A 230,686-nucleotide genomic window follows, 5' to 3' on the forward strand; every position below is an offset into this window, starting at 1 on the left:
TTGAAATATCGTCTTTGCTTTTTGAACAAGTAAAAGAATTGGGAGTAACGGCTATACAAAATTCTATTGGAATCGTTAACGAGGAAGCCGGTTTTGTTGAATTATCTACAACTATTTATGGCAGTCATTTACTACGTACGCTTAATGTGCCAATCAATGATCCTTTTTTGATGGTTAAAGCAGTTGCTGCATGGAAAGCAAAACAGACTTCATTAACACTCAAGTTTGAAGGACAGGAATTAAAGAACTACAATGAATTACGAAACAGTTTTTACGAAAAGAAAGTAAATTTTCCTGAAGACTGCTGGTTTGTTTATATCAATTTCTTTTCAAAGGGATGGCTTTCGTTTTCTTCCGATAGAGAGGTATCCGGTGATATTCTCGTAGTACTAAGAAGATTTGCGGCTGTCTTTGAACAGACTTATATCCGTTTCCTCGATTTGCAAAAAGCAGAGGCGCATGCACGGGAGGCCCAAATAGAAGCGGCTATGGAACGGCTGCGAACAAAAGCGATGACCATGCAAACCTCTGGTGAGCTCGCTACTGTTGTTAAGTCATTGTATATCGAGTTGAAAAGACTTGACGAGTCACTGAACAGGGCTTTTATTATGATGTTTGATGAGCAAACTGGAGGTGTAACCTGGTGGATGGCAGGTGATGATGAGGCTTTAACAGAACAGGCCTACCGCATCCCTTATAGCAACAACCCGCCGCAACTCGCCTACCTAAAGGGTTGGAAAGAACGGCAGGAAAAGTGGCTGTACGTGATGGAAGGAAACGAAAAGAAAGAGTGGGATGCATTTCTTTTCAATGAAACCGAACTATCCACCTTACCGCCTATTGTTATTCAATTTATGAAGTCGTTTGAAAAAATCTACTTATCCGCATCCTTCAATAGTTTCGGATGCCTGACGACGGGCAGTGTTCAATCGCTTAGTAGTGAGTCCTTCGATATTTTGGTTCGATTTTCTAAAGTTTTCGATCTTAGTTACACCCGATCCCTCGATTTAAAACAGGCGGAAGCGCAGGTGAAAGAAGCAAAAATAGAAGCTGCCCTTGAAAAGATAAGAAGCAGTTCGTTGACTATGCACCATTCTAACGAACTGGTAAGTGTTATTGGCGTGATGTTCGAAAAATTGAAAGAGTTAGACGTACTACTTGGTACTGTTGCTATATGGCTGTTTAACAAAGCAACGATGGATTCCATTTTTTGGGTAGGTAATGATTGGCAACAGCCTGCTATGGTTCATCTTCCGTACGATGAGCAATTAATGAAAGAAGACACTAATTATAAAGATGGTTGGGAGGCCTGGCTTAGTGGTGAGAGCTTCATAAATAAAGAGTATAGTAAACAACAAAAAGATAGATATTTCGAGTACGTACTGGCCCACAACGACCTCGTAGCCATTCCTCCTGCAGCAAGAGAGATGCTTATTCAAGCGAACAAATATATTGCTTGCTTACTGGTAGAAAAACATTCTGCCTTGTATTTTGATTGCTGGCACGGGGCAACATATAACGAAGAAAGTGTCGAGATACTGAAAAGAGTTGCTAAAGTCTTTGAGCAAGCCTATGTACGGTTCCTTGATCTGCAGAAAGCAGAAGCACTTGCTGTACGGGCTGAGCAAGACCTGGCAGAAATAAAAGCAGCGAGGAAAAAAGCAGAAGAGACACTGGTTGAACTAAAGTCGACGCAGGCTCAACTTATACAGGCTGAAAAGATGGCTTCACTTGGAGAGCTGACTGCCGGCATCGCTCACGAAATCCAGAACCCCTTAAACTTCGTCAACAACTTTTCAGAAATCAACAAAGAACTTCTTGAAGAACTAAAAAGCGAATTGAACGAAGGAGATAAAGAAAATGCAATTTCGATTGCGAATGATGTTATAAATAATGAACAAAAAATAAATGAACATGGTCGCCGGGCGGATGCCATTGTGAAAGGCATGCTCCAGCATTCGCGTGCAAACGCAGGCAAAAAAGAACCAACAGACATTAATGCTTTAGCAGATGAATATTTGCGCCTAAGTTATCATGGCTTAAGAGCTAAAGACAAAAACTTTAATGCGGACTTCACAACAGATCTTGATGACAACGTAGGTACAATAAAAGTGGTTCCGCAAGACATTGGAAGAGTTTTGCTCAATCTATACAACAACGCTTTTTATGCAGTTTTTGAAAAAATGAAAAGGTTGGATAAAACGTTCAAACCTTTAGTTTCAGTGGCCACAAAAAGAGTTGATAATAAAGTAGAAATTATTATAAAAGACAATGGTATCGGTATTCCTGAAAAAGTAGTAGATAAAATTTTTCAACCATTCTTTACAACTAAGCCAACAGGGCAGGGGACGGGGTTAGGCTTGTCATTGAGCTATGATATTATAAAGGCACATGGCGGTGAATTGAAAGTGGAGACAGAAGAAGGAAAAAGCGCAATTTTCATTATTGAGCTACCAATATAATTTGAGCAAATTTCCAAAAAACTGAAAAACTCGTATTGCAAGCATCTTAGGTATTATTTACAGAACCAAATTAATAAGACCTATTATGCCGAGAAGCTCTTGAGGCTATGAAAAAATAGGGTACAAGGGAGTGACACAACTTAAGATGCGCAACGCATTCTTTGCTCATACAAAAAGAGAAATAAAAATTTGTGGTTTAAGTAAACGGCTTTTCATTATTTTAACGCAAATTTTTATACGGATCTTTCCGATGCTGCTGAGCTAAATATCTATAACCCCTTATGTCAGGAGAACTCATACTTGCTTTTTTTCTTGTCAGGTACTTTCGACAATCTCAGCCTGATTCTTCGCCTTTTAAGAAATGGGATAAACAGCTTTTACAGACGATGTATGTAATTGCTGCTCTTGGGGTTCTTGATCTGGTTGTATTTAAAAATTCTGTCCTTAACTGGGTAGCACATTTTTTTCTTTTAGGTGCCATTGGTATTGCTTATGTTCTGCCTGAACTTCGATTTTTTAGGAACACAGTCATTGCTGTTTTACCCTTTGCCATCGTATCTTTTTTAACGGACGTGGTGGGTTTAATTCATACGCCTTTCTTTCAGAAGATTGAGGACTATTTCGAGATTATACAGATTTGTACAGTTGCCTGGATGATAGCCATGTTGATTGGCGTAAACAAGCAAAGGAAAGCGCTTGAAAAAGAACGGCAAAAGAGAGAGATTGAAGAGGAACAGAACAGGTTCATAGCAGCTCGTAGAGCGGAACTTGAAACAATGGTTGCAGCCAGAACATCGGAGCTACTAACGCAAAAAGAAGAACTTGAGCATGCACTAATGGAACTACGCGAGACCCAGGTGCAGCTAATACAAAAAGAAAAAATGGCATCGTTAGGAGAACTGACTGCAGGTATCGCACATGAAATTCAAAACCCTCTGAATTTTGTCAATAATTTCTCTGAAGTAAATAAAGAACTGTTGGATGAAATGGAGCACGAAGTCGACAAGGGCAATATGGCTGAGGTGAAGGAGATCATGAAGGACATTAAGGAGAATGAAATAAAGATCAGCCAACACGGTAAGCGAGCGGATGCAATTGTAAAAGGAATGTTGCAGCACTCCCGGTTAAGCTCAGGAAAAAAGGAGCCAACAGACATAAATGCTTTAGCAGACGAATATTTAAGATTGAGTTACCACGGTCTTCGCGCTAAAGACAAAAGTTTCAATGCAACTTTTAAAACGGATTTTGATGAATCGATAAAAGAAATAGAAGTTATTCCACAAGATATTGGGCGTGTTTTGTTGAACTTAATAAACAACGCTTTTTACTCGGTGAACGAAAAGAAGAAAGCGTGGAGTCAAACCCCTAACACTGATAGGTATGACCCAATTGTTTATGTTGCTACAAAAAGGCTGGATGGTAAGGTGCAAATTTGTGTAAAGGATAATGGAATGGGAATTCCGCAAAAAGTGCTTGATAAAATTTATCAGCCTTTCTTTACAACCAAGCCAGCGGGACAGGGTACGGGTCTTGGTCTGTCGCTTAGCTACGAAATTTTGAAAGCACATGGAGGCGAGTTGAGAGTAGAAACCAGGGAAGGTGAGTTTGCGCAATTCATAATGGAACTGCCCTTTGCATCAGTTGATAAGGTATAAATAAAAACGTATATTGATATTATGAAAATATTAGTTGTAGATGATGAGCAAGACATGCAGACTTTGTTTCAGCAAAGGTTTAGAAAAGAAATAAAAGAGGGCCTTGCCAACTTTGCTTTTGCTAATTCGGGCGAGGCAGCATTGCAGTACCTTCAGCAACATCATCACGAGGCAGTATTAATTCTCTCTGACATTAATATGCCGGGGATGAGTGGACTAGAATTGCTTCAGCATATCAAACAGAAATACGCTACACCTCCACCTGTAGTCATGATGATTACAGCGTACGGAGATAGCGAGAATTATAATACAGCTATGCAATTGGGAGCAGACGATTTCCTGACCAAGCCGATCGATTTTCAACTTTTAAAGGAAAAATTAAAAATTAAGGTTAATGGCTAAAATATTAGTTGCGGATGATGAAGTCGATCTTGAAATGCTCATAAAGCAAAAGTTTCGCCGGCAGATTAGAGAAAGCAAATACGAGTTCATTTTTGCTTTGAACGGAAATGAAGCCTTAACGAAGATGCAACAGCACTCTGATGTGGAAGTCGTGCTAACTGATATTAACATGCCTGAGATGGACGGCCTCACACTTCTTACAAAATTAAATGAGGTAAGCCCCTTGGTAAAGACTGTGATGGTATCAGCCTATGGAGATATGGAAAATATTCGCACCGCTATGAATCGCGGAGCCTTCGATTTCGTTTGCAAACCCGTCAACTTCCAGGATCTTGAACTAACCATAGAAAAAACAATCTTACATGTAGCACAGTTGCGCGAAACTTTAAACGCGATAAAAGAAAACAACATTCTTAGGATGTATGTAGACGAGAATGTTTTAAAGTTCATGAGTGGTACCGAGTACGAAAAAAGCTTATTGCAAAACGAAACGGTTGAGGCAACAGTTGCTTTCATTGATATCTGCAGCTTCACTTCAATGACCGAGAAGGAGCCGCCAAATGAAGTGGTTACCCTTCTTAACAACTACTTCGACGTGATGGTAAAGGAGATCATTGGCCAAAAAGGATACATAGATAAATTTATCGGGGATGCAATCATGGCGGTTTTTAGAGGAGATTACCATTTAGACAGGGCTATAGAAGCTTGTCTTGCAGTGCGAAAGCAGATCGAAAGTATACCTCCCCAACCGGGAAAATCTTATACGCCTAAGGTATCAATAGGCGTAAACAGCGGCGAAGTAATTTCAGGTAACATCGGTTCAGCAGATCTCAGGCGCCTCGATTATACAGTTATCGGCGATGTTGTCAATACCGCACAAAGGTTGCAGTCTATTGCTCAGGCGGGGCAGATTGTAATCAACCACAATTCGTACGAAAAGATAAAGGAGTCTTTTAACTGTGAAAAAATAGGTGAGGTTAGCCTAAAAAATAAAGCAAAGCAGGAGGTCGTGTACCAGGTGATGAACTAAAATTTTATTCTTGTTCTAACCAGCTTTCAATCTGTTCCCGACATCGTTGTGTCACTCACTTCGACTATAACTATTTTCTGTACTTCTTCCAGCCAGTGTGATAACCGCCTAGATATGGGAGAGATTTCTCCATTTTCAAAAAATCTCCTTATTTTCCTTCAAACCTTTCTGAAATCTTAATCTCAGTTCGGCGAATTAATAATAGAACATCCACCTTTTCGTTTATGAAAAGAAAATTCAGTTAAACCTATTTTGACCATTACTAATTATCTATGAAAAAAGTTCTACTGCTTGTCGTTGTAATCTTGTTAACGCATTTCTGCGTTTTAGCCCAAACTGATACTTCTTTTTTATATTTCAATAAAAGCTGGAAGAGTTGTAATAAAGACACGGCCTTTTATTATGCCACCATTTATAAAGATGGCAACGTTTGGAGTAGGAAAGATTATTGGATGAAAGGAAATATTTTGCAGATGGAGGGCTCTTACCTGAAGAAAGATTGCAAAACTGAAGATGGATTATTTAAATGGTATAGGGAGAACGGAACCTTAATAAATATAAAACTCTATGAAAAAGGAAATACAAATAACATAACGATTTATTACGAAGACGGTAAAAAGAGGGCTACGGCTTTTTATAAGAAAAACGTTCAAACTAACGCTATTGGTTGGGACGAAAATGGACAAGAAATTCCGGATTTTGTTTTTGAGAGAGAAGCAAAATTTCCCGGAGGACTTATTGGTTGGCGAACGTATCTTGAAAAGAACTTAAATAGTAATGTTGCCGCTGATGCAAATGCACCTGTTGGTGCTTATACTGTCAAGGTTCAATTTATCGTGAATAAAGAAGGTGCAATAGAAAACGTGCACGCGATTTCTGTTCCTGAAAAATGTGTTCAATGCGGAGTGGAAGCAATCAGGGTTATAAGCAATGGACCAAGCTGGGAGCCGGCGATACAATATAACAGACGAGTAATTTACCAGGCACTCCAGTACGTAAGTTTCCAGGTAGCAGAAGAGAAGAAAGGGGGATCGTAGCACTGTTGATGCCTCAAAACAGGGCTATGGAAAGCTCCGTAAAGATTTGCCGTAGAAGGGTGTGACACAACTATGCTCCATAGCATTTAAATCGCTGGACAGAACAAAATTTTAAAATTTTCCATAAAAGCAAAAAGCCCTTCAAAATGATCGAAGGGCTTTTTCTTTATAATGCTGCTTTTGTCTTAGCAATTGTATTTCTACTCCAAGGTGTGCGTTCTCTTCTTTGAACGCTATTATGCCTCGGTGTTGCCACGGACCTGTTGATGTTATTAGGATGTGCGGTAATCATTTTGCCTTTGCTGCTATGATAAGGCTGGTCTTCTATGATAGGAATATTTTTAGCTATCAGCTTATTAATATCCTTCAGGTAAGCCCTTTCTTCAGCGTCTACAAACGATAACGCAATTCCACTTGCACCGGCACGACCTGTACGGCCAATACGGTGAACATAGTTTTCAGCTACGTTTGGCAAGTCGAAGTTGATTACGTGCGTAAGCGCATCGATATCAATGCCCCTGGACGCAATATCTGTCGCAACAAGCACTCTCAATTCGCCTGTTTTAAACCTTGACAAAGCACGTTGCCTTGCAGTCTGTGACTTTTCTCCGTGAATGGCATCAGCATAGATATCTGCACGATTAAGAAACTTGGCAACTTTATCAGCGCCATGTTTAGTCCTCGTGAATACCAACACATTTTTGATATTTGAATCCTGCAAAATATGCAGCAGCAGAGACGGCTTGTTTTCTTTTTCTACAAGATAAACTGCTTGTTCAACCTTTTCTGCAGTAGAAGAAACTGGCGTCACTTCGACTTTTACAGGGTTTTCTAAAATGGTATCTGCAAGGGAAGCTATTTCTCTTGGCATAGTCGCGGAGAAAAACAACGTTTGTCTTTTTGTTGGCAACTTTGCTATCACCTTTTTTACGTCATGGATGAAACCCATGTCAAGCATACGGTCTGCTTCATCTAACACGAACATATCTATGTTCTGTAGGTTGATGTGTCTTTGATCCATCAGGTCAAGCAAGCGACCCGGTGTGGCGATCAAAATATCGATACCGTACCTTAATGCATTTACCTGTGGCACTTGAGAAACGCCACCAAAAACAACAAGGTGACTAAGTCCCGTATACTCACCATATGCCATAAAGCTTTCGCCAATTTGTATAGCTAGTTCACGAGTTGGAGTAAGTATGAGTGCCTTTATTTGCTTTGGACCTCGTTGTGCAGCTTTCTGCTGATGCAATATTTGCAAAATTGGAATGGCAAAGGCCGCGGTTTTACCGGTACCGGTTTGAGCACAACCCAAAAGGTCTCTGCGGTCTAAAACAACGGGAATAGATTTTTCCTGGATAGGAGTAGGATTGGTATATCCTTCGGTTTTGAGCGCCTTTAAAATGGGCTCAATCAAATTTAAATTTTCGAATAACAATTGAAAATAATTTATAAAAAAGTAATTACAACCTTCCAAATTGTATGTGAAGATTGATTGAATATTCTGCTCATTGTAAATGACCAGATGAATGCTTTAAAGAGAAGGAAGATTATCGGGTCTGCTAGTCAGAGAGTATATGAATGGTGCAAATGTAAGGGAGAAATATGAAAAGAAATGGTAAAGGTTAAACATTGATTTATTTAAGCGATTGAAGCTGAATGCTTTTGTTGGTCGTATGACTGATAATGCCCGGAAATAAAAAAAGGTGTAGGGATCGTTTAACCCTACACCTTTTACCTAACACCGAAAAATTCCTATCCTTTAGTAAGCTTCATAGTTTCAGGATCCCAGTTCACAATTTTCTTTTGAAAATAGCTGTCGTTACAAGCAAGGGCAGGAGCTGCTGCACGAAAGCCGAATGTGGCATCTTCTACCACCGGCTTTCCTGTTCGCATGCTGTCAAAGAAATTAGTGATGTGCTGTAAATGCTCATTAAATCCCTGCGGATTTTTGTATTCGATGTCCGGCTTTGTTGGGCGTTTCCTCTCTTCGGGAGTCCATTTCTTATTGTATTCCTCCTGCAAAGCATCCTGCATTGCTTTTGGATACGTACCTACTGCATCGTATCCACCAAAGCCTGGCGCTTTAGCCATAATGCTATGGTGAACTTTCAATCCGCCGCCGTTTATTTCAATAGTTCCTTCTTCGCCAGTAAATTTTATCATTTCCTGGCCACCTGTTCCGCTTACAAAATTTACCTGCAATGTGAGTTCGAACGCGGGATGTTCTGCTGTTTCCGGATATTGCATGATCCCAGTCATTACATCTGGTACGTTACGGCCGTCCTTCCAGTAAGACAACTGGCCTGCAGAGAAGATTTTTGTAGGACCTTTTGATCCTGTAATTACGTGCGTGCCTGACAGCAAGTGAACAAAAAGGTCTCCTGCAACGCCAGTCCCAAATTCTTTATAGTTCCGCCACCAGAAGAACTTCTTGGGATCGAAAGGGATTTTACCCATTCCGGCGATATATGCATCCCAGTCAACAGTCTCAGGGGATGCATTGTTAGGCATTGTATATTCCCATGCACCTATTGCATCCTGTCGGTCGTACACTGCATTTACCATATTTAGTTTACCTATCTCTCCTGATTTGTACAACTCGCGGGCCTTGTCATACACCAAACTGCTAACACGTTGGCTTCCGACTTGCATTGTTTTACCGCTTGCTTTTTGCGCTGCAATCACCCCCGCGCCTTCACTTATCTTATGCACCATAGGCTTTTCGCAATACACTGCCTTGCCCTGCCGCAAGGCGTCTTTGGTAATGCGTGCATGATAATGGTCGCTGGTAACGATCAAAACAGCATCAATATCTTTTCGATTGAGAATTTCGCGATAGTCCCTTGTAGTAAAAAGGTCTTTACCATATACTTCTTTAGCTCGTTCCAGCCTTCCGGTGTAAAGATCTGCTGCTGCAACCAATTCCACCCCCGGTACTTTCAAAGCCTGCCTCACATCATTATTGCCTTGGATCCCCAAACCTATAAGACCAATTTTTATCTGGTCGTTGGGGGATATTCTCTTTTCATATTGCAAAATGCGCTCTTCTGCCTTCTCCCTGGCAGCGAGACTCGAAAGTGGACTTGAAGCAAGAAATAATCCTGTTGCCCCAATTTGTTCAAGAAATTTTCTACGTGAGGAATGACTTTGTTTTGACATGCAATTCGTTTTTACAACACTAAATGATTTTTGAAAAAAGTACGTTAGAAATTTGAAGTTAAGGAATATGAATAAATGAAAAGTGAAATGAATAAATTATTGAAATCACACCAGTTTCCTTTTTGTAAGAAGGCAGCGTTGCCTCTTTTTCACCTGAGCGTTTTTTTCCTTCTGGTAGTTTTAACCTTTTTAGGACATATTTAAATAAGGTGCTCATCAAATCCAAGTTTGACTAGTTTTTCAAAAGCTTCCCAGATATCGCCAGGTATTGGTTGATAGATTTGAAAGCCTTTTTCCGCATAAATTTTTATTCGCTGCAAATCACCAATCATTATGTGAATTACTTTTTCCATTGAAATTTCATCGTTGGGATAGTCGCGAAAAGATATTTGTGGAGACGTGACGATCAACTTCTTGTCGGGCCAGTGCTTTTTAAAAGTCGCAAAGCTTCTTCTTTCCATGTATGGCTTCTGTACTACGATAAATGACTGTGGCTCGAGGTTGTGCCGCTCGAGTAGTTGCCGGGTAAAAAGAATATTCTCTCCTGTGTTTGTTGATTTGTTTTCTATTAAAATTCTTTCTTGCGGAACTCCCATTTCGATTGCGATTTTTGCAAACTTGTCTGCCTCCGTTTCTGTCCACATGTCTTCAGTCAAACGGCCAAGTCCGCCAGAAAAAATTAGTAATGGGGCCCACTGTTGCAGGTAAAGCGCGGCTGCTCTTACCGCAACTCTTACATCATGACTTCCCAGGACAAGTATACAATCTGCCTTTTCAAGGCTATTATTTACATGGTGATAATCCCAAACTTTTTGTGCGAGTGCGATCACTTCTTCTGTCATCATAGTAGACGAAAATAAGGGTAATACGGTATTTGTTGTCGTTGGGCAACGATTAAGATTTGAGTTGATTCTTTTTGTAACAGTGATGTAGATAAAGGCGCTTTTATTGCTCAATAAAAAAAGAAAGTACAAGTGTGCGACGCAACAAAAGTTGAAAGTGGTAAAAATGCCGGGTAAAAAATATTTACTTCAACACGAATGCTGTGTAGATTGCACATTAAGTATTTGGAAGGATAGGTAGAAAAATAAATAATTGGAGGTTAAAATACTTTTGCCCCTCTTTTAGGTAACAAACCAATCTTTACAACTACAGATAATTTCTGAAAACAAAAGTAAATTAATGATGAAAAAAACGATGACGCTTGGCCTTGTTTTGGCTTCTTTCTTCAATGCTATCAGCCAGGGCTCAACGCCCGTGGTATCTGTATTACCCCAACCGGCTTCGGTACAAACCGGCGCTGGAAATTTTCTACTAAAAAAGACAACCGCAATTGAAGCGTCTGCTACAGATGCAGATGCAAGAAGGGTTGCCGGCTATCTTGCAAAAAAATTATCTACTGCTACCGGTTTTTCAATTCCGGTAAAAACGGCCACTTCTGGTTCAAACCTTGCCGCGAACATTCGATTGATTTTGTCTGCTGACACAACCTTGGGGATAGAAGGTTACAAATTGAGTGTTGTTCCGAATTCTGTAACAATTACTGCTTATAAACCTGCCGGGCTCTTTTACGGAATGCAAACTCTTGTGCAATTGTTTCCCAAGGAGATCGAAGGTAGTGCCGTGGCAAAAAACGTAAGTTGGACCGTACCTGCGACAACTATCACTGATAAACCGCGCTTTGGCTGGAGAGGACTAATGTTTGATGTCAGCCGCCACTTTTTTACTAAGCAGGATGTGAAGGATTACATTGACCAAATGGTCCGTTTCAAATTTAACCTGCTCCACTTACACCTGACTGATGATGAAGGCTGGAGAATACAGATAGAAGGCCTTCCGAGGTTGACGGAAGTTGGTGCATGGAATGTAAAAAAGGTCGGTTATTTTGGAACCTTTTCTCCACCAACGCCGGACGAGCCAAAGGATTATGGAGGATTTTATACGCAGGCTGATATTAAAGAAATCGTTCAATATGCAAAGGAACGATTTGTAAATATTCTGCCTGAAGTGGATGTTCCTGGTCATAGCCTTGCCGCTGTAGTTGCTTATCCTGAACTTTCTTGTACCCCTGGCGCCGATAAATACCAGGTAAGATCAGGCGAGGTAATTATGGACTGGTCTCACGGTGCACCACCCATTGCTCTTATCGACAATACGCTTTGCCCTGCGAACGAAAAGGTGTATGAATTCATGGATAAGGTAATGACTCAGGTTGCGGCCCTTTTCCCATTTGAATACATCCACGTGGGTGGCGACGAGTGCCCTAAAAACTTTTGGGAGAAAAGCGATGCGATAAAGGGTTTGATGGCCAAAGAAGGTTTAAAGAATATGGAAGAGGTGCAAAGCTATTTTGAAAAGAGACTTGAGAAGATTGTTGAATCAAAAGGTAAAAAGTTTCTTGGTTGGGATGAAATTTTAGAAGGCGGACTTGCACCAAGTGCAGCAGTAATGAGCTGGCGCGGCATGAAGGGTGGGATAGAAGCAGCGAAGATGAAACATGAAGTAGTAATGAGCCCAACGAATTATGCTTACATCGATTATATGCAAGGCGATCCAATCGTCGAGCCACGAGTGTATGCAACCCTTCGCTTAAATGACGCCTATAAGTTTGAAGCTGTTCCTGAAGGAGTGGATCCGATTTATATAAAAGGTGGCCAGGCGAATTTGTGGACAGAACAGGTTTACAACATGCGTCATGCGCAGTATATGACGTGGCCGCGCGGTCTTGCTATTTCAGAGGCGCTTTGGTCTCCTAAACAAAGCAGGGATTGGAACAAGTTTTACCCTCGGGTAGAAAACCAGTTTAAACGTTTTGATGTGGCAGAAGTGAAGTATGCCCCGAGTGTATACGACCCAGCTTTCAAAGTTTCTAAAGGAGCCGATAGTCTTTTGCATATTGAGTTAAGTACAGAAATACCTGACCTCGATATCTACTACACTTTTGATAATTCTTTTCCCGACAGATTTTATCCTAAATATTCTACTGCAATCACCCCGCCGAAAGATGCTGTAATGCTTAGAGTAATTACTTACAGAGGCAAAGAACCTAAAGGAAGAATGATTACAATGCCTATCGCGGAACTGCAAACGAGGGCAACACCAAGAAGAAGGTAAGGCTCGTTATAAAACACGAAAGCCATCCAGTATTTGGATGGCTTTCGCGTTTTATAGATTTTCCCTCTAAAACTATTTATAGCCCCATTTTCTCATAATGGCTAAATCCTCCTTGCAATCGTCTAAAGGGTTACGTCCCTGGTAAGATTCCTGTTCGATAATCAGGTATTTTGATCCACCGGCTTTTTTTACAAAGTCGAGGTTCGCTTTTAGGTTGATAATGCCTTTCCCAAGAATTGTACTTTCATACTTTTCACCTGAGCCAGCGCTTTTTATTTCATCCTTTACATGTAGTGACTCAAATCTTCCGGGATGTTTTCTCAAAACATCTTCAGTCTTAGCCCCGCCGTTATACAGGTTGCCCATATCCAACTGGTGTATAACTAAAGCAGGGTCGGTATTCTTAAGAATGATATCGTACAGCATCATGCCGTTCATCTTTTCGCTAAACTCAAAATCGTGGTTGTGATAGCCGAATTTCATGCCTGACTTTTTACACAACTCCCCGCTTTTATTAAACACTTCCATGTAGCGCAAAGTGTCGTCGTAGGTTTTGCGAAGGCTTGCATCGAGCCATGGACTTATTACGTAAGACTGACCCAAAATGGCTGCATCTTCAACCGTTTGTTTCCAGGAATCTGAAAACTCTTTCTTCTGGCTGTCCCAGTGCTGCGGTCCCATCACCGTATGACCGCTTGGCATTTTTAAGCCAAGGTCATCCAGCACTTTTTTAAATTCTGTTGGCGTCCACCCGTACAATTTCCTATTTACATAGTTGGCGTGTTCAACATGGGTGTAGCCCATCTCACGAAGTTGTTTTAGTGTAGCCAACGGGTCTTTTTTCATATCGTCTCTTACACTGTACAGTTGTATTCCAACTATCTGTTTTGTTTTTTTTGCTGCAAAAGCTTCGTTACCAAAAGCCATTGCGCCAGCAGCAACAAGAGAACTGTTTTTCAGGAAAGCACGGCGTGTAGTATTCATACTATATAATTAAAGTGGAAAAGAAAGATGTTTACGATTTGTTGGAAGAAGATTAAATCTATGATTTTTAAAGCATTTTAAAAAAGTCGATAAAAACCTTCAAAGTAGAAGAAACCTATTTATTCTTCCTGTTGTTCTTTCTCGAGCCATACAACATGTTGCTCTGCTTTATGAGGTTCCCCGATAATGTCTCCATACAAATCAGGTCTTCTGGCTTTTTTATATCGGTAACCTCCGGCGTCAATTAATTTTTGTGGGTTGATTACAGCCGTTGCAATGTCATCTCCCAATGTTCTGCATTCTGCTATAACGTCACCGAAAGGATCGATGATCATAGAACAACCATTTTTCAACTGGTCGTCATCCATGCCAATAGGGTTAGAAAATACAACATAGGCTGCGTTATCATATGCTCTTGCAGGTAGCCATTTCATCAGCCAGCCACGGCCTTTCATTCCGTCAAATTCAAGTCTCAGAGAAGTTGGATCGTTCTCCCTATTCTCCCACAGCTTAGGATCAACAAAACCAGCTCCCGGCCTGGGCGAAGGAGTGCACATGGTAACATGAGGCATAAAAATAATGTCGGCACCAAGCAAATTTGTTGCACGTACGTTTTCAATTACATTACTATCATAGCAGATTAGAATTCCACACTTCCACCCCGCGATTTCAAATACCGTATAAGAGTTCCCAGGTGTCAAATGAGGATTGATAAAAGGATGCAACTTCCTGTGCTTTGCAACGAGCCCGTTTTTATCAACGCACACATATGCTTTGTATAATTTGTCTTCTTTGTCTTTTTCGAAAAGCCCTGCTAGAACAGTAATATCATGTTTGCCTGCAATTTCGGTAAGCCTTTGTATGCTTTCTCCGCCGGGAATTAGTTCAGCAAGTTCAATCATTTGCTCTTTGCTTAAATGCCGCGCAAAAGTGTACCCGGTAATGGAGCACTCATGAAAAGCAACAGCAGTTGCCCCTTGCTGTGCGGCCTTTTCGGCCAGCTTTTCGATCGTGTCTAAGTTGTACGCTTTGTCCCCGCTTTTATTTTCAAACTGGGCAGTGGCAATCTTTATGTTATTCATAAAATCTATTGTTTGTTTTAGTTGGAAACCAGAAATCGGAAATTCATTTATATCGCTCCCTTAACAAGGTCATCATGTACACATTCACTTCCCATTGATCAACGATTGGTTGTTTGGTATAAGGAAGCAAAGGCATGTAGGGCGGCGCTCCAAATTCGGAAGTTATTGTAAATATTTCGCGGTTATTTTTTCGCTGCAATTCTATCACTTTGTCCCAACAATCTAAATGTTGCTGTAAAGCTTCATTCCATTCTGGCGCTCTTGGATCTGTGATTTGTGGCCCTTCGATAAATCCCACTCTAGAATGTATATGCTCAGTTCTCGAGATAGCCAGTTCTACAGCTTCGACCTGGTCGTGCAAGTACGTTTCAGCAGTATTAAACCAGTGAGATATATCTAAAGTGATCTTTAAATCTTCAATTTTTTGAAGGTATGTTTCTGTAATGTGAGCAGCGAAACTAAACTTCCCTCTATGTGTTTCATGTATAACCGGTACCCCTGTTTCTTCAGCTATATTTTTGGCTAAATCAATAAGCTGCTTGTTTTGCTCGAAAGTAAAATAATCCTTTCCCGTTTGGGTATTGATGAAAAGAGGTTTGGCTTCAGCAAGCGAACGAAGCCTCCATTCAAACTCCTTATAATGTTCTTCAAATGTTGGATTAATTGTTTCCCAATGTTGTCCAATAAATTCAAGTCCAAAACTTTTAATCTCACTCAGTATTTCTTCTTTTTCTTTTTGGTCCGTAGGTAAACTTGCTTCTATTCCATCATAGCCCGCATCTTTTACATTTGTCAAAAAAGTCTTCCACAGAGTAAGTTCTTGCCCCCAGCGGGGACAGAAAAATAAAAGTTTCATCAATAAATTTTACTTGCCTAAATTTAATTAATTCGATTTATTTTAAATTTTCTACTTCAACGATTGTGTATGCTAACGCCCGCTCAAATTAGTCAATATCATCACGACGGCTATCTTGTTCTAAAAAATTTTTGCAGCAAAGAGGAAATTGACAAACTGTATGCAGTTGCACTCGAAGATGGCGCTATGAAGAAAAACGCTTTAGATCTCAATGACCAGGCAGGCAAAAAAACAAAGTTATCTCTTTGGTTTACTCCAGGAAATGATGTGTTTGGTTATCTCACCCGAAGCAATAAAGTAATACAATCAATTGCACCATTGCTAGACAGTGATGCACCTGTTTGCCACTTTCATTCTAAGTTGATGCAAAAGGAACCTAGAGTTGGCGGCGCGTGGGAATGGCACCAGGACTATGGCTATTGGTATAAGAACCAATTCATGTTTCCTGACCAGCTAATAAGTATTATGGTTGCATTAACAGAGGCTAATAAAGAAAACGGATGCTTGCAGGTAATCAGGGGTTCTCATAAACTAGGCAGGGTCAACCATGGTTTTGCAGGTGAGCAAGTTGGCGCTGACGCCGTGATGGTGGAGAATGCATTGCAAACAATGGAACTGGTTTATGTAGAGCTAGAGCCGGGTGATGCCCTTATATTTCATAGTAATATTCTGCATCGCTCAGAAGCAAATTTGTCTGACCGTCCGCGTTGGTCGGTTATATCGTGCTATTGCTCGCAATCTAACATTGCCTACAACGAAACATCTACATCGTGGAAAGTGCCGGTAGATATAGTGCCTGACGAAGCGATTTTAACATGGGAAGCAGAGTCACTGTCTAATGCAGATTTTCTTAAAAAAGAAGATGATCCGGCTTTGAAAGAAACTGGCTGGGAAAAGGAAGTTGCGGTAAAATAGTTAAGGCTCTACAGTTTATATTAAATAAAAAAACAATAATGAAAAAAACAGTACTTCTCTTTTGCATTGCAGTTTCAGTTGCATGCACGCTAACAGCCCAAAAGACAACTAAAATTTTTAATGGCAAGGATTTAACAGGCTGGACAATTCATGGAACCGAGAAATGGTATGTTGAAGATGGTGAGCTGATTTGTGAAAGCGGACCTGATAAAGAGTACGGTTATTTGTCGACCAATAAGAATTACAAAAATTTCGTTCTCGAAGTGAAGTTTAAGCAGGAGGCTAATGGCAACAGTGGGGTATTTATCAGGTCGGGCATCCAGGGTACAAAGATTAGTGGCTGGCAGGTTGAAGTCGCTCCTGCAAATCAACACACCGGTGGTATTTATGAATCTTACGGAAGAAATTGGTTAATACAGCCAAAGCCTGAAGATGAGAAGTATTTAAAACAAGGCAGCTGGAACAAAATGAAAATCAGGGCAGTTGGTGATGAAGTAACTACGTGGCTCAACGGCCACCAGATGGTTTATCTTAAAGACGAAAAAATCGGAAAGGGTGAGGGGTTTATTGCGCTACAAATTCATAGCGGTGGCGGTATAAAAGTACGGTGGAAGGACTTGAAGATAAAGGAGATGTAGGTAGAGCGTTTTTAGTTTCCAGCTTTGTGTTTTGAGTTGTTCGTTACAACTCTTGTATTGAAAGCTCAAACTTAATTGAGGATATTTTTGGAACCAACATTAGTAATGCTAATCATCAGTGTTGTGTCACTCACTTGTACTTTCAATCTTTTTTGATCGGAAATCGCCGATGTGGCAATTTCTCTGGTTCATTTTTTAGCTCCCTTTTTATTGTAACAAAATGTGTTAGTCAATTAAAATATCATAGACAATGCAGGTAAGAGATTTAAGTGAAGTTCATGAGCAGGTCGCGAACCTGTTTCCGTGGCCCGAAAAGGCAGCGGACTGGGATCAGTACAGGCTGTCGAAAGACCAAATCGAATTTTTTAATGAGAACGGCTACCTGCCGGGGATAAAATTGCTGAATGACGAGCAGCTTGAAATATTAAGAAGCGAATTGTTTCAGTTGGTAGATCCTGCGCTTCATGACAACTCTTTGTTCTACGAGTATAACAGCAACGAGTCCACTGATCCACAAACAATTTTGTTTCATGCTTTGGGCGAGTGGCGTATTACAGAAGGACTGCACGACGTGCTCTGGAATCCAGCCTTTGTAATGGCTGCAAGTCAGTTGTTAGGAGATAAGCCCGTAAGGTTTTGGCACGACCAAATTTTTTATAAGCCTGCAAAAAAGGGTGGGGTTGTTGCGTGGCACCAGGACTACTCGTACTGGACTCGCACCAAGCCAGTTGCACACATCACCTGCTGGTGTTCGCTCGACGACGCGACGGAAGAAAACGGATGTTTACAATACATCCCCGGAAGCCAGCGGTGGGGTCTGTTGCCAAAGACTCATTTGGCTGGCGATCTTCATGGTATCCGTGAGTTTTTAACGGAAGAGCAGCAGCAGCAGTTTGACAAAGCAAAGGCAGTTCCTGTAAAGGCTGGCGAGGCAATTTTTCATCATTCACTTACCATGCATTGCTCTGGTGAAAACAGGAGCACAAGACCCAGGAGAGCATTTGTAATAAATGCTTTTGCAGACGGAGTTATTTCAGACTCTGATGAACCACTATTGCAGGGTGTACCAGTTGTGCCCAAAGGAAATAGGATGGAGGGGCAATTTTTCCCGCTGTTGTTTAAAGGCATCTAATGCCTGCAACTCTAACAACTAAGAAACTTAACCAATGAAGAAAGTTAGATGGGGAATATTAAGCACGGCAAAGATTGGTCGCGAAAAAGTTATTCCCGGAATGCAGGCTAGCGCCTTTTGTGATATTGCTGCAATTGCATCAAGAAACATCGAAGATGCGCAGGCAGTTGCAAATAAATTGGGTATATCAAAAGCTTATGGCTCTTATGAAGCATTACTAGACGATCAGGATATAGATGCGGTCTACATTCCTCTGCCTAACCAACTTCATGTGCCATGGGCGCTAAAAGCTTTGGAAGCAAATAAGCATGTTTTATGCGAAAAGCCGATTGGTTTAACTGCTGCAGAGGCGCAACAATTATTAAAAGCAGTAGGGCAGAAACTTCACCTCAAGGTGATGGAGGCTTTTATGTATCGCTTTCACCCCCAGTGGCAGTATGCGAAGGAGATGGTGATGGAGGGGAAGATCGGTGACCTCAAAACAATTCAATCTTTTTTTTCATATTACAACGACGATCCTAATAACATCCGCAATCAGAAGGAAGCAGGCGGAGGCGGGCTGATGGATATCGGTTGTTATTGTATCTCTCTTTCACGATTTATTTTTGACAAGGAGCCTGCGCGGGTAATGGGTAAAGTAGAATATGACAAGAACTTCGGTGTGGACCAAATGGCGTCGGGCGTGTTAGACTTTGGTTTCGGCACTTCCACCTTTACCTGTTCTACACAGTTAACACCTTTTCAGCGCGTCAATATTTTAGGTACAACAGTCGGTATTGAAATAGAGATTCCTTTCAATGCTCCAACTGATGCACCCACGAAAGTTTGGGTTCATTCTAAGCAGGGAAAAAAAGAAATCATTTTTGATATTGCCAATCAATATACCCTGCAGGGTGATTTGTTTTCGCAAGCTATTCTTAATGATACCCCTGTTCCTACACCCCTTGAAGATGCAGTCAATAATATGAAAGCTATTGAAGCGATATTTGAAAGTTCAGACAAAGGACGATGGATTGAACTAGGGTAGGTTTGATCCTTTTTCCGGCCTTTTTTCCATAAAGAGAAAATGTTGAAGAGTGCGACGCAACAAAAGGCGCATTGATAGACATGGCCGGGTTACAAATTGTCTTACGCGTTTGCCATAAACCCTCTTGTAGTTTGCATCTTTTTGTATGTCTTTTTTTATGTTAGCTAACTGAAATAAGCAAAGTACATTCGCTTTTTTTAGGTAACGGTTGCTGTACCACAAAGAGTTGTTTTACTAATTTTACTATTGATGAAGAGGAAAGGTTTTATTCTTTTATGGATGTTTTTTGCTTTTTCGAAAGTTTCGTTTGCCCAAAACAAGGCGGTTGTTTTAGAAAACGTATGGAACAATGATTTGAATAATTACAACCCCAAAGAGTATATCGATAAGTTGTACGAGGTGCTAAAGGCAAAACTGCAGGTGAAAGATTTTATAGCAGATGTGCGCACACTAACATCCACAAAGAAAGATCGGAACTGGGATAAAAATGTGATAGAACAACTTAAAGCAAAAAAGGCGGCGGGCGAAAATGCTTACTTCATTGCCATCGCTAGCGAGCTAAGGCTTCCGGCTTTTAACCTGGGAAAATTTCTTTTTAAGAAACCTCCCCGAAGTTCTAAACTAACTTTTACGCTGCACGTGTTCGACACAACCGGTACCGAGATAATTGGAGACACTATTGTTAACAGGGGCTGCCTCGTGAGAACATTTGATGAGGAAAAAGGCAGCAAATTCTTTTATACGGATTACGATAATTTTATGTCAGACATGCAGTGCCACCTCGATGTGCTGCGGAAGTCGATACAAGACAAACCTCTCGCTAAAAAGCAAAAGCGATACTTGGAAACTAAATAGTCTACTTAGAACATCCTGCACACGTCTCCTTCTACTTTGGATCTTTACATGCACTAATTACTGCGGGAAGAAAAGTATTCGGATCGAGTTCATTTCCCTTTTCGAGTGCCAGGCGAACCACTACCAATTTCTCTGAAGGTATTACCCAAACGTACTGGCCTTCGTAGCCCTGGCACCGAAAACAATCATCAGGGACAAGGGGATATTTTTTCGGGGCATGAATAGTCGCTTTGTTCAACCACCATTGGGCTCCGTAACTTCCTTCCTTTTTGGTGGTTTTTGCGGTAGTTGGAGTAGTCGTAAAGTTTACCCAGCCCACGGGTAAAATTCTTTCGCCATTCCAAACTCCGTCCTGTAAATAGAGCAGACCAAATTTTGCCCAGTCTAAAGCAGTGGCAAAACAATAAGAGGATGCGGCAAACGTGCCTCCTGCATCGACTTCTAAAACCGTATCATTCATTCCAATTTTATGAAACAATTGTTCATAGGGGAAACGGTAGTAGTTTGCTTCACCAACCACCTGCCGGATGATATAAGAGAGAATATTCGTCGAGCCGCTTGAATAGTAGAATTTGGAACCGGGAGGGTGTTGTAGTTTTTTGTGCAGCGCAAACCTGCCCATTTCTTTTTCACGGTACAACATGTTTGTTGCATCGCTAGGAGCAGCATAGTATTCCCACCAATTTAAACCGCTACTCATTTGCAGCAGGTTGGCGATGGTAATGTTTCGTCTTTCATCGTTTTTCCATTCTTTAATAGGAGCCGGCGCGTCGATTTGAAGTTTGTTTTGTTTAACTAGAATTCCTATTAAAGCACTTGTGATACTTTTAGCCATTGACCATCCGGCTAGTTTTGACTGTCGTGAAAATCCATTTGCATATCTCTCTGCGATTATTTCTCCTTCATACAGTACCACAACGGCTCGCGTTCCTCTTTCGCCTTCGGCATCGTCGAAAGCTTCATCCAATGCTGCGTTTAATTGTTTAGTGTTGATGCCAGCGTTAACAGTTGTTTTTGACGAAATTCCATTTGCCCAGTTTTCAGAACTACTATTTATTACAGGTCTTGGTTCGATTGTACTCGCCTGTTCAATCAGCTCTTGTTCGTTAACTCCAATCATTAAAGTCGCACCAAGTCCCTCTCTATAAATGGCTTTCCTTTTTGCCATTCCCCTGACTGTACCTGTTACAGATTTCTCTTGCTTGTCTATCGTATACCTTCCCAGGTTTAGAGGAAAAGCGCCTAATTCTTTTTGAATGATATCATTAGGAAGTCTTCCGCAAAGGAAAATATTCGAGCAAATTGTTTTAGCTCCATAGCCACTTATGATAGGAAACACTTTTGTTATCACGAAAAATCCAATTAGAAAAAGCAAGAACAAAAGCACGATATAGAGCAGCATGAAGTGTAGATGTGTGGATGAAAGTTACTGTCTTTCACGCTTAACTGAAACGATGCATCAGCCTTAATTTAAGAAAAGGCAAATGCAAGTTGAGAGGTTACTGAGGTGTGCTCAAACTTTAATTTGCCGCTGGTCGCGTTGTGAATATGATAGACTGGAGTTTCTTCGAAGCGCGAGGCTACAACAATTTTCACACCTTTAGCGTGCTCGTCAAATAACCTTTGTACAAGCAGAGGACAATTGTTATTTTTTGAAAGGTGAGAAAGGATGAGGTGAGTCATGAAAGCAGGCCGGTGTTGCGTAAAGAGTTCGACTGCTTGCCTGTTACTTAAATGACCGTGACCCCCGCTTATTCGCTTCTTAAGGAAGTAGGGATAGCCTCCGGACTCGAGCATCAATTCGTCGAAATTGGATTCGAGAAAAGCTGCATGACAATTTTTAAAGTGCCTGATTAGATTTTTACAGGGAGTGCCAATGTCTGTGAAAACGCCCACTTTTACTTTGTTGTATTCAATCACAAAGCTGTACGGGTCACATGCATCGTGACATTTTGAAAAGGCTGTAATGGCAAGGTCGCCAATGTAGACAGGTTGCTCGGGTGAGAAAGATTTTACCAAATGCTGTTCGAGGGAGAAGTTGCATTGTAGGAGTGTAGGCTCTGTTATGTAAACAGGAAATTGGTATTTCTTTACGAGCGAACATAATCCCTTAATGTGATCGGTGTGTTCGTGAGATACAAAAACCGCTTTTATCTTTTGAATATTCAAATCCAGCCGCTTCATTCTTTTTTCAATTTCCCTGCAAGAAATGCCCGCGTCTACTAAGACGGCTTCGTTTTGATTGCCGACATAGTAGCAATTGCCATTGCTGCCTGAGTTGAGGGAAGTGATGAATAAAGACATAACAAAGCAAAGAAAGCAGGTTTTCGTGAATTAGTCAGCAAGTGAAGCCGCTTTTATGACGGGTGTTAAAAAGTAATTTTTAATTCTTGCCAACTGGGTGTTATCAACAAGGAAAAAGGGCAAGCTTACGTATTCTTGATATGGATTCGTGGCTTTGAATGACTGAGAAATTTACAGGCATACGTGGAATAACTTCTTATCAACTGCTTAGCATGACAACTGCATTTTTGTTGCTTCAATTTTTTAATCAACCTTTGAAATGGAAACTGAAGTTGCAGGTGAACAGCCGTAAAAGTGTGCGACGCAACACTGTTGAGAAACGCATTTATGCCGGAAACAGAAAAATGATAGAAAAACATCAATAGCTAGAATATATGCCGAACAGAGACGAAAAAATTTTGGTAGTAGGTGCATGCGGACAAATAGGAGTAGAGTTGACATTGCAACTTAGAAAGATACATGGCGAGGGAGTGGTGATAGCGAGTGATTTAAGGGAAGAGCATCCATTATTGAAAGGGACCGGTCCGTACGTTTCTTTGGACATAATGAATAAGGAGACTTTTCACGTGCTTGTTCTAAGATACAATATCACGCAGGTGTATTTGCTTGCAGCCATCCTGAGTGCCACGGGTGAAAAGAATCCAACGCTTGCATGGCATATTAATATGCAAAGTCTGCTCAATGTATTAGAGGTGGCGAAAGAAGAAAACCTTGCAAAAATTTACTGGCCCAGTAGTATTGCTGTTTTTGGCCCTAATTCACCAAAAGACAATACTCCACAACATACCATTATTGAACCTTCAACCGTATATGGTATTAGCAAATACGCCGGAGAGCGGTGGTGCGAATATTATTTCAACCGCTACAAAATTGACGTACGGGGCTTAAGATATCCCGGGTTAATAAGTTACAAATCGCAACCCGGGGGAGGTACCACCGATTACGCTATTGAAATTTTTCATGACGCTTTAAGCAGCGGCCAATACACCTCTTTCTTAAAGGAAGATACCTACCTGCCCATGATGTACATGCCCGATGCCATCCGTGCAACCATTGAGTTAATGGAAGCGGATGCTTCTAAAATAACCATTCGCTCTTCATACAACATTGGCGCAATGAGTTTTTCACCGGGGGAAATTGCTGCTGAAATAAAAAAGCATGTCCCTGAATTCAGTATTAATTATAAGCCAGACAGTCGCCAAAATATTGCAGATAGCTGGCCAAAAAATATTGATGACAGTGATGCAAAAAATGATTGGGGCTGGAAGCCTGAATTTGGGATAGAAAGGATGACAGAAGATATGTTGAGAAACTTGCAGAAATAAATATAAAAGAGCATCGTAACAGATGCTCTTCTATATTTTATTAAACCTATTTACGAAATTGCTTAGAACCTGATACCAAGGTTAATTCCTAAGCCTCTTACTCCGGCCATCGATCCGGAAGTAGTAATGGTAGCGCCGGTGCTGGTTACTGTAGATTTGATAGAAGTAAATGCCACGTCTATACTTTCAAGTTCCTCACGTAGAGAGCGCTGTTCTGATTCACTTAGTGCTGTTTGAGCTATGAAGTTACCGTTAGCACTTCCAATACTTCCGCCTACAATCCACCAGTCTAGGTATAAACGTTTATGTAAAGTGAAGCTGCTTCCTAACATTAGTCCCCCCGTTGTTGCATTAAGTGAACCGGTAAATACAAGGTCTCTTTTTGCATTGGTTGAAGTAGTATAAGTGATCGGTCCCTGTAGATTATAACGGCCAAATCTTCCGTAAGGTGCAAGATAAAATCCATGAAATGCGCCTCTTTTGCCCACGTAATACCTTACCTCAGGAGTGAAAATAGAAGTGCCGAGTTTAAAGTCTCCTATCTTAATGTCAGGATCATCGATCTGGTTTTCGATAAAAGATTTAAAGGCAATATTCGAGGTTGGGATCTTACTATAGCCCAAAGCAACCGTAAACCTTTTTCCAATCTGCCTTTCGTATTGAAGACCGAAGCCTTTGCCGACGAACGAGGACAGATTTACCTTAACCATGTTCTTCCCTTCCAACATCTGTGACTGCGCCGGCAGGTAAATTACAAACGCCAGAAGTGATAGTATAGACCTTACATTCATGTTATTGTTTTTTATAGACTAGCAACTTTAACGCCAATAGGCCTTATAATATTATGCCGGTACCTGCAATGTCGGCTACAGTTTTATTTTCTAAAATAGCCAGGGAGGCGTCTCTAACCTGCAACATTACCCTGTTGAGACCACAGTAATTTTCGTCGCAGTTTTTGCACTTGGTGTAGAAGTGAAGGCTTACGCAAGGCAGTAGAGAAATGGGACCATCCATTAATCGCATCACTGTCGCCAGTTTAATGTCAGCCGGGTTCTTTGCAAAAAGATAGCCTCCTCCTTTTCCTTTTTTGCTGTCTAGTATTCCCGCTTTTTTTAATTGTAGTAGAATGTTTTCCAGGAATTTTAGCGGGATTGTTTTTTGCTCTGATATTTCTGCAATCAAAATAGGCCTTTGCTTATCCTGTTGTGCCATATACATTAATGCTTTAAAAGCATATTGTGTCTTCATTGAAAGCATAGAACCGGGTTTAATGAAATTAAAATTAGTGTTATTAATTATTACGTTTTGGATAAACCTTATTTCTACAGACTAGGTATGCAGTCTACTTTTGCGTCCAGATGAAAGGTAATTACAACAGCATCGCTCCTTTTTATGACTTTCTTTCGAAAGCGGTTTTTGGTACTGCTATTGTAAATGCCCAACAATTTTTAATACAAACGATCCCACCGAAAAGTATAGTATTAATTGTTGGAGGAGGAACAGGTTGGATCCTGGAAGAAATTTGCAAAGTGCATGCAGAAGGATTACAGATCGTGTATGTAGAACCATCAGAAAAAATGGTAGCCATATCAAAGAAGAGAAATGCAGGCGGAAATAAGGTGAGTTTTATTAACGAAGCTATCCAAGACGCTGCACCCAACAACAAATTTGATGTAGTAATAACTCCCTTTCTTTTTGATAACTTTTTACCGCCAACAGCGCAATGGGTTTTTGAGAAAATAGATCGGCTTTTGGTACCGGAAGGGTCATGGTTGTTTGCAGATTTTCAACTGGTAAGAAAGAGTGCGTGGTGGCAGTTTATCATGCTAAAGATTATGTATCTCTTCTTCCGCATTGTGTGCAGAATAGAAGCTAATCATTTGCCTGACACAGATGTATTGTTTGATCAACACGAATATAAATTGATCCGCTCTCAAACTTTTTTCAAGAATTTTATCTGTTCTTTTACCTATAGAAAATCAAAGGCGATTTATGCTACCTGACTAAAATTTTATTCCACCCGGTAATACATGTCCAACGCAAAGCATCAAAAAGAGAAGCTTTTTATCTGGGCGATAAAATTTTGAAAAAGATCATATTGAGAAAAAGCATAGCCAAATATTACAAGTAATCCGATACCTGCTATCGCTCCAAACAGGTGAGCAGAATGGTTAATACTACCGCCACCTTTTCTGTCAAGATAGACTGTTACTCCTAGATATAAAAAGCCAAAAATAAAACCCGGGATACCGATAGGAATAAACAGAAGGCTGAGTTTAACCAGGGGGTTCAAAAAGATACCTGCAAATATTACGGCTGACACTGCACCACTTGCCCCTAAACTTCTATAGGAATAATCGTTCTTGTGTTTACTAAAAGTCGGCAACAGGCAAAGAAACTGCGAGATGACATATAGGGCCACGTACAGTATCGGTCCTAAAGAGCCAAAGAGGTATTTGAAGTTCTCTTCAACTAAGCCGCCAAAGCTATAAAGCGAAAACATATTAAAAAGCAAGTGCGGGGGATCAGCATGTATGAGTGCACACGAAAAAAACCGGTACCACTGATTTTGATTGGTAATTGCAGGCGGATAAAAAATCATTTGTTCTGTAACCCTTGGATTGGAGAAAGCTGAAAAGGAAATGACAGAAGTTATAATAACGATGATTAAAGTAATGTTCATACGGGCGGCAAGTTAAAGAATTATTCGTGATGGTATTTTTCGTTCCGAATGATCGTACACGCCCGATAAACCTGCTCCGCCAACATCAATCTCACCAATTGATGCGGGAAAACAAGCGGAGAAAGTGACCATATAAAATTTGCTCTTGCCTTCACCTGCTCATCTACGCCGAATGCGCCACCAATTAAGAAGACGAGATTTTTTGTGCTGTTATTTCCCCGCGACTCTATCATCGCTGCCACTTGCGGCGAATTAATTTCTTTCCCTTTTTCATCCAGCAGAACCAGGTAGTCGTCCTTTTGCAAGCCGGTTAAAATTGTTTGCGCTTCATTCTTCTTTATATCGCCTTCCAAAGAATTTGTCGTTTGTCGAGCCGGAGAAACTATTTTCCATTCCACAGGGTAATATTTCGAGATCCTTTTTGTAAAATCTTCTACCCCCTCCTTTACGTAGCTTTCATGTACTTTTCCCACTGACCATAATTGAATTTTCATAAGCCGAAGTTAATTTGCAGGGCACTCAATTTTGATGGGACAAAGAAATAAATTGCACAATTACATTTGCTAATGCCACGGTTGTTAATCATACTCGTTTTCTTATTTACTTCTGCTGCGCAGGCTCAAAATCAACATGAGCGTTTTTTTGAAATTGCAAAGAATAGCGGGTTTGGACTAAATGGAGCAGATTTTTTCCAAAACAATAAAATGAACTTTTACGATGTCAAGTACCTAAAAATCGACATCACTGTACAACCTAAGAGCAAATTCATTACGGCTAATTGCAGTTACAAAGTTTTGGTAAGCCAGGCTTTAGACACTTTCGCCATTGAATTTAAACAAAACATGGAGCTCGACTCGGTGTATCTAAATAATACCAAAGCAGCTTTTACCCGAGCCAATGATCATATTTACGTTCCGTTGCAACCTGTCGCAACAGCGGGAACTTTGCTTAATCTTTCTTTTTATTACAAGGGAAATGTTGCTGCAGGTTTTTTCGCGGGAACAGATGCAAACGGCCTTGATTATTCCGCGAGTCTTTCAGAGGCTTTCCAGGCTCGTGAATGGTTTCCGGCTAAGCAGCTTTTAAATGACAAAATTGATTCTACCGATATTTGGATTACTACGGGCAGCGCTTTTAAATCCGGTTCAAACGGGCTTTTAAAAACAGTCATTGACTTGCCCGGCAATTTGAAGCAATACAGGTGGTCTTGTCGCTATCCCTTAAGTTACTACATGCCGAGTGTTGCCGTTGGAAACTACCTTGAATATAACAATTACGCAAAACCTGCCTCAATAGCTCCAGACTCTATCTTGGTTCAGAACCTGGTCTACAACAGCGTGCCTTATTTTAACCAGGTCAAACCGCAACTCGACAAGACGCCCCGCTTCATTGAAAAGTTCAGCGAGCTGTTCGGTATCTATCCTTTCTATAGAGAAAAGTATGGCCATTCCCAGGCAGACATTGGTGGGGGAATGGAGCATGCAACAATGACAACGATAAAAAATTTCGAAGAACAATTGGTTGCCCACGAGCTGGCTCACCAGTGGTTTGGTGATAATGTTACCTGCGCCTCATGGAATGACATTTGGGTGAATGAGAGTTTTGCTACCTACAGTCAATACCTGGCTGTCGAATACCTGCCGGCTCTTTTTCCAACCACGGCGGCCAAGACCATGGCTGACTTTCACAGCAACGCAATGTCTTCTCCCGCCGGCAGTGTCTATGTTCCGCCTGCTGATAGTTATAATGAAGGAAGAATTTTTAGTTACAGGCTAACCTATGCAAAGGGAGCGACCGCACTTCATAACCTTCGTTTCGAGATGCAAAACGATACCCTGTTTTTTAATACGCTTAAAAGATATCAGCAACAGTTTGCCAATTCTTTTGCAACCACAGCTGATTTTAAAGCAGTTGCAGAACAGGTTAGTGGCAAGAACCTGACTAATTTTTTCAATCAAAAAATCTATGGTGAAGGGTACCCGATTTATGATGTTACCTACTTAAAGCATGGAAACGACAGTCTTGTTTTGCAAGTGCATCAGACTACATCAGCACCTGCTACAACCCCTTTTTTTTCTGGTTTAATGGAGTACAAGATTTTATCGGCGCAGGGCGATACAACAATCAGATTAAATCAAACTGCTCCCGATCAAACCTTTTCTATTTTTTATCCTAAAAAGCCTAATGGCGTAATTGTAGATCCAAATAACTGGGTGTTAGACGGGGTAGGGACTATTAAAGAAGGAGTGTCTACGCAGCCTACTTCGAATGATTTTATAACTGTTTTTCCAAATCCGGTAAAAGACAATATATCTATTCGGCTACCCGTAAATAGGTATAGTTTGATCAGGGTGATTGATGTAAACGGAAGGCTTCTTGCTAATTATACAATACCTGCCGGAACTACTTTGTTCAAACAAAACCTCCATCTTCCAACCGGCATTTACTTCCTTTATTTTTTCGGAAGCAACCGATCTGATGTTCGCAAAATATTGGTAAGTGGAAGATAAAAAGTAAGTATAGGGATTTGGTATCAAGCTTAAGTACTCACCTCGGCGTTCGTTGCGTCGCACACTGCAGCTTTGGGTGATTTTATCACCGTTTTCCGTTTCCCTAAAATTACAAATGAGGTCACAAAAAAGACGTGTGCGCCTTTGCCTTCTTTGCCTGTAAACTTCGCTCAGAACGTATCTAAGCGATTAAGCAAGTGTAGCCCTCAGGAAAAGAAAATTCTAAGTTGGAGGTTTGTTCAAAAATACCAAACACTGTACTTCCGGAACCGGTCATCGAAGCATATAGGGCTCCTTTTTCGTACAGTTGTTCCTTTAAGTTTTTTATTGCAGGGTATAGATCGAAAACTGTTTTCTCAAAATCATTTACCAGCTCGTTTTTCCAAGTAGGTATTGGTTGCTTTATAATCTCGCTAACGCTCTTTAGTGGTCGGGCGGGCGTTAGCCTGGCAAAAGCTTCCTTGGTTGACACATGTATTCCAGGGTTAACCAACACAATTTTATATGACGCCAGATCTAATTCAACACGCGTCAGATTTTCTCCCCGTCCTGTAGCAAAGCAAGGTTTATTAATTATGAAAAACGGGCAATCGCTGCCTAATTGTAGCGCGTAGCTGATAAGTTTTTCTTCGGAAAGCTGTAGCTGAAAATGCTTGTTAAGCATGTTAAGCATAAAAGCACCGTCTGCGCTTCCTCCACCTAAACCTGCACCCATGGGAATGGCTTTGTGCAAATGAATAGTAACAGCAGGCAAATCAGGAAAATCTTTCTTTAGAAGATGATAAGCTTTTACACAAAGATTATCGTCGATCGCACCGTTAACGGGCAAGCCGGTTGTCTGAAAACTAAAATCTTGAGATGGGATAATCTCCAAAGCATCTTTTATAGCAACAGGGTAAAAGACAGTTTCCAGGCTGTGGTATCCATCAGCTCTTTTGCCAATAACCTGTAAGCCTAAGTTGATTTTACAATTCGGAAAAAGAACCACGATTTATTTGATTAGAAGGATTACAGAAAGTAGAACCGGGATTTATTGAATTAGAAGGATTGATGGGAAATAGAATGATAAAAGAATCTGAAAATTGAAACATTTTGTAGGAGTGGAGCTGAAGCCTGTTTTAACTTCTAAAGATGAACGGAGCGTCGCAACGGTGCTGCTATGAAAACAAATGCGGGAAACCCTAGTAGCTTTACTAAAAAATAAAATCTTCCTTACAATTCAAACAAACCCGTGAATCGTAGTTGTATCACTTCTTCCTCTTATTCAATTCGTCTCTGATAGAAATAGCTCTTATATAATCTTCCTGTTCAAGTACTTCGTTTAGCAGCGTATTTAATTCTTCGATACTCAGGCCGCTAAGATCATCACGACTTCCCGGCTCAGCGGTAGTAGAGACAGAAGATTTTTTCTTGGTAGCGCCAGAGTCTTCCATCAATATACCCGCGCTTTCAAGTATATGATCATAGGTGTAAACAGGACATCCAAAGCGAACGGCCAAAGCTAAAGCGTCGCTCGTACGACTATCTATTTCTATCGTGTCGTGCTCATTGATGCAAACCAATTTAGAATAAAAAATTCCTTCCTGAAGATCACTGATTACTATTTCCTGTAGGTCTACGTTGAAAGCATTCATGAAGTTTTTGAGCAAGTCGTGAGTTAATGGGCGGCTTGGTTGCATTCTCTCGAGCGCTACTGCAATTGCCTGCGCCTCAAATCCTCCAATAACTATCGGTAACCGGCGAAGTCCATTTACTTCGCCTAACACTACCGCATATGAATGCGTCTGAGTTATGCTATGTGACAATGCTACAATTTCCAGTTCTATTTTCTTCATACCTGCTATTCTTCAGAATGTAAATTATGCGCAAATGTAAAGATTTAGGATTTCATATTTTTGTATCTCGTCAATTGATATTGAATTTTTATAGAATAAGGTTTTTTCGCGCAAAGAATTAAAGCTCAGTTAACAATTAATAACCTCTGCTGATAGTTTGTTACATTTGCGCTCTTTAAATTGTAATCCTTTTATGATCAATGTTTCTTTTCCTGATGGTGCAATAAGGCAGTATGAAAATGGTAGTTCGGCTATGGATATTGCAAAATCGATCAGCGAAGGACTTGCCCGCAAAGTGTTAGCGGCAAAGGTGGACGGACAGGTCTGGGATCTATCAAGGCCCATTGATCACGATGTGTCTTTGCAACTGTTAACCTGGAACGAAATAGAAGGAAAATCCACCTTCTGGCATTCGTCTGCGCATTTAATGGCGGAAGCTTTAGAAGCAGTTTTTCCCGGAGTAAAACTTGGGATTGGCCCAGCCATAGAAAAAGGATTTTATTACGACATCGACTTAGGGGACAGGCAAATAACAGAAGAAGATTTACGAAAGCTCGAGGTGAAGATGGCTGAGTTGGCAAAAACGAATTCTGTTTATCAAAGGAAGGAAGTAAGTAAAGCTGATGCAGTAGAGTACTTTACCCAAAAGGGCGACGAATATAAATTGGAATTGATCGACGGTCTCAATGATGGAGAGATCACTTTTTATACCCAGGGAAATTTTACTGACTTGTGTCGTGGACCGCATATCCCTAACACTGGTTTTATAAAAGCTATTAAGCTTACAAACATAGCCGGGGCTTATTGGCGTGGCGATGAAAAACGTAAAATGCTTACGCGCATTTATGGTGTAACATTTCCGAACCAGAAGGAACTGGATGAGTACGTCACTTTGCTTGAAGAGGCAAAGAAAAGAGATCACCGCAAACTTGGGAAGGAGCTGGAGTTATTTACGTTTTCCGAGAGAGTAGGATTAGGTCTGCCATTGTGGCTTCCAAAAGGGGCGATGTTAAGAGAAAGCCTGCAACAGTTTTTACAGAAGGCTCAAATCGAGACAGGCTATCTTCCGGTAATCACTCCTCACATTGGCCATAAAAATTTGTATGTCACAAGTGGTCACTACGAAAAATACGGCAAAGACAGCTTTCAGCCGATTAGGACTCCGCAGGAAGGAGAGGAATTTTTTCTGAAGCCAATGAACTGCCCGCATCATTGCGAGATTTACAAAGCTGTTCCAAGAAGTTATAAAGATTTACCGCTTCGGCTCGCCGAATTTGGTACAGTTTATCGTTATGAGCAACACGGCGAATTACACGGACTAACTCGCGTACGCGGTTTTACACAAGACGATGCTCACTTGTTTTGCAGGCCCGACCAGGTGAACGATGAGTTTAAGAAGGTGATAGACCTTGTTCTATATGTTTTTAAGTCGTTAAGCTTTAAAGATTATACGGCACAAATTTCATTAAGAGATAAAGAAGACAGATCTAAATACATAGGGACAGATGAGAACTGGGAGATTGCAGAACAAGCAATTATTGAGGCTTCTGCCGAAAAAGGACTGTCAACTGTGATAGAATATGGAGAAGCTGCGTTTTATGGCCCAAAACTTGACTTCATGGTGAAGGATGCCATCGGACGTAAATGGCAGCTAGGCACAATCCAGGTCGATTACAATTTGCCTGAAAGGTTCGACCTGACATATATAGGTGAAGACAACGCGAAACATCGGCCGGTAATGATCCACCGGGCACCGTTTGGTTCAATGGAGCGTTTCATAGCAGTGTTAATTGAGCACTGTGCTGGGAAGTTTCCACTGTGGCTTGCACCAACCCAGGCGGTAATATTACCTATAAGCGATAAGTTTATTGAATATGCTGAAGAAGTAAAAAGCAGACTTAAAAAGTCTGATATAAGAGTGGAGGTAGATGAGCGAAACGAAAAGATAGGCCGAAAAATCAGGGAAGCGGAAATGAATAAAGTTCCTTACATGTTGGTGGTCGGAGAAAAAGAAGTAGCAGAAGGTAAAGTAGCACTAAGGAAACAGGCGAAAGGCGATTTAGGAACAAAAACGGTAGATGAAGCAATTGAATTTTTGAAAGAAGAAATAGATAGTAAAAGAGCTTTCGATTAATTTGTTATTTTTACTTATATGAGATAAGAGGATTAGAATGAATGATTTTTGAATTAATTTTAAAAAAAACAAAAAATAAATAGTAACCAAAAAAAGATTAATGGCAGTAAACCCGGGTTTTTTTAGGGGACGTAACCCAAATTTTCGGAAAGAGCAACAACAGGAACATCGGACCAACAGGATGATCCGGATACCTGAAGTGAGATTGGTAGGAGAAGGAATTGAGCCAGGTGTTTATCCTACAGAGAAGGCTTTAGCAATGGCTGAGGCACAAGGTCTTGATTTAGTTGAGATTTCTCCAAACGCAGTTCCACCTGTTTGTAGAATTATTGACTACAAAAAGTTTTTGTACGAGAAGAAGCGCAAGGAGAAGGAGATGAAGGCGAACTCGAAGCAGAGCGAGGTGAAGGAAATTCGTTTTACACCAAGTACAGATGAACACGATTTTGACTTTAAGTGTAAACATGCTGAAAAGTTTTTAAAGGAAGGTGACAAGGTGAAAGCATACGTTCAGTTTAAAGGACGTGCAATTATGTTCAAAGACCGTGGCGAACTACTTCTTTTAAAGTTTGCGGAACGTTTAGCGGAGACTGGAGTTTTGGAAGGAATGCCTAAAATGGAAGGTAAAAGAATGCTGGTCATTTTTGCACCAAAGGGCCAGAAGAAAAACAAGTAAAATTTTCTAAAATATAGTAACGAACAGTAGACGATCTCTACTGTTTTTTTTGCGCCCATTATTTCCGTAGGCTTCGTCCTTAGCCGATTTGTTTAATTTTTATTAAAAATTTTTATAAAGTGTTTGTACAGAAAGTGCCTATGATTTATCTTCGCATATTCTATTATCCATCTAAAAAACCTTCTAATATGAACATTCATTTCAACTTCCACGGTTCGACTTATAAAGCGGGCCTGGCAAAACAAGGAGATAACAAATTGGAGGTGTTAATTAAGGATGATGTTTTAGAAAAGCAATTTGGCCATTCTCTTCCATTCTTCATTGAAAACAAGTCGATAAACTTTGATACTTTCAATCGCTCACATTCCGACTTGTACGCGTTGAATTCTTCTATATCGAAAGCTATTGTTGAACAGTGCTCGGAAATTTTAGATTCGTCTAATTAATTGTTTCCTTTTTAAATATCTCCTTAATAAAAAAAGCGTATAGCAATTATTAAAACTGCTATACCCTTTTTTTATGTTATTGTTTTTATTAGTTGACTCCCATCTCCTGGTAAGACTCGATAGGCTCACAAGTGCAAATCAAATTCCTATCTCCGTAAGTGTTGTTTACACGACTTATAGCTGGCCAGAATTTGTTGTGCCGTAAGTAATCAAGAGGAAACGCAGCTTGTGAACGACTGTATGAATGGCTCCAATTATCAGCAGTAATTACCTGCAAACTGTGAGGGGCGTTTTTTAATACGTTGTCAATCTTATCCGCACTGCCTTTTTCAATTGCCACGATTTCTTCATGAATATTAATCAACGCATTACAAAATCGATCTAGTTCAGTTTTGGGTTCACTCTCTGTTGGCTCAATCATGATTGTTCCGGCAACAGGGAAACTTAAAGTAGGAGCGTGGAAGCCATAATCCATTAAACGTTTTGCAACATCTTCTGCTTCAATCCCAAGGCTTTTAAATGGACGGAGGTCAACAATAAATTCATGGGCGCAAGTATTGTTCTTGCCACTATATAAAATTTTATAGTGTCCTTCGAGCCTTGCCTTCATGTAGTTCGCATTTAAAATAGCATATTCAGTTGCCTTTCTCAACCCTTCTGCTCCCAGCAGTTTGATGTAAGCGTAACTAATCAGCAAAATACTTGCAGACCCATAAGGAGCGGCGCTTACTGCATTGGCGCTACTTCCTTTATGGATGTTTACGTGCCCCGGTAAGAAAGGTGCAAGTTTATCATTCACGCAGATCGGTCCCATTCCGGGTCCGCCACCGCCATGGGGGATTGCAAAGGTCTTGTGTAGGTTAAGGTGACAAACGTCAGCTCCAATAAACCCCGGGGCAGTTAAGCCTACCTGCGCATTCATGTTAGCGCCATCCATATAAACCATTCCTCCATTCTCATGAATGATGTTACAAATCTCACGAATACTTTCTTCGAATACCCCGTGGGTGCTCGGGTACGTAACCATTAAGCCTGCCAGGACATCTTTATATTTTTCGGCGTTCTTTCTTAAATCTTCCACGTCAATATTTCCAGCTTCGTCACATTTTGTAACTACAACTTTAAATCCAGCCATCACTGCACTTGCAGGGTTTGTTCCATGTGCAGAAATAGGGATGAGTATTACGTTTCTGTGGGCGTCGTTCCTGTCTTCATGATAGTCGCGGATCGCCAGCAAACCGGCGTACTCTCCTTGTGCACCACTGTTCGGCTGTAATGACGTAGCTGCAAAGCCGGTAATATTACTAAGCCATTTTTCCAATTCAATCACTATTTGATGGTAACCTTGCCACTGATCTGTTGGCGCAAAAGGATGCATTTTTGAAAATTCAGGCCAGCTTACAGGAATAAGTTCTGTAGCCGAATTTAATTTCATTGTACAACTACCCAAGGGGATCATTGAATTGTCAAGACTGAGGTCTTTGTTTTCCAAAGACTTTAAATAACGCATCATCTCCGTCTCGCTGTGGTGCGTATTGAAAACCGGATGCAAAAGAAAAGTAGACGTACGAGTCAGAGACGTTGGAATATTTTCAAGGTGGTCATTGTATTCAAACATAACTCCCGCATCTCCCATCCCTTTGATCTCGGCAAACAGGTGGAGTATATCAAGCACGTCACATTGCGCGGTTGTTTCATCTATTGCTATTCCAACAAAACCATCGTTAAAATAATGAAAGTTGATTTGCTGCGCTTCAGCGAGGTTACGTATTGCAGCAACATCATCCACTTTTACTTTTATCGTATCAAAGTAGTGCCTGTTCACCTGTTCGAAGCCCATCTCAACAAGCTCATTGCTGAGAGAATTTGCAAGAAGACTAACGCGCTTCGCAATGTTTTTCAATCCTTCTGGTCCATGATAAACCGCATACATTGCAGCCATGTTTGCAAGCAAAGCTTGAGCAGTACAAATATTGCTGGTTGCTTTTTCACGACGGATATGTTGTTCGCGGGTCTGCAACGCCATACGCAAAGCCCTGTTACCTTCAGTGTCAATGCTTACACCTATTATGCGTCCTGGAATAACCCTTTTAAATTCATCCTTAGTAGCAAAGAAGGCTGCATGTGGTCCGCCAAATCCCATGGGTACTCCAAAGCGCTGGCTTGAACCAATTGCTACATCAGCACCCAATTCTCCCGGGGGGGTCAATAATGTAAGAGCAAGCAAATCAGTAGCGGCAACGACTTTCGCATCTACGGCGCGAGCTTTTTCGAAAAAGCTTCGATAGTCTTCAACGGCACCATCACTATTTGGATATTGAACAATTACACCAAAAAATGTTTCATCCAGTACCGCAGTTTTAAAGTCACCTGTTACCAACTCTACCTTAATCGGAGTGGCACGGGTAAGAAGCACATCCCTCGTTTGAGCAAACACGTTTTGATCAACAAAAAATCTAGGGGCGGTTATCTTATCGCCCTTATTCTTGTTGTTAAACAACATAGCCATTGCTTCCGCGGCAGCAGTTCCTTCATCAAGCAATGATGCATTGGCAATTGGTAACGCTGTCAGGTCACTAACCATCGTTTGAAAGTTCAAAAGACTTTCCAAACGTCCCTGGGCAATTTCTGCCTGGTAGGGCGTGTATTGTGTGTACCAACCTGGATTTTCAAAAAGATTTCGAAGGATGACAGTTGGGGTAATGGTGTCGTAGTAACCTTGTCCTATATAGTTTCTAAAGACTTTATTTTTCGATGCTGTTTTCCTAAGTTCTTTTAAATATTCATGTTCGCTTACCGGGCCTGCAACATCTAAAGCACCTGCAAGTCGAATATCTTTCGGCACTGTTTTCTCTACCAGTTCATCAAGTGTTGCCACCCCGATGGTTTGCAACATTTCTACGGTCTCTTGTTCACTCGGTCCAATATGTCTTTCCTGAAATTCCCTTGCCTGTTGTTCAAATAAGTTCATATACTGGTTATAATGTTTGTATTATAGTAGTTGTTTTGTTGCCTGCTTTTCCCATGTATGTAACATCGTTGTGTCACTCACTTTTACGGTAACTCTTTACGCTGCTTTTCTTAATGTTTAAAATAAACACAGGCGGCTACTAAAGGTTTGATCAGGCAAATTAGTTGATTGCATACTTGTCTTGTTACCCGGTAAATAGGCAAGAAAAAAAGATTTGCAAATTTAGGGTGATGGGGCCAGATTTCCAGAAGCGCGAGAGTTAGTGACCAGCGGCCACTTCTATTTAACATCCCCTTTTTTCTGTTAAGCTAGCCCCTTTTGTATTTCTTGAAGCTTCAATACAATCATTTATAAAAACCCTTACCTTTTAAAGGCTTACTTTTGTGGATTAATTAAAGTAGGAAAACGCATCCCCAAATGCTTTTTGCTTAGGTCACAATTCATGAAAGTAGGTTTTGTAAACATATTTGGAAAGCCAAATGCTGGTAAGAGCACACTCTTAAATGCTTTGATAGGTGAGAAAATGGCTATAGTTAGTCATAAAGTACAAACGACACGGCATCGCATCAAGGCTTTTTTAAACAAGGAATGGGAATACCAAATAATTTTCTCCGATACTCCCGGCATTATTGAGCCAAAGTACAAGCTCCACGAAAAAATGATGAAGGCTGTAAAAAGCAGTCTTGAGGATGCAGACGTTGCGCTCTTATTGGTTGAGATAAATGACAACTGGGAGGAGGCCGACAAAATCTTCTCGTCATTGAAGCTCAAAGTTCCGTGCATTGTTATTACGTCAAAAACTGATCTGGCTAAAGATAATAGGGAGGAAGAGGCGAAGGCCTTCTTTTCATCTAAATCATATTGCAAAGAATGGATTGGGATTTCTGTAACAGCAGGGAAGAATGTCGACAAATTGCTGGAACTGATCTTGAAGTATCTTAAAGAAGGCCAACCTTTTTATGATGAGGAAGATTTGACTGATTTACCAACAAAATTCTTTGTAGGCGAAATTGTCAGAGAAAAAATCTTTGAATTATTTGAGCAGGAGATTCCATACGACACGACAGTAATGGTGAATGAGTTTAAAGAAAAAACTAGCCTTATAAAAATACAGGCAGACATCATCGTTCAGCGTGAAAGTCAAAAGGCGATTATTTTAGGCGAAGGCGGAAAAATGATAAAACAAGTTGGAAGCCTGGCAAGAAAAGACATTGAAGAATTTTTAGGACAAAAGATCTTTTTAGAATTGTTTGTGAAGGTGAAAAATAAGTGGCGCGATGATGATTTTAAGCTGAGGGAATACGGGTATAATTCTTAATAATGAATAGTGAATAATGAATAGTGAAGGAAGAATTCGTTGTTCAATGCTCGTTACAGGTACAAGGGAGTGACACAACGATGTTGAGAAATGGACGGGGGCTTTTGTCAAAAAATTAATAACAAAATCTTTCCCGGTTGGGTAAGAATTAAAAACAACAGCCTTGTAAGGGCTTAGGGTCTTATGGTATTTACAGTAGCAATAGTTGGACGCCCGAATGTGGGTAAGAGTACATTTTTTAATCGTCTGCTTGAGCAGAGAAAGGCAATTGTGGACGATGTGAGTGGTGTGACCCGCGATCGCCAATATGGTGTAACGGAGTGGATCGGTAAATCTTTTAATGTCATTGACACGGGTGGTTTTGTGGCCAATACTTCTGACATTTTTGAGACAGAAATTCGTAAACAGGTAAAAATTGCGATAGAAGAAGCGAACGCCATCATTTTTATGGTGGACGTAACAACAGGAATAACGGATCTTGATCAATCAGTAGCCGATCTTTTAAGACGCAGCACAAAACCTGTTTTTTTATGTGTAAACAAAGTTGATAACAGCGAGCGCATGCTTGAAGCAACAGAGTTTTATAGTCTTGGTTTTGAAAAGATTTTTTTTGTTAGCAGCATAAGCGGCAGCGGAACAGGAGAAATTTTAGATGCTGTAGCTGAATTAATAACTCCCGAAGCTTCGGAAGACGCGCTTGAGAAGAATGACTTACCAAAGTTTGCAATCATCGGGCAACCGAATGTGGGAAAATCTTCTTTGCTCAATGCATTAGTAGGGCAGGAGCGAACCATTGTAAGTGACATTGCAGGTACTACCCGCGATACGATCCATACGCACTACAACATGTTTCAAAAGGAGTTCATCCTTATTGACACGGCCGGTATCCGTCGCAAGACAAAGGTGAATGAAGACCTTGAATTTTATTCTGTCATCCGGGCTATCCGCGCTATGGATGAAGCTGATGTTTGTCTGTTACTGCTAGATGCTTCGAGTGGTATAACAGCCCAGGACTTAAACATCTTTAGCCTTGCTGTTAAAAAGGGCAAGGGAATAGTTGTGCTTGTAAACAAATGGGACCTGATAGAAAAAGAAACTAATTCAGCCCGGGATTACGAAAAGAGGTTGAAAGAGAAACTAGCTCCATTTACTGATGTGCCCATTATCTTCATATCGGTGAAGGAGAAAACCCGGATTATGAAGGCGATGGAAGTAGCGCTGGAGGTGTATGAAAATAAGACGCAAAAAGTACAAACGTCAAAGTTGAACGATATTATGCTGAAAGCTGTTGAAGCTTATCACGCCCCGGTTGTGAGAGGAAATGCAGTTACCATAAAATATGTGACTCAACTTCCAACGCACGTTCCTTCGTTTGCATTTTTTACAAATTACCCTGATGATATACGAGCTCCTTATAAGAACTACCTCGAAAATCAACTAAGGCAAAACTTTAAATTCACAGGTGTTCCTATTAGAATTTTCTTTAGGAAAAAGTAGGTGGCAAAAAAATTGCTAATCATTCTAATATTATTATCCTACTTATTTAAAAATTGTTTCATGAAAAAAATATTGTCAATCATTCTTGTAGCCGCCACGTTAACGGCTTGTGGCGGAGGAGAAAGTAGCGAATCGACTACTAACGTTGGGGAGGATAGCTTGAAGAAGGCTTTCGATAGCGTGCAACAGACTGGGGATACTACTGCACTAAATCGTGTGATGGGTGATTCTACATCTGCCAGCGGCACTCATGGTGCGGGTTCAGGCTCGAGAGTAGGCGGCGGTAAATCTGCAGGTCCACAAAAGCAAGGTGGCAAATAAGGTGGATAAATAGCTGGAGAAATACTTTAACCTTCCTGTCAAAAGGAGGGTTTTTTATTGAAACCTTAAAGAGGACTCTTCTAGCCTTTTTAATAAAACAAGCCTTAACAGCTTTTGTATTCTCAACACAGATGACACCAGAACGTAGAGAAAAATTGTTGGCGGTACTACAAAAGAGACAAATCAACCTTACGGTGGTTTTGGAAAACGTTTTTGATCCACATAACGAGTCGGCAGTGATGCGTACCTGTGATTCTGTTGGTATACAAGACATTTTTATCATCAACAACAGGAAACCTCCAAAACGGGCATGGGGTTTTAGAAGTGGTGGCAGCGCAAAGAAGTGGCTTACTGTTCATGAGTTTACACATGCTGAGGAATGCTTTAAGGAATTAAGAACGAGGTATAATAAAATATTAACAACGCACCTAGGTACCGATTCCGTAAGTCTTTATGATATTGATTTTACAAATAGTATCGCTTTGGTCTTTGGCAATGAACGCTTTGGAGTAAGTGACGAAGCAAGGGCTTTATCGGATGGGAATTTTGTAATTCCTCAGATGGGCATTGTTCAAAGCTTAAACATTTCTGTGGCATGTGCTGTCAGCCTTTACGAAGCGTATAGACAAAAGGAGCAGGCCGGTCATTATCAGCGGCAAAATTTGCCTGACGATCAATTGCACACGCTTTTAAACGAATGGGGTTTTAAACAACAGGACATCCCTGAAAGGGAAGAAAATTAAGTATATGAAAAAAGCTATTTTTTTAGTTGCCTTTATTGCAAGTGTGGTATCAATAAATGCTAGCGCACAGAAAGCTTCATCAACGCAGATTAAAAAGGTAACAGCAAAGGAAGTTAAAAAGATGATCGACAATAGTACAGGTCCTATGATTGTTAATTTCTGGGCTACATGGTGCGGTCCGTGCATCAGAGAAATCCCTTGGTTTGATAGTATTATGACTAAGAAGAATTCGCCTGTTAAGCTCGTCTTAGTAAGTGTTGATTTTAAATCAGAATATTCAAAACTGGCTGCGTTTGTAAAAAAGCACGGCTATAAAGGTGAAGTGTTGTTCCTGGACGAAATAGATGCTGACAAATACACGGCGGCGATTGAGCCGAAATGGAAGGGTGCAATTCCTGCGTCAATATTTGTAAACAATGCTACTAAGTACTACCAGGTCTTTCTGGAGCAAATCCCAAAGCAACGATTTGAAATGGAGCTGGATAAGTTGGCGAAATAAGGTGCGAGATGTGAGCTTTAAGCTGCTAGCTTATCGAAGCGAGGTTTATTCAATTTCGTAAAAAATTCCGAAGAAAAACATCAAGCTCGAAGCTCCGCAGCTACTAGCTTATCGCTTCTCTTACGTTGCTTTTCCCTTCAACTCCCAATGGTCTTTGAAGATTTTTCCTTCGCGGTCTTTTTTCAACGTCCGTCCGTAGCGTTCACCTTTGATTGTGCCTTGTTCTGTTTTTTTACCTATAAACAACAGGACTGCGTTTCCTTCGTCATCCGTTTTAAATGAGAGGTCGTAGCCTTTGTATTTCATTTCCACAAACGAGGAGGGTTCAAACTTTTTAGATAGTTTTTTCTGTAAGTCTTCACCTAAAGCCATAGCCGCTTATTTTATTAAGTTAAGGTTTGATGCTTTCTGAGGCCTTTTTTATACTTCTGTGAATTAGTTTGATTGCAACGTCAGGTCCCTCGTTGCCGAGCGGGTTAAAAACGTCTTCACTTACCTGGTTATAGGAAGCAAAGAAATTGACAATCTCTTTGACAAGACCTTCAGGAAGATCATCAATATTGTTGGCGGAGGAATACATTCGCGAATGTAGTTGAACCGCAATCACCCTGTCGTTTCGAACCTTTTCGCCATCTTCTTCCTGCTCTACTTTTATTATTCCAAGCACTTTACTTTCTACAAGACAGCCTGGAAAAGTAGGCGCGTCGGTAAGAACAAGAATATCCATGGGGTCCCCGTCTTCGGCGATGGTTGATGGAATGAAACCAAAATCAAAAGGAAATACCATACCCGCAGGTAAAGCCCTCTTTAGTTTGATGATGTCATTCTCCTCGTCGTACACATACTTGTTTCTACTTCCTTTTGGAGTTTCTACAATGGCGTTAATGTGATCAGTTCCTTCTATGAACGGTTCCGGTATTTTCATGCCTTACCAGTTCAAAAGTTATACCGATGACTTTTGCTACTATTTATTGGTTTAAGAAAAATGTGCGAAAAAAGGTGCTCAACGAGCTGCTGTATAAGTGAGTGACACAACAATGTCAGGTGAAGAACAAATGGAGATTAAAAAAGAGACTAACTAAAAAGCTTTACTTTTTCCTCAAGCCAATAAAAGTCTTCATTGTCTTGTAATCGATCAAACGGAATCCATTGACTATCGCTAGACTCTTCCTCACAAATAGCTAGTACCTGCGGCGTGGCACATTTAAAAAGAAATCGAAGGTCGTGATGAATGTGAGCAGGTTCTTGTTTGCGGGGATTTTCAGGAATGTGATGACTATCGACATCAAAAATTTTGGGAGAGAGCAATTCAAGATTGTCTGGCGCCAGGCCGGTTTCTTCAAAGGCTTCACGAAGAGCGGCGGATTGTAGAGAAGTGTCTGTGCTGTCAACATGACCTCCCGGCTGGAGCCAACGATTGAGTGACTTATGCTTAAGCAATAGAACGCTGGATGCATCCTGGTTTACGATAAAGGCGCTGGTAGTAATGTGGCCGTGAAAGTTTTTCCGGTCAATCAAATCGTGCCCTTCATGTTCCTTCAAAAATTGACCAAGTTGACTTACCTCTTCTTTTTCGTTTGGAAATTCTTCAAGATATATATCAATCAGTCCTAAAATTTCTTCTTTCGACTCCATTAAAAATAGTTGATCAATGACCGCTTTTACTTTAGTAGTTGCAGGCATACAGGCATAGACACTTTAATTTGTTCGCCTGTTTCCTGAAGCATGCCGGTTTGTTTATTTCTTTTAAAAATTACAATGTTGTCGCTGTCCTGGTTAGCTGCCAATAAATAGTTTCCGGAAGGGTCAATAATGAAATGACGCGGAGCTTTGCCTAGCGTGGACTGATAACCTTTTAACTGCAATTTTCCATTTGCAGGATTAACTGAGAAAATGGCTATATTATTTTCCTGGCCCCGGTTAGAGGCGTATAGGAACTTGCCATCGGGAGATAAGTCAACCTCCGCACTACCGGGCTGGCCTTTGAAGTCAGCTGGATGCGTGGCAATAGTTTGTATAGAAGTAAGCTTTCCGTTGCTATAGTTGTAAGCTCCGACCGTACCGCTCATTTCCTCTATGACATAGGCAAACTTTCCATTTGGATGAAAGGTGATGTGACGAGGCCCATTGCCCGGGTTAACTTGAACGAATGGGGTAGGTGCAGGGCTAAGCGGTTTGGCAGCCGATGTATTAAATTTATAGACGACTACTTTATCGGTTCCTAAATCTGGTGCAAATAAATAATCGCCCGTAGGGCTAAAAACAGTTTCGTGCACGTGCGGTTTTTCCTGGCGTTGTTTGTTTACGCTGCTTCCCTCATGTTGAATGGATTGACTAAAAGGATTTAAGGAACCATCATTATTGACCGGAAAAACAGCCAAACTACCGCCACCATAATTTGCCACTGTGACCCATTTATTGTTTTTACTAACTGCTACATGACACGGTCCGTCGCCACCCGTTAGTTGTTGATTTACTAAGGACAATTTGCCGGTACTTTTATCAAAAGCATATGAACTGACCTTGGAAGGATTTTTTCCACCTGTTTCACTTACCGCATATATGTGCTTTTTATCAGGAGCGATGGCGATGAAAGATGGATTTGCTGCACTGTCAGTATTGCTCACCCACTCAGCTTTTCCGGTGGTTGTATTGAAGCGATAAACGTAAATTCCCTTACTACCTTTTTGAGTGTATGTTCCTACAAGTAAATAATAGTCCTGGGCAGAACAACAGAAGGATAAAAACAAGAAGGCGGCAAGGAGGCAATGGCGCATAAAACAATTAATTAAGTGATAGTTAGAAGCCAAATATAAAGAATAGAAAGTAAAACGGAATTGTCAATCGGTTGGTTGACACCCTTTTGAATGATGCTTGTAGTGAGTGTAGATAAACGGAGCGCCGCAGCTATGCCGCTACAAGTGATAGAGCTTGTTACAACAAAAAAGGTCAGCTTTATTAGCTGACCAAAAATCATTTATGTTAGGAGTTTATTTAATTATAGTCTCGGCAAATCTTTCCATCTCTTCCAATTGCGGACTGCATTGCAATAAAAACAAATCAACGCCCGCCCTTTCGAATTCACCAATTTTATCTTGTAACTGTGCAGGTGTTCCTGTTAGTCCGCTGCGTAAGCCACGGTTGGAAACTGAATAATCATACAACGACGGCTTTTTTTCTAACTGCGTTCCCGACAGCCACTGCTGATAATTATTGTAACCGGGAGAGCCAGGATTGACATTTGTGATGCGCTCAATTTCGGCTTTAACTTCTGCTTCGGTGTGGCGAACAATGCTGTATGCTGCTACTCCAAACTGCATTGGGGGTAAGCCTTTTTTATCGCGTCTTTCGCTCAGGTCTCTAATTCTTGCTGCAATTCCTTCGGGCGAATCACCATGCATAACGTACGCATCACATTGCGATGCAATCAGCTCTTTAGCTGCTTCAGACTCTCCACCTGCATAAATTTTTGGTCTCGGTTTGGATAGAGGTTTTGGCTGTAATACATTATTATTTACGTTGTAGTACTTGCCCGAGAAACTAAAATTATCCTGCTTCCAAACGTTATCAATTACTGTGAGCCATTCTGCAGTTCTTGCGTAGCGGTCGTCGTGTTGTTCGAAGTGTACACCATATTTCTCCGCTTCATCTTTCCACCAGGAAGAAACGACGTTTAATGAGAGTCGTCCATTACTAATATGGTCAATATTCGCCGCCTGCTTTGCAAGCAAAGCTGGATTGTGAAAGGTAGGACGAACGGCGACCATCAACTCCAACTTGTTTGTAACTGCAGCAACAGCAGCAGCAGTTGACCAGGCATCAAGCGAAGGAGCATTTTCGCCTTTGATATCGTTTAGGTTTAATTCAGCAATCAATGAAAGATCGTAACCAAGTTCCTCGCTTCGGATAGCAAGTTTTTTTACATATTCCCAGGATGCCTCCATTTGCTCATCTTCCACGTTTCTCAGCCATCCGCCAAAGACAGGCATCCAATATCCGTACTGCATAAGTTTGTTTTATAGCTGTTCTGCTGTTTCCAATACCGGGGCAACCTCGGCCTTTGCTTCTAAGAAATCAACCAGCTTTTTGTGTGGATTAAACCCGATCACATTTACTGCATCCGCCACAAAATTCGACAAGGCGTTTACATCGTAGTACAATATTTCGCCGTCCCTGTCATCGATGATGTACTCAATTCCGCCAACGTCAATTCCGCTCTTTTCCATAATTGTTTCAACAGTGTCAATTACTTCTTGCGGCGGCGTGTAAGCTTCTACCTTCAAACCGTTTTTTGGAGCGTCTACTGCGCATGCATTTCTGACAAGTTCTGTCCCAGCTGTAGTCTGGCAAATATCCGCAGGGCAGAGGTTAAAGCTTTCTCCTGATGTATATACTTTAATAGCATAAAGATATTTTCCGCCTAAAGTTTCCACACGGGTAATGTATCCTCCGCGAGCAGGAATAAATTCCTGAACAAGCGCAGTATGGTCAATACCAAGATCAATTGTATTGTTGTCGACTGCTTGCTGGAGATCTGCAGGAGTATTGTATTTCGTAATGCCCGCACCACTTCCTCCGATGTTAGCTTTTACAACCACCGGAAAACGTAAACCTTTTGAAGCTTCCACTGCACGGCTTGCATGGTTTATTACATGCGCTTTTGGAAACTTAATTCCTAAAGACTGCATTAAAGTAAGTTGTTGAGCTTTAGACGTTTCATAGGTAAAAGCTTTAAAACCGTTAATCACCTTTACACCCAGAGTCTCCAGGTGTTTTAGGTAGTTCAGCGTATAATAAACTCCCTGGACACCATCGCGCAAATATGCTGACGGACTCATCCGATTAAAGAACAAACTTACTTGCGGCTTTTCTTCTTCTATCGCAAAAAAATGATAGCGGGGGTCTTGTTGTTCGTAGCGGATTCCGCGCTCAGAAAGTTCGTTCATAAGGGGTTTAAACCAATCGGGATGCTCGTGGTAGATTATGAATGGATGCATAATGGTCGCTGTTTTTCGTTCGGCAAATGTAGAAGAAAAACGAGGTTCAACTGAACAATAGTTGTTTTGAGAAGGGGGAGAGAAGGGCGATTTATTTATTATGATTTTTACATTTTTAAAAAATGCGTTAATCTCATCTAAAGCTCGAGCCGCTGGGCTTCGTTCTTGCAACGGGACTCCACCCGCTTGTTTCAAAAACTGCTTCGGATGTTTTTGAATTCCTTCGCCTTGGCTTGGAGCCCAACCGGCTGATGTCCCTTGTGCAAGAACTGTTGTCATAAAAGAGATATGGGTAAATTTTTCTTACGCTGACAAGCTTTTTTAAACTTAATTGTCTTTATTGTTTTGCCACGAGCGGAGGTACGTTGTGCAGCTCCCGTTGTGTCACTCACTTGTACAAAATCTCTACCGGCATCTGCTCCGCTTTCTTAGCAATATGAAGCTTTTTGAGCACAAAAATGTCAATTAAACAAATCCACGTTAGAAAGAATAGGAAGGTGATTTTTTGAACAACAGGCAGGTATTTTAATAACCCTGCTGAATAGTATAGGATGTTATTTACAATGATCAGTAACAGGTTGAAAAGGCCCATCACAAAAAGTGGGTAGGATCTCTTTTTGTATAACCCTGCATAAGTACCGGCAAGGGCAATCAACCCAAAACCACCTGCGACATTGATTACAGCATCATGAAAACTGGTAAATAAAAACATTGTAATCGTCATGGAAGCGATACCGGAAAAAGTAATCAACCTTCGGATAGATTTTGAGAAATTAATTCTGCGGGCAAATAAAAACCAAAAAACGGCAAGCGTAGCACATAGTATAAACATTGCTGTCATAGCATAAGGGCGTGCAGAATTTACTGCGCCATTTATAGCATTCTCATCTAAAAGATTACACCAATAATTGTGGAGCCAGCTAAAGCCTTTGGACTGTTTATTTTCCTGGTAACCGCCAGGATAGAGTAAAGTGGAAACGATATAAAGAATACTAAAAACTAGAACACCAAATGTGGGCAGGAGGATAGTAAAGTGTTTTGTTTGACTTGTTTTGGTGGTCAATTTATTAGAGTTGTATGAACAGTACAGAAAGGTAAAAATTCTTAAAGATTAAAATAAAGCGTCTTAAATTATTAATCTTACGATCGATACTTATAATGGTTTGAAGAAGCTATTTTTTTGCAATCAATCAACCTGTCAACTTCACACTCGTATGTTCATGATAAATGTAGTTCAAACGTTTCCATTAACACCTGATTTAGTAAATGTTATCAAACCGTGCCCCTCGCTTTGTTTATCCACAGTAGTGCATCACTCAATCCTTTCGCTAAACGTAATCTTACCTTTATCTATCTTTTAAGTTGGGTTAATTGTGTTGTTATTTTCTTCTGTTTTGGAAAGTCGAATAAAGAATTGATCTGTACAAGGGAGTGACACAACAATGTTGAAAAAAGGTAAAATGCGGGTTCAAATAAAACTAATCATGCACCTTTTTCTTAAATACCTGGTAGCGAAGACTTTTGCTTTTTATTAAGATTGACAATTGTAATATTTATAGAAATATTCCAAATTAACCCAGAGCTATGATCGCAATAGTTAAGAGAAGTTTGTGCGCAGCAGCGCTTGTTTTGGCGGTACACAGCCATCCTTTAGCACAGGCTACGCAGGCTAATATTGATCCTGATGCTAACTTTAAGCTGGCAAAAGAACTTTACCAGAAAGAACAATTTAGCCTTGCTTATCCATTATTTAAAAATATTTCATTTGCTCATTCTCCAAATAGTAAGCTTCCTGTAAGTACGCAGCTTGAAGCAAAATATTATACAATTGTATGTGGGCTTAAGTTAAATGAAAGTACCTCTGAAGGCGCTGCAAAAGAATTTATAGAATCTGAGCATAATGCACCCCGCATTCAAATGCTAAGTTACCAGTTAGGCGAGTACTATTATCGTCAGCAAAAGTTTGCGGAGTCGCTGACTTACTATGAAAAAGCGGGGATTGACAATTTAAGTAATCGGGAGATTGCGGAGATGCAATTTCACCAGGCATACTCTTATTTTACCCTAGAGCAGTTTGATAAAGCGAAGCCGCTTTTCAATTCCATCCGCCAAATTTCCTCTGACCCAAATTACCTGGATGCTAACTACTACTTTGGTTTCATATCTTTTTACGAAAAGAACTACCCTCTAGCACTCGAAGCTTTTCGTAAGGTAGAAAACCAGCCGACTTACCAAAAAATAGTACCTTATTATATTGCTGAAATTTTGTACTTCAACGGAGAGAAAGACAAAGCAATCGCTTATGGTGAAGAGAAATTAAATAGTGGGGGACAGTACTATGATTTGCAATTAAGGCAGTTGATTGGTCACGCTTACTTTGAAAAAAAGAATTACCAGAAGGCGCTGCCTTACTTGCAGGAATACAATACAAAAGCAGGGAAGGTTAGTCGCGAAGATTTGTATGAGATTTCCTACACTTATTACGAAACCAACCAACTGCCGAAAGCAATTGCAGGTTTTAAAGAGCTGGGAGGAAAAGAAGATTCTCTTGCGCAAAACAGTATGTACCTGTTAGCAGATGCTTATTTAAAAACAGGGCAGAAAGTAAATGCAAGAAGCGCCTTTTTGTTTTGCGCTTCTAATAGCAGCAATCCGGTTCAGAAAGAAATTTCTCTTTTTAATTACGCCAAGCTTTCTTTTGATTTAGGCTACCAGGATATTGCGTCCAGCGAGTTGCAAAGCTTTATAAATACGTATCCGAGGTCTACGTATTTGCCGGAGGCAAAAGAGTTGCTTGTAAATGTTTTGGCCAATACCAATAACTACAAAGACGCGCTTACCTTATATGAAAGCTTGCCTGGGAAGAGTGAAACGGTAAAAAAAGTATATCCAAAAATTATTTATGGGAGAGCAGTTGAACTTATCAACGAACAACAATTAGATAAAGCGGATGCTTTGCTGGATGAAGTAATCAAAGCTCCTTACAATACAACACAGTTGCCTTTTGCTTATTTCTGGAAAGGTGAAATAGCATATCGCAATAAGAAGGTAGACCAGGCGATTGAGTATCTGAGTAACTATCTAAAAAATCCTGTATCAGGAGGCGAGGTGAATGTAACCAACGCGCGTTATGACCTCGGCCATGCAAATTTGCAAAAAGAAAATTACAGGCAGGCTCTCGGTTATTTTGAGCAGGTTACAAAACGTGTAGACAGGAATTCAACACCGGTGGAGCAGGATGCGTATTTAAGAAGTGCAGATGCGCAGTTTATGAATCGCAACTACCGCCAGGCTCAAACGATGTACGAAACTGTGATCAACAACAACCTTGCGTCTGCCGATTACGCCTTGTATCAAAAAGCAATTATCTCCGGCGCTGCAAATAGGAACACAGACAAGATTAAGGAGCTGCAGTCTTTAGAACAACGTTATCCAGGGTCTTCACTAATACCAGATGCAAATCTTGAAATTGCAAATACTTACCTGGCAGCAGAAGATTACAGATCGGCAATAACTCCACTGAATAAGATAGTTAAAAACAAGAATGCTACTTCGTTACACCCACAGGGTTACCTAAAGTTGGGTGTTGCTTATTTTAACCTGGATAATAACCAGGAGGCCCTCGCTAGCTTTAAAACTTTAATCTCTTCTTTTCCCAACTCTGCTGAAAGCGATGCGGCTGTAGAGTACGTTCGTGACATATTTGTCTCTGAACAAAAGCCTTCAGAATACGTCGCTTTTATGAAAGCAAACGGTAAGGATGTAAGTTATACAGAAGCTGACTCGCTAACTTATGCTTCCGCAGAAACAAGGTTTAATAACAACGATCAGCAAAACGCGCTGAACGGTTTCAAGGATTACTTAAACAAGTTTCCTAACGGACGTTATTCTATTGATGCTAATTATAAAGTCGCAGAAATTTATAATGGCAAAAAAGATTATCCTAACGCCTTGATCGGTTATACTTATGTAGCCTCTAAAGCGCCTAATAAATTTGCCGAGAAAAGTGTTTTGCAGGCAGCAAGGATAAATTTTTTCGAGTTGAAAAATTACGAGGATGCAGAACTTTATTTCACCCAATTGAAAGGATTGGCTACTCAACCTGATATTCAGTTGGAAGCGATGAGAGGTTTGCTTCGTTCGCAATACCGGTTAAACCAATGGAAAGATGCTGTTCCAAATGCACAGGAACTATTAACCCAAAAAGGCGTTGCGACTGATGATAAAATGATGGCGAATATGGTGATAGCAAAAAGTCACCAGGCTAATAAAGATATTGATGCTGCTACGTCTGCTTACCGTACCGTAATTGCTTTAGGTAAGTCAGAATTTGCTGCTGAGGCTCGTTACCAACTCGCCTTTATTGCGTTCCAGCAGAATAAGTATGCAGAAGCTGAAAAGGCTGCTTTCGAAGTAGTCAACAAAGCAGGTTCTTATGAGTATTGGACAACCAAATCTTACATTCTTTTAGGCGACATATACTTTAAACAGAAAGATTATTTCAACGCAGAAGCTACACTAAAGAGTGTGTCAGAAAATGCAACGATACCAGAATTAAAACAGGAAGCACAACAAAAACTCGATGCAGTGATTGCTGAAAAAAATGCTAATAGTAAAGTGGCCAAACAATAATCAACAAGACTCATGAAAAAATTACTTCTAATATTATTCTCGATTGTTTCATTGTCTTCTGTGCATGCGCAAAAAGATACTACCAAGAAAACAGTTGTGGTAACGTCTGCTTATAAACCTGTTTTAAAACCTGCTGCTAAAATCAACTTTAGTGCAGCTGTTCCTTCTGCCGATTCTTCAAGGCCTCCTTTAACCTACAATGTGCCTGCCCAAAATTTGTTTTTTTCTTACCAGCCCGCGGCTTTGAAGCCCCTTGCACTTTCTATCGACACATCTTTTTCCTGGGAAAATTCAAATTTTGTAAAACTAGGTGTGGGTAGTTATACTACTCCTTTTGCCCAACTTGGTTTGTCGTTCGGAGACGGAAGAACTTCGCTCGTAAATGTGCATGCCAGGCATATCTCACAAAAAGGAAGCCTTCCCTTACAGCAATACAGCCGTACCAACGCCGACGTTTCCGGAATTTTTAGCGGCAAGGGTAATATTGAATGGCATGGAAAAGCAGGGGTTGATTTAAGTAATCAATATTATTATGGATATAGTCCGGATACCTTAAAATACAGCAAGGATAGTCTGAAACAACGGTTCAAGACTCTCAGTGCGATGATAGGATTTAGGAATAAGGAAGTGAACAGTTATGGCATAACCTATGATCCAACTTTGTCAGTAAATTTCTTTGCAGATAACAGGAAAGGCAAAGAGGCAAATCTTGTTTTGAATGCCCCGGTTACTAAGACATTCAATGAAGACCTTGCATTTAATGTTGAGTTTACTGCAGACATCACGAGCTATCACACTTATAGCAGTAGAAAAATTACAAACAACCTATACTACTTATCTCCTTCGGTAGGATTTAAGAAACCAACATTTAGCGTGAATGCAGGCATCACTCCATCCTGGGATAACAAGGAGTTTAAGCTGCTTCCCAATTTTACTGCCCTTATTAAAATGCAGGATGAAAGATTTGTTTTGCAAGGGGGGTGGATCGGTTATTATCAGAAAAACACTTTTCAATCTCTGGCTGCATTCAATCCATGGATAGCCCAACCTAATACACTTTTAAATACCCGTATCATTGAGTCTTATGCTGGCTTTAAAGGTTCGGCTGGAAGTCATTTTACATTCAATGCAAAATTGTCTGCTTTAAAGTATACCAACGCTGCACTTTTCACCAACGATTTTGTTGATGGTAAAACTTTTCAAACGGTGTACGAGCCCAGCATGAGAGCACTAAAAATTCATGGCGAAGCAGGTTACACAGCCCAGGAGAAATTTAGCTTTCTTGGAGGAATAACAATTAGTAAATATTCTGCTTTGAAAGAAAATTCTAAAGCCTGGGGATTAGTACCGTTGGAACTTACGGGTGCTTTGAGATGGCAGGTTTTGAAAGATCTTCAATTTAAATCCGATGTGTTTTTATGGGATGGGGCTCAATTCGTAACAAAGGGCGGCGTAACTACTAAGCCAAAAAGTGCGTATGATTTAAATGCAGGTGTTGAATTTACTATTATGCCGAAGCTGAATTTATGGTTGCAGTTTAATAACATTCTGAATAATAAATACCAACGCTGGAACCAGTACCAGGTGTTAGGATTTAATGTAATCGGAGGAATAGTATATTCGTTCTCCCAACCAGGAAAATAAAATGCTACAGACCTTATACAAGTATCTAATCCTACATAAAAAAGCGACCATCGCAGGCATAGGAACCTTTAGTGTTCATCGTACACCTGCGTCTCTCGACTTTGCTAATAAAGCGTTTATTGCTCCTGTTAATAGGTTCGAATTTGATAACGATGAAGCCGCTGAGGATAAAAATCTTTACTCCTTTATTTCAAAAGAGCATACAATCGAAGAGCGTGAAGCTATGGATACTTTTGGTGCGTTTTCTCGTAATCTCAAAGAGAATCTTCAAACACAAGGCGCAGTAGAACTGCCCAGGCTTGGGTCATTGACGAGAGATGTAGCGGGAAAAATAACCTTTCGACCAGTTGATCCAATTGCTTCTTTTTATCCTAATGTTCCCATAGAAACAACTTCAAACGAAGTGTTGAAAAAAGAGCCGGTCGCAGTCGAAGTGGAAGAAGAAGAGGTCCATGCCGAGGCGGAAATAGAGACAGAAGAGGTTAAAAGTAATTTAACTAAAAAAGAATACTGGTGGATCTTCGCCGTCGTGCTTGCTATTGCGGCTATAGCCGCAATCGTTTATTATTATAACGAGAATGGAAGTTTGAGATAATCAGCGCGGTAAGAAGACGTTTATATTTTCGATGGCCCTTAATTAGTTTTTTTATTGGTTTACCAACCTACTCTCCCGATTTTTCTTTCGTTGCGACGCTCCGTTCATCTATTGTAATTCCAATTGGGCTTTAAAAGAAATAAGTGATAGTAACATTAAAACTATCACTTGTTATTCTTTATCATCAACAATAATGAGGGATAGCTCATGAATACAGCGAGATCGTATATTATACCTTTTTGACTAATCTCTTGCATATTCAATCAAACCTCTGGTGCTAGTTGTTGCACTGTCCCAAAGCGTACCAAAGGATTATAAAAATGAGTATAGTACTAAAACATCCACCGCCTAATTTTTTTGCACCATAACCAGCTAATAGCCCTCTAAATAAATTGTTCATGTTTTTCTATTTTTAGAATAAGACTTAAAAATTGTGCCATCAGAAATTTAACGAGCGAAGAATAAGCTAGTAAACTTCGAGAGGACTATTAGGTTAGCTAATCATTTTTATTTTTTTATTTCGCGTACTATGATCAACTCAAAAGATCCATTGCATGGTAAAACGTTAGAGACAATCTTAACTGAACTGGTTAATTTGTACGGGTGGGAAGAACTCGGCAAAATCATTAAGATCAACTGTTTTAATAGTAACCCCAGCATTAAATCGAGCCTTACTTTTCTTAGGAAAACATTGTGGGCGCGCAAGAAAGTGGAGGAACTATACGTTAACTCTTTTAGCTAACAACGCTGCCCTAAAAAAGACGGCATCTCTTTTCTGACAATATGGGATTATTACAGGAAGTTTGTACCTCTAAATAATTCTTAGCCTGCAAGTTTTCCTACGGGAAAACGATAATTTAATTTTGATGAAGAAAGTAGTTTTACTTATTGCGATTATTTTTTGTTTCAGTTCTGCATATTCTCAGCAAAAAACACTTACCGAAAACTTTTTAAATAATGTAGGAGATACCGTAGTTGTTGTAGGGAAAATTTATGGCGGTGCTTTTCTTATTCACGTAAAAACAAAACCCACTTTCTTAAACCTTGGCGACACTAGCCCAACCCATAGGCTCATCATAAGAATTGAACCGGAGGACAGAGACAAGTTCCCGTCTCCCCCTGAAACTTTTTTTCTAAACAAAATAATCCAGGTTAGAGGAAAATTGCAAGAGTATAAGGGATCAGCCCTCATACAAGTATCAGAACCTTCAATGATAAAAACAGAATTTTCGGCTGGCTTAAATAGTAAAGCAGACACAGCTACATCCGGTGGTTATATTGGTATAGGTGCCATAAAAACAACTGATTTTTCTCCTAAGATTACTTCTTCTTTAAGGCTGATTGTTCCTGACTCCATTCTGCAAACGACCTGGATAAAAAGTGTCGCAGAAAAAGCGGCCGAAGAAAAGAAACGAAATGTTCATGTTGTGCAAAAAAATATCGATCTAAGAACAGCACCTACAAGTGACGCACCGTTAATAGCCCAACTAAAACCCGGGATGCTGGTATCGGTTCTATACACTTCTAAAAAGTGGAGTTATGTAAGTATTGGTTCAGTAGATGGATTCAATAATGTCAACGGTTTTATCAAGCATAAAAGATTTAAGCATTTAAGGAAGTTGCCGGTCCAAGAATAGTTTGCCGTTTTTTGAATTTGTACCTGTTTTGTTTCAAACCTTCTATCACTTTTTAAATAGTTCAAGTGACTACTTTAACCATTTCTTTTAATTGCATCAACTAGTTTTATTAGGTGAATTCAATACTTAAACAAACTCTTACGTTTATCATTCTACTTTTCATCACGCTTAGCGGGATGGCTCAGAGAAAAATGATTAATGGTGTGTTACGAGATAGTACAACTCTTTTTCCTATCGCAGCTGGAACTATAACAAATAGTGCAACTGGTAAAACGGTTAAGACCGATAATGTTGGTTTCTTTAAATTGGAAGCAGGTGCAAACGATTTCATTTACGCTTCTGCAAAGTCTTATCGATTCGATACATTGAAGTATTCACTGATGTTCACAGATACCATTACCATTTATCTACCATTTTCCGGCAACGTGCTTCCTGTGGTTACAGTGAAGGGACAGTACACGCGGTACCAACTTGACAGCATCGAGCGAAAAAAAGCTTTTGAAGAAAACAGGGGAACAGTTTTAAAAACACTTTCAACTGATCACCCTTCAGGTTTCGGGCTGACGTTCAACCTGGATAATGTTTTTAAGAAAAAATACCGCAACCAGAAGGGTGAGGAAAGAGTTTTTAGCATTCTTGAAAAAAGCGCTTATGTCGACTACAGGTTCTCTCCAAACCTTGTTGCTTACTATACAGGTTATAAAGGCGAAAAGCTTAGAACGTTTATGAACCTTTATTCTCCATCTTTCGAATGGTTGAGGCAACATCCAACGAACGAAGATGTGCTGTACTATATTAATGACAAGCTGAAAATTTTTAAGGCAAAAGGTTCGAAATAATTTTGAACTAAAGGTCAACGGAAAGCCTTCTTACCTATTTTTTTATACCGCAACTCTTAGATCAGATCCTCCAAATACGGACGTATTTCTAAAACACTGCTCTATTCATTGTTTCAGCGTTTAACACGCTATTTACAAATTTCCTCAGAATCGCTTCAGAAGTGGATAGTAAGATTGTATAGTAATTAAATCTAAACTTAAAATTTTTGAAAGCCATGACATCAAAACAATTAGTAGCAGTAGTTCTAATTAGCGCAGCTACTTCAGTTGGAAGTGTTTTGGGAGTTAGCAAATATCAGCAACAACAACTTGCATCTAATCTTCCTGAAACAACTTCTATTTTTCAAAATGCCCGCTATACCGGGGAAAGTGCGGTAGGCGGACCAGTAGTTGACTTTGAAAAGGCAGCTACAAAAGCAGCTCCGGCTGTAGTTCACATTAAAGTTCGTATTAAGCCGAAGCAGGTTGCAGCAGGTCCGGAAGACGTGCAGGACAATCCGTTTAAGGATTTCTTCGGTGATGGTTTTGGAGACATGTTTGGTGGAAGAGGAGGATCTCGTCCATCGCCTGAACAAAGAGGATCAGGATCTGGTGTCGCTATTAGTGCTGATGGTTATATTGTAACCAACAACCACGTAGTTGACAAAGCGGATGAAATTGTTGTGACCCTTAACAACAAAAAAGATTACAAGGCAAAAGTGATCGGAAAGGATCCAAGTACAGATTTAGCCGTTATTAAAATTGAGGCCAATAATCTTCCATACCTCACGTTTGCAAACTCTGATGACGTTCACCTTGGACAGTGGGTTTTGGCAATTGGTTATCCTCTAAACCTTGAAACTACCGTTACCTCTGGTATCGTTAGTGCAAAGTCAAGAAGCATTGGAGTTAACAGCCGTAACAGTAGCTCTCCGATTGAATCTTTTATTCAAACCGATGCTGCAGTTAACCCGGGAAACAGTGGCGGTGCGTTAGTAAATACTGATGGTGACGTGATTGGTATCAACAGTGCGATTGCTTCTCCAACAGGTTCTTATGCAGGTTATGCTTATGCTATTCCTTCAAACCTTGTCAAAAAGGTTGTGAATGACATCGTAAAATATGGTGCTACTAAAAGGGCTTACCTCGGCATCATGTACGGCAACGACCAGATGAGTGAAGAGGATCGTGCAAAGAATAATGTGAAAGAAGGTGACGGTGTCTTTGTAATGGACGTTGCTAAAGGTAGTGCGGCAGATGAAGCAGGTGTGCAAAAAGGTGACTTCGTAACCAAAGTAAACGGACAAACCATCAACTCTGGTAGCGAAATGGTGGAGAAAATTGCTTCACTACATCCTGGTGATAAAATCTCTTTGACTTACCAGCACAACGGTGTAGAGAAAACTGCAACTGCAACCTTAAAAGGAACTTCAGGTACTTATGCAAGCATCAAGCAACAAGTGGTTGAGCAACTTGGTGCAAGTTTCGAAGAACTTGACAAGAGCAAAGCTGCACAGTTACGCCTTTCAAATGGTGTTGTTGTGAAAGATCTTGGACAAGGAATCTTAACCGAACAAACAAGAATTAAAGCAGGTTTTATTATTACTAAAGTGAATAATACAAGAATTAATACTATTGATGAATTAAAGGCTGCTTTGAAAAATGCCGGAAATAGTGCGATCATCAGTGGAGTGTATCCGCAACAACCGCAGACTGAATATCAATACGCTTTAAACGATCTAAACGGACAGGAATAGTGAGGAGTGAATAGTGAATAGTGAATAGTGAATAGTGAATAGTGAGTATTGAAAATGAATAGTGAACAATGAATAGTGAATAGTGGGAAGAGTGAGCATTGAAAATCGAGGCGATCAAGGGTAATTCTCATTATTCATTTTTCATTAAAAAATTTCATTTCGTTGTTTAGGTTTAGTTAGCCCCGTCTGGTAGCAGGCGGGGTTTTTTATGCGGTATGTATAATTTCGGCAAAAAGTTTATGCAATGAAAATTTTGATAATAGAAGATGAAATTGCTTTGCAACAATCAATTCAAAAATATCTTGAACACCAGGGATATGTTTGCGAAACGGCGAGCGACTTTAAAGCAGGATTAGAAAAAGTTAGATCCTTCAACTATGACTGTGTTTTGGTAGATATAGGCTTGCCATACGGAAGTGGGCTAGACATTGTAAAAGAGCTGAAAGAAATTGAGTCGAAATCAGGTATCATTATTATTTCGGCAAAAAATGCTTTGGAAGATAAATTGAAAGGACTCGAATATGGCTCTGATGATTATCTCACGAAACCTTTTCATTTGTCCGAATTAAATGCCCGTGTAAACGCGATCCTTCGTCGTAGAAATTTTGGGGGAAGCAAGATTATACAATTTGAGGAAATCAAAATAAACCCTGACGGACAGCAAGTCTTTGTAAATAACAAACCTATAGAATTAACGGAAAAGGAATACCAGTTGCTTGAATACTTCATAGCAAATCAGCGACGTGTTTTAACAAAGGCAGCGATAGCAGAGCACATTTGGGGCGATGAATATGAGCAGGTAAGTAACTACGATTTCATTTATACTCACATAAAAAATCTTCGGAAAAAACTGGTAGATGCAGGTTGCGAAGACTATATAAAAACAGTGTACGGAACTGGATATCGTTTTACAGAAAACCAATAACGCCTGGAAGCTTTAATTGATTTTAGCATAAATAATCAAAAACTTCAAAATCACCCCATCTTCCTGTTTCTTACATACACCAGGATAATATTATTTTTTCCAGTGTTTCTTTCGTCTATTTCAAATCTATTCAGGTTTTTAATTAAAGGAACAAGCTTTTTAAAGCCATAGTTGCGGGGATCAAAGTCCGGTTGTCTTTTTAAAATAAGGTTTCCAAGGTCTCCTAAAAATGTCCATCCTTCTTCGTCAGCAAGGTCGTTGATGCTGTCTTCAATTAATTTTACAAGGTCCGTATCAACCTTCTCAATGGGTTCTATTTCAGTTTTAACTGGTACTACGTCAGGTGCTTCCGGCTTTGGTTTTTTCCTTGATCTCGATTTTTTCGGTTCTGGCTTTTCTGACTTTTTCAAGGGAGCTGCATCTGCCTTTAAAATTTCGATATAGATGAATTTATCGCAAGCCGAAATAAAAGGCACAGGGGTTTTCTTTTCACCAATGCCAAACACCTTCATGCCCGCTTCTCTAAGTCTTATTGCCAGTCTTGTAAAATCGCTATCGCTGGAGACAATACAAAAACCGTCTACCCGGCCTGAATATAAAATGTCCATCGCTTCAATGATCATTGCCGAATCAGTGGCATTTTTCCCGGAGGTGTAACTGTACTGTTGTACCGGTGTTATTGCACTTTCCAAAAGCACACCTTTCCATCCGGAAACTGTCGGCTTTGTCCAGTCCGCATAAATCCTTTTAAATGTTGGCGTCCCGTATTTGGCAATCTCCTCCAACATCTCTTTAATGTTACTATATGGAACATTGTCTGCGTCTATTAATACAGCAAGCCTTAAATCTTTAATGGTCTCCATAACGCAAATTACACTTTATACAGTTATTCGATTATGCACATAATTTTAATCTAAATAGATTGAACACTATAGAGCGCTGCATTACAAGGAGGCGACTAAAACCGCATTATTATTCGGGAGTTTGTACTATGAACAGCGATTTTAATTGATTTGACAGTAGATTTTCAAAAAGGAGAATAATTTTATTATCATTTTTTTATTTCTTAATATTAACAGAGCGTTTTAAAAATCCTGTTTTGGGAAATCTAAAACGAGGTGTTGTATCATTCGAAAAGCTAAAACTAAACTTGCCATATGAGTTCTGCCAAACGTACCTTACCCGGGCTTCTGTGCCTGTGTGTTATTTTGGGTTATCATCCCTTTTGTGAAGCACAAACAAACATTTCTTCTGGCAATCACAAAATCACTAATCAATCTGTTCAAAGCGGGGAAAGCAAAAAATCCTTTGTAGACGAATTGCAAAGGAAGGAGCAGGTAAGTACCGATGCAAATGCTTCTACGCAAGAGTTCCGTCAGGAACCCGTTAGAGGAAAAGTCACGTCAACAAAAGACGACACACCGCTTGCAGGTGCAACAATTACAGTTAAGGGAAAAAACCGGTCAGTAGTTTCAGATGCTAACGGAAATTTTCAGATTAACGCCGTAAGGGGAGATGTGCTATTAGTTGAGTATGTTAACCACGAACCAAAGGAAGTATCTGTAAGTGGTCAGTCTGTAGGGTCAGTTTCTCTGACGCAAAAGGAAACCAACATAGGGGAGGTTGTAGTAACTGCTTTAGGCATAACGAGGCAGTCGCGCAGTATCGGATATTCGGCGACTAACGTGAAGGCTGATGAACTTACAGTTAATCGTACCCCTAACCTTATGAATGCACTGCAAGGAAAGGTTGCAGGTGTAAATATTAGTGGAATGGGAACAGGACCTGCAGGTACATCCAAAATTCGTATAAGAGGACAGTCCTCTATTTCAGGGCAGAACAATCCGTTGATTGTAATAAATGGAATTCCCGTTGATAATACCAATTTCGGAACCAATCCAAATAATACGGGCTCCGACAATTCAATCGGAGTGAGGGGCGGAGGAAATACTTCTGATGGTGGAGACGGGCTGTCAAGCATCAACCCAGATGATATAGAAAGCATGACCATTCTTAAAGGTGCACCCGCGGCAGCGTTGTACGGATCACGCGCACAAAATGGTGTCATTATGATTACCACCAAAACACGTGGTGCTGGTAAGGGTCTTGGTGTATCTTATAATATTAACTACACAAACGACAAGCCATTAGATTTTACAGACTATCAATACGAGTATGGTCAGGGGGAATTGGGTGTTCGTCCTACGAGTGCAAATCCAACTTCCGGGCAATGGTCATTTGGTGAAAAGTTTCAACCGGGAATGACACAGGTATTATTCAACAACCTTGTTGTTCCATACGAGCCTGTCTATAACAGGATTAGCAAGTTTTTTAGACATGGACAAAATCTTACAAATACTGTAACGCTAGAAACAAGCGATGAAAAAGGAGGGATACATCTTTCTCTCGGTAATATGGATAGTAAGGGAATTGTTCCAAATAATTCGTTTAACCGTAAGACAATAAACCTTGGATTTAACTATAAACTTTCAAACCAGTTTAGTTTTTCCGGTAACGCCAACTATTCCAGAGAGACTAATAAAAATCCGCCTAATATAGCAAACCAGGACAATTCAATTCCTACATCTATTTACAACCTCGCGAACTCAATGCCCCTTGAGGTATTGGACGCAAACAAATACAATGCGCAGGGAAATGAATATATCTATTCCCGTTTTATGAATAGAACAAATCCGTACTGGGTATTGGCGGAACAATTTCAAAACATTAGACGCGACAGGATCTTTGGAAACCTCTCAGCTAAGTATGATATATTGCCTGGCTTGTATATCCAGGGACGTATAGGACAAGACTTCTGGACACGCGACCAGGATTATAACAACTTCCCTACAGGTCATGCCTCAAGGGGACCGGCTCCGGCCGGTTTTGTAAACGGGGTGTATACCCAGGAGGCCAGGAGGTTTAGAGAATTCAATGCAGATGTTTTAGTTTCTGGTAGTCGCACGTTTGGAAAAGTTGGCGTAAACGTTACCGCAGGGGCTAATCAAATGCGGAGAAGATCTGATTTAAACAGTGTGCAGGTAACAGACTTCGTAATCCGTGGACTCTACACCGTACAAAATGGAAGAGCGAAGGATCCTCTTTATGATCTGTCTCAAAGAGGCGTTAACTCAGTCTATGGTTCCGCTGAATTTTCTTTCAATCGCGCCTTTTATTTAAATGGAACACTTCGCAATGATTGGTTTTCGACTTTGTCTGAACAGAACCGCAGCATCATATATCCATCTGTCACAGCCAGCTATGTCTTTTCCGAACACTTTCAGCCGCAGTGGTTGTCGTTCGGAAAGCTAAGAGTAGGGTATGCCGAAGTAGGAAGTGATACCGATGTACCACCTTATGCAAACCTCTTGTTTTACGGCATCAACTCTAATTTACTTCCTAATCCGGCTGGAGCACCCCAGCCTGTTGGCGGACCTAATGGAACAACAGTTCCAAATGCTAACTTAAGGCCAATGCGTATCTCTGAAGCCGAAGTGGGTCTTGAACTAAAAATGTTTAACAGCAGGGTAAATCTGGACGTCGCAGCATACCGCAAAATAACCACCGATCAGATTGTACAAGCTCAAATCTCCGATGCCTCCGGTTTTGTTGATACACGTATTAACAGCGGCCGAAGCAGAAATTTAGGGATTGAAGGTCTTTTAAATCTTGTGCCCTTTAAAACAAGAAATTTTACATGGGAGTTTACTGCAAACACTTCTTATAACATAACCAAAGTATTAAGCCTTAAAACCGATGTACCCGGTGAAAGAATTACAGTGGGTACACACGTGTTTAATGGTGAGCTAAGACAAATTGTGGGAATGGAAATGGGGCAAATTGCAGGCTTTGGTTATTTAAGGGATGACAAGGGTAATAAAGTTTTTGGGTCTAACGGACTTCCGCTAAGAACGCCGGACCTGGTAAATTTTGGAAGTGCATTGCCAAAGTGGGTTGGAGGTTTTGCCAATTCATTTAACTACAGGGGAATTTCATTAGCCGTTTTAATTGATTATAAGCTTGGAAATAAAATGTTGTCCGGAACCAACTTCAATTTAGTTCGTCACGGACTTCATAAGATGACGCTTCAAGGAAGAGAAGGCGGGGTAGTAGGTGAAGGGGTAAACGTGAGCGGAGGCAAAAACACTATTGTCGCCCCTGTTCAAACTTATTGGGAAGTGGTACGTTCCCAAGCGCTTATCGAACCAGTTGTATACAACGGAGGTTATTGGAAATTACGCCAAATATCTTTAGGCTACGATTTTAGTAAATACCTCCCTTCAAATCTGTTTGTAAAAGGGGTACGTTTAAACTTTGTAGCTAACAATGTTTTAATCTTGAAAAAGTGGATTGACAATATAGATCCTGAAACTTTTGGTTACACCTCTGATAACCTCGTTGGAATGGAATCAACCGGCCTTCCTTCAACAAGGAGTATGGGTTTGAACTTAAATATTAAATTTTAATAAGACAGAACTATGAAAAGTATATCTCAGGTTACGCTCCTTATAGCTTTACTGTTTTTTGCTACTTCTTGTGAAAAAGGTTTAAGTGAGTTGAATGAAAACAAGACAAGCGCCACTGCTATAGACCCGGTGTTTCAACTTAACAATGCTATTGTTAATGCTTCGTTTCCTTCTGCAACAACGCTCAATTATGAGCTGCCTATTGTACAACAGCTTGTGACGCCAAATTCTGGTATAATTAGCGGAGGAAACTACAACCAGGATAATCGCGATAATACCCAGGTTTTGTGGCAGAATTATTATCGGAACGTGATACGCAATACCAGGGACGTAATCGTTAGAACAAAAGACTTACCTGCCAGAAGTAATCTAATGAATATGGCAAGAATAATACAGGCAATGGCTTTCATGACACTTACCGACACTTATGGCAATATCCCTTATACAGAGGGTGGCTTAGGTTATATCTCGCAAACATTTTTACCTAAATATGATCAGCAACAAGATATCTATCCCAAACTAATTACTGAGCTTACTGAAGCGTCTGCTGCTCTAAATGCTGGTGGAACAGTAGAAACGGGAGATGTATTGTACGGCGGCAACATTGCGCAATGGAAAAAATTTGGTTACTCTTTGCTGTTACGGGCAGGTATGAGGTTGACTAAAGTTGATCCGACAAAAGCCCAGCAAGTTGCCCAAGCTGCATTTGCAGGAGGCGTTATTCTTTCAAATACTGATAATGCTTACCTGAGAACTACTAACGATTACCAGGCAAATCTTAGCGCCACTCTCAATTCTACTGAAGCAGCCAATTACTATCTCACAGAACCTTTTGTAAATTTTCTAAAAAGTACGAATGACCCCCGATTGTCGTCAATAGCGATAAGATACGTAGGTGCTACATCCGGCCCGGAACAAGTTCCTGCTGTTGGATCCACTGATCCTGCCAAACAAATAGGCATGCCGATGGGCTACGACAATGGAACAATAAAAGCAGTCGCTACGAGCAAAGGTCTTGCAAGCTTTTATGAATTTAGCCAGCTCGATCGAAGGAGAATGGCGAAGCTAACTGCGCCGGTTTACTTCGTAACGGCCGGTCAGACAAACCTATTGCTTGCAGAAGCTGCACAAAGAGGTTGGATTACAAGCGGTACCGCCGCCGATTATTATAAGACAGGAATACGTTCTCATATGGAACAGCTTGCTACTTACGATGCCGGTTCTGCCATTGCGCCTTCTGCTATTGCAGAATATGTGAATGCAAATCCTTTAAACCCTGCCAGGGCGTTGGAGCAAATAAACTCTCAGTACTGGGTCGCTTCATTTTTAAACGGTCCTGAAACATGGGCGAATTTCAGGAGAAGTGGATTTCCGGTACTAACCCCAAATCCTTATCCGGGAAAGACTATTTCAGGTGCTTTCATCAGGCGGCTTACTTATCCTAATTCTGAAATTTCTGTGAACCCCGAAAACCTTAAAGCTGCTGTTGCTTCTCAGGGCGCCGATAATTTAGATACAAGGGTATGGTGGGATAAGTAATGGAGTTATTACGTAAATGAGAATTAAGCTAAAAAACTTTCAAACTGTGTTTCTGGTCTCATGGCTTATACATATGATTCACGCGTAAAAACTACTGGTGTTCTTATTTAATCTCATTGTATCACATCTTTTGCAATTCTGATTTTAACTGCTGTAAAGGCTTAAAGTAATTCACTAAAAAATTGTCTTCATTCTTCGATAATATTGAACTGCTTTTTTAATTTTTAAAATTAATATTCCAAAATCGACATGACTCCATCTCAAAAATTTCTGACGAAGCTTGGTCTTAAAGACCCTGAAATTATTGAACCGGCTCAGCAAAATCCAGTAGAGGAAAATAGCCGACGTTCTTTTTTTAAAAAATCAACTTTAGGCGGTATCGCTTTAGGTAGTTCCTTTTTGTTTACGCCAATTGAAGATGTGATTGCGCAAACAACGGGAGGTGTAAAACGCTTCGGGGCTCCTTCCGACTTAAAGATCACCGATGTCCGTTATGCTGTTACAACCGTTTTAGGGCGTACTGCTATGCTTCGTATTGATACTAACCAAGGTATTTATGGCCTTGGAGAAGTACGAGATGGAGCGGACGAGCGATATGCTTTGATGCTTAAGAGTCGTATTCTCGGCCTTAATCCCTGTAATGTTGAAATGATTTTTAAAGCTATCAAACAGTTTGGCGGACCCTCAAGGCAGGCAGGTGGAGTATGCGGCGTAGAGATGGCTCTATGGGATCTTTGCGGTAAAGCATATAATGTACCTGCCTGGCAGTTGCTAGGTGGACGCTATCGCGATAAAGTGAGATTGTATGCTGATACACCTGAGTCAAATTCTCCGGAAGAACAAAAGAAATTGATGAATTTTCGGATCAACGACCAGGGGTATACATGGCTTAAGATGGACCTTGGAATTGGTGAGCTGAAAGACATGCCCGGTGGATTAGTTAACTCTCAATTTTGGATGAATGAGCAGAAGAACCTTCAGCAGTGGGGAACTAACAATTACATGGCCTATGGAAATACAAGGCATCCATTTACACAGATACAAATTACTGAGAAAGGTTTAGACGGACTGGCGAAATTGGTAGACAATGTGAGAGGCATGTTAGGTTATGACATTCCGCTTTCAACTGACCACTATGGTCACTTTGATTTAAACAACGGAATAAGGCTGGGCAAGAAGCTCGAGCAGTATCGCCTAGCATGGATGGAGGATGTAGTGCCCTGGGATTATACAGAGCAATGGAAAACGTTGTCTACAGCACTCGAAACGCCAATGCTTACGGGCGAAGATATTTATCTTCTCTCCGGCTTTAAACCGTTAATTGACTCTCGCGCCGTTGACATTATTCATCCTGACCTGGCTTCTTCTGGAGGGCTTCTGGAGACGAAGCGTATTGGAGATTATGCAGAAGAATACGGCATCGCTATGGCGATGCACCAGGCTGGTACTCCTATTTCATTTATGGCTAATGTGCATTGTGCTGCGGCTACGCAAAACTTTCTCGCACTAGAGCACCATTCAATTGATCTGCCGTGGTGGGAGAGCCTTGTAAAAACGACCGACGGAAGACAATTGATAACAAAGGGATTTGCCAATGTACCTCTTACAGCCCCGGGATTGGGAATTGATTTGAACGAGGATGTAATCAAGCAACATCTTCATGCGACTGATAAAAGCTATTTCGCTCCCACACCACAATGGAACGACAGGCGCTCTCACGACAGGATTTTCAGTTAATTGAGCAGAGATTAAGATAAACCGTGTTTATCTGTGTAGTGAAATAAAAGGTCTTCCTTAGTTGGGAGACCTTTTGATTTTACCCATAGGCCCGCCAGTTACGATTAGTCTTTCTATAGCTTTTTAGTGTACTATTGTATTTTTCGTATGTCACGATTTTATTCCCATGTAAACACTGCTAAAAGTATTCTCGGCACTTATAGTGGACAAGTTCCTTTTAGCGTCTTTTTGAAAGCCTTTTTTGCAAAGGAGAAAAAGTTTGGAAGCCGTGATAGAAAAAATATTTCCAGCTTTTGCTATAGTTATTTTCGTCTGGGATATGCATTCAAAGAGCAAAGTATAGATGAAAGATTGATGACTGCGTTATTCTTATCGACTGATGTTTCTATCGAATGGTTGCAAAAAGAAAAGCCTGAATGGGTTGCCTCGATAGCACTTTCTTTAAAGGAGAAGATTAGAGTAATTGGCTTAAACCTAAAAACTGTTTTTCCTTTTGCAGACGAGCTATCACAAGGGATAGACCTACTGCAGTTCAATCTATCGTTTCTTATTCAACCGGATCTTTTTGTGAGGGTGAGGCCGGGAAAAATGGAAGCGGTGGAAACTAAACTTCATAATAGTCAGATTAATTTTAGTCGAGTAAATGAAAGCTGTCTTGCTTTTGCAAACGGAACTAAGCTTGATGACGTTTTAGAAATCAACAAAGAGGCTGTTATACAAGACCTGAATTCACAAAGGGTTGCTGAATTTTTTCCAATGAAGGAGCGGCAGTCTTGGAGTGTTTGGGATTGTTGTGCGGCTAGCGGTGGCAAAGCCATCATGGCTCACGACTACATTGCTGGTATGCATCTCACCGTTTCAGATATTCGGCAAACCATTATTCAAAACCTTCATAGTCGTTTCAAAGAAGCAGGAATAAGACAGTATAAATCGTTTGTTGCTGATCTCGTAAATCCCGAAAGTCTTCAGTCTTCACTACAGGACTTAAAGTTTGATTTGATTATTTGCGACGCTCCTTGTTCGGGTTCCGGCACCTGGAGCCGTACGCCTGAAGAGATGGTTTTCTTTAAGCAGGAGGAAATAACTAGATATAGCAATCTTCAAAAAAGTATCGCCACAAATACTATTCGCTATTTAAATAAAGGTGGGTATTTGTTATATATCACCTGCTCAGTTTTTAAAAAAGAAAATGAAGAAGTCGTTGATTTTCTACAACAGGCTGCCGGACTGGAATTGATAAAAATGGAACTACTGAAAGGGTATGATGTAAAAGCAGATACAATGTTTTCAGCACTGTTTAAATTATAATGATGGTATAAAGTACCTGTCGACTTTAAATAGAAAGTACAAGAGTGCGACGCAACATAAGATGATTAGTAATCCTATTGCGGGGCTCCGCAATATTATCCTTTAAATAATCGTAAAGTTCGTTTTTGAGTTTTGCCGACGTATTGAATAAAATATACTCCGGGAGGGAGTTTTTGTGCATTATTAAAACGGATGGTCAGGTTTTCGTTTTGAGTGATTTGGGTAGCAATAGTCTCAATTACACTTCCTTTCGGATCTATAAGACGCAGGCTAATTTCTCCGGTTTCCTGGCCTTTTATGAAAACTGTAAAATCGTGAGAAGAGGGATTTGCGAAGGCAACAAGCCAATCCTTATCAAAAATGTTTCCCTTTTGCACGGGGAGAGTACGGGTCGTTGTACTGTCGAAATATTTTACAACATAAAGGCCAGATGGGAGATTTCCGAGATTTGAAAACGCGGCATTGTACACCTCTTCTTTTTCACCGTTGATGTTTTGTGTTGCTATAACCTGCCCACCCGCACTCGACAATGTCAGTGTTACAGGTCCATTTATTCTCGCAATAAATTTTACAACAACCTCAGTCGTAAAAGGATTTGGTGTAGCGAAGAGCCACTCATTTCCATAAAGAGCGATATTCTCGTCGTGTTTTAGGGACAGGTATGCTAAGCGGAAATTGGGGATACCGTAGCCGTAGCGGTCATCAGGAGTAGCGTACTTATCTGAGCTTTTATAAACTGCACTAAGGATATTCATATTGCTAACCCGCGGGAACGCTTGCCAAAGACAGGCTATTAAACCTGCAACATTGGGGTTAGAAAAAGATGTTCCGTTGCCCGTTGTTGGTTGGTTGTTTAAACCCGCTATCACTGTACCTGCACCCACTGATACAATGTTTGTCTTTATCTTGCCCGGGTATCCATAGCTGCTAAAGCCGGCGATTACTCCTGTAGAGTTTACTGCTCCTACCGTACAAACGCTGTCCACATCTGCGGGGAACGAAATGTATTTCCAGTTGCCAGCGCCTTCGTTTCCTGCGCTTACCGATACAATCATTCCCTTTTTTACCGCTATTGCTGCGCCTTGGGAAACCATTGTTGTGTTCTTATAAAAGTCAGCATAGCTGTGATTTAAAGAAGGGTCATCGAAAGTGGTATAACCGAGCGATGTAGAGATGAGGTCAGTTCCGGCGCTGTCCGCAAATTCTGCTCCGGCTACCCAATTGTGTTCTTCGATAGGATATTCGGTTTCGGCGTTTTCTGTTCTGATTAGCCAATAATTTGCTTTCGGCGCTGTACCTACCATTCTGCCGGGCCAGTTTGCAGATAGAATGCTGAGACAGTACATTCCATGCGAGTCATCTTCATCGACGCTGTTATCAAAAGCCACGAAATCACGCTCACCTAAAACCTGCCGATTGTTTCGAATGCTATCAAAAGCGGTAATGGTTTTATACTGAAGAAAGCCCCCATCTAGCACGGCTATCTGCATGCTTTCTCCGTGAAAGCCTTTGTTGTGCAAGAATTCGCCCTCGTGAATATGTACCTGTTGGTAGTTGCTCCCGTAATCATAGGCATTTGCCGCAGTTTCAGCTAAGCGATTTGCCTGGGGTAGGAGCGGAGTGCTTGGTGGATCTTTGAATTTATTATTAAGAGTAATGTTAGCGCTTCGGAACCCAACCCCTCGCGTTGATTTTACAAACGAGAAAGATTTGATTTTGCTTAATGCATTCTGATCTGTTGTTTCAATCAATACCTGGTTTAACCATTTAGAGGTGCTTAGAATGGTAACTCCTCCTGACTGCCTGATGCTGTCTATGTACCTGGAAGAAACCGGAAGGTCAATACTGTCGACAGGGATGTTATAACGCGAACGTCTTTGAATGGCTCGTACGGAGAGATACTGCAAAGGATTATTTAAGTTGAATGTATTACCTCCTTTATCCTTTAATTGGATAATCAATTTTGGAAATTGGGCATTGACTTGTAGAACTGAGGAAATGAACAGAAGCGAAATAATAAAATTTCTCATGCACCAAATTTATCTATCTGGAAAGAACAGAAAGCAGGCCAAATATGTTCAAACTAACTCCGGTTCTAATTATGGCTTATAAGACGAAGTTTTATTCCATAACTGCCATCCTCATATTTTGCAGGTGGGGGAGTTGTTTGCCATGTCCAATGTAAAAACTCCTTGTAAATCATTCCAACACCTTTTGCATATACCTCTGTACCTAAATTTCTTTGCTGATAATTCTTAGGGTCAAAAGGTCCCGGAGGAGTTGTTTCGTCTTGTTGAAAAACAGTAACGGTATTGTCGAAAGTGGTATTAAAAGCTTTAAAAGGTTGTCCAAAATTTTTGTATTCATATTGCCATTCGTCAAGGTAACCCACAGTGGTGTTTAGCGATTTCGTGTCGATATAAGAATGGCCCTTCCAGGTGTACCCCTCAGAAATTGGCGCATGCAATTTTATAAACCTCAGGTTGTTGTCTATATACTCTACGTTTTCGTGAGTAGGTGTAGCCACGAAAGTAGCCAGTGACTGCCATGGTTTTAAACCGGCAGTATCCCTGATAAATCTAAAAATGCGGTAAGAAAGCCGGCCCTGATTATCTGTAAAAGTAGACTCAACAGAGTCTTTTGCCTGGAAGCTTTTTACTGCAAGGGAAGATCCGAACGATGCAAGAACTGTAGAGTCTAGCCTGTATAAAAAGGTCTTTCCGACAGCAAGAGGATAGTATTCGTTTATGTTGCCTGCGTCTAACGTTTCAGTTTCTTTTTTACATCCTACCACCATCAGCAAAAACAACGCAAGAAATAAATTCAATAATTTTTTCATTCAGATAAATTCAACTGTAAGATAAATACTTTCTTAACCCGCCAACTCTTGCAGACGTTAAAACCAACACTGCAGCCTCCTTGCCCTTTGCTCCAATTCAAAGCACACCTCATAATAACGTTACTATTTACTTGGCATTGTGCTTTACCTGTCAATCAAATTATCATCACCCTTTTATGTTATTTAAGCACATTTTCAATAACAGCAAAAAGCTTAAATATTCCCTGTCCTAAAATATTCTTTAAAAAATAGTAACTGGTACTTTAAGGCTTCTCTCCAATAATCCCAATCATGTTTTCCGGGCCTTTCGGTATAATCGTGAGGGATTTTTAGTTGTAACATTTTTGCATGGGTTCTCCTGCTCATATCGATAATGCGATCCTCAGTTCCACAATCAATAATAATAGCAAGCGAGTCCTTTGGGTATTTTTCTACCACATTTACTACTGACCAGTCAAGGTATTGTTGCTTGTTAATCGTGGTGTCACCTAATCTTTTTTCCACATCGTAACCTCTTGTTATCCTGCTGATGTCCAATGCGCCACTCATGCTTCCGCATGCGCCAAAAAGGTCGGCGTGCCTAAAGCCAAGAAACAATCCACCATGGCCGCCCATGCTAAGACCGGTAATCGCCCGTCCTTTACGGTTCTTGATAGTGTGATAAACAGAATCGATATAAGCTGGAATTTCAACGCCAACATTAGTCTCGTAATGCATCGTTAAATCTATAGGGCTATCAAAATACCAGCTACTAAAAGCTCCATCGGGACAAACAATCATCAGCTGGTGTTCGTCGGAAAGTTTTTGTAGTTCTGCGTCTTGTTGCGCCCAGTCACTATATTTTCCACTATAGCCATGAAGCAGGTAAACGACAGGAAAAGCAGGGCCAGTTTTCTTATAATTTGTTGGAGTAACCACTACACATTTTACGTTTTTGAACATGCTGTTGCTGTAAATGCTGATGGTATCAACAGAGGCAGACGAGCAGAATGAAAAGGTAGCAAAGATGGTGAGGAGTAAGAGTTGTTTCATATTGCTGGATTTTTGGTTAAAAATAAATAATGCATCGCAAAAGCTGAAAGTAAGAATCTAGAAAGGAACTCTTTGCAAAGCCATTTGAAGAGCTACGGCCAAAACTCCTCCGCTTAAAAATAAAATATATTCCCGCCTGTTGACTTTAAAAATATTGATGCACACAAATGTTAGCAGCAGTATAGCAAGCACAACCAAAAGTTGACCTGCTTCGATACCGATAACAAAACCAATTATTTTAAGAATGATTTTACCCGTTCCCGAAAAACCTATGAAAAAGCTTGTAAAGGTGAAGCCGTGTATGAGCCCAAATAGCAGGGCGAGGAAATAAACGGGAGGGTATTTGTGGCGGTACACAAATTTCTTGACGAACAGGTTGCTGATGGCAGCAACAATAATCGAAAATGGAATTAGAAACTGTAGCCATCTTGCCGACACCTGGAAAATATCGAAGACACTTATGGTCATGGTAATTGCATGGCCTATGGTAAAAGCGGTAATTAATATCACTACTTTTTTCCAGTCGGTAAACAGGTAGCGAACACATAGTGCGGTAACCAACAGGATATGATCAAGGCCTCTGAAATCCGTGATATGATGCCAGCCTGCATTAAAATACTTTATTAAATCATGCATAGGTTGTCGCTGCTTTTGCAAGCGTTAGCGAGGCAAATTAAGCAATTAAAAGAATTGGCAATATTGGAAACGGCTCACTTAAACATCACCATAGGCCCGGTACTAATGATGTTTTTGATATGATTATTCGCTTTCCCCAAAAAGCGGATGGTATGTTAATTGTACCCTTTATATAAAATATTCTGTATGAGTAAAGACCAAAATGGAACGTTTCACCCTGGAAAAGGCAAGCCGTCAGGGGCGAATAAAGAGGAGGGATTAGGGTTTCAAGCAACGCCTCCGGAGAAAATGGAAGAATATCTTGAGATCACAGATAGGTATACTGACGGAGCAGATCAATTGGCCGAAGACGTTCCCGTTCGACATCCAAACCGAAACACCAGCAAAGGTGAAACAACTAAAACCGGCGAAAACTATAACCAATAAATAATGGCACTAAGCAAGCGTGAAAGTAAAGACAACCCAGTTACCCAGGATGAACCTGCAACGCTACCGGGACCTTTACAAGGCGAGGAGGAATTAAAAGATTACAGTAAGGATGAAGGCGATGACTTAATTGACAACATGCCTGACAGTCATCCTGAGCCTAGCCCAACAGCAAGCAGTTAACGATAAAAGCATCTCAATCAAGTAGTAGTTACGGTATGTTAACGAGTTGGCATACCAATTTTAATTAGTCATTTAAAAAGTAGATTATGGCAAAACAAACCATGGGAAAAGACGATAACGGTGTATTTCATCCGGGAAAAGGAAAACCATCAGGAGTAAATAAAGAAGAGAGCGGTGCCGGAATACAAGCAACGCCACCTGAAAAAATGGATGAATACCTGGAGGTTACAGAAAAATATTTTGTAAATGATGATGAGCTAGATCCTTCTGTGCCTGTTAGACATCCTAACCGCAACACTTCAAAAGGCGAAGACAGGTATAAAAACGGGGAGAATAAAGAAGAAACGAATAAGAGCAACAACCAAACTTTTACCGAGGAAAGAGCGCCCGTAGTTGCCGAGCAATTGCCGGGAGTTCTGACAAGGGAGCGGTTTAAAGAATTAGCAGATTACAAAGCTGATTATTGCATTTCTATTTTCCTCGGTTCACACTCCTCAGGTGTAGAAGTAAATGAACATTTTGACCCTATTAATTTCAAAAACCAGTTACAGGAAGTTAGCCGTCGGCTGAGTGATAAAGGACACGACCAGGCGTTTATAGAGCGTTTGCTCGAGCCAGGTTTCGAACTGGTACGCGACAACGACTTTTGGACAGAACTATCGCCAGGCCTGGCAGTGTTTATCGCAGACGGATTTTTTAAATACATAAAGATGCCGGTAGTGCCTACTGAAGAGTTGGTGATAGAGCCATCTTTTTATGTAACGCCACTAATACCAATAATGGCCAGCACCGAATATTTTTATCTGTTGGTTATTAGTAAGCAATGTGCAAAGCTGTTTAAGGCTGACGCATGGGGTATGCAGATAGTTCCGGTTGAAGGGCTACCACAAAGTATCGAAGAGGTGAAAAGAGTTTCAGGGCTCGATGCAACAACTTATCGAAGCAGTGAATCTGGACGAAGGGCACCAGCTGTAAGTTTGCCTGGTTCAGTTCATGGCGGAGGTGGAGGTAACCCCGATGGAAAAGACAACATGCTTGTGTACTTCGAAGCAGTTGACGACCTGCTGTGGGATAAGGTATTACACAAGGAAAATGCACCGCTTCTACTCGCGGCGGTGGAGTATGAAATTCCGATTTATAAGAGCGCTTGCGATTATCACAACATTTGGCCTGTTGCCTTGACGGGTAATTACGAGCGTGCACAAACTCATGAGCTATACCAGGAAGCAAAAAAGGTAATGCAACCTTATTTTGACCAAAGGGTCAATAAGGCGCTAGAGCTTTATATGAACAATTCAGCTAATGGTAAAACTTCGTCCATTGCTGCTGACATCATACCTGCTACTTATTACTCCCAGGTTTCTCATTTATTTGTTTGTAAAGGCGAACACATCTGGGGCACTTTCGATGAGATGAACATGCAGCTTCAATTTCACGACACACCTGATGAAGATGGCGAAGACCTGCTCGATAATGCAGTTGAAAAGACGCTTGCAAACGGTGGAGAGGTATTTTTATTAGAGAAAGAAAAAATGCCGGTCGAGAGTCAACTGGCAGCAATCATGAGGTTTTAAAAGCTAGAGGTTTAAAGCTTTTAAAGAGGATTTTGAGGGAAATAGAAATAATCCTGGTTTTAATGAAAAAAGCAGCACTCGTACGGGTGCTGCTTTTTTTTGTGTACAAGCTGCATTGCTACTATGTAGCTTTTGTTGCGTCGCACACGTGTGCATTGATTCCCATTCGGCTCTAACTTCAACGGTAAATCAAAGCATAAAAAAAAACCTCCCGTTTTTGTACGAGAGGTTTCTTCGATAATTATTATTCTACAGTTGCCTTGAGGCATTTCCGTCTGAGTCTAGCTCGACAACTTCATAGCCTAACTTCTGTATTCCGGGTAAGATTGTTTTTTTATCTCCCACCAAAACAATGTTCATCTTATCAGGATTTAGGTATTTCTTAATAATAGCATCCATATCGTTTTTAGTGATTGTCTTTCTTATTTCACTTTGCTGCTTTACAAAATCAGCAGGAAGATTGTACTCTAGAATACGACTGATGAAAGTTGCTTTTTGGAAACCTGTTTCATAGTTGCGCGCATCACTTTGGCCGATTGAATTTACCATAAATGAAATCTCTTCAGGCTTTACACCTGTAGTGGCATATTCTTTCAATTCGCGCATTACTTCACTTAAGGCGCTGTCTGTAGCGTTTGCTCTTATTCCGCTGCTAAAAGAAAAAGTACCTGTATACTTAGTTGCATCGAAGCCACTGCGTGCACCATAGGTCCAGCCTTTGTCTTCACGCAAGTTTAGGTTCAAGCGGCTGTTGAAACCTCCACCCAATGGATAGTTTGTAAGGTAAGAACGGTAGTATTCTCCCGTGGCATCATAAGGAGTTGCGGTTACATAACCGACCCTGAATTCTGTTTGAGCTGCATTCGGAACATCTACCAAATAAACCTTTGTTTTTGCTACATCAATTCCTTTTGCAGGAACCGTTGGCAGGGTAACAGGTTTGTTAGGAAGTTTATTCAAGAATGCAAGCTGCGGAAGAATTTCGTTCTCTTTTATATCACCAACGATCACTACCCGTGCATCTGCAGATGAAATGTAATTGCTGTAATAGTTTTTCACATCATCCAGCGTTATGTTTTTAACGGTTTCCATAGTTCCTTGGACCGGGTAAGACCAAAGGCTTGATGGCCCAAAGTTTATTTTATTGTATACCTGGCTCGCTATTAACGCAGGTTGGCTTTTAGCATTTCGAATACTCTCCGTTAGTTGATTCTTATTACGATTGAAGTCGTCTTCATTGAAGAGCGGTCTCAACATGCGCTCTTCGAGTAACTGCAGCGTTTTAGCCAAATTCTTTTTCAGGGATTGAACAGAAAAGATAGTAGCGTCGTCTGAAGTGGAAATATCGATGCTACTTCCCAACTTATCCAGCTCAATGCTCATTTGCTCGCTGGTAAAGTTTTTTGTGTCCTCTTCCATCATGCCTGTGAAAAGGTTTGCAAGACCAGCTTTGGTTAGATCTGTCGCTTCAGCCAAACGTCCACCCTTTAAAGCAATACGAAGGGTAACTACGGGTATCTCATTATTTTCTGCACCTATTACCTGTACATTATTTGCCAGCGTTTTCTTCCAATAAGGTGGCACATTTACAACGGGGTTAGGACCGCTTGGAGGAACGGCTTTACGGTTAAAATTATCTTTAGGCTTGCTATACTTTAGACCTGCATAGCCATAATCCGGTTTTTTATAACCGGTAGTATCGACGGTATAATTGTCTGCAGCTGCCCTCATATTTTCCTGTCCCTTTGGTAACACACTTAGTATAACTGCACCTTTGCCTTTGATGTATTGATTATATACCCTCATTACATCTGCTTTTGTAACCTTGCGGTACATCTCCAGTTCCTTACCAATTTTGTTAGGTGTGCCGGTGAAAGTTTGGTAAGCTGCAAGTTGATTTACTTTACCATTTACACTTGCCAGGCTGTTAATTAGCTGTGCTTCTACAGAGTTTTTAAATTTCTCCAAGTCATCATCTGTTATGCCGCGTGTTTCAAATTCTGCAATTGATTGCCGTACGACCTTTTCCATATCCGCTAACGACTTGCCAGGAAAAGGGATAACCCTAATGCTAAATTCGCCCGTTAACTCTGTTTGTTGATTGAAAGAAGATGCCTGGCGCGCTAACTGCGTTTTCACCATGTTCTTATATAAAATGGAATTGCGTCCTTGTCCTAATATTTCAGCAAGACAATCCAAAGCAGGTCCATCGGGATGAAAGTTTGGAACAGAAACAAACGTCATTTGCAATAATGGCGTCCTAGCATAATTGTCTATATAACTTGTATACCTGTCTTTTGCAATCTTTACAGGGTCCAGTTTTGTTGGCGTTACTTTTGGCCCTGCGGGAATAGGTCCGAAATATTTTTCAACCATTTTGACTACATCTTTAGCCGCTACATCACCACCAATTGTAAGCGTTGCGTTGTTGGGGCCGTACCAGCGAAGAAAGAAGTTCTTTAAGTCGTTTACGTTACTACGGTTCAAATCTTCGATATAGCCAATGGTCATCCACGAGTACGGGTGACCGTAAGGATACAAGGTCTTAGAAGTTACTTCACCTGCAAGTCCGTATGGGCGGTTGTCATAGTTCTGCCCACGTTCATTTTTAACTGTAGACCGTTGTACTTCAAACTTTTTTTGGGTTACTGCATCAAGCAAAAAGCCCATGCGGTCTGCTTCAAGCCAAAGCATTTTTTCAAGCTGGTTACTTGGTACAGTTTCGTAATAATTCGTACGGTCACGGTTAGTACTGCCGTTTAATGTTCCGCCTGATTCTGTAATCAGCTTAAAATGCTGCTCGTCAGCCACGTTATCGCTTCCCTGAAACATCATGTGTTCGAAGAAATGCGCAAAGCCTGATTTACCAATTTCTTCCCGGGCAGAACCTACGTGATAAGTTACATCAACGTGTACAACGGGATCGGAATGGTCTTCGTGAACCACCAGCGTAAGGCCGTTTGGTAACACATATTTTTCGTAGGGGATAACAATTTCATCTCCTTTTTTGGTCACTTTTTCTACCAATTTTGCCTGGGCAAAAAGAATTGCAGGGCAAAAGGCTACAATACTTAATAGGATTAGGGGCTTTCTCATGTACACATTTTTATTAAAAAATAATTCGCAATCTATCAAATAACTTTTACTAAAAACCTTTTCATCGATGTTTTCGCCTAGTATTAAATTTTTTTTAGCGCTATCCCCTGGCACTTTGCAGAACACCTCACAAGCAGTAGCTATGTGCGATCAATTCTCTTCTGTTTTACCATATTCTTCTAAATCACGAAATTCTTACGTCTGACATTTAGGAAAAAATCACAACGAATACTTGCATTTTATAGATATGTTTTTCATTTTTATAAAGTAACGAGAGATGGAATAGAACGGGCTTAGCCAGGAAAGCTGCACTCACATTTAAATCACTTCTTTTTTATACCAATCAACTATGCTTTAAATTTTTGCTCAAAGATTGGAAGCGTAGATCATAATTTTTATAGCCATTAATCACTAACAAATCCCGTTATGCTTTCCATCGATTTTTCTATTGATTTGCACTGTCATCCCACCTTAAAACCAATAGGTCATTCTTCGGGCACACAGTCTATTGACCCTGCTAATAAAAGTAGTTTGTGGTTTTATGATCCACCAAAATTGTCTGAAAAACTTTTAAACCAGGTATTGAGTGTCACCAAGTTTTCGCAGGCTAACCTTACTGCTTGCGCCTATGGAAAGGTTTGGGTAATTGTAGTTGCATTAGGTACAATAGAAAAGTGGTTCTTCAATAATAAGTTGGGTACCGGCATTATCGCTGATGTGCTTGAAGATTTTGCAACGCAAGTGGGAGCACATCGTATAAACGAGATACAAGGGATTCAAAACTACTTTAAAGATTTATTGAAGGAGTTTATCTACCTGGAGCAAGCCCATGGAATGATTGTAGATATTGATGGCAATCGATATGCTTATGAGATTGTTCACAATTTTAAAGAGCTGAAGGCGCTGGCTGAGCAAAACGAAGCGGAGTTAAATTTAAACGACGACGATAAAGTAATTCGAATAGCCATCATTCCTTCAGTGGAAGGAATGCATGTGCTGAATGGAGGATTAGATCCCGCCCGCAGTCCTGCCAATATAAAAGCTAATCCTGCTGAGATTAAAGCAAATGCGCAAGCTTTAAAAAATCATCCTCACCGGCCATGGTTCGTAGCTTTCACCCATCACTTCTATAACGAGTTGTGCGGTCATTCTGAAAGTTTAAAAGGTCTTATTGCAAAGAACTGCGACCAGCACCTTGGCCTTGACACCGGCTTCACTCCACTTGGTAAAGAAGTGTTGAATATGTTGCTTGACAACTCAGGAGGAAAGCGGATACTGGTAGATATTAAACACCTCAGTCCGCTTGCACGAAGACAGTTTTTTGAAATGCGCAAAAATCAGTACACTGATATACCCGTGATTATTAGTCATGGTGTCTGCAATGGTTTGCCAACCATGGGTGCTACCCATTCTCAATATCCTGAACTGGGAAGTACGTTCAACGATAAGGAGATTAATTTTTATGATGATGAGATTATCGATATGGTCAAATCAAATGGCATCATGGGGCTGCAGTTGGATGAACGAAGGGTTGCTAACGATGAGACAATCAAGGGCACAAAACATTCTTTTTTCAGGAACAAGATTATGCACTACAGAAGTGAGTTAGTATGGAAACAAATTCAGTATGTAGCCGAGTTGTTAGACGCGAACGATTTATTTGCGTGGGGCAACCTTGCAATCGGATCAGATTATGATGGTATCGTTGATCCTCTCAATAGCTTTTGGACCGTAGAACAATATCCTGATCTGAAATCATTTCTTGAAAGGCACGCCTTCAACTACATGCAAAATAATAGCGGCAGGTTAAAGAATAATTTCAATAAAATAAAGTCCGACGTTATTGTTCAGAACATCTTCCAGACAAATGCGTGGAAGTTTTTTGAAAGGTGGTTTTAAGGACAAATTGCCTGTTTTGAAAAAATACCCTTAAAAAGATCCATACTGATTTCTCGTTGAACCGAGCGTGGCAACGATGTCTCTTTATCTTGATACTGCGGGTAAAAAAAGATGACAGTTGTTGGTTGACAGATGACAGAATAAAATGATGGCAGTTGCTGGTTGACAGATGACAGAATAAAAATATGGCAGTTCTTGGTTGGCGGTTGACAGAGTTAAATATTATCCTTCGCCTCTTAAAACCTCTAATGGACTTCTCTTTAATACTCCCCGGATGTTTATTAAACCAATTGCAACAGTTAGTAAACAGATTAAAGCAAACACAATTATAAGTGGGAGAGGGTTGATGGTGAAGACAGTTTTAAAAGTATATTTTGCCAGCGCCCACGAAGCAAATAGTGATAGTACAATTCCCGTTAAGGACGCCAATGCGCCGAGGAAAAAATATTCGAGGGCGGTAATGGTGAGGATCTGCCGTCTGCTTGCGCCCAGGGTCCGAAGAAGTACACTTTCCTGTATTCGCTGGTATTTGCTAATTAGCACAGATGCAATTAAAACGATTAATCCAGTGATGATACTAAAGCCGGCCATGAAACGGATGACAAAACCAATCTTTCCGAGAATGTCATCAAGGGTTTTTAGTACGAGGCCAAGATCGATAATAGATACGTTAGGAAAGCTTTTTACCATCGCCTGCTGAAAACGGGCAGAAGCTTCCTCCGATGTTACCCGGGTAAGTAACACATTAAATTGCGGCGCATCTTCCAGCACACCTTTGGGAAACACGACAAGGAAATTTGTTTGAACACGGCTCCAGTCAACTTCGCGAAAGCTGCCGATAATTGTTGAAACCATGGCGCCTTGTACATTGAAGACCATCGTGTCGCCAATCTTTAGTTTTTGTCGCCTTGCCCAACCATCTTCAACGGAAATGTAAATTGTTTGATTGGAGGGACTAACGGTAGGACGCCACGTCCCTGCCGTAAGCTTTTCGGAGGCGGTTAGTCCATCGCGGTAGGTCACCCGGTACTCTCTTGTAAAAGCTCCCCGTCGTAGTCCGCTGTCTTTACCATTAGTGGTTCCTGCAGTTCTTCCATTAATGGATTCGAGGCGCATGTTTACGATGGGTACCTGTTGCAGCACAGGCAAATGATATTCTTTTGTGAGTGCTGTCACGGGCTCCTTTTGTGCACTTTGTATATCAAACAAAACCATATTGGGTTGGTTGCCACTCGAGGCCAATGATATGCGGCTAAGCAAGATGGATTGAATGGAAAATAGGGTGCAGATAAAAAAAGTACCGAGGCCGATAGAAACAATCAGGATAATAGTTTGGTTATTTGGACGATATAGATTTGCAAGGCCTTGCCGCCATAAATAGCTCCATGATGATGGAAAGAACTTTCTTACAAACCACATGGTCAGTTGTGCAATGGCGGTGAGAATTCCAAAAGCTACTAATATCCCTATCGTAAAGAAGACGGCTTCTTTCCAGTCTCGCAATTGTTGCCTCGTAAAGAAAAATATGAATAAAAGAATTAAACCGTAAACCGGCCACTTCGCTTTATCGCGCTTTGCAGTGCTATCGGTGAAGGAGAGACGAAGTGTATTAAGCGGCGAAATCTTTCGTAAAGACACCAGCGGCAATAACGCAAACAGTACGGAGATAAAAATTCCTAGAAGGAGCCCCTGACCGATTGCTGACCACGAGATGGAAGTGGTTATTTCAACGGGAATAACATCTTTTAAAACAACCGGAAGAAATTGTTGAATGACCGTTCCAATGACGGCGCCGAGAGTGGAGCCGATCAAACCTATCCCGAAAATTTGTATGAGGTAGATTAAAAAAGCTTGCATCGATTTTACTCCAAGACATCGGAGTATTGCAATGGAGCCTACTTTTTCTTTCATGTAAATGTGAATGGCACTTGCGACACCAATGCAACCGAGCAATAGGGCGATAAAGCCAACAAGAGATAGGAATTTAGTGAGATCGCTAAACGACCTTCCTGTATTTTCTTTTTGATTTTCGATTGTATTGTAATTGTAACCTTCCCTGTCAAGGCGCGGCTCCAGCGTTTTTACAAGCTGCTCTATGTTTACAGGTTTGTCATACTTGTAATAATATTTGTAGTTAATCCGGCTCCCTTTCTGCGACAAGCCAGTCGCATCCAAATAACTAAGCGGAATATATACAGTTGGTGCAACAGAGGCTGAGATACCTGTTTGCCCCGGTGCTTTAAGTAGCGCCCCCGCAATCACAAATGACAGTTGACCAATTTTTACACTGTCACCGACCTTCGCATTGTATTGTAACAGGAGTGTCTTATCAACTAAAGCTGATTGAGTATTTCTAAATGATGCGCCCGCTGCAACCGGCGTTGTTTCTAATGCACCATAGTACGGGAAGTCTCCTTTGAGTGCTTTTATTTGCACAAGCCTTGTGCCCTGCGTTTTTGGGAAATAGACCATGGAGGCAAAAGACCGTTCTTCAGACTTTCGGTCACCTAAAGAGTCCAGCAGTGTTTTCATGGTTGGCTCAACTGCCTTGCTTGTTGAAATTTCAAGATCAGCGCCTATTAAACCTGCTGCCTGTGCATCGATATCCTTTCTTAGATTATCTCCCAAAGAATAAATTGCCACCAACGCTGCAATACCTAAAATGATGGAAGAGACAAACAATAACAACCGAGAGAAGTTGCGACGGCTATCTCTCCAGGCCATTAGAAAAAGCCAGCCCCCCGCCCTAAAGGGAGCTTTGGCACCATCAATTTTGTAATTACTCATGCTATAAGCAGTTTTGTCTTTTCAATTAATAAATCCTACTCTCTTCTACCTTTAGGGTTGGGGCTCATGCCTACTCTCTTCTCGCTTTAGGGCCGGGGCTAATGCTGACTTTCTTCTCCCTTTAGGGTTGGGGCTTGCGGTTCGTCAGCCACTATTTTTCCGCCTTTGATTCTTATAATTCTTTTTGTTTTGGAGGCGAGATCGTTGTCGTGCGTTACGAGTACGAGTGTAGTACCCGCTTCTTTGTTCAACCCAAAAATTAAGTCGATCACTTTTTCACTTGTTTCCGCATCGAGACTTCCTGTCGGTTCGTCGGCAAACAGTATTCGAGGTTTGTTTGAAAAGGCTCGCGCAAGTGATACTCTTTGTTGCTCGCCGCCGCTAAGCTGAGCGGGGTAATGATGAGCCCGGTCTGCGAGACCGACTTTTTCAAGTAAGTCCATTGCGATGGGTTTTATTTTCCGTTCGCCTCTTAGTTCCATTGGGACCATCACATTTTCCAGGGCAGTTAACGTTGGCATTAGCTGGAAGTTTTGAAAGATGAATCCCACATATTGATTGCGAACCTGCGCACGCTGATCTTCGCTTAAATCATCCAGCTTTACGTTGTGCAACTGTATGCTGCCCGTGCTTGACCTATCCAAGCCTGCACATAATCCAAGTAGTGTTGTTTTACCACTTCCTGATGGACCAACGATCGACATGGTCGTACCGCTTTCCACTGAAAAGTTGATGTTGTCTAACACAGTCAACGTACGGCCTGTACTTTGATAGGTTTTGCTTACATTTTGTATATCTAGAATAATCACCTTTATGTTTTTAATTTGCTGAAGTAGATTAAAAGTAAACGATTAATTGCCAAGCGGATGTTGGTAGTTTGAAGGATAAAGAGTTAAATTTTCAAAGTAGCTAAATATGATTTCAATACATCGCCTCTCAGGGTTTGTTGTTTTAAGTGCAATCTTTTCTTTCATGCTGCTCAATTTGACTTGTACAAATGGAGACAAAAGTGAAAGGCCTGCAGAACAGCAGGAAACAAACACAGCAGCAACGACTGCAAATGAACCGGTGAAAACAATTCTCTTCTTTGGCAATAGTCTTACTGCCGGGTATGGTTTAGATCCTACTGAGTCGTTCCCTTCAATTGTTCAGCAAAAAATAGACTCAGCACATCTTACTTTTAAAGTGGTAAATGCCGGGGTAAGCGGTGAAACGTCTGCCGGCGGAAACGGGCGAATAGACTGGATTTTAAAGCAACCTGTAGACGTGTTTGTATTGGAGCTGGGTGGAAATGATGGACTTCGTGGTATACCTGTTGATGAAACAAAGAGAAACCTACAGGCAATTATTAATAAAGTAAAAAACAAATACCCCCAGGCGAAACTAGTTCTTGCCGGAATGCAAATACCTCCAAGCATGGGACAGGAGTATTCGCTGAAATTCAGAAACCTGTTTCCCGAGTTGGCTAAGAAAAATGACATGACCCTCGTTCCCTTTTTACTCAAAGGGGTTGGAGGGATCAGGGAACTAAACCAGCAGGACGGCATTCATCCTACTGCAACAGGTGCTAAAATACTTGCTCAAAATGTCTGGAACGTAATGGAACCTGTGCTACGGAAGCTCAGCGATAGTTAATACTAAGAACGCTAAACCTGGTCACGAAAACTTGGTGAAACAGGTTTAGCCTTGAAAGCTAATTATGGTATTAGAACTCTAGTGACACTGAATGGTAACACGGGCGGAGTAGTCCCTCCGCGGCGATTAAGTTGTCCATTAACGACTAAAAAATAATTACCTGCTTTTGCAATCGTCGTATTGAATAAAAGGTTGGTACCAAATCCGCTGCCGACGGTACCCTGGCTATAATCAGCATTTAGAGTAACCGGAAATATAAGGTTAGTTGCGTTTCGCGATACATACAGTGTATTGCCTTCCAGGTACTGACCATCACCTGAAGTAACCGGGGTGTTTAAGGTTATCTCGTTTATTGCTTTTGTTGTTTTATCAATTCTGTACAATTTGCCTGAGCCTGACACAACAATGATTAAGTATTTATTGTCTGGTGTGGCAACGATACCGTTAGCGTTTGTTCCTGTTGCTGTGTAGGGAATTTGAGCATCGGTAAACGTGAGCCATTCTTCCATATTGCCCGGCGTACTTTCCGTAACACTCGTTCTGTAAATTTTTCTAACTCTTGAATCGGTGAAATAAATATGGGTATTATCATAGATGCAATCATTAATAAAGCCTGATCCAAACAGTGCTTGTGTATCCCAGCTTTTGATTAATGTTCCATTTAAGTTTAAAACCTGTATTTTATTATCAGGCCCGCCACATACCCAAAGCCGTTGCATTTGGTCGATTTTAAGTCCTGTAGCAGCTTTCCGGTTTTGAGCAGCACCAGTTGCAAAAATTCTGGCTGCACCGGTTTCTACATTTACTTCCAGGAGATCACCACTGCTAACACTTCCAGTATAAAAGTTGCCGGTTTGTTCGTTGTATGCTATCCCTTCCGGAAATAACGTGTCAATGGGTAAGGCATAAGTTTCTTTGGCCACATTTATTTGCTGTTCGTCTTTTGAACACGATACTGCTAAGCTTGCTATTAAAATAGCTACAAGTATTTTGTTGATCATAGAAAAAGTTTATATCAGGTAACATAAAAAAAGTGCCAGCGGCAAGTGCTTTAGGAACAATTTTCCATCGTTTTGGTTTTATCATTAACTTATATCCTTTGCCGAACCAACCTAACTTTTGCTTGTTAAAACCTTTATATGAAAAGTTTAATTCTATACGCAATCATCGGTATTCTTAGTTGTTCCGTCGGTTGTACGAATGCGCAGGTAAAAGCTGATAAAAAGTCTTCTGATACTTTATATACGTATCGTGCTGCAAGCTCAGGAGGTATTGGAAAATTCTACCTGGGAAGGGAGATTGCTTATGTAATGGGTGCATCAAATTCATCCTGGTTGGATAGAAACAGTCGTCCACAGGAAGAGAATACACAGCTTGCCATCGACAAGATTGATGTGCCCGCAACAGCTGTAATCGCTGATATAGGTGCCGGTACCGGCTACTATACTTTTAAGCTTGCTCCTAAAGTTCCGAAGGGAAAAGTGTACGCTGTAGAAATCCAGGATGAAATGATAGAGATAGTAAAGGAACGTGCAAAGAAAATGAACGTTACAAATGTGGAGGTGATTAAGGGAGGCTTCTCATCACCTAACCTTCCTGAAAATTCAGTTGATCTTGCTATTATGGTCGACGTCTATCACGAATTTGAATACCCGGTTGAAATGCTGCAGGCAATAAGAAAGTCTTTAAAGAAAGATGGCAAGCTATTGCTGATTGAATATAAAGGCGAAGACCCGGAAGTGGCAATAAGACCATTGCATAAAACAACCGTTGCGCAGTTGAGAAAAGAGTTGGGAGCAAACGGTTTTAAGCTCGACTACAACGGACAATTTATGCCGATCCAGCACTTTTTACTTTTTAAGAAAACAGAGTAAAAATGTTTGAAAGCTAACAGGTGCGATTACTAAAAAAGGCTAGCATGGTTGCTATGAAAAACTGCACTTGAACCGAGCGTGGCAAGAATGATTCATAGAATTCCATCTGCTAGCGACCCAAAGATTCATTGATCAAAATGCAGTGTTGCTTTTAACTAAACGTAGTACAAACGTTTTTCTCCTCAATTCCTTTTTTGTTTTTCCATACGTTACCTTTGCGGCCGAATAAAGTTGACAGTTGTTAGTCGATCGATGACAGCAGATTTAGCCTCATGATTTTGACTTTTAACTTTTGCCTTTTGACTTACAACATGAAATACGAAAAAGAAATAAACCGCCGCAAAACGTTTGCGATTATCAGTCACCCGGACGCCGGTAAGACTACATTGACTGAAAAGTTTTTGTTGTTTGGTGGTGCGATACAAACTGCGGGTGCGGTTAAGAGCAATAAAATAAAGAAGCATGCGACCAGCGACTTTATGGAGATCGAGCGCCAGAGAGGTATCTCTGTAGCCACCTCTGTGATGAGCTTTGAGTACAAAGACATGCTGATAAATCTGTTGGACACACCGGGTCACAAAGACTTTGCTGAAGATACCTACCGCACACTGACTGCTGTCGACAGCGTGGTGTTGGTAGTTGATAGTGTAAATGGAGTGGAGGAACAAACTCGCCGGCTAATGGAAGTTTGCCGCATGCGTGATACCCCTGTAATTGTTTTCATTAACAAGATGGATAGAGACGGTAAGAACCGTTTTGATTTGCTGGAGGAAATTGAAAACGAATTGAAGATTTCGCTTCACCCGATGACGTGGCCGATAAACCAGGGTAAGGACTTTAAGGGCGTTTATAATCTGCATGATAAGAACCTCGTACTGTTTACTGCAAGCACGAAAGGTGGAGATGAAAATACGGTCGAGATCAAAGACGTGGCTGACAAAATACTCGAAGAAAAAGTAGGAGAGAGAGACGCTGAAACCTTGCGTGAAGATGTTGAGTTGATCGATGGGGTTTATGGAGAATTAAAAGCTGGGGATTACTTGTCTGGTAAAATTGCACCTGTTTTCTTCGGTAGTGCGGTTAACAATTTTGGCGTGAAAGAATTGCTCGATACATTCATTCGTATTGCGCCAACTCCACGTGACAGGCAAACAAATGCACGTGCAGTTAGTGTTGCTGAACCAAAGTTTAGTGGCTTTATTTTTAAGATCCACGCTAACCTTGATCCAAAACACCGGGACAGGATTGCATTCTTGCGGGTATGTAGCGGCAAGTTTGAAAGGAACAAATATTTCCACCATGTCCGGATCGATAAAGATGTTCGTTTCAGCAATCCTTATAGTTTTTTAGCAAGAGATAAAGAGGTGGTCGATGAAGCTTTTCCCGGCGACGTAGTGGGGCTTTTTGATACAGGGAACTTCAAAATTGGTGATACACTTACTGAAGGGGAGGATTTTTATTTTACCGGTATTCCGACTTTCTCTCCTGAAATCTTCAAAGAGGTCGTTAACAAAGACCCGATGAAAACCAAGCAGCTTGAGAAGGGTTTGATGCAGTTAACGGATGAAGGTGTTGCACAGTTGTTCACACAGTTCGGAGGTACTAAAAAGATTATTGGTTGTGTTGGAGAATTGCAGTTTGAAGTAATTCAATACCGCCTGTTGCATGAGTATGGTGCGTCTGTTCAGTTTAACCACCTGCCTTTTTATAAAGCCTGCTGGCTTACTTCTAAAGATCCTAAGAAGTTGGAAGACTTTGCCCGCTTTAAGTTAGCTAATACCGGCGAAGACAAAGATGGCAACATGGTGTACCTCGCAAATAGTGAGTGGTTTTTGAATACCGAGATGCAAAACAATCCTGATATTCAGTTTCACTTTACAAGCGAGATACACAAGTAAAGCGTTCAATTGCGCATTGGTAGTTTTGAAGTTTTCCTTCTTTTTTTTGTTCAAAGCGTCAACGATTAATAGTAGCTGCTTTAACTGAAAACGTACACATTGAAAGTAAAATACTGGTCATTTAATCTTCCTTTCAAATACCCTTTTACTATATCAAAAGGTACGAAGATGCATCAGCCGACGTTCGTAGTAGAGTTGTCTCTTGGTTCATTTACCGGTTACGGCGAGGCGCCTGCAATCAGTTATTACAACATACCTGTTGAAAAGATGATCGCTGACCTCGAAAGCAAAAAGCCTTTTGTTGAGAAATTCGCGCTCACTGATCCCTCACGTTACTGGCACTATTTACACCACCTGTTTCCTCAAAATCCTTTTTTGGTTTGTGCGCTCGATATTGCTGCATGGGATCTATGGGGAAAGATGAAGGGACAGCCATTGTATCAAATGTGGAATACATCTCCTGGTACATCACCTCTTACAGACTACACAATAGGAATTGGCACTATTGAAAACATGGTTGCTAAGATGAAGGAGAAGCCATGGCCCGTGTATAAAATCAAATTGGGAACGGCTGAAGACATTGCTATAATGGAAGCTTTGCGACAGCACACAACTGCTGTTTTTAGAGTCGATGCTAATGCAGGATGGACAACAGAGGAAGCACTCGAAAAAATACCACTTCTTGAAAAGTTGGGTGTTGAATTGGTTGAGCAACCGCTGGCGAAAGACAACTGGGAAGGGATGAAAATCCTGTTTGAGAAATCGTCGCTGCCGTTGTTAGCGGATGAAAGCTGCGTGTTTGAACAAGACGTGGAAACGTGCTTTAAACATTTTCATGGGATAAATATCAAACTGACGAAATGCAGCGGGATTACACCAGCACGACGAATGATTACGAAAGCAAGAGAATTAAACATGAAAGTCATGGTGGGCTCAATGAACGAGTCTACTATTGGTTCAGCAGCGATAGCTCATCTTATGCCCGAAGTTGATTACGCAGATGCAGATGGCCCACTACTGCTAAGCGAAGATCTCGCAACAGGACTTATCTACAATTATGGAAAGGTAGAAATCCTACCTTCTCCCGGGCTCGGTATAACTACTACTTTTTAAGCTTATACCTCAAGCTTTACTTTAAAGAAAATAAATTCCTTTTTTGGGATACGCCTTAGTGTTTTTTGGAAAAAAACTAAGGCAATGATTAGTTAAAGTGTTGATTCTCAGTACTTGTCCTTTTCGGCATCAATATAGTAAAACTGGAACTGCACCTAAACTAATTACTATGAATAAAACTTATACTCCTGAAGGCCAATTGATAGAAAATTGCATAAAGGGGGAAAGAAAAAGCCAAAAAGAATTGTACGATTTGTACTCGTCTAAAATGTATTCTATCTGCCTGCGATATTCGAAGAACCAAATGGATGCCGAGGATATTCTCCAGGAAGGTTTTGTTAAGCTATTTAATAACTTAAGTAGGTTCAGGGGTGAAGGATCGTTTGACGGCTGGGTACGCAGGATTTTTGTAAACACAGCTATCGAGCACATCCGGCGGAAAAGCTTGAATACCTCGGTAGGTGAAGGGTTGGAAAATACTATCGCAGACCGGCATCACAATGCGCTTGACAGGTTGTACGAAAAAGACATCATCAACAGTTCTCTCACATTAAGTGACGGCTATCGCACTGTCTTCAACCTATATGCTATCGATGGGTATTCCCATAAAGAAATTGCCAGCAAGCTGGGTATTACAGAAAGTACAAGCAAGTCGCAGTTTTCGCGAGCCAAAGCGTTATTAAGAAATATTATCCAAAACAAATCAAACAAAAAAAAGACTGCCGTTGGAACATAAATTTACTTTTTAAATCTTTAGAAGAAAGTCCCGAAAGGGGCTTTTTTCATTTTAGCCAACGAGTGAGTTTTCTCCCCCTTGTATTACATCCTCCATAATCTTTCCTTTATTTATATCTCGCGGAATTGGAAAGGAAATAATAATATCTTCATCAATATTATTACAATACTTATTTGCAACAGATGGATAGAAAGATAAAACGACAGGTTAAAACAGGATTTGCTTTTGCAATTCTATTAGTACTGTTGGTGGGTTTAATATCTCTAATCATTTTCGAGAAGCAGTTCCGCCAAGGGGAGTTGGTGAAGCATACCTACCAGGTCATTAACCAACTTCAATCTATACAAAGCATCCTGATCGACATGGAAACGGGACGCCGTGGATTTAGGAGTACTAATGAAAAAAAGTTTCTTCAACCATACACTGAAGGTTTAAATCAAATACAACCAACTTTAGCTGATTTACAAAATTTAATAAAAGACAATCTTCAACAAACACAAAAAGCACAGAGCTTAAAGAATTCAGTGAATGACTTGTTGAAATATTGGAACAATCTCGGCGAGGACGCAAGTACTTATACAAGACAAAGAATTGTTGAGATAACAACGTTTGAAAAGAGTAAGATGGACGGGATAAGGCAGCAACTATTGGAAATGGAAACGGTTGAAAAAGAGCTGCTGCGCCACAGGGAAATAGAGGATAATAATTCGGTAAGCAATGCAAAATGGGCCCTGGTAATTGGAATACTGTTGATACTGGGGATCGTGATTATTTTAATAAACCAGATACTTCGCGAGTTCAATAGCAGGAGGAAAGTCGAGGAAGATTTACTGAGCAATAACAAAGAGTTGTCAGTTGTCAACGAGGAGAGCGCTGAAAGAAACTGGCTGTTGCAAGGCTTAGCAAGAGTAAACGACATATTGCAGGGACATCTTGATGTTGCAGCTTTATCGCAACTGGTATTAGACACAGTAATCAAATATTTGGAATTAAAAGCTGGAGCATTTTATGTGTATGACGAAGAGAGCAAAAAGATCATTCTCACAGCTTCTTACGCTTTACCTAACTCTGCCAAAAAAGAATATGATTTACATGAAGGCCTGGTTGGCCAGGCTGCTGTAGAAAAAGAACCCATTATTATATCAGATATTCCTCCTAAGTATGCTACCATCGACAGCGCTACTGTAAGGCTCGAGCCTGTTCATGCTATCTATGCTTCTTTGTTTCATAACAACGAGCTGAAGGGAATTGTAGAGGTACTTTCATTTGAACGTATTCCCAATGAGTCCCTGCAGTTCTTGAAGCTGATTAGTAACAACATTGCTGTGGCCTTACATGGAGTAAAAGAAAGAGAAAAAGTACAGCGCTTGTTAGAACAGGTTCAACGACAAAAAGAAGTACTCGAACACCAACAGGAAGAGCTAAGGCAAACGAACGAAGAACTTACTGTGCAGGCAGAAGTGCTGCAATCTTCAGAAGAAGAGTTAAGGGTGCAGGAAGAAGAATTAAGGCAGATCAACGCCGAACTAAAAGAAAAGAACAACGCTATCGAAAAAGCAGGACAGTCGCTTTCGCGAAAAGCGAAAGAACTTGAGGAGTCGAGTAAATATAAATCAGAGTTCTTGGCAAACATGTCGCATGAATTACGCACTCCGCTAAATAGTGTCCTAATTCTTGCAAAGCTGCTATCGCAGAACAAAGATCAAAACCTTACAGAGAAGCAAGTTGCTCATGCGAAAATTATTCACAAGTCGGGCTCTGATCTCCTGGAGTTGATAAACGACATTTTAGACCTGTCGAAAATCGAGGCTGGAAAAGTTGATCTGCATGTCGAGAATGTTTCAGTAAAAAGTATTGCAACAGATTTAGATCAGTTGTTTGCTGTCGTTGCTGAAGAAAAAGGTATCAAATACTTGGTTGAAATACAAAACGGAGTTCCTGAACAAATAAAAACGGACAAGCAAAAAGTTGAACAAGTTCTAAGAAATCTTCTTTCAAATGCTTTCAAGTTTACTCCTCGAAATGGCCACGTCAAGCTACTTTTTGATAAGGTAATGGAAGACAACAAAGAATACTTGTTGATGTCTGTAACGGATAGCGGAATTGGTATTCCAGCCTCAAAGCAACAAGTTATTTTCGAAGCTTTTCAACAGGCAGACGGTTCTACAAACAGAAAATATGGGGGAACTGGTCTGGGCCTTTCTATCACAAAAGAATTGATGCGAATCCTAAAAGGGAAGCTTTCCATTGAAAGCCAGGAGCATAAGGGGAGCAACTTCCGTGTACTTATTCCCTTGGATTATGGTGATGCCGACAATTCTCTCAGCATAGCTAAAAGCCAATCAAACCCGGTTAAAACTGACATCAAAGTAGTTGAACAAACAGTTATACCGGATGAAAGAAAGAACCTGGCAAAAGAAGACAGGGTAATGCTAATAATTGAAGACGATAGAGACTTTGCTATCATCATCCGTGAGTTTGCAAAATCAAATGGCTATAAAGCTATTATTGCATTGTCGGGTGACGAAGGTTTGTATTGCGCAAAAAAATATCATCCTTCTGCTGTTATCTTAGATATGAAGTTACCGGGCATTCATGGTGCGACATTGTTGAAGATGTTTAAAGATGATGAGCAGTTGAAAAATATTCCCGTCCATGTTATTTCCGGGTCAGATGAAACGGACCTGCTTACTTCCGGCGCCCTCGCTTTTTTAAAGAAGCCAGTCAAAAAGGAAGACCTGAATAACGCTTTCACCCTTATAAGCGAGTATTTGAATTCTTCTGTGAAAAGGGTGCTCATTTTTTCAAGAGATAATTTGACTGAAGAAGTAGGAACCACGTTAACGAACGAAAAAAATTACGACGTTGTATGTGACTCTGCCACTTCGTTGCAGGAGGGAATTGAAAAGCTGGACAAAACCAAGTATGACTGCATTATAGCAGATATTGGTGCAAACATAGAAGAAGGCATTGCGAAATTATCAGAACTGAATGAACATTTATTGCCGGAACATATTCCCACAATTATCTATCTGGATAGCGATATCACGAGTGCCAATGAATTAGAAATGAAAAGGATTGCAGATGTTGTCGTCAGAAAATCTTCGTCAAGTAATAAAAGATTGTTGGACGAACTGGAGCTGTTTTTATACAAAGTGCAGGAGAAGAAAACGGTACCTCAAAACAAGTTGCAAAAATCGGTAGATCTTGAAGTGACACTTCAAGACAAGCGGGTTTTGCTCGTAGATGATGATATGCGCAACGTCTTCGCGCTAAGTGCCGCCCTCGAGCGTCAACATATGGAAATTATTACTGCAAATGACGGCAAAGAAGCGCTACAGGTATTGAAAGACGATAAAGACATTGACATTGTTTTGATGGACATCATGATGCCTGAGATGGATGGTTACGAGGCCATGAGAATTATTCGGCAGGAGATGAAGCTTACACGCCTTCCCCTGATAGCACTAACCGCAAAAGCCATGGCCGGAGACCGTGAAAAATGTTTGGCGGCAGGTGCTTCTGATTATATTTCGAAACCTGTAGATATTCATAAACTTGTATCATTAATGAGAGTTTGGCTTTCTTAGTATGTCCGAAAGAACAAGTGATATAAGTGACGAGGAAATTGAAGAGATTTTACACCTGGTGTACCACCAGTACGGCTACGATTTTACTAACTACTCCCGCGCTTCGATGCAACGGCGCATTACCAGGTTTATAGATTCATCCGGTTACAGAAATATCGATAATTTAAAAAAACATCTCGGAAACGATAAAAGTGTGTTTGATCTTTTCCTGCAAAAAATTACGGTAAATGTTACCGAGATGTTTCGCGACCCTGAGTTTTATAAAGTCATTCGAACGCAGATCATTCCCGCCATTGCGTCTTATCCAACCATTAAAATTTGGCATGCAGGCTGTTCATCAGGTGAAGAGGTTTTTTCTATGGCCATACTTCTGCACGAGGCCGGTTTGCTCAACCGTTCGAAAATCTATGCTACTGATATAAATCCTCACAATATTGAAAAAGCGAAAATTGGAATCTTGCCGCTGGATGTGATGAAAGAGTATGTCGCAAATTATATTCAGGCCGGTGGTGAGCGGGACTTTGCTTCTTATTATACCGCCGGGTACGATCATGCAATTATCAGGAAAGACCTTCGATCAAACATTGTTTTTTCGCAGCATAACCTTGTTACTGACCAGGTTTTCAATGAATTTCAATTGATTTTCTGTAGAAACGTAATGATTTATTTCAATCGTGCTTTGCAAAACAAGATTATACACCTCTTCTACAACAGCCTTTCAACATTCGGTTACCTGGCGTTAGGTATTAAGGAGTCACTTCTGTTTTCGGATCTGAAAAGCAAATTTGATGTTGTCAGTAGCCAGGAAAAAATTTTTAGGAGAACACGATAAAGTGGGTATCTGATTGGCATCTTATAGCCCGGTTTATACTTTCATTATTTTTTGGCCGACTTTAGTATTTCTCCTAAACGTCGTTGCGTCGCACACTTGTACAGAAGTTTTATAAGCATCAGACACAGAACTTTTGAATTATCTTCTTTCAAACTGTTCCTTCCAATTTCCGTTAACCCATTCCATTAACTTTACCCGCAAAAACAACACTATTTGAAGAGCCCGGACAATATAAAGCTGATTGTGATTGGAGGTTCCGCCGGAAGTTTCCCGGTATTATTGCACTTGATAAAAATGCTACCTGAAGACTTTTTCATCCCTATCCTCATTGTTATCCACCGGCAGCGAAATGTGTTGAGCGAGTTTACCAGGATTGTTGCAGAAGCAAATAAAAATAAAAAGATCCTGGAGCCAGACGACAAAGAGTTGATAGAAAATTCGTGCATTTATATCGCCCCGCAAAACTATCATACTTTGCTTGAAAAGGATTACTCCTTTAGCCTCGACTATTCTGAAGTTGTAAAATTTAGTCGTCCATCTATTGACGTTACTTTTGAAAGTGCTGCCCACGTTTACAAAGAACATTTGCTTGCAGTTCTTTTAAGTGGTGCAAATAATGATGGCACCAGTGGCTTACAGGCTGTCACTAAAAATAGCGGTCGTGCTATCGTACAAGATCCTTCAACTGCCGAATTCGCTGCGATGCCCTCTTCTGCAATAGCCAGCATAGCAAATGTTGTTGTACTCGATGCTAGCGGAATTTCAGACTACATAAATAGCTTAAACAGTAAATAAACAACTGATACATGAGTTCAAACCTTACAAGAGAATTTAGAGTTCTTTTAGTTGATGACCGACCGGAAAACCTCGTATTGTTGCAGGAGATACTCGAGAAAGACAATAGAACATTCATCACCGCATCATCCGGAAATGATGCTCTTAAAACTGTTTGGAAAGATCCTTCTATAGGCCTTATCATGCTGGATGTGCAGATGCCTGAAATGGATGGATTTGAAGTGGCCAGGATGTTGAAGTCAAACGCAAAAACCAGGGACATTGCTATCATTTTTGTAACTGCCATTAACAAAGATGAGCAATATGTAATGCAAGGCTTTAGTGAAGGTGCAGTTGATTACTTGCAAAAGCCGCTTGATATTAATGTCACGAAAGCAAAAGTGAACGTTTTTGAGAAGCTATATTTTTATCAGCAGGAGTTAAAAGAGTCTTTGGCAGAGATAGAGAAAGTAAACCGGCAGCTCGAGAAGTTCGTGTACATGGTTTCGCATGATCTAAAATCTCCGTTAGCTTCCATTATCACTATGATGTCTTCTTTAAAGGGAAATTCAACAATAGAAAGTGATCCCCTGACTTCTCAAAAGATAGACTTGGTTTACATGGCTTCAAACCATCTTTCTGACATGATCAGTGCCATTCTCGAATATTCAAAGCAGAGTTATACACAGCAGACCATTGAAGAAGTGGATGTTTCTGAATTAGTTAACCAGACGGCATTCTTACTTTTTCCGCCGCCGCATATAAAGATTAAGGTCGCTGAGAACCTACCGGTTATTCTTACGAGAAAAATTAAACTACAGCAGGTTTTTCAAAATCTACTCAGCAATGCAATCAAGTATAATGATAAGCCTGAAGGCTTCATAGAAGTGGATGCAGTTGAAAAAGAAGAGTTTTATATTTTTTCTATAAGGGATAACGGGCCTGGTATGGCAAGGGATGATTCTGACAGAATTTTTAAATTGTTTGAAACAGGAACAAACGCCTCAAATAAAGATAGCAGCACTGGAGTGGGACTCAATATTTTGAAAGTTTTAGTAGAGGAACAGGGTGGTAAGATTTGGGTAGAGTCAGTTAAGGGAGAAGGCAGTACTTTTTATTTCGAATGGCGGAAATAGCTAACTCGTTCGCTCTTGATAAACGGGCTGGCATACTTTAAGTAGCACCATAAGTATAACTCAAACTAAAGAAATGCAAGAAAAACAATACCCATTTTTTATTAAAAGCACGGTAGTTCTTTTTGGACTTATCCTGCTTACTTATTCATTAATTAACCTAAGAGATATACTTGTACCGGTCGCTTTCTCAGTCATCATCGCCATTCTGCTTAACCCTTTGGTAAACAAGTTTAAGGGCTACAAGATTTCTCATGTGTTTTCTATTATTATAGCGATGTTGATTGCAATAGTTATTATTGCTGCAATACTTTACTTTCTCTCTTCTCAGATAGCAGGTTTCGGTGAAAACATTCCGCTTTTAAAAACAAAGTTTGCTGCTTTGAGCCACCAGTTACAGGAGTATGTGCAAGCAAAATTTGGAATTGCTATTGGCAAGCAGGTGCAATTATTAAATGATGCGCTTAACAGCAGTAAAGCCATGGTGGGGCAGACGGTGGGGACTGCATTGGGAACGCTTGCAGTCATTTTCTTACTTCCGGTATATACTTTCCTGTTGCTTTTTTACAAGGCACTGATACTAAATTTTCTTTATGAAGTCTTTGCTGAAGAGAATACAAAGCAAGTAGGCGACATCTTGAGCCAGACAAAAACAGCGATACAGAGTTATATGGTAGGGCTGCTATTAGAAGCGCTTATAGTGGCAGTTTTAAATTCAACAGCTTTGATGATTTTAGGAATAGATTATGCGATTCTGTTAGGAGTTCTCGGCGCGATACTAAACATGATCCCTTATTTGGGAGGTATTATCGCTATTGCTTTGCCGGTCTTGATGGCAACCGTTACGAAAGACGGGTTCTCGTCACAGCTTGGAATTATAATTGCCTATGCCATCATTCAGTTTATAGACAACAACATATTGGTACCACGGATCGTATCGTCTAAAGTGCAGATCAACGCGTTGTTTTCAATAATAGTGGTATTGTTGGGAGGAGCTTTATGGGGAGTGCCAGGTATGTTTCTTTCAATCCCTGCGGTAGCTATTGTAAAAATTATCTTTGATAGAATTGATGATTTGAAACCATGGGGAAAATTGCTCGGAGATGAAGTACCTACCCGCCACAAAGGACAAATTTGGATACGTCGTAGAAAGAAGCCGTCAGTTGCAGAAAAGATTGTTGAATAACATCTAACACTTTTAATGATTTTGGGAGAGAAAACACAAATCAGCGATATCTAAACATCGCCTTTAAAATATACATCCTTCATTTTTTCGTAACGTCCCTGGCCGGAGCGTTTGAAGTATATTCTTAAGAACGTAGCTTCAAACGCTACAGGCTCTTTAGTAAGATACTCGTCAGCAAGTATTTTCATGGCTGCAAAGTCTTGTCTTGTAAATCCGCACCAACCGCGTCCTAGTGTTAGATGAGGATGGAACGACTGGTTTTGCTGTTGCCTGTTGTCGGCTTGTTCATAAGGTTGTATGGCCGGAATGAGTGCGCTATGTAATGTTGTAAGAGGTGCCGATTGTACACTGATAAATAAAACACGAGTACCGAAGTTCCCAGTTCCAGGCAAAGAGATAGGGAAGGGTTGAAAGGAATTGCAGGTGTTTTCAATTGCATCCAGCCATGCTGTTTCGTTCAATACTGTTACCGGCGGCTGCAAGGTGATGTGTGGCTCCAGCCTGTTATCTCCAAACTGCTTCTGAATATTTACAACAGTTTCACAAATATCATCGGGAGGAACAAGTCCAATAAAATGTTTCATAGCGCTTTATGAATTTTCGAAAAAATCAGTTGAAATACTTGAAAGCGTTGTTAGAGGGAGTATCTTTTTTAATGTCGATGAAAGAAAAACTAGTTGCAGTGAGTGACAACGATGCCGAATAAAGAAGTAATGCGCGCATAAAAAAAGTAATTATACACTTCTTTCATCTACAATAATAATTGCCGTTCGAGGCTGGCAACTTTATTTCTTTGCCTTCTTTGCGGCTGCTTTTTTTGCAGGCGCTTTCTTAGGTACCTTATCGCCTTCTTGCCTTGCTTCAGACAATCCAATCGCTATAGCTTGTTTGCGACTCGTGACCTTTTTTCCTGTTCCTGTCTTGAGCTTTCCTTCTTTCATTTCATGCATCACTTCCTCCACTTTTTCGCCTGCTTCCTTAGAATACTTTGCCATGGTATTGAGGTTATTTAGGTTAAAATTTAAAATGATTAAAAAAATATACCAGCGGAAGAAAGCCTGCTTTTTCAAAAACGAACCTTAAAGAAATCTAAAAAAACTTTATAAAGATTAAAACTAGCATAAATCATTTCTCGTAGGTTGAAGAGGAAGGCAGATAACCTTTTGAAAAAACATTTAATAATAAAAACACCGTTATGACAAAGAACACGGCTTTATTTGAAAACAAAATAGTAGCGGACCGCGACTCTGGTTTTGCTAATATGTCGAGAAGGAAATTCTTAAACTACGCAGGAGCGTCTACCGGGTTAGTATTACTTGCAGCATGCAGCAAAAATGATAACAACGGAGTAGATCTTGGCAGTGGCGATACCGGTATTTTAAACTATGCTTATGCATTAGAGCAACTGGAAGCAGCCTTCTACATCCAGGTAGCAAAGACATTTTATACCGGCATCACTGAAGACGAAAAAGCTTTGTTGACCGACATTCGCGATCATGAAGTAGCTCACCGCGAATTTTTCAAAGCAGCCCTTGGTGGTAGTGCAATACAAGCGCTTGAAGTTGATTTTAGTTCAATAAATTTTGCTGACCGTACGAGTGTTTTAGGAACTGCTAAGGCTTTTGAAGATTTAGGAGTCTCGGCTTATAACGGCGCCGGTCCTTTATTTCAATCTGCTGCATTCCTAACATTGGCTGGAAAGATCGTTTCTGTAGAAGCGCGCCATGCAGCCTTAATACGCGACCGTATTTCTAATGGTTCATTTGTAGCCGCCGATGTAGTGGATATGACAACAGGTCTTGAAAAGTCAAGAACGCCTGCACAAGTATTAAGCATTGCCGGAACATACATAAAAACTCAAATCAACGCAAGTAATTTACCTTCTTAAAATTGTACAATTATGAACTTACAAAATATAATAAAAGAAATAGAAACTGTAGATCCGGAGTTTCACGAAAGAGTTAGCCCGCGTCGCGAGGCGATTAAAAGCCTGACAGGATTTGGTAAAAAGATAGCCCTCGGAGCCTTGCCTCTTGCAATGGGAAGTTTATTTACAAAGGCTTATGGTCAAACACAACCAACTGCTATCAACGATATTTTAAACTTTGCACTAACACTCGAATATCTTGAAGCTGAGTTTTATACCAGGGGTGTAACTGCTCACGGAACCTTACTTGCAGGAACTCCTGCAATTGGTGCACTAACTACCATCCGCAATGATGAAACTAACCACGTTACGTTTTTAAAATCTGTGTTGGGTGCTGCGGCCGTTGCTAAACCTAATTTTGACTTTACTGCAAAGGGTACTTTCCCGGATCCATTTCTTCCAACAAACTATGCAGTGTTTTTAGCACTTGCGCAAGCTTTTGAAGATACTGGTGTACGTGCTTACAAAGGGCAGGCTCCTTTTCTTATGAGTAATAAAACTGTATTGGGTGCCGCGCTTAACATACACTCAGTAGAAGCAAGACATGCATCACATATCAGGCAGATGCGTAAAGCTAATGGCGATACTACACTGAAGCCCTGGATTACAGGAAACAGTCGTGGATCAATTCCTGCAGCAGCGCAAGCTGTGTATAATGGAGAAGAGTTAGAAACACAAGCAAATGTGAAGATTTCAGGAATGGTTGTAGACGGCATAACCATATCAACCGCAGCCGCAACGGAAGCATTTGATGAGCCGTTGAGCTATACTGATGCGCTTAATATCGCGAAGCTGTTTTTGGCATAAATGAATTTATAGTAACAGTAGTTTTATAGGGTAATCGGTAAAAAAGAGGCTTACTTTCAAGTACAGCCTCTTTTTGATTCGGGTACTATATGGTAGTTGGAAAGCGGTTTACATTCTTATAGTAAATATAAACGGCCGGTTCTTTTCCCATTGCTGTAAACCACTGCTGGCAATAGGGCGCCATCCAGATAGAATCTCCTTTTTTGATTGGGTACCATTGATGATCCAGCATGTACACTCCCTGGCCTTGCAAGTACATAAGACCATGCTCCATAATATGCGTTTCTACCATAGGAAGATGGCCACCGGAGTCGTAAGTAAAAATATTGACAGCCATATCAAAAGAAAGATCGGCAGGAAGCAATACCTGCAACCTCAGTGCGGGATCGCCTAAATAGCTTGGACCTTCTACCGTAGCGGCATCGCCAAAAAGGACCGCAGGAATATCATAGTCATCAAGCTTTTCATACACTTTATGAAATGTAAGAATTTGGGTACCTTGTTCGGGCTCGTCAAACAGGTAACTTGTGTTTATTGGAACGTACACAAAGTGCCCTTGTGTTAATGCTTTTTCTTCACCATTAACTGTTGCTGTACATTGACCTTTTACTATGTAAAAAAATATCTGCGAGGCTTTTGTAGCGCCTTTAAGTTTGCCGTCTTTATTTAACGTGATTAGTGTCTGGCAAAGACGAGCGCCCATCTGCTCATTAATAATAACGTTCACTGTACAATCCGTCCATCCCGGAACGTTGCTGTTGATATACCCATCGGGACTTATCACCGCATGATTACTTTTTACAACTGATCTTGTCAGCGCAGATATTTCCATTTATTGATTGTACTTTTTAATTAGGTTTTGAATAAAGTTATCAGATATTTTCACAGTCGCTTCGATATCTTTTAATTCAACATCTTCAAGAGGATTATGGCTGATACCCTTAAAGCACCTGACAAATAACATAGCAACAGGAGCAATTGCAGAAATAGGTACAGCGTCATGACCAGCTCCACTAACGAGTGCAATGGTTTGAATGTTTTCTTGTGCAATTGCCTGAGATAGTAAATCAACCAGGTTACTATCACAAGTAACTGGAGCAGTCTTTTGTATAAGATCCCACTCTGACCTTATGTTGCGTTCCTCACTGATTTTCTTACATAAGTTTTGTAAATGTTTGCTTGACTTGTTAAGAATATTTTCATCAGCACTTCTTACGTCAAGACTACAAATCACTTCACCGGGAATAACGTTGCTTGCAGCGTTTATGATGTTCAGCTTTCCAACAGTTGCTACAATGTTTTCTTTGTTTTCGAGTGCATATTTTTCTGTTTCGATAATAAATTCGGCCGCACAACACAAGGCGTCGTTTCGCATATTCATCGGCACTGTGCCAGCGTGACCCGCCAACCCTTTAAAAGTTATTTCTATCCTTTGTTGTCCGGCAATGGAAGTAACGACAGCCGTTGAAATGTTTTTTTCATAAAGGACAGGTCCTTGCTCTATGTGTATTTCGAAATAACCCAGACAGTCTTCACTTTTAATAGCATCTTTTTCAAGATTGCAAATATCCCCGTCCATTGTTGCAATTGCTTCCCTCAGCGTTATTGCTGAAGGGTCTTTCTTCTCTAAAAGATCAACATCAAACGAACCGGCCACCACTTTGCTTCCTAAATATGTGGTGTGAAAGCGAACGCCTTCTTCATCACTGAATGCTATCAATTCTAAATCAAATGGCAGGATTGTTTTTGTTTTAATTAATTGTTCTATTAGGTCAAGACCCATAGTAACACCTAAAGGGCCGTCCCATTTTCCAGCGTTGACAACGGTATCAATGTGAGAAGCAATAACAAATGTTTTTGCATCTGCTTGATTGCATAATAGCTTTCCTCTCACATTTCCTATGCTGTCTATTTTTGTTGCAAGACCGGCTTCCTTCATCCAAAACTCAACTTTGTTTCTGCCTTCTATAAAAGCCTTTGTGCCAAATGTTCTTGTTATACCGTTTTGATCTTCACTGATGGCTGCCAGTTCATCTATCCTCGCGACAATCCTCTGAGCTCGTTCTAAGTATGCTTCCATCAGTTATCTTGTTATGATTGTACCTTGATTTAGTCCAATGAATTTTCCTTTGTCAAAAACCTTTTTTCCTGCCAAATATGTCTGCTCGACAACCCCGTATAATTCCTCATTTAAGTAAGGAGTCATTTTATGTTTATGTTGAATAATTTCTTCCATCACAACAAACTTTTGCTCAGCGTCCCAAACCACAAGGTCCGCATCGAATCCCTTAGCAATTTTTCCTTTCGTTGCCTGTTTGCCAATGAGCACCGATGGTTTTTCACACAGCCATTTTGCGATGTCGCTTATTAGTGCTGACCTTTCTTTTGCTACACTCCACAATACAGGTAATGCAAATTGAAGCGATGCTATCCCGCCCCATGCTTTCATAAAGTCACCTGTTATTAATTGCTTCATTTCCGGTGGAGCAGGGGAGTGGTCTGTTGCTACGAAGTCAATCACACCATCTTTCAAAGCCTGCCATAATAAGTCATTGTTTTCTTTTTCTCTTATAGGGGGCGCGCATTTAAATTGCGTCTCTCCGTCGTGGATTTGTTCTGCAGAAAAGTATAAATAATGCTGCCCTGTTTCAACTGTTAACGGTAAGCCTCTTTCTTTTGCTTTTTTTATTTGTTCTACAGAATTGGATGACGATAAATGAACGATATGTGTGCGGCAACCGAATTCTTCACAGAGCCGTATCATCAATACGATGGCGTCATCTTCCCATTTCTTTGGTCGCGAAGAAAGATAATTTTTGTACGAGCGAGGATGGACATTCTCAAACTGTTCAGCGCTAGTTAACTCGCAATGTACTAACAGGGGTAATTTGTATTTAGCAATTATCGGCATTGCTTTCGTTAAATCATCTTCTGTCACATTTGGAAAATCATCAATGCCCGAATGTGTAAGAAAAGCTTTAAACCCCAGCACACCTTTTTCAATCAATCCTTCAATTTCCCCATCATTTCCCGGGACGATACCGCCCCAAAAGCCAACGTTGGTATGCAGGTTTTTATTTGCCGCGGTTAGTTTTTCTTCAAAAGCTTTTACCGTTGTGGTGACAGGTGAGGAGTTTAGTGGCATGTCAACCAGTGTTGTTAATCCACCCGCGATGGCTGCTTTTGTGGCTGTTTCAAATCCTTCCCAGTCTGTTCTTCCTGGTTCGTTAATGTGCACGTGTGGATCAATCAAACCCGCCATCAGTATTTTATTTCCAACGTCAACGAAATCTGAGTTTGTATGATTTGGCAGCTTCGTTACGACGTCTTCTATCACTCCATTTTTAATTAAAACAAATGCTTCCTTAACTCCATCTTCATAAACCACATTTTTACTTTTGATAACTAAGTCGTACATGTTATTGCGACGCATTTTTATTAATGGCGATGCAAATAAAAGTAGAATTATATTTCTAAATTGGGCTGTTTTAGTGAGAACCAAACTAACTGATTATGAAATACAAACTGGTGCAAGATGCTTATGGGAAGAATGCAATTAACCTGTCAAAAGTAACGAGGCACGAGGCATATCACGAGTTCAGGCAGATTTCAGTAAATGTATCGTTGCAGGGAGATTTTGAAACAGTGTATACGCAGGGAAATAACAGGAAAATACTTCCTACTGATACTCAGAAAAATACCGTGTATGCTTTAGCTAAAGATCACTTTGTTTCATCTATAGAAGACTTTGCAATACATCTCGCCAATCATTTCTTTTCTAATAATCCGCAAGTCTCACAGACCACTATTGAAATTACAGAGCATTTATATAGCCGTATGTCCTTCGACGGATCAGAACATCCGCATACATATCAAAGTAAGGGAAATGAAAAGCATGTTACGACAGTTGTACAAGACGCACATAAAACAAGTGTGACGTCAGGCATTAAAGGTTTACTGATATTGAAAACAACAAATTCAGCTTTTACAGATTATATAAAGGACCGGTATACGACACTGAAAGAAACAACAGACAGAATTTTTGCAACAGAGTGTGAAGCGACATGGGTATACAATTCTTATAAATTAAATTTTGCAGAATTATTTGAAAAGGTTCGAAACGCTTGTTTAAGAACCTTTGCTTTTCACAACAGCTTATCTGTTCAGCAGACATTATATGCAATGGGTGAGGCCGTCTTAGAAGAAAACCCTGAAATAAAAGAGATTAGCCTGATTATGCCAAACAAGCATCATATACCTTTTAACCTCCAGCAATTTGGTATGGAAAATGATAATGAAATTTTTATTGCAACTGATGAACCATTTGGATATATAACAGGAACGATTACAAGAGAGGAAGAAAATTGACAGTCACTTTAAAACTTCATTTTTGACTTGTATAATTTGCGCCGCAATACTAATCGCAATCTCTTCAGGTGTTTGGCTGTTGATAGGTAGACCAACTGGAGCGTAAATCTTTTTCAATAATTCTTCATTGATACCCTCTTTCCTATAATCCGAAAACATTTTTTCAATCTTTTTTTTGCTGCCAAGTAAACCAAAGAACTTAAAGTTTTTATCCATTAGCGACCTCACAACAATGTCATCAGTTCTGTACCCAACTGTCATCACTACAACGTAGCTACCTTCTCCTGGTGGAATGAATGTTTTTAATTCAGGATAGCTGTTGACGACAGTTTTTTGATGAGCATAACTATTGTCTAAAAAGGTTTTCAAATTCTCTCTGTCGTCATATAAATGAATATAAAAGTCCATCTCCGCCATAATCTTTGATAGGGCCAATGCGCAATGACCGGAGCCGACTACGTGGAGATTGTTTTTGAAACCGATTTGTTCCTCGTATATCCAGTCTTCTAATAACTCACTTTGAACGACAAAAAAACTTCCCACATCATCAGGAACTTCGTGAGAAAAATTGATTCCATTTTGTGATAGTTTAAGAGTTCCGGGCTTATTATTTTGTAAACAGCTTATTATTTGATTGATTGCTTCATAATCCTCTTCCTTTATCCTGTACAATAGGTTGCTTTGTTCGCCGGAGCAAATCATTCCACTTTGAAATAATAGTGATGCTTTATCATGTATTTGCTTAAAGATTTTGTTATAGTATTCATCAGCTTTCAGCTTCTCCTTAGCCATCTCAACAAATTTATGCTCCATTATTCCTCCTCCAATAGACCCCTGTAGTTCACCTCTTGCATTTACTGCCATAAAAAAACCCGCCCTGCCCGGGCTGCTGCCAAAACTCTCAAGAACATACAATAACATTACGGGAACGCCTTCGCCCAGGCTTCGACTAATTAATTGCCACACTTGTAACTGCTTCTTCATCTTTTCGCTTGATCTCCTTTGATAATGGCTGGGGATTTGAATACAAGGCTAATAAAGTTTTTTCAGGGGTCATTGGGGCGTTAAAAGGAATATGGGCTAAAGGATTAAAAGCTTTGATTGCATTTCGCAAAGCAAAGTAGGTGCCGATGCCATACATAAAAGGGGGTTCACCAACAGCCTTCGAACGAAAGATGGCAAGATTATCTTTATCACTTTGAAGGAAATCGATAGAGATTTCTTTAGGAGCAGAATAAATATCAGGGACCTTATAAGTGGATAAAGCGTTTGATCTTAACTTACCTTCTTTGTCGTAAATGATTTCCTCCATTGTCATCCACCCAATGCCTTGTACTATGCCACCTTCGATTTGCCCAATATCAATTGCAGGATTCATGCTGGTACCAAAATCATGTACAACCTTCACAGCGTCAATTTCATAAATACCGCGGAGGCAATCAACAGTTACCACAGTTACTGCAGTGCCATATACATGATAGCTGAATGCATGACCTTTTTCTTTCGCTTTATCAAAATAAATTTCCGGCGTCGCATAGTTTGCATGTTCCGATATTCCAACCCTTTTAAGGTGTGCCGTATTAACCAGCTTTTTCCAATCTAAATCTGATTGTACATTATTTACAAAAACGTATTCATCCTTTAGTTCAATCAAATTTTCGTCAACACCTAATTCTTCTGCAGCCACCTTTTTAAGTCGTTCCAGGATTCGGGTACAAGCTAAATAAGTGGCTTTACCATTCAAATCAGCCGTAGCACTTGCAGCTGACGGAGAGGTATTTGCGATGCGTGAGGTGCTGGTAGTTTGTACTTTCACTCTATCTGGATGTATCGAAAAAACTATTGCAGCTACCTGCAATATTTTTGTGTTCACGCCTTGCCCCATCTCAACTGCTCCCGTGCTTACACTAACGCTGCCATCAAAGTATACGTGAACCAGCGACCTTGCCTGGTTCATGGCAGTATTGGTAAAAGAGATGCCAAAACAGACTGGCATTAGCGCAAGGCCTTTTTTATAAATTTGATTTTTACTATTAAAATCCTTTATTCCTTCTCTTATCGAATTGACTTCGTAAAGTTGTTCCGCCTTCTTCCAACATTCTGCAGCTTCACTTACTGCCTTTTGACCAAATGGAAATTCGTCGCCTGTTTTAATCAAATTCTTCTTTTGAATAACAGCTGAATCTATACCGAGAGTATCAGCAGCTTTTGCGATTGCTGACTCTATTACAAACATCGATTGCGGTCCACCGAAGCCGCGGAATGCAGTGTTGGGTGGCAAGTGGGTACGACAACTATAAGCAGTTGCTTTTACGTTTGGAATGAAATAGGAATTGGTGCAGTGCAGTAACGTTCGCTCCATTATAGCCGGAGATAAATCGGCAGCCGCGCCTGCGTTCTGATAAAAGGTAGCCTCGTAAGCGACCATCTTCAGGTCCTTATCAAAACCGATTTTGTAGTCAGAAGAATATGGATGGCGTTTGCCTGTCATAGCCATGTCTTCCATTCTGTGCAGCGAATATTTTACGGGCTTTCTCAAGCGGTGTGCTGCAAGTGCGCACAATGCCGCCCATGTATTTGCCTGGTCTTCTTTACCACCAAACCCACCGCCCAATCGCGTTACCTCTACTTCAACCAAGTGCATTGGTAAACCTGTAACTCTGCATGATGCCCTTTGCACCGCTGTTGGTCCTTGAGTTGACGAGTAGACTTTCAGCGCACCATTTTCCTGAGGTATAACATACGCTCCCTGTGTTTCTATGTATAGATGTTCCTGGCCGTTTGTTTCAGCAATTCCTTCAAAAATATATTCACACGCTTGCCATGCAGTATCAACATTTCCCAATGAAAAAGTTCTTGGCGGCACAATTAATTCGCCTCTTGCCTTTGCCTCTCTCGGATCTGTAATTACAGGTAGCGGTTCAATATCTATTGTGATCGTCTTCACTGCTGCCCGCGCTGCGTCATCTGATTGTGCCACGACAAAAGCGACAGGCATGCCGCAAAAGTCAACTTCATGTTCTGCAAGAAGAGGCTCATCCGGAATAATTCCACCAATTTGGTTTTCGCCTGTTACATCTTTCGCAGTAAAAACTTTAATGACGCCTGGCATCTGTTCTGCAACACTTATGTTCAAACTTCTGATAATGCCGTGAGCAATTGGAGACCCGAAAGCAGCACCAAACAGCGTTCCCTGTAGTAGTGGAATATCATCTAAATAAATAGATTTACCTCTTGTATGTGTTTTTGAATCTATGTTCTTCATGTTTTATTTTTAGTACCGGCCTCGCTATTTCAACCTGTCTTTTCTTGCGTCCACTCTTGTACAGGTTATTCTTTTTCATCAAGAGCTATGTGACAAGAGCAACTTCTTTACTTGTAGGTGTGGGAACAAGGCTATAAAATGCGCTTTGATTAATTGACCTAATAATAAACGTTTGTACCCAGAAGTTCCTCTTGCATCACTAATTGGGGAGATTTCTGATTGAGCAATATCTATTGCATCATTGATAACCTCTTCAGTTACTGCTCTACCTCTTAAAAATTCAGATGTTTGTTCCAAAAGCTTTGGTATTGGTCCAACACCACCTGCCGAGAGATGTGCTTCCGTTATTGTCCCATCAACTACCGTTAATTGAATAGCTGTATTTACACTTGCAATATCTAAATGCGTTCGTTTGCTTACTTTTTCGAAGTTGAAAAAAGTGTTTTTTCCTGGCAATTCAAACCAGATTTGTTCAATGAATTCTTCTGGTCTTTTGTCGAGCGTTTTATATCCTTTGTATAATTTATGCAATGGTAATTCTCTCGTTTTATTTCCATCACTTAATACCAATGTCGCATTCAAGGCTAAAAAGAAAATGGTAAAATCACCGATGGGCGAAGCATTGATAAAATTACCGGCAATGGTTGCCATGTTGCGAATAGGCGTTGACGAAATCAGCTTTACCTGCTTATTGAAATTTGGAAAATACTGTCGCATAACCTCTGAACCTTGCAAATCAGTTACAGTTGCAGAGGGACCTACGAAACATTTATTGCCTGTTTTCCTAATACCCTTTAAAACATCTTTATTGTACAAAAAACGAACGTTTGCTTCTTTCAGCTCTTCTGGCTTTTGAACATACAGATCTGTTCCACCACCTGCAAATTGTGCGGTTGAAGCTGGTTGATTTAATTCACCATTCAACGCTAGCGATAACTTTTGCAATCGCTCTTTTATGCTTGCAAAATAACCGGGTAGTATGTTGTTAGCTGTCACAAATTCTACAGCCTCTTGGTTACCTTTTTGTTGCATTAATTCAGTAATCTTTCCTGCTGCACGTTCAATTGATTTGTAGCCGGTACAACGGCAGATGTTTCCATCGATGGCAGCAACAGCGTTCTGTTGGTTCGCATCTTGATCGCTTAAACAAAATCCGGCTAATGACATTACAAACCCTGGCGTACAAAATCCACATTGGGTGGCTGAAGCATCTGCCATGCACTGCTGAATAGGATTAAGATCATCCATATTGATACCTTCAACAGTAACAACATGTTTCCCATGAATATTGCCTAAAGGCGTAAGGCACGAAGTAAAAGAACGATACTGCAATTCGCCATTTTCCAAATCTCCAACCAACACAGTACACGCGCCGCAATCGCCTTCACGGCAGCCTATTTTTGTGCCCATTAAGTGCTGGTTATACCTGATGAAATCAAGGAGCAAACTGCCCGCAGGTCTGTCGGTATTAATCTCGTTGTTATTAAGGATAAAGTTTATCAAATGCTTTCTATTGCTTATTTTAAAATTAGCATAACTAAGTCAATAAAACGTCAGTCGATTGTTAAGGGGAGATTATTTAAAACCGTCGGTAGGAGTCTACTATTTGCAACAAGCTGGTAATGATTTTTGTAATCTTACAATCTCCAGCTGTTGTTTAACTTGCACAAAATGATTTTATGGATTTTGGGAAAATTTCTTTAGAAACATTAAAAGCTGCGGACCTTTCACTGCCGGCAGATCGGGGCTGGAATAAAAATGTTCTGAGTGGTGAAAAAGTAGACGAACCTAAGATTTACGTGGGGTGTGCAAAGTGGGGGCGAACCGAATGGGTAGATAAAATTTATCCTGAAGGGACTAAGGAAGCAAAGTTTCTTGATCATTATGTAGAGCATTATAATAGTATTGAACTGAACGCCACTCATTATAAAACGTATCCGCCTTCATCTATACAAAAGTGGGCAGACAAGGCAGATGGAAAGGACTTTATTTTTTGTCCAAAAGTTCCGCAGACAATTAGCCACTATAGTTCGTTTGTAGATATTGAGGATAAAACAAACGCTTTCCTTGAAGGCATCTATGCCTTTGGTAAACATTTAGGTCCCATCTTTCTACAGGTTAGCGATCGTTTTACTCCTAAAAGAAAAGATGCTTTATTGAAATATCTTGAAAGCCTTCCCAAAGATCTGCAGTTCTTTTTGGAGGTTAGAAATCCTGATTGGTTTAGCAGCAAAGCAGAAACTGAGTCCTTGCTCTCCATACTTAAGCAGTTGAACGTCGGATATATTATAACTGATACTGCGGGCCGACGTGATTGTGTTCATATGTATTTAAGTGTTCCAAAAGCATTTGTTCGTTTTGTTGGAAACAGTCTTGATCCAACCGATTATGCCCGTATTGATGATTGGGTTGAACGGATAAAATATTGGTTGGATAACGGATTGAAGGAGTTATACTTTTTCATGCATATGCACGATGAGACCTACTCACCTGAGTTGTCTTCCTACCTGGTACAAAAGCTAAATACTCATTGTGGGTTATCGTTAAAGGAACCATTGTTTATTTCGGAATTGGCAACAGATAGAATAAAAAAAGAGCCGGTAGTTGGTTCTAAAACCGGGAAAGAAAAAAAAGATGGCCAGGAGGAGCTTTTCTAGTTTGAACATCTACAAAAAGGCTGCTTAGAGTGATACCAGTACAAGGGTGTGACACAACAATGCTGATAAAGGTTGTTGTGCTGATACCCCAATTATCTTTTATATAAGTTATTGTTGTCAACAGAATTCGTCATTATAGATTGAAAACGAGGTAGCATAACATTTGTATCCTTTTATGTAAAAATTATAAATGGCAAAGAATGTAAGGATCAAATCAACAGAAGTGCTGTCAGATAATTTCTTCCCGTTAAAGAAGGTGAAGTACGAAGTTGAAACCAATAAAGGATCTGTTGAAGAGGTGTCTCGTGAAGTATATCTTTCAGCAAATGGAGCGACTGTTTTATTATATAACAGGGAGAAAAGTACGGTTGTTCTTACCCGACAGTTTCGCCTGCCAGCGTTTTTAAATAACCATCCCTCGGGGATGATGATAGAAACCTGCGCGGGAATTGTAGAAGATAATGAGGACCCATCAGAGGGGATTGTCAGAGAAATAGAAGAAGAGACCGGCTACAAAGTAGAGAAGGTGAAAAAGATTTTTGAGTTGTATAGCACACCTGGTTCTGTTGCAGAAATAATACACTATTACGTAGCAGAATATGACCCTAAGCAGAAAGTAGGTAATGGGGGAGGTTTAGAGGAAGAAAAGGAAGAGATAGACGTGATTGAGCTTCCTTTTGAGGATGCTTTTATTAAAATTCAGTCAGGAGAAATAAAGGATGCAAAAACAGTGATACTGTTACAGTACGCCCGGCTCTACTTATTGCAGGAGGAAAAGGTGTTTGATTTGTTGTAAACGCAAAAGAGGTTGTTAAACGTCGAAACTAAGTTTAAACGTTGCGAGACGCAAACCTGCTGTCAAATTCAAAAGGTTCTACCTCAGTAATGGTTACCTCATTTATTGCAGCATGCAAAGGGTTGATCAGGTAATTTGAATCTCCGGGAACAACTGCAGAAGGCACCCGTAAAGCAAGATATTTTAAACCGGCAGCGAACTGGTCGCCAATTTTCTGGGTGCTATCGGAGTGAGGGTTAGAACGCCAGTCCGTGGGCATGTCTGCTTCCACCAGTTCAAGTATATCTGCAGTGTCAGGAATTTGAATACTGATCAAGAAATAATCTTTGGGTATTATGCCAAGAGGAATATGCATCGAAATTTCAGCAAAAGCTAAAGCGCGTGATTGACTGGTATAAAGCAGGGCGGTTCCTTTACTGTTCCATCGCCCCCCGTATAGTTCTGCCCCTTTCCCCGAAAGGTCGCGGTGGTACTTGCCTTTACTTAGTCTGTAAACAATCATGCTAAAATACCATGTTCTATTCTCCCTAACTCATCACGCACCATGCTAATACCGAATTTTGTATCAAGTAGATCTTTTGGTGTTCTACCACCCAATGAAATTGATTTAGAATTTAACCAAACATCAAAATTGTCTTTATCACCAAATACCTCAACTCCATAGGTGTAGAGCATGCTTACTTCGACAATTCTCTCTGATTGAATAGGTTGAAAAGATTTTTTTTCCTTTTGATTTCGTTGGATAGTTCGTTCGGAGAGCTGCAGATAGTTCGCCCACTCAGTTAGAGAGAAAGGAGTATCAACTACAATTTTACTAAAGTCTTTATAAGAGATGCCATTTCGTACAATATCAATAATGGTCAAAAGATCTTTGTCGTCTGCAGATTTATATGAAAAGAACATTTCTGGTTGCCTTTTTGTTTGTACTTCTGCCATAACCAAAGGTTTATGTTGAGCTTCTTTACCATTACTCTTAGCAGTAGTCTTGACGGTTGTTTTAATAGCAGCATCTCTATTCATATTAAAATTTTGTACGAATTTAGGTAATTTGTCGTAAAAAAGGCGACAACTGTCTAAAAATATTGAAACTATTTTCAATTAAAAAATAAGCAGCCAATTCTTAAACTTTTTTCCTCACCGGTAAGGTTAAGATGCCGAGTTCGAGTATCCTCACTAATGCATTGCCTCCGCCGGGTTAATCTTATTGCCCTTATTTCCTTTTACCATCAACACAAATGGAATGCAAATAAGAAACATCACACCGAGGTACAGGAAAGCATCCATGTATGATAAAACGGCGGCTTGTTTGGTCACCATGTAATCCAACGATTTATAACCCGACTCCAAGGCGCGCTCAGGGGAAATTCCTTTGTTCATAAAGCTATGTTGCATTCCCGCTACTCTTTGTTGGACGAGGGGGTTGTTGATGTCTAGCTTACTCACCAGGTCGTTTCGGTGAGTCATGTTTTGACGGGCCAAAAAAGTAGTGATGGTAGCTACTCCAAATGAACCTCCCAGCTGTCGCATCATACCAGTAAATGCAGCGCCCTGGCCGATTTGCTGACCCTTTAGTGTGGAAAGAGAAAGAGTTGTAATCGGGATAAACAGCATACCCATACCGATACCACGAACAATCAACATCCAGAAGAATGCATCTTTGCTTGTATCGGGCGTAATAATTTTATATCCCCAAAAACTATAGGCAAAAAACAAGAGCATTCCCAGTGCGACAAGGTATTGTTGCGGCACGCCGCGCTGTAGTAACTGACCTATAATCGGCATCATAAAGGCTGTGGTCAATGCCGCCGGTATCATTAGCATACCTGATTGAGTAGCGGTCCAGCCCAATGTTGATTGAGTGTAAAGCGGCACAATGAAAGTGGAGCCATATAAGCCGAATCCTAAAATGAATGATAAAATGGTTCCGACCCTTAGGTTACCGTTTTTTAATACTCTCAGCTCCACGATCGGGTTTCTAAAAGTCAGCTCCCGCCATATAAAAAAGAAGAAACCAAAAACAGCCAACACCGCACAGACGGTGATGCTTAAGCTTTCAAACCAATCTTCGTCTTGCCCTCTTTCCAATACGAATTGTAACGAACCAACTGCCAGCGCTAACAGGCCAATGCCCGCCCAATCAACGTCTTTAGCCGCGCTCTTTTCACCATACTTGGGGCTTCTCACAAATTGAAGCGTAAGCAACGTGGCAATAATACCGATCGGAATATTTATGTAAAATATAAAAGGCCATGAAAAATTGTCCGTAATATAACCTCCTAGCGGTGGTCCCAATGTAGGACCAATAATCACCCCGAGCCCATAAATTGCCTGCGCCATTCCGCGTTTTTCGACTGGGTAACTTTCGGTTATAATGGTTTGCGATGTAACCAGTAACGCACCGCCTCCAACACCTTGCAAAAACCTGAAAATTACGAGCTCAAGGATACCATTTGCATTACCACAAAGAAAGGAGCAGACTGTAAAAAGTATGATTGAAGCAGCAAAATAATTACTTCGTCCAAACTGTTGAGAAAGCCAGCTCGTCATGGGAACGACAATTACGTTACCGATTGCATATGCTGTGATTACCCATCCAACTTCAGTCATGGTAGCGCCAAGGTTACCGCGCATATCGTTCAAAGCAACGTTTACAATAGTGCTGTCTACAATCTCTAACAAGGCACAGAGTATAGCTGTTATTGTTATAATCACACGCCTCGATCCATACTCAACCAACGAATTCGCCTGTTGCATAAAATATTATTATAAAAAATTTATTTTGTTTTACTACAGAAGTTTTTAGCTAGTCGCCATTGTATTGCTGTTCAACATCGTTGCGTCGCACACTTGTACTTTAAACAATATTTGGCAAAAAACCGCCAGGCCGATAAACGCACCTCAAGTCGCTTCGTTCAAACAACCGCATTACTGCTGCATAAAGATTCCAAGTACAAGTGAGTGACACAACAGGAGATGAAGAAAGTTCTGCAGCTGGCACCCACTCTCTTAAACGCAATACCTTCCAGAATTTAATCCAAATGCACGTCAACATCAACGTTCATTCCCGGTCTTAATTGTTTAAGCAGCGTATCATTTGGTTGAGCAAACTCAATTCTTACCGGAAGCCGCTGAACTACTTTCACGAAGTTTCCTGAAGCGTTATCAGGAGGCAATAGAGCAAAGCGGGCGCCCGTAGCCGGTGAAAAAGATGAAAGCTTCGCTTCAAAATCATGACCTGGAAAAGCATCAACATGCACAATCACTTTTTGACCAATACGCATCCTGTCAAACTGAGTTTCTTTGAAGTTCGCAACCACCCATAGGTCGTCGTTAAGTACGATGCTGAACAAAGATTGACCAGCTTGTAGAAACTGACCTGGTTGTACGTTCACTTTAGAAACCAGGCCATCTGCGGGAGCAGTAATTACTGCATAAGACAGGTTCAACTTTGCTTCATCCACATCGACCTGGCGCTGTTTAATAACAGAACTGGCCACCCTTATTTGTGAAGCTGTTGCGCCGCTTTGAGAAGAAATTGCATTGCTCTGAGAAGACGCCTCTTTTCTTTGTTCCTGCAAGATTCGAATTTGTTTCTCAGCAGTTTGCTTGGCTGCTAATGCCTGCTCATATTGTTGCTGGGTGATAGAGTGATCTTTGATAAGATTAGCATAGCGATCAAAATCCTGACTTGCTCTTGTCAAGTTTATTCTAGCCACTTCGATCTGGGCATCAATTGTACCTATAGAAGCCTGCACAGGCGCTATATTAGATTGAGCTGCAGATGTTGAAGTTCTTGCTACACCCAGGTTGCTTTGAGCGGTTGCTAAAGCGGCCTCAGCTTGTTCGATTTTGAGTTTCAAATCTCTCTGATCTAAGATTAACAGCGTATCTCCTTTGTGTACCCGTTGGTTATCTTTAACCCTTACCTCGTCAACGTAGCCTGATACTCTCGGTATAACAGGACTAATGTTAGACTCTACCTGGGCATCGTCTGTTTCTTCATGATGCTGGCCATGGATGTATTTTGACGTTCCAAACCAACCGCCCGCAACAATCAGTAATAATAAAATGATCGGGAAAACCTTGCTACGCTTCGGCTTGGCTACAGTTGTAGTGGTAACAGTTTCCTTTTTTAAGTTTGCTTGAGTGTCCATATAAATTAATTGTGCTAGTTTTTTATTTAGTTTCTGTTTTGTTGAGTAAGAGGCCTGCGGTCTGCAGCAATTTGTTGTACGCTACCGAAGCATCAGCTTTTGCAAATGCAGCGTTTAACCGGGCTTGCAGTTGTGCTACATCAGCATCAAGTAGGTCTGTTGTGGTTGCCAACTGGTTTTGGAATTTATTTCTTACGATCTTAAAATTCTCTTCCGCTTGTGCGATTGCTGTTTGGTATACTTCAATTTTTTTTCTTGAAGACAGGTAGTTTTGATAAGCCTGGTTCACTTCCAAACGCACGTTATCGTTCAATATTTCCTCACTTGCCTCAACCTGTTTTTCTCTCGCTTTGGCTTGCTCAACCTGCGAATTTTTCCACAGAGATGACAAACTGTATTGTACACCTACACCTACGTTCACTGCATTCGTAACAGTAAATACATTGGGAATGTCTGCGGCAACATAGCCACCAGTAACTGCAACCGATGGAAAGCTTCCTCCTTTCGCAGCTTTTACACCTGTGTTTGCAGCTTTCTTACGCAACGCTAATGCAGCAATGTCTTTCCGGTTTTGCGTGCTTAATTGTACATATTCTTCGACAGGTTTCAACTGTACGTCTGACAATTGAAGATCTGTTTCATTAACCGTCAACACTGTTGTATCTGGTAAACCTAACATTAGGTTCATGTTTATGTTTGCAAGTCGCCAGTTGTTTTCCGCATCTAATAATGAAAGCTCCGTATTCGATTGTTGCAACTGCGCTTTCAACAAGTCATTCCTTGGAAGGATGCCGTTTTTTTCAAGGTTTGAAAAATCCTTTACTCTCTGGCGGGCTCCTTGTAAGCTTTCATTGACAAGTTCAACTGCGGCTCTTGACTTATATAGATTATCAAACGCATTAATGGTATTTAGCACAACTGCTTCGCGGTCGTTGTCAGCATCGAGCTTTGCAGCTTCTTCGAGATATTTAGATGATTCTATTCCATATCTAATTCTCAATCCCGAATAAATGGGTAAGGATGCATTGAGCATACCATAAATAGCTGACGAAGGTTTGCCTGCGCTCTCCTGCGGTGTTCCCAACGTTCCCGAGCCACCGGAACTATTGGTAGACTTACTTTGAACGTTTATATTAGGATTATTCAAACGGAGGTAAGAGCCCGATGCTTTAATCTCGGGTAGCTTGCGCTCCAGAGCTTCTCTCATTGATGCCGTAGCCTCTTCTATTCTTGCTTTGCTGCCTTTTAGTTGTTTGCTATTCTTAATGCTCAGGTCGATAGCTTCCTTCAGTGTTATCACTCTACCTTGCTGTGCGAGTAGTTGGTCTGGATTTGTAAAAACTGCAGTTAACAGTATTACAAATGCTAATAGAAATTTATGCTTCATAGTTCAATAGTGCTTTAAATAAGAATTTTATGTGAATGCTTAATTTTTGCTTGATTTGCTCAAAAAACTGGTCCTGCGGAACATTTTGTAGATCGTTAAACTCCTGGTAGTACTCAAGTGTGAGCATTGTTTGGGTGATGCAGCCAATAAGGGTATTCATCAGCAGCAAGACATCTACCTTTTTTTTGAATTCCTTTTTTTGCTGCCCGTCTTTTATAAGTTTGGTAATCGACTCGATGTTTCTCTTCTTCATCTCACCAATGAGCTTTATGATTGCCGGGTTTTTGTTAATAACCTGCTCACACATCATAATTTTAAAAAATTGCTGCTTTTGCATTACCCTTTCAATATAAGAATCTACCAGGCTCTCCATTTTCTGCAAAGAGCTCATCTGTTCATTATGCAACAGACTTTCTATCTGCATATTGATATCTTCTGATCTTCTCGAAAAAAGGGCTTCCATTAATTTTTCCTTTGACCCGAAATAGTACGAAATCATCGCAATGTTGACTCCTGCTTCATCTGCAATGTCTCTTACCGATGTACCATCAAACCCATTGGAAGAAAACAGACGTTCAGCAGTCGTTAAAATTTGTATCTGTTTGTCGCTATAATTCATAATTCTGAATTGGAGCTGCAAAATTAAACAAACGTTTAATTTAAATCAAACATTTGTTTAATTTTTTTTTTTTGGGGACTTTTTCGTTAACGCTTTAATAACATTTTGAAGTTTTTAAGTGTTGCGTAGGTGCAAGCAGGTATATCAATTGCTTCATGATGGCTGTGGAAATAATCAACATTTGTCTTCTTTGCGGACGCCAGTTGGCAGAACCTTCGAACAAACACCATTTAATTCCTGTAAGCAAGGGCGGCAAAAACACGCCTACTATTCTATTACATAAAATCTGCCATGATAAAATACACGCTGTCTTTACGGAGAATGAATTGAAGCGCGAGTACAACACGATCGAGCGTTTGCAGCAACGGGAAGAGATCAGCAGCTTTATTAAGTGGGTGCGGAAAAAGGAACCCGAGTTCTATGATAAATCTGTTAAGACGAAAAGTAGAAGGCTGAAATAAAACAGCCTCTACCATTACAATGGCTGAGGCTGAGAATAATAAGTTTTATCACTAGCTGCTCTTTGATGAGTTGCAGAAAACTGAGGTTCTACTTTATTTGTCTGTATGGCTTCTTTGTTCTTGAAGTTTTGAATCACCTGCCGGAAAAACTGCACCAGGTCCTCTACATGGGTATCAAACATAAACACCTGTCGCTGGCTCCAGGTGTTTTCCCTTAAGCACGACATCAAAGTTTTGTTTCTCATCAATCTACCTAGTTCTTCCATATCGTCGAATAAAAGTCCTATCTCCAGCTTCTTAACCACTGATTGGATGGCTACGATATGTTCTGCATTGTCTCTTTGTAACATTGGGACTCCGGCAAGTGCAAGGGTAGCCATCCTTGCAGGAATATTGAGATCATCCCAATTAGAACGTTTGACTTCGCCCCTGTTCTCACTTTGAAAGAAATGAAGCCATCCTGCGTCATATTGCGAAAACTCTTTGACCCAATTTTCCTGGTCAACGTTTGGATGAATGTGAAGGAAACCCGGAGCCATCAACTGCGTTTTTTCAATCCACTGCTTCCATTGGCCATGTGTAAAGTCGCCGTAAAAGTGGACGTGAATTTTTTGGGCAGCTAGTTCTACAACAGTATGAGGATGTAACCCAATAGGTCTGCCTGGTACAACTGTGTGAAATTCTCCAGGAGTGCTTTCTGACAATAGTTTCGATTGAGGTTGATCAAACCAATCTTTTTTTGGCAAATCTCCATCTAGCACATAATCGAGTGAATGCTTCTCTTTAGTGATGAAATCATCCAACCACCATTTCATCTCTTCGCTCGTATAAATGCGGCCATCAGCCTTGTTGTAAAGCTCAATCATTTCATTCCAGGTGCCCTTTTCCAAACAAATAAAAGGACCTTCTTTAAAATGCCACACAAATGGAATCCCTGTATTTGCTTTTAAAACTTCATGACAAAGCGGAACCGCCTGCCAATTTAGTAAAGCGTATATCACATCAGGTTTGATCCTTTTTATCTCCTCTTCCCAATTTTCCTTAGAAATATCTTCAACGTGATCAAATGGGAGAGGACCGACGTAGTTATACCAATAAGGCTCCTCCATCCACAAGCCGAACAGTTTATGGCCTTGTTCTTCAAGTGCTAAAACTCGTTCTGCGTTATATGCAAGCTCACCAACCAGTAAGATTTTTAGACCATTTTCTTTTAGCGGAGTAGATACTCTTTCCCGGTAGGGCGCATAACGCTCTACCTCGTTCATAAAATTGCCTTTGGTAGTATGGTAGATCAGGGGCTCGCCAATATTATAATAAGACCTGAAAGTATTGATGCCGCCAATGGGCTCCTGCATTATCTTGTACCGCTGATTCGGATGGTCGACCCACTCGCAAGTAAGTTGGTTTGTAAGCACCCTTTCACCTTGTAGTTTGTTCCAGAACAAACGGTTCAGGTCGTCGCTTTCCAGCTCTTTTCTATCCAGCCAGCGCTCCTCCGTTTTTCTATGCATCACCTGTACAAGTTGTAGCCATTCATCGTTCACAACACCTTTAGCACTCCTGTTATAATGGTGACGAATGGACGAATATGCTAAAACAGCTCCTTCATTTTGCTCAAGTACATCAAGTAAAGATTGCAGGTGATCAACATATATAACATCGTCTGAAGGAAGATAAGTTATGTAAGAACCAAAGGCAATGGACATCCCAAAATTCAAACAAGCACCTAAGCCTTTGTTATACTTGTTTCTATAATATCTAATTCTTTTATCCTGCAAAAAGGGTTGAACAGTTTCTTCGGTATTATCAGGAGAGCCATCATTTATGATGATCAACTCCCAGTCAGTAAAAGACTGCTCGAGTAAGGATGCGATTGCACGACGAATAAATAACTCGTGTTTATAAGTAGGCATTATTACTGAAACAGCCGGATTTTTCATCTCCATATGATTTTGCTTAATTCTTCTTTTAGTTTGCCAGCCTTTGTTCTTTATTGATCTTTTGTTGTGTCACTCACTTGTACAGCCGTTTTTATAGCAGCAGGCATATCTCGAATCCCTTTTCTCTATGAAGTTGGTTTCACTATACTATCTTCCCTAAAGCCTAAATGATTACTTGTTTAGATTTCCAGGAATTCTGGTGCATTCACCTTTCTATCAGGGACAGTGGTTTCCAATTCCTGGTGATACACGCCGCTGGGAATAATTGCACACCCGCCGTATTTCTTCATCACCCGTAACTGGGCCAGTACGTCTTCTCCGCAATGTTTATCAGGCAATTCTTTCCAAAACGAAAAACCGCCTACTTCTCTCAACATATCGGTGTTGTACATTACACATCCACCAACCCAGGCAATTTTATAGGGCATAGGATTACCAGGAGTAGCGTTGAATTTTTGTTCAATGTGATAAATGTTCGCGGCATTGTGTACCCGGTATCTTTCCCATTCCCGGCTTTTTGGGACAATGGTTTCTGGTGTTATCTCTCCCTCCCAAAATTCTATTTCCTGCTGGTGCGGGCGGATGTCGTTTTTATAGCTCAAACCTATAACGGCACATCCAACGAAACCGATAGAATATTTTTCTAGCATCTCCTTCATATTTTTAACAACGAACGGATCGAGGATCAAATCGTCGTCCAAAAACAGGCTGTACTTCGACGAAGAATGATCTAATAAAAACTGGCGTTGCTGAGCCATCCCTTTGGGCGGAAGATTTTTAAGAATGGCAACAGGCGATCCTTTTATTTCGAGTAATCTTTTTATGGTCTGTAATGTTGCGTCGGTTTCTAACGCATCATCAGCAGATTGATCAGCTATTACAATATTGAAGTTGGTTTCCGTCTGGTAGTATAGACTTGTAAGTGTAACAGCTAGCGCTTTTACTCTTTTATATGTAGGAATTAAAATAGTAATATCCATAACCGTGATAAGGTCATTTATTAAATTAGAAACAAAAGTTTTTATACATCATTTTCACTTTAGAGAATTTATCCATAAAAACTAAAGATGCATTTACAGGTGCCGATAAACGAAATGCGACGCAACAATTATGCTATACAATCTGGGGCCCGTGCGCCAATAAATTTATATTGCTCTTAGCAACCGATGCCAACTATTCCGGTACTTTACTTTTTAGCCAATAGCTTACAATATCAATAAGTGACTGTTTCAATTCGCTAAAACTGCTGTCTTTTAGGAAGATACCGTTTACGCCTAAATCATAAGCTTTTTGAACCTGCTGGTTCGACATTGCAGATGACCAAAAAACAAAGGGAATACTGGTGTACCTGGTATTCTCCCGTTGCAGCAATTGTTCTTTTAATTCAAATCCATCCATTTTCGGCAGGTTAACATCGGAAAGAATAAGAAAGGGAACAACCTTTTTATCTTCTAAAAACTTGAGAACTTCTTCACCATTCTTAAAAAATAACAACGGGTTTTTATAGTCCAATTCTTTCCAAACGTCTTCTATAAATTCCTTGTCGTCGCCATCGTCGTCTACTATTAAAATCGGTTGGGTGTTCATGGATAGGTGTTATGCAATCTTCGTTGCTTTTAGTTTAGCTGTGCCTTCGAAAGATCCTTCGATGAAACTTCAATTTCCACTTCGTGATTAATGTCTCGAATTTTATTAATAATGTGTGTTGTGGAATGTTCTTCTATATAAGGAACGATTTTAACCTCGCATCGAAGCTTCTCCAGCAAGGGCGCCTCTGGTATAGAAGTTTCAGTATAGTTTCCTCCTTTTACAAAAACGTCAGGGTGAACTTCTTTGATCAACTCTACGGGGCTTTCGTCTTCGAAGGCAACGAGGTAGTCCACGCTTTGTAGGCCGGCCAGCACAGTTATTCGATCTTCCAAATTATTGATGGGCCTTTCAGGGCCTTTCAGTTTTCTAATGCTATTATCATTATTTACCCCTACAATTAACACATCGCCTGCTTCACGAGCTTTGTTTAGCAGGGCAATATGTCCCTTGTGAATGATATCAAAACAGCCGTTTGTAAAAACGATCTTTTTACCCTGTTTTTTCAAATCCTTCAATATTTCCAATAACTGCCCTGTTTGAGTAATGTATTTAGGAACAGCGGTGAAGTAGGCTTTTAACTCAATATTAGAACAGCCGACGGTGCCTTCTTTTTGCACTACAACGGCTGCTGCAGCTGCGGCTATTTGTGCCGCAACTTCACCTTTTACTTTCGAGGCCAGTGACAATGTGAGGGCGCTTATGAAAGTATCGCCAGCGCCAATAGCTCTCTTATGATCCTGGGGAACTGCCAGAATTCTGTATGCTGATTTTCCTTTTTCAAGAAATAAAACGCCATCCACATCGAGCGTTACAGCCACCTTATTTGCACCTGTTATGTCGTGTAGTTTCTTGCTATACTCAAGCACCTGGTCGGCCCGGTTGTAACTAGCTTTTTCGATTTGCAGCAGCTTAATTGTTTCTTCATAGTTCGGCTTTACTGCATCCGGCTTTAATGTTTTAAACCTGCTTAAGTCTCTTGCGTCAGCAACAAGAATTTTATGCCCCTGTGACTGTAATTCTTTCAAGCCATCAATAATTCCACATGTAATAACACCGAAACCATAATCAGAAACAATGATGGCGTCTAAAGTTGGATGCAACGAGGTTATATGCTGAAGCATCTCGCTTTCACAAATTTTGGTAATAGGAGAGGTAGTGCCTTCGTCAATTCGCATCAGCTGGTGCGAAGCAGATGTAATCCTTTTCTTTGCAATAGTCACCCTTCCTTTATCGCGCAAAATATAGTCCGTATGTACCTTATGTTTTTTTAGCACTTCCATCAGTTCACGCGAACTGGAGTCTTTTCCAACAACCGTAAGAAAGTAAGTATCTGCACCAAGTGCTGCAACATTAATAGCCGTGTTAGCAGCCCCTCCGCATTGATGTTCCTGCTCGTCTACATTAAACACAAGAACAGGTGCCTCACGACTTACCCGGTCAGGAGCACCTTTTACATATGTGTCTAAAATAGCATCACCAATTACCAGAACTTTCATGTTCTTGAAATTCCCGATGATGTCGCTCAATTTCTCTTTCATGAGTTGTTTTTTTAAAGTTGACAGATGTTGGATGACAGTTGACAGAATTTGAACCTTTTTCTGTCAACTGTCATCTGCACCCATCATCTCCTCTACGGCCAGGAAGTCTCTGTCATTGGCACTACCATTACTTCGGGTATCACAGAAGTCGCTGGCATGCACAATACAAATTTTACAGTATCTGCTACTTCTTTAGGATCCTGCAACACGTTTAACGGAGTATCTGGAAAACGCTCCAGGATGAACGGTGTTTGCATACCACCTGCAACCACTGCTGTAACTTTTATCTTGTCTTTTCTAAGTTCTGCATGTAAAGCATGGCTAAGGCCTAACAACCCCCATTTACTTGCATGATAAGCGGATGCATTTGGCCATGCTCTTTTAGAAGCAGTTGACGCAATGTTCACAATATGACCTGCACCATTAGATTTAAAATGAGCATAAATAGCCTTCGATACGTTGAATGGTCCTACAAGGTTTACATCAATTACCTGCTGAAATTGATTATTACTTATTTCATCAATAGCCAACGTATAATCTATACCTGCGTTATTTATAACCGCATCGATTTTTTTGTATTTGTCAATTATCTTATTGATAACCTCTTCCACGTTATTCACGTCTGCCACGTTCATTTGAAAACCTTCAATCTGTCCGCCAGTGCCTTTAATTTCTTCTGTAATTTTTGTAAGGTTGTCGGGTTTTACGTCTACTGGTATTACAGTAGCTCCATCCGCTGCAAGTGATCTGCAGATTGCGGCTCCTAATCCTTGTCCCCCGCCTGTTACCAGTATAACTTTTCCATTTACAGTGCTCATAATTCTCTTTTGAGTTGTTTGTTTTGTTTTTAAAATTTATGTCTATAAAATTTTTTAAGCAACCCTGTATAACCTGTTCTTTTTGGCAGAAGCCTGGCTGATTACTTTCTCAAAAGTGTTTAGCCAATCCTGCTTGAAACGCTCTATATTAAATCTTTCATTGGCATATGCTTGTGCGCCCCTTCCCAGTTCCATCGCCTTTTCGTGGTCGTCTAAAAGCATCTGCATCTTTTCGATCAGAAAGTCAACATCCGTATGTACATATCCTGAGTAATCGTTCTTTACTGTAACCACCATTTCAGTAGTGGCCAGTCCGACAACAGGTACTCCGGTCATCATAGCTTCACAGACCGAAAGGCCAAGACTCGTATACCTAATCGGATTAAAGAAGAAGCGGTATTTTGCTATAAACGATGAAAGCTCCCTGTTATTAATTTCTCCTAATCCACCGGCATCCTCCGAAAACATTCCTACTATATCCAACGGAATTTTTTCGCTTACTTTTCTAAACACGTCATAACCTAATCGTCTGCCTCTTTTTACTATTCCATTAATTACTACGATCCCCTTGTTAAGTTCGCCGGTATACTGCACCTGTTTATCAACTATTACACCATGGTCAATTACAGTAGATGGAGTTTGATTATTATCCCACATCAGGTTATTAAAATGGGTGACGTGAACCAGTAACATGTTTGCATCGTCCACAACATGCTTCGTATCGGTCGGCACTTCCCGAGGCGGGTCATGCTCTAGATAAATTTTAGGCAACGCCCTTTGCTCTTCGCTCAGTATGGTATATTGATCTTCGAGATAATTCTTTTTTGACTGAAACAAGATGCAGTCAAACTCAATGTTTTTTACATCCTCGGCCGGAACGTCAATCACATTATCACCCCAGGGAAAGCTTGGTGTTCTGCCACCATAACCTTCTTCTGTGCTGTTTTTCTTGGGTAAGTAAAAAGTGCAGGAAGTCTGTGTCAGGTAGTACAAATAACTTCCGTGAATGTGCCATGTTAATACTCGTAATGGTTTCATAAGTCCGATGTTCTAGTGTAGTTTTAGTGATGTAGTCAATTTTATTATTCTTATTCAGCCGGCTCCGTATCTCTCTTCAGCTTCTCTTGCGTCGCACACTTGTACTTTATCTTTTTATTCTTCTTAGTTTGTGCTTTTTCAAAGGCTTTTTTACTTTTTGCCAATAATTTTCCCGCAACGCTACTAGCAGACAAAAGCGTCGAAACGACTTTCAACTGCTAATCGCGTTCATCTCAACAGTTCGAATGTTGGTACTTTTATCAATGCTGTTTTCTTGTGGAAGCAAACCATCGACTGCCTTGAGAACTTGTTCAATTGAAATGTCTCTTGTAAAAGAAACCGGGTGATCACAGCTTTCAGTTTGCGGTTCAAAAGGATAAGGATCATTGGGCACAATACCACAAATGGGACACTCCATTTTCCAGGAAATCAAAGGGCGATGAATAGTTCGCGTAAGCGGTCCCCAGTTAATAAGGTTAGGAGCCCAATAAAAACCAATCGTAGGAGTGTTGACTGCTCTTGCCAAATGAAGCGGGCCCGTATCGGCCGCGATCATTACTGCTGCTTGCGATAACAAGGCAGAAAGTCCGCCCAAACTAAAATTACCACAAGCATTCACAGCGGTGTAATTCATTGTATCAATTATATCGTCTATTACCTGCCTGTCTTCGGCAGCTCCAGTAAAGACAACTTCCAAATTTCGTTGTCTAAGGGCATCGGCAAGCCCTCCATAATTTTCTAGAGGCCACATGCGCCTGGTATCCATTGCAACCGGGTGAAGAACAATAAAAGGCTGATTTTGCAAGGTTGACAAAAAGCTCTTTACTTCATCTCTGTCTGTCGCTAAAACCTGAAGCTCTGGTTCTAGTGAAGGGGTTTCGGCTCCTACCAGTTTTACCACCTCTAGAAACCGGATTACCTCACTTTGATAATAGTAATAGTCTATAGATCTGTCTAGCTTTTCGGCTTTTTCACAGGTCAGTCCAACCGTTAATCTTGCTCCAAATTGTTTGATGAAAGGATTTGCCGAAATGCCATTTCCCTGGAAGTTCAAAACAACATCAAAATGCTCATTTCGCATTTGCGCCAAAAATGCATCAATTTCATTCAAATCTTCCGCTTCACCTGCTTCATTTCTAATGCCTTTTTTTACAGGCACAACAACGACCCGGTCAATTGGCGAACGACCCTTCGCTAAGAATTGCTGATGCCATGACTTACCTAGAAGAACAATTTCTGCGTTGGGATAGGTTGTGCGTAACGCTTTTAAAGCGGGAAGTGTAACGATAAAATCTCCTAAAGCATTTGCCCTTAAAACTGCTATTTTCTGTACGTTTTTTAATTTGTCTTCGGATTGCAACATTTTCTTCTAAGTCTTCATTTTATCCTTTCGTAACTCATTCATTATAAGAAAAATATTATGCCTTGCTGCCTCATGCGTTGTGGTAACGCCAACTACTGTTATTAATATAAAATAAAATAGATTTCTTTTTACTAAAAAGGATTGTAGAGAAAATTTCTCATTTCTCCACGCGAAATTTGAACAACGGAAGGCCTATGCAAACGCCTCTATAAATTTCTTTCTTCTGTAAAATTTATTAAAAAAGTATTACTTCGCCTTTTTAAAGCATGGCTAAAAATTTTTAAACCAAGCTGAAATTCTTAATACCAATTTTTTAATGAACGAAAATTTCGAAACCACCCTTTCTTCAAATGAAACTGCTGAAATGCTTCCTTTTAAAGGTGTCATCTTCGACATGGATGGAACTTTATTAGAAAGTACTGAGGCAGATTACAGGGCATGGGAGAAGGTGTTTAATGATTACAACCAGGAACTTCCTTTTGAGAAATATGCACCGATGCTGGGCGTTAAAAGCGCAGACGTTATAAAAAACGAAATTGGCTTTAGTGACGAACAGGATATCAAAAGAATACTCAAAGAGAAGTTTGATTATTTTGTTGAGTATGTAAATGAAAATCCTATTAAACCTGTATTTGCTGCAGAGACCTTTTTAAAGAGCCTCGATCAATACAGCGTAAAAGTTGCACTCGCTACCAGTTCAAGAAAAGAAAAGATGCAGATGGTTTTAGAGCAACTAAACTTCCTTCAATATTTCGACGCAGTCGTTACCGGTAACGAGGTGACTCACGGTAAGCCAGCCCCTGATATATTTCTTCTTGCAGCAGAAAGGCTCGGACTTAGACCTGAAGATTGTATGGTTATTGAAGATGGACCGATTGGAGTATCTGCCGCAAAAAGTGCAAACATGAAATGTGTAGCTATTACTGAAACACACAATGCAGAACAACTATATGCTGCCGACCTCATTATCGACACCTACGAACATGCAGACATAAAAGACATCACCAGCAGATTGATAGCTGTTTTATAAATTTATAAGACCACCTTAACCAGAAAAAATTATAACATGACAATAAAAAGTGTTTTCGATCACGCTACAGAAATTCCTAAGAACTATACCTGCTTTGGACCCAATGTTAATCCACCTCTTTTCATAGATGAAGTGCCGGAGGAAGCCAAAAGTCTTGTCCTGATTTTTGAAGATTTGAATTCAGCTCCCCTGTGGACGCACTGGATGTTATTCAACATTCCTGTTACAACGACGGAGATAAAAGAAGGCGAAGTTCCTCAAGGTGCTGTGGAAGGTTTGGCAAATAATCACACACATGGTTACGAAGGCCCTTGCCCAAAGTATTTTGAAGGAATACATCACTACCGTTACCGGCTGTTTGCGCTGGGTATTGAATTAGATCTACCTGCAGCTAGCGAGAGAGATATAGTTGAGCAACAAATGGAAGGACATGTAGTTGCGAAGGCTGACCTCGAAGGAATTTGCAACTCAAACTCGCCAATGTTTGCGTAATTATAAATAGAACTGCTTCTAACCAGGCAAAGTGTTGTCCTCAAAAAGTACAGCACTTTGCCTGGTTTTTTCTATAGTATTCTCTGCAGTAGCCCGCACTAGCTGGTTTCAGTCTATTTTGAAATCCATCCATAAAACATTCAAACTCTTCTACAACTCGGTTAAAGTTGATGAAACGTTTGCACACAAAGTGAGTGAGCGTTTGCTAAGAGTACTAAAGTTTTCACGGAAGACCTTTATAATGAGTTGTATTATAATAATTACTACTATGGTCTGAAATATGATCAGCAGACAGTGATGATAAAGAAGATAGCCGTTTTAAGAGCCAATGCCCTTGGCGATTACATTTTTGTTTTACCTGCTTTGCAGGCACTTAGAGAAACATTTGCAGATGCAGAAATTGTTTTGTTGGGGAGACAATGGCACAAAGAATATTTAGCCATGCGTCCCGGACCGGTAGATCGGGTAGTGGTAGTTCCTTTATACCCCGGTATCAGCGAGCGAGAAGGTTACATTCCTGATGAAGAGGAGTTGTCAAAGTTTTTTTCAGAAATGCAGAATGAAAGTTTTGACCTTGCTTTTCAGTTACATGGGGGCGGCCGCAACTCTAATCCTTTCTTGCTAAGACTGGGTGCTAAAACTACCGTTGGCCTTAAGACACCTGATGCTGCAGCGCTTGATATCAATGTGCCTTATGTTTATTACTTCAACGAGACCATGAGATATCTTGAAGTGGTGGGTCGGGTAGGTGCTAAAACAAGAAACATTCAACCGTCAATTTCGGTAATAGAAAAGGATATTGAGGAGGCAAGGCAGGTAGTTAAAAATCCAGCTGCGAAACCGGTCGCTATCATTCATCCCGGCGCAAGTGATATCAGGAGACGTTGGCCGGGAGAAAATTTTGCAAGAATTGCAGATCATCTTGCTGAACTTGGTTTTCATGTTTGCATAACCGGTCTTGCCTGGGAACGGGAGATTGTAGACGCTGTTATAAACAATGTAGTTTATAAAGACTGTGTTCAGGATCTCTCCGACAAGCTATCGCTCGGTGGAACGACCGGCTTGTTATCATTTGCTGATATAATCATATCAAACGATACCGGTCCTTTGCACGTTGCCAGGGCTTTGCAAAAACCTTCTGTCGGCATTTTCTGGTGCGCGAATATTATCAACGCGGCTCCTATGACAACCACCCTCAATCGAAACCTCTTATCGTGGACTTTAAATTGTCCTTTATGTGATCTGTCGTCTTTTAAATTTAATGAAACAGCAAGCACTTGTGACCACAATACTTCTATGGTTGCCGATGTGACTATTGAAGAAGTAAAGGAGGCAATCGATGAAGTCTTAGACACAGCATTGTCGGTTCAAATGAATGTTGCGTAGCAGAAAAAGACAAAAGAAAAAGAACGCATTACTTCTCTCAGCATCGCCTCTTTTATTTTTTTTGCTTTTTATTAAACCAACTCCAATTACCTTTGTTTAACAATTTTGTCAAACATAACTGTAAATGCCGGTTAAAGACTGTAAGACGGAGCAATTGATTAAGGATACGGCTAAACGTATTTTTATTACTGAGGGTAAAATGTCGGCAACCACGCAAGACATTGCGGATGCGGCTGGGGTTAACCGAACTTTGTTGCATTATTATTTCCGCTCGCGGGATGTATTGTTCAATATGGTTTTTAAAGAAGCGCTTACAAAATTGAGAGAGCGTTTACACGAAGTACTAGGCTCTGGCCTGCCTTTTAAAATGAAAGTCGAGAACCTTGTAAATGTGTTTTACGAAGAGCTAATCAAATCGCCTTACTTAGAAACTTTCATTGCACTCCATCTGAATCAACACCCTGACAAGTACGAGGAAATGTTTACAGGCTTACCGGGCGGGAAGGAGCGTTTGAAAAATTTTCTCAAAGAAATTCAATCAGAAATGGAAAAAGGAAGCATTGCCGAGATGAAGCCTTTGAACTTTTTTATTAACCTTTTTGCTTTGATGGCATATCCATTTGTAGCAAGACCTATTTATCTGAAGATGTTTGATCTGACTGACCAGGGCTACAATAAGATTTTACTTGAGCGTAAAAAGAACATTATTTCAATGCTTTTTTTAAAATAGATATATTTTTTAAAGCAATAAACATATTAATCTGGTTTGATATTTAGAGATGCACCGGACTTACGTTAATTTTTATTCATTATGAGAAAAAGAGTACACCTTGTTTCAGTTCCATTACTATCATCTATAATACTCCTTCTTGGGTCTTGTGGAGGAAACAAAGACCAAAAACCTGGGGCGGCACCCGGAGGCGCTGCCGGTGCACTGGCAAATCAGATAAAAGATTATCCTGTACTAACTGTTGCCACCCGAACCACTACGCTGTTTTCAGATTATCCTGCAACGGTTCAGGGACAGCAAAACATCGAGATCAGACCAAAGATCGATGGCTACATTCAAACAATTTATGTCGACGAAGGTGCTACTGTTAGAAGGGGACAACCTCTTTTTCGTATTAGTGCTCCGCAGTACGAACAACAAGTTAGAACAGCGCAGGCCGACATTAAAATTGCACAGGCAAATGTAAATGCCGCCCAAATGCAGGTAAACAAGGTGCGACCGCTGGTGGAAAAGAATATTATAAGCCGCTACGAGTTAGAGTCCGCTGAATACACTATGCAGGCTCGCCAGGCAGAACTTGCCCAGGCAAGAGCTACACTCGCAAATGCAAGAACAAATTTGGGGTATACTTCAATCACCAGCCCGGTAAATGGAGTTGTTGGTACTATACCTTATAAAATTGGTAGCCTTGTTAGCAGTAACACGGTTCAACCTCTCACCACTGTTTCAAATATTGGAAATATATACGCTTATTTTTCAATCAACGAGAAACAAGCCCTTGATTTTGCACATGCCAGTCCCGGCACAACATTAAAGCAACGGCTTGAGCGCATTCCGCCTGTTACGCTTATGCTTTCAACTGGTTCAGAATTTCCGCAAAAAGGTAGAATAGAAACAGCGAGTGGTTTAATTAACACAGAAACCGGATCAGTAAGCGTTAGGGCTACTTTCCCAAATCCCGGAAACATAGTTAGAAGTGGTAGCAGCGGTGTTGTAAGAATTCCTCGTACGGTTGATTCTGCGATCCTTATTCCGCAGAAGGCCACATTCGAAATACAGGGAAAGAAATTCGTGTACGTAGTTGAAAGCACAGGAACCGTAAGAAGTGCTGAGATAAAGGTGATGGAAACAGGAAATGGGCAATATTTTGTGGTTTTGGAAGGAGTAAGACCTGGTGAGAAGGTAGTACTGGAAGGGGTGGCAAGTTTGAAGGAAGGCGCCCCAATTAAACCAAGAGAAATAAATGCAGACAGCGTTTACCAGGCGTTATTGAAATAAGGTTTTTTAAAGCGTAAATGATGTGAAGTGAAGAGATGAGATGAGTTAACGATAGAGGGAGTTTTCGGCAGCCAACAGTAGTGCTACTATTTTCTTCGTTGCGTCGCACACTTGTACTTTCCTCTATCACGCAACTCTTCAAAATTCAACTGTTTTGTCTTTTCCAACAGTAAAGGATCAAACTATTTCATGGATCGAAGAACACGATACGCCTGGAAAAACAATAATCGAATTACAATACATTATACCTCAAATATTTTATGCTAAGAAGATTTATAGAAAGGCCGGTGTTGTCAACGGTGATATCAATTATCATCGTCATGCTCGGCATCTTAGGGCTAACGTCGTTGCCGATTTCCCAGTACCCCGATATTGCGCCACCAACTGTACAGGTGTCAGCATCCTACCAGGGAGCAAACGCAGACGTGGTATTAAACAGCGTCGTCGTTCCCCTCGAGGAGCAAATCAACGGTGTGGAGAACATGACTTACATGACTTCAACGGCAGGTAACGATGGTACTGCCAACATTACCGTCAATTTCAAGCTAGGAACAAACCCTGATCTTGCCGCAGTAAACGTTCAAAACCGCGTATCGCGCGCGACCAGTTTATTGCCGGCAGAAGTAACCCGTGCAGGTGTAACCACCGTAAAAAGACAAAGTAGCAACCTTGTTATTTTTTCGCTTTACAGCGACGTGCCTGCTTACGACCAAACGTTTTTGCAAAACTACGCGACCATCAACCTGATCCCCCAAATTAAACGTATTCCCGGTGTTGGTGACGCCACTGTATTTGGCCAAATGGAATATTCGATGCGTATATGGCTAAAGCCAGATGTGATGGCTTCCTATGGACTTGTGCCATCGGACATCAATGCTGCCCTGGCTGAACAAAACGTCGAAGCAGCGCCCGGCCAATTCGGCGAACAGGGGCAACAGTCTTTTCAATATACCATTAAATACCGCGGTCGGCTTAAAAACTCTAACGAGTTTGGAGACATCGTGATCCGGTCAGTTGGCAACGGACAACTACTGCGTTTAAGAGACATTGCGAGAATTGAATTAGGTGCTCTTAGTTATTCAAGTACAACTAAAACAAACGGAAAACAATCTATCGGTGTTGCCATTGCGCAGACAGCAGGTTCTAATGCAAAAGAGGTTATCGAAGGAACGCTGGGTGTGCTAAATAATGCTTCCAAATCTTTTCCTGCCGGTGTGCATTACGTAAATCTTATTAACGTAAACGACTTCCTCGATGCGTCTATCGAAAAGGTAATTCATACCCTGATAGAAGCATTCATTCTTGTATTTGTTGTGGTGTTTGTTTTCCTGCAGGATTTTCGTTCAACACTTATTCCTGCTATCGCAGTTCCTGTTGCGATTGTAGGTACTTTCTTTTTCCTTGGCGTTTTCGGATTTACCATTAATCTGCTTACACTGTTTGCCATGGTGCTCGCAATTGGTATCGTAGTGGACGACGCAATTGTAGTAGTCGAAGCGGTCCATGCTAAATTAGACCAGGGGTATAAGTCTGCACGAAAAGCCACGATAGATGCAATGAGCGAAATATCGGGAGCGATTGTGTCAATTACGCTGGTGATGGCAGCCGTGTTTATTCCGGTAAGTTTTATCACAGGGTCAGCTGGCGTGTTTTATAAACAATTTGGACTTACCCTAGCTATTGCAATCATTCTGTCTGCTGTTAACGCCCTTACACTGAGCCCTGCTTTATGTGCTATTTTTCTGAAGCCGCACGAAGAAGGACATAAGAAAAAGAATTTCATTCAACGTTTTTATACAGCCTTTAATACAGCTTTTGAAACCACGACGCAGAAGTACAAAAAATCAGTTTCGTTTCTGGCGAGAAAGAAATACCTGGCAATTGGTGGGATCTTACTTTTTAGCGGCATTTTCTACTTTCTCCTCGAAAAAACTCCGTCAGGTTTTGTTCCAAATGAAGACATGGGAACTATTATGTCAGACATCAGTTTGCCTCCGGGTGCTTCTATGGAGCGTACCGACCAGGTAACACTTGAAGTAGCCAAAGCTGCCCAAACAATGCCGGAAGTTGAAAACATTTTACGCATTACGGGAAGAGGAATGCTTAGTGGAACAGGTAGTAATTACGGAATGGTGATTATGCGTTTGCGGAATTGGAGCGAACGGACCAATAAAGGCCAGGATGTGCAAGCGCTGATCGGTAAAATGTTTGCAAAAACTGGTAATGTAAGAGATGCGAAAGTTATCTTCTTTGCGCCTCCAACCATACAGGGTTTCGGAACTACAGGTGGCTTCGAATTTCAATTGCAAGATAGGAGCGGGGGCGACCTAAGTAAGTTTACTAAAGTAAGCAACGACTTCCTGGGAGCTTTAAATCAACGTCCGGAAATACAGTTTGCTTCCACGTCGTTTAACCCTAATTTTCCTCAATACCAGATCAATGTAAATGTAGCCAGGGTGAAGGAAGCGGGTCTGACAGTAAATGATGTATTAGGAACAATGCAGGGTTATTATGGCGGCGTTTACGCATCCAACTTCAACCAGTTTGGTAAGCAGTACCGGGTTATGTACCAGGCCGAACCTTCTTTTAGGGCCAACCCCGAAGGGATGAACAACATTTATGTGAGAAATTCCAACGGAACAATGGCCCCTATCTCTGAATTTGTATCGCTGGACAGGGTATATGGTCCACAAGCGATCTCACGGTTTAACCTGTTTACTTCTATCGGGGTCAATGGATCTCCTAAGCCCGGTTTTAGTTCGGGTGATGCTATTCGTGCCGTTCAGGAAGTGGCTGCCCAAACTTTACCGGCTGGTTATGGCTACGAATTCTCGGGAATTACCCGCGAAGAGATTTCGGCGGGGGGACAAACAGTTTTCATTTTTGCGTTGGTTCTGTTGTTTGTCTATTTCCTGTTGAGTGCCCAGTACGAAAGCTACATCCTGCCGTTTGCGGTATTGCTGTCGTTGCCGATTGGTTTGGCCGGAGCCTTTATTTTCGCCCAATTATTTGGAGTCAATAACAATATTTATTTGCAAATCACGCTGATCATGCTGGTCGGTTTGCTGGCAAAAAATGCAATCCTGATAGTGGAGTTTGCCGTTGAGCGAAGGCGAAGAGGAATGTCAATTGTAGAGTCTGCATTAGAAGGTGCGCAGGCACGCTTGCGGCCGATCCTAATGACCTCATTTGCCTTTATTCTTGGACTTGTTCCGCTAATGCTATCAAGTGGTGCAGGGGCAACAGGCAACAGATCGATAGGTACAGGTGCAGTGGGCGGTATGCTGATCGGAACCATTTTTGGTGTTTTCGTAATTCCGGTCTTATTTATCATCTTCCAAACGCTGCAGGAAAAAATAAGCCCGTTAAAAATGGAACCACTTGCCGAAGAAGACGGTGTAGGCGCAGGAGCACAATTAGAATCGGCAACACACTGACAAAACGATTAAAGAAAGAATCAATAAGAAAAGCTTTGTTGACAAACAGTAAACCGTAATGGAACATTGTTGTGTCACTCTTTTGTACTTTTTACAATGATTGAGCCGTGGGAGAGAAGGAATGGGCAGGAGGAATTGTAATAAAAATATCCGATGCACAACTAGAGAAAGGCTGAGAAAATTAATTCGTACAAGAGTGCGACGCAACGATGCTTAACCAGGGTGAAATTGTTTGCGACAAAAAAATTGCATAAAAAAGTGGTTAACAGAATAACTATGAACACAAAGAATTTGAGATATTTTTTTATCATTTCCCTTACGGCACTTGCTATAGAGTCGTGCAAAGTCACGCAAACCTACCAGGCCCCTGACGTAAACACTACGAACCTTTTTCGGGATGTAAATACAACTGATACCAATTCGCTCGCTAACCTTCGCTGGAACGAGGTGTTTACTGATACCACTTTGCAGCGGCTGATACGCGAGGGAATTGCAAATAATATTGACCTGCAAACTGCCTATACACGAATAACACAGGCAGAAGCTTATTTTGAGCAGAGCCGGGCAGCCTTTTTACCGACATTAAATGCGAATGCTGGCGTTACGAGATCCAAGTTTTCTGCGGGACAGGGTTTTGGTGCAAGACCTTCCATCACCTCTTATCAACTCGGTGCTTCATCAAGCTGGGAGGCCGATATTTGGGGACGACTTGGTAGCAGCCGAAGAGCGAACCTCGCCAACCTCTTGCAATCGCAGGCAGCGGCAAGAGCGGTTCAAACAGGCGTGGTAAGTAGTATTGCCAATTTTTATTTTACACTGCTAGCTTTGGATCAGCAACTATTAATTACTGAGCAAACTGTTTCTAACTGGGACACAACGGTTACAACAATGCGGGCCTTGAAAGAAGCTGCAAGGGTTACAGAAGCTGCAGTTGTGCAAAGCGAGGCGCAACGGTATGCCGCAGAAGTAACCATTCCTGATCTTAAACAAAGTATTCGGGAAACTGAAAATACGCTTAGTATCATTCTCGGCCATGCACCCACGAGCATTTTTCGTGGTAATCTTTTGCAACAGGCAACGTTACCAATGTTAACAACAGGCGTGCCGGCGCAACTACTGGCAAACCGTCCCGATGTGCAGCAGGCCGAGTTTGCTTACAGAAATGCCTTTGAGCTCACCAATGTGGCCCGTGCTGCATTTTACCCTGCTTTGGTTATTAACGGGTCTGCCGGTTTTGCAAGTCTTACCTTATGGGACATCGTAAACCCCACTTCGATTGCCGCCAGTGTTGGCGCGGCAATAACCCAACCTATTTTTAATCGCCGGCTTAACCGAACTAACCTTGTTGTAGCCCGTGCACAGCAGGACGCTAGTTTTTTAAATTTTAGAAATGCTTTGCTAAATGCAGGGCAGGAAGTTTCAAATGCCGTATCGCTGAATCAAGCAGCATTGGAAAAAGTTACTATTCGCTCAAACCAAATAGATGCCTTGGAAAGGTCGGTTCAATATTCACAGGAATTGCTTCGCAATGGTTTTGCAACTTATACCGAGGTCATCCAGGCAAGGCAGTCTCTGTTGCAAGCCCAATTAGGACGGGTTAACGACAGGCTGCAGCAGTTCCAGGCAACTGTTGACTTATATCGTTCACTTGGGGGTGGATGGAGATAAGAGACATATAAAATATAAAACAGCAAAGGCCGGAATTTCTTCCGGCCTTTGCTGTTTATGGGTAGTTTTTTATTGATAGCTGTATTCTATCCGTCCCAGCATTTCTTTTTGTTTATTGAAAACTACCTCTTTTTGTTTCATACCATCATCGTTATATAAATACTTCCAAACAAGGTAGTTTCCATTCCCCTTCTGCGTTTGTGTCATCTGCACAATATGCCCTTTGCTATCATACTCAAACATATAGTCAGGTAGCATTGCCTTGGCTTTCCTGTTGTACCGAACTACATCCGTCAACAGTTTTTTAGGGTTGTAGTAATAATAGTAGGTCTCCGTAGTTCGATTGTTTTTCGACCATTTTTCTTCTGCAACGTTATCCTGCTCATCAAAAACAAAAGTCACCAAAGTTGTATCGGTCTTGTTCCTGATCTTCAGCATTCTTTCGGGTAAACCTCTTTCGTTGTAAGTCCAGTTATGAATTTCTGAACTTGTAAACGTGCCATCAAAATCTACACTGTTCGTATTCGTCGACACTAATTTTCCTGTGTTGTCGTATTCATAGTTAACCGTGTTGATGGCGTTTCTGCTGCTATCCACTGTTTTTACAACCCTGTTGTTTGAATAATAACTGATGAAAAAAGATTCGGTACTTCCGATAGTGGCTGATCGCGTAGTAATTTTTTGACCATCGTTCGTAATGGTTTGCTCCAGCACAAAATCTTTAGAAGGCTCGCTTCCTTCAAAGCTGGTTGCATTAATTCGTTTGTATTGGAAAGCCCTTAGCAGTTTGTATTGTTGATTGGTTTGCTTGGTACCGACAATATCGAGATAATAATATTGGGCATTTAGACAAGTAGATAAAAAAAGGAAAAGGCCAATGAATGAAAAGCTTTTCATAAGTAACTTTTGAACCTCTCAAAATTAAACGGTGAGATGTTAAGGAAAAAACATTGATTTGCCTGCTTGCAAATGAGAGAGTTGTTGTAAGTTTTTTTATTCAATCTTTAACAGGTACAATTGTATTCAAAGTAAGCCTATCAAACCTTGTAGGTGCTTTCTTTGCAAAAACAATTTCTCAATCTAAGGTGCAGTGTTTGCAATTATAGTAGCGAATGAGCATTCGAATTCCTATTAAAAATAAATTATGTCTTTAGAAGCAAGCTTTTTGAAACTGGTGTCGGTGATGGATGAGTTGCGCGAGAAATGTCCGTGGGATAAAAAGCAAACAATAGAAACTTTACGACCGTTGACAATTGAAGAAACGTATGAACTGACCGATGCTATAACGGAAGGCGACTGGAAGGGAATAAAGGAGGAATTAGGCGATATTATGCTGCACCTGGTATTTTACGCTAAGATAGGAGCCGAGCAACAACAGTTTACTTTGCAGGATGTATTGGAAGGTATCAGCGAAAAGCTGATCAGGCGGCATCCACATATCTATGGTAATGTTTCTGTAGACAACGATGAGGATGTAAAAAAGAACTGGGAACAAATAAAGATGCAGGAGGGAAAGAAATCGGTGTTGAGCGGTGTTCCCAAGTCGTTGCCTGCAGTTGTCAAAGCAATCCGTATACAAGATAAAGCGCGGCAGGTTGGTTTTGAATGGGAGAACAAAGAAGATGTTTGGAAAAAGGTTGAAGAGGAAATACAGGAACTACATGAAGCGGTTGCGGAAAATGACCAGGAACACATAGAAGAAGAGTTTGGAGACGTGATGTTTAGCCTGATAAATTATGCACGTTTTTTGCAGATCGACGCGGAAGGCGTTTTAGAAAAGACTAATAAGAAATTTATTTCCCGCTTTACAATGATGGAGGAAGCTGCTACAGCGCAAGGTGCTACCCTTGCTGAAATGTCTCTTGTAGAAATGGATGCTCTCTGGAACCAGATTAAACGTAACAAACCCAAGTGATAGAAATTATAAAAAAAAGCTTTTACAGAAATGGTTACCTCTTAATCATCGCTGCATGGCTATATACCATTTCTTTTATTTTTTCCAATTATTGGTTTTATACATCTTCCCCCGAAAGAGTTCAAAAGAAGCTGGAATCATTCATAGCTAAAAGCGAAAAGAAATTTGAAAAGTTTGCGACCGACACAGCGGTAATAAGTGCCATTCTAAACAACCAGTATAAGCCTGAGGCAATTGTTCGTGATATAAGGGAAGATGTTGCATTTTTTGTCTACAGCCGAAACGACGTTGGTAGTTTCTTACTCGACTATTGGAACAACAATAAAGTACTTCCTGGTACAAAGGACTTACTTAGGAGCGATGGTAAACATTACGTCTCTTACGACAACGGCAGGTTTGAGTTTGTAAAAAAGACAATCTTATTAAAAGGCAAGGAAATAATAGTTGCCGGAGTGATCCCGCTTCATTGGGATTATTTCTTCAAAAATAAATACTTACAGTCCGGTTACCCGACGTTGGGAGATATTGAGAACAGGTACCAACTCGTAGACACAGGTGCGCAATTCTATGTGAAAAATGGCGAAGGAAGAGTACTGTTTGGTTTGAAGGAAAGGGATAAGGAAAAGGAAAAAAGGATAAATGAAGGAAGCCCTGGTGTTTGGTCCATTTCGTTAAGAGTTATCGCAATTATTTTTGTGTTGATCTTTCTAAATGTTTGCGCGCTCGATATTGTAAATAAGAGAGGTTGGGTTCAAGGACTTGCATTTGTTACGGCATCCATTCTTCTTTTGCGATTGCCGAGTTATAAATTCCCATTTCCATTTAAGTTTAGGAACCTTGACTTGTTCGATCCGTTTGTATACGGTTCGAATAGTATACATCCGTCGCTGGGAGATTTGCTTATAAACATCATTTTACTTTTTTGGATTGTAAGCTTTATAAAAGTTGCTGCACTAAAAAATTTCAGAGATGTACCTGATATAAGAGGAAGAAAGGGTTGGAACGTTACGTTTCTGTCATCGATCTTTTTAGTCGCGCTGTCTTTTCTTGCAGCAGAGCTTATCCGAAGTTTAATAATGGATTCACAGATTTCTTTTGATGTAACTGATTTTTTCAGGCTGAATATTTATACGATTATAAGTTTCATAATTCTCGGGTTGATTGTTTTAACCTTTTTTCAGTTTAGCCATTTCGCGTTGCTGTTTATCAACAAATGTCTTGATTGTCCTGATTATGCAAAGTATCTTTTTGTAGCTATTGCGGGATTCTTATACCTGTCAATTCATCTTAACAGTAGCTCCGCACCCAGCAACTTATTTGTGCTGATTTGGCTACTTGCATATATAAGAATAATGGATTATAGGAAAGAAGATATTTACATTCCTATCCTTCGTTCTTCCTTCTTTTTGATCTGGCTGATATTCTTTGCCGCAAGTATTTCCGGGTTAATTATCTATCAAAATCATTTCAAAGAGTTAGAAAAACAAAAGCAGGTAGCGGAGACGGTGGCTGAAGAAGCTGACCCTATGGCCCAGACTGTGATGGGCATCGGTATTACCAATATTGACGATGAATTTTTAACGGCTAACTATAAACGTTTTAACTACGACAATTCAAATAAGGTTATTAAAGACAGTCTTATTATCGAAAATTTTTCAACATTCTTAAATCGATACGATACCCGTTTATATACGTTTGACAATAACTTTCACCCTTTATACAATGAAGACTCTAGCACCTATGGCTCACTGAACACACTGATTGGGAGAGGTAAGAGAACGACCTACAGCGATTTGTTTTATTTTGAAAATGCTTTTTATAGTTTCAGTTTTTTATACAAAAAAGAGATAAAAGACTCTCTTCAAAATACCTTGGGATACTTTTTCGTTGTGGCCGAGCCGAAAAAATATAAGAACCAGGCGCTCTATCCCGAGTTGTTTAAACAAGTGAAGAATGCCGAACTTGATCTTGATCGAACGTATGCCGTGTACAGCAAGGGAAGGTTGATTAGTAGTGTAGGCGATTATAATTTCCTGTCTTACATACCGAAAAATTTGCTTTTAAGACAGGAGTATAAACAACAACGTAAGGGTGATTTTGATGAACTTTGGTACAATGCAGGAAACAATAAAATGGTGATAATTGTTAAGAAGGCTTCCTTTTTTATAGAGTCCATTACTTTGTTTGCGTACCTGTTTGGCTCTTTTCTTTTTATCATTGTTTTGTTTCAAACTGGTCGCTTTCTTATCAGGTATAAGTTTAGTTATAAAGGTTTGAAGAATGGATTAAAGCTAAATTTCAGGCACCAGATACAAAGTGCTATTATTTTCATCAGCATATTTTCATTTCTCGTTATTGGCATAGCCACCATTTCTTTTTACATCACAAGATTTAAACACACCAATGAAGAAAGGCTTGTAAAAGCAATTAAAACACTTGGAGATGAAATTGAAACACAAGTTGCAAACCGCAGCATTTTCGATGATGCTATTCAGATCTATGAACTTGGTGCGGCCAGTGAACTTGAAAAAACTTTTAAAGAGATTACAGAGATACACAACGTAGATGCTAACTTCTTTGACCTCAACGGAAACTTAAAAGTCTCTACCCAGCCCTACATGTATAATAAGGGGATTTTAAGTAGAATGATGGATCCTGCCGCTTATTATAGCCTTCACAACAATAATGAAATACAGGTGATACAGGAGGAAAAGGTGAGCAATTTTGCTTATCTCAGTGTGTACATTCCGATCAAAGATGAAAATGGCGAGTTGTATGCTTACCTCAATGTTCCCTATTTAAATACTCAAAGGGAACTGAACCAGGAAATTTCAAATTTCCTTGTAACACTGATTGTTTTAAACGCTTTCATTTTTGTAATAGCGGGTGCAATCTCGGTATTGTTAACTAACCGGATCACGAGCTCGTTTGCGCTCATCGGCAGCAAGATGAAGGAGATCAATCTTGGCAAAGCGAACGAAGAAATTTCATGGAACGCAAATGACGAGATAGGCACTTTGGTTAATGAATACAATAAAATGGTTCGCAAACTTGAAGACAGCGCAAAGGCATTGGCAAAAAGCGAAAGGGAAGGGGCGTGGCGCGAAATGGCGCGGCAAGTAGCGCACGAAATAAAAAATCCACTTACCCCTATGAAGCTAAGCATACAATATATGCAACGAGCTATAAAAGAGAAAAATCCTAATAGCCAGGTGATGGTTGAAACTGTCTCGGCTACGTTGGTTGAACAAATAGACCAGCTTGCAAAGATTGCTTCTGACTTTTCTCAGTTTGCGAATATTGGCAATGTAAAGATTGAAAGCTTCGACGTCAACGAAATCCTTAAGTCTTTGATCAATTTGTACGGTGCCAACGAACGAGTAGAAATTCATTTCAATCATCCTGCACAAGAAGCAATGATTAGTGCAGACCGCACACAGATCAACAGGCTTTTTACCAACCTTTTTCAAAATGCGATAGAAGCCTCAGACGGGCAGGAAGTAATAGAGATTAAGGTAAATGAATCGATCAACGCAAATAAATTGCAGGTTGATATAATTGATCATGGTATTGGAATACCGGAAGAAAAATGTAAGAACATTTTTACCCCAAACTTTACTACAAAGTCTTCAGGAACCGGGCTCGGCTTAGCCATGTGTAAGGGAATAGTTGAAAAAGCAAATGGCCGAATTTGGTTTGACACCGAAGTAGGAAAAGGAACAACGTTTCATGTATTGCTACCCTTGGTGGGTTTCCCGGAAAATTAAAGCCAACATAAGAGCAGAAGAATTTTTGCTCCTCTTATGTTGGCTTCTTAAAAATAGGCTCTTGGTTAACTAGCCTCGTTTCCGGCAAGAGTGCCCCGATCGTCGAGCTTGTTGTATTCACTGTTGTCTTCCTGGCCGCGTTGTTCCTCAACATCTTGCTCGTTTGAGTTCGCTTGCCTGCTTCCCCTGATGTGCCCGTTATTATCTTGCACTTCAAACCTTTTTGTATCTACCGGGCTCACCTTTGTTGTGTCTATATCTGCGTTGTTTCTTGTCTCCATAACTTTTAATTTAAATTGTATTGAAAGTGTTAATCAAAACCCTTGCCGTCTTATGTTGATTTTTCTATATACAAGTAATGATTTTTTTACAGAGCTGTCAATCTTCTTTCAACATCGTTGTGTCACTCACTTGTACTTGTAGATACACCATTAAACCGTTGCGATATTTATTTGGAGTATTCAAGGTGTTTGCAATGAAAACGATGAATAATGTTGTACAGTAAAAGTGAGTGACACAACAAAAGATGCGCAGGAAACCTACTGCTCGTACCACAAAAAACTCGTTGGTACAATTAAAAAAGCCTGGTGAAAAATCACCAGGCTCGCATTTAAATCTAAAATTATTATCTAATAAGGCTTTGCTTCTGTAGCCATGTTTTCGGCCTGTTTAACTGCTTCATGTTTTTGAGCATCACTTCCGGGAGCAGGCTGTCCGTTTCCGTTCTTACTCATCTCTTTTTCTTTCTTCAGCATTTCAGAAACTTTCTTAATTCCGTCCGCAACACGCTGTCCATACTCAGGGTCACACTTAGTGCAAAGTTCTATCATTTTATCCTGGATCACTTTCGCAGCCGGTGCCAACGCATTTGACAAGTTTGAAATAAGGTCATCCTTTTCCCAATCTTCATGCATGCGATATCTTTCCCCTGCCTGCTTGAAATCGTTTGTTCTGTCAATTTTTTGACGAACCAGGCTTGCAGAATAAGATGGCGTATGGTCTTTACCTGCAGGTGTTGCTTCCTTTAAACCACCTAAACTTGAAGGCTCATAGTTTACGTGAGGATTTAAACCCGGAACAAGGTCCTGGTGATAAGCCATTTGTCCATCTCTTTGGTTAGTTGCCACTTTCTTTATTGGAGCATTAATAGGTAATTGCAAGTAGTTTGCACCTACCCTATAACGCTGCGTGTCAGAATAAGAGAAGGTTCGGCCCTGCAACATTTTGTCATCAGAAAAGTCCAAACCATCAACCAATACACCTGTACCAAAAGCAGATTGCTCAACTTCAGCAAAGAAGTTTAGAGGGTTTCTGTTTAAAGTCATTTTGCCCACAGGATACCATGGAAACTGGTCTTGCGGCCACAACTTAGTATCATCCAACGGATCAAAATCAAGTTCAGGATGTTCGCCATCTTCCATTATCTGCACGTTCAATTCCCACTGGGGATATTCACCTCTTTCAATTGCCTCGTAAAGGTCTTGTGTGGCGTGGTTGAAATTTTTGCCTTGTATTTCCTGAGCTTGCGCCTGCGTAAGATTTTTGATCCCTTGCAACGGCTCCCAGTGATATTTCACCAATACTCCTACACCATCTGCGTTAACCCACTTGTAGGTATTTACTCCCGAACCTTGCATCTGCCTGTAGTTGGCCGGTATACCCCATGGTGAAAACAGGAAGGTAACCATGTGCATCGCCTCAGGCGTATTGCTGATGAAATCAAAAATGCGCTCGCCACTCTGAATGTTGGTTACAGGATCTGGCTTTTGAGAGTGAATAAGGTCAGGAAATTTTATAGCGTCACGTATAAAAAACACTTTCAGATTGTTTCCAACAAGATCCCAGTTGCCATCTTCAGTATAAAATTTAACGGCAAAACCGCGTGGATCTCTTAATGTCTCAGGAGAATGAATACCATGTCCTACTGTCGAAAACCGTACAAATACCGGAGTCTGTTTTCCTTTTTCCTGGAAAAGTTTAGCACGCGTATATTTTGAAACAGGTTCATTTCCTACCGTTCCGTAAGCTTCAAAAACTCCGTGGGCGCCTGAACCCCGTGCATGCACTACTCTTTCAGGGATACGCTCACGATCGAAATGAGACATCTTTTCTAAAAACTGGTAATTTTCTAAAGTCGCAGGACCGCGATTACCAACGGTACGAAGACTTTGATTATTAGATACGGGATGTCCCTGGCGGGTTGTTAGAATATCAGAGCTATTAGACGGTTCGTTGCCTGAACTGCCGTTGCTTTGAGATTGGTTTTGTTTACCATTTTCTGCTGGTATCATTCTTTAAAAATTTAAAAGGTGAAACATGTGCTTAACTACAACATTTCGATTAAAAGGTTCATAATCATTATTACATGTAAAAACAATTGCCGGAATATATGGGCCGCAAATAAAATACCGTTCTTCCGTTGCGCTGACCGCAAAGTTATCAATTTCAATTAAAAATAGAATCGTATCTCAAAGGTTTGAACGATTTACAGGCAATATTTCCGTCTATAGAAAACTACATTCTTTCCGGGACTGGAATACCTAATAAACCCATGGCTATTTTAATTGTACGCGCCGTTAATACTGCTAATTGCAGGCGCAGTTCTTTTTTCTCTTCAGTTTCTGCGTTCGCGATGGAATGTTCTGTGTAGAATGAATTGAACGTTTTCGCGAGGTTAAATACATAGATAGCAATTTTGGAAGGGTCATGGTCATTTCCTGCTTCTTCTATAACCGTGGTAAATTGTTCTAAACTAATAATGATATCCTTCTCTAGCCGTAGCAAATCCGGAGAAAGGGGTAGTGCTTTAGGCATCTCCTTTCTTAGAATGCTTTTTATACGTGCATGCGTATATTGAACGAATGGTCCTGTAAAGCCTTGTAATTCGATGCTTTCCTCAGGGTTAAAAATCATTTTCTTTTTTGGATCTACCCTTAAGAGAAAAAATTTCAAAGCGCCCAATCCAATCGTCTCGTATAGCTCGGTCAATTCAGCTTCAGTAAATCCTTCCGTTTTACCCTGTTCTTTGGTTTTCTGTTTTGCGATTTCAATCATCGTGTCAACCAAATCATCAGCGTCTACAACGGTGCCTTCGCGGCTCTTCATTTTTCCTGTTGGAAGTTCTACCATTCCGTAGCTCAGGTGAGTGATACCATTGGCGTATGGAGCACCCAGTTTTTGAAGGATCAGCTTTAGCACTTTCAAGTGATAATTCTGCTCGTCGCCTACCACATAAATGCTTTCATCAATACCATATTCCTTATACTTCAACTGGGCCAGTCCAAGATCTTGTGTGATGTAGACTGACGTTCCATCCCTGCGTAAAACCAGTTTTTCATCGAGGCCATCTGCTGTCAGATCAATCCACACGCTTCCATCGTCTTTCCTAAATAAAACTCCTTTTTGCAGGCCCTCTTCAACAATATCTTTTCCTAAAAGATAGAGATCGCTTTCGTAGTAAATTTTATCAAAATCGCTGCCTATTCTTTCGTAGGTTTTATCGAAGCCCGCATACACCCAGCTGTTCATTTTCCTCCATAACGCAAGAATTTCTTCGTCGCCTTGTTCCCATTTAAGAAGCATCTGTTTTGCTTCTTTCATGATGGGTGTATTGTTACGGGCTATTTCAATTAACTGGCTCTTTATCTCGTTGTATTTCTCTTTGTTCTGGCTACGCTCTGCGTGCTCCAAAGCATCCACCAACAACATTATTTTATTTTCTTCCTCTTTGGTAAACCCCTCAAGTTCCCTGCTTTCTAACTGATCGTACACGTTTGCCGCTTCAGCTTTTAAGTCTTCTTCAAATCTTACATAATAGTCTCCCACGAGATGATCACCTTTCTTTCCTGTCGATTCAGGAGTTGCTCCCTTTGCATGTTTTTGCCATGCAATCATGCTTTTGCAAATATGTATTCCACGGTCATTTACGATGCATGTTTTTATTACTTCGTTACCTGAAGCCTTTAAAATTGCTGCGGTGCTCCAACCCAAAAAGTTGTTTCTCAGGTGACCAAGATGTAAAGGTTTGTTGGTGTTCGGAGATGAATACTCCACCATAACTTTTTTGTTCTTTGCCGGCGATTTGCCAAAGGTTTCGTTAGCAAATTCCTGGTGCAAAAAGTCGGTCCAGTAAGCAGGTGCAATGGATAAGTTAAGAAAACCTTTAATGACGTTGTGTCCGACAAATAAACCAGGATTAGCTTCTACAATAAACTTACCTAGTTCCTTGCCAAGTGCTTCAGGCGATTTCTTTAATTGCTTTACAAATGCAAATAACACAATGGTATATTCACCTTCAAACTCAGGCTTTGTTGCATTTACCAGTATTTGGTTTTCATCTATCTTGAAGTTATACAATGCAGTTATAGCTACAGCCGCAACCTGTTTTATCTTAGAAACAACACTCATTCTTTTTAACGCTTTGGGCGCCAAAAGTACAATTTACAACGCTTATCTTCGCGCCCCATTTAGTACGACCGGATAATGAATAATTTCTTGCTTAACATTATTGATTTTTTCTATCCCTTGTTTAGAAAGCTCATGCCTTTGCAGACCTTTCGCTATGCAGCGTGCGGGGGTGCGAACACCATACTGGACATTTTTCTTTTTAGTGTTTTTGAAAACAGGTTCAAGCAAAACGGGGTAATGCATTTTCAATATTTTGCTATTAGTCCACACATTGCAGCAATGATTGCTGCGTTTTGCATCACTTTTCCGATTGGGTTTTATTACAGCAGATACCTTGTTTTTAGCGAGAGTAATTTGCGCGGAAGAGTGCAGCTCATCAGGTACTTTTCTATGGTGTTGGCATGCATTGCTCTTAACTATATGTTCTTGAAATTCTTTATTGAGCAGTTGCACATCAATGCCATTATCTCCAAAATAATCACGACTGCTTTTGTTGTAACATTCAGTTACCTCAGCCAAAAGCATTTTACTTTCAAAACAAAAAAGATAAAGCATCATACGCTGCACTAGCTTTTTCTGTTGAGTATATTGAAAAGTGTTTATTCGCCTATTTATTTAGATCGATAGCCCTTTTGATCGTATTACTTTTCGTGGTAGCATGTTTGCATAAATCCTCAAAAGGATAAGAATGGCTAAAGCTGAAGTGCAACTTTCTTCTATACTTGACAATGACTTCTACAAGTTTACGATGCAGCATGGCGTGGTTAATTTATTTCCGAAGGCGAAAGCGCGTTATGAATTTATCAACCGGGGAAAACACCGTTTCCCTGATGGTTTTGCCTCGCAACTTAGGGCGAGCGTAGATGCAATGGCAGGGTTGAAACTTACATTAGAGGAAAAAGAATATTTAGCCACCACCTGCCCCTATCTTGATCCTACTTATCTCGATTTTTTACAAGGCTATTGTTATAATCCTGGGGAAGTGGTTATTGAGCAGGCGGGTGACAACGTTCATATTTTCTTAGAGGGGTATTGGTACAGAACCATTCTTTGGGAAATCCCGCTACTGGCCCTCGTGTCAGAACTATATTATAAAATGACCGGCGAGCAACGCAACAATGACGAGGATGTAATAGAGGTAACCAAAGAAAAAATTGAAAAGTACAATACACTAGGCGTAACAGTCGCAGAGTTTGGGACCCGGCGGAGACATTCGTACCAGGTGCATAAGTTGGTAATGCAGGCGCTTAAACAATATGGGCAAAGCTCTTTTGTCGGTTCAAGCAATGTACATTTTGCGATGATAAATCGCGTAAAGCCAATAGGCACACATGCCCACGAATGGTTTATGTTTCATGCAGCTAAGTATGGATTTAAAATGGCGAATTCTTTAGGTCTTGACAATTGGGTGAAGGTCTATAGAGGCGATCTGGGTATTGCGCTTTCTGATACCTACACTACAAAAGTCTTCTATGACCAGTTCGATAGAATGTTTGCGAAACTCTTTGACGGGGTAAGACACGACAGTGGAGACCCTATTGAATTTGCACAACAAACAATAGCACACTATCAAAAGCTAGGGATAGACCCCATGTCTAAAACGATCATTTTTTCCGATGCTTTGAATTACGAAAAAGTAGCCCGGATAGCAGAATTTTGTAGAGAGAAAATCGGTATGTCTTTCGGGATTGGTACAAATCTTACCAACGATGTTGGTTTAAAGCCAATGAACATAGTAATCAAAATGGTGGAGGCCTTTCCCGACGGGGGAGAGTGGACATCTGTAGTAAAACTCTCAGACGAACGGGGCAAATACACTGGAGATGAAAAGATGATCCACCTCGCAAAAACTATTTTAAACATTCCCGAATAAGGATCGAAGCGGCATAGTTTTTTAACTACTCCATAGAACAACAGATACTAAAATGGCAAGTATGGATAATAATAATCCGGCTGAAATGAGTAATGAGGATCTTGAAAAAGATATGCAACAAAGGAACGATGAAGATGGTAAAGGCAACCAGGAGCACGTGCAAAAAAGTACTGCAACAGAAGGGGAGTTGTTGACACCTGCTACCGACCCGGCATCGGCACCGAAAATAGATGCTTCAGGATTTATCGTTGATGAAAACGCGCATGTAGGAAATATGCCTGATCCCGAAGCTTTAGATAGTTGGGAGAGCAACGACGACGACCCTAATAAGTTGTCAAGCTAGCAGGCTGACATAGCTTTTAATTATCGGTGTTGAGGTATATCAACACCTTTTAATTTTCTATACATTTCTGTTGCGTACAAATCGGTCATACCTGATATAAGGTCAAAAGCATTGAGTACTTTTTCATAAGGCGAATTTGTCTCTTCAAATTCTCGAAACTGTACCGGGAACAGCTTTAACACTTTCTCGTCTTTATGATTCGGTTTCTTCTTCAACAATGCGGGAACGAATAAACTAAGCAATTCAGACATTACATTATAGCCCGCTATTTCAATTTCCAACACTGTGTCATGATTATAAATCTTCTCGTTTGAGATTCTCATCACTTCTTTTAACGCGCCATAGCGGTTTTCTATATTATCAAGCAAAGTATCATTGAATGTTCCGTCCAGTATTTGTTGCCTGTTCTCCCAAAACACTTCGGCTGCTTTTGTGGTTAGAAGATTTATTGCTCTTGCCCTGAGGAAGCTAATTTTTTCATTCACGTCACCGATTTTGTTGTAAATCTCCTCTGTCCTCTTTTTAAAATCTTGCTCGTCATTCAGGCAATTAATTACGTTAAAGAACGAATGGCTTACCAAATCATGAGAGAGAATACCAAGCCTGTTAGCATCTTCCATATCAATAATGCTGTAACAAATGTCATCAGCAGCTTCCACCAAATAAACAAAAGGATGACGTTTATACATCACTGTTTCACCTTCTTCCCGGTGCATCCCTAATTTTTCAGCAATCGAATGAATAGCATCAGCTTCAGACAAAAAGAAGCCAAATTTCTTTCTGTGCTTAAATTGTTTATTTATACCTGTGGCTTCGCAAGGATACTTTAGAATGGATGCAATTGTCGTGTAAGTAAGCCCTAGTCCTGCGGTCAATCTACCTTTAAAAACGTGGGTTAGTATTCTAATTGCATTTGCATTGCCTTCAAAGTTTGATATATCGGCCCACTCTCTTTTACTAAAGAACTTTTCAAGTGGTTTTTCATCAATAAGCAAATTAGCATTATCAATAAAATAGGCCGAAATAGCTTTCTCGCCCGAGTGACCAAATGCAGGATTACCGATGTCATGTGCAAGGCAGCCCGCAGCTATTACATTCGCCAACTCGTATCTATAGAACTCGTAACTATCGCTCGATCTATCAGCAATCTCTTTACTAAGTCTTTCTCCTACCATGCTACCCAACGATCGTCCGACACTGGCAACTTCCAGGGAATGCGTAAGACGGTTGTGCACAAAAGTGCTCCCGGGTAGGGGAAATACCTGCGTTTTATTCTGCAATCTTCTGAAGGCTGATGAAAATATGATTCGATCAAAATCTTTTTGAAACCCCGATCTCGGTCCGGCAGATTCTTTTTGTTGCCCTATACGTTGCGTTGTAAAAATTGTCTCCCAATTCATTCTTTAAAATTAAACTTCAATAACACTTAGTAGCGGCTGCAAAAGTCCATCAATAATTTTTAAAAGAATAATTCTAAAACAGCTCTGTTAAAAGCTTCCTCGCTTGGTCTGATAGGTAAACTAATTTCTTACCCCCTTTGTATTATATATCTTTGGCGCCGTTAAAATATTTAGGAGTGCAGGTATCCGAGAAGTTTTCATTACATCAACAAACGCTGTGGCTGTCACCCGATCGCTGCATTTACTGGGAAGAACAAAATGTGCTCATCGTGTCTGATCTTCATTTTGGAAAAACTGGTCATTTTCGTAAGTCAGGCATAGCCGTTCCTCAGAATGTTTACAAAGAGGATATGCAGAGATTGATGGCCCAGTTACAATTTTACAAGCCCGAGCAGTTATTGGTAGTGGGCGATTTGTTTCATAGCGTGTTAAACAAGGAACTGGATCTATTTAAAAAATGGAGAAGTGATTTTAGCGCCCTTCATATTCAGCTCGTGAAAGGCAACCACGACATCCTAAAAAGAGAGTGGTATGCTGACTCAAATATTTCTGTTTCAGATCTACATTATCACCTTGCAAATTTTTGTTTTGTGCATGACATTAGCGAAGCTTGCGGCCCGTCCGATGATGTTCACTATTACTTCAGCGGTCATATCCATCCGTGCGTGCTGCTAAAGGGGCTTGCAAAACAAAAGGTCTCTTTGCCGTGTTATTATTTTGCTGAAAACTTTGCAGTGATACCGGCGTTTTCAAAATTTACCGGAACGGCATTGATAGATCGAAAGTCGGCCGACAACGTTTTTGCTATTATACCTTCCAACTTTTCAAAAGGTCAACAAGGTGCAGTTGTGAAAGTGTAACGTGTATGTGAGGAACGGACCTTTATAAGGGTGTTTTGTGAAACTCGCATAAGTCCTTCTGGAATCGTTCGTTGCGTCGCATTCTTCAGCCCTAGAACGGTATGGAACAAAAAAGGCCTTAAATTAAGAATCGACAAATATTAGTGACATCATCAAGATAGCCTATTCTCCGATTTATTCTCATCCGTTGCCTGAAGGTCACCGCTTTCCAATGCTAAAGTATGAGTTAATTCCCGGGCAGTTGTTGCACGAGGGCTCCATTACCCCTGATAATATTTTTGCGTCAGCACCCTGCAGTGAAGAAATCATTTTGCTTACTCACTCGCCGGAATACCTGGACAAACTAGTCAATCAACAATTGACTGCTTCCGAACAAAGAAGGATAGGGTTTCCTCAATCGCCAGCGCTGACAGAAAGAGAACTTATTATTACGCAAGGAACAATCGATTGTTGTCATTATGCTTTTGAAACTGGTGTTGCCTTAAATGTGGCCGGTGGAACCCATCATGCATTTGCAAATAAGGGAGAAGGATTTTGCATGTTGAATGACCAGGGAGTTGCATCAAATTATTTACTCCACAACAACCTGGCTAGCAAAATTCTTATTATTGACTTAGACGTTCACCAGGGTAACGGTACCGCTAAGCTTTTCGAAAATGAGCCCCGCGTTTTTACTTTTAGCATGCATGGCCAACAGAATTATCCTTTTCATAAAGAACAATCAGACCTTGATATTCCACTTGCAGATGGGATAGGCGATGTGCAATACTTAAACATCTTATCAGAAACTTTGCCGCAGCTAATTAACCAGGTAAGACCAAATTTTTGTTTTTACCAATCCGGTGTAGATATTCTTGAAACAGACAAGTTTGGTAAATTAAAAGTGACCCTACAAGGATGTAAACAGAGAGATGAAATGGTGCTTTCGCTGGCAAAAAAACACGCCATTCCTTGTGTGGTTTCAATGGGTGGCGGTTATTCTCCTGATATTAAAAATATTGTCGAGGCGCATTGCAATACTTTTAGGACAGCTTTTGACATTTACGGTTAACCCTGATTTTGTCGCTATCATTGTCTTAGTAGGCAACCCTGCTTCATATTTACTGTCTTGAATGGAAATATTATTTTATTAATACTTTTTCTACCTTAGAAAAGACTTTAGCGCGTATCGACTACATCTTGAATTAGAAACTTTAGTAGGATTCAATAATATCATTTCAACCAGAACCAACATGGATATCAATGGATACAAGTGGCATTTTTTTATAGCTCATGCTTCTGCAGATGCTGCTGTCGCGGAATCTTTACGTGCTCTTTTGGCGCCTCACTGTAAAGTTTTTCTAGATAATTATTGTCTTCTTCTCGGCGATAGCTGGGAGGAGGAATTGCCTGCGGCACAAAGAAATTCTTTGATAACAGTTGTGCTGGTTTCTTCTAACACCGGGAAAGCGTATTATCAAAATGAGGAGATTGCAGGAGCTATTGATATGGCTCGTGAGGATAAAGATAAGCACCGTGTGGTTCCTGTTTTTTTAGAAGAGCCGTCTGATATTGTTGCTATTCCTTATGGCCTGCGGTCAAAGCATCGATTAGATCTTTTCAACATGGATGGTTTACCGGCTGTCTCGCGGCGTTTGCTTGAACTATTGGACAAGTTAAAGGAGCAGCAAAATTTTGTAATTGATAACCATGAAAAGGATTTGAACGACAAATCTCAAAAAGCAAAAACATCGGATCACAACAATGAATGGAATGTTAATAGTGAAACCGGCGTTCCAGAAGATTATAATAAGCAGCCGAACAACAACCCAATAAACCAATCGCAGTTTACTCAATATCCTCAACCTGGTCCGCCGCCTTTTACTGCTAACATGGCCAATAGCTATGTGATGAGATGCGTTTTTGTGAACGATCCTAACGCATATTATGTTACCAATAGCAATGCGATTGTAATGGTGAATCCATACGGGCAAGCAATGCAGGTAGGCCGAAGAATACCACCTATTTTTCCTAACCTGGCGTGGATGTATCAAACAGCTTCTTCCATGTACGGGGTAACATTCCAGGGATATATTTTCGCCACATTTCCTAATGGTCAAACGCTGCAGATTGGATACGTAACCAACCCTTAATCCGTTTAATTCATCTGCTGGCTAATTGGATCGCTCAATGTTCGTTTGGAAAGTATAGGAACTTGAGTGACCGATATAGTGGGTTAAAAAGCTGAGTTAACTCGACAAGTACAAGAGAGCGACACAACAATGCGATGGTTAGTCTGCCGACCCAAGAAACATTGTTGAGCGTTGCAATACTTTAGAACTGCTTTTGACATTCTTTTTAAACAATTTTTAATTACATTTTTCGAATTTGTAAAATCCTGCCGTTGCAATTCTTCCTTTAAAAAACTTTTTTTGTAGACAATTCTATACTACTTGAAATGCTTTGTATGGATAAGCTTGTCTATGATATTGGAATGCACATAGGTCAGGACACAAGGTATTATTTGAAAAAGGGATTTAGAGTTTTAGCGATTGAAGCCAATCCGGAGCTGGTTGAAGAAGCTAGAAAGAACCTTTGTAAATACACAGCTTCAGGCCAGTTAATTATACTAAATGTCTGTATTGCCCAATCTGAAGGTGTGCGGCCGTTCTACAAAAACCTCAGATGTTCGGAGTGGAGTTCATTTGATAAATCAATAGGTTCAAGAAATGAGACGAGGTATGAGGTCTTGAATGTTGAGTGTATCACAACCAAAAAATTGTTCGAAACTTACGGCATGCCATATTATTTGAAGATTGACATTGAAGGATATGACTACATGTGCTTGTTAGACATTCCCGACAACGGCAACAAACCTCAGTACGTCTCTTGTGAAGCCTGCCACCTGGAATGGCTTGATATCTTGAAATCGAAAGGTTATCAAAAATTCAAATTAATCAGTCAAGGAGATAACTTTATTCAGATTGATTTAGATAAGGAGAAAAAATTTTATTACCCAAAGTATCAGGTTGTCCGAAATGGCATTAAGTTGAGACTGCAAAGATTTATATCATTTAAGCATTTGTATGGCTCCTCGGGTCCATTCGGGGACGACACCAAAGGAGAGTGGAAATCTTATGAGCAAGTAAAAAGCTTATTTGAAAAGTACAATTGTACACAATCAGCAAAACCTCTCAATAACGTCAGCTGGTTTGATTTCCATGCTTCACTTTAAAACGGAAACTATGCATTAAGCATGTTGAGTTCAGCCTTAATTAACTTGACAATAATTATCCTACTTTTCTAATTGTGCCTGCATTTTCTTTATTCTGTCCTCGAGCTTTTCGCTGCTCATATTTTCACGCATGCTATCTACTTTCACCGGGAAACAAAAAGGGGTAAGTTGAGTGGGCCACTTTAAAATGATGTTCGACTTTTGTATCCGCTCGAGCATATTTCGCAACCGCATCTCTTCCATTTGTTGTTCCATCACTTCGTTGTACGACTGGCGAAGCAAGAGGTTCTTATTGTCGTATTCTGTAAATACATTAAAGATCAAAGAGGCCGAAGATTGCAGGTGCCGTGCTTTCTTTTGCTCGCCAGGGTATCCTGTAAAAATCAACCCTCCAATTACCCCAATGTCTCGAAACTTTCGCCGCGCCATTTCTGTAGAGTTTACGCTTCGCTGAATGTCTGCAAACAAATTGTCAGTAGAAAAAAGTTCATACACGTTGACATCGTCTACGGGAATAGGTTGATCGCTCAGCAATTCAAAACCATAGTCGTTCATAGCAATTGAAAAAGTGATAGGCGTAATACGGCTGACGCGATAGGCTAAAATTGCTGCCATCGCCTCGTGCACTAATCGTCCCTCAAACGGATAAACGAATAAGTGGTAACCTTCTTTAGTCTCGATCTGCTCTATCAATAACTCATTTTCTTTTGGAACGTGAGAAAGCTTTTGTTGCAGGTCGAACAAAGGTTTAAGGGCTTTTAATTCGACATCGCTGGAAGTCAGGGCGGAATTGAATTTTCTTCTAAGCATCATACCCAGGTTGGATGAGAGCGGCATTCTTCCGCCGTCCCAACTCGGTACGATTGCTTTTGAAGCATTCGATTTTCGAACGAGTGCTGTCATCTCCTTTACCATCACAAACTCAAGGTTTCGACCTGCGAGCGTAAATACATTTCCAGGTTCAAGCCTCGAGATAAATGTCTCCTCAATCACACCAACGTAGCCGCCAGAAATAAACTTTACTTTCATCATTGGGCTGCTAACGATCGTTCCAATATGCATACGATGGCGCATGGCTATTCTTCGGTTTTTTATCCGGTAAACTCCATCTTCGCCTACTTCAACTTTTTTATATTCGTCGTATTGAAGCAGGGCATCGCCACCATTTACGATCGTATGTAAGACCTGTTGCCACTCTGCATCAGTAATATCAGCGTAGCAATAGGTGCGTTTTACTTCTTCAAAAATATCATCAGGTTTAAAGCCTTCACCTACCGCCAGTGTACATAAATATTGAATGAGGACATCGAAACATAACATTCGCGGTTCCCGACTTTCTATGATATTTTCATCCATAGCTTGCTTTAGCGCCGCAGCCTCTACCAACTCTAAAGAATGCGTTGGTAGAAAATAAATCTTACTCACTTTACCTGGCTGATGACCGCTACGGCCAGCGCGTTGTAAAAAACGGGCAACGCCTTTGGGAGATCCAACCTGGATGACGGTTTCGACAGGACGGAAGTCGACGCCTAGATCCAGGCTTGCAGTGCAAACAACAGCTTTTAGTTTGGTGGTATGTAACGCTTCTTCCACCCATAACCGAATTTCCTGTTCGATGCTTCCGTGGTGGAGCGCAATGGCACCTGCGAGATCGGGAGCAATTTCTAAAATCTTCTGGTACCAACGTTCGCTCATGCCGCGGGTATTGATAAAAACAAGGGTAGTATTGTTAGCGCGAATAATGTCTACCGCCTGCTGTGCGAGGTTTAACCCCAGGTGACCTGCCCATGGAAATTTTTCAATTTCTTCGGGAATAACTGATTCGATTGCGATGTCTTTTCGCAGGTTTGCTTTAACGATAACAGGTGATAGTAGTGGCGTAATAGTATTTGACCGGTCAGAGGTAATCAACGGGGCAAGCAATACATCCCTCGCTTGTTCAAGATTTCCAATTGTCGCGCTTATACCCCAAAGTGATAGAGGTAAAGCTGTAGATTGTTCCGCAAGTTTTTGCCTAAGACCGACTATTCTTGAAACTGCTAACTCTACCTGAACACCCCGTTTGCTTCCGAGGAGTTCGTGCCATTCATCCACTGCAATTATTTGCAGTGTTGAAAATGTTCCCGGGTAGTCTTTCTGGCCTAGTAGCAAATGAAGACTTTCAGGCGTAATAATCAAGGCTTCCGGCATATTTCGTTTTTGCTTTTGCCTTTCATTTACGTCTGTATCTCCATTCCTGATTCCAATCTGCCAATTCATTCCAAGTTCCTCGATAACTTCTTCCATTGCGCGGGCAATGTCTTTTCCCAGGGCTCTTAGCGGAGTTACCCAAAGCAGTTGCAAGCCATTTTTTTTCTTTGTTTTATAGCTTTTAGGATTCTGATTGATGAAATTGATGATTGCTCCAAGAAAGACAGAGAAGGTTTTACCGAAACCAGTGGGTGCATTAACGAGGCCGCTGTTTCCCGCTTGTATTTCCTGCCACGCCTGAACCTGGAATTCAAAAGGCTTCATTTTTTTTGAAGCCAGCCAAGTCTTGATTACTTTATATCCGGGTGTTTTTTCGAGCATTAATGCTGTTGGTTGTTCTTGTAACGGGAAGCTGATCGGTGAGCGGTAAAGATAAGTTGAAGTTATTATGGAGGAGTTGTATTAGCATAGCATAAACAGTTTCAAAGCTTTGAAGCATTATCGAAGAGATTTGTTGAAACGAGAAAATGTGTAAGTAGGTCGCTCATTTACCATACACCTCCAACATCTTTTTCAAGTCCTCCAAAGTGTTGATTTCGTCAGCTTTTTTGTCCTTACGCCAGCGATTGATTCGTGGAAAACGGAGTGCTACGCCGCTCTTGTGGCGGTTGCTCGCAGCTATGCCTTCGAATGCAATTTCGAAAACCAGTTCAGGTTTTACAGTTCTTACAGGACCAAACTTTTCTATTGCGTTTCGTTTTACAAATGAATCAACTTCAGTAAACTCTTTATCCGTTAACCCGCTGTAGGCTCTTGTAAATGGTACCAGCTTTTCTCCGTCTCTCACCGCAAACGTATATGCGGTGTATAAATTACTTCTTCTGCCAGAACCCTTTTCGGCATAGATCATTACACAGTCAATAACCAGTGGTTCGATCTTCCATTTCCACCAATCGCCTGTCTTTCGGCCTACCTGGTAGATGCTCGACTTTCGTTTGATCATAAAACCTTCAGCACCCATTTCTCTTGAAGTTTTTCTCAACGCGGTTAGTTCATCCCACTTATTGAACTCTACAACAGGCGAAAGAATGATGGTTGGTGTAGTGAGAGGTTCTATTAATATTTCCAATTGCTTTCGCCTTTCAGTTAGCGGGCGGTTCCGCCAGTCTTCGTGGTTGTACTCTAAAAGGTCGTACGCAAAAAAGGTGATGGGGGTCTCCTGCAGATTTTTCTTTGTTACATTTTTTCTCCCAATTCTTGTTTGTAATAAAGCAAAAGGGAGCGGTTTTTTGTCAATACTAGGAATGATCTCTCCGTCTAAAACAGTTCCGTCAGGCAATACATCTTTTAGTGAATGGTATTCAGGAAACTTGTCTGTCATCAGTTCTTCCCCTCGACTCCAGACAAACAGTGCATTATTGCGTTTGATCATTTGGCCACGAATGCCGTCCCACTTCCATTCAACCTGCCACTCGGCCGTATCGCCCAGAGTTTCAGGATCTTCATCCAACGCGTAGGCGAGATAAAACGGGTAGGGTTTTGAATAATCCGTAATTGTTGGACTTTCGTTTAAAAGCTCTGCAAAGGTTGTAGTTGATGGGTCCCAGTTGCCACTTATACGATGCGCGATAACTGAAGCTTCAAGGCTGGTGAATTTAGCCAAGGAATTCACCATCATTTTTTGAGAAACGCCAATTCGAAATGCGCCGGTGATGAGTTTATTAAAAACAAATCGCTCATTTTGATTCATTTGTTTCCAGCTGTCGAGGATAAATTCTTTTTTTATCGTTTCATCCTGCTTTTCAATGTGCCGAAAAGTATCAATATAAAAGTGTAAAGGTTTTGTTTCGACTGATCTGTTTGTTGTTACTGTTTCGGGTAATAGTAATGAGATAGTTTCAGCAAGATCACCAACGGTGTGGTAGCTTTCTCCAAACAGCCATCCAGGTAAACCCGCAACTTCAACACACCAGGTAATTAGCTGCGTTGTATTTACTGCGCGTTTAGGTTTTCTACCACTGAATAAAGCGATTACCCAAACTTTATCTCTATCGTCTGCTTCTGAAAAATATTGAACGAGTGCTTCAAGTTTATCAGTTGTTTTTGTGCTTGTACCTAAAACTCTCACCAAATCAGCAAAACCTCCCAAGCCTGTAGAAGACGAAGGATGATCTCTTTCATTGTCTTCGACAACAAGTTTTTCGATATCGTTTGCAAAATCACTCATCTTCCGCGAGTTTTTCGACGTCCTCAATTCCAGCCGCTGAAGGTGTTAGTCCTTCTTCTTCGTCGTTGCCGTATTCTGTTTTAACTTCTCCTGCTTCAATTCCCAATTCATTTAGGTACCTGCTAAACGTTGCCTGGAATCCATGTGTTACAAATACCTTCTCTGCGCCGGTTGCTTTTACCGCCTGCAACAATCCGGGCCAATCTGCGTGATCGCTCATTGCGAAACCTGCATCTACGTTTCTTCGTCGTGCGTTTCCGCGTACCTGCATCCATCCACTACAAACCCCAACAACATAATTTGGAAACCGTTTCATCCATGAGCTTCCGTCGGCACTAGGTGGAGCAACTACCACGCTTCCGGCCAATTCCTCTTTTGTAGTTTCATAAGTAACGCGATGAACTGTAGGCAGTTTCCATCCTGCTTTAAGCAGTGCTTCGTGTACGTTGTAAATCGCGCCATGCACGTAAATTTTTTCTGTCACTTCTGCGATTGCCTGTATTACTCGTTGTGCCTTACCTAAGCTATAAGCAGTAATTACGCTTGTTTTTTTGTCGGCTGTATTTTGTTGAATCCAGCTTTGAATGTCTTTGTTAATCTGTTCCGGTGACTTCCATTTATAGATTGGCAGGCCAAAAGTTGACTCGGTTATAAAAGTATTGCACCGCACTGCTTCGAATTGTCCGCTAAGGCCATCGTTGACTACCTTGTAGTCTCCACTAACAACCCACACCTCTCCGTTATACTCCAGCCGTATTTGCGAGGAGCCAATGACATGACCAGCGGGATGGAAAGAGATTTTTACACCGTTCATAAAAATCGTTTCACCCCATTCTACGGTTTGATATGGATTGTCGCCTAACCTTAGTTGAAGTATTGGTTTTGTGAAGCTATGGCACAGGTAAGATTGAGATCCCCAGCGAGCATGATCGCTGTGGCCGTGTGTAATTAATGCCTTGTCGACAGGCTTCCATGGGTCAATGTAAAACTGGCCTTGAGGACAACATAAACCTTTATCTGAAAATTCGATTAATGGCATTAATAGTTCATTAGCAATTGCTCATAACAGAAAAAACTCTGCCATTGTTCGCCTCATCCCCGGCCGTTCTCCTCGCGGAGAAGGGGGAAATACGATTTGAAAAGGCATATAAATGAAGGTGCCACACGGGTGAGGTGTGGCATTGTTGGTATTGGTATTTTAAAAAGATGAATAGTTACTTGTTGTACAAGGGAGTGACACAACGATGTTAGGTATAGATCCAATTAGTGGCTACAAAAGAAACTTCCAGATTAAAGAAGCTACTCCGTAAATACATGTTGCGATAAAAATTCCTTTGGCTGTTTGATCTAGGCGTTTATTAATATATAAGGTGAAAATTGCTGCGTTGGCTACAAGAGAAACACTTACCAAAGCAGTCAGCAGGGTTCGTTGTACAAGGATAATATGAACAAATTCGCCGAAGGACATTACACTTTTGAACTGAATGAAGTAGTACAACAGCATGCCAACTATAGGAGCTATAAAGCCCAGGATGATACCTAACTTGAGGTCGTCTTTTAGCATTAAGTAAGATTGAATGTTTTTTCAAGCTTTTCTTTCAGCTTGTAATTAGTAAGGTCGAACTGCACAGGCACTACGCTTGCGTAATTATGGTTGAGGGCCCACACGTCGGTGTCGCGGCCTTTGTCGAAATTGACAAACTCGCCGGTCAGCCAATAATACTTTTTGCCGGTTGGGTCGGTACGCTCGGCGAAGTCTTCTTCGTACTTCGCATAAGCCTGGCGACAGATCTTTAGACCCTTCAGTTGTTCGACTGTTACAGCGGGAAAATTTACGTTTAAGCAAAGATGCTTGTCGATCGCTTTAGTGGTAAGAATTTGCTCTACAATCAAGCGGGCGTACTTTTTAGCACCGGTAAAATCAGCTTCAAGACTGTAGTCAAGTAAAGAGAAACCTACACTTGGAATGCTTTCAATAGCTGCTTCCAGGGCGGCCGACATTGTCCCTGAGTAAATAACATTAATGGAATGATTGGCGCCATGGTTTACGCCGCTGAGACAAATATCAGGCTTACGGTGAAGGATTTTATCTACAGCAAGTTTTACACAGTCAACTGGAGTGCCGTTGCACGAGTAAGCTTCTATGTTATCGCCAAACTGGTTGACCTGCACCATACGGAGAGGGGTACCGATCGTAATAGCATGACCCATTCCGCTCTGAGCTTTGTCAGGCGCTATAACCACTATTTTGCCCAAATCTTTTACTGCATCAACCAGCGCTGCAATACCAGGTGCTGTAACGCCATCATCGTTAGTAATAAGTATAATAGGTTCCTCTTTTGAAGACCGTTGGCGAACTGCCGGTGTACTTTTCTTTGACTCTTTTGCGGCTTTTACCTTTGTATCCTGCTGGGGCTGTTCTGGTCCTCGGCCGGGTTTTAATTTGGTTGAAGTATTAGCTTGCAGTTCTTCATTTTCTACAGTGTCCTTTTTAGCTTTTGCCATATATTCTTTACTTAACGGTGCAAAAGTCATTATAAATATATTGCTTCCAAAAAAATGTTTTTGCTAAGCTAATATTATTAGTAATTTGCAGCTAAACAAATTAGCCTTGTTATGTCTCAAGCCGGAAAAAATTTGAAATACCTTAGGAAACTAAGAGGGTGGACCCAGGAAGAATTTGCCAATAAACTGAAAATTAAACGTTCACTTTTAGGTGCATATGAAGAGGAGCGGGCTGAGCCAAAACTAGAGGTGCTCGAGATTATTAGCGGCATTTTTAAAATAACATTGGACGAGTTGTTATTGAAAGATGTAGCTAATGCTAAGGGTAGCACTTACATGGAAAAACGAAGGCAATTGAAGATGTCTTCAAATGTTGCTGAGATACAATTTGTACCTGTTAAAGCTGCGGCCGGATACTTGGCAGGTTATGCCGATCCAGATTTTATTGATGAGTTGAATACGTTTACGCTGCCAATGTTAGGTGCAGGTAGCTACCGCGCGTTTGAAATAATTGGAGATAGTATGTTGCCTACTCAAAGCGGATCTGTGATTGTTGGTGAGAAGCTGGAAAATATCGAGGATGTAAAAACAAGCAATACTTACATCGTGGTTTCGCGAAATGAAGGTATTGTATATAAAAGGGTGTTGAAGAATAACCGCAGCAAAACGAAGGTTACGCTGGTGAGCGATAATCCCCTGTACGAGCCTTACCAGGTAAACGCTGATGAAATAGTTGAATTATGGCAAGCGCAGATGATCATTTCAAAGGCGAACGTGCAGCAGCGCTGGGACGTAAATCAATTGGCTAGCCTGGTTAATAATTTACAGGAACAGGTAAGCAGCATGAAGAAAAAACTGAATTAGGAATTGAGTTTTCAGCAATTCGTGGCTTAAGATACCAGTGTTGAAGTTGTTTCAACTGATATCGATATTGTACTTATTTAATAATCCTAACACGTCTGGTAAAGAAAACTTTGCTTTTTTGACTTTATTCTGTTCCGGGTCGAACGCATAGTTTTTAGCTGTTCTTAAATCAGCTTTTTCTAAAATTGTTTGCACAAACACTGCATCAGCTAGATCACAGTGTTTGAATATTGCAGCGGTTAGGTCTGCTTCTGCGAAATCCACTTGCTTCAAACTGCAATCGCTAAAAACTGCTTTTTTCATCTTCTTTTTGTAAAATGAAGAATAGTCGAGTTGACAATTTTCAAAGGTCGCAGAGAATAAAAAGTCGTTGCAAACGCTGAAGTCGAGACCCATCAGCTTACAGTTTAGAAACCTGATGTTTTTTATTCCTGTATTTGCTAAAACTGCCAAAGAAAGGTTTGAACCTTTAAACAGGCAATCCATAAAATTAATATTACTTAGATTAGTTTTAGAGAAGTTGCAGTTGATGAATTCGCACTCCGTGAATTCTTTTACCGTTAATTGCTTTTCTTCATAATTGAGGTTTTCAAATGTTTGATCTTCTTGAACAGGGCCTTCCAAAATTGTAGTTTTAAAGTTTTAGATATAGAAAAGACAGTTTGAATAAAATCCTTAGCAAGTGATGAAGAATGGACTACAGCAAAAGTGAGTGACACAACGATGTTGAGGTATGGACAAAAGCCGGTAACAAAAAGATTTAATGAAAAGTGGTCCGCTCCATTAGAAAAGAGCCGTTGACTACATTAAAGTTTTTACCAGTTACTGTATCAACGGCCTGGAAATTAAAGGTGCCTTCAAGGGTATATAATAACTCCTTCGCTTCGAACGTTCCTTTTTTAATGTTAAGCGTTCCTTTGAACTTATCGTTGGTGTAGTATCTTTTCTGGTCAAGGGGATTTGTGTAGTAAGCTTTGTTTGCATTATCGAGCACATAAGTCCCGTCTTTAATGCTATCGCTTTTGACTATAAAACCGGCTCCTTCGTAAATCTTCGAGACGTTGATGGTCAAAACGGAGTCGCCTTTAAAAGTGCAATCGAACACGTTACTATTAATGCCAACTTCATCATTAATAATGGTTTCCTTGCCATTAATACTGTACTTAAAATAACCGCCCAACAGTTTACGGTTTTGATCTTTTTCGCAGCTATTTAGAAAAAAAGCAATAATTATTAATGAGGAGAGGAGATATTTCATACTCGTACGATTTCTTGAAAGTAAAGTCATTTCTGCTGTGGAAAACATGAAAATATCCACACCTGTTTAATAAGTAATGCAAGTAAAGCATTGAGTCAGGCATCTCAAACAGCATTTGGATCAATAACTTTTAATTAAGAAAGATGGTTAATCATAATTTTCAACGATTAAAATAACAAATCGTAACATTCTAAACAGTTTTTACGAAAGGGAAATGTGGGTGCACATCGTTATTTTTGCGGCAATATGAAGAATATCAGGAATTTTTGCATCATCGCCCACATTGATCACGGAAAGAGTACGCTTGCTGACCGGCTTTTAGAATTCACACATACGATCAGCGACCGTGACATGCAGGCGCAGGTGCTGGATGATATGGACCTGGAACGTGAGAAGGGAATTACCATTAAAAGTCACGCAATACAAATAACTTATCCCTTTAAAGGCGAGACGTATACACTCAATCTTATTGATACCCCGGGGCACGTAGATTTTAGTTACGAGGTAAGCCGTGCCCTTGCAGCTTGTGAGGGAGCGCTACTACTCGTCGATGCATCCCAGGGAATTCAGGCCCAGACCATAAGTAATCTTTACCTGGCTATTGATAACAATTTGGAGATCATTCCCGTAATCAATAAAATTGATATGGACGGGGCTATGATTGAAGAAGTAAAGGATCAGATTGTCGAGCTCATTGGGTGCAAGCCTGAAACTATTTTGCTGGCTAGCGCTAAAAGCGGAATAGGTATTGAAGGAATTCTTGCTGCTATTATTGAACGCATTCCTGCTCCGTCTGGTAATGTTGATGCTCCCTTGCAGGCACTTATTTTCGACAGCGTTTTCAATAGCTTCAGAGGAATTATCATCTACTATCGTATTATGAATGGTAGCCTCAAAAAAGGCGATAAAATACAATTTGCCAGTACAAGAACTGATTACTTTGCCGACGAAGTGGGTGTACTGAAGCTTACAATGACAGCGAAAGACGAAGTGAAGACGGGCGATGTGGGATATATAATAACGGGCATCAAGAATGCGAAGGAAGTAAAAGTGGGCGATACCATCACTTTGGCAAATAATCCCGCCGAAATGATTAAAGGGTTTGAGGAAGTAAAACCAATGGTTTTTGCCGGCATCTTCCCGGTAGAAACAGATGCTTTTGAAGAGTTGCGAGATTGCATGGATAAGCTTCAGCTAAACGATGCTTCTCTCACCTTCGAACTCGAAACATCTCAAGCGCTTGGTTTCGGTTTCCGCTGCGGCTTTTTAGGTATGTTGCACATGGAAATTATCCAGGAGCGGCTGGAGAGGGAGTTTAACCAGACCGTAATTACTACAGTTCCCAACGTTAGCTTTATTGCACATACTTCGAAGGGCGACACCATTACAGTAAATAATCCAACTGAGATGCCTGACCCGACAAAGTTGGAGTCGATTGAGGAGCCTTTTATCAAAGCGCAAATTGTTACTCACGCCGATTATATTGGCAACATTATGACGCTCTGTCTGGGTAAACGCGGTATTATCATTAACCAAAGCTACCTCACCTCAACCCGTGTTGAACTTACGTTTGAATTGCCGCTTACCGAGATCGTTTTTGACTTCTATGATAAATTAAAAAGCTCGACTCGTGGTTACGCCTCGTTCGATTATCATCCGATTGGCTATCGCGAAAGTGACATTGTGAAAATGGACATTCTGCTCAATTCAGAGAAAGTAGATGCATTGAGTGCTTTGATACACCGCGGCCGTGCGCAGGATTTTGGAAGAAAGCTTTGCGAAAAGTTGAAAGAGTTGTTGCCGCGCCAGCAGTTTCAAATTGTTATCCAGGCAGCCATCGGAGCTAAAATTGTTGCTCGCGAAAACATCAGTGCGATGCGTAAAGATGTTACTGCAAAGTGTTACGGAGGTGATATTAGCCGTAAACGGAAATTACTTGAAAAGCAAAAAGAGGGTAAAAAACGTATGAAGCAGATAGGCAATGTTGAAGTTCCGCAAGAAGCGTTCCTGGCGGTGTTAAAGCTTGACTAATTAGACATCAACGCCTAGTTTTTAAAGTAATTTTTTTACTTAGTAATCACAATCTATATTTGCCGCATGAATTTAAAGGTGCACAAACTTCATCATCATTCCTTGCCTTAGGGTAAGCCGTTGTTGTATTGTGCACTCACTATAAAACATTAAAGGGCTTACTTCGGTAAGCCTTTTTTTGTACCCATCCCAACCTGTCCTAAAGAGGAAAGAAGGAAGAACGGGTACTAATAATTAATCATTAAAGTTCCTCCGTTACGGAGGATAGGAGGTTAAATCATGGTTCTTAGAATCGCTATTCAGAAATCGGGTCGATTGAACGAAGACAGTATGAAGCTGTTGAAAGAGTGCGGTATTGATATCGCTAACGGAGTAAACAAGCTAAGAACCGAAGCAAGCAATTTTCCTATAGAGGTCTATTTTTTAAGAGACGACGACATACCGCAGTACGTAGAAGATGAAGTTGCCGACATAGGTTTTGTGGGAGAAAATGTTGTGTACGAAAAAAATAAGAAAGTAGAAGTTGTAGAACAATTGGGGTTTGGAAAATGTAGATTAAGTATAGCTGTTAGCAGGAATGAAGTGTACAACGATGTTTCCTATTTGCATGGTAAAAGGATTGCTACCACTTACCCTGTAATAGTAAGGAAGTTTATGGAGGAACAAGGTGTAGATGCTGAGATCCACGAGATCAGTGGAAGTGTTGAGATAGCTCCGGGCATTGGTTTGGCCCATGCGATTTGCGACCTTGTCAGCAGCGGTTCTACTCTTTTTATGAACGGTTTGAAAGAAGTAGAAACTGTTTTAAAGTCACAGGCAGTTTTAATAAAAAGCAGTCATTTAAACGAAGAGAAGCAGCGCTTGCTTGACAAATTGTTGTTTAGAATAAAGGCGGTAAAAAGGTCAAAAAATAATAAGTACATTTTATTAAACGCACCAAACGATAAGCTGTCTGAGATTATTGGTTTGCTTCCCGGAATGAAAAGCCCGACCGTTTTGCCGCTGGCAGAAAGTGGTTGGAGCAGCGTGCATAGCGTGCTGAAGGAAAGTGATTTTTGGGAAATCATTGAAAAATTAAAGGAAGCAGGCGCGCAGGGAATCTTAGTGGTGCCTATCGAGAAGATGATCATTTAGAACGGGATTTACAGCATTTTTTGGATTGGCTGGAAGAATAGAGAGCAAAAGCGGCCTTCCATTTTTTCCGCGACTTCTGCGCTTTCTGTGAGAGATGGTGCACGCTCAGGAAAGCTTTATAGAAGAAATGATGAACGGATTGCGACGCAACGATGATGCTACTGGTATAAAAAGAAGGATAATAGAAAACAGAATGGAAGAGTTTAGAATTATAGATTATGATGAAAGTATGCTCGACGAAATGATGCAATTGTTTTATGATACCGTGCATACAGTAAACGCGCGCGATTACAGACAGGATCAATTGAACGGATGGGCGCCGGAGAACTCTGACAAGAGATTTTGGCAAGAGCGACTAAAGAAAAATGTGTGTAAGGTTGCCTTCATAAAAGATAAAATGGTTGGCTTTACAGAGTTGGTAGACGACGGCCACGTCGACACATTATACGTCCACAAAGACTTTCAGCGCCAGAAAATTGCAGCAAACCTCATAGAAGAAATACTGCACATAGCCGAAGAAAGAAATTACCGGGTGTTGACAACGGAAGCAAGTATAACAGCAAAATCTTTTTTTGAAGCCTACGGTTTTAGGGTTACCCGCATAAAGAAGAAGCTTTATAATGGTAAGGATTTTACGAATTATAAAATGACTAAAGAGCTGTAAAATATGTTAGTGTTGTATGAGTATCCTGAGAAGAAAGCTTGGAAAAAGCTTCTCTTAAGACCGGTACTGGATAATTCTTCTTTGGAAGCTAGTGTTGCAAACATCGTAAAAGAAGTAAAGAAAAGCGGCGATGAGGCAGTGCGGCGATTTACATCGATGTTTGATAAGGTAAGCGTGAGCAACTTTAAAGTGAGCGCGGAAGAAATAAGCGAAGCCTGCGATCTTGTTGACGATAATTTAAAAAACGCGATTCTGCAGGCCAAAGAGAATATCGAAAAATTTCATCGGGCTCAATTGAAGATGGAAGAACGGGTAGAAACGATGCCCGGCGTACAATGTTGGAGGAAATCAGTACCGATTGAGAAAGTAGGTCTATATATTCCAGGCGGCTCCGCTCCTTTATTCTCTACTATTTTAATGCTGGGAATTCCTGCTAAAATGGTCGGTTGTAAAGAAATTATCTTATGCTCACCTCCCAATAAAGAAGGCAAATTACATCCCGCCATATTATATGCAGCACATCTTGTTGGGGTTACTCAAATATTTAAAGCTGGTGGAGCCCAGGGAATTGCTGCGCTAGCTTTCGGAACTGCTACCATTCCCCAGGTGTATAAAATTTTTGGTCCAGGAAACCAATATGTTACCTGCGCTAAGCAGTTGGTTCAAAAAGATGGGGTGGCAATTGATATGCCTGCGGGGCCAAGTGAAGTAGCCGTGCTAGCCGATGACACGGCTAATGCAGCTTTCGTTGCCGCTGATCTCTTATCACAAGCGGAGCACGGTAACGATAGTCAGGCAATTCTAGTTACTACATCGGCTGCGTTAGCATCTGAGACGAAAGTTGAAGTAGAAAGACAGCTGGCGGTTTTGCCGAGAAAAAACATTGCAACGATAGCTATTCAAAACAGCAAAATATTTTTAGTTAAAACAATAAGGGAAGGAATTGAATTGATTAACGAATATGCTCCGGAACACCTTATTATCAGTTGTGCAGATGATGAGAAAATTGGGGACGAAATTATCAATGCTGGTTCTATTTTTCTTGGAAATTATTCGCCCGAAAGCGTTGGAGATTACGCAAGCGGTACGAATCATACTTTGCCTACCAATGGCTATGCAAAAGCTTACAGCGGTGTAAGTGTTGATTCTTTTGTAAAGAAGATAACTTATCAAAAATTGTCCAAAGTAGGACTGGAAGGTATCGGTGGAACGGTAGAAATTATGGCGGAAGCAGAGGGACTGCAGGCCCATAAAAACGCGGTTTCGATCAGGCTTTGTAACTAGTACTGAAATCGATTTTTACTTTCGATCTTTTTCACCCCAATATCTAAATACAACAAATACTGTCCATGTTTGATTTAAATAAACTTGTTCGCGAAAACATAAAAAGCCTCACCCCTTATTCCTCAGCAAGAGATGAATTTAGCGGTGAAGCAAAAGTATTTTTAGATGCAAATGAAAACGCATTAGGGTCGCCTTTGACGAAATGGTACAACCGATACCCGGATCCTCACCAGGTGAAGGTTAAAGAAGCCCTTTCAGTGGTAAAGTCAGTTGAAGCATCGAAGATTTTTTTAGGTAATGGAAGTGATGAGTGTGTTGACCTTTTATATCGCTGTTTTTGTAATCCCGGTAAAGACAATGTAATAATATGTCCTCCCACATACGGTATGTACGAGGTAAGTGCTAACATCAATGACATCGAAATCAAAAAAGCGCCGTTGCTTGACGATTTCCAACTTGACCTTGTTCATCTTGAAAATTTAGTAAACGAAAACACTAAACTCATCTGGATCTGTTCGCCCAATAATCCGACTGCGAATTCTATGAATAGGGAAGACGTCGAAACTATCCTCAATAACTTCAATGGGTTGGTAGTGGTAGATGAAGCCTATATTAATTTTTCAAGGCAAAAATCTTTCATACAAGAACTTAAAGACTATCCAAACCTGGTCGTCCTTCAAACTTTTAGTAAAGCCTGGGGACTTGCCGGCCTTCGGCTAGGAATGGCATTTGCGTCAGAAGAGATTATTGAAATTTTAAACCGCGTTAAGCCGCCCTATAACGTAAACCAGGTAACGCAAGAATTAGCGCTTAAGGCTTTGGAAGAAGTGGGGCAGGTGAACGATATGATTAAAGAACTTGTGCAAATGCGGGTTGCGCTAAAAGGGGTATTTGAGAAAATTCCGTTTGTGAAAAAAGTCTATCCTTCTGATGCAAACTTTCTGCTGGTAAAAGTGGATAATGCAAAAGAAATTTATCATTATTTATTGACCCGCGGAATTGTGGTAAGAGATAGAAGCAATGTTCAGTTATGCGAAAATTGCCTGAGAATTACTGTTGGCACCGAAGAAGAAAATACGGAACTAATCGAGGCAATGGCGGACTGGTTTGTTGCAAATAAGCCGGTAAATGCCTAAAATGAAAGTTGCCTTTTTGCAGAAGTCTTCACTTAAAATCTAATCCATACTCGATAGTTCGGTGTCTAACTTCGTATACTGCTGAGCAATTTAGTTGTGTTCGTTCTAAATTTGTTCCATGCGAAAATTAAGTATGGATGAATTGGGGCGTAAGTCAATAGAGGAGTTTAAACAGGCTTCAAAAACTCCTGTAATAGCAGTGCTTGATAACATAAGAAGCATGCATAATGTGGGAAGTGTTTTTAGAACTGCAGATGCCTTTTTAATCGATGCCATTTTTTTATGTGGATATACTCCTCAACCTCCTCATAGAGATATCAATAAGACTGCTCTTGGAGCAACAGAGTCTGTCGACTGGATTTATTTTGCAGCCGCTACCGACGCTATACGCGAATTAAAAAATAGAGGTTATAAAGTATTGGCGGTAGAGCAAACTGAAGGAAGTATGTCTCTTGAAAAATTTTCAGTAAAAACAGATGATAAGATTGCAGTTGTATTTGGCAATGAAGTGGAAGGAGTACAAAACGAGGTACTGCAATTAATAGACGGAAGCCTCGAAATTCCTCAGCTGGGCATGAAACATTCCCTCAATATTTCTGTAGCTGCAGGAATAGTACTTTGGGAAATTGTGAGAACAAGAATTTAGGGCAAAATACATTCAAACTATACGGAGGTAACCTTAATCTTCCAGCAGGTTGCTTAAGCTCATCAGTTCTTTATACTTGTAATCGTATTTTGGATTCTTAAAGCACTTCGCTAATTCTTCAAGTTGTATTTGAATAATACGTTTGTGAGAAAGTGGTTTGAAATAAAACGGAGTTATAGGAACGGAGATGCGTTTGAAGTAGGCCTCCATGTCTTTGTGTGAAAAGATCTGCCCGTTAATGGCGTCTATATAAAAATGAATTTTTTGCTGCGGATTAGGATCGACTAATTGGTCGTAATCATTGTGAAAATAGGCAAGGATAAACTGGCGTGGAATATTGATAGCTTTTACGTTTATATCAAGCAATTCGCATAAGAGCAAATATAAAACGCCGTTACTTAGCGCATTTCCTTTTTTACTTTCTATTACTTTATGAATGAAGAAATCGTCTGGGTTGTTATATCCCATTTCAACCCCTTTTAAATTGTAGTAATTATAGACAATACTCGAAATCACATTGGCCTGTTCCAGCGAAGTAAGAAAGCTGTTCAGCTCCAGCCAAACGTTTCTGCGAATTCTTTCCAGCTCCTGTAGAACGGGTGCCGTGGCAAGTTCGGGGTATTGAAATTTGGCGACGAGTAGCGACCCAAAAAGCAGGTCATGATAAGGATTATTTTTCCAGTCGGTGAAGTCTTTATTAAGATCAATAAAATGAAGTTTGTGAATGAGCAGTTCTATGCGCTCTTGTACCTCCTCACTTAAAGTGTTTTCCCAGAGATTTTCAAGATTTGGTATAATGCCCCGGCCGTAATGGACAATTCGGTTTGAGACGGTTGAAAAAACCTCTTGGTCCGGATCGTCGATCAAGGAAAATAAAGCAGAAATTTCCCGGGTTTCATTCATATTAAATCTTGTAAAAAGCCATTTTAATTTTAATTCATTTGAAACCTAAATCCTATTCAAACTAAGTTAATTTTTGTGAAACTCTTCGCTACAAGTTATTCAACACATGTTAATTACTCTCGAGTGGTTGCTAACAAAATTGTATAAAAACCTGTACCTCTAATAAGACCAATAAAAATGAATTAAAGCTGTATAATAGATGCCACATTTTTAAAAAAATTTGAACGGGAATGTTTAAAAAAAAGATGCTAAGTATGGAACATGAACAGCACATGGCATCCGTTCAGGTTACAGCTTTCTTATGCTTGAGGACAATTCTTTCGCTCGAGGCGCAAGTCTAGTTGCTTATGTACTTTACAAACGAGCGTTTTGCGATTGGCAAAAGGGTTTCCTCGAGAGGATAAGCCAAGTCGGTTTGAATGTTATACACTGCCGGGTTGGGTAGGTCACGGCGGTTTTTTATCAATTCACCTTTTATATTTTCGGGGGAATTACTCACCGTTCTATCCCACTTATGGATGTAATCTGTGCGGATGCCGCGGTACTTCTCATCGTGTTTTTCGAAAAAGGTCAGGCGATATTGGTAAACTACAATTGCGTTGTACTTGCCATCTTTCAAAAATAAATATCCCTCATTTACATCTAGGGGTACAAGGCCAACGGGCTCTATGCTCATCTTGGTTTCAACAAATTCATAAATCTCCGCTCCAGTCTTAATGGTACTTTTTATCTTGTTTGCTGAGTAGTGAATAATGTCTTCCAGTTCTTTCATCAACTCATCATCTTCAATCATTTGCTCGTAAGCAAATTGAAGTTTTTGAATGTTGATATCTGTGAGTTGTTTGGGAAAGTGCTCCTGCAGAAATTTCTTATTTTCTCTGAAGGATATGATGTTATTGTAATGAAAGATGACATCGGCAAGTTGCGGGTACAACTTGTTTTCGTTGAAGTATTTATTGACCTCGTTGAGGTATGCTAGAAGCGTATATTTCTTTAGTTCAAAATCTATATATCCTTCCGTAAACCACGTTTCAGACAAAGTTTTCATCTCCGCTAAATTTTGTTTATCAAATATAACGTTTGACGTAGAAATTGAGATAAAGGTTAAAGCTATAACCGACTTTAACATCCACATGCATTAAAATCTTATGCCATTTGGTTGCTTGTACGATGTTTAGTTCTCACTGCTATTTTCGAATGAAAAATTGTCGCCGTTAAATAAACCCTTATCGCTGAGTTTAAGATGCGGTATTACCAGGAGAGCCATAAAAGAAAGTGTCATGAATGGAGCAGACAATTTCGATCCAAGGCTTTTCGCCACGGTGTCAAGTGCTGTGTACTCACTCGCAATCTCGTACCCATCTTTATTGCTCATCAACCCCCCAACAGGCAAAGCGATAACCTTAGATGCTGTCTTAGAAACACAACTAACACCACCACGTGCTTCGATGACTAGATTTGCTGCTTTACTTATGCTTTCGTCATCTACACCGGTTACAATAATGTTATGACTATCGTGCGCTACGGAGGATGCAATTGCCCCCTCTTTCAAACCGAAATTTTTGATCCATCCTTTCGCTATGACAGCTTTTTGATAACGGTTGATGACTGCAATTTTGAGAATGTCTTCTTTTACATTGCTAGTTAAACGTCCACCTTCTGTCACTAGGAGAGAGGAGGATACAAGAATTTTGTTTGTGATTAGTTGACCGTCCAGCGCTTCAATCACCGCTACCTTATGCTCATCAGCAACAGGATCTAAGACTTGAAAATTTTCGGGAATTGTAAAATCACATTCAAAATGATTGATACTACCGAAAGGAACAGATTTGATTTTTGTAACCCCATTTTCTGCAACCAGGACACCGCCGATGTAGGTAGCAATTATATCAAAATTTGTTAGGTCTTTTGCAATTATAAAATCTGCAGGATCACCTTCTTTTAGTAAGCCTACATCTAACTTATAATGTTGGACTGGATTGATGCATGCCGCCCGCAATACCTTAAAAACATCAACTCCTTTAGCTATGGCTCTGGCACACAGTTTATTTATATGACCTTCAACCAGGCTATCAGGATGTTTATCATCGCTGCAAAACATTATGTTGGAAGAATGTTCATTTAAAAGATCGACAAGTGCATCGAAATTTTTAGCGGCGCTACCTTCTCTTATCAGAATCTTCATTCCAAGCTTGAGCTTATCGAGCGCCTCTTCTGCAGTAAAACACTCGTGATCCGTGCTAATGCCCGCTTCAATATATTTCTTAGCATCTTCTCCTCTTAAGCCAGGAGCATGTCCATCCACCGGCTTGTTGTGTGTATGTGAAGCAGCTATCTTTTTCATTACTTCATCATCTCCAAACAATACCCCTGGAAAGTTCATCATTTCGCTGAGGTATTTTATTTCTTTCCGTTCCAGCAGTTTTTCTACAGCAGTAGAATCTAGTGCTGCGCCTGCCGTTTCGAAGGTGGTAGCAGGCACACAACTTGGTGCACCGAAATTGAATTTGAATGGAACCTGGTTGCCATTATCTATCATGTATTCTACACCTTCAATCCCACAAACATTTGCAATTTCATGAGGGTCGCTGACAGTGGCAACGGTACCATGTACAACTGCAAGTCTTGCAAACTCAGAAGGTATTAACATGCTGCTTTCGATATGTACGTGGCTATCTATAAACCCGGGAAGGATAAAGGTCTGAAGCGTGTCATCAGCATCAATTTCTTTAATGTTTTTTATAATTCCCCCCGCAATCTCAATCTGAGCTGCAAAAATTCTCTTTTTCGGTATATCAACGATTTTGCCTTTTATGAAAAACTGTTCATTATCATCCATACTTAAAAGTTGTTTTATGCGAATCAAACAAAACTACTTCTTTGTGTACAGACTTACTTTTTCAAAACGGTTTGAACAGGTGGGAGAAGATAGGGTGGGGTATAACAAAAAAGCTTCCTGGAAAGGAGGCTTTTCATTAGGACATTAAAAAACGTCGGGCATTAAATAAATATTGGATGTGGTTACAAGGTTAGAACGGCCACAAAACAAATGTCCACCTTTGAAACTGCAACTATTGCCCATATTAGTTTAAGTGATAACCGAAAAAGACAGTAAAATAAATAGAGCAGCAAAAGCAAACAGAAAGCATCAAAATAGTTCGACATTTGAAATGACTGGACAAGCTTTCGCATTTGCAATATTTATTCGCACTTTATTTGTCTTTACATTATTCAGCTTTAAAATTCTTTTATAACCAATAGTCGTTGCCGATGCAACCCGTTTCCATTGGTTGTCATCCCACACGTCTACATTGAAAGATTTAACTCTTTGTCCTAACCGGATGTATTCCTGCACCAGGATATATTTCAGAGGTTGAATTTTATTTAAGGTGATTTCAAGTGATCCGCTTACTACTTTATCATCGGTTGCCCAATACGTGTCTTTTTTCCCATCAGTTACTTTTGAAGGCGAGTACGCCACATCATTTCCTCTAAAAGAACTTGCTTCAACTTTCGCATTTTTTGCCACATTGGTTTTGAATTCACTATCCAATAACTTCTTAAAACCTTGTAAAGACTTTACATCGTTTTCATGAAATAAGCCACGTTGATCAGGAGGCACATTTAGTAATAAGGTAGAGCCACGACCCACTGTTGTAAGATAAATATTGAACAAGGTTTGCGGAGATTTTACAAGCGTATCTTCCTGCGGGTGATAGAACCATCCTTTCCTGATTGATACGTCTACTTCAGAGGGCACCCATTTAGTTCCGTTTTCAGAACCTGTGTTTAGTAATCTTTCTATGTTTGGTTTGCCTGCATACAATGTATCATTTGTGATAGTGTTCCAATTTGTTTCTCCGGCTGTGCCTCTTTCGTTTCCGCACCAACGCAAATCAGGGCCGGCATCGCTAAAAAAAAGTACGTTAGGTTGAATGCTGCAAACGATGTCCAGTGTTTTTGGCCAATCATAATAAGTCGCACCATTTATCTTACGCGTTTCGTTAGCTCCACCATAAAAACCATTTCCGCCGTTTGCGCCATCAAACCACATTTCGAAGATGGAGCCATAGTTTGTAAACAATTCTTTTAATTGATTGCGGTAGTAATCAACATATGGAGGTCGGCCATATTCAGGGTGATTTCTGTCCCAGGGAGAAAGATAGACGCCGAACTTCAAACCCGCTTTTTTGCATGCATCAGAGACATCCCTTACCACATCTCCTTTGCCATTTTTCCAGGGACTGTTTTTTACTGAATGTTCTGTGTGCTTACTTGGCCAAAGACAAAAGCCGTCATGATGTTTACACGTAAGAATAGCCCCTTTAAAGCCTGCCTCTTTCAACGTTTTTACCCACTGTGTCGCGTCAAGCGAAGAAGGATTGAAGATGGAATTACTTTCATTACCAAAACCCCATTCAAGGCCTGTAAAAGTGTTGGTGGTAAAATGAATAAATGCATTCATTTCCATCTCGTGCCATCCCATTTGCTTCTCAGAAGGCAACGGGAATAAAGGTGCAGGCGGAGCGACTTTGTTAACGGGTTTAAGCGGATTGAAACCAAACAGTAAGACGGCCAATGCGATTATTGCTGAAGCAAGAATTCCTCTTTTCATTAAATTAGTTTCAGATAGATTGAAAGTAAATATCTGCTTAATTAATGAATTGAGGAATGCCTAACGCTAGTAATTACCCGTTAAGCTAAGCTTCTGTTTTCTCTACTGCCGTAGTTTTTGCCGGCTTCACTGTTTTTAGATATTTATAGATTGCCTTGAGTTCATCATCTTTCATTCTCTTAAATGTATTCCATGGCATTTCGCTGTGAGGTGTTACTTCTCCCATTCTAAATCGCTTTATAAACATATCCTGTGTCCAGCCATAAATGCGACTACTTGGATGGGGCGTAAGATTTGGTGGTGTTAAAGCAGGGTAGCCGTCTTTCTTTATCGGGCTGCCACCTGCAAAAGGTTCACCGATTGGTTTGCCTTTAATGTCTCTTTTAGTATGGCAGCCGCCGCAATTAGCGAGGTTGTGTACAAGGTATCTTCCGTAGGCAGCAGTTGTATCAGCTGTAACTTTTTGCGGCACATCTTCACTTGGACCTACCGGCTTGACCATAAATGCATTAACGACTTTGCCAATGGCATTTAACTCGTGTTTTGGAACTTCATTTCTTACCGGCTTCTGAGTACGCAGAAATGAAATGATAGCTGTCATATCTTCATCACTAATGTTGTGAAAAGGCATAAAGTCGAAAACAGCCGTGCCATCACGATGCACCCCATAACGTAAGATCCTTGCGATTTCCGCATCTGTAAATTTGCCGATCCCGGTTTCCTTATCGGGAGTTATGTTTTTTGTATAAATGTTTCCCAGCGGCAAGGCAAATAGTTTGCCGCCACTTAGAGGCACATCCTGGCCAAGTTGCATCAGTGAGTCCACATTTGCTTTGCTGTGACAGTCGGCACAATGTGCAATATCAAAAACGAGGTGTTTTCCCCGGGCAATTACTGCCATATCGATAGTTGCTTTTATAGCAGGGTAAGGTGCTGTAAACTTTTTATGTTGGCTCGTTGCTGTTACGATCGCTATTCCACCTACGATAGTTAATATTATCAGCACGGTCCACTTTAATATCTTTTTCATTGTGATTCCTTTTTTATAAATACCAGTTTCACTGATTTTTATAACTACAAAGCTGTTTCTATCGAGAAACAATGTAAAGTACCAGTTGAGTGAGCGGCTATTTTTTCAGATGGGTTGCAGATATGATTTAAGAAAGGAATATTGGAGGCCTTCATTCATCTTACTTTCCGGTATTATTTTACACCAAGTATTCTAAACCCGACTGCTTCGAAGACTTCATTACATTTGTTTGCAACAGAGTAATAATTATGGTGCAGAAAAAGCAAGGGCTTGATATAATAAATGAGGTGTTGGAGGAGTGCATACTTGCATATCCCGTTTCATCATTTGTAATCAGTTTATACAAGCAATACCGCGAACGGGGAAGTCTTAGTAAAAAACAATTACAGGGATTGCACAGCAAGGCTTCTAAAATAAAGGATATTTCTCCGGGCAAGCTAGCGACTGTAGAGGCGATCATGAATAAAATGCCGACCAGGGAAAAATCTGAACTTCCCGCGCCAAAACCAATGGTTGAAAAGGAAGAAAGCACAGGACAAATGATTGAAGAGGTTTTGGCAAAGTACCCGCAGCACAAGAGAGTATTGTTCTTTAAGTCGAAGTATGAAAACAATGAGGTGCTGTCTCCCTTAGAGATTGGAGAATTAAAGAAGTTCAAGCAGCTAATTAAATAATAGCTGCCTCCGTTTTTCGCTGGTATGCCAATTGCACTAACTAAACCTTTAAACTAAACAACATGAAAAATATTTTAATTTTTGCGGGCATTGCCGGCATCGTTTCAGCAATAGCCATCTATTTCGTTTCCGAAAGTGCTAAATCTTCGTCAGAGGATAGTTACGTAACGAACAACGATATTGAAGCTTACGATTATATCGAGAATACAGGACGACCAACGATAGTGTAAGGAGATTACAAAGCAACATTTTAACCCGCACTTAGCTGCGGGTTTTTTTTGGCCATTTTAAAGTTGAGACTGCCGAAGCGAAAAGATTTTCCTGTATTTAGAAGGCGTCATTGCTTTCACTTTCAGGAACTGCTTGTTGAAATTGGCGATCGTACTAAATCCACTTTCATAGCTGGCGCCTTCTATAGTAATGCTGGTATTATCTGTAAGTAGTTTGCACGCGTATCCAATCCTAACTTCATTAAGAAAATCGATATACCTTTTTCTTGTGCTTTTTTTAAAGTAGTTACAAAATGCCGGGATACTCATATCTGCTAACCTTGCTATTGTAGACAACTGGATAGGCTCTCTAAAGTTTTCCATTGTGTAATGAAAAATACGATCAATCCGTTCCCTGTTTTTGTTATTTACCTCTTTGACTTCCTGGGTGGAAAGGGTGTCAAACTCTTCTTTTTTAGCAAGTAAATCCAGGCATTCACACAGCGTAATTATTCTTCTAAACCCTTTTTCCTTTTCAAGAGTTCCAATAAGGGTATTCATTACTTCTTTACTTTTTCCTTTTATTTTCAATCCATGTAAAGAAGTTTTTAGGAGATGGAGCACTTCTTTGCTTTCAGGTAAATTCAAAAATTCATTGCCCCAGAAATCTTGCTTAAAGTGTACTACAATAGCGCTTGTAATAACATCGCCACTTTTCTTAAAAGTATGCGGAAGGTTAGCCCCTAGAAAAAAAACATCACCCACTTCGAATTCACCCACATAGTTCCCGATAAAACTAAGACCCGCACCTTCTGTAAAAAGGATCAGTTCATACTCGATGTGCTGGTGCCAGTTGACCTCAAAATTGGGTGTACGATGAGTGCGTGCAACAAAAGAAGTATTGTCACTAAGCGGAAGTTGTTCAACGAGTGGCTTCATAGTACAATATTAAGTAAGAAGGGTATTTGCAAACTACTTTTCGATTAAAATAGTTTAGGTAATAAATAAAAAAGTAGTAGAAGAGTATTGTAATTCAATCTAATTTGCAGCCCGTTGCAATACTGTAAAGCTTGCCAGTTCCATAAATCTCCGCTTTCATATATGCAATTAATAAGTAAACAACTTTGTTTTATTATTAATCCAGGTAACCATGTTATTATTAGGTATTGACGTTGGTACATCTTCTATTAAAGTTTCAGTGGTCGATTCTCAGACTCAACAATGTGTCGCTTCCGCCCAGTTTCCTGATACGGAGACAGAGATAAAATCAGTTCAACCGGGTTGGGCCGAGCAGTCAGCAGAAATGTGGTGGGAACATGTGCAACAAGCCATTAAACGACTGGGCTCAACTAATGACATAAATCTCATTGATGTAGGCGCGATTGGTATAGCTTACCAGATGCATGGGTTGGTAGTCGTAGACAAAGACCAGACAGTGCTTCGCGATTCAATCATCTGGTGCGACAGCCGTGCAGTTCCTTTTGGTGAGAAAGCTTTCCAGGCAATCGGCGAACAAAATTCCTTATCGCACCTGCTAAACTCACCCGGTAATTTTACAGCAGCTAAATTGGGTTGGGTGAAGGAAAATGAACCTGCAGTTTATAGCTCTATAAATAAGGTGATGCTCCCCGGCGATTATATAGCCATGAAGCTAACAGGTGAAGTCACCACCAGCTCCTCTGCACTGTCTGAAGGTGTTTTTTGGGATTTTCAAAAAGACGGTTTATCTGATGATGTCATGAATCATTTTAAATTCGACTCGTCATTCATCCCACGTGTAAATCCTGTGTTTTCTGAGCACGGTCATCTTCAAAAGGAGGTGGCAGCATCATTGGGTTTACAGCAGGGGATACCTGTAACATATAAAGCGGGTGACCAGCCCAACAATGCTTTATCGTTAAACGTACTAAATCCCGGTGAGGTCGCTGCGACTGCCGGCACTTCGGGTGTTATTTATGGTGTAAGCGACCAGTTGGCGTACGATAAACAATCTCGTGTAAACACTTTTGCGCATGTAAATCATGCAAGCGATGAGAAGCGTCTGGGCGTGCTGCTGTGTATCAACGGAACGGGTATCTTGAACCGTTGGGTTCGCGACAATATTGCTCCTGACATGTCTTACAAAAAGATAGATGAGGCTGCTTTAAAAGTAGCGCCGGGAAGTAACAGTTTGTATATTCTTCCTTTTGGAAATGGTGCTGAAAGAATGCTAAACAATAAAATAATCGGCTGCCACTTTCACGGCATCGACCTGAATATTCATACCCGTGCACACATATTTCGCGCGGCACAGGAAGGCATTGCTTTTGCTTTCAGGTATGGTCTGGACATTATGCGTGAAAATGGTATGAACCCTACTATTATCAGGGCGGGACGTTCGAATATGTTTTTAAGTCAATTGTTTACAGAGGCTTTTGTGAACGCCACGGGTGTGCCTGTTGAGTTGTATGAAAGCGATGGAAGCGTAGGTGCAGCCATCGGCGCAGGAATTGGGGCGAAGGCTTTTGCCAATGAACAGGAAGCATTTAGTAAAATGAAACCCTTGCAGTTGGTAGAGCCGAACAACCAGGATACTTATAATACCCTGTACCAAGAATGGAAAAAAGTTTTGGAGATGCATTTGAATAAGTAGGGTTTAAGGTGTAGGGTTTAGGGTGTAAAGTGTAGGGTTTAGGGCGTGTAGTATGTAGCAGGCAGCTTTAAGCTCTTAGCGATCAGCTTGCACCGGTCTTGAGTTCTTTATTCAATATCGTTGTGTCACTCACTGCGACAGTTTGTTCTTTTTTGAGGTTTTAATTCAAAAAGCGTAAAAGGCAGTAGGTCTAAAAATAATGGTAAAGGTGCGGGGCGAATTTAGGACGCAGAGGGAGATTGAAGTAAGGTAATGGGGGTTACCAAAACGGAAGAATCTGACTTGATCTAATTTTGCCCTGACCTTACCAGGTTATAGGTGAAAGGCCGGAAAAAAGTTGAAGAGTGCGACGCAAGAGAGTTTAATAGCATTGTAAAAGCTGGCTACGTAACTCCTTTTCAACTTGTTAAAGAACCGGTCAACATTAAATAACGGAAACAGAAATTCGACATTGTAAAAGCTCACAGCCTGCAAGGTTTAAACCTTTTTCAATAACATTCTTTCAATAAAACAAAAACAGATAGCTATGTCAGTCTTAATTGGTCAAAAAGAGTTTTTTCCCGGTATTCAACAGATTAAATACGAAGGACCTGAAAGCGATAATCCAATGGCTTTTCGCTGGTACGATGAAAACAAAATGATCGCAGGCAAAACAATGAAAGAGTACCTGAAGTTTTCTTGTGCGTACTGGCATTCGTTCTGCTACGATGGCGCCGATCCCTTTGGCGGTGCTACGTTCGTTCATCCTTGGAATGAAAAAGGGGATGCAGTTGAAAGGGCAAAAGACAAAATGGATGCAGCCTTTGAATTTATGACCAAGTTAGGCCTCGACTATTATTGTTTTCACGATCTTGATGTAGTAGACTATACAAACGATGTTGTAGAATACGAGCGTCGCTTGCAGGCGATGGTGGAGTATGCAAAAGAAAAGCAGTCAAAGACAGGTATCAAATTGTTGTGGGGCACAGCTAATGTATTCTCTCATCGCCGTTATATGAACGGAGCATCGACCAATCCTGATTTCCATGTGCTTGCACATGCAGCCACGCAAGTGAAAGGTGCCCTTGATGCAACCATTGCGCTTGGAGGCGAAAACTATGTTTTTTGGGGAGGTAGAGAAGGTTATATGAGCCTGCTTAACACTAACATGAAGAGAGAGCAGGAACACTTAGCCAGGTTTTTACATACTGCAAAAGACTACGCTAGGAAACAAGGTTTTAAAGGCACTTTTTTCATAGAGCCTAAACCAATGGAGCCAACAAAACACCAATACGATTACGATGCTGCAACTGTTGTTGGCTTTTTGCGCCAACATGGTTTAGCCGATGATTTTAAAATTAACCTCGAGGTAAACCACGCTACTTTGGCCGGTCATACTTTTGCTCACGAGGTGCAGGTAGCGGCTGATGCAGGTATGTTAGGTTCAATGGATGCTAACCGTGGGGACTATCAAAATGGATGGGACACGGACCAGTTTCCAAACAGTGTAGAAGAGTTGACTGAGGCAATGTTGATCGTATTGGAAGCAGGTGGATTGCAAGGTGGCGGTGTAAATTTCGACGCCCGCATTCGCAGAAATTCAACTGATCCCGCAGATCTTTTTTATGGTCACATTGGCGGTATGGATGTATTTGCAAAAGCACTCATCAGTGCTGAAACAATTCTAAATAAATCAGAGTATAAGAAAATCCGTGCAGACCGTTACGCTTCCTTTGACAGCGGTAAAGGCGCCGAGTTCGAAAACGGTCAATTGTCCTTGGAAGATTTAAGACAATATGCCATCGAAAACGGCGAGCCTGAAGTAAGAAGTGGAAGACAAGAGTATCTTGAAAATTTAGTAAACAGGTATATTTAACTGCAGCATAATAAGAGCAAGATAGGAGCTTAAGGCTTTCTGTCTTGCTCTTATTTACTTCTTCGCATGAAGATTTTTCTCCGGTATTGCAGCCTCTTTGTGTTAGCAACTTATATCTTGGCAGAACCACTTATTTAATGACTGAAACAATAAGACAGGTAAATAAAAACTTTCAATTCATGAAATGCTTTGCAGGTCTTCTGGTACTACTTTTTTGTTCGTCTGGTTTAAGTGCTCAACAAGTTGATATTAAAATTCCTGCTCATGATCCTGTCATGATTAAGCAAGACAATACCTATTATATGTTTTGCACCGGTTTGGGAATTTCGGTGTATTCATCAACAGATATGAAGAGCTGGAAGCGAAGAAATTCCGTTTTTTCTAAACCTCCTGAATGGGCTGTCAGAGCTGTTCCTGGTTTTAAAGGACATGTGTGGGCGCCTGATATCAGCTACCGCAACGGTAAGTACTATTTGTATTATGCCGTTTCTGCTTTTGGAAAAAACACTTCCTGTATCGGTGTAGCTGTCAACGCTACGCTTGATAGCACTTCTGCAAATTTTGAATGGAAAGACCTTGGAAAAGTTATACAGTCAGTTCCGGGGAGAGATATGTGGAACGCAATTGACCCAAATCTCTTGGTAGATGAAAACAATACACCCTGGTTAGCTTTCGGTTCCTTCTGGGAAGGAATGAAAATGGTTAAGCTGAACGCTGAAATGACTGCTTTAGCACAACCCGAAGAATGGTACACAATTGCGAGAAGACCAAGAGATTTTTCAGCTAGAGACTCCTCGCCGGGCAACGCAGCAATTGAAGCTCCCTTCATTTTTAAAAAAGATAAATATTACTACCTTTTTGTTTCGTGGGATTACTGTTGTCGTGCTGAGAAAAGCGATTATAAAGTGGTAGTAGGTCGTAGTGAAAATGCGACGGGTCCTTTCCTCGATAAAACCGGCAAAAGTATGTTTATGGGCGGCGGCTCTTTAGTACTTGAAGGTGATAACAAACTATGGTACGGCGCTGGCCACAACTCAGCATATACATTTGATGAGAAAGATTACATTATATACCATGGTTATGATGCACAAGACAAAGGCCGTTCAAAGCTAATGATCCGGAATCTAAAGTGGAGCGACGGCTGGCCGGAAGTGCAAGCGGACTAGGACTTTTTCATGGACTTATTGGCTTTAGACAAAAATGAGTGTTTTTTTATTCAAAGCTTGAAGGAACTTCGGCGACGATGAAGGATTTGTAGAGCATCTAAACTTATTTGTATTATTGTAACCTTTTAAAAACGATTAACTGCTTTCATTAATAAAGAAACAAATCACGCTATGAAATTTTTTATCGACACTGCTAATCTTGCCCAAATCAAAGAGGCCAACGAGCTTGGAATACTTGATGGGGTTACCACGAATCCATCCTTAATGGCCAAAGAAGGAATACGCGGCCAGGAAGCAATTAACCAGCATTACAAAACCATTTGTGAAATGGTTGATGGAGACATCAGTGCCGAAGTGCTGACAACTGAATTTGCAACGATCGTTGAAGAAGGTAAAAAGTTAGCGGCGCTGCATCCAAACATTGTGGTGAAAGTGCCAATGATCAAAGAAGGAGTAAAAGCAATTAAGTGGTTTACCGATAATGGAATAAGAACCAACTGCACATTAATATTCTCTGCCGGCCAGGCTATCCTTGCTGCCAAAGCAGGAGCCACCTACATTTCTCCATTTCTCGGTCGGATAGATGACAGTGGCTGGGATGGTATGCAACTGATAGAACAGATAGCCCAAATCTTCGCAATTCAACAATATAAAACTGAAATCTTAGCGGCTTCCATCAGGTCTCCAAATCATATTATACAAGCTGCCCAAGCCGGAGCGCATGTTTGTACCTGCCCGCTTGAACCCATTCTTGGTTTATTAAAGCACCCGCTTACTGATATTGGACTTGCTAAATTTTTAGAAGACGCTAAAAAAATGTAATTAAACTTATGGAAATACAAGATTTAAAAAACGTAGGCGCGCAGGTAAGAAGAGATATCGTACGCCAAGTGCATTCATCTCAATCCGGTCATCCCGGTGGATCATTAGGATGTACTGATATGGTCGTTGCTCTTTATTTCAGGGAGATGAAGATTAACGAAAATAAAAATGCCGAAGGATTTCTTCAGTTTGTAAGAGAAGGAATTGGCGAAGATCTTTTCTTCCTTTCAAACGGTCATATTTCTCCCTTGTTTTATTCGGTACTTGCGAGGAGGGGATATTTTCCTGTTAGCGAGATGAGTACTTTTAGAAAGATTAACTCTCGTCTGCAGGGCCATCCTGCTACGCATGAACATCTTCCCGGTATTCGTGTAGCCTCCGGTTCTTTAGGACAAGGTTTGTCTGTAGCATGTGGAGCAGCTTATGCGAAAAGATTAAGAAAAGACGACCGCTTTGTATATGTGATGATGGGCGACGGCGAGCAACAGGAAGGACAGGTTTGGGAAGCAGTGCAATTTGCGCCCCATCATAAACTAGATAATCTGATCGCCATTATTGACTGGAACGGACAACAAATTGACGGACCTACAGAAGTGGTAATGAACAACCTGGATTTGAAAGCTAAATACGAGGCCTTTGGTTGGGATACCGTTGACCTGGATAATGGTAACAACATGGAGCACGTGGTTGAGTCTTTAAAACAAGCGAAAGCAAAAACGGGAAAGGGTAAGCCCGTTGTTATTCTGATGAGAACAGGAATGGGTTATGGGGTAGATTATATGATGGGAACTCACAAATGGCATGGCGCCGCACCTAATGATGATCAACTTCTTGTTGCATTAAATCAACTGCCCGTGACGTTGGGAGACTATTAAGGAAGTAAAAATTAATAAGGAAAAAGGAAAAATTCCGCCACTTTTTTTACTTTTTACTTTTGACTTTTTCCTGCTCATTTCATTAAAACCGTTACACTTCAACAAATGAAAAAATACACATTTACAGATAAGAAAGATACCCGTTCAGGTTTTGGGGCAGGCATTGCAGAACTAGGAAGATCAAATCCTAAAGTGATTGCGCTGTGTGCTGACCTGGTCGCATCTTTAAAATTGGATACGTTTATTAAAGAAAATCCTGAGCGTTTTATACAAGTTGGTATTGCCGAAGCTAATATGATTGGTGTTTCTGCCGGTCTTGCCCTCAGTGGATACATTCCTTACGCAACTACGTTTGCAAATTTCGGTTCCGGTCGTGTTTATGACCAGATTAGGCAGAGCGTTGCTTATTCAGGTACTAATGTGAAAATTTGCGTGTCTCATGCAGGTCTTACTTTAGGCGAAGATGGGGCAACTCACCAAATTCTTGAAGACCTAGCTATGATGCGTGCAATGCCCGAGATGACTGTTATCAATCCCTGCGATTATAACCAGACCAAAGCAGCAACCATCGCTATCGCTGATTATAACGGTCCCGTCTATCTTCGTTTTGGCCGACCAGTTATGCCCATTTTTACTGCTGATGATCAGAAGTTTGAAATTGGAAAAGCATGGACAGTAAATGAAGGAAAGGATGTGAGCATCTTTGCTACAGGTCATCTTGTTTGGGAAGCCATTCTCGCAGGAGAAATTCTTGAGCAGGAAGGGATCGATGCGGAGATCATAAACATACATACGATAAAGCCACTAGACAACGAAGCTATCCTTAAGTCAGCGTCTAAAACAAGATGCGTTGTAACTGCCGAAGAACATCAACTCAACGGCGGACTGGGAGATGCAGTTTGCCAATTACTAAGCAGAAATATGCCGACACCGGTTGAAATGATTGGCGTAAACAATTCTTTTGGCGAAAGCGGTACTCCTGCTCAGTTGATGGAAAAGTACGGCTTGAATGCAAAAAGCATTGTGGAGTCTGTTCGTAAAGTGATAGCGAGAAAATAAGGGCGGGGAGTTGCTGACTTCACAACTTTAAACTCAATACCACCAATGTTGCCGCTCAGCTTAAATTTATTCTTATGATTGCTTCAGAACAATATGTAATTGGTGTTGACTATGGTTCAGACTCAGTAAGAACCATTATCGTTGATGCAGCTAACGGCAATGAAGTCGCTGCTTCTGTTTATTACTATCCGCGTTGGAAACAACAACTCTATTGCAATGCTTCCCTCAACAGGTTTCGTCAGCATCCTTTGGACTATGTCGAAGGGTTGGAAGAAACAGTCAAGCGATGCATTGTTCAGGCAGGAGCAGAGGTAGCTGCAAAAGTGAAAGCAATTTCCGTCGATACGACTGGTTCAACGCCTGTGGCTGTTGATAAAACCGGAACACCACTTGCCTTAATTCCAGGTTTCGAAGAAAATCCAAACGCCATGTTCGTACTATGGAAAGATCATACTTCTGTAAACGAGGCAGCCGAGATCAACGCCCATGCGACAAGGTTTGAAACAAATTACCTGCAATTTGTAGGAGGCATTTATTCTTCAGAATGGTTCTGGGCAAAACTCTTGCACATTCTTCGGGAGGACGAAGCTGTGAGAAACAACATATATTCTTTCGTAGAACACTGCGATTGGATTCCTTTTTTATTAACGGGCGGAAACGATATCCATCAGATGAAGAGGGGAGTTTGCTCGGCGGGCCACAAAATATTGTGGGCAAAAGAGTGGAATGGACTTCCGCCGAATGAATGGTTCTCCGCCTTAGATCCTTTATTAGATGGTTTTACTGCAAAGCTTTTCAAAGATACTTACACCTCCGACAAAGCTGCCGGAACGATAAGCAAAGAATGGGCTGAACGTTTAGGTTTACCTGCTGATGTAGTTATAGGCGTAGGCGCTTTTGATGCACACATGGGAGCGGTAGGCGGACAAATTGAACCCTACCATTTAAGCAAGGTCATGGGAACATCCACCTGCGATATGTTAGTTGCACCAACCAACGAAGTAGAGGGCAAATTAATTAAAGGCATTTGTGGCCAGGTACCGGGATCTATTATTCCAGACATGATGGGAATGGAGGCAGGACAATCAGCTTTTGGTGATGCTTATGCCTGGTTTAAAAATGTGCTCATGTGGCCTTTACAGAATATTCTCTCAAAATCCTCCATAGTAAGCGCAGACGTGGTAAAGCAATTGGTAGATGAAACTGCGGAAAAGATTATTCCTGAACTGAGCAGGCAGGCAGCAAATTTACCTCTTCTTGAAGATGATGAGTTGGCCATCGATTGGTTCAATGGAAGACGTACACCTGATGCTAACCAGGCACTAAAAGGTGCCATTTCAGGACTGGCGTTGGGAAGCGATGCTGCAAAAATTTTTCGTGCAATTGTTGAAGCAACGTGTTTTGGCGCTAAAGCCATTGTAGATCGCTTTAATGATCAAGGCGTTCCTGTAAAAGGTTTGATCGGGATGGGAGGTGTAGCGAAGAAGTCACCTTTTATCATGCAAATGATGGCAGATGTAATGAACATGCCAATTAGAATACATAAGTCAGAACAAACGTGTGCTCTTGGCGCCGCCATGTTTGCAGCAACTGCAGCAGGTCTTTTCGCCAAAGTAGAAGACGCTATGGATGCTATGGGGCAGGGTTTCGACGCGGAATATCATCCTGATCAGGCTAACGTTGCCATTTATAAGAAGCGTTACGAGAAGTATAAGCAGCTTGGCGGATTCCTGGAACAGCAACCGAATATGCGTGAAAGCAAAGCAGAATATCAAGATATAGTCGCTACAGCATAACTAGTAATTACGGACAATGACGAAAAGATACTCTTGAGCAGTTAGAAGATTTAATTGATACAATCATTTCAGAAGCTAGAAAAGGCGATGAAAAAATTACTGTTAAGTTGGAAAGGCAATTGAAAATGGAAGGCCGGTTGTAACTTATCTAGCTTTCATGGAAGGATAACTACAAAGACAGGTTTGTCAATACAATAGCATGAGCAAATACAAGCAAATACGGGAAGAAGCATACGAGGCAAACATGCAGCTTCCAAAGTTGGGGTTAGTACTTTTTACATTCGGAAATGTTAGTGCTGCTGATCGTGAGCTAGGGGTGTTCGCTATTAAGCCAAGTGGTGTTCCTTACGAAGAATTGTCTCCCAAAAAAATGGTGATCGTAGACTTTGAAGGAGTAACAGTAGAAGGCAAACTCCGTCCATCTTCTGATACACTGACCCATGCTGTTTTGTACAAGCATTGGGAAAAAGTTGGAGGCATTGTTCATACACACTCAACGTATGCTACAGCCTGGGCACAAACACTGCGAAGCATACCCAATTACGGAACTACACATGCTGATCATACCACCGTAGATATTCCCTGCGCTCCACCCATGAGCGACGAAATGATACAAGGCAATTATGAGTATGAAACCGGTTTTCAAATAATGAATTGTCTCGCCGAAAAAGGTTTTAGCTACGAAGAGGTCGAAATGATTTTGGTGGGAAACCATGCGCCCTTTACCTGGGGTAAAACTCCAGCTAAGGCAGTTTACAACAGCGCAGTTCTCGAGAATATTGCTCACATGGCCTATCTGAGCGAACAGATAAGACCTCACAATCCAAAAATGAAAGATGCACTTATTAAGAAACATTTTGAGAGAAAGCACGGCCCTGATTCTTATTATGGACAATAAAAGTATTCGTTATTGCAAGGAGGAACGACGAAGCAATCTGCTTTAAAAATGGAAGTAGTTCTGGCTCAGATGTCGGATTGCTTTGTTCCTCGCATTGACAGACGACAGTACAAGTGTGCGACGCAACAATGACACTATGAAAAACTAAAGCAGTGAAACAAAAAGAATTTACTAACGACAACTAAGTATTAATGATAGATTTAAAACAACTGGAAATTTGGTTCGTAACTGGCAGCCAACATCTTTACGGAGAAGAAACACTTAGGCAGGTTGCTGAACATTCTCAAACCATCGCTACCTCTCTAAATAGTGCTACTCAAATTCCTGTCACGGTTGTTTTTAAACCGACTGTAAAAACAACAGAAGAAATCTACGGTATCTGCCAGGAAGCTGACGTGGCTACAAATTGTATCGGCATCGTGGCCTGGATGCATACTTTCTCTCCTGCTAAAATGTGGATCGGAGGTTTGAAGATTTTGAAGAAGCCTTTACTACATCTGCATACCCAGTTCAATAGAGATATTCCCTGGGGCGAGATTGATATGGACTTTATGAACCTGAACCAAAGTGCTCATGGAGATCGTGAGTTTGGCTTTATCATGACGCGTATGCGCATCAATCGTAAAGTGGTTGTTGGTCATTGGGAAGATGAGCAGGCCCGTGAACAAATAGGTGCATGGGCAAGAGCAGCTGCTGGTTGGAACGATTGGCAGGGTGCAAAGTTTGTTCGCTTCGGAGACAACATGCGGTATGTAGCGGTGACCGAAGGGGATAAAGTTGAAGCAGAAATGAAGTTCGGGTTTTCAGTAAATACACATGGGATTGGAGACTTGGTAAAAGTGATTGATGAAGTAAGCGACGCAGATGTACAGACCCTTATTGAAGAATATAACGACCGGTACAAACTTGCGGCTAACTTAAGAAAAGGAGCCGAAGGCCATCAGTCTTTGATAGAAGCGGCAAAGATAGAAATCGGCCTACGAACGTTTTTGCAGCAGGGTGACTTTAAAGGTTTTTCGGACACTTTTGAAGATCTACACGGAATGGTTCAACTACCCGGAATAGCTGCACAACGCTTAATGGCGCAAGGTTATGGATTTGCCGGCGAAGGCGATTGGAAGACTGCAGCTTTGGTTCGGGCAATGAAAGTGATGGGAGCGGGGCTTCCGGGAGCAAATTCTTTTATGGAAGATTACACTTATCATTTCGATCCGGCTAACCCGATGGTGTTAGGTTCTCATATGCTTGAAGTGGACGAGTCGTTGGCGGAAGGTGAAATATCTATTGAAGTACATCCTTTAGGAATTGGTGGAAAAGCAGACCCTGTTCGGATGGTATTCAACTCAGGTGCTGGTCCGGCATTAAACGCCTCCATTGTTGATATGGGAAATCGTTTTAGATTGATCGTCAACGAAGTGGAAGCTGTGAAAGCGCCGCATGATTTACCTAAGCTTCCTGTAGCTCGTGTACTTTGGAAACCACTTCCGGATATGAAGACGGGATGTGCTGCCTGGATTTATGCGGGCGGTGCTCATCATACCGGTTACAGCCAAAATCTTACAGCTGAGCATATGGAAGACTTTGCTTCTTTTGCGGGCATCGAATATGTGCTGATTGGAAAAGATACTAACCTCCTTCAACTCAAGAATGAGCTCCGCTGGAGTGAAGTTTATTACCAGATAAATAAATCTTAGAAATAATTGACAACGTAGTAATTTAACGTTTTTTAAAAAATAAATAAGTTTTAACCCCGCAGTCTGCTTATGAAAAATGGCTTAACTAACCTGGACATTGCCGTATTTGTTATTTACTTTATAATCGTTTCGGCTTATGGCTACAGCATTTACAGAAAACGTAAAAAAGATGAACATGATGCCAAAGCTTACTTTCTTGCTGAAGGCACATTAACGTGGTGGGCGATCGGTGCTTCACTGATTGCATCAAATATTTCTGCAGAACAATTTATTGGAATGAGCGGCGAAGGCTTTTTCCTTGGTATTGCGGTAGCTGCCTACGAATGGCTTGCAGCTGTAGCACTTATTATCGTGGCTGTATGGTTTATCCCGGTTTACCTCAAGAACCATATCTATACGATGCCTCAATTCCTAAAAACGAGGTATAATGAATCCGTGGCTTTGATCATGGCAATTTTTTGGCTGTTCCTTTATGTGTTTGTTAACCTGACATCTATCTTATACCTCGGGGCTGTAGCCATTAACGGACTTGCCGGAGGTGAATACCTCCATGTGATCATGCTTGGGCTAGCCATTTTTGCCTTGTTAATCTCCCTCGGAGGTATGAAGGTTGTTGCCTATACAGACGTTATCCAGGTAGCGGTTTTGATCGTCGGAGGATTAGTCACTTCTTATATTGCTTTGTCTGTAGTTGGTGATACTTATAATGGTCCCGGAAGCGGCGCGATTGCTGGTTTTAAAACCCTCCTTAACAATGCTCCTGAGCATTTTAAAATGATCATTCCAAAACCTAACGCTGCTTCCAATCAAAACGACATCAATAAATATCTGACGTTTCCTGGCCTTGCATCTTATGCTGCCGGTATCTGGATCATCAACCTGAACTACTGGGGTTGTAACCAGTACATCACGCAAAGAGCATTGGGAGCCGATTTGCAAACAGCAAGAAACGGAATTTTATTTGCGGGTTTTTTAAAGCTAATGATGCCGCTAATTGTAATGCTACCTGGTATTGCTGCTTTCGTGTTGTATAAAGACGGGCACTTACCTCAATTGGTCGGCGGAAAAGATGGAGCTTATTCTGCGGTACTTACTTTTCTTCCAACAGGCTTAAAGGGTTTGTCTGTTGCGGCTTTAACGGCTGCTATCGTTGCCTCGCTTGCCGGTAAAGTAAATAGTATCTCTACCATTTATACTTTGGACATACACAAGAAATATTTTGGTAAAGAATCCGATGAAAGGAAGCTGGTTTATATAGGAAGAGCGGCAGTGTTTATAGCAATGATCGTAGCTGTAATATTTACATGGGGAGACGTATTAGGCATTGGTGGTACTGGTGGATTTACGTTTATCCAGAAGTATACTGGCTTCTTTAGTCCGGGCGTGTTTGCCATGTTTTTCTTAGGTATGTTTTGGAAAAGGACAACAGGAGCAGCAGCGGTGGTAGGTGTAATACTAGGCTTTTTGCTCTCCGTCTTTTTCAACGAATTAGCTCCCGGAATTACTGGTCACGATACATTCTTATATACTGCATATCCAAACGGTAAGGGCGGATGGGAAATTCCTTTCCACATTTGCATGGGTCTATCATTCTTTTTTACAATGATAGTAATGATTGCTATTAGCCTGACTGGTCCAAAAATTAATCCTAAAGCGTTTGAGTTAGACACTACTATGTTCAAACTCAAACCCCAAACACTTGCAATAATTGTTGTTATATTGCTGTTGATCGCGGCATTGTACATCCGGTTCTGGTAATAGATAATTATTTGAATACACTAAAGAGGTCGGCATTTGCCGGCCTCTTTTATTTGTATCAACCGTCAAATTTGTTTTGCTGCTGAAGGAATTTTATGGGTTCAACTAATAGCAACTTTCAGCTTCGGTTGTGTCGCACACTGGTACATTTCGACAACTAGCAGCTTTTGCTTTCATAGCTATCCTATCTATTTCTGCAATTAAAAAAAAGCTCATTTTTCCTTCAAACTAAAAATCATCGCTGTCTTTGGGTTCTAATAGTTTGTATCTTTTGGGTATAAAATTGCAAAAACAGCAACAATAGCTCCACAGGTAAAAGAGTCTAGCCGAGGATATAATTAAGGGCACTCCGCTGGCACAATATGTGAAACCCGTAACAATAAATTAAAAATATTAGTTATGAGTGCAGCAGAAAATACAAATATGCAAAACCCGGTTGATCAGTTTGATAAGCCACCTTTTCCTGACCAAAAGCAACAGCCACCTGGTACAGAAAGCGAGATGACGCCACAGGCAGATCATGGTGAAAATTCTTACAAAGGCTCAGGTAAATTGACGGGAAGGAAAGCAATCATCACAGGTGGAGACTCAGGTATTGGCCGTGCAGTAGCCATTGCCTTTGCTCGTGAAGGAGCAGACGTCCTGATATCTTACTTGAATGAGCATGAAGACGCAAAAGAGACAGCAAGGCACATCGAGGAAGCAGGCAGGAAAGCCGTTCTGGTACCCGGTGATATACAAAGCGAGGAGCATTGCAAAAACATCGTAAACAAGGCTTTGGAAGAATTTGGGCAATTAGACATTTTAGTAAATAATGCTGCTTACCAAATGTCACATGAATCATTGCAAGAGATTACAAGCGAGGAGATAGACCGAACATTTAGAACAAACATTTTTGCCATGTATTATTTGTGCAAAGCAGCGGAGCCACATCTGAAACCAGGAAGTACGGTGGTGAATACTACTTCGGTAAACGCATACAAACCTTCGCCCGGTTTACTTGCTTATGCACCTACAAAAGGAGCCATTCAAAACTTTACCGCAGCTTTGGGTCAATTGTGGGCAGAAAAGGGAATTCGCGTAAACTGCGTTGCTCCCGGCCCAATTTGGACTCCTTTAATACCTTCTACAATGCCTGCCGAAAAGGTTAAAAGCTTCGGACAGGACGTTCCTTTAGGACGCGCAGGTCAACCGGCAGAACTTGCTCCGGCTTATGTTCTACTAGCTTCGCAAGACTCAAGCTACATGACAAGTTCAACAATCCAGGTTACCGGCGGTACTCCAACAATTTAGTCTGGCTTAATAAACGAAAAAGCTCTTGTAAGAAGATTACAAGAGCTTTTCTATTATCATCCTATCTCAGATTATTTACAACGACTTATTTTCCCTTGCTTTTTGCATAGGAGTTATTCCTGAAGATTGTCCACGTCCCGCGCCTTGTTTTAGTTTAAACAGTTCAAAACGGGTAGGAGGTGTAGCAGTCGCACCCCACCTGTTGTTTGTCTCATCGATATCTGCAGTCTCCTTTAGTGGATCAAGAAGAATAGAGGCCACTTCTTTATCTTTCATAAAGGACTTCCCCACCTGTTTTTCATTCAGCCTCCATATCTGTGCAGGTATGCGCTCAATTTCTTTAGTGCCGTCTTTATAAGTCCATTCTACTATTATTGGCATTACCAAACCACCTTTGTTCGTGAACGTAAGCTGGTAAAAATATTTGCTTCCAAACTTTGCTTTTGCTGCTTCATCCAACGGCTCAAACCGACCAGGAACAGGTACTGCGTATTTTGCTGAGTCGTATGTTTTCATCCCACGGCCATAACTCCAATAAAAATCACGCAAAGATGTATCTACGTCCGTATAGTAATGAATGCTTGTATCCTGGCGATTCCTGATTTTAGAGATGTCTTCAAATTCATTTAGAATTGGTTTTGCCAACGCTACCATTGCTGTCGAATCTCCACTTTTTGGTACTGCGTTCAGGTTAGGCCGCATGTACTTCACACTGTCAAGCGAGATGTCTGTCACATCGGTACTGTAAAACCATCCACGCCAAAACCAGTCAAGGTCTTCACCGCTCGCATCTTCCATAGTCCTGAAGAAATCAGCAGGCGTAGGATGTTTGAACGCCCAACGGCGGGCGTATTGCTGGAAAGCATAATCAAACAATTTTCGTCCCATGATAGTCTCACGCAAAATGTTTAAACCTGTGGCAGGTTTTGCATAGGCGTTTGGTCCAAAGCCAATAATATTTTCTGAGTTGGTCATGATTGGCTCCAACTGGTCTTTCGGCAATTTCATATAATCTGTAATAGCCCAGGCTGGCCCGCGGCGACTTGGAAACTTATTATCGAACATTTCTTCAGTCAGGTATTGAACAAAAGTATTCAGCCCTTCATCCATCCAGGTCCACTGACGCTCGTCGCTGTTGACGATCATTGGAAAAAAATTATGACCAACCTCATGGATGATTACACCGATCATTCCGTTTTTGGTTTGTTCAGAATAGTTGCCGTCTTTATCAGTTCTGCCATTATTAAAACAAATCATTGGGTATTCCATACCATTACTAGCCTCCACGCTTTGTGCGACAGGATATGTGTATGGTATACTAAAATGAGAATAAGTCTTTACCGTATGAGCTACCACTTTTGTTGAATACCTGCGCCATAAAGCGTAAGCCTCTTTACCATAAAAGCTCATGCACATAATTTTCTTTCCTTCTACTGTAGTCGGCATTCCATCCCACACAAACTTGCGGGAAGATGTCCACGCGAAGTCACGTACATCTTTGGCTGCAAATAACCACGTCTTGGTTGCGCTAGATTTTTTTATTTCTCTTTCTTTTGCTTCCGCCAGCGTTACAATTTCTACGGGTTCTTTGGCAGTCTGCGCTTTTTGCCACCTTGCAAGTTGAGCGGCTGATAACACCTGTGCGTAATTCTGGCACTCACCCGTAGCACCTACTACGTGGTCAGCAGGAACAGTCATCTGAACTTTATAATTGCCGAAGGTTAATGCAAACTCACCACGTCCTGCAAACTGGTGGTTTTGCCATCCTTGGAAATCACTGTAAACGCAAAGGCGCGGAAACCACTGAGACATCGTAAATAAGTAATCTTTGGTATCGGGGAAAAACTCGTAACCTCCACGTCCTCCCTGTACCATCCGATCACTGATGTTGTAGTTCCAATCGATGGAGAAAACGAATTTTTGCCCAGCTTTTAATGGTGTTGGTAATTCAACCCGCATCATCGTTTTGTTGACTAAGTAGGTCAGCGGCTTTCCGGCTACGTCTGTAATTTTTGTGATGTTTATTCCAAATCCGTTGTCTTTATTAGGATCTTCTAAAGCAGCCAGGGCCTGGGTAGTTACCTGCGATGAAAGACGATTGCTGCTTTGATAGCCCGCGTTTTTAATTGAGCTGTGCTCATTTTCATCCAACTGAAGCCACAGATAAGATAAAACATCAGGCGAGTTGTTGTAATAGGTGAGCGTTTCGCTTCCGGTAAGTCGAAGGCTCTTTTCATTCAGCGTCGCTTTTATATCATAGTCACAGCGCTGTTGCCAGTAACGATTTCCAGGCGCACCACTTGCGGTTCTATATTCATTTGGAGTGGGAAGAACGGTACCTAATTGCTCAAATTTATTAGCGTGATTAGATCCGGGATTGTTTTCGGTGTTTTGTGCGTGAGCCGAATGAAATAGTCCCCCGGCAAAAAGTAATAAAAAAAATCTTTTCATCTGTTATTGTTAAGGTGTTTTATGACGGAAATCTATCTACAGCCATTTTCAATGATACAAGTAAAATCGCCGCTGATATTGAAAGGATCCAATATTTGCGATTGACTTTTAGATTAAAAATAAAAACATAGGCAAGCAAGAGAAGGGCCACTACTACTATAATCTGACCTGCTTCTAAACCCAGGTTAAATGACAGTAGCGACCATCCTAAACTCTGGTCTTTGGCAAGCATAAATTTTAGGGCGTTTGCAAAACCCAACCCGTGAATTAGCCCAAAAAACATGGCAAAAATATAATTTACTTGTAAGCTTTTTAAGGTAGTTGTTGGTTTAATAATATTTGCAGCCGCCGTAATAAAAATTGTACAAGGTATCAAGAATTCAACTATGTCAGACGGGATCGTAAGAATATTTAGCGTGCTCAAGGCGAGGGTGATAGAGTGACCGATGGTGAATGCAGTGACCAAAATCAGTACACGCTTCCATTCCTGCAAAGTGTACACAACAGTTAGTGCTAAAATAAAGAGTTGATGATCCAGGGCGTCGAGACTGATAACGTGTTCCCACCCAATCGTAAAATAAAAACCAAAATTACTCATTCGTTAAAAAATATCTTTTACGATAAAGGGTTCAAAATAAAACAGAGTTTTGTAAACCATTAAAGATTTTTACGATGCCCTCGATCTTTTATAAGTTCCTTTTTATCTCTTTAACTAGTAGCCTGCTTTTTAGTAATCCGACAAATGCCTTCAAATTTCATCCATTCTATGTAAGTGTTACTGAAATGAACTACAATGAAAAGTCGAAGTCTTTTGAGGTAAGCTGTAAAATGTTTGCCGAAGATATTGAAGAGGTGTTGAAACAAAATTATAAAACCGCGGTCGATTTGGGCAACGATAAGTTGCAGTCTCAAAACAACAATCTGATGAATGATTATCTGGCAAAGCACATTTCATTCAACATCAACTCCAAAGCTTTGAACTTTAAATTCGTTGGATTTGAAAAAGAAAAAGAATCGGTTTATTGTTACCTCGAAGTTGTGAACGTGCCTGCCATTAAAAAACTTTCTGTAACAAATTCAATCCTATACGATTTTAAAAAAGAGCAGATAAACATCATCCATGTTCTTGTTAATGGTAAGCGGGAAAGTACCAAAATTGATTACCCTCAAAACCAGGCTAATTTTAATTTCTAGTTACAAAAGCGCCACTTGCTATTCTTTTTTGAAGGAATGTTATATTGTCTGCCTTAGAATCTCTTCCTAACATCGTTGTGTCACACCCTTATACAGCCAATCTTTATTGAACTCCGTTAGTGGACAGAATCAATCTTTTTGAGGCAAAATTTCAAGAATTCGAAATCCATATAATATGGTGGAGTCAACATGGTAATGCAGGTCACTAAGCCTTAGTACAGATGACTCAAAAGATTTCTAACAGTTTATGCAACAGCTCTTGCTGTCAAACGCATGGGCTGCATTTTCCAGTAAGTGAGAGAACGCCACAACCATTCAAATGGGCCAAAGCGGTAATATCGCATCCAGATATAGGAGAAGATCATTTGAAAGATCCACACTGCGCCTACAATATAATATAGCTGGTGAAACTTAAGTTGGTTATAGTATCCCAGCCCGTAGCCGTGGAATATTAATGTGCAGATAATGCTTTGCATGAGGTAATTAGTAAAAGCCATTTGACCAACATTGGCTAGTACTTTCATCAACCGGGGAAGAATCTGGCTCCTGTATATTAACATTAAAAGACTTGCATGTCCTAGTGATAAAAGAAGCCGCCGTAAATCGTACAGTGCGCCATGCGGAACGCGGTGAGCATCTAAATACCGGCCTATATCTGTAACTGCGACTCCTTTGCTAAAAAATATCCAGCCAATCGGTATTCCAATTCCGTACCCCACTAATAATAGCAGGCCGTAAGAAGAGGTAGTAAGTTTGTTGGAGAAAAATCCTAATCTAAATAGTGCCATCCCAATGAACATCATACCGAGCATATCAGGCCAAAAGTGATAGGTGATCATTGTTTCCAAACTACCGTTTCTATCTGCGAAATGTGTAAAAACGGTTGCGTATCCACCACGCCTTTCTGATACGTTTTCAGCCGTCCTCTCCATGTCCGGCTTCCTGTTCTTCTCAATTTCCTCCCATGCTGCTTTGGCCGATTTTTGCTTTTCTGTTAGCTTTTGATGAGATTTTTCAGCGGCGATTGCTTTAACATATTCAAGTCTCTTTTCTCTGAATTCGGCGTAACCCATCTGTTGTTTAAAATGGCCTGTTGCAAAACAAGCGAGTCCTATTAGAAACAACCATTTAGGCGCTGTTTTTCTAAAAGGGTATAATAACATTCCGAACAAGCCGTAATAAAACAGGATGTCTCCTTCCCATAGTAACACATACGCATTTAATACACCAAATAATACCAGCCATAACAGGCGGCGGTAATAATATTCCGCCACACTTGCACCGCCTTCTACTTCTTTTTTGCTCAGGGTAAAAAGCACCATTCCCGCTCCAAACAACATAGAGAACAAGCCGCGCATGGTACCATCAAAAAAGGAAGTAACGATGGCCAGCGTATAATAATCGGCAGTGTTGTGAGGACCATTTATGATATTATAAAAAGCACTTCCGTCAATACCAAACCCCGGAATATTCATTAAAAGAATACCTAATAATGCAAAACCCCTGACCATGTCTATCGTTTGTATCCGCTCACTTGCTCCAACCGGTCGAGGCTTTAGTTTTGGTAAGGCGACAGTCTCATCCGGGCTAATGGAAGCGTCGAGAGGTAGAGTAGTTGTTGCGCTATAGCCGGTAGTGGTAATCATAAAAAGAGTTTATATGATATTAAGTAAGAGCAGGAATAATAACTTCGGTATTAGTCGAAGTGTTCTTCCTTATAGGTAGCCATTTGCCATAAGTCATACAACGCCAGAGCCATTCCGCAGGACCCAATTCAAATCTCTGTAACCAGAAGATGCTAAATACAATCTGTACAATCCAGATTTCACCTGCTAAAAAGTACAATTCGTGTTGCTCTAGCTTGCCGTAGTAGCCCATACCGTAGCCGGTAAAAAATACGCTGCAAATAATGCTTTGCAATAAATAGTTAGTGAGCGCAAGCCGGCCAACGGAAGCGACGGCTTTCAAAAAAGAGGATAACCTTGTTATAACAGCAAGAAACATTACAAGAGCGGCGTAGCCAACGGTCATTAGTAACTTTTCAAGTGGAAAGAGGATGTTATAGGGGAATAGATTTTTGACGACGTACTTGGTATAATCTGCAATAGAGACACTGTAGTAATGCAGTCGAAACCACCCTAAAAGTATTCCCACTGCGAAACCTGCAAGTGCGATGAGCAAGTACTGCTTCCGGGATAGTTTATTTTCGAAAAACCCAAACTTGAGAAGAGCCATTCCAAACAGCATCATACTTGCTACTTCCCACACGCCCGTCTGAAACATCCATTGCGATTCGCGGTTTTGGGTTGCGGGTAAAACGTGGCTCCAGAGGTCTGCAAAGGAAGTGGTTTGCATCTCCTTGTTTTCGCCTTCATCTTTTTTGGGGTCATACTTCGTGTTCTTCAACAATCCTTCCCACGCCTGTTTGTCGGCCTTTTGTTTTTTTGATAAACTATCCTTTTTTACCTGTGCAATCGCTTTATTATCTCCCTTTATTGCAGTGATTGCACGTGCCCTCGCAGATGAGTCGCGGCTTAGTTTCTTTTCAAAAGCTATAACTGCGGTGTACTTGTTATAAGCCTTTTTATCATCCGAATACTTCCAGTAATTTTTGCCGCAAAAGATAACCGTGGTGATCATGGCCGCAATAAGAAGTCCTTTGGAAGACAGTCTAACAAAGGGAAATAGTAATATTCCAACGATGGCTAAATGATAAAGTATGTCTCCCGACCACAAGAACAACAGGGCATTCAACAAGCCAAAGCCTAAAAGCCACATCTGTCTTCTAATAAAAAGGTCTGGTACTGATAGCTTATTTTGTTGATTGGGTCTAGATAAATACAGCACTACTCCCGCTCCGAAAACCAGGGAGATAAGGGCAATCATCTTGCCTTCAATTAACAATTTAACGAGGGAAAATAAACGATAATTATCGCTGTTGGGATGCTCTAGTATTTGGAGTTGACGGTTGTTACCTAACCCACCAAAGATCCAAATGCTAACAAGTAAACCACCTAATAGCGCTATCGCCCTAAGTACATCTAAAGGTTGAATTCGTTCCGGCTTTCGTGGAGTTCCCTCTGCATTTATTGCGATATCAGGAGTTTCCTGATCCGGGGTAGCCAAATTGAGATTAGGTGTGGACATACCGTTCGTTTTAGGGTGGCAGAAGTATACATAAGAAAAATACAATAACATTTTTTCATATGCAACTGGCGGAAGTACCCAAGGTTGTTATACTCTGCGTGAATACCCTATAAATACTCAAGGGGAAGCGGCAAGAAAAATAGAAAAGCTGGGGCACCAAAACAACGCTGCCTTGGTTTGTTGGGGAACTAAGATTGACTGTACAAGAGTGTGACACAACGATGTCGATGAGTGATACAACATTGGCTAACACAATTTCTTTTGGAACCTCATTTAGACAATCATCTTAACTAAGTATTTCGGCGACAGGTTTCAATGATTTTTAAACCTTTTCCTTAAATATCAATAGACATTGAAAAAGTTGTATTCTAACCGAATGAATAATCCGTTTGGCGCTGTACGTAGATATGTGCTGCTTAGTTGTTGCCGGTATCCTACGTCTATTCTTGCTACGCTATTAAATATCAGCTGTACAGATGGAGTCACGTCCATATAATATTTCCCTGATCCTATATTGTATTGATTAAGGAGTTCAAGCATCAGGTTCACGTTGGTTTGTTTGTAATCGGTATACTCTTTCGGCAACAATAACTTACCAGCAGACAAGGTATAGTTGACCGCTTTGCTGTTGTTACTACCATAGGGGTATTTGTTGTGGCTACCGTTATCCGCTGCCTTTAAAAACGACACGGCGGATGATAGGGCTACCTTATGTAGTAATTGGGTTGCGACTATTCCTGTTTCAAACCCGGTGTTGCGGCCGTATAAATTAATTTCTTCCTGGTCGATATGGCTGTTATTAAAGCTGTACCGACCAAAAACTGCCATCCGAAAATGCTTCTGAATATCGTCATTACTCAAAAATCTATACTTCATATAAATGCTGCCGCCCTCCGTTGCCAGTCCACCGTTTCGATTACTCAGAAAGGCGTCTCCATGTACCATTATCTTCTTTGAAACACCTACCATTATTTCAGGCACCAGATTATAATTTGTACTGGAACGGGCCTGTTGCTTCATGATGAAATTATTCATTCTTAAGCCTATGCTTTTTGCTGCCATATTACTTGCAGGCTCGGTAAAAACATAAAGCTCCTGTGTCATGACCGTCATAGAAAATAACAGCATCGCTATTAATAGTTTCGCCCTCATTTGAGAAAAAATTAAAAGGGTTTTATGTATGGTAAAACCCTTTGAAAAATTAGATAGTTACGTTGTAAACGCCCCTTGCAGGAGACGTTGTGGCTAAGGTAATCTTCTTCGATTCTTTTCCGGAGACGAAGCCTTTGTTAACTATTCTAACTTCGGTGTTGCCGTTTAAGTTTTGGTCCCTGGCGTTAAGGATATAAAACGTTTTATCGCCCACCTTTACCGGCTGGCTTGTTTTTGCCTGGATGTTATTGAAGTTAATGGCGGCAACAAAGTTTGCGACTGTAAAGCCTGCGTCTTCTACCTTTTTTTTCAATTGATCGAAATCTACTTTAGCACTTGGCTTAAAGGTTATTTCAAAAGTGGAAGTTTTAATGTTTGGTTTTACGTTGTCAACAAAGTCAATTGATTTTAAAGACTTGTTGATTGAATTACTGCACATACTACAGGTCAGGCCGCTTGCCTGGATAGATACCTTCGTTACTTGTGCGGTTGCTGAAAATGAAATTATAGTAGCTATTAAAAAGAAGAACGTTTTCATGATTAGTGTTTAAATGATTAATGAGAATAGAACATAGCAATGGGAAACCACTTGCTAAACGTTTGATCATTTCAAATCTATATTCTGAAAACGCAGTAAAGTACACAAAGAGAAGTGCCGGAAGAATTAGGTGGAGAATTATTATAAATTGCCGATGCAAGTGTCGTACTAGAAAGAGTGTCAGCAGCTATTGTATACTGCTTCTCCACGATGGCAAAAGCAGGAGCGGAGCTTATTTCATTAATAGCCTGCTGATGGTTATCGTTAACCTTGATCACCTTAAGCTCGTCTTTGCAGCAGTCTTCGCTTGTCTGCATGCCACATTTAGTACAGCCATCTTTTTTTACAAAGTCAACAGAAAAAACTTTTCCCATGCAATAATGCGTATGGAGAGTAGCGCCTGTCGTGGTGACTAAGTAAATGAAGGTTAATATGGTAACAAAAAACTTTTTCACGTTCGTGTTCTATTTTATAGAACCATTTTTTCTTCCAAATATTGCTTAAATAAAGCTTCAAAGGAAAGAACAAAGTTAGTATTTATAAGGCGAAAAGAAATTCCTGCCGGCTTTATAACATTTCCTTTTTTTGCCATTATTTCCTTTAAAGTTAGCGGCGTGGGTATTATTTAAATTGCCTACCAACAAGACTTTACTTTGATTATTTTTATTTGCCTTTCGATTTTAAAACAAGAACTATAAAGGCACTTCTACTTCCCTAATTTCAAATTCAAAATACCAGCAAATGACATACTCGTCGCGTACAAAGAGGCAAGCAAAAAACACATCAGCGCGAGTTTTAAACCCAGCTTCACTCCTGAAATTTCTTTGTACATAAGACCACTAAAGGTCAGCGCATAATAGGTCATAAAACCAGTCATGAATAAAATAAGCGAGTAGTCTGTTGAATCAGTAATTAGAAATTTTAGAAGGGAAAACAGGTGAATTAATACGAGCAAAACATTTAGTTGGGCTGCGAGATATGTATTAACCAAAACATTCTCCCAAAAATTAAAACGAGTCTTTTTAAAGACCAGCCATGTACAAAGGCTAACTATAGGGATCATCAAAAAAATAAAGACACTTTGATAATGTGAGAAAAACGAGGAATGTTCTGCCACAACCTCACCTGTTCTTTTAAAATGGATCTGCTTAATTAGTGTCCTTATTTGATTAATTAACAAAGAACTTATTGCAGACATTAAGACTACATAGGCCAGAGGGCGAAAGAAGTTGGCGCGTTTACCGTCAAGGTATTCCTGGAGAGCTTTTGAAGGCCTCGTAATTAATTGGGAAAAAGTGTAAGGAAAGCCTTTGTCAAAATGGAGGATTGAATGGGGGATGTCGTGCAAAAAATATTGTGCATCTATCCTATGTACTTTTGCCGGTTGCCCACAGTTTGAACAAAAGTTGCCGTCAACAGGATGATCACAATTCTTACAGAGAGTAGTTGGCATCTTCAAATGTAAATTCCCTTTAGGAAAAGATGAAATTTCTTTACCGCTGGAAACTGCAATATGCTTCGATAGAAACTAAGGTTTCAATCTATTCAATAAGCTTTCCTTCTTTATTCAAAAGTGTAAAAAATTTGTCTAAACTTGCTCCTGTTGCCTGCTCAAAAGCAGCTTTCATATCTGCCGGTTGAGGGTGTTTAAACTTCCAAAGCGAGAAGTAATGCCTGAAGGCTGAGTCCACTTTTTCACGACCAATCGAAGACTCTAGCAGGTGCATCCATTCAGCAGCTTTTACGTAGGCCGTTAATCCGTAGTCTTCACTACTCGAGTAGCTAGCAGACGGAGTTTCTACAGGAGATTGAATTGGTATCGTCATCATCACGCGGTACACTGACGCCTGGAAAGTTCCTTCATCAAGTTTTTTAAGGGCCGCTGGTATCCTGTCTCCAAAAATTGCATTAGATCTATACTTCTCAGCTTCGTACCTGAACTGGTAATAGCTATTCATTCCTTCATCCATCCATGGGTGTATTCTCTCATTAGAACCAAGCATGCTCATGAACCAATTATGTCCTACCTCATGTGCAATAACGGCGTCCAAAGTTTGGGGCTTAGCATCGGGACTGGTAATAAGTGTTACCGTAGGGTATTCCATACCACCACTTGAATTGTTTTTCGGTCCTTCTACAGCCTGTACTGTTGGATAAGCGTATTCACCAATCCAGGCACTATAATGCTTCACCGCATCTTTTACATAATCGATACTGTTTGCCCATTGGGTGTTGCTGTTGTTATGATGGAAGGTATATGCGTCTATCACTTTCCCTGACTGCAAACTCAAAGTATCATATTCAATAATAAAACCCTTATCTGCAAACCATGCAAAGTCCGGAACACTATCAGCATAATAATTCAATGTTTTAGTTTCTGCAGCAGATGTAGGCACATAAAGTTTTGGCTCTTTGCCCGCCTTATTTGCAGTATTGAAAGCGCCGATCGTTTTATATAAAGCTGCCTCGGAGGGGGTTTGCAAAATACCGGTAGCGCTAACGATATACTGTGAGGGTAAAGTAATGTTTACATTGTAAGAGGCATATTCACTGTAAAACTCGCCCATGTCGAGATAGGGCATCTCGTGCCAACCGTCTTTATCAAATACAGCTGGTTTAGGGTACCATTGACACACCATAAATTCTCCGTCTGCAAAACCTGATCGCGAAAAATAGGAGGGAAGCTGTACTTTAAATGGAGTAGCTATGGTAGCAGAGTCACCAGGTTGCAAAGGCTTTGGTAATACAACTTTAATAACGTCGATATACTGAGCATTTGGATGAGGCTCAATCATAGCTTTAGAACCGTTGACCGTAAATGCAAGATTGCTGATATAGCCTGTAGTTGGCTGTTTTAGTTTTTCCTTTCGTTGAGCGTCGCTTTTAATTTGTTGAAAAAGCGCAGTCGACTGGTTTTTGTATGCATTGGGGTAAATATGAAACCAGATATAAGAAAGGGATTGAGGCGAATTGTTTTTGTAGACAATCGTTTCAGAGCCTGTGACAGAATTCTCTTTGTCGTTTAATTGTGCTTTTATGTTGTACCGAAGATATTGCTGCCAATAATTACTTTGAACGTTTTGAGCAGATGAATGAAAATATACAAATAGGATAAAACCGAAGACTAATTTTTGCATCTGCGAAAATAAAGCAATTACTGCAAGCTGCAGGATTGCGCGGGCTGTTAAAGGCATGTCAATTAAGAAAGCGTTTAAACTAAACAACCTGCTTTCGCACCCTATTACGCACTCACTTGACTTGAGAAAGATTGGACCTTTAAGCTCCTTTCAATTTCTTTACTTCTTCGGTTAGTTTAGGCAAGATTTCGAATACATCGCCGACAACCCCATAATCTGCGGCTTTAAAAAACGGTGCTTCGGCGTCCTTATTTATAACCACAATTACTTTGCTTCTATTTACACCAGCGAGGTGCTGAATGGCTCCTGAAATACCCGCCGCTACATACAAGTTTGGAGCAATCGCAATACCTGTTTGTCCAACGTGCTCGTGATGCGGACGCCAGTTTGCGTCAGCAACAGGACGGCTACAAGCGAGGGCGGCGTCTAAGGCATGAGCGAGGTCTTCAACAATTCCCCAGTTTTCAGGGCCCTTTAGTCCACGTCCGCCGCTTACTACGCGGGTAGCTTCGGTTAATGGAATTTCACCTGTTACTTTATCTGTTGATGTTACTTTTACTTTCGGTGCATCTACTGCCACGTTAACTGAAACCACCTCTGCAGTTCCTTCGCCGGCTACTGCTTTAAAAGCATTCATATTTAGTGAGATGATCTTGATGTCTGTATTTAAAGACACGTTAGCGAACGCTTTTCCGCTGAACACGACTTTTTTAACCACAAACCCATTTGTTGTGTCGGGTAAGCTTACAGCTGCAGGAACCATAGCTGCTTTTAGGCGTGCAGATAATCTTCCCGCTATTGCACGTCCGGTGTTGTTATGAGCTAACACCAACACTGTTGCACCCGTTGACTGTACAACTTCGGTAATTACTTTAGTATACACTTGTGCATCAAAAACATTCAAAGCTTCGGTAGCAACCTGGTGCACTTTTTTTACGCCATATTTTCCCAACGCGGCAAGGTCGCTTGTTGGTGTTCCAAGTACCAAAGCTTCTGCGGTTGTTCCCAACTGCTCTGCCAGTTTAGCTCCGTATGAAAGTGCTTCAAAAGCTGTTTTCTTAAACTGGCCATCGGTTTGATCTGCAAATATTAAAACCATATGTACGCCTCCATCTCCCAAACGGGAAGAGTTATTTAGAAATGTTTTCAAAAAATGTTTATAAAAGAACTTCCGGTTGAAGTGTGGGACGCAACAATGTTTAAGTTAGGCTAAGTGCTGGTCACATAGACTTCTTATTCCGACGGCTATATGACCTTAGCTTCTTCATGTAGCAGCCTTACGAGCTCAGCCATATTATCGGGGCTAATCATTTTAACGCCCGCTTTTGGCGGCGGCAATTCGAAGCTACTGATGCTCGTTAATTCATCCGCTTCGACCGGTTCAACCACTTTCAACGGCTTCGTTCTGGCAGACATGATCCCGCGCATATTTGGAATTCGCGCTTCAGCCATTCCTTTTTGGCAGCTTACAACAAGCGGAACAGGTACCTCGTTTACTTCTTCGCCGCCTTCTATCTCGCGTGTAACCGTTGCCGTGTTGCCGTTGATTTCAAATTTAGTAGCCAGCGAAATGTAAGGAAGATCGAGCAGCTCAGCTACCATAGCACCAATCGAAGAACCATTGTAATCGATCGTTTCTTTACCTGTAAAAATAAGGTCGTAGCCTCCCGTTTTTGCAACTGCGGCAATTTGCGACGCTACATAAAAACTGTCCTGCAGTTTAGTCGCATTTACCCGGATCGCTTCGTCGCCTCCAAGTGCCAGCGCTTTGCGAATAATAGGGTCTGCATCGGCTCCGCCAGCCATAACAAGGTGCAGCGTAGTTGATGCGTCTTTTTCTTTTAATTCGATTGCCCTTACTAAAGCATACCACTCATCGTAGGGATTGAGGATCCATTGAACGCCGCTTTCTTCAAACTGAGTATTACCATTTTTGAAAGCTATTTTTGCGGTGGTGTCAGGCGTCTTGCTAATACAGACCAGGATTTTCATGCAAACACGTTTAAGTAATTAAAGTTGTTTATGCAACTAATTACTACAAATATAAGTGACCTTTATTTTCAATGAAGCTTTTAAAACAAATTATTTATAAAAATTATGGATCGGATAAATAAATTAAAAGAATACCTGAAATCTACTCCGAACGACAACTTTTTGCAGCACGCACTGGCGCTTGAATACGTGAAGATTGGCGACGATTGGGAGGCAAGAAAGTTGTTTGAAAATATTCTAAACAACGATCCGAAATATGTTGGTTCATACTATCATCTGGCTAAACTTCTCGAGCGAAATTTTGAAACCAAGCTGGCAATAGAATGGTATGAAAAAGGTATGGCTGCAACTAAAGAAGCAGGCGATCAGCATAGCTACAACGAGTTGCAGGGAGCTTACGAGGATTTGGTGTATTAAGTTCAGATCCGTCGACAATCCTGTGAGGTCTTGGGGTATAAGGTTTACAGGTTGTCAACATTAAAATTGTGATCGACATCCTTGTGTCACTCCCTTGTACTTTAAACCTTTTTTGAACTAGTTTGCCATTCCCACAACAATAGCTTCAATTGTTGAAAAGAGTCTTAGGTGACGACTTACTATAAAACTTGTTTTTTCTTTTATCTCCAAAACTATGGCTGTCGTTGCCCATAGCCTTGTTATGATTGTTTTCATTTTTTTATCGTTTTCATGCAAAAAAATAGCACAGAGATTTGCAGAAAAAGGCGAAAGTGAAGAGCGGATAACAAGTATGTGATGAGGCCTCACATATTCAATCTGAATTGTAACTTTTTGTTTTTGTTGAATGGAAAGTCAAATTCGTAAATTCGCAGCCAATACAGTATCAATGAGTGTAGAAAAAATTAAGACTGAAGAGAAGAGCCTGAACTTTCTGGAAGAGATTGTTGAAGAAGATTTAGCGAGCGGAAAATATAAGAGCATTGTTACGCGCTTTCCTCCTGAACCAAACGGTTACCTGCACATAGGTCATGCAAAAAGTATCTGCCTCAATTTCGGTCTTGCCTTAAAATATGGCGGCAAAACTAACCTCCGCTTTGATGATACCAACCCGGTAAAAGAAGATGTTGAATATGTAGACAGTATTAAGGAAGACGTAAAATGGTTGGGTTTCGAATGGTCGCAGGAATTATATGCCTCTGATTATTTTGATCAACTGTATGCATTTGCTGTAGACCTTATTAAAAAAGGACTTGCTTATGTTGATGATAGTACTCCCGAAGAAATAGCTGCGCAAAAAGGAACACCTACAGAACCTGGAAAAGGAAATGAATTTCGTAACAGAAGCATAGAGGAGAATTTAGATCTTTTTGCAAAAATGAAAGCCGGTGAGTTTCCTGATGGTGCAAAGGTGCTTAGGGCTAAGATAGATTTAGCGAGCCCAAACATGCACATGCGGGATCCGTTGATGTATCGTATAAAACATGCGCATCATCATAGAACGGGCGATGCTTGGTGCATTTACCCGATGTACGATTTTGCTCATGGACAAAGCGATAGTATCGAGCATGTGACTCATTCGATTTGTACGTTAGAATTTATTCCACACCGCGAGTTGTATGATTGGTTTATAGATAAGCTGGAAATCTTCCCAAGTCATCAATACGAATTTTCGAGGTTGAATATGACTTACACTGTCATGAGCAAGCGCAAGTTGCTACAACTGGTGGAAGAAAAGATGGTCGATGGCTGGAACGACCCAAGAATGCCGACAATAGCCGGTTTTAGAAGACGTGGTTACACGCCTGAAAGCATTCGCCTGTTTTGCGATAAGATTGGTGTGCAAAAAAGGGAGAACCTAATCGATCTCAGCCTCCTTGAATTTTGCGTGCGCGAAGATTTGAACCGGAACGCTGTACGTCGAATGGCGGTACTTGACCCGGTAAAGCTTGTTATCACAAATTATCCCGAAGGGCAGGTTGAGGAGTTGATCGGCGAGAATAACCCTGAAGCAGAGGATGGCGGAGGAACCCGGTCGATTCCTTTCTCAAAAGAGCTGTGGATAGAACGCGAAGACTTTATGGAAGAGCCTCCTAAAAAGTTTTTTCGCTTAGGAGTCGGGCTAACTGTTAGATTAAAATATGCTTACATCGTTAAATGCACCGGTTTCAAAAAGGACGATGCAGGTGACGTTACAGAAGTATACGCCGAATACATTCCTGAAAGCAGGAGTGGGCACGATACCAGCGGAATAAACGTAAAAGGAACTATCCACTGGGTAAGTGTTCAAAATGCATTGACTGCAGAAGTTAGATTATACGATCGGTTATTTAAGGTCGAAAATCCTTCAAATGAAGAAGGTGATTTTAAAGAATATATTAACCCTGATAGTCTGCAAGTGTTACCAATTGTGTTTATCGAGCCAGCTTTAGCTGAAGCTGTTCCCGGAGCGCCGTACCAGTTCTTAAGGAAGGGGTATTTTTGTTTAGATGAAAACAGTAGTTCGGATAAGTTGATTTTTAATAGAACTGTGGGCTTGAAAGACACCTGGGCCAAAGAAGTGAAAAAAGGATAATTGTTGATTCATTAAACTATTTAATTACTACAATCAGAAAAGCCGGCCTGTTAAGCCGGCTTTTCATTTATTTTACCATCTATGAATTTGTTAGAGAGTTTTGTTCAGCACCTTAAGCAATTCCCATTTATTCAGCCCAAGCAAAAACAATTACTCGCTGTTAGTGGGGGAGTAGACAGTGTTGTTCTGTGTGAATTGATGTACAAGGCAGGATATGACTTTCTAATAGCCCACTGCAATTTTCAGTTAAGAGGAGCGGAAAGTGAACGAGATGAACAATTTGTAAGAAGCCTTGGCGAAAAATATGGTAAAGGAGTTTTGGTTCAAAAATTTGAAACCGAAAGGTATGCAGCAGACAATAAAGCCTCCATTCAAGTTGCAGCAAGAAAACTAAGGTATGATTGGTTTAGGTCAATACTACATGGAGAAGAAGATGCAGCTCAGGAAAACTTCAACGCTCAATCAATCGAACAACCAGAACTCACTCCTCACAACTCAACACTCACTCCGTATAAGGCGCAACATAAGCCTCACTACATCGTAACAGCTCATCATGCAAACGACAACATCGAAACAATATTGATGAACTTTTTTAAAGGAACAGGTATCGCGGGTTTGCATGGCATATTACCTGTACAAGGAAAGATTTTCAGACCACTACTATTTGCAAAAAAGGAGGAACTTTTAGACTATGCTGATCAAAATCAATTAACGTATGTTGAAGACAGTTCAAACCTCACTGACAAATACACCAGGAACTTTTTCCGCCAGCATCTTTTTCCATTGCTAAAAGAAATTTACCCGGAAGTTGAAGACAACCTGCTGAAGAATATCGAGCGTTTTAGTGAGGCTGAAGAGTTGTACAAACAGGCAGTGGAACAGCACAAGAAGAAGCTACTTGAAGTAAAAGCAAATGAAATTCATATTCCTGTTTTGAAGCTGCAAAAAACTCCCGCGGTTTCAACTATAGTTTATGAGATTGTAAAGGATTTTGGTTTTAAGGCTATCCAGGTTTCCGAAGTTGTACGGCTTCTCGAAAGCGAAACAGGCAAATATGTTTTATCATCTTCTCACAGGGTAATTAAAAACCGTAAATGGCTTATCATTTCTCCCGTAGCAACAACGGAAGCATCCAACATTTTAATCGAAGAAAAGGATAAACAAGTAATTTTTAATGGGGGAGAATTGCTGCTAAAAACAATTAAACTAAGTAGCAGTTTTCAAATTCCATCAGACAAAACCGTTGCTGGTGTTGACCAGGGTTTAATTGTTTTTCCCCTGCTTTTGCGAAAATGGAAACAAGGTGATTATTTCTACCCCCTAGGTATGAAGAAAAAGAAAAAGTTGAGCCGCTTTTTCGGTGATCAAAAACTTTCAAAGACCGAGAAGGAAAATGTATGGGTGGTAGAGATGGATAAGAAAATCGTTTGGATTGTTGGTCACAGGATAGATGATCGATTTAAAATAACTCCATCAACAAAAGAAGTACTTGAACTGAAACTTCAACAATAAGTTGCCTTACATATCAAAGCTCCCAACTACAGCATTCCTTTCGTTATTCCATGGTCCACCTAACGCCTACCTCTGTTGTAGAACGAGTGATTTAAATTGTTGTGGTACAATTTTTTATAATACAATGAAAAGTATTTACACATCAAATTTTAAACTTTTTCTTGCTTATGAGCGCACCTTCTATCCTGGGGATTAACAGGACACAAGATGGAACTATATCAATATTTGAAGGCGGTAAACACGTTATGTCAATTCATAAAGAACGATTGACAAAACGCAAGCATCACTGGGGCAGACTAGGGGATATGAAGTTGTATAAAGATCGTATTCCTGCAGTTGACCGACCCTACGACCTTGTGGTAGAATGTTGGAGCGCTGATACCGAGATTGAAAAAAAAGAACAATACCACGAAGAGCTTAGAACGGTTCTCAACCTAAAACCCGATGCTCGTATCATCGAGATTTCTCATCACCTTTCACACTTATATAGTTGTTACGCTCCAAGCGGTTTTGATAAGTGTGCAGTTATGATTATTGACAGTGTTGGAAGCCCGGTTGAACATATTAAGTACGATTATCCCGGCAAAGAAGGCAAGGCAAATTTGTTTGAGGTCGCCTCTTATTACTATTGTGAGAATGGTGAAATCAAATGTATCAAAAAGCAACTGCACGACCGCAACCCTGAAGCTCCTCATGGATTAGGAAACTTTTACTATAAGCTAACCAATTGTTTGTTCGAAGGAGAGGGCAGCGAAGGCAAGGTAATGGGGCTGGCGGCATATGGCAACCTCGATGCACTGCACTTGCCCAACCTGGTTGTAAAGGAAGGCGAAGTGTTTATTCCTGATGAATGGCAGGAGATGTTTAAGAGCAAAGAATACGCGTATAAAGAAGAGATAAAAACTTTCCAGGAGAAAGCTGATTTTGCAGCAAAAGGCCAGGACGTTTTTGAGAAGGCTTTGATTGAAATTGCAAACTGGTTAAGCGAAGTAACAGGCACAAAGAATATTGCTTATGCAGGAGGTTGCGCTCTTAACTGTGTAGCCAATACCAAGGTATTAGAGCAAGGTTACGACTTGTTTATTCCACCCGCGCCACATGATGGGGGTTCCTCTGTTGGCTGTGCTTTATATGGCGCCATTGAGTGCTATAAAATTAAGAACGAATATAACTGGCGGCTGGATTACCTGGGTCCTGATGTGGATATTCACGAAGTAACAAAACTGCTTGAAAATTATCCAGACCTCACCATAGAAAAGCCCGAAAATCTAATAGAAGTTTGCGCCAACCATTTGTACTGGGGTAAAATTTTGTGTGTGTTTCAAAGCAATAGCGAATTCGGACCGAGAGCGTTAGGCAATCGGAGTATCGTTGCCGATACGAGGTATGCAGTAAATAAATTTTGGATCAATGCATTTATAAAAGGCCGTGAGTGGTTTCGCCCGATTGCGCCTTTTGTTTTGGAGGAAGATGTAAGCGAATATTTTAAGTTTAAAGGAAGAACGCCTTTTATGCTTTTTACTGCCTTTTTACAGGATAAGTATAAAGATAAGTTCCCCACAATCGAGCACGTCGACCATAGCGCCAGGATACAAACAGTAAGTAAGGAAGACAACGAGTTTATCTACAACCTCATGAAAAACTTCAAGGAAAAAACGGGCGTTGGTATTATCGCAAATACTTCCTTCAACGGAAAAAATGAAACGATGGTTGAGACGTTAACTGATGCAATCAACTGCTATGTTAACAATGCAATTCATTACCTGGTGGTTCCTCCATACATCATTTCAAAAAAGAATGAAGTTGCTAATCCAATGAAACTGATGAACGCAAAGGTTGCCCAATAAGTTTTGTTATGTAAGCAGGCAGTTGAGCTATAGTTGAACATTGTTGTGTCACTCACTTGTGCCGGTATTAATTCTATTCAACATGGTTGCTGCCTGCTTCTCTTCCTTTAAACAATTATCGTTATGTTTTTCCTTTAATTAAATATTTAGAAAGGTGACCATAACAAATGAATGAGCCATTGAAACTCTATATTCTTTCTCCTCATATCGATGACGCAGCGTTTGGTTTAGCGCTTACAATTTCAAAGTGCGCTAACAATAATATTCCTGTCACAATTATTAATTGTTTTACGGTTACCAAATGGACTGCAATACCGGTAGAAAATAAAGAGACAATTGCTGTAAGCCTTTTAAGAAAGTCTGAAGATGCAGCGTTTTATAAAACATTAAACGAAAACATCAAGATCGTTAATCTTGATCTTCTTGATGCTCCCCTAAGAAACGGCTATATTTTTCAAGAGCAACCTTTCCAGCAAAATGAGCTCGATTTAATAGAAGAGTTGAAAAATTTGCTTGAACAAATGGTAGACGGATTACTGCTTTGTCCCTTAGGCATAGGCAGTCATATAGATCATGCAATTTGTCGCGCTGCAGCCGTGAAGTTATATGATAAAACAGACGTTCTTTTCTATGAAGATTTGCCATACGCTAAAAGAATTTCGCATCAACAATTAGAACTTCATGTAAAAAAACTTGAAGAGGACTTAGGGGTCAGCCTGGTAAACAATACAGATGGTTTACTCAATTGCAATATAGATAAAGAGCAAGCCATAAGATTATACAAGAGCCAGATGAACGAGGAAATTTCATCCGAAATAATTGCCCATTTGAACGATCTGAAAGGAGAGAGAATCTGGAGTGAAGAAACGCTTTTAAATAAATTAAGAACGGCTTTGCAGAAATAAGAGCCAGATGATGGAGATAACTAGAAAGGAAAAGCTCACTTGCTTCAGTTTTTAGAGCAAGTGAGCTTTTTAAATGATACTATAACCCCATCCCTATACCAACTTTAAAGGATTGATTATAAGAGTTAAGATTTCTGTTTGCATCAGCTTTTGAAAGACCGTAATCATAAGATGCCATTATATTAATACCGCGACTTATTTGATATCCAATTCCACCGGTGAGGCCTAAGTCTACCTTATTAAACTGGTTTGTTGCATCCATTTTATCGTTCAACAAATTAAAGCCTAACACGCCTGCAGTAGTTGCAAGGTTTGCATTAACAAGATAAGATAGTTGTGGGCCTGCAAATATTTGAAACCCGTTGAAATTTCCTTTTACCACTACAGGAATATCTATGTACTGAGAATTAAGTTTTGCCTTTGCATTGGCGCCTAAAAACTCAACACCTTTCAAGCCTAACGCGCCTTTCATTTCGTATCCTTTTTGAGAATAATAGATGGCAGGTTCCACAGAAACTGTAGCACTAACAGGTATAGAGGCATACCCGCCAGCAAAGAAACCTTGCCTGTTGCTAGTTGTTATCATGCCATTAGTAAAGTCAAGCATGTCCTTAAGATTATTAACCGCGTCACCGCGCATACTGGAAGAAGTGACACCTGCTCTGATCCCGAAAGAAGGCTTTACCTGGGCGAGTGCAAATGTTGAAATAAGGATGGTTGTAAAAAGTAAAATTTGCTTTTTCATTTTATAGGGTGAACGTAGTTTTTCAGTCGTTCAGTTCCTGCAAAAGCAAATAGTCACCCAGATTTTATTGCAGCTAGATAAGTTTTTGTTAAAGCAAAAAGTTCATTTTCTGGAGAGGTTTGATAGCTGTCTTCCACGTAAGTAGCATTGAACAAGCCATATCAAGGTTACTATTCTTAAAACTTTATTTTTTTACCACATTGAACTGGAGCCCCGTTTCATTCAATTGCTCATGAATGTATTTTTCCCAATCCTTTTGTCTTTCCTTGTTCAGTGAATGATTGGTTTCTTCGTCGTATTGTTTTTGCATTAAATGATATTCTATTTTCTTTTCGTTGAATATCTGCTGGATTTCGTTCTTATAATTATTGGAGTACTGATAATTGTCAAACGCTGCCTTTAATCTTTTTGAGTATAGTCCTGCTATATCAAAATGTAGCTGTTCATGTTTTAATAAAGCTTCGGACTGGTATTCTTTTTTATACCACGAAAGATTTTTGTGAAAGTTTGCGAAGACATCAAAATAAAAGTCGGTCGGGCTTTTGAAGGTGTAAGTGAATTTTACTTCAGCAAAACTTTCTGCGTCAAAAACGCTGGTGTCATTAACAGGACCAGCAAAATCAAACCACTGAAGTGGTTGTTTATCATTCCAAATTATCCTGCTGTCTTGGGCAAATGAATGTGTTACAAAAGTGCTTATGCAAGCCACAATGAAAAAAGCCTTCATCTAACTTCTATTGAAATAACGTTCGTAATATTTCTATTTAAACGATAATTCAACCTGGAAAAGTATAAATGAATAACTCAAAAAGAGCGAAGTTTTACAACTTTGTCCTCCTGAGCTTCGCCATAAAAATTTGAAATTGGTTATTAAGCTAGCTGGAATGACAAGGGGTAAAAGCATTCTCTAAATGCAATTCCACCTCATTTTAACAAATTATTTTAACAAAAAACAGGAATATTAAAAAAGTGATTTAACTTTATTGCGGAAATTAACTGTCTTTATCTCGAAGGGCTGCTTCAAATAAGTAACCTTACCTGCTCCATACTATGAAAAGCCACCTGAAGGCTTTGTAATTTATTAATCACTGTTATAATTATTTCGACTATGGACAAATCTACACACAATCATGATTTAACTGAAAAGGTAACTCTGGCTATTATTGTAGCAGGAGTAATAGGCTACTGGGCCTATATTTTACTAGGACAAGGTCTCGGATAACCCGGCTAATTGCTTAGGCTCTTTTCAGTTCCAAAACCTAACCAGGCCGCAATGTTTAAAACACGTTGCGGCTTTTTTAATTCACACATACTCCGAGTTTGTTTCCAGCTAAAACAAAGGAACTTGCTGAATCTTCTACAGCTCATTCTTAAAGTTCTCTATGTTAAGTAGTTCAAAGAACTCGTTTTCTTCCAGTTCTTGAATGCATCCCGGCTGTAAATTTTTCAAAGTCAAATCTTCTATAGCAACTCTTATTAATCTTTTACACGGATGTCTTACAGCTGCAACCATTTTTCTCACCTGCCTGAACTTGCCTTCTGTAAGCTTCAGCTGTAGCCATGTATATGCTTTATATTCCGAAAACTTATAACCACCTTCGAAAAGGTTTTCAGGCTTTTCTACCAGGTCAACTTCGCAAGGAGTAGTTGTATAATCTCCACCACCCTTTACTCTTATAGTTACCCCGTTTCTTAAATTATCGAGCGTTTCTTCACTCACCTTGTTTTCTACAAGTACCAGGTAAGTTCTTGTATGTTTTATGTCACCTTCAAATAATAACCGGGTTACTTTCTTGTTTGTTGTTAATATTAATAAGCCTTCAGAGTTAATGTCTAATCTTCCAACAGCATGAGTTCCTTCTGGAAAGTCAAACTCAAGGTCTCCAAGCAATTTTACCTTGTGCGAGCTGATAAATTGAGAAACCATATTGTATGGCTTGTTCAGGATAAAATAGCGGAAGGGTGTAAGATTTTCTGTTGGGTTTTGTTCCATTCTGCTCCAATTCAAAAAATTGCCCTTAAAGGTTTAAAGCAATTATCCTAGTTTTCTTATTTTTTCTATAATGCCTGTAGTGGAGTAGCCTTCTACTATGGGATTGATCACGACTCGCCCGCCATTTGCAATCACTTCTTTTGCGCCTATCATTTGATCTAATGTGTAGTCGCCACCTTTTACAATTACATCGGGCATTAAGGCTATAATTAGTTCATAAGGTGTGTCCTCATCAAAAAGGGTAACTGCATCGACAATAGCGAGGCTTGCTAGCAATAAAGCCCTGCTTGACTCCTTATTTACTGGCCGCTCATCACCTTTTAACCTTTTGGTGCTTGCATCCGTATTCACTCCAACAATTAAAATATCTCCTTCCCTGGCAGCTTCGCTTAAAGAGGAAATATGACCTGCATGTAAAATATCAAAGCACCCATTTGTAAATGAAATTGATTTACCTAAAAACCGCCACCTGGCAACTTGTTTTACGAGTTCTTCGCGTGTGTATATTTTAGTTGGAATTACTTCCGGCTTCTTCATATTTAATTGTTTTTTTATTGAAGTAGGGCAGAAGACCAAGGGATATAAAGCCTACCAAAATAATTATCAGAAACTGTGCAAACCATTGTAGCGTTCCGTTGGCAAATCCTATCGCAAAAGGAATTTCATGTTGTTGTAAGATTTTCGCAAGGAAGAAAGCATAGGCACCAATACCTCCAGGAGTGATAATCATTCCGATGCTTGCAAATGCCAGCGCAGATACTGCGGTTTCTAGCGATAAACCTGCTGTTCCGGCTGTAGCTGAAAAGCCTATCCATGTACCGGCCAAGTACATTGCCCAGATACCGAGGCTTGAAAATATAAAGGCCCATTTTTGCTTCAAGTCTTTTATGCTAATAATTCCCTGCCAGACACCTTTTACAATTTTTTTTGCTGTAATTATCAAAGGGAGGTTTGGATATTTTTTGAACGATAATCTAATAATAAGAATTGCAGCAATAATAATAGATACTGCAATGACAAGTTTTGAAGTATTGAAACTTCCGCTTTTGCTTATAAATAATTTTTTTAGGAGATTGGTTCCAAAGTCACCAATTACCTGAAATTGCAATGCAAAGGCCAATAAAAATACCAACACAAGACATACGAGATCAAACGCCCTTTCCGCTACAATGGTGCCAACCAGCTTTTCAGCTGGAACATGCTCGTATTTCGCAAGAATGGTGCATTTCAAAACTTCTCCCAGCCGTGGAACGGCTAAGTTTGCCAGATACCCAATCATTACGGCAAAAAAGGTGTTAGCTAACGAAGGTGTGTAGCCCATAGGCAGAATCAACATCTTCCAGCGTACAGCTCGTAGAATATGGCTTCCCAACAAAATGAAAAAAACAGGAACCATAAGCCAGTAATTAGCTGTAGAAAAAGCGGACTGGAAATCCTTCCATTTTTCAGGCGGTATTTGATGTAGACTCCACCATACAAGAAAAACCCCGAGACCAAGGAACGAGAGGTACTTTAGTATGTTGAAAAGTTTTTTTTTCATGGCGGCTAGGTGTGCAATATAGGGCAAACATCAAGAATGAAAATACCGGGGATATTCAAAAAAGTTTACTCATCTAATACCATGTTATCTATTAATCTAACATCTCCAATAGATGCGGCAATCAATGCCACCGGCTTAATCTCTTCGCTGATTGATTTTATAGGTTGTAACGTTTTTTTATCCGCAATTGATACATAATCTACTTTTGTAAACCCTGATTTTAATAAATGATTAGCCGCATAATTTTCAAGCTCAGCAAGATTGCCAATCCTATAATGCTCCTTGATATATAGCAGCATTTTTGAGATTTCTGCAGCCTGCAGTTTTTCGGTCTCATTCAGTCTAAGGTTGCGACTACTCATTGCAAGCCCTGTCGGTTCACGGTAAGTAGGTGCTGTTATAACTTCCACAGGCACATTTAATATTTCAACCAACCGTTTTATAACAATGCATTGCTGATAATCTTTCTGACCGACAATCAGTTTTTCCGGCTTCACTATATCCAGTAAGCGATGAACTACCTGGCAAACTCCCTGGAAGTGACCACGTCTAAACTTGCCTTCAAGCTGAAACTCTATCGCTCCTAATTCGTACTGCGTTGCTGTGGGAATATCGCCTGGATATATTTCTGTAACAGAGGGTAAAAATAAAATGTCGCACCCTACACTTTCAAGCAATAATATATCGCTATTAGTTGTTACAGGGTACTTACTAAAGTCTTTGAGATCGTTGAATTGGGTAGGGTTAACGAAAATGCTGCTTACTGTTACATCGCAAAGCTTCTTAGACTTTTCCATCAATGAGGTATGACCCAAATGAAGTGCGCCCATAGTCGGAACAAAACCAATCGACCGCCCCTCGTCTCTAAGTTTATTTAAGTAACCCGATAATACAGCCGCTTCTTTAAATAAGATCATTTACTCGTTTTTCGATCGCAGTAAACCTCTGTTCAGGCGATTCAGATAAAATTGATTAGTTTTGCACACTCTTTTTTAAAGGGTAAGAGTAAACCAAATTGGAATAATGTCAACAAAGAAAAGAATTTTATTTATTGCCAACGAAATGTCGCCATATTTAGAGCTGACGGAATTTGCGGAGATAGTTAACAAACTGGCAATTAAAAGTAATGACGCAGGTTTAGAGGTTCGATGCATTATGCCACGATTTGGAACAATCAATGAAAGAAGACATCGTCTTCATGAAGTTGTTCGGTTGTCGGGAATAAATGTAAGTGTAGATAACGACGATTATCCTTTACAAATTAAAGTGGCCTCTTTGCCTAACGCGCGTTTACAAGTTTACTTCCTTGATAATGAGGATTTTTTTAAGAGGAAATTTGTTTTTAATGATGAGGAAGAAAAATGGTACGATGATAATGATTTAAGAACAATTTTCTTTTGTAAAGGGGCTCTTGAAACGGTAAAGAAGTTTGGATGGCCACCGGACGTTATTCATTGTAGCGGTTGGATGACTGCCCTGGTTCCGTTATATCTGAAAACAGTCTATAAAAAAGAACCTGTCTTTGCTCACAGTAAGGTTATCTACACCCTTGGCAGTGACACGTTTGATGAAAAGCTAAGTGCAGATTTTGCTAAAAAAGCGCTTATCCATGTCAGTCTTAAAGAAAAAGACCTTGATAATTATAAAGACGGTACTAACTACGCTTTGCAAAAAGGAGCAGCCTCTTATGCTGATGCGATCTCTTTCGGAGCTGAAAATATCGACAAAAAACTAGTCGATGAATTTTCAAAAGTTAAGGGTAAAAAGGTAATCCCGTTCAAAGGGTGGGATACTGATTTAACAGAGTATTTAGAATTGTATAACGACCTTGCGTCGAAGTAAAATTAACCCTTAATATAATCTATTTCAATTAGATGCGTAAGCTTTCCAGCATAGCTATTGCTATTTTTTTCTTCATTTCAGCATGTACTAAAATTGAATCTACAACCATAGGAAGCGGGTTAATTCCACCAGTAGATGGCGTCACTACTTTAGATACTACTCTTGATGTTTTTACCAATAATTATCTTGATCCATTAGGAGACTCGGCAAAGGTTTATAAGACCGATGATCATGTAATTGGTATTATAAACACCGATCCATTATTTGGAACAACAAAGGCTTCGGCTTTTTTTGAGCTGAAACCTACGACCTACCCATTCTCGTTCCCAAATGCATCCACTTTAACTGCTGATTCGGCTGTATTGATTTTAAGTTATAAAGGTGTTTTTGGTGATACTACTATACCTCAAAACTGGGAGGTTCGTGAACTTACTGAGTCTTTAAGAGGTGATACAGTATTTAATGTTAGTAAGTCAGTTGCTACCGGCAACATACTTGGTACTAAAACAATAAATATACCGCGGCTAAAGGACTCTGTGAACTACGGTTTTGAAAATGCAAATAATCAAATACGTATTAAGCTTTCACAGACTTTGGCTAGCAGGTTAATAAGGCAGTTTGACTCGACAGCTAACACGGGAGCATACTCAAAAGATACTGTTTTTAGAGAAAATTTTAAAGGTTTTGCGGTTATGCCTGCTGCCGGTAGCGGTGGTAATGCTCTTATCCGTGTAAATTTATCTGATACCAATACTAAACTTGCGCTGTTTTACACCTTCCAGAATACTAGTGCTGCCAAAAAAGATACAGCAGTAAGTTATTTTAGGTTTAGCGACGGTACTGCAATACCTGTTTCAGGTAATGCAAATTACATCAAAAGAGATCGGACCGGTTCTCAATCTGCCCTGTTTACTACAGGCCCAACAACCAGAAACGACAGTCTTGTTTTTATTCAAACAATGCCCGGTACTTTTGCAACAATTAAAATCCCAAGGCTCCGGGAATTTCCAAACGTGCTTGTGCATAGAGCAGAGTTATTAGCTTTCCAAGCACCTGATGCAACAAGCTTAGCCTTAGTATTGACACCGCCTCGCTACTTGCTTTTAAGTAGTTATGATAGCACTAAAAAAGTTCAGATTAATATACCGAACGATTTTAGTGTTTTGTCTGGAACACCCAACATTTCTACTTTCGGTGGTTTTATAATGGAAAGAGAAGTGCCTGGCTATGGGATTGTTAAGGCATATAATTTTGACATTAGCAGGTATGTGCAAGGAATTGTATCTCGAAAAGATAGCAGCCTTACTCTTCGTTTATCTGCACCTAGCAACGACTCACTTCAATATACTCCACCTTATCCTCAGCCCAATGCTGTTTCTACTTTTTACATCACACCATCTGTAGCAAATAATCTTGCAGAAGGAAGGGTGCGCCTCGGAGGCGGAGGAATGACTAGACAAAATCAGTTGAGAATGCGTGTAAGGATAGTTTACTCCAGGATATAAGTGAAAGGTTTCAAACCTTATCTTTGCCAGCATTTTAAAAATACTAAACCAACTATGCCTTATTTATTTACCTCGGAAAGTGTTTCTGAAGGACATCCTGATAAAGTGGCTGACCAGATCAGTGATGCATTAATTGATAATTTTTTGGCTTTCGATCCGCAAAGTAAAGTTGCTTGTGAAACCTTAGTTACTACTGGCCAGGTCATTCTTGCCGGTGAAGTAAAAAGTAAAGCTTACCTCGATGTGCAGGAAATTGCACGAGGTGTAATCCGTAAGATAGGCTATACTAAGAGCGAATACATGTTTGAGGCTAATAGCTGCGGCGTTCTATCAGCCATTCACGAGCAGTCTTCAGATATTAATCAGGGGGTTGACAAGCAGGTAAAAGAGGAGCAAGGGGCTGGTGACCAGGGGATGATGTTTGGCTATGCGACTAATGAGACCGAGTCTTATATGCCTTTGGCCCTTGATCTAGCTCACAAACTTTTACTCGAATTAGCCGTATTGCGAAGAGAAAATGGCATCATCAGTTATCTTAGACCCGACGCTAAAAGCCAGGTTACGCTAGAGTACGACGACAATAATCAACCGGTAAGAATCGATGCAATTGTTATTTCCACTCAACATGATGATTTCGGTCCTGAGGAAACAATGCTTGCAAAGATTAAAAGTGATATTATTAATATTCTGATCCCGAGGGTAAAAAGTAAATACCAAAAATATAATCACCTTTTCACCAACGATATTAAATATCACATTAATCCAACGGGCAAGTTTGTTATTGGCGGACCTCATGGAGATACAGGCTTAACCGGGCGTAAAATTATTGTTGATACTTACGGCGGGAAAGGTGCTCATGGAGGCGGTGCTTTCAGTGGTAAAGATCCTTCTAAAGTTGACCGTAGTGCAGCATATGCAACTCGTCACATTGCTAAAAACCTTGTTTCTGCCGGCCTTTGTAGTGAAGTGCTGGTTCAGGTGTCTTACGCGATTGGAGTTGCTCAACCAACCAGCATCTATGTAAATACTTATGGCACTGCAAAAGTTAGTATGACGGATGGTGAAATTGCAAAGCTGGTTGAAGGAATTTTTGACATGCGTCCTTACTTTATTGAGCAGCGTTTAAAACTAAGATCACCTATTTATAGTGAAACCGCAGCTTATGGTCATATGGGTCGTGAGCCGGAAGTTAAGACTAAGCAATTTGTAACACCCGCTGGTGAAATAAAAACGATAGAAGTTGAACTGTTCACATGGGAAAAACTAGATCATGTTGAAAAGGTAAAACAAGCATTTAAGCTATCTTAAAAAAGCTAATAAAATACTTCAAACCTCTGTTCTAAAAAACAGAGGTTTTTTTGTTTCCAGCAGAAGAGCCGCGATTAAACATCGTTGCGACGCTCCGTTCTACATTTATATTACTATTGATCATTTGATGCCATTTTTTGCAATACCAAATACTTGATTTTGAGTAGCTAGTTTTCCTGGTTGAACAATGGACAATCAGTTAAAGGGAGTGACACAACGATGCTGATTTGGGTTGTAAAGATCACCCAAAAAATCTTTCTTCTTTACTGAAAACGCTTGCTGTTTGGTTCAAACTATCATTGTCTTCCTTTTCTATTTTTCAGGCCATATTTAATTTAGTCTTTACTTTGCCGTTATGAATTTTCGAAACCAGCCCCAGAAGGCAAGACCAAAAAAGAATACATTAATTGTAGGCAGAAGTAAAGTAATTGAAGCAATACAGCAAGGCAAACAATTGGAAAGAATTTACCTGGTTAGCACTATTCATGGTGAGGTTATAGATGAAATTAAAAGGCTCGCAACCGACAAGCAAATTCCCATTAATAAAGTACCTGTTGAAAAGTTAAATGGTTTTAATGTAAGCAATCACGAAGGCTGCATCGCTGTCATTTCGAAAGTGCAATACCAGGATTTGCAGGAAGTGATTTCTTATATCGTAGATAAAGGTGAAGTGCCGTTGTTTTTAATGCTGGATGGAATTACAGATGTAAGAAACATTGGGGCACTTGCAAGAACCGCTTTGTGCTGCGGGGTTCATGCCATCATTATACCCGAGAAAGGAGTGGGCGCTTTGAATGAAGATGCCATAGCAACATCGGCCGGAGCGCTGGAAAAAGTAGCGATATGCAGGGTAAACAGTTTGATGAAAGCAGTTGACGAATTGCACATGAATGGCATAAAAGTATTCGCCAGTGAAATGACTGCTGAAGAAAATCTTTTTGATGTACAATTACAAGAACCTGCAGCAATCGTAATGGGAAGCGAGGATAAGGGAATTTACCCGGCGCTAATGAAAGTTTGTGACGAACAATTCAAAATACCAATGAAAGGAAATTTTGAGTCATTAAACGTATCAGTTGCTGCGGGAATGATCTTATACGAGGCAATGAAGCAAAGAATGGAAGCTAAGTAACGAGCGGAAGTACAACTAAGTTCTGTTTAAAAATGAAGGAGATGAAAAACAAATTTTCCTTTAGAGTTATACTCAAGAGACGGGGCTGGAAACTTAAAGGCATTTAGAGCACCTAATGCTAGTTTTAAGAATTTACTTTTTGTCTTGATTTTTGTAAGATCTATATCAGGAGAAATGTAATACTGCCTGTACCTCGCGATGTCGCGTCGATCGAAAGTTATAGCACCTGTTTTATCACGTGCAACATTACTTAAAGCCCCAAACATTCCATCTGCACCATAGCCAAACGCTACACCTAACCAGGAAGGTAAGTTTGAAGCACGCATAAAAGATGTAAGATTGGCGCTTAACCAATAAGTTTGTCCGTTGTAATCTTTAATAAACTGCTGACTAAAACCGCTGCCGTATAAACTGTTAGCCCGCATTTTTAAATCACTTGAGCTATAATCCTTCTTATGGAATGAGAACTTGAATTTAATTCGTTGTTCATTCCACTGTAGCTCCTGGCCGATTAATAGACCCACTCCAAAAAAATTTGAGCCCATATCGCCCCAACTCCAACCCCATTCTGAACTGAAGCCGTCCATTGTTTCTATAATTGATTGGTAGCCTAATGCACTTAAGCCTCCAATCCACGCACTTTTTCTTCTTGACATTCCGGCCCAACGCCACATTTCCATACTTCCGTAACCTTCAATGTAAGCGCTATACGCATGTCCAACTTTATCAACCTGCTTCCACTCATTGTTGTCGTCGAAAAAATGAAAGCTGGTTTGCGGGTAGTTTTTATACCAGTCAGAATACAGTCCGATCATGGTTGCTCCATAGCCTAAGATATTTGCCGCAGCTACCATTTTCACCCGTTTTTTGTTTAAAGTAGGATTTGAAGAATCTGGAGCTACATTATATTTTGGGAAAAGTAGTGAGGGCGTAATCTGAGAAATGACAACGCTGCTGTCAGCCGTGAGTTCTTGAGCGAAAGTAGAAAAGGGAAATAAAAAAATAAGAAAGATATAAGCAGGTAACATTTGTCTTCCTCTTGCCAACCGGGTCTTCATAACTCAAACGTACGTGATAAAAATATATAAGGCTTTACTTTTGAACGCTTTAATAAGTAATTTTTTCTTAAACTTGCGCTCTTAATTAATCGGTTATTATTGTACAAACGGGTTTGAATAATTAACCTTGAATCTTTCAAACGACGCGTAATCGATTAAATTGTGAACAAGGCGTTGGTGTTGAACGGAGCGTCGCAACGATGGCAAATAAAGGCTGTAAAGCTGGTATCATAATTATGTACTTTCATTAAAAGCGTAAAAATATGGATGCTGCTATTTTAGAAAAAGCAAATGTATGGTTGAACGGAAATTATGACCAGGCGACGAAAGATGAAATCAGGCATTTGCAGGAGACTGCTCCTGACGAACTTGCTGAGTCATTTTATCGAAGCCTCGAATTCGGAACGGGAGGGCTGCGGGGAATAATGGGAGTTGGTACGAACCGGATGAATAAATATACTGTTGGCATGGCGACGCAGGGATTTGCTAACTACCTGAAAAGTGTGTATGGAACTGCAGAGATAAAAGTTGCAATTGCCCATGACTGTCGCAATAACAGCCGTTTTTTTGCTGAAACTACGGCCAATGTTTTTGCAGCAAATGGCATTAAAGTCTATCTTTTTGAGGCACTAAGACCAACACCGGAATTGTCTTACACCATTCGCCATCTTGGTTGTCAAGCCGGCGTTGTTTTGACTGCATCACATAATCCGAAAGAGTATAATGGATATAAAGCTTATTGGAACGATGGTGGACAGCTCGTGCCACCACACGATAAGAACGTAATAAAAGAAGTAGACGCCATTACCAGCGTTGATGAAGTGTTGTTTACCGGCGGAGAAGAAAATATCTCGATACTAGGTAAGGGAATGGATGACGCTTTTATTGATATGGTAAAAAGCCTCAGCATTTATCCTGATGTGATTGAAAAGCAAAAAGACCTTAAAATCGTTTATACCCCGATACACGGTACCGGCATTACGTTGATGCCACAAGTGCTCGAACGCTTCGGCTTTACCAACGTTACGATCGTTGAAGAACAGGCAACACCAGATGGCAACTTTCCCACCGTTGTTTATCCAAACCCCGAGGAAAGTGAGGCGATGAGCATTGGGCTCAAAAAAGCGAAGGAGATCGATGCAGACATTTTATTAGGCACCGATCCAGATAGCGATCGTGTAGGGATTGCAATAAAAAATACCAAAGGTGAATGGGTTTTAATGAACGGAAACCAAACCGCTGTGCTCGCCTTTAACTACATGATAGAAGCAAGGAAAGTCAAAGGAATTGCACAACCGAACGATATGGTTATTAAAACCATCGTTACTACAAATTTGATTGATGATATCGCTGCTGCAAGTGGCGTAACATGTTATAATGTACTGACCGGTTTCAAATGGATCGCGGAATTGATTACAGAAAAGTTGGGCAAGGAGAATTACATAATTGGGGGAGAAGAAAGTTATGGCCTGATGATAGGAGATAAGATCAGGGATAAAGATGCAATTTCTGCCGTCGCCATACTGTGTGAAATGGCAGCTTACCAGAAGAACCAGGGACAAAGCCTGTTTGAGAAATTGATTGATCTGTATGTGCAATATGGCTATTATAAGGAGGGACTTATTTCAATAACTAAAAAAGGGATGCGTGGAGCTGAAGAGATTGCTGAGATGATGCAAGGTTTTAGAGACAATCCTCCGGCTACCATTAATGGCTCTCCGGTAGTGCAATTGCTGGACTATCAAACCCAAGTTGGAAAAAATCTGCAAGGTGGAAATGTCTGGGATATAGAATTGCCGAAGAGTAACGTGCTTCAGTTTATTTTAGAAGATGGTTCGAAAATATCTGCTCGCCCCAGCGGCACTGAACCTAAGATCAAATTTTACTTCAGTGTAAAAACAAAGCTCGAAAGTGCTGAGAAGTTTGATGAAACAGAAAAGCAAATGGATGATAAAATAAAAGCTATTATAGCCGACATGAAATTGAAATAAATAAGAATCTGTGTCAAATAGCTTCAAAGAAGGCTGTCTAAAAAAGGCAGCCTTCTTTGATTTTAGCCCGCATGTACCAAATAGGTTTGCATCTGAAGGGAGTGACACAACGATGCTGCTATGAAAAGCAACCGTTGGAACGGAAATCAAAAAATCTATTTTAGCTTAAGCTAATCCAGTAGTAAAAACTAAGTTCAGAAAGCTTTTAAAATTTTGGACAAGGAAGCCCGTGGGAACCCGGAGTCTTTTTGATATAAATAAGAGAAATTTCTATACCGCCTCTAGACTGCGAGGCTGCTTTCAAAGAAGATGTATTCACATCGTAAGTAGCGCCCAAACGAAAATTGCTAAACTCGAGACCGATATAAGGAATTAAGGCATCGTTTAATCTTGCCCATCCACCGAAGTAAATACTTGTTGGTTTGTCGCCTTCTGCAAAAGGAACTTCGTACGCACCTCCAAACACAGTTTCAGCTGCCCCTGCCTGAATACTATACAATGCACTCAAGTGAATTGTACCATTGTTACCGACCGGAAAATATCCACCGCCATGAAACGTAGTGCGTGGATTTAGCAAGAAGAAAGTCCCTGTAAAGTGTTGCTTTGGCCTGGTTATATGGTACATTGAAATGCCTGCGTAGAAATTATTTTTATCAGTGGTACTGCCGCTGTAAAGGACTCCGGCATTTAGATCGAAATAATTATTTTTAAGAGTGGAGCTATTAAAAACTTCAGAAGTTGTACCGGTAAAACCAAAGGGCGTTAGCTGGTCTTCAAATTTAAGATCCGCAACATTCAGCAGCATATTGCTGTACGTTGCCTGAAAGCCGGCTCCGATTTGAGAAAATCCGTCCTCATCCAAACCTTTATGAAAGGCTGTTGATACTGACAAGTAATTAAACTTGAGCGCACTGTTAGCACTTTGATCAGAAAAACCCATAATGCCAACTCCCCATGTGTCTGTGGAAGAAATGCGATTGCGCAAAATGGGCATGTCAGCGGAAACGGTTGTTGTAGTGAATGCGCGATTTATGGTAGGCCATTGGTTTCTGTAATTTCCCGTGACGCGCAAGTCGCCATCAAACTTTCCTGTGAGGGCAGGGTTCAACGTTAGAGGGGATGCAAAAAACTGGGAGAAGTGAGGGTCCTGAGCCTCCACCTTGTGCAGCAAGCAAAGAAAAAATAATACTAGAAAAACTTTTGGCATTAATGGTGGTTAACTGTTTTAATAGACATATCTAATATACAACATGTTGCTTTAGCTCGACATTTTCCTGCAACTACATTTGCATTTTTGTACCAAATGCAAGATCGCCCGCATCGCCAAGGCCGGGGACGATATAGCCTTTTGCGGTTAGTTCGTCGTCTATTTCACCGCACCAGATCGTTGCATCTGGCTCCTCCATTTGTACATATTCAATTCCAACAGTACAGGCAATCGCTGCAACAATATGTATTTGTGCAGGGGCGCCGTCGTTTTTCATGAACTGTATGGTCTTAACGAGCGAAGAACCAGTGGCAAGCATAGGGTCGCTGATGATCACAATCCTTCCTTCCAAAGGCGGGCAACTCATGTACTCGAGGTTAATCTCGTAACTGCCGTCGTGCTTATGCTTACGATAGGCTGAAATAAAAGCGTTGTCAGCACGGTCAAAATAATTAAGCATACCTGTATGCATAGGTAATCCTGCTCGTAGGATTGTGGCAAGTACCGGTTGTTCTTTTAACCTTTTGCAGTTGGCAATTCCAAGGGGAGTTTGAATTTCAACTTCTTCCCATTCTAGCTGCTGGCTTATTTCGTATGCAGCTACTTCTGCTATTCTTTCCAGGTTCCGTCTGAAACGCATGCGGTCAGTTTGGATCTCAGTGCTTCTTAATTCACCTACCCAATTACTGACCAAACTATGCTGTTCGCTTAAATTAATTACCATAATAGAATTGCAGATTTCAATTGTAGATTGCGGCGTGGAAATTACAGCAAATCTGTCATTCGCCTGTTAAAATCTTAGATACAAATGTTTTATAGAGTTATCGGAATTATGAGTGGTTCTTCACTTGATGGGTTAGATATTGCTTTTGTTGAATTCGAAGAAACAGCTAGAAAATGGGGCTACGAAATTAAAGCAGCAAGTTGCCATCCTTACCCCGCAGAATGGTTTCATAAACTACAAAATGCTACACAACTTTCAGCATACGATTATCTCTTGTTGCACACTTTGTATGGCAAGTATATTGGTGAACAGGTGAATGCATTTATCGATCAGTTTGATCTGCATCACAAAGTTCAGCTGATCGCATCTCATGGTCATACAACGTTTCATTCTCCTGCAAATGGAATGACGGCCCAGTTAGGGGACGGGGCGGCAATTGCGGCTACAACCCAGATAAATGTAGTAAGCGATTTGCGTGCAATGGATGTGGCTTTTGGTGGACAAGGTGCACCAATAGTTCCGATTGGCGAGAAGCTCTTACTGGCTGACTATGCTTACTGTTTAAATCTTGGCGGAATTGCAAATTTGTCCTATAAAAGTCCAGACGGCTACATTGCATTTGACATTTGTGCGGCCAACAGAATACTTAATATGCTGGCAAAAACTGAAGGAAAAGAATTTGATGAAGGTGGGGCAATGGCTGCATCAGGAAAGGTCTATACTCCTTTATTAACAAGGCTAAATGCGTTGAATTATTATTCGCTTCCTTATCCCAAATCTCTTGCAAACGCTTTTGGTACCGATGAAGTTTTTCCGCTTGTAAACGGGTTCGAAATTTCCAATGCCGACAAGTTAAGAACGTATGTGGAGCACGTAGTGATGCAGATCGGTTACGCGATACAAAAGCTAGGCAATGACGCTGCCGGACCTTCCAATAAACTATTGGTTACAGGTGGAGGTGCTTTTAATACTTTTCTTGTGCAACGTCTTACAAAGACTTTGGAGGCTTTTAATATAGACGTTGTCGTACCTGGAGCGATGCTGGTTAACTATAAAGAGGCTCTAGTTATGGCGTTAATCGGCGTGTTGAGATGGCGCGAAGAATACAATGTGCTTGATACTGTAACCGGCGCTAGCCGTAGCAGCATTGGAGGGGCAGTGTGGATAGGGCAGGAGGCGTAAGTGAAGGTTCCCGACTACCATTTATTTGTTCGAGCTAGCTAGTATATGTGTATGTTTTGAACTTGAGCTACCAAGTGTTATTTCGCAAACAAGTCGGTAACCTTTTTTTTGACCGACCTCGTTACTCCGGTTTGTCATTGTTGCGACGCTCCGTTTATCTATTGTACTTCTATTAAACTTTCTTCAGCTGCTTACTTGCCTTACTTGTTAGGATAAGGGTTGTTATTTGAGGAAGCTGAATAAAGGAAAAATAGTATAAGAGTGTGACACAACGATGCTAGAAAATAGAGCTAAAGCCGGTATCAAAATAACTACTTTGAAGTAAAAAGTGACCTATTTCGTTTTTTGGTAAAATGCCCGTTTTTAGTTTAAACCTCTATCGCTGTTGTTTCTGCTTGTCGTAATACTTTTGCAGAATCTCTTCGATATTTTTAAAACTATTGTTCAGATAATTACTGGCGTCTTTTTCAGCAACCCATTTCAATTCAGTAATATCTTCTTCCAGTTGCGGAACCAGTTGCTGACTACCTGAAACTTTCATCGCAAACCAATGAGTTTCTTTTTCAATGTCTTTGCCTTTTTCTTTATAGTAATGCGTTGTTACTCCCACCAGTTCTCCTAGCTGAATATTTTTCAAGCCTGTTTCTTCTTCAACTTCCCGCACCGCACAGTCTTCTATTTTTTCACCTTCTTCCAGTTTGCCTTTTGGTAAATCCCATTTGCCTCTTCTAAGTTGAAACAAGACTTCGTTTTTGTCATTGCTTACAATTCCGCCACCGGCTACAATCTTAACTGCCATATCAATTTTTTAAGCAAAGAAACAACAACCTGCTTTATAGTTAGCCATACTATCTCAATCGGCTTTCGCACTAACTTCGTGCGATGACTAATAAAAATGGCGTAGCTGAAAAGTTATTACAAACCGGGGCTGTGCAACTGAGGCCTCATGAACCTTATACCTGGGCAAGCGGTTGGAAAAGCCCGATCTATTGCGACAACCGGAAAATTTTGTCTTTCCCATACATCAGGGAGTATATTAAAAGTGAGATGTGCAACGTTATATTTGAGAAGTATCCTGACGCTGATTTGATAGCTGGTGTAGCTACCGCCGGAATAGCATGGGGCGCAATGGCTGCAGATCAATTAAAATTGCCTTTCATCTATGTGCGACCTAAACCTAAAGAGCATGGCTTGGGTAACCAGATTGAGGGCGCTTTTGAAACAGGTCAAAAAACCGTTGTCGTTGAGGACTTAATATCAACAGGTAAAAGTAGTTTGCAGGTGGTTGATGTGTTGCGAAATGCAGGCGTAGACATTGTGGGAATGGTTTCAATCTTTTCGTATGGGTTTGACGCAGCAGACAAAAATTTTAAAGATGCGAAGGTCGAGTACCAGTC

At 40.6% G+C, this 230,686-nt stretch carries 197 protein-coding genes (2 of these 197 only partly in view); 105 read left to right on the forward strand and 92 right to left on the reverse strand.

The genetic code is table 11. The annotated features are described in order from the left end of the window. The 5 genes from SAE01_RS24895 to SAE01_RS01995 all read left to right on the forward strand — a co-directional run. Window positions 1–2,462, forward strand: partial view of a sensor histidine kinase gene (locus SAE01_RS24895; protein WP_246113135.1) — the 3' portion only. 2,395 nt of this gene lie to the left of the window's left edge; the window shows 2,462 of its 4,857 coding nt (coding positions 2,396–4,857); the start codon falls outside the window, past its left edge; it ends in the stop codon at window positions 2,460–2,462. Between the two features lie 281 nt (window positions 2,463–2,743). After that, complete coding sequence (locus SAE01_RS01980) at window positions 2,744–4,117, forward strand: sensor histidine kinase (protein ID WP_147201843.1); 1,374 nt, start codon at window positions 2,744–2,746, stop codon at window positions 4,115–4,117. A gap of 21 nt (window positions 4,118–4,138) precedes the next feature. Further along, window positions 4,139–4,519, forward strand: a complete 381-nt coding sequence (locus tag SAE01_RS01985; RefSeq protein ID WP_147201844.1) for a response regulator — start codon at window positions 4,139–4,141, stop codon at window positions 4,517–4,519. Continuing rightward, window positions 4,512–5,549 (forward strand): adenylate/guanylate cyclase domain-containing protein, encoded by a 1,038-nt coding sequence (locus tag SAE01_RS01990; RefSeq protein WP_147201845.1) that lies wholly within the window; start codon window positions 4,512–4,514, stop codon window positions 5,547–5,549. Before SAE01_RS01985 ends, SAE01_RS01990 begins: the two co-directional genes overlap by 8 nt. A gap of 272 nt (window positions 5,550–5,821) precedes the next feature. Then, window positions 5,822–6,586 carry a toxin-antitoxin system YwqK family antitoxin gene (locus tag SAE01_RS01995; protein ID WP_147201846.1) on the forward strand — a complete coding sequence of 255 codons (765 nt, stop codon included), beginning with the start codon at window positions 5,822–5,824 and terminating at the stop codon, window positions 6,584–6,586. A 166-nt stretch (window positions 6,587–6,752) separates the two neighbouring features. Here SAE01_RS01995 and SAE01_RS02000 read toward each other — a convergent pair whose 3' ends face one another. From SAE01_RS02000 to SAE01_RS02010, 3 genes are all read right to left on the reverse strand, one after another. Further along, window positions 6,753–8,003 carry a DEAD/DEAH box helicase gene (locus SAE01_RS02000; protein WP_246113136.1) on the reverse strand — a complete coding sequence of 417 codons (1,251 nt, stop codon included), beginning with the start codon at window positions 8,001–8,003 and terminating at the stop codon, window positions 6,753–6,755. Between the two features lie 338 nt (window positions 8,004–8,341). Then, window positions 8,342–9,748, reverse strand: coding sequence for a Gfo/Idh/MocA family protein (locus SAE01_RS02005; protein ID WP_147201848.1), 1,407 nt, complete (start codon window positions 9,746–9,748; stop codon window positions 8,342–8,344). A gap of 200 nt (window positions 9,749–9,948) precedes the next feature. Beyond that, entirely contained in the window at window positions 9,949–10,593 is a 645-nt protein-coding gene (locus SAE01_RS02010; protein ID WP_147201849.1) for a YdcF family protein, read from the reverse strand. Between the two features lie 337 nt (window positions 10,594–10,930). On the opposite strand from SAE01_RS02010, the gene SAE01_RS02015 reads away from it, so the two are divergent. Continuing rightward, a complete protein-coding gene (locus tag SAE01_RS02015; protein ID WP_246113137.1) occupies window positions 10,931–12,862 on the forward strand; it encodes a beta-N-acetylhexosaminidase in 1,932 nt (643 codons plus the stop codon). A 72-nt stretch (window positions 12,863–12,934) separates the two neighbouring features. On the opposite strand, the gene SAE01_RS02020 is transcribed toward SAE01_RS02015, so the two are convergent. From SAE01_RS02020 to SAE01_RS02030, 3 genes are all read right to left on the reverse strand, one after another. Then, window positions 12,935–13,846, reverse strand: a complete 912-nt coding sequence (locus tag SAE01_RS02020; protein WP_147201850.1) for a sugar phosphate isomerase/epimerase family protein — start codon at window positions 13,844–13,846, stop codon at window positions 12,935–12,937. Window positions 13,847–13,965: 119 nt separating this feature from the next. Continuing rightward, complete coding sequence (locus SAE01_RS02025; RefSeq protein ID WP_147201851.1) at window positions 13,966–14,928, reverse strand: nitrilase family protein; 963 nt, start codon at window positions 14,926–14,928, stop codon at window positions 13,966–13,968. Window positions 14,929–14,971: 43 nt separating this feature from the next. Continuing rightward, window positions 14,972–15,784 (reverse strand): sugar phosphate isomerase/epimerase family protein, encoded by an 813-nt coding sequence (locus tag SAE01_RS02030; protein ID WP_147201852.1) that lies wholly within the window; start codon window positions 15,782–15,784, stop codon window positions 14,972–14,974. A 69-nt stretch (window positions 15,785–15,853) separates the two neighbouring features. On the opposite strand from SAE01_RS02030, the gene SAE01_RS02035 reads away from it, so the two are divergent. The 5 genes from SAE01_RS02035 to SAE01_RS02055 all read left to right on the forward strand — a co-directional run bounded on the left by SAE01_RS02035 (window position 15,854) and on the right by SAE01_RS02055 (window position 20,351). Beyond that, entirely contained in the window at window positions 15,854–16,699 is an 846-nt protein-coding gene (locus SAE01_RS02035) for a phytanoyl-CoA dioxygenase family protein (RefSeq protein ID WP_147201853.1), read from the forward strand. A 38-nt stretch (window positions 16,700–16,737) separates the two neighbouring features. Next, window positions 16,738–17,337 carry a 3-keto-disaccharide hydrolase gene (locus SAE01_RS02040; RefSeq protein ID WP_147201854.1) on the forward strand — a complete coding sequence of 200 codons (600 nt, stop codon included), beginning with the start codon at window positions 16,738–16,740 and terminating at the stop codon, window positions 17,335–17,337. Window positions 17,338–17,587: 250 nt separating this feature from the next. Then, window positions 17,588–18,469 carry a phytanoyl-CoA dioxygenase family protein gene (locus SAE01_RS02045; protein WP_147201855.1) on the forward strand — a complete coding sequence of 294 codons (882 nt, stop codon included), beginning with the start codon at window positions 17,588–17,590 and terminating at the stop codon, window positions 18,467–18,469. Window positions 18,470–18,503: 34 nt separating this feature from the next. Continuing rightward, window positions 18,504–19,496 carry a Gfo/Idh/MocA family protein gene (locus SAE01_RS02050; protein WP_147201856.1) on the forward strand — a complete coding sequence of 331 codons (993 nt, stop codon included), beginning with the start codon at window positions 18,504–18,506 and terminating at the stop codon, window positions 19,494–19,496. A gap of 249 nt (window positions 19,497–19,745) precedes the next feature. After that, complete coding sequence (locus SAE01_RS02055; RefSeq protein WP_147201857.1) at window positions 19,746–20,351, forward strand: hypothetical protein; 606 nt, start codon at window positions 19,746–19,748, stop codon at window positions 20,349–20,351. A gap of 31 nt (window positions 20,352–20,382) precedes the next feature. On the opposite strand, the gene SAE01_RS02060 is transcribed toward SAE01_RS02055, so the two are convergent. Both SAE01_RS02060 and SAE01_RS02065 read right to left on the reverse strand, forming a co-directional pair. Next, the gene (locus SAE01_RS02060) at window positions 20,383–21,702 is read right to left on the reverse strand and encodes a serine hydrolase domain-containing protein (protein ID WP_170234056.1); all 1,320 of its coding nucleotides are present in this window, start codon (window positions 21,700–21,702) and stop codon (window positions 20,383–20,385) included. A gap of 119 nt (window positions 21,703–21,821) precedes the next feature. Then, window positions 21,822–22,655: an MBL fold metallo-hydrolase gene (locus tag SAE01_RS02065; protein ID WP_147201859.1), complete on the reverse strand. Its 834-nt coding sequence runs from the start codon at window positions 22,653–22,655 to the stop codon at window positions 21,822–21,824. Window positions 22,656–22,867: 212 nt separating this feature from the next. Between SAE01_RS02065 and SAE01_RS24355 the strand changes: the two genes are divergently transcribed. Both SAE01_RS24355 and SAE01_RS02070 read left to right on the forward strand, forming a co-directional pair. Beyond that, window positions 22,868–23,020, forward strand: a complete 153-nt coding sequence (locus SAE01_RS24355; protein WP_170234057.1) for a hypothetical protein — start codon at window positions 22,868–22,870, stop codon at window positions 23,018–23,020. Window positions 23,021–23,029: 9 nt separating this feature from the next. After that, window positions 23,030–23,980 (forward strand): NAD-dependent epimerase/dehydratase family protein, encoded by a 951-nt coding sequence (locus SAE01_RS02070; protein WP_147201860.1) that lies wholly within the window; start codon window positions 23,030–23,032, stop codon window positions 23,978–23,980. Window positions 23,981–24,042: 62 nt separating this feature from the next. Here SAE01_RS02070 and SAE01_RS02075 read toward each other — a convergent pair whose 3' ends face one another. Both SAE01_RS02075 and SAE01_RS02080 read right to left on the reverse strand, forming a co-directional pair. Next, window positions 24,043–24,771 (reverse strand): DUF3575 domain-containing protein, encoded by a 729-nt coding sequence (locus SAE01_RS02075; protein WP_147201861.1) that lies wholly within the window; start codon window positions 24,769–24,771, stop codon window positions 24,043–24,045. Between the two features lie 43 nt (window positions 24,772–24,814). Continuing rightward, window positions 24,815–25,237: an RrF2 family transcriptional regulator gene (locus SAE01_RS02080; RefSeq protein ID WP_147201862.1), complete on the reverse strand. Its 423-nt coding sequence runs from the start codon at window positions 25,235–25,237 to the stop codon at window positions 24,815–24,817. A 101-nt stretch (window positions 25,238–25,338) separates the two neighbouring features. On the opposite strand from SAE01_RS02080, the gene SAE01_RS02085 reads away from it, so the two are divergent. Beyond that, window positions 25,339–25,983 carry a class I SAM-dependent methyltransferase gene (locus SAE01_RS02085; protein ID WP_147201863.1) on the forward strand — a complete coding sequence of 215 codons (645 nt, stop codon included), beginning with the start codon at window positions 25,339–25,341 and terminating at the stop codon, window positions 25,981–25,983. 44 nt (window positions 25,984–26,027) lie between these two features. Here the strand turns inward: SAE01_RS02085 and SAE01_RS02090 are convergent, their stop codons facing one another. Then, complete coding sequence (locus SAE01_RS02090; RefSeq protein WP_147201864.1) at window positions 26,028–26,663, reverse strand: rhomboid family intramembrane serine protease; 636 nt, start codon at window positions 26,661–26,663, stop codon at window positions 26,028–26,030. 20 nt (window positions 26,664–26,683) lie between these two features. After that, window positions 26,684–27,157 (reverse strand): 23S rRNA (pseudouridine(1915)-N(3))-methyltransferase RlmH, encoded by a 474-nt coding sequence (locus SAE01_RS02095; protein WP_147201865.1) that lies wholly within the window; start codon window positions 27,155–27,157, stop codon window positions 26,684–26,686. A 72-nt stretch (window positions 27,158–27,229) separates the two neighbouring features. Here SAE01_RS02095 and SAE01_RS02100 point away from each other — a divergent pair, with 72 nt between their 5' ends. Beyond that, the gene (locus SAE01_RS02100) at window positions 27,230–29,173 is read left to right on the forward strand and encodes a M1 family aminopeptidase (RefSeq protein WP_147201866.1); all 1,944 of its coding nucleotides are present in this window, start codon (window positions 27,230–27,232) and stop codon (window positions 29,171–29,173) included. Window positions 29,174–29,354: 181 nt separating this feature from the next. Here the strand turns inward: SAE01_RS02100 and SAE01_RS02105 are convergent, their stop codons facing one another. Continuing rightward, entirely contained in the window at window positions 29,355–30,161 is an 807-nt protein-coding gene (locus SAE01_RS02105) for a 4-(cytidine 5'-diphospho)-2-C-methyl-D-erythritol kinase (protein ID WP_147201867.1), read from the reverse strand. Window positions 30,162–30,420: 259 nt separating this feature from the next. Continuing rightward, complete coding sequence (locus SAE01_RS02110; protein WP_147201868.1) at window positions 30,421–31,008, reverse strand: bifunctional nuclease family protein; 588 nt, start codon at window positions 31,006–31,008, stop codon at window positions 30,421–30,423. Window positions 31,009–31,201: 193 nt separating this feature from the next. On the opposite strand from SAE01_RS02110, the gene thrS reads away from it, so the two are divergent. The 3 genes from thrS (at window position 31,202) to SAE01_RS02125 (ending at window position 34,264) form a co-directional block, all read left to right on the forward strand. After that, window positions 31,202–33,142, forward strand: coding sequence for a threonine--tRNA ligase (gene thrS, locus SAE01_RS02115; RefSeq protein ID WP_147201869.1), 1,941 nt, complete (start codon window positions 31,202–31,204; stop codon window positions 33,140–33,142). A 100-nt stretch (window positions 33,143–33,242) separates the two neighbouring features. Continuing rightward, window positions 33,243–33,818, forward strand: a complete 576-nt coding sequence (gene infC / locus SAE01_RS02120; RefSeq protein WP_147201870.1) for a translation initiation factor IF-3 — start codon at window positions 33,243–33,245, stop codon at window positions 33,816–33,818. A 188-nt stretch (window positions 33,819–34,006) separates the two neighbouring features. Continuing rightward, window positions 34,007–34,264 carry a hypothetical protein gene (locus SAE01_RS02125; RefSeq protein WP_147201871.1) on the forward strand — a complete coding sequence of 86 codons (258 nt, stop codon included), beginning with the start codon at window positions 34,007–34,009 and terminating at the stop codon, window positions 34,262–34,264. A gap of 88 nt (window positions 34,265–34,352) precedes the next feature. On the opposite strand, the gene gcvP is transcribed toward SAE01_RS02125, so the two are convergent. Beyond that, a complete protein-coding gene (gene gcvP, locus SAE01_RS02130) occupies window positions 34,353–37,235 on the reverse strand; it encodes an aminomethyl-transferring glycine dehydrogenase (RefSeq protein WP_147201872.1) in 2,883 nt (960 codons plus the stop codon). Between the two features lie 442 nt (window positions 37,236–37,677). Between gcvP and era the strand changes: the two genes are divergently transcribed. The 5 genes from era (at window position 37,678) to SAE01_RS02155 (ending at window position 41,613) form a co-directional block, all read left to right on the forward strand. Further along, window positions 37,678–38,553 carry a GTPase Era gene (gene era / locus SAE01_RS02135; RefSeq protein ID WP_147201873.1) on the forward strand — a complete coding sequence of 292 codons (876 nt, stop codon included), beginning with the start codon at window positions 37,678–37,680 and terminating at the stop codon, window positions 38,551–38,553. A gap of 183 nt (window positions 38,554–38,736) precedes the next feature. After that, entirely contained in the window at window positions 38,737–40,050 is a 1,314-nt protein-coding gene (gene der, locus SAE01_RS02140; RefSeq protein WP_147201874.1) for a ribosome biogenesis GTPase Der, read from the forward strand. A gap of 60 nt (window positions 40,051–40,110) precedes the next feature. Continuing rightward, entirely contained in the window at window positions 40,111–40,371 is a 261-nt protein-coding gene (locus SAE01_RS02145; protein ID WP_147201875.1) for a hypothetical protein, read from the forward strand. Between the two features lie 131 nt (window positions 40,372–40,502). Then, a complete protein-coding gene (locus SAE01_RS02150; protein WP_147201876.1) occupies window positions 40,503–41,114 on the forward strand; it encodes a TrmH family RNA methyltransferase in 612 nt (203 codons plus the stop codon). Between the two features lie 4 nt (window positions 41,115–41,118). Then, complete coding sequence (locus SAE01_RS02155) at window positions 41,119–41,613, forward strand: TlpA family protein disulfide reductase (protein ID WP_147201877.1); 495 nt, start codon at window positions 41,119–41,121, stop codon at window positions 41,611–41,613. A 120-nt stretch (window positions 41,614–41,733) separates the two neighbouring features. Here SAE01_RS02155 and SAE01_RS02160 read toward each other — a convergent pair whose 3' ends face one another. The 7 genes from SAE01_RS02160 to SAE01_RS02185 form a co-directional block, all read right to left on the reverse strand. Next, the gene (locus SAE01_RS02160; RefSeq protein ID WP_147201878.1) at window positions 41,734–41,985 is read right to left on the reverse strand and encodes a hypothetical protein; all 252 of its coding nucleotides are present in this window, start codon (window positions 41,983–41,985) and stop codon (window positions 41,734–41,736) included. 19 nt (window positions 41,986–42,004) lie between these two features. Next, window positions 42,005–42,538, reverse strand: a complete 534-nt coding sequence (locus SAE01_RS02165; RefSeq protein ID WP_147201879.1) for an inorganic diphosphatase — start codon at window positions 42,536–42,538, stop codon at window positions 42,005–42,007. Between the two features lie 149 nt (window positions 42,539–42,687). Next, window positions 42,688–43,296 (reverse strand): NUDIX hydrolase, encoded by a 609-nt coding sequence (locus SAE01_RS02170; protein ID WP_147201880.1) that lies wholly within the window; start codon window positions 43,294–43,296, stop codon window positions 42,688–42,690. Next, on the reverse strand, window positions 43,275–44,390 hold the full coding sequence (locus SAE01_RS02175; protein ID WP_147201881.1) for a lactonase family protein: 1,116 nt from the start codon (window positions 44,388–44,390) through the stop codon (window positions 43,275–43,277). Before SAE01_RS02175 ends, SAE01_RS02170 begins: the two co-directional genes overlap by 22 nt. A 213-nt stretch (window positions 44,391–44,603) precedes the next feature. Beyond that, window positions 44,604–45,620, reverse strand: a complete 1,017-nt coding sequence (locus SAE01_RS24685; protein ID WP_174834595.1) for an LLM class flavin-dependent oxidoreductase — start codon at window positions 45,618–45,620, stop codon at window positions 44,604–44,606. Between the two features lie 9 nt (window positions 45,621–45,629). Next, window positions 45,630–46,889 carry an ATP-grasp domain-containing protein gene (locus SAE01_RS24690; protein WP_218029049.1) on the reverse strand — a complete coding sequence of 420 codons (1,260 nt, stop codon included), beginning with the start codon at window positions 46,887–46,889 and terminating at the stop codon, window positions 45,630–45,632. 109 nt (window positions 46,890–46,998) lie between these two features. Then, window positions 46,999–47,673, reverse strand: a complete 675-nt coding sequence (locus tag SAE01_RS02185; RefSeq protein ID WP_147201882.1) for a hypothetical protein — start codon at window positions 47,671–47,673, stop codon at window positions 46,999–47,001. A 521-nt stretch (window positions 47,674–48,194) separates the two neighbouring features. On the opposite strand from SAE01_RS02185, the gene SAE01_RS02190 reads away from it, so the two are divergent. From SAE01_RS02190 to SAE01_RS02225, 8 genes are all read left to right on the forward strand, one after another. Next, on the forward strand, window positions 48,195–51,242 hold the full coding sequence (locus SAE01_RS02190) for a tetratricopeptide repeat protein (RefSeq protein WP_147201883.1): 3,048 nt from the start codon (window positions 48,195–48,197) through the stop codon (window positions 51,240–51,242). 12 nt (window positions 51,243–51,254) lie between these two features. Beyond that, window positions 51,255–52,886, forward strand: a complete 1,632-nt coding sequence (locus SAE01_RS02195) for a TonB-dependent receptor (RefSeq protein ID WP_147201884.1) — start codon at window positions 51,255–51,257, stop codon at window positions 52,884–52,886. 1 nt (window position 52,887) lies between these two features. Then, window positions 52,888–53,481, forward strand: a complete 594-nt coding sequence (locus SAE01_RS02200) for a hypothetical protein (protein ID WP_147201885.1) — start codon at window positions 52,888–52,890, stop codon at window positions 53,479–53,481. A 529-nt stretch (window positions 53,482–54,010) separates the two neighbouring features. Then, the gene (locus SAE01_RS02205) at window positions 54,011–54,223 is read left to right on the forward strand and encodes a VF530 family protein (RefSeq protein WP_147201886.1); all 213 of its coding nucleotides are present in this window, start codon (window positions 54,011–54,013) and stop codon (window positions 54,221–54,223) included. A gap of 124 nt (window positions 54,224–54,347) precedes the next feature. After that, on the forward strand, window positions 54,348–55,118 hold the full coding sequence (locus tag SAE01_RS02210; protein ID WP_147201887.1) for an SH3 domain-containing protein: 771 nt from the start codon (window positions 54,348–54,350) through the stop codon (window positions 55,116–55,118). A gap of 176 nt (window positions 55,119–55,294) precedes the next feature. Next, the gene (locus tag SAE01_RS02215; RefSeq protein ID WP_170234058.1) at window positions 55,295–55,957 is read left to right on the forward strand and encodes a hypothetical protein; all 663 of its coding nucleotides are present in this window, start codon (window positions 55,295–55,297) and stop codon (window positions 55,955–55,957) included. Between the two features lie 215 nt (window positions 55,958–56,172). After that, entirely contained in the window at window positions 56,173–57,693 is a 1,521-nt protein-coding gene (locus SAE01_RS02220; protein WP_147201889.1) for a trypsin-like peptidase domain-containing protein, read from the forward strand. Between the two features lie 244 nt (window positions 57,694–57,937). Next, window positions 57,938–58,618, forward strand: coding sequence for a response regulator transcription factor (locus SAE01_RS02225; RefSeq protein WP_147201890.1), 681 nt, complete (start codon window positions 57,938–57,940; stop codon window positions 58,616–58,618). Window positions 58,619–58,668: 50 nt separating this feature from the next. On the opposite strand, the gene SAE01_RS02230 is transcribed toward SAE01_RS02225, so the two are convergent. After that, window positions 58,669–59,481: an NYN domain-containing protein gene (locus SAE01_RS02230; RefSeq protein WP_147201891.1), complete on the reverse strand. Its 813-nt coding sequence runs from the start codon at window positions 59,479–59,481 to the stop codon at window positions 58,669–58,671. A gap of 294 nt (window positions 59,482–59,775) precedes the next feature. Between SAE01_RS02230 and SAE01_RS02235 the strand changes: the two genes are divergently transcribed. The 4 genes from SAE01_RS02235 to SAE01_RS02250 all read left to right on the forward strand — a co-directional run bounded on the left by SAE01_RS02235 (window position 59,776) and on the right by SAE01_RS02250 (window position 67,668). Next, window positions 59,776–63,084, forward strand: coding sequence for a SusC/RagA family TonB-linked outer membrane protein (locus SAE01_RS02235; protein WP_147201892.1), 3,309 nt, complete (start codon window positions 59,776–59,778; stop codon window positions 63,082–63,084). A gap of 12 nt (window positions 63,085–63,096) precedes the next feature. After that, window positions 63,097–64,623, forward strand: coding sequence for a SusD/RagB family nutrient-binding outer membrane lipoprotein (locus SAE01_RS02240; RefSeq protein ID WP_147201893.1), 1,527 nt, complete (start codon window positions 63,097–63,099; stop codon window positions 64,621–64,623). Between the two features lie 249 nt (window positions 64,624–64,872). Continuing rightward, window positions 64,873–66,360 (forward strand): mandelate racemase/muconate lactonizing enzyme family protein, encoded by a 1,488-nt coding sequence (locus SAE01_RS02245; RefSeq protein ID WP_147201894.1) that lies wholly within the window; start codon window positions 64,873–64,875, stop codon window positions 66,358–66,360. A gap of 147 nt (window positions 66,361–66,507) precedes the next feature. Then, window positions 66,508–67,668, forward strand: a complete 1,161-nt coding sequence (locus tag SAE01_RS02250; RefSeq protein ID WP_147201895.1) for an RsmB/NOP family class I SAM-dependent RNA methyltransferase — start codon at window positions 66,508–66,510, stop codon at window positions 67,666–67,668. A gap of 95 nt (window positions 67,669–67,763) precedes the next feature. Here SAE01_RS02250 and SAE01_RS02255 read toward each other — a convergent pair whose 3' ends face one another. The 4 genes from SAE01_RS02255 to SAE01_RS02270 all read right to left on the reverse strand — a co-directional run bounded on the left by SAE01_RS02255 (window position 67,764) and on the right by SAE01_RS02270 (window position 72,196). Then, complete coding sequence (locus SAE01_RS02255) at window positions 67,764–69,698, reverse strand: S8 family serine peptidase (protein WP_147201896.1); 1,935 nt, start codon at window positions 69,696–69,698, stop codon at window positions 67,764–67,766. A 65-nt stretch (window positions 69,699–69,763) separates the two neighbouring features. Further along, entirely contained in the window at window positions 69,764–70,507 is a 744-nt protein-coding gene (locus tag SAE01_RS02260; RefSeq protein WP_147201897.1) for a hypothetical protein, read from the reverse strand. A gap of 213 nt (window positions 70,508–70,720) precedes the next feature. Further along, window positions 70,721–71,539: an alpha/beta hydrolase gene (locus tag SAE01_RS02265; RefSeq protein WP_147201898.1), complete on the reverse strand. Its 819-nt coding sequence runs from the start codon at window positions 71,537–71,539 to the stop codon at window positions 70,721–70,723. 57 nt (window positions 71,540–71,596) lie between these two features. Further along, window positions 71,597–72,196 carry a HupE/UreJ family protein gene (locus tag SAE01_RS02270; protein ID WP_503827332.1) on the reverse strand — a complete coding sequence of 200 codons (600 nt, stop codon included), beginning with the start codon at window positions 72,194–72,196 and terminating at the stop codon, window positions 71,597–71,599. A gap of 165 nt (window positions 72,197–72,361) precedes the next feature. Between SAE01_RS02270 and SAE01_RS02275 the strand changes: the two genes are divergently transcribed. From SAE01_RS02275 to SAE01_RS02285, 3 genes are all read left to right on the forward strand, one after another. Continuing rightward, window positions 72,362–72,601, forward strand: a complete 240-nt coding sequence (locus SAE01_RS02275) for a hypothetical protein (RefSeq protein WP_147201900.1) — start codon at window positions 72,362–72,364, stop codon at window positions 72,599–72,601. Window positions 72,602–72,604: 3 nt separating this feature from the next. Then, window positions 72,605–72,784, forward strand: coding sequence for a hypothetical protein (locus tag SAE01_RS02280; protein WP_147201901.1), 180 nt, complete (start codon window positions 72,605–72,607; stop codon window positions 72,782–72,784). 86 nt (window positions 72,785–72,870) lie between these two features. Continuing rightward, entirely contained in the window at window positions 72,871–74,358 is a 1,488-nt protein-coding gene (locus SAE01_RS02285) for a baeRF7 domain-containing protein (RefSeq protein ID WP_147201902.1), read from the forward strand. A 249-nt stretch (window positions 74,359–74,607) separates the two neighbouring features. Here SAE01_RS02285 and SAE01_RS02290 read toward each other — a convergent pair whose 3' ends face one another. Then, window positions 74,608–77,454 carry a M16 family metallopeptidase gene (locus tag SAE01_RS02290; protein ID WP_147201903.1) on the reverse strand — a complete coding sequence of 949 codons (2,847 nt, stop codon included), beginning with the start codon at window positions 77,452–77,454 and terminating at the stop codon, window positions 74,608–74,610. A 426-nt stretch (window positions 77,455–77,880) separates the two neighbouring features. Here SAE01_RS02290 and SAE01_RS02295 point away from each other — a divergent pair, with 426 nt between their 5' ends. Continuing rightward, window positions 77,881–79,353, forward strand: a complete 1,473-nt coding sequence (locus tag SAE01_RS02295; RefSeq protein WP_147201904.1) for an amidohydrolase family protein — start codon at window positions 77,881–77,883, stop codon at window positions 79,351–79,353. A gap of 222 nt (window positions 79,354–79,575) precedes the next feature. On the opposite strand, the gene SAE01_RS02300 is transcribed toward SAE01_RS02295, so the two are convergent. Then, complete coding sequence (locus tag SAE01_RS02300) at window positions 79,576–82,140, reverse strand: ABC transporter permease (RefSeq protein WP_218029050.1); 2,565 nt, start codon at window positions 82,138–82,140, stop codon at window positions 79,576–79,578. A gap of 98 nt (window positions 82,141–82,238) precedes the next feature. Further along, window positions 82,239–82,949, reverse strand: a complete 711-nt coding sequence (locus SAE01_RS02305; protein ID WP_147201905.1) for an ABC transporter ATP-binding protein — start codon at window positions 82,947–82,949, stop codon at window positions 82,239–82,241. A gap of 106 nt (window positions 82,950–83,055) precedes the next feature. Here SAE01_RS02305 and SAE01_RS02310 point away from each other — a divergent pair, with 106 nt between their 5' ends. Beyond that, complete coding sequence (locus SAE01_RS02310; RefSeq protein WP_218029051.1) at window positions 83,056–83,775, forward strand: arylesterase; 720 nt, start codon at window positions 83,056–83,058, stop codon at window positions 83,773–83,775. Window positions 83,776–83,837: 62 nt separating this feature from the next. On the opposite strand, the gene SAE01_RS02315 is transcribed toward SAE01_RS02310, so the two are convergent. Beyond that, window positions 83,838–84,776, reverse strand: a complete 939-nt coding sequence (locus tag SAE01_RS02315; protein WP_147201906.1) for an SMP-30/gluconolactonase/LRE family protein — start codon at window positions 84,774–84,776, stop codon at window positions 83,838–83,840. Window positions 84,777–84,914: 138 nt separating this feature from the next. On the opposite strand from SAE01_RS02315, the gene SAE01_RS02320 reads away from it, so the two are divergent. The 9 genes from SAE01_RS02320 to SAE01_RS02360 all read left to right on the forward strand — a co-directional run bounded on the left by SAE01_RS02320 (window position 84,915) and on the right by SAE01_RS02360 (window position 96,911). Beyond that, the gene (locus SAE01_RS02320) at window positions 84,915–85,649 is read left to right on the forward strand and encodes a class I SAM-dependent methyltransferase (protein WP_147201907.1); all 735 of its coding nucleotides are present in this window, start codon (window positions 84,915–84,917) and stop codon (window positions 85,647–85,649) included. A gap of 311 nt (window positions 85,650–85,960) precedes the next feature. Then, on the forward strand, window positions 85,961–87,547 hold the full coding sequence (locus tag SAE01_RS02325) for a peptide chain release factor 3 (protein ID WP_147201908.1): 1,587 nt from the start codon (window positions 85,961–85,963) through the stop codon (window positions 87,545–87,547). A gap of 99 nt (window positions 87,548–87,646) precedes the next feature. Continuing rightward, window positions 87,647–88,660, forward strand: a complete 1,014-nt coding sequence (locus SAE01_RS02330) for a dipeptide epimerase (RefSeq protein ID WP_147201909.1) — start codon at window positions 87,647–87,649, stop codon at window positions 88,658–88,660. A 169-nt stretch (window positions 88,661–88,829) separates the two neighbouring features. Beyond that, the gene (locus SAE01_RS02335) at window positions 88,830–89,396 is read left to right on the forward strand and encodes an RNA polymerase sigma factor (protein ID WP_147201910.1); all 567 of its coding nucleotides are present in this window, start codon (window positions 88,830–88,832) and stop codon (window positions 89,394–89,396) included. A 182-nt stretch (window positions 89,397–89,578) separates the two neighbouring features. Next, window positions 89,579–92,986, forward strand: coding sequence for a response regulator (locus tag SAE01_RS02340; protein ID WP_147201911.1), 3,408 nt, complete (start codon window positions 89,579–89,581; stop codon window positions 92,984–92,986). Between the two features lies 1 nt (window position 92,987). Then, on the forward strand, window positions 92,988–93,818 hold the full coding sequence (locus SAE01_RS02345; RefSeq protein ID WP_147201912.1) for a CheR family methyltransferase: 831 nt from the start codon (window positions 92,988–92,990) through the stop codon (window positions 93,816–93,818). A 213-nt stretch (window positions 93,819–94,031) separates the two neighbouring features. After that, window positions 94,032–94,613: a chemotaxis protein CheB gene (locus SAE01_RS02350; RefSeq protein ID WP_147201913.1), complete on the forward strand. Its 582-nt coding sequence runs from the start codon at window positions 94,032–94,034 to the stop codon at window positions 94,611–94,613. 11 nt (window positions 94,614–94,624) lie between these two features. Next, window positions 94,625–95,728, forward strand: a complete 1,104-nt coding sequence (locus tag SAE01_RS02355) for a sensor histidine kinase (protein ID WP_147201914.1) — start codon at window positions 94,625–94,627, stop codon at window positions 95,726–95,728. A 73-nt stretch (window positions 95,729–95,801) separates the two neighbouring features. Continuing rightward, window positions 95,802–96,911, forward strand: coding sequence for an AI-2E family transporter (locus SAE01_RS02360; RefSeq protein ID WP_147201915.1), 1,110 nt, complete (start codon window positions 95,802–95,804; stop codon window positions 96,909–96,911). A 50-nt stretch (window positions 96,912–96,961) separates the two neighbouring features. Here SAE01_RS02360 and SAE01_RS02365 read toward each other — a convergent pair whose 3' ends face one another. Further along, complete coding sequence (locus SAE01_RS02365) at window positions 96,962–97,495, reverse strand: 2'-5' RNA ligase family protein (RefSeq protein WP_147201916.1); 534 nt, start codon at window positions 97,493–97,495, stop codon at window positions 96,962–96,964. Window positions 97,496–97,696: 201 nt separating this feature from the next. Further along, window positions 97,697–97,906 carry a DUF6496 domain-containing protein gene (locus SAE01_RS02370; protein WP_147201917.1) on the reverse strand — a complete coding sequence of 70 codons (210 nt, stop codon included), beginning with the start codon at window positions 97,904–97,906 and terminating at the stop codon, window positions 97,697–97,699. 200 nt (window positions 97,907–98,106) lie between these two features. On the opposite strand from SAE01_RS02370, the gene SAE01_RS02375 reads away from it, so the two are divergent. Both SAE01_RS02375 and SAE01_RS02380 read left to right on the forward strand, forming a co-directional pair. After that, complete coding sequence (locus tag SAE01_RS02375; RefSeq protein WP_147201918.1) at window positions 98,107–98,799, forward strand: ferritin-like domain-containing protein; 693 nt, start codon at window positions 98,107–98,109, stop codon at window positions 98,797–98,799. Window positions 98,800–98,811: 12 nt separating this feature from the next. Then, entirely contained in the window at window positions 98,812–99,645 is an 834-nt protein-coding gene (locus SAE01_RS02380) for a ferritin-like domain-containing protein (RefSeq protein WP_147201919.1), read from the forward strand. A gap of 85 nt (window positions 99,646–99,730) precedes the next feature. Here the strand turns inward: SAE01_RS02380 and allE are convergent, their stop codons facing one another. From allE to allB, 3 genes are read right to left on the reverse strand one after another with little or no spacing between them, the layout of a single operon-like run. Then, window positions 99,731–100,477, reverse strand: coding sequence for a (S)-ureidoglycine aminohydrolase (allE, locus tag SAE01_RS02385; protein ID WP_147201920.1), 747 nt, complete (start codon window positions 100,475–100,477; stop codon window positions 99,731–99,733). Then, the gene (locus tag SAE01_RS02390; RefSeq protein ID WP_147201921.1) at window positions 100,478–101,725 is read right to left on the reverse strand and encodes an allantoate amidohydrolase; all 1,248 of its coding nucleotides are present in this window, start codon (window positions 101,723–101,725) and stop codon (window positions 100,478–100,480) included. Window positions 101,726–101,728: 3 nt separating this feature from the next. After that, window positions 101,729–103,063 carry an allantoinase AllB gene (allB, locus tag SAE01_RS02395; protein WP_147201922.1) on the reverse strand — a complete coding sequence of 445 codons (1,335 nt, stop codon included), beginning with the start codon at window positions 103,061–103,063 and terminating at the stop codon, window positions 101,729–101,731. A 95-nt stretch (window positions 103,064–103,158) separates the two neighbouring features. Between allB and pucL the strand changes: the two genes are divergently transcribed. Further along, window positions 103,159–104,013, forward strand: coding sequence for a factor-independent urate hydroxylase (gene pucL / locus SAE01_RS02400; RefSeq protein ID WP_147201923.1), 855 nt, complete (start codon window positions 103,159–103,161; stop codon window positions 104,011–104,013). A gap of 3 nt (window positions 104,014–104,016) precedes the next feature. Here the strand turns inward: pucL and SAE01_RS02405 are convergent, their stop codons facing one another. The 3 genes from SAE01_RS02405 to SAE01_RS02415 form a co-directional block, all read right to left on the reverse strand. Then, the gene (locus tag SAE01_RS02405) at window positions 104,017–104,997 is read right to left on the reverse strand and encodes an XdhC family protein (protein WP_147201924.1); all 981 of its coding nucleotides are present in this window, start codon (window positions 104,995–104,997) and stop codon (window positions 104,017–104,019) included. Beyond that, window positions 104,963–107,278 carry a xanthine dehydrogenase molybdopterin binding subunit gene (locus SAE01_RS02410; protein WP_147201925.1) on the reverse strand — a complete coding sequence of 772 codons (2,316 nt, stop codon included), beginning with the start codon at window positions 107,276–107,278 and terminating at the stop codon, window positions 104,963–104,965. The genes SAE01_RS02405 and SAE01_RS02410 overlap by 35 nt, the downstream gene beginning before the upstream one ends. A gap of 78 nt (window positions 107,279–107,356) precedes the next feature. Next, window positions 107,357–108,781 (reverse strand): FAD binding domain-containing protein, encoded by a 1,425-nt coding sequence (locus SAE01_RS02415; RefSeq protein ID WP_147201926.1) that lies wholly within the window; start codon window positions 108,779–108,781, stop codon window positions 107,357–107,359. Window positions 108,782–108,957: 176 nt separating this feature from the next. Here SAE01_RS02415 and SAE01_RS02420 point away from each other — a divergent pair, with 176 nt between their 5' ends. Together SAE01_RS02420 and SAE01_RS02425 are read left to right on the forward strand one after the other, a co-directional pair. Further along, window positions 108,958–109,935, forward strand: coding sequence for a DUF72 domain-containing protein (locus SAE01_RS02420; RefSeq protein WP_147201927.1), 978 nt, complete (start codon window positions 108,958–108,960; stop codon window positions 109,933–109,935). A gap of 190 nt (window positions 109,936–110,125) precedes the next feature. Beyond that, on the forward strand, window positions 110,126–110,731 hold the full coding sequence (locus SAE01_RS02425) for an NUDIX domain-containing protein (protein ID WP_147201928.1): 606 nt from the start codon (window positions 110,126–110,128) through the stop codon (window positions 110,729–110,731). A 34-nt stretch (window positions 110,732–110,765) separates the two neighbouring features. Here SAE01_RS02425 and SAE01_RS02430 read toward each other — a convergent pair whose 3' ends face one another. The 6 genes from SAE01_RS02430 to SAE01_RS02455 all read right to left on the reverse strand — a co-directional run bounded on the left by SAE01_RS02430 (window position 110,766) and on the right by SAE01_RS02455 (window position 116,891). Continuing rightward, window positions 110,766–111,233 (reverse strand): RES family NAD+ phosphorylase, encoded by a 468-nt coding sequence (locus tag SAE01_RS02430; protein WP_147201929.1) that lies wholly within the window; start codon window positions 111,231–111,233, stop codon window positions 110,766–110,768. Then, window positions 111,230–111,751: an Xre family toxin-antitoxin system antitoxin gene (locus SAE01_RS02435; protein WP_218029052.1), complete on the reverse strand. Its 522-nt coding sequence runs from the start codon at window positions 111,749–111,751 to the stop codon at window positions 111,230–111,232. The genes SAE01_RS02430 and SAE01_RS02435 overlap by 4 nt, the downstream gene beginning before the upstream one ends. 153 nt (window positions 111,752–111,904) lie before the next feature. Further along, on the reverse strand, window positions 111,905–113,485 hold the full coding sequence (locus SAE01_RS02440; RefSeq protein WP_147201930.1) for a DHA2 family efflux MFS transporter permease subunit: 1,581 nt from the start codon (window positions 113,483–113,485) through the stop codon (window positions 111,905–111,907). Between the two features lie 275 nt (window positions 113,486–113,760). After that, window positions 113,761–114,885 carry an HlyD family secretion protein gene (locus SAE01_RS02445; RefSeq protein ID WP_147201931.1) on the reverse strand — a complete coding sequence of 375 codons (1,125 nt, stop codon included), beginning with the start codon at window positions 114,883–114,885 and terminating at the stop codon, window positions 113,761–113,763. Between the two features lie 22 nt (window positions 114,886–114,907). Continuing rightward, the gene (locus SAE01_RS02450; RefSeq protein ID WP_147201932.1) at window positions 114,908–116,272 is read right to left on the reverse strand and encodes a TolC family protein; all 1,365 of its coding nucleotides are present in this window, start codon (window positions 116,270–116,272) and stop codon (window positions 114,908–114,910) included. Beyond that, a complete protein-coding gene (locus tag SAE01_RS02455) occupies window positions 116,262–116,891 on the reverse strand; it encodes a TetR/AcrR family transcriptional regulator (protein ID WP_147201933.1) in 630 nt (209 codons plus the stop codon). The genes SAE01_RS02450 and SAE01_RS02455 overlap by 11 nt, the downstream gene beginning before the upstream one ends. Before the next feature lie 155 nt (window positions 116,892–117,046). On the opposite strand from SAE01_RS02455, the gene SAE01_RS02460 reads away from it, so the two are divergent. Continuing rightward, window positions 117,047–117,352 (forward strand): HNH endonuclease, encoded by a 306-nt coding sequence (locus SAE01_RS02460; RefSeq protein ID WP_147201934.1) that lies wholly within the window; start codon window positions 117,047–117,049, stop codon window positions 117,350–117,352. Between the two features lie 14 nt (window positions 117,353–117,366). Here SAE01_RS02460 and SAE01_RS02465 read toward each other — a convergent pair whose 3' ends face one another. From SAE01_RS02465 to SAE01_RS02495, 7 genes are all read right to left on the reverse strand, one after another. After that, window positions 117,367–119,292, reverse strand: coding sequence for a glycosyltransferase family 2 protein (locus SAE01_RS02465; RefSeq protein ID WP_246113138.1), 1,926 nt, complete (start codon window positions 119,290–119,292; stop codon window positions 117,367–117,369). A gap of 179 nt (window positions 119,293–119,471) precedes the next feature. After that, window positions 119,472–120,272, reverse strand: coding sequence for a glycosyltransferase (locus SAE01_RS02470; protein WP_147201936.1), 801 nt, complete (start codon window positions 120,270–120,272; stop codon window positions 119,472–119,474). A 193-nt stretch (window positions 120,273–120,465) separates the two neighbouring features. After that, the gene (locus SAE01_RS02475) at window positions 120,466–120,879 is read right to left on the reverse strand and encodes a response regulator (protein ID WP_147201937.1); all 414 of its coding nucleotides are present in this window, start codon (window positions 120,877–120,879) and stop codon (window positions 120,466–120,468) included. A gap of 29 nt (window positions 120,880–120,908) precedes the next feature. Beyond that, window positions 120,909–122,420, reverse strand: coding sequence for a D-glycero-beta-D-manno-heptose 1-phosphate adenylyltransferase (gene rfaE2 / locus SAE01_RS02480; RefSeq protein WP_147201938.1), 1,512 nt, complete (start codon window positions 122,418–122,420; stop codon window positions 120,909–120,911). A gap of 92 nt (window positions 122,421–122,512) precedes the next feature. Further along, the gene (locus SAE01_RS02485) at window positions 122,513–123,238 is read right to left on the reverse strand and encodes an SDR family oxidoreductase (protein ID WP_147201939.1); all 726 of its coding nucleotides are present in this window, start codon (window positions 123,236–123,238) and stop codon (window positions 122,513–122,515) included. Between the two features lie 54 nt (window positions 123,239–123,292). Beyond that, the gene (locus tag SAE01_RS02490; protein WP_147201940.1) at window positions 123,293–124,276 is read right to left on the reverse strand and encodes a glycosyltransferase; all 984 of its coding nucleotides are present in this window, start codon (window positions 124,274–124,276) and stop codon (window positions 123,293–123,295) included. Window positions 124,277–124,487: 211 nt separating this feature from the next. Further along, complete coding sequence (locus SAE01_RS02495) at window positions 124,488–125,639, reverse strand: glycosyltransferase family 9 protein (protein ID WP_147201941.1); 1,152 nt, start codon at window positions 125,637–125,639, stop codon at window positions 124,488–124,490. 316 nt (window positions 125,640–125,955) lie between these two features. Between SAE01_RS02495 and SAE01_RS02500 the strand changes: the two genes are divergently transcribed. The 7 genes from SAE01_RS02500 (at window position 125,956) to SAE01_RS02530 (ending at window position 135,660) form a co-directional block, all read left to right on the forward strand. After that, the gene (locus SAE01_RS02500; RefSeq protein WP_147201942.1) at window positions 125,956–126,669 is read left to right on the forward strand and encodes an HAD family hydrolase; all 714 of its coding nucleotides are present in this window, start codon (window positions 125,956–125,958) and stop codon (window positions 126,667–126,669) included. A 36-nt stretch (window positions 126,670–126,705) separates the two neighbouring features. Beyond that, window positions 126,706–127,161: a YbhB/YbcL family Raf kinase inhibitor-like protein gene (locus tag SAE01_RS02505; protein ID WP_147201943.1), complete on the forward strand. Its 456-nt coding sequence runs from the start codon at window positions 126,706–126,708 to the stop codon at window positions 127,159–127,161. A 297-nt stretch (window positions 127,162–127,458) separates the two neighbouring features. Then, window positions 127,459–128,547 carry a glycosyltransferase family 9 protein gene (locus SAE01_RS02510; protein WP_147201944.1) on the forward strand — a complete coding sequence of 363 codons (1,089 nt, stop codon included), beginning with the start codon at window positions 127,459–127,461 and terminating at the stop codon, window positions 128,545–128,547. A gap of 124 nt (window positions 128,548–128,671) precedes the next feature. Further along, the gene (locus SAE01_RS02515; RefSeq protein ID WP_147201945.1) at window positions 128,672–129,277 is read left to right on the forward strand and encodes a TetR/AcrR family transcriptional regulator; all 606 of its coding nucleotides are present in this window, start codon (window positions 128,672–128,674) and stop codon (window positions 129,275–129,277) included. A gap of 81 nt (window positions 129,278–129,358) precedes the next feature. After that, window positions 129,359–130,555, forward strand: coding sequence for an efflux RND transporter periplasmic adaptor subunit (locus SAE01_RS02520; RefSeq protein ID WP_147201946.1), 1,197 nt, complete (start codon window positions 129,359–129,361; stop codon window positions 130,553–130,555). 260 nt (window positions 130,556–130,815) lie between these two features. Continuing rightward, window positions 130,816–133,992 carry an efflux RND transporter permease subunit gene (locus tag SAE01_RS02525; RefSeq protein WP_147201947.1) on the forward strand — a complete coding sequence of 1,059 codons (3,177 nt, stop codon included), beginning with the start codon at window positions 130,816–130,818 and terminating at the stop codon, window positions 133,990–133,992. 276 nt (window positions 133,993–134,268) lie between these two features. Beyond that, window positions 134,269–135,660 (forward strand): efflux transporter outer membrane subunit, encoded by a 1,392-nt coding sequence (locus SAE01_RS02530; protein ID WP_147201948.1) that lies wholly within the window; start codon window positions 134,269–134,271, stop codon window positions 135,658–135,660. Window positions 135,661–135,729: 69 nt separating this feature from the next. Here the strand turns inward: SAE01_RS02530 and SAE01_RS02535 are convergent, their stop codons facing one another. Next, the gene (locus SAE01_RS02535; protein ID WP_147201949.1) at window positions 135,730–136,557 is read right to left on the reverse strand and encodes a hypothetical protein; all 828 of its coding nucleotides are present in this window, start codon (window positions 136,555–136,557) and stop codon (window positions 135,730–135,732) included. 247 nt (window positions 136,558–136,804) lie between these two features. Here SAE01_RS02535 and mazG point away from each other — a divergent pair, with 247 nt between their 5' ends. Both mazG and SAE01_RS02545 read left to right on the forward strand, forming a co-directional pair. Then, the gene (gene mazG / locus SAE01_RS02540; RefSeq protein ID WP_147201950.1) at window positions 136,805–137,575 is read left to right on the forward strand and encodes a nucleoside triphosphate pyrophosphohydrolase; all 771 of its coding nucleotides are present in this window, start codon (window positions 136,805–136,807) and stop codon (window positions 137,573–137,575) included. Then, entirely contained in the window at window positions 137,572–141,342 is a 3,771-nt protein-coding gene (locus SAE01_RS02545) for a sensor histidine kinase (protein WP_147201951.1), read from the forward strand. Before mazG ends, SAE01_RS02545 begins: the two co-directional genes overlap by 4 nt. Window positions 141,343–141,407: 65 nt before the next feature. Here the strand turns inward: SAE01_RS02545 and SAE01_RS02550 are convergent, their stop codons facing one another. The 3 genes from SAE01_RS02550 to argS form a co-directional block, all read right to left on the reverse strand. Next, window positions 141,408–141,623 (reverse strand): hypothetical protein, encoded by a 216-nt coding sequence (locus SAE01_RS02550; protein WP_147201952.1) that lies wholly within the window; start codon window positions 141,621–141,623, stop codon window positions 141,408–141,410. 348 nt (window positions 141,624–141,971) lie between these two features. After that, a complete protein-coding gene (locus SAE01_RS02555; RefSeq protein WP_371860434.1) occupies window positions 141,972–143,630 on the reverse strand; it encodes a catalase in 1,659 nt (552 codons plus the stop codon). Window positions 143,631–143,856: 226 nt separating this feature from the next. Then, on the reverse strand, window positions 143,857–145,749 hold the full coding sequence (gene argS, locus SAE01_RS02560; protein WP_147201954.1) for an arginine--tRNA ligase: 1,893 nt from the start codon (window positions 145,747–145,749) through the stop codon (window positions 143,857–143,859). 132 nt (window positions 145,750–145,881) lie between these two features. Here argS and SAE01_RS02565 point away from each other — a divergent pair, with 132 nt between their 5' ends. The 3 genes from SAE01_RS02565 to SAE01_RS02575 all read left to right on the forward strand — a co-directional run bounded on the left by SAE01_RS02565 (window position 145,882) and on the right by SAE01_RS02575 (window position 147,965). Further along, window positions 145,882–146,319: a GtrA family protein gene (locus SAE01_RS02565; RefSeq protein WP_246113151.1), complete on the forward strand. Its 438-nt coding sequence runs from the start codon at window positions 145,882–145,884 to the stop codon at window positions 146,317–146,319. Window positions 146,320–146,437: 118 nt separating this feature from the next. Further along, window positions 146,438–147,622 (forward strand): nicotinate phosphoribosyltransferase, encoded by a 1,185-nt coding sequence (pncB, locus tag SAE01_RS02570; RefSeq protein ID WP_147201956.1) that lies wholly within the window; start codon window positions 146,438–146,440, stop codon window positions 147,620–147,622. 61 nt (window positions 147,623–147,683) lie between these two features. Then, a complete protein-coding gene (locus tag SAE01_RS02575) occupies window positions 147,684–147,965 on the forward strand; it encodes a hypothetical protein (protein ID WP_147201957.1) in 282 nt (93 codons plus the stop codon). A 20-nt stretch (window positions 147,966–147,985) separates the two neighbouring features. Here SAE01_RS02575 and dgt read toward each other — a convergent pair whose 3' ends face one another. After that, entirely contained in the window at window positions 147,986–149,365 is a 1,380-nt protein-coding gene (gene dgt / locus SAE01_RS02580; protein WP_147201958.1) for a dGTP triphosphohydrolase, read from the reverse strand. A gap of 176 nt (window positions 149,366–149,541) precedes the next feature. Between dgt and pdeM the strand changes: the two genes are divergently transcribed. From pdeM to SAE01_RS02600, 4 genes are all read left to right on the forward strand, one after another. Continuing rightward, window positions 149,542–150,225: a ligase-associated DNA damage response endonuclease PdeM gene (pdeM, locus tag SAE01_RS02585; RefSeq protein WP_147201959.1), complete on the forward strand. Its 684-nt coding sequence runs from the start codon at window positions 149,542–149,544 to the stop codon at window positions 150,223–150,225. 211 nt (window positions 150,226–150,436) lie between these two features. Then, window positions 150,437–151,276, forward strand: a complete 840-nt coding sequence (locus SAE01_RS02590) for a histone deacetylase family protein (RefSeq protein ID WP_147201960.1) — start codon at window positions 150,437–150,439, stop codon at window positions 151,274–151,276. 181 nt (window positions 151,277–151,457) lie between these two features. Further along, window positions 151,458–152,357 carry a toll/interleukin-1 receptor domain-containing protein gene (locus tag SAE01_RS02595; RefSeq protein ID WP_147201961.1) on the forward strand — a complete coding sequence of 300 codons (900 nt, stop codon included), beginning with the start codon at window positions 151,458–151,460 and terminating at the stop codon, window positions 152,355–152,357. A 314-nt stretch (window positions 152,358–152,671) separates the two neighbouring features. After that, window positions 152,672–153,439 carry an FkbM family methyltransferase gene (locus SAE01_RS02600; protein ID WP_170234059.1) on the forward strand — a complete coding sequence of 256 codons (768 nt, stop codon included), beginning with the start codon at window positions 152,672–152,674 and terminating at the stop codon, window positions 153,437–153,439. Between the two features lie 60 nt (window positions 153,440–153,499). Here SAE01_RS02600 and SAE01_RS02605 read toward each other — a convergent pair whose 3' ends face one another. The 5 genes from SAE01_RS02605 to surE form a co-directional block, all read right to left on the reverse strand. After that, entirely contained in the window at window positions 153,500–156,010 is a 2,511-nt protein-coding gene (locus tag SAE01_RS02605) for a ligase-associated DNA damage response DEXH box helicase (protein WP_147201963.1), read from the reverse strand. A 163-nt stretch (window positions 156,011–156,173) separates the two neighbouring features. Continuing rightward, complete coding sequence (locus SAE01_RS02610) at window positions 156,174–157,856, reverse strand: ATP-dependent DNA ligase (protein WP_174834596.1); 1,683 nt, start codon at window positions 157,854–157,856, stop codon at window positions 156,174–156,176. After that, window positions 157,849–158,895 carry a ligase-associated DNA damage response exonuclease gene (locus SAE01_RS02615; protein ID WP_147201964.1) on the reverse strand — a complete coding sequence of 349 codons (1,047 nt, stop codon included), beginning with the start codon at window positions 158,893–158,895 and terminating at the stop codon, window positions 157,849–157,851. Before SAE01_RS02615 ends, SAE01_RS02610 begins: the two co-directional genes overlap by 8 nt. 231 nt (window positions 158,896–159,126) lie before the next feature. Continuing rightward, entirely contained in the window at window positions 159,127–159,420 is a 294-nt protein-coding gene (locus SAE01_RS02620) for a hypothetical protein (protein ID WP_147201965.1), read from the reverse strand. Further along, a complete protein-coding gene (gene surE / locus SAE01_RS02625) occupies window positions 159,420–160,361 on the reverse strand; it encodes a 5'/3'-nucleotidase SurE (RefSeq protein ID WP_246113140.1) in 942 nt (313 codons plus the stop codon). The genes SAE01_RS02620 and surE overlap by 1 nt, the downstream gene beginning before the upstream one ends. A 111-nt stretch (window positions 160,362–160,472) precedes the next feature. Here surE and SAE01_RS02630 point away from each other — a divergent pair, with 111 nt between their 5' ends. Further along, complete coding sequence (locus SAE01_RS02630) at window positions 160,473–161,225, forward strand: XRE family transcriptional regulator (RefSeq protein WP_147201967.1); 753 nt, start codon at window positions 160,473–160,475, stop codon at window positions 161,223–161,225. A gap of 51 nt (window positions 161,226–161,276) precedes the next feature. On the opposite strand, the gene SAE01_RS02635 is transcribed toward SAE01_RS02630, so the two are convergent. Both SAE01_RS02635 and SAE01_RS02640 read right to left on the reverse strand, forming a co-directional pair. Further along, window positions 161,277–161,849 carry a pentapeptide repeat-containing protein gene (locus SAE01_RS02635; protein WP_147201968.1) on the reverse strand — a complete coding sequence of 191 codons (573 nt, stop codon included), beginning with the start codon at window positions 161,847–161,849 and terminating at the stop codon, window positions 161,277–161,279. Between the two features lie 136 nt (window positions 161,850–161,985). Beyond that, window positions 161,986–162,483 (reverse strand): DUF6252 domain-containing protein, encoded by a 498-nt coding sequence (locus SAE01_RS02640; RefSeq protein WP_147201969.1) that lies wholly within the window; start codon window positions 162,481–162,483, stop codon window positions 161,986–161,988. A 246-nt stretch (window positions 162,484–162,729) separates the two neighbouring features. Here SAE01_RS02640 and lepA point away from each other — a divergent pair, with 246 nt between their 5' ends. The 6 genes from lepA (at window position 162,730) to SAE01_RS02670 (ending at window position 169,378) form a co-directional block, all read left to right on the forward strand. Next, complete coding sequence (gene lepA / locus SAE01_RS02645; RefSeq protein ID WP_147201970.1) at window positions 162,730–164,514, forward strand: translation elongation factor 4; 1,785 nt, start codon at window positions 162,730–162,732, stop codon at window positions 164,512–164,514. A gap of 279 nt (window positions 164,515–164,793) precedes the next feature. Then, complete coding sequence (gene hisG / locus SAE01_RS02650) at window positions 164,794–165,648, forward strand: ATP phosphoribosyltransferase (RefSeq protein ID WP_218029053.1); 855 nt, start codon at window positions 164,794–164,796, stop codon at window positions 165,646–165,648. A 94-nt stretch (window positions 165,649–165,742) separates the two neighbouring features. Then, window positions 165,743–166,312: a GNAT family N-acetyltransferase gene (locus SAE01_RS02655; RefSeq protein ID WP_147201972.1), complete on the forward strand. Its 570-nt coding sequence runs from the start codon at window positions 165,743–165,745 to the stop codon at window positions 166,310–166,312. Between the two features lie 3 nt (window positions 166,313–166,315). Beyond that, window positions 166,316–167,596 carry a histidinol dehydrogenase gene (gene hisD, locus SAE01_RS02660; protein ID WP_147201973.1) on the forward strand — a complete coding sequence of 427 codons (1,281 nt, stop codon included), beginning with the start codon at window positions 166,316–166,318 and terminating at the stop codon, window positions 167,594–167,596. Window positions 167,597–167,661: 65 nt separating this feature from the next. Further along, a complete protein-coding gene (gene hisC / locus SAE01_RS02665; RefSeq protein ID WP_174834597.1) occupies window positions 167,662–168,732 on the forward strand; it encodes a histidinol-phosphate transaminase in 1,071 nt (356 codons plus the stop codon). A gap of 118 nt (window positions 168,733–168,850) precedes the next feature. Beyond that, the gene (locus tag SAE01_RS02670) at window positions 168,851–169,378 is read left to right on the forward strand and encodes an RNA methyltransferase (protein WP_246113141.1); all 528 of its coding nucleotides are present in this window, start codon (window positions 168,851–168,853) and stop codon (window positions 169,376–169,378) included. A 33-nt stretch (window positions 169,379–169,411) separates the two neighbouring features. Here SAE01_RS02670 and SAE01_RS02675 read toward each other — a convergent pair whose 3' ends face one another. From SAE01_RS02675 to ade, 3 genes are all read right to left on the reverse strand, one after another. Continuing rightward, on the reverse strand, window positions 169,412–170,281 hold the full coding sequence (locus SAE01_RS02675; RefSeq protein WP_147201975.1) for a transglutaminase family protein: 870 nt from the start codon (window positions 170,279–170,281) through the stop codon (window positions 169,412–169,414). 337 nt (window positions 170,282–170,618) lie between these two features. Then, window positions 170,619–171,329, reverse strand: a complete 711-nt coding sequence (locus SAE01_RS02680) for a hypothetical protein (RefSeq protein ID WP_147201976.1) — start codon at window positions 171,327–171,329, stop codon at window positions 170,619–170,621. A 126-nt stretch (window positions 171,330–171,455) separates the two neighbouring features. Further along, window positions 171,456–173,120: an adenine deaminase gene (gene ade, locus SAE01_RS02685; protein ID WP_147201977.1), complete on the reverse strand. Its 1,665-nt coding sequence runs from the start codon at window positions 173,118–173,120 to the stop codon at window positions 171,456–171,458. A gap of 16 nt (window positions 173,121–173,136) precedes the next feature. Here ade and SAE01_RS25045 point away from each other — a divergent pair, with 16 nt between their 5' ends. Continuing rightward, window positions 173,137–173,268 (forward strand): hypothetical protein, encoded by a 132-nt coding sequence (locus SAE01_RS25045; protein ID WP_262713348.1) that lies wholly within the window; start codon window positions 173,137–173,139, stop codon window positions 173,266–173,268. Between the two features lie 161 nt (window positions 173,269–173,429). Here the strand turns inward: SAE01_RS25045 and SAE01_RS02690 are convergent, their stop codons facing one another. Both SAE01_RS02690 and SAE01_RS02695 read right to left on the reverse strand, forming a co-directional pair. Further along, entirely contained in the window at window positions 173,430–174,896 is a 1,467-nt protein-coding gene (locus SAE01_RS02690; RefSeq protein ID WP_147201979.1) for an alpha-L-fucosidase, read from the reverse strand. An 85-nt stretch (window positions 174,897–174,981) separates the two neighbouring features. Continuing rightward, window positions 174,982–175,926, reverse strand: coding sequence for a cytochrome c (locus SAE01_RS02695; protein WP_147201981.1), 945 nt, complete (start codon window positions 175,924–175,926; stop codon window positions 174,982–174,984). 248 nt (window positions 175,927–176,174) lie between these two features. Between SAE01_RS02695 and SAE01_RS02700 the strand changes: the two genes are divergently transcribed. Beyond that, the gene (locus SAE01_RS02700; protein ID WP_147201983.1) at window positions 176,175–176,600 is read left to right on the forward strand and encodes a hypothetical protein; all 426 of its coding nucleotides are present in this window, start codon (window positions 176,175–176,177) and stop codon (window positions 176,598–176,600) included. Window positions 176,601–176,662: 62 nt separating this feature from the next. Then, window positions 176,663–176,830 (forward strand): hypothetical protein, encoded by a 168-nt coding sequence (locus SAE01_RS24360; protein WP_170234060.1) that lies wholly within the window; start codon window positions 176,663–176,665, stop codon window positions 176,828–176,830. Window positions 176,831–176,887: 57 nt separating this feature from the next. On the opposite strand, the gene SAE01_RS02705 is transcribed toward SAE01_RS24360, so the two are convergent. After that, window positions 176,888–177,748: an AraC family transcriptional regulator gene (locus tag SAE01_RS02705; RefSeq protein ID WP_147201984.1), complete on the reverse strand. Its 861-nt coding sequence runs from the start codon at window positions 177,746–177,748 to the stop codon at window positions 176,888–176,890. A 211-nt stretch (window positions 177,749–177,959) separates the two neighbouring features. Here SAE01_RS02705 and SAE01_RS02710 point away from each other — a divergent pair, with 211 nt between their 5' ends. From SAE01_RS02710 to SAE01_RS02760, 11 genes are all read left to right on the forward strand, one after another. Next, on the forward strand, window positions 177,960–179,441 hold the full coding sequence (locus SAE01_RS02710; RefSeq protein WP_147201986.1) for a xylulokinase: 1,482 nt from the start codon (window positions 177,960–177,962) through the stop codon (window positions 179,439–179,441). A gap of 526 nt (window positions 179,442–179,967) precedes the next feature. After that, window positions 179,968–181,296: a xylose isomerase gene (gene xylA, locus SAE01_RS02715; RefSeq protein ID WP_147201988.1), complete on the forward strand. Its 1,329-nt coding sequence runs from the start codon at window positions 179,968–179,970 to the stop codon at window positions 181,294–181,296. A gap of 137 nt (window positions 181,297–181,433) precedes the next feature. Beyond that, window positions 181,434–182,462 carry an arabinan endo-1,5-alpha-L-arabinosidase gene (locus SAE01_RS02720; protein ID WP_246113142.1) on the forward strand — a complete coding sequence of 343 codons (1,029 nt, stop codon included), beginning with the start codon at window positions 181,434–181,436 and terminating at the stop codon, window positions 182,460–182,462. Between the two features lie 171 nt (window positions 182,463–182,633). Next, complete coding sequence (fsa, locus tag SAE01_RS02725; RefSeq protein WP_147201989.1) at window positions 182,634–183,284, forward strand: fructose-6-phosphate aldolase; 651 nt, start codon at window positions 182,634–182,636, stop codon at window positions 183,282–183,284. A gap of 8 nt (window positions 183,285–183,292) precedes the next feature. Then, window positions 183,293–184,159 (forward strand): transketolase, encoded by an 867-nt coding sequence (locus tag SAE01_RS02730; protein WP_147201991.1) that lies wholly within the window; start codon window positions 183,293–183,295, stop codon window positions 184,157–184,159. A 105-nt stretch (window positions 184,160–184,264) separates the two neighbouring features. Continuing rightward, window positions 184,265–185,218 carry a transketolase family protein gene (locus SAE01_RS02735; protein WP_147201993.1) on the forward strand — a complete coding sequence of 318 codons (954 nt, stop codon included), beginning with the start codon at window positions 184,265–184,267 and terminating at the stop codon, window positions 185,216–185,218. Window positions 185,219–185,292: 74 nt separating this feature from the next. Next, on the forward strand, window positions 185,293–187,014 hold the full coding sequence (locus SAE01_RS02740) for a ribulokinase (protein ID WP_147201995.1): 1,722 nt from the start codon (window positions 185,293–185,295) through the stop codon (window positions 187,012–187,014). A 199-nt stretch (window positions 187,015–187,213) separates the two neighbouring features. Further along, window positions 187,214–187,912 (forward strand): L-ribulose-5-phosphate 4-epimerase, encoded by a 699-nt coding sequence (locus SAE01_RS02745; RefSeq protein WP_147201997.1) that lies wholly within the window; start codon window positions 187,214–187,216, stop codon window positions 187,910–187,912. A gap of 191 nt (window positions 187,913–188,103) precedes the next feature. Further along, window positions 188,104–189,606, forward strand: a complete 1,503-nt coding sequence (araA, locus tag SAE01_RS02750) for an L-arabinose isomerase (protein WP_147201999.1) — start codon at window positions 188,104–188,106, stop codon at window positions 189,604–189,606. Between the two features lie 69 nt (window positions 189,607–189,675). Then, a complete protein-coding gene (locus SAE01_RS02755) occupies window positions 189,676–191,364 on the forward strand; it encodes a sodium/sugar symporter (RefSeq protein ID WP_147202001.1) in 1,689 nt (562 codons plus the stop codon). A 399-nt stretch (window positions 191,365–191,763) separates the two neighbouring features. Beyond that, window positions 191,764–192,657 (forward strand): SDR family oxidoreductase, encoded by an 894-nt coding sequence (locus tag SAE01_RS02760; RefSeq protein ID WP_147202003.1) that lies wholly within the window; start codon window positions 191,764–191,766, stop codon window positions 192,655–192,657. A gap of 75 nt (window positions 192,658–192,732) precedes the next feature. Here the strand turns inward: SAE01_RS02760 and SAE01_RS02765 are convergent, their stop codons facing one another. Next, a complete protein-coding gene (locus tag SAE01_RS02765) occupies window positions 192,733–195,108 on the reverse strand; it encodes a M1 family metallopeptidase (protein WP_147202005.1) in 2,376 nt (791 codons plus the stop codon). A gap of 19 nt (window positions 195,109–195,127) precedes the next feature. Beyond that, window positions 195,128–195,706, reverse strand: coding sequence for a HupE/UreJ family protein (locus SAE01_RS02770; RefSeq protein ID WP_147202007.1), 579 nt, complete (start codon window positions 195,704–195,706; stop codon window positions 195,128–195,130). 74 nt (window positions 195,707–195,780) lie between these two features. On the opposite strand from SAE01_RS02770, the gene SAE01_RS02775 reads away from it, so the two are divergent. After that, the gene (locus SAE01_RS02775; protein WP_147202009.1) at window positions 195,781–196,302 is read left to right on the forward strand and encodes a DUF6702 family protein; all 522 of its coding nucleotides are present in this window, start codon (window positions 195,781–195,783) and stop codon (window positions 196,300–196,302) included. Between the two features lie 245 nt (window positions 196,303–196,547). Here the strand turns inward: SAE01_RS02775 and SAE01_RS02780 are convergent, their stop codons facing one another. The 9 genes from SAE01_RS02780 to SAE01_RS02820 form a co-directional block, all read right to left on the reverse strand. Further along, entirely contained in the window at window positions 196,548–197,948 is a 1,401-nt protein-coding gene (locus tag SAE01_RS02780) for a DUF418 domain-containing protein (RefSeq protein WP_147202011.1), read from the reverse strand. Window positions 197,949–197,967: 19 nt separating this feature from the next. Beyond that, the gene (locus SAE01_RS02785; protein ID WP_170234061.1) at window positions 197,968–199,449 is read right to left on the reverse strand and encodes a DUF418 domain-containing protein; all 1,482 of its coding nucleotides are present in this window, start codon (window positions 199,447–199,449) and stop codon (window positions 197,968–197,970) included. 342 nt (window positions 199,450–199,791) lie between these two features. Further along, on the reverse strand, window positions 199,792–200,601 hold the full coding sequence (locus SAE01_RS02790) for a hypothetical protein (RefSeq protein ID WP_147202014.1): 810 nt from the start codon (window positions 200,599–200,601) through the stop codon (window positions 199,792–199,794). Window positions 200,602–200,650: 49 nt separating this feature from the next. Continuing rightward, the gene (locus SAE01_RS02795) at window positions 200,651–201,139 is read right to left on the reverse strand and encodes a heavy-metal-associated domain-containing protein (RefSeq protein ID WP_147202016.1); all 489 of its coding nucleotides are present in this window, start codon (window positions 201,137–201,139) and stop codon (window positions 200,651–200,653) included. Between the two features lie 77 nt (window positions 201,140–201,216). Further along, window positions 201,217–201,594, reverse strand: a complete 378-nt coding sequence (locus tag SAE01_RS02800) for an HYC_CC_PP family protein (protein WP_147202018.1) — start codon at window positions 201,592–201,594, stop codon at window positions 201,217–201,219. Window positions 201,595–201,845: 251 nt separating this feature from the next. Then, the gene (locus SAE01_RS02805; protein WP_147202019.1) at window positions 201,846–202,592 is read right to left on the reverse strand and encodes a DUF3667 domain-containing protein; all 747 of its coding nucleotides are present in this window, start codon (window positions 202,590–202,592) and stop codon (window positions 201,846–201,848) included. Window positions 202,593–202,680: 88 nt separating this feature from the next. After that, window positions 202,681–204,333, reverse strand: a complete 1,653-nt coding sequence (locus SAE01_RS02810; RefSeq protein ID WP_246113143.1) for a M1 family metallopeptidase — start codon at window positions 204,331–204,333, stop codon at window positions 202,681–202,683. Between the two features lie 82 nt (window positions 204,334–204,415). Further along, window positions 204,416–205,426 (reverse strand): electron transfer flavoprotein subunit alpha/FixB family protein, encoded by a 1,011-nt coding sequence (locus tag SAE01_RS02815; RefSeq protein WP_246113144.1) that lies wholly within the window; start codon window positions 205,424–205,426, stop codon window positions 204,416–204,418. A 95-nt stretch (window positions 205,427–205,521) separates the two neighbouring features. Next, window positions 205,522–206,268 carry an electron transfer flavoprotein subunit beta/FixA family protein gene (locus SAE01_RS02820; RefSeq protein WP_147202021.1) on the reverse strand — a complete coding sequence of 249 codons (747 nt, stop codon included), beginning with the start codon at window positions 206,266–206,268 and terminating at the stop codon, window positions 205,522–205,524. 105 nt (window positions 206,269–206,373) lie between these two features. Between SAE01_RS02820 and SAE01_RS02825 the strand changes: the two genes are divergently transcribed. Then, window positions 206,374–206,685, forward strand: coding sequence for a tetratricopeptide repeat protein (locus SAE01_RS02825; RefSeq protein ID WP_147202023.1), 312 nt, complete (start codon window positions 206,374–206,376; stop codon window positions 206,683–206,685). 117 nt (window positions 206,686–206,802) lie between these two features. Here the strand turns inward: SAE01_RS02825 and SAE01_RS24365 are convergent, their stop codons facing one another. Continuing rightward, window positions 206,803–206,940: a hypothetical protein gene (locus SAE01_RS24365; RefSeq protein WP_170234062.1), complete on the reverse strand. Its 138-nt coding sequence runs from the start codon at window positions 206,938–206,940 to the stop codon at window positions 206,803–206,805. 172 nt (window positions 206,941–207,112) lie between these two features. Here SAE01_RS24365 and SAE01_RS02830 point away from each other — a divergent pair, with 172 nt between their 5' ends. The 4 genes from SAE01_RS02830 to SAE01_RS02845 all read left to right on the forward strand — a co-directional run bounded on the left by SAE01_RS02830 (window position 207,113) and on the right by SAE01_RS02845 (window position 213,062). After that, window positions 207,113–208,798: a glutamine--tRNA ligase/YqeY domain fusion protein gene (locus SAE01_RS02830; RefSeq protein WP_147202024.1), complete on the forward strand. Its 1,686-nt coding sequence runs from the start codon at window positions 207,113–207,115 to the stop codon at window positions 208,796–208,798. 81 nt (window positions 208,799–208,879) lie between these two features. Next, entirely contained in the window at window positions 208,880–210,310 is a 1,431-nt protein-coding gene (tilS, locus tag SAE01_RS02835; protein WP_147202026.1) for a tRNA lysidine(34) synthetase TilS, read from the forward strand. 167 nt (window positions 210,311–210,477) lie between these two features. Further along, complete coding sequence (locus tag SAE01_RS02840; RefSeq protein ID WP_147202028.1) at window positions 210,478–212,157, forward strand: carbamoyltransferase C-terminal domain-containing protein; 1,680 nt, start codon at window positions 210,478–210,480, stop codon at window positions 212,155–212,157. 167 nt (window positions 212,158–212,324) lie between these two features. Next, complete coding sequence (locus SAE01_RS02845) at window positions 212,325–213,062, forward strand: PIG-L deacetylase family protein (protein ID WP_147202030.1); 738 nt, start codon at window positions 212,325–212,327, stop codon at window positions 213,060–213,062. Between the two features lie 79 nt (window positions 213,063–213,141). Here the strand turns inward: SAE01_RS02845 and SAE01_RS02850 are convergent, their stop codons facing one another. The 6 genes from SAE01_RS02850 to panC all read right to left on the reverse strand — a co-directional run bounded on the left by SAE01_RS02850 (window position 213,142) and on the right by panC (window position 218,257). Continuing rightward, window positions 213,142–213,807 carry a porin family protein gene (locus tag SAE01_RS02850; RefSeq protein ID WP_147202032.1) on the reverse strand — a complete coding sequence of 222 codons (666 nt, stop codon included), beginning with the start codon at window positions 213,805–213,807 and terminating at the stop codon, window positions 213,142–213,144. Window positions 213,808–213,991: 184 nt separating this feature from the next. Then, on the reverse strand, window positions 213,992–214,534 hold the full coding sequence (locus SAE01_RS02855) for a DUF922 domain-containing protein (protein ID WP_147202034.1): 543 nt from the start codon (window positions 214,532–214,534) through the stop codon (window positions 213,992–213,994). 630 nt (window positions 214,535–215,164) lie between these two features. Further along, the gene (locus SAE01_RS02860) at window positions 215,165–215,800 is read right to left on the reverse strand and encodes a pseudouridine synthase (protein WP_147202037.1); all 636 of its coding nucleotides are present in this window, start codon (window positions 215,798–215,800) and stop codon (window positions 215,165–215,167) included. A 42-nt stretch (window positions 215,801–215,842) separates the two neighbouring features. After that, window positions 215,843–216,337 carry a D-glycero-beta-D-manno-heptose 1-phosphate adenylyltransferase gene (gene rfaE2, locus SAE01_RS02865; protein WP_147202039.1) on the reverse strand — a complete coding sequence of 165 codons (495 nt, stop codon included), beginning with the start codon at window positions 216,335–216,337 and terminating at the stop codon, window positions 215,843–215,845. After that, window positions 216,309–217,340, reverse strand: a complete 1,032-nt coding sequence (locus SAE01_RS02870; protein ID WP_147202041.1) for a lysylphosphatidylglycerol synthase transmembrane domain-containing protein — start codon at window positions 217,338–217,340, stop codon at window positions 216,309–216,311. The genes rfaE2 (SAE01_RS02865) and SAE01_RS02870 overlap by 29 nt, the downstream gene beginning before the upstream one ends. A 65-nt stretch (window positions 217,341–217,405) precedes the next feature. After that, window positions 217,406–218,257 (reverse strand): pantoate--beta-alanine ligase, encoded by an 852-nt coding sequence (panC, locus tag SAE01_RS02875; RefSeq protein ID WP_147202043.1) that lies wholly within the window; start codon window positions 218,255–218,257, stop codon window positions 217,406–217,408. Window positions 218,258–218,363: 106 nt separating this feature from the next. Here panC and SAE01_RS02880 point away from each other — a divergent pair, with 106 nt between their 5' ends. The 4 genes from SAE01_RS02880 to rlmB all read left to right on the forward strand — a co-directional run bounded on the left by SAE01_RS02880 (window position 218,364) and on the right by rlmB (window position 223,127). Then, window positions 218,364–219,182 carry a glycogen/starch synthase gene (locus tag SAE01_RS02880; protein ID WP_147202045.1) on the forward strand — a complete coding sequence of 273 codons (819 nt, stop codon included), beginning with the start codon at window positions 218,364–218,366 and terminating at the stop codon, window positions 219,180–219,182. A 32-nt stretch (window positions 219,183–219,214) separates the two neighbouring features. After that, window positions 219,215–220,687 (forward strand): DUF4270 family protein, encoded by a 1,473-nt coding sequence (locus SAE01_RS02885; RefSeq protein ID WP_147202047.1) that lies wholly within the window; start codon window positions 219,215–219,217, stop codon window positions 220,685–220,687. A gap of 54 nt (window positions 220,688–220,741) precedes the next feature. Further along, window positions 220,742–221,995 (forward strand): methionine adenosyltransferase, encoded by a 1,254-nt coding sequence (gene metK, locus SAE01_RS02890; RefSeq protein ID WP_147202049.1) that lies wholly within the window; start codon window positions 220,742–220,744, stop codon window positions 221,993–221,995. Window positions 221,996–222,350: 355 nt separating this feature from the next. Continuing rightward, the gene (gene rlmB / locus SAE01_RS02895) at window positions 222,351–223,127 is read left to right on the forward strand and encodes a 23S rRNA (guanosine(2251)-2'-O)-methyltransferase RlmB (RefSeq protein WP_147202050.1); all 777 of its coding nucleotides are present in this window, start codon (window positions 222,351–222,353) and stop codon (window positions 223,125–223,127) included. Between the two features lie 26 nt (window positions 223,128–223,153). Here rlmB and SAE01_RS02900 read toward each other — a convergent pair whose 3' ends face one another. Next, the gene (locus SAE01_RS02900; protein WP_147202052.1) at window positions 223,154–224,185 is read right to left on the reverse strand and encodes a DUF2279 domain-containing protein; all 1,032 of its coding nucleotides are present in this window, start codon (window positions 224,183–224,185) and stop codon (window positions 223,154–223,156) included. A gap of 263 nt (window positions 224,186–224,448) precedes the next feature. On the opposite strand from SAE01_RS02900, the gene SAE01_RS02905 reads away from it, so the two are divergent. Next, window positions 224,449–226,176 (forward strand): phospho-sugar mutase, encoded by a 1,728-nt coding sequence (locus tag SAE01_RS02905; protein WP_147202054.1) that lies wholly within the window; start codon window positions 224,449–224,451, stop codon window positions 226,174–226,176. A 205-nt stretch (window positions 226,177–226,381) separates the two neighbouring features. On the opposite strand, the gene SAE01_RS02910 is transcribed toward SAE01_RS02905, so the two are convergent. Both SAE01_RS02910 and upp read right to left on the reverse strand, forming a co-directional pair. Next, complete coding sequence (locus SAE01_RS02910; RefSeq protein WP_147202057.1) at window positions 226,382–227,383, reverse strand: PorP/SprF family type IX secretion system membrane protein; 1,002 nt, start codon at window positions 227,381–227,383, stop codon at window positions 226,382–226,384. Between the two features lie 73 nt (window positions 227,384–227,456). Then, window positions 227,457–228,107: a uracil phosphoribosyltransferase gene (gene upp / locus SAE01_RS02915; protein WP_147202059.1), complete on the reverse strand. Its 651-nt coding sequence runs from the start codon at window positions 228,105–228,107 to the stop codon at window positions 227,457–227,459. A gap of 84 nt (window positions 228,108–228,191) precedes the next feature. Between upp and SAE01_RS02920 the strand changes: the two genes are divergently transcribed. Then, window positions 228,192–229,289 carry an anhydro-N-acetylmuramic acid kinase gene (locus SAE01_RS02920; protein ID WP_147202061.1) on the forward strand — a complete coding sequence of 366 codons (1,098 nt, stop codon included), beginning with the start codon at window positions 228,192–228,194 and terminating at the stop codon, window positions 229,287–229,289. A gap of 376 nt (window positions 229,290–229,665) precedes the next feature. Here SAE01_RS02920 and SAE01_RS02925 read toward each other — a convergent pair whose 3' ends face one another. Then, the gene (locus SAE01_RS02925; RefSeq protein WP_147202063.1) at window positions 229,666–230,088 is read right to left on the reverse strand and encodes an NUDIX hydrolase; all 423 of its coding nucleotides are present in this window, start codon (window positions 230,086–230,088) and stop codon (window positions 229,666–229,668) included. Window positions 230,089–230,171: 83 nt separating this feature from the next. On the opposite strand from SAE01_RS02925, the gene pyrE reads away from it, so the two are divergent. Further along, a protein-coding gene (pyrE, locus tag SAE01_RS02930) for an orotate phosphoribosyltransferase (RefSeq protein ID WP_147202065.1) crosses the window boundary here: on the forward strand, window positions 230,172–230,686 show its 5' portion. It continues 118 nt past the right edge of the window; 515 of the gene's 633 nt are visible here — the first part of the coding sequence; it begins with the start codon at window positions 230,172–230,174; the stop codon falls past the right edge of the window.

Source organism: Segetibacter aerophilus (assembly GCF_007991655.1).
Lineage (GTDB): Bacteria > Bacteroidota > Bacteroidia > Chitinophagales > Chitinophagaceae > Segetibacter > Segetibacter aerophilus.

Bases quoted from the DNA above. Each gene is read 5' to 3' on its own strand.
- SAE01_RS02450 (WP_147201932.1), bottom strand. From the start codon at position 116,272: ATGAAGCATAAATTTCTATTAGCATTTGTAATACTGTTAACTGCAGTT.
- fsa (WP_147201989.1), top strand. From the start codon at position 182,634: ATGAAATTTTTTATCGACACTGCTAATCTTGCCCAAATCAAAGAGGCC.
- SAE01_RS02310 (WP_218029051.1), top strand. From the start codon at position 83,056: ATGATTTCAATACATCGCCTCTCAGGGTTTGTTGTTTTAAGTGCAATC.
- SAE01_RS02090 (WP_147201864.1), bottom strand. From the start codon at position 26,663: ATGAACATTACTTTAATCATCGTTATTATAACTTCTGTCATTTCCTTT.
- SAE01_RS02005 (WP_147201848.1), bottom strand. From the start codon at position 9,748: ATGTCAAAACAAAGTCATTCCTCACGTAGAAAATTTCTTGAACAAATT.
- SAE01_RS02565 (WP_246113151.1), top strand. From the start codon at position 145,882: ATGCCTTTGCAGACCTTTCGCTATGCAGCGTGCGGGGGTGCGAACACC.
- SAE01_RS02345 (WP_147201912.1), top strand. From the start codon at position 92,988: ATGTCCGAAAGAACAAGTGATATAAGTGACGAGGAAATTGAAGAGATT.
- allE (WP_147201920.1), bottom strand. From the start codon at position 100,477: ATGGAAATATCTGCGCTGACAAGATCAGTTGTAAAAAGTAATCATGCG.
- SAE01_RS02230 (WP_147201891.1), bottom strand. From the start codon at position 59,481: ATGGAGACCATTAAAGATTTAAGGCTTGCTGTATTAATAGACGCAGAC.
- SAE01_RS02845 (WP_147202030.1), top strand. From the start codon at position 212,325: ATGAATGAGCCATTGAAACTCTATATTCTTTCTCCTCATATCGATGAC.
- SAE01_RS02285 (WP_147201902.1), top strand. From the start codon at position 72,871: ATGGCAAAACAAACCATGGGAAAAGACGATAACGGTGTATTTCATCCG.
- SAE01_RS02340 (WP_147201911.1), top strand. From the start codon at position 89,579: ATGGATAGAAAGATAAAACGACAGGTTAAAACAGGATTTGCTTTTGCA.
- tilS (WP_147202026.1), top strand. From the start codon at position 208,880: ATGAATTTGTTAGAGAGTTTTGTTCAGCACCTTAAGCAATTCCCATTT.
- SAE01_RS02195 (WP_147201884.1), top strand. From the start codon at position 51,255: ATGAAAAAATTACTTCTAATATTATTCTCGATTGTTTCATTGTCTTCT.
- SAE01_RS02920 (WP_147202061.1), top strand. From the start codon at position 228,192: ATGTTTTATAGAGTTATCGGAATTATGAGTGGTTCTTCACTTGATGGG.
- SAE01_RS02710 (WP_147201986.1), top strand. From the start codon at position 177,960: ATGTTATTATTAGGTATTGACGTTGGTACATCTTCTATTAAAGTTTCA.
- SAE01_RS02420 (WP_147201927.1), top strand. From the start codon at position 108,958: ATGGATTTTGGGAAAATTTCTTTAGAAACATTAAAAGCTGCGGACCTT.
- SAE01_RS02655 (WP_147201972.1), top strand. From the start codon at position 165,743: ATGGTGCACGCTCAGGAAAGCTTTATAGAAGAAATGATGAACGGATTG.
- SAE01_RS02490 (WP_147201940.1), bottom strand. From the start codon at position 124,276: ATGAAACCATTACGAGTATTAACATGGCACATTCACGGAAGTTATTTG.
- SAE01_RS24365 (WP_170234062.1), bottom strand. From the start codon at position 206,940: ATGAAAACAATCATAACAAGGCTATGGGCAACGACAGCCATAGTTTTG.
- SAE01_RS02510 (WP_147201944.1), top strand. From the start codon at position 127,459: ATGATAAAGAAGATAGCCGTTTTAAGAGCCAATGCCCTTGGCGATTAC.
- SAE01_RS02080 (WP_147201862.1), bottom strand. From the start codon at position 25,237: ATGCTTTCAATGAAGACACAATATGCTTTTAAAGCATTAATGTATATG.
- SAE01_RS02220 (WP_147201889.1), top strand. From the start codon at position 56,173: ATGACATCAAAACAATTAGTAGCAGTAGTTCTAATTAGCGCAGCTACT.
- SAE01_RS02765 (WP_147202005.1), bottom strand. From the start codon at position 195,108: ATGAAAAGATTTTTTTTATTACTTTTTGCCGGGGGACTATTTCATTCG.
- SAE01_RS02595 (WP_147201961.1), top strand. From the start codon at position 151,458: ATGGATATCAATGGATACAAGTGGCATTTTTTTATAGCTCATGCTTCT.
- SAE01_RS02055 (WP_147201857.1), top strand. From the start codon at position 19,746: ATGAAGAGGAAAGGTTTTATTCTTTTATGGATGTTTTTTGCTTTTTCG.
- dgt (WP_147201958.1), bottom strand. From the start codon at position 149,365: ATGAATTGGGAGACAATTTTTACAACGCAACGTATAGGGCAACAAAAA.
- SAE01_RS02375 (WP_147201918.1), top strand. From the start codon at position 98,107: ATGACAAAGAACACGGCTTTATTTGAAAACAAAATAGTAGCGGACCGC.
- SAE01_RS02170 (WP_147201880.1), bottom strand. From the start codon at position 43,296: ATGCCTGCAACTACTAAAGTAAAAGCGGTCATTGATCAACTATTTTTA.
- rfaE2 (WP_147201938.1), bottom strand. From the start codon at position 122,420: ATGAAAGAGAAATTGAGCGACATCATCGGGAATTTCAAGAACATGAAA.
- SAE01_RS02860 (WP_147202037.1), bottom strand. From the start codon at position 215,800: ATGGAACAAAACCCAACAGAAAATCTTACACCCTTCCGCTATTTTATC.
- SAE01_RS02535 (WP_147201949.1), bottom strand. From the start codon at position 136,557: ATGAAAAGCTTTTCATTCATTGGCCTTTTCCTTTTTTTATCTACTTGT.
- SAE01_RS02435 (WP_218029052.1), bottom strand. From the start codon at position 111,751: ATGAATAGAGATGCTGCTATTAAAACAACCGTCAAGACTACTGCTAAG.
- SAE01_RS02040 (WP_147201854.1), top strand. From the start codon at position 16,738: ATGAAAAAAACAGTACTTCTCTTTTGCATTGCAGTTTCAGTTGCATGC.
- panC (WP_147202043.1), bottom strand. From the start codon at position 218,257: ATGATCTTATTTAAAGAAGCGGCTGTATTATCGGGTTACTTAAATAAA.
- SAE01_RS02175 (WP_147201881.1), bottom strand. From the start codon at position 44,390: ATGCGCCATTGCCTCCTTGCCGCCTTCTTGTTTTTATCCTTCTGTTGT.
- SAE01_RS02780 (WP_147202011.1), bottom strand. From the start codon at position 197,948: ATGATTACCACTACCGGCTATAGCGCAACAACTACTCTACCTCTCGAC.
- gcvP (WP_147201872.1), bottom strand. From the start codon at position 37,235: ATGAACTTATTTGAACAACAGGCAAGGGAATTTCAGGAAAGACATATT.
- SAE01_RS02775 (WP_147202009.1), top strand. From the start codon at position 195,781: ATGCCCTCGATCTTTTATAAGTTCCTTTTTATCTCTTTAACTAGTAGC.
- SAE01_RS02675 (WP_147201975.1), bottom strand. From the start codon at position 170,281: ATGAATGAAACCCGGGAAATTTCTGCTTTATTTTCCTTGATCGACGAT.
- SAE01_RS02445 (WP_147201931.1), bottom strand. From the start codon at position 114,885: ATGGACACTCAAGCAAACTTAAAAAAGGAAACTGTTACCACTACAACT.
- SAE01_RS24355 (WP_170234057.1), top strand. From the start codon at position 22,868: ATGACAACTGCATTTTTGTTGCTTCAATTTTTTAATCAACCTTTGAAA.
- SAE01_RS02235 (WP_147201892.1), top strand. From the start codon at position 59,776: ATGAGTTCTGCCAAACGTACCTTACCCGGGCTTCTGTGCCTGTGTGTT.
- SAE01_RS02245 (WP_147201894.1), top strand. From the start codon at position 64,873: ATGACTCCATCTCAAAAATTTCTGACGAAGCTTGGTCTTAAAGACCCT.
- SAE01_RS02900 (WP_147202052.1), bottom strand. From the start codon at position 224,185: ATGAAGACCCGGTTGGCAAGAGGAAGACAAATGTTACCTGCTTATATC.
- rfaE2 (WP_147202039.1), bottom strand. From the start codon at position 216,337: ATGAAGAAGCCGGAAGTAATTCCAACTAAAATATACACACGCGAAGAA.
- hisC (WP_174834597.1), top strand. From the start codon at position 167,662: ATGTTTGATTTAAATAAACTTGTTCGCGAAAACATAAAAAGCCTCACC.
- SAE01_RS02165 (WP_147201879.1), bottom strand. From the start codon at position 42,538: ATGAAAATACCGGAACCGTTCATAGAAGGAACTGATCACATTAACGCC.
- SAE01_RS02700 (WP_147201983.1), top strand. From the start codon at position 176,175: ATGGTGCAGAAAAAGCAAGGGCTTGATATAATAAATGAGGTGTTGGAG.
- SAE01_RS02225 (WP_147201890.1), top strand. From the start codon at position 57,938: ATGAAAATTTTGATAATAGAAGATGAAATTGCTTTGCAACAATCAATT.
- SAE01_RS02200 (WP_147201885.1), top strand. From the start codon at position 52,888: ATGCTACAGACCTTATACAAGTATCTAATCCTACATAAAAAAGCGACC.
- SAE01_RS01990 (WP_147201845.1), top strand. From the start codon at position 4,512: ATGGCTAAAATATTAGTTGCGGATGATGAAGTCGATCTTGAAATGCTC.
- rlmB (WP_147202050.1), top strand. From the start codon at position 222,351: ATGAATTTTCGAAACCAGCCCCAGAAGGCAAGACCAAAAAAGAATACA.
- SAE01_RS02205 (WP_147201886.1), top strand. From the start codon at position 54,011: ATGATCAACTCAAAAGATCCATTGCATGGTAAAACGTTAGAGACAATC.
- SAE01_RS02250 (WP_147201895.1), top strand. From the start codon at position 66,508: ATGTCACGATTTTATTCCCATGTAAACACTGCTAAAAGTATTCTCGGC.
- SAE01_RS02315 (WP_147201906.1), bottom strand. From the start codon at position 84,776: ATGATCAACAAAATACTTGTAGCTATTTTAATAGCAAGCTTAGCAGTA.
- SAE01_RS01985 (WP_147201844.1), top strand. From the start codon at position 4,139: ATGAAAATATTAGTTGTAGATGATGAGCAAGACATGCAGACTTTGTTT.
- SAE01_RS02790 (WP_147202014.1), bottom strand. From the start codon at position 200,601: ATGAGGGCGAAACTATTAATAGCGATGCTGTTATTTTCTATGACGGTC.
- SAE01_RS02460 (WP_147201934.1), top strand. From the start codon at position 117,047: ATGATGGCTGTGGAAATAATCAACATTTGTCTTCTTTGCGGACGCCAG.
- SAE01_RS02550 (WP_147201952.1), bottom strand. From the start codon at position 141,623: ATGGAGACAAGAAACAACGCAGATATAGACACAACAAAGGTGAGCCCG.
- ade (WP_147201977.1), bottom strand. From the start codon at position 173,120: ATGGATGATAATGAACAGTTTTTCATAAAAGGCAAAATCGTTGATATA.
- SAE01_RS02430 (WP_147201929.1), bottom strand. From the start codon at position 111,233: ATGATTGTTTACAGACTAAGTAAAGGCAAGTACCACCGCGACCTTTCG.
- hisD (WP_147201973.1), top strand. From the start codon at position 166,316: ATGTTAGTGTTGTATGAGTATCCTGAGAAGAAAGCTTGGAAAAAGCTT.
- xylA (WP_147201988.1), top strand. From the start codon at position 179,968: ATGTCAGTCTTAATTGGTCAAAAAGAGTTTTTTCCCGGTATTCAACAG.
- SAE01_RS02720 (WP_246113142.1), top strand. From the start codon at position 181,434: ATGACTGAAACAATAAGACAGGTAAATAAAAACTTTCAATTCATGAAA.
- SAE01_RS02045 (WP_147201855.1), top strand. From the start codon at position 17,588: ATGCAGGTAAGAGATTTAAGTGAAGTTCATGAGCAGGTCGCGAACCTG.
- SAE01_RS02075 (WP_147201861.1), bottom strand. From the start codon at position 24,771: ATGAATGTAAGGTCTATACTATCACTTCTGGCGTTTGTAATTTACCTG.
- SAE01_RS02525 (WP_147201947.1), top strand. From the start codon at position 130,816: ATGCTAAGAAGATTTATAGAAAGGCCGGTGTTGTCAACGGTGATATCA.
- SAE01_RS02100 (WP_147201866.1), top strand. From the start codon at position 27,230: ATGCCACGGTTGTTAATCATACTCGTTTTCTTATTTACTTCTGCTGCG.
- upp (WP_147202059.1), bottom strand. From the start codon at position 228,107: ATGGTAATTAATTTAAGCGAACAGCATAGTTTGGTCAGTAATTGGGTA.
- SAE01_RS02855 (WP_147202034.1), bottom strand. From the start codon at position 214,534: ATGAAGGCTTTTTTCATTGTGGCTTGCATAAGCACTTTTGTAACACAT.
- SAE01_RS02280 (WP_147201901.1), top strand. From the start codon at position 72,605: ATGGCACTAAGCAAGCGTGAAAGTAAAGACAACCCAGTTACCCAGGAT.
- SAE01_RS02485 (WP_147201939.1), bottom strand. From the start codon at position 123,238: ATGAGCACTGTAAATGGAAAAGTTATACTGGTAACAGGCGGGGGACAA.
- SAE01_RS24685 (WP_174834595.1), bottom strand. From the start codon at position 45,620: ATGCAGTACGGATATTGGATGCCTGTCTTTGGCGGATGGCTGAGAAAC.
- SAE01_RS02610 (WP_174834596.1), bottom strand. From the start codon at position 157,856: ATGAGTGATTTTGCAAACGATATCGAAAAACTTGTTGTCGAAGACAAT.
- SAE01_RS02475 (WP_147201937.1), bottom strand. From the start codon at position 120,879: ATGAACACCCAACCGATTTTAATAGTAGACGACGATGGCGACGACAAG.
- argS (WP_147201954.1), bottom strand. From the start codon at position 145,749: ATGAGTGTTGTTTCTAAGATAAAACAGGTTGCGGCTGTAGCTATAACT.
- SAE01_RS02810 (WP_246113143.1), bottom strand. From the start codon at position 204,333: ATGCCTTTAACAGCCCGCGCAATCCTGCAGCTTGCAGTAATTGCTTTA.
- SAE01_RS02745 (WP_147201997.1), top strand. From the start codon at position 187,214: ATGAGCAAATACAAGCAAATACGGGAAGAAGCATACGAGGCAAACATG.
- SAE01_RS02870 (WP_147202041.1), bottom strand. From the start codon at position 217,340: ATGAAAAAAAAACTTTTCAACATACTAAAGTACCTCTCGTTCCTTGGT.
- SAE01_RS02390 (WP_147201921.1), bottom strand. From the start codon at position 101,725: ATGGAAGCATACTTAGAACGAGCTCAGAGGATTGTCGCGAGGATAGAT.
- SAE01_RS02335 (WP_147201910.1), top strand. From the start codon at position 88,830: ATGAATAAAACTTATACTCCTGAAGGCCAATTGATAGAAAATTGCATA.
- SAE01_RS02155 (WP_147201877.1), top strand. From the start codon at position 41,119: ATGAAAAAAGCTATTTTTTTAGTTGCCTTTATTGCAAGTGTGGTATCA.
- SAE01_RS02295 (WP_147201904.1), top strand. From the start codon at position 77,881: ATGCTTTCCATCGATTTTTCTATTGATTTGCACTGTCATCCCACCTTA.
- SAE01_RS02050 (WP_147201856.1), top strand. From the start codon at position 18,504: ATGAAGAAAGTTAGATGGGGAATATTAAGCACGGCAAAGATTGGTCGC.
- SAE01_RS02465 (WP_246113138.1), bottom strand. From the start codon at position 119,292: ATGAAAAATCCGGCTGTTTCAGTAATAATGCCTACTTATAAACACGAG.
- SAE01_RS02380 (WP_147201919.1), top strand. From the start codon at position 98,812: ATGAACTTACAAAATATAATAAAAGAAATAGAAACTGTAGATCCGGAG.
- SAE01_RS02355 (WP_147201914.1), top strand. From the start codon at position 94,625: ATGAGTTCAAACCTTACAAGAGAATTTAGAGTTCTTTTAGTTGATGAC.
- SAE01_RS02620 (WP_147201965.1), bottom strand. From the start codon at position 159,420: ATGCTAAAAGACGACCTCAAGTTAGGTATCATCCTGGGCTTTATAGCT.
- SAE01_RS02495 (WP_147201941.1), bottom strand. From the start codon at position 125,639: ATGTTGCAATCCGAAGACAAATTAAAAAACGTACAGAAAATAGCAGTT.
- SAE01_RS24690 (WP_218029049.1), bottom strand. From the start codon at position 46,889: ATGACAACAGTTCTTGCACAAGGGACATCAGCCGGTTGGGCTCCAAGC.
- SAE01_RS25045 (WP_262713348.1), top strand. From the start codon at position 173,137: ATGCGAATCAAACAAAACTACTTCTTTGTGTACAGACTTACTTTTTCA.
- thrS (WP_147201869.1), top strand. From the start codon at position 31,202: ATGATCAATGTTTCTTTTCCTGATGGTGCAATAAGGCAGTATGAAAAT.
- SAE01_RS02065 (WP_147201859.1), bottom strand. From the start codon at position 22,655: ATGTCTTTATTCATCACTTCCCTCAACTCAGGCAGCAATGGCAATTGC.
- SAE01_RS02735 (WP_147201993.1), top strand. From the start codon at position 184,265: ATGAAAAAATACACATTTACAGATAAGAAAGATACCCGTTCAGGTTTT.
- SAE01_RS02440 (WP_147201930.1), bottom strand. From the start codon at position 113,485: ATGCAACAGGCGAATTCGTTGGTTGAGTATGGATCGAGGCGTGTGATT.
- SAE01_RS02215 (WP_170234058.1), top strand. From the start codon at position 55,295: ATGGCTCAGAGAAAAATGATTAATGGTGTGTTACGAGATAGTACAACT.
- SAE01_RS02605 (WP_147201963.1), bottom strand. From the start codon at position 156,010: ATGCTCGAAAAAACACCCGGATATAAAGTAATCAAGACTTGGCTGGCT.
- SAE01_RS02320 (WP_147201907.1), top strand. From the start codon at position 84,915: ATGAAAAGTTTAATTCTATACGCAATCATCGGTATTCTTAGTTGTTCC.
- SAE01_RS02290 (WP_147201903.1), bottom strand. From the start codon at position 77,454: ATGAGAAAGCCCCTAATCCTATTAAGTATTGTAGCCTTTTGCCCTGCA.
- SAE01_RS02190 (WP_147201883.1), top strand. From the start codon at position 48,195: ATGATCGCAATAGTTAAGAGAAGTTTGTGCGCAGCAGCGCTTGTTTTG.
- SAE01_RS02640 (WP_147201969.1), bottom strand. From the start codon at position 162,483: ATGAAATATCTCCTCTCCTCATTAATAATTATTGCTTTTTTTCTAAAT.
- SAE01_RS02020 (WP_147201850.1), bottom strand. From the start codon at position 13,846: ATGAATACTACACGCCGTGCTTTCCTGAAAAACAGTTCTCTTGTTGCT.
- infC (WP_147201870.1), top strand. From the start codon at position 33,243: ATGGCAGTAAACCCGGGTTTTTTTAGGGGACGTAACCCAAATTTTCGG.
- SAE01_RS02210 (WP_147201887.1), top strand. From the start codon at position 54,348: ATGAAGAAAGTAGTTTTACTTATTGCGATTATTTTTTGTTTCAGTTCT.
- SAE01_RS02070 (WP_147201860.1), top strand. From the start codon at position 23,030: ATGCCGAACAGAGACGAAAAAATTTTGGTAGTAGGTGCATGCGGACAA.
- SAE01_RS02110 (WP_147201868.1), bottom strand. From the start codon at position 31,008: ATGAAGAAAATAGAACTGGAAATTGTAGCATTGTCACATAGCATAACT.
- SAE01_RS02455 (WP_147201933.1), bottom strand. From the start codon at position 116,891: ATGAATTATAGCGACAAACAGATACAAATTTTAACGACTGCTGAACGT.
- era (WP_147201873.1), top strand. From the start codon at position 37,678: ATGAAAGTAGGTTTTGTAAACATATTTGGAAAGCCAAATGCTGGTAAG.
- SAE01_RS02470 (WP_147201936.1), bottom strand. From the start codon at position 120,272: ATGGATATTACTATTTTAATTCCTACATATAAAAGAGTAAAAGCGCTA.
- SAE01_RS02690 (WP_147201979.1), bottom strand. From the start codon at position 174,896: ATGAAAAGAGGAATTCTTGCTTCAGCAATAATCGCATTGGCCGTCTTA.
- SAE01_RS02370 (WP_147201917.1), bottom strand. From the start codon at position 97,906: ATGGCAAAGTATTCTAAGGAAGCAGGCGAAAAAGTGGAGGAAGTGATG.
- SAE01_RS02770 (WP_147202007.1), bottom strand. From the start codon at position 195,706: ATGAGTAATTTTGGTTTTTATTTTACGATTGGGTGGGAACACGTTATC.
- SAE01_RS02600 (WP_170234059.1), top strand. From the start codon at position 152,672: ATGGATAAGCTTGTCTATGATATTGGAATGCACATAGGTCAGGACACA.
- SAE01_RS02145 (WP_147201875.1), top strand. From the start codon at position 40,111: ATGAAAAAAATATTGTCAATCATTCTTGTAGCCGCCACGTTAACGGCT.
- SAE01_RS02880 (WP_147202045.1), top strand. From the start codon at position 218,364: ATGTCAACAAAGAAAAGAATTTTATTTATTGCCAACGAAATGTCGCCA.
- SAE01_RS02805 (WP_147202019.1), bottom strand. From the start codon at position 202,592: ATGCCAACTACTCTCTGTAAGAATTGTGATCATCCTGTTGACGGCAAC.
- SAE01_RS02670 (WP_246113141.1), top strand. From the start codon at position 168,851: ATGCGAAAATTAAGTATGGATGAATTGGGGCGTAAGTCAATAGAGGAG.
- SAE01_RS02575 (WP_147201957.1), top strand. From the start codon at position 147,684: ATGGATAATAATAATCCGGCTGAAATGAGTAATGAGGATCTTGAAAAA.
- SAE01_RS02360 (WP_147201915.1), top strand. From the start codon at position 95,802: ATGCAAGAAAAACAATACCCATTTTTTATTAAAAGCACGGTAGTTCTT.
- SAE01_RS02530 (WP_147201948.1), top strand. From the start codon at position 134,269: ATGAACACAAAGAATTTGAGATATTTTTTTATCATTTCCCTTACGGCA.
- SAE01_RS02275 (WP_147201900.1), top strand. From the start codon at position 72,362: ATGAGTAAAGACCAAAATGGAACGTTTCACCCTGGAAAAGGCAAGCCG.
- SAE01_RS02825 (WP_147202023.1), top strand. From the start codon at position 206,374: ATGGATCGGATAAATAAATTAAAAGAATACCTGAAATCTACTCCGAAC.
- SAE01_RS02520 (WP_147201946.1), top strand. From the start codon at position 129,359: ATGAGAAAAAGAGTACACCTTGTTTCAGTTCCATTACTATCATCTATA.
- SAE01_RS02695 (WP_147201981.1), bottom strand. From the start codon at position 175,926: ATGAAAAAGATATTAAAGTGGACCGTGCTGATAATATTAACTATCGTA.
- metK (WP_147202049.1), top strand. From the start codon at position 220,742: ATGCCTTATTTATTTACCTCGGAAAGTGTTTCTGAAGGACATCCTGAT.
- SAE01_RS02505 (WP_147201943.1), top strand. From the start codon at position 126,706: ATGACAATAAAAAGTGTTTTCGATCACGCTACAGAAATTCCTAAGAAC.
- SAE01_RS02240 (WP_147201893.1), top strand. From the start codon at position 63,097: ATGAAAAGTATATCTCAGGTTACGCTCCTTATAGCTTTACTGTTTTTT.
- SAE01_RS02925 (WP_147202063.1), bottom strand. From the start codon at position 230,088: ATGGCAGTTAAGATTGTAGCCGGTGGCGGAATTGTAAGCAATGACAAA.
- SAE01_RS02425 (WP_147201928.1), top strand. From the start codon at position 110,126: ATGGCAAAGAATGTAAGGATCAAATCAACAGAAGTGCTGTCAGATAAT.
- SAE01_RS02325 (WP_147201908.1), top strand. From the start codon at position 85,961: ATGAAATACGAAAAAGAAATAAACCGCCGCAAAACGTTTGCGATTATC.
- SAE01_RS02030 (WP_147201852.1), bottom strand. From the start codon at position 15,784: ATGAAACTTTTATTTTTCTGTCCCCGCTGGGGGCAAGAACTTACTCTG.
- SAE01_RS02095 (WP_147201865.1), bottom strand. From the start codon at position 27,157: ATGAAAATTCAATTATGGTCAGTGGGAAAAGTACATGAAAGCTACGTA.
- der (WP_147201874.1), top strand. From the start codon at position 38,737: ATGGTATTTACAGTAGCAATAGTTGGACGCCCGAATGTGGGTAAGAGT.
- pucL (WP_147201923.1), top strand. From the start codon at position 103,159: ATGAAATACAAACTGGTGCAAGATGCTTATGGGAAGAATGCAATTAAC.
- SAE01_RS02410 (WP_147201925.1), bottom strand. From the start codon at position 107,278: ATGAAGAACATAGATTCAAAAACACATACAAGAGGTAAATCTATTTAT.
- allB (WP_147201922.1), bottom strand. From the start codon at position 103,063: ATGTACGACTTAGTTATCAAAAGTAAAAATGTGGTTTATGAAGATGGA.
- SAE01_RS02830 (WP_147202024.1), top strand. From the start codon at position 207,113: ATGAGTGTAGAAAAAATTAAGACTGAAGAGAAGAGCCTGAACTTTCTG.
- SAE01_RS02850 (WP_147202032.1), bottom strand. From the start codon at position 213,807: ATGAAAAAGCAAATTTTACTTTTTACAACCATCCTTATTTCAACATTT.
- SAE01_RS02820 (WP_147202021.1), bottom strand. From the start codon at position 206,268: ATGAAAATCCTGGTCTGTATTAGCAAGACGCCTGACACCACCGCAAAA.
- SAE01_RS02785 (WP_170234061.1), bottom strand. From the start codon at position 199,449: ATGTCCACACCTAATCTCAATTTGGCTACCCCGGATCAGGAAACTCCT.
- lepA (WP_147201970.1), top strand. From the start codon at position 162,730: ATGAAGAATATCAGGAATTTTTGCATCATCGCCCACATTGATCACGGA.
- SAE01_RS02885 (WP_147202047.1), top strand. From the start codon at position 219,215: ATGCGTAAGCTTTCCAGCATAGCTATTGCTATTTTTTTCTTCATTTCA.
- SAE01_RS02500 (WP_147201942.1), top strand. From the start codon at position 125,956: ATGAACGAAAATTTCGAAACCACCCTTTCTTCAAATGAAACTGCTGAA.
- SAE01_RS02150 (WP_147201876.1), top strand. From the start codon at position 40,503: ATGACACCAGAACGTAGAGAAAAATTGTTGGCGGTACTACAAAAGAGA.
- pncB (WP_147201956.1), top strand. From the start codon at position 146,438: ATGGCTAAAGCTGAAGTGCAACTTTCTTCTATACTTGACAATGACTTC.
- SAE01_RS01995 (WP_147201846.1), top strand. From the start codon at position 5,822: ATGAAAAAAGTTCTACTGCTTGTCGTTGTAATCTTGTTAACGCATTTC.
- SAE01_RS02630 (WP_147201967.1), top strand. From the start codon at position 160,473: ATGTCTCAAGCCGGAAAAAATTTGAAATACCTTAGGAAACTAAGAGGG.
- araA (WP_147201999.1), top strand. From the start codon at position 188,104: ATGATAGATTTAAAACAACTGGAAATTTGGTTCGTAACTGGCAGCCAA.
- SAE01_RS02705 (WP_147201984.1), bottom strand. From the start codon at position 177,748: ATGAAGCCACTCGTTGAACAACTTCCGCTTAGTGACAATACTTCTTTT.
- SAE01_RS02260 (WP_147201897.1), bottom strand. From the start codon at position 70,507: ATGAAAAAATTATTGAATTTATTTCTTGCGTTGTTTTTGCTGATGGTG.
- SAE01_RS02025 (WP_147201851.1), bottom strand. From the start codon at position 14,928: ATGAATAACATAAAGATTGCCACTGCCCAGTTTGAAAATAAAAGCGGG.
- SAE01_RS01980 (WP_147201843.1), top strand. From the start codon at position 2,744: ATGTCAGGAGAACTCATACTTGCTTTTTTTCTTGTCAGGTACTTTCGA.
- SAE01_RS02840 (WP_147202028.1), top strand. From the start codon at position 210,478: ATGAGCGCACCTTCTATCCTGGGGATTAACAGGACACAAGATGGAACT.
- SAE01_RS02405 (WP_147201924.1), bottom strand. From the start codon at position 104,997: ATGAAGAAGCAGTTACAAGTGTGGCAATTAATTAGTCGAAGCCTGGGC.
- SAE01_RS24360 (WP_170234060.1), top strand. From the start codon at position 176,663: ATGAAAAATATTTTAATTTTTGCGGGCATTGCCGGCATCGTTTCAGCA.
- SAE01_RS02300 (WP_218029050.1), bottom strand. From the start codon at position 82,140: ATGAGTAATTACAAAATTGATGGTGCCAAAGCTCCCTTTAGGGCGGGG.
- SAE01_RS02265 (WP_147201898.1), bottom strand. From the start codon at position 71,539: ATGAAACAACTCTTACTCCTCACCATCTTTGCTACCTTTTCATTCTGC.
- SAE01_RS02255 (WP_147201896.1), bottom strand. From the start codon at position 69,698: ATGAGAAATTTTATTATTTCGCTTCTGTTCATTTCCTCAGTTCTACAA.
- SAE01_RS02160 (WP_147201878.1), bottom strand. From the start codon at position 41,985: ATGGCTTTAGGTGAAGACTTACAGAAAAAACTATCTAAAAAGTTTGAA.
- SAE01_RS02615 (WP_147201964.1), bottom strand. From the start codon at position 158,895: ATGCCATTAATCGAATTTTCAGATAAAGGTTTATGTTGTCCTCAAGGC.
- SAE01_RS02680 (WP_147201976.1), bottom strand. From the start codon at position 171,329: ATGAAAACTTTGTCTGAAACGTGGTTTACGGAAGGATATATAGATTTT.
- SAE01_RS02010 (WP_147201849.1), bottom strand. From the start codon at position 10,593: ATGATGACAGAAGAAGTGATCGCACTCGCACAAAAAGTTTGGGATTAT.
- SAE01_RS02515 (WP_147201945.1), top strand. From the start codon at position 128,672: ATGCCGGTTAAAGACTGTAAGACGGAGCAATTGATTAAGGATACGGCT.
- SAE01_RS02730 (WP_147201991.1), top strand. From the start codon at position 183,293: ATGGAAATACAAGATTTAAAAAACGTAGGCGCGCAGGTAAGAAGAGAT.
- SAE01_RS02740 (WP_147201995.1), top strand. From the start codon at position 185,293: ATGATTGCTTCAGAACAATATGTAATTGGTGTTGACTATGGTTCAGAC.
- mazG (WP_147201950.1), top strand. From the start codon at position 136,805: ATGTCTTTAGAAGCAAGCTTTTTGAAACTGGTGTCGGTGATGGATGAG.
- SAE01_RS02755 (WP_147202001.1), top strand. From the start codon at position 189,676: ATGAAAAATGGCTTAACTAACCTGGACATTGCCGTATTTGTTATTTAC.
- SAE01_RS02085 (WP_147201863.1), top strand. From the start codon at position 25,339: ATGAAAGGTAATTACAACAGCATCGCTCCTTTTTATGACTTTCTTTCG.
- SAE01_RS02125 (WP_147201871.1), top strand. From the start codon at position 34,007: ATGAACATTCATTTCAACTTCCACGGTTCGACTTATAAAGCGGGCCTG.
- SAE01_RS02365 (WP_147201916.1), bottom strand. From the start codon at position 97,495: ATGAAACATTTTATTGGACTTGTTCCTCCCGATGATATTTGTGAAACT.
- SAE01_RS02910 (WP_147202057.1), bottom strand. From the start codon at position 227,383: ATGCCAAAAGTTTTTCTAGTATTATTTTTTCTTTGCTTGCTGCACAAG.
- SAE01_RS02760 (WP_147202003.1), top strand. From the start codon at position 191,764: ATGAGTGCAGCAGAAAATACAAATATGCAAAACCCGGTTGATCAGTTT.
- SAE01_RS02035 (WP_147201853.1), top strand. From the start codon at position 15,854: ATGCTAACGCCCGCTCAAATTAGTCAATATCATCACGACGGCTATCTT.
- SAE01_RS02905 (WP_147202054.1), top strand. From the start codon at position 224,449: ATGGATGCTGCTATTTTAGAAAAAGCAAATGTATGGTTGAACGGAAAT.
- SAE01_RS02795 (WP_147202016.1), bottom strand. From the start codon at position 201,139: ATGAAAACGTTCTTCTTTTTAATAGCTACTATAATTTCATTTTCAGCA.
- SAE01_RS02015 (WP_246113137.1), top strand. From the start codon at position 10,931: ATGATGAAAAAAACGATGACGCTTGGCCTTGTTTTGGCTTCTTTCTTC.
- SAE01_RS02590 (WP_147201960.1), top strand. From the start codon at position 150,437: ATGCTAAAGTATGAGTTAATTCCCGGGCAGTTGTTGCACGAGGGCTCC.
- hisG (WP_218029053.1), top strand. From the start codon at position 164,794: ATGGTTCTTAGAATCGCTATTCAGAAATCGGGTCGATTGAACGAAGAC.
- surE (WP_246113140.1), bottom strand. From the start codon at position 160,361: ATGGCAAAAGCTAAAAAGGACACTGTAGAAAATGAAGAACTGCAAGCT.